The sequence below is a fragment of the Streptomyces violaceusniger Tu 4113 genome, assembly GCF_000147815.2.
GTDB lineage: Bacteria > Actinomycetota > Actinomycetes > Streptomycetales > Streptomycetaceae > Streptomyces > Streptomyces violaceusniger_A.
This window is the reverse complement of record NC_015957.1, coordinates 6,183,570-6,414,255: the sequence shown is the minus strand read 5'-3', so window position 1 is coordinate 6,414,255 and position 230,686 is coordinate 6,183,570. Positions and strand designations below refer to the sequence as shown.

Sequence of the window (230,686 nt, the reverse complement as noted above, 5' to 3'; positions counted from 1 at the left end):
GACGGACCTGACGCGCGGTCGGCCGTTCGTGGTCGAGCGGGTCCGCCTCGCCGACAGCGGCGTCGCGATCGAGGGGCAGTTCGAGCCGCCGCAGCTGGCCCAACTCGGCATCGACGACCAGATCTTCGTCGCCGCGTTCGTCCGGGCGCACGGATCCATCAAGGAGATGGAGCGGATCTTCGGGGTGAGCTACCCGACCATCAAGTCCCGACTGAAGCGGATCGCCGAGCACCTCGACTTCGTCGACGTCGACCCAGCACCCACCAGCGCCGCCGACGTCGTCGACCGCCTGCGCCGGGGAGAGATCACCACCGAGGACGCCCTGGCCGAACTGGAGCGGGACCGATGATCCCGCAGTTGGTGACGGTGCGCGTGCGCCGTTCCAACGGCCGCCGGGTGCGGGTGTACATCCCCGTGGTGCCGGTGGTGCTGGTGCTGTCGCCGCTGCTGCTGCTCGCCGTGCTGGGCGGGGTGGTCGCCTGCCTCATCTTCCGGATGAGCCCGGGAGGCGCGCTGCGTGGTGCCGGACAGGTGCTGTGGGCGCTGCCCGGCACCCGGTTCGAGATGGAGCAGGGCCGTACAGCCCTGCTGGCCAGCGTGAGATAACTCAGAGAAACGGGAGCACACGCATGAACGAGCAGCGCCGCCAGATCCTGGAGATGCTGGCCGAAGGAAAGATCACCGCGGACGAGGCCGAGCGGCTGATCGAAGCGCTCCAGCGCGAGCAGCCCGAGACGCCACCGGGAACGACGTCCCGCCCGAAGGCCCGTGCCAAGTACCTCCGCGTGGTCATGGACGCCGAGGACGACACCGGCGGCGGCCCCACCCGGCTCAACGTCCGTATCCCGCTGCAACTGCTGCGTGCCGGCGTCCGGCTCACCACCCTGCTCCCACCGGCGGCCATCGCCAAGGTCAACGCGGAGCTGGACAGGGCCGGGGTTCCGATCGACCTCGCCGAGCTCAAGCCGCAGCACCTCGATGACCTCATCGACCATCTCGACGACGTCATCGTCGACCTCGACGACCCCGGCTCCAAGATGCAGGTCTACTGCGAGTGATACGGCCCTGGCTCGCACCGACACCGGCGGTTCCGGCACCCCCGTGGTCTACCTCAACGCCAGCTCGCCACGCAGGGGTACTTGCGGCGAGTCATCGGCGACCTGGGCACGGGGTGGCGGCACATCACCTACGACGAGCGGGCCCGCGGCAGGAAGTCACAACGTTCGGCGGACTACTCCTTCGATGCCGCCGTCCGGTGGGGGCTCGTGGAGTGCTGCTCGGTCCAGCCGGTGGCGGCCACCACTTCGCGCGCGATGTCCGCGACAGCCCGCCCGTCCGTTGCCACCCGCACTGCGTCCGCAGGGGTCCGCTGGTCCAGCAACCGCGCCTTACGACTACTGCTCTCCCATTCCGTCTCCAGCTCCGAGCCGATTTCCCGGTGCTCCAGCCGTTCCCGCGTGGTCGTGTCGGTGGCCGTGAGAAGGACCCGCACGATCCGCACTCCGCTGCCCATGGCCCGCTCGAACATGCCGGTCGTCTCGGCCACCACGCTCAGCGTGTTCGTATAGATCAGACACCGGTAGCCGCGGCGTGCGTAGTTCGTCCACACCGCAGTCAGATTGCTTTCAGTGATCTCCGCACGGCGCGGATCTCCTTCCGGAGCCGGATGCACCTGCCCCATGAAGTCACCGTCGATGAGCGCGTGAGGGACCGCCGCACCTCGCAGCAACGCCGAAACCTCCCACCCCACCGTCGTCTTGCCGACCCCGGCCCGCCCTCCGATGAGCAGCACTTCCGCGTGATCCATGAACGCAGCCTGGCAGCCCACCTCCGTCGCACGCGATCGAATATCGAAGTGCCCTGCAGAAGCGGGCGGTCAGTGCACACGCGGTGCGCTGGCAACACTGGTCGTACCGCTTCGCATGCGGCCCGGGTCTTTCCGGCCGTGGAGTCGCCCACCACCGCGAAGTCGGAGGCGGGGTCACGTCCGCACAGTGAGTCGCATCGACAGTCGTTCGGCGTGCTGCAGCACGAGATTGCCGAACTCCTCCACCCTGGGTCAGCGGCCGCTACATCAAGGAGAACATGAACCCCTACACGGGCACTGCGGGACACTGACCCGGAGCAGGATGAACACCCGCACCGCCCCGCTACTTCGCCGGACCGAAGCCGTACCCCCGACACTCCGACACTCCTGCCACTGAACCCGATCGGCCAGGCCGGCCGGGATGGAGACGAACTCGACATGCAATCACCGAAGAAGCCCTCCGGAGAACCGGGAAACGGCTCGGCGGCGGACACCGCACACATCATCCCGATGGCCACGCTCGAACCACAGGGGTGGGCCAACGGACGAGGCTGGACCCGCGAGATCCACCGTGAGCCCGCCGCGGGTTCCCCGGAGGCGGTCACGTGGCGGCTGAGCCTCGCGGACATCGAGGACACCGGCCCCTTCTCACCCTTTCCCGGGATGCAGCGCCATCTGCTGTCGGCCGCCCCCGTGCCCCTTCAACTGTCCATCGACGGCGTCGTCCACGATCTGCGTTACACCCAGATCGTCACGTTCGGCGGGACCGCCGAAGTGGCCACGACCGCCGTTCACGGCAGGGCGCGGGCGCTCAACCTCATGGTGCGCAGCGGCATCCGCGGCAGCCTCGACCTCCTCGGGGGCGACGCGCAGTTGTCGGTCTCGGCCGCGTGCGCCACCGCTCTGGTGGTCCTCGACGGCATCGTCGTGTTCGGCGGCCGACGGCTGGAGCGTTTCGACACCATCCTTCCTGGCGCCGAAGAGACACCACTCACTCTCCAGGACGCGACCGTGGCCGGGGTGCGCGTCGAGACGTCGGCGACGGATGCCGCGCCCGCCCCCGCCTAGCACCGCCCGAACGCACACCTGACCGCTGACCTGTCCGCTCGCCTGTCCGGCCACCCTGGCATCAGGAGTTCACGACCATCAGTTCGTCGAAGTACCTCGTGATCGGAGCCGGTCTGGCCGGTGCGGCCACGGTCTGGCAGCCCGCCCGCCGCGGCCATGAGGTCACCCTCGTGGAGCGATCGCACCCGGCCGCCGAGGACGGCAGTTCCGATGGCTCGGCCCGCATCTTCCGCTACGCCTACCCGGACCCGTTCTACGCGGATCTCGTTGTCAAGTCGCGGCAGGGAGTTCAACGGCGGCAAGATCCTTCCCTCCGCGGCCGACCAGGACGGCCTGATGGATGCGGCCAACCGCGCCCGGGTGGTGGCCTACGTCAAGCGCTACCTTCCCGGACTGGCCCCAGTCCCGTACGCCGAGACGACCTGCCTGTTCACCAATCCCCCCACCGAGGACTTCCTCGTCGACAGCGCCGCGGGCATCACCCTGGTCTCACCCTGCTCGGGGCACGGCGCCAAGTTCGCACCACTCATCGGCGAGATCGCCGCCGACGTGGCAACGCGATCCTCACCGCCCCCGGAGCAGTTCAGGGTGCCCTCGCGCCTGGGACGGCCCAGGCGCGGTGATGACCAGACGAGCTGTCCCGAATGGTGACGGTGCGCGCAGGAGGGGGAGGAAACGCGCCGCGCCACCGCGACGGTGGTTGATGCGACCTTCGGCAGTGTTCAGGTCGGGCGCGCGGATGTAGCGTTGTGATCATGGACTTCCTGACCGGCACCACCACCGACCAGGCGCCGGCCGATCCGGCTGCCACCGACGACATGCTGGCCAGTCAGCCCATCGGCTACTGGAGTGGTCAGGTTCACGCGGTCGTTACCCGGCATCTGCGTGACGCCATGGCTGGGATCGACGTCACGCAGCCGCAGTACTGGGTACTCAACAGCGTCAAGTACTCGCCTGCGGCGCCGAGCCGCGACGAGATAGCCGCCCAGCTATTGCCCCTCGCGGACGGGCAACACGAGATCCCCCGTGTCGTCGCCCAGTTGCTGCACCGCGGCTGGCTGCGGACCGACGCCGGACATCGTCTGTACCTCACCGAGGCAGGCGAAGCCGCCAGGATGCGGCTGCGCGAGCTGGTAACCGAACTTCGTGCTGTGGTCCACGACGGCATCAGCGATGAGGAGTACGTGGCGGCGCTCAAGGTGCTGCGCCGGATGATCTTCAACGTCGAGGGCGCCAGGAACCCGTAGGTCGCCCCAAGATCGTTCTGTGGCGAGCGACTTGGACACCCTGCTCACCGTGCTTTACCTCCCCACCCCGACCGACCGACCGACGAGGACCAGCCGCGGCTCGGGGTGCACCGCATCGCCATGACCCACCCCACCAGGGGCCCACTAAGCTCACGCACCATGCCGTCGCCGCACACGCCCTCTCCCGCCCCGAACGCCACGGTCATACGCATCGGCCGCCGCAGCGCCAAACAGAAGGGAGAGGCCACCGTCACCGGGATCGTGGGACTCGCGTTCGCGGTGGGCGGCCGGTGGTCGAGACGGTTCAGCGGTACGTCCCGCAGATCTGGCTCGGCGAGTCCCACGCGCGGCGGGCCACATCGGACGCCCCGACAGCAGGGGACACCGGCGACGCATACGAGGCCGTACGTCGTGAACGACGAACCCGCTCGTGACGTAGGAGGCGTTGCGGCCGATCAGCCCGGCTGCGTTCGACGCAGTACGAGGTTCGGGCGGCTGACTGGCACGAGCTCAAGCGGGCGGCGTGACCGGGGACCACACGCCCATCCACTGTTCGGCGCCCCACGCCTCGTACCTGTGCACCTCGGTGAACCCCAGCTTCGCCGCGAGGCGCATCGAGCGGTCGTTGGCGGTCTGGGTGCAGAGCACCACCGGCTCGCCGGGAAGCGCTTCGGCGAACCAGTCGAGTGCCGCCGCGCACGCCTCGGCGGCGTACCCGTGTCCCCATGCCTCCGGCAGGAGCAGGTAGCCGAGTTCGGCCTCCCCGGCATCCGGACGGACATGACTCCGACGCTCCGCGTCGCGCCGGTTCAGCTCGATGGTGCCGATCATCGCTCCGTCGAACTCGATCACGAAAAGGCCGGGGCGCCTCTCGGGCGTCTCGGGCAACGCACGCTCGCACTCATCACGCGGTCGAGGGCCCCCCAGGTAGGTGCCCACCTCCGGCGAGGTGAACAGCTCGATGAACGCCGCACGGTCCCGGGACTCGGACTCGCGGAGCACCAGCCGCTCGGTCTTGATCGGGGCAGGTGGCCAGGCGACGGATCCTGGTTCAGTCATGGCGGGGAATCTATCGCACGCTCGCCGAGCATCACGGGCTCTCACATCTCACGAACAAGGCCACGACTCTTCAAGGCATGAGAGATATCGAGGGGCCAGGAAGAAGCACTGGGCCCCTCGGCAACTGCCGGCGGTGGGCCGGATCGCGAGCGGGCCGAACTCGCCGAAGGCGAAGACCCGGTCCGGGAAACAGCCCAGGATCCCCTTGATCCGGTTCAGCTTCACCTCGCGCTCGGGGTCCAGAGACGCGGAAGATGTTGCGCAGGTGGGCGTCAACGGCGACCTCGTTCGAGGTGGCACCCGAGGCCACCAGGCGTGCGACGGCAACCTCCTGCATGGTCAGCTTCTCGTAGGTTTGCCCGGGCCGGGCTGGACCTTCTCGCCGGTGGCGCGCAGTTCGCCGGCGGCCCGCCGGGCAAAGGCCTCCGCCCCGCCCTGGAAAGCAGCTCGTGGGCGGTGCGCACGTGCTCGCGGCAGTCACGCCGACGGCCTTCGCGCCGCAGCCATTCGCCGTACAAGAGGTGCGCCCGGGCCAGGTAGGGGAGGAGTGGACCCTCGGCGAGCAGGTCGATGGCTTCCCGGTAGTGATCCTCGACGCCAGTCACAAGTCCTCGTGAGTAGGCCGCGACTCCCCGGCCGGTGACGGTTCCGCCGGCCTCTGTGCGCTCGGTGAAGGAGTCCACTGCCTGCGCTGCGGTGATGTGGTCGCCACAACGGACCCACAACGGACCGCAGCTTCGATCAGTTCCGGCAGGGCCGCTCCGGCGAGGAACAGATCACCGTGCTCGGTGGCCTCGCGAGCCGCGGCCGGCGCGGTCGGGTAGTCGGCCAGTCCGTTGTTCAGTATGGCTGTTGTCCAGTGCAGGTTCGTGACCTGTCCCTGATCTCCGGTGGTCGGCGCCGCGGTGGCCGCCTCGCGCAGGCGGAGAACCTCGTCGCGGCGGCCGCGCAGCGCGGCAAGATGTAGCCGGTGGTGGAGCAGCGGGGGTGTGCCGGTCGCGCCGGCGATCGCTGCCTCCTCCGCGGTGGTGGCGATCGCCTGCCCGATGTCACCGATCAGGGTGGCGTCGACCGCCTTCTGCGCGAGGCCGAGCCTGAGCAGCAGCGGCGAGCCGTCCCAGGGCCGCCAGACCGATGCGGAACGGGTCCGGTGTGCCCTCGGCCAACCCGAAGGCCACCCGCAGGGCGTCAGCATGCCGGTCCGGCAGCTCGGTGGGGTGCTTCAGCATCCTTCCCCCACCCTTGCGCTGCAGCGCGCGGGTGATCCGGTCCGCCCTTTCCTTATGGAGTGGTTTCGACTCCTTGTGCCGATTGTTGGTTAGGATGACGTCGGACACGACGGGGGGCTCGCGTTGGATCGCCTGGCTGGAGCGGACCTGGAATTCGGCCCGGCCCAGTTCGTGCTTGCGGGATTCAATCGCCGCCACGCAGGGGGTTGCGGCGCGGTCGGGTTCGACGATGAAGTGCGGGCTTGCGCCGGGGCGGTAGAAGCAATCGGCGACCGGTGCCCGCAACGCGGTGCCCTTGGCGCGGTCCCGCTGCGCGGGCAGGGCGGCGGCGTCATCGCGCAACGCCCGACGCTGCGCACGGCAGACAAGAAGGCCACTACCGCAGGCCGACCGGACGCGGTGGGCGTGTGACCGGCCGGTCGGCGCCTGCGGTGCTGCCCCCATCGCTGCGCGTGTGGCTCGGGCCGATCGCGGCTCTCGCCGCGCTGGTGGTCGTCGTGCTCGGGGTCCGGTTTGCCGGTGACAGCAAGCCCGGCATGGTGGACGCGCGGATCTGGGCGGCGGTGGACGGTATGGGGTCGCCGTGGCGGCACGTCGCTCTGGCCACGGACTTCTTGGGGGAGCCAGTGGGAGCGGCGACGCTGGTCGTGGCCACCGTGACGGGTTGCCTGCTGCTTCGGCGTCCTCGCGCGGCGGTGCTCGTCGTTGTCGGCGCCGGCATGACCGTGGGGACCGCGACCCTGCTCAAGTCCCTGGTGGGACGCACCATCCACGGCGCCGACAACCTTTCCTACCCGAGCGGGCACACCGCCTTCCTCACCGCGCTCGCCCTCGTGGTGGCGCTGCTCGCGACCGGTCGGCTCGGCCTCGGCAGGACGGCCGGCACGTCACTCGTGCTCGCCGCGGCGCTGGTTGCCGGCGCCGCCATGGGCTGGGCGCAGGTGGCCCTGGGCGCGCACTACCCGACCGACGTCCTCGGCGGCTGGTGCACCGCGCTGGCGGTGATTCCGGCGACCGCGTGGCTGGTCGACCGGATGGCTGACCGGGTCGATCGGATGGCCGACGCCGGTCGGTGGGAGCGTCGCTGACGTTACGTTACGTCACGCCAAGCGGCGGAATACGGGTTTCACCGGTCGTCCGGCCAGCCAGGGAGTGGGGTCAGCGGCCTCCAGTGCCTTCCGGTATACCGCACACGCCTCGGCCACCACATCGACGGTGTGATCGATGTCGGCGTCGCCGAGCGCGCTGCTCACCACGAACGACGGGGCCAGCACCCCGCCGGCGAGGAGCCGGCGCAGGAACAGGGTGCGGTACTGCTGCGACGGCTGCCGGTTCTCGTCGAGGGTGGCGAAGACCAGGTTGCTGGCTCGGCCCCGGATGACGAGGTGGTCGCCGACGCCCATACTCGCCGCGGCCTCCCGGACACCCGCCGCCAACCGCGCCCCGAGGGCGTGCAGTTGGGCGGTGACGCCTTCCTCGGCATAGGTGGTCTGGACGGCCATCGCGGCGGCCAGCGAGTGGGTTTCCGCGCCATGCGTGGTGGACAGCAGGAACACCCGGTCGCCGGAGTGACGCAGCCCACCCAGCTCCATCAGTTCGCGGCGCCCGGCCAGCGCGGAGACGGCGAATCCGTTGCCCAACGCCTTGCCGAACGTGGAGAGGTCGGGGACGACGCCGTACAGGCCCTGGGCGCCCGCCTCGGACCAGCGGAAGCCGGTGATCATCTCATCGAAGATCAGTACGCAGCCGTGCCGGTCGGCCAGCTCGCGCAGTCCGGCGAGGTACCCCAGTGGCGGCTCGCTATGGGTGGCGGGTTCGAGGATCAGGCAGGCGACCTCGTCCTGGTACCGGGTGAGCAGCTCCTCCGCGGCGGCCAGGTCCCCGTAAGGGAAGGCCACGGTGAGCTCGTTGGTCGCCGCCGGAACGCCAACGGACATCGGCGTGGTGCCGATGAACCAATCGTCGACGGAGAAGAACGGATGGTCGGCGCAGATGGCCACCCGCGGGCGCCCGGTGGCGGCGCGGGCGAGGCGCACCGCGGCGGTGGTGGCGTCGGAGCCGTTCTTCGCGAACTTCACCATCTCGGCGGTCGGCACCGTGGCCAGGAAGCGTTCCGCGGCCTCGACCTCCACGATGGACGGCCGGACGAAGTTGCTGCCGCGGTCGAGTTCCCGCCGCACCGCCTCGTTCACACGTGGGTGGGCGTGGCCGAGGCTGACCGACCGCAGGCCGGAGCCGTACTCGAGGTAGCGGTTGCCGTCGATGTCCCACACGTGGGCACCGCGGCCGTGGCTGATGACCGGGGCCAGGTTCTCGGGGTACTGGTCGTCGCCCTTGGCGTAGGTGTGCGCGCCCCCGGGGATCATGGCGTGCAGCCGCTCGTTGGCGGTCCGCGACAGCGGCAGGTGAAGCGCTTCGGTGTCCACGGGGACCTCAACTTCCTCTGTGCTTCAGGACCTCGGCGAGGCTCGGCGCCTCCCGGTCCCGCTGGGACATCGATGTGATCGGCAGCGGCCAGGGAATGGCGAGCTCCGGGTCGTCGAAGGCGATCGTCACGTCCTCGGCCGGATCGTGCGGGCGATCGATCCGGTAGGAGGTGTCGGCGGTTTCGGTCAGTGCCTGGAAACCGTGCGCGCACCCCGCCGGGATGTACAGGGTCCTCTGCGTCTCGCCGGACAGCTCGAAGAAGGCCCGGCCCAGGTAGGTCGGCGAGTCCGTCCGCAGGTCCGCGACGACGTCGAAGATCCTCCCGTACGAGCACCGCACCAGCTTGGCCTCACCGGCTCCGGAGCGCAGATGCAGGCCGCGCAGCACGCCCCGGACCGAGCGGGACAGGCTGTCCTGGACGAAGGCGTCCGGGTCGAGGCCCACCGAGCGGACCACATCGGCGTCGAAGGTGCGGCAGAAGAAGCCACGTTCGTCGGCGTACGGCGTCGGCTCGAACAGGTACGCACCCGTGATCGCCGGGACTTCGATCGCTTTCATGGAGCCTCCTGGCGGGCGCGGGCGCGGGCGCGGGCGTGGTCGTGGTCGTGGTCGTGGTCGGTCGCCGGGAACAGGGCCGCGGTCAAGGCGGCGAATTGCTGCCCGAGTTGCCGGGCGGCGGCCAGGTTCCGCTCGGTGAGGGTCTGCCGCAGCTCGGCCGATCGCTTCTCCAACGCCCGGAACTGCTCGAGCAGCCGGTCGGCGTCGACCTCGCGCGCCGGGTGGCAGTACGCGCCGAGGCCCATCCGATCCATGAGCGCGTCGCTCTTCGCCGCGTAGCTGAGGGCGAGCACCGGCGTGCCGGTCTTCAGCGCGCAGATCAGGTTGTGGTACCGGATCGCCACCACGGTGTCGGCAGCCACCATCTCGTTCATCAGGTCGGCCAGTGAGGACGGCTCGGCAGCGGTGACCAGCGGTGAGTCAACCGCGTCGAGGATCGCGGCGACCACCGACGCATCGCACTCGTCGCCGGTGAGCAGCCGGACCGGCCTGCCCTCCTCGACCAGCGCACGGACGAACCGGATCGTCCCGTCGAGGTAGCGCCGGTATATCTCATCGGCCCGGGCACGGTCGTCGTTGCCGCCGTGGAAGTCCATGACACCGACGCAGACCGGGCCCGGCGAGCCCGAGGGCGCTTCTCCAAGCTCTCCGCCAGGCTCCGAGCAGGGGATACCCCATTCCCGCGGCGTCGGCAGGGCGAATGCCAGGTCCGGGTAGACCTCGTCGCGCGCGGTGTCCACGCCCATCGCCCGCATCGCGTCGCGGGACCGGGCGTCCCGGTACGACCGGTACGCGGCCAGCCGCGCCGACCAGCGCACCAGCGCCCGGGTGGGCCGGTTGCCGATCTCGGCGGCGCCGACGCTGACCAGCGCGACCCGGGTGTGGAGCAGCCGCCCACTCGCGCAGAGCAGGAACAGCGAGTACGGGAAGCCCCAGGGCCGCAGCGGCAGTGTGGCCTCCAGGACGCCCATGCCCGGCACGATCACCACGTCGTGCCGACGCACCCAGGCGGCGGTGCGGAAGACGTCGACGAGTTTGCCCAGGCCCTTCCCCGCGATCGCGCCCGCACGTGACGCGGTCCGGTACTCCCCGCGGTACCAGTGCAGCCGCGTCGCGGGGATCTGGAACCGGGTCGTCACGGCCTCGGGTCCGCCGCACAGCGCGTCCACGACCGCCTCCGGGTGCTCGGCGCGGAGGTACCCGAGGACGGCCTCCAGCGAACCGTCGTTGCCGAGGTTGCCGGAGCCGAGCAGGCCGAACACCCCGACGCGCACCGGAGTTTCGTCCGCGGACGTCATGTCTGCCTCCCCTCGCGGCCGGCGACGAGGGCGTCGACGGAGACCGTGAGCAGGGCCGGGTCGACCGGGGTGCGGTCCTCGACCCGCTCGCCGGCGCCCGGCCGGACCCGGCTGGTCATCCATGCGGCCAGGTGGCGGTAGCACGCGCGCCGGCCGGCCGGGGACAACGGCGCCCGCCGGATCGCGGAGGCGAAGCCCCAGATGTACTCGGCGAGCAGCCGGGGCGTCGGGTGCAGCTTGCCCGCCCGGCGCGGGTCCAGGTTGACGCACCGGGAGCGCTTGGACGGGTTCGCCCGCTCGGCGCGGGTGGGGTGGTCGCGGCGGAAGTACAGCAGCTCCGGCACCTGGTGGAAGGGCCCGTGCAGGGTGATCTCGGCGACGAACGTGCGGTCCGCGTGGTGGTAGCTGTCCATCGGCTTCACCCGGCGCAGCATCTCGGCCCGCATCACCCCGTAGAAGTCGTCGCCACCCGGCTCGAACAGCAGACTCCGGAAGCGCTCCGGCGGGTGCGGCGAGTCGGTGGCGAGCGTGTACTCATAGGGGACCTTCACCTGGCCGTCGCCGTCGATGACCGCCTGGTCGGCGTGGGCGAGGATGACCTCCGGCCGCTCGTCCAGCGCCTCCACACAGCGCCGCAGCAGGTCCCGGCCGTACAGGTCGTCGTGCGAGGCCCACTTGAACAGCTCGCCGCGGGACTGGGCGAACACATGGTTGTGGTTCGGCGTGGCGCCGATGTTCCGGGGCAGCCGGAGATACCGGATGCGTGAGTCCTTCGCGGCGTACGCGCGGCAGATGTCCTGGGTCCCGTCGGTCGAGGCGTTGTCGGAGATGACCAGCTCGAAGTCCTCGTAGGTCTGGCCGAGCAGGGCGTCGAGCGACTCGGCCAGGTACTCCTCGCCGTTGTACACGGGCAGGCCGATGCTCAGCCTGGGGTGGGCGGTCATGATGTCCTCACTTCGGGGATGGGATCGCGGTGGCGCTCGCGCAGGGCGGACCGAAGCTGCTGCCACCACACGGCGGAGCCGCTGATGGTCGCGGCGGCGACGCCCCAGGCCGAGCCGACCGTGCCGGCGACGGCGGCCCCGCCGAGCCCGCCGCCGACGTAGCAGGCGGAGGCGAACAACTGGCAGCGCAGGCTGCGCCGGGCCGCGCCGAGCGCGCGCAGCCCGGCCGCCGCGCCGGTACCGAGGCCCGCGCCCGCGACGCCGAGGGTGATCGGCACGATGAGTTCCGAGGCGGAGTGCCAGACGTCGCCGAGCGCCAGCTCGCCGAGCCGGCCGGGCATCAGCAGCAGCGCTGTGCCCCAGAGCAGCGCGCCGACGGCCTGCCCGCCGCCGAGCAGGAGGCAGAACCTGCCCAGTTGATGCGGGGCCTGCCGCAGCACCCGTGCCGCCTCCGGGACGGTGACCAGCGAAAGCCCCATGAGCACGGCGAGGAACGGGCCGAGCAGGAGCTCGGCGCCCCGCACCGCACCCACCGCGCCGACCCCGACGATCGCGCCGAGCCCGTACGCCCGCAGCTGGCTCGCGCCACTGAGGCTGACGTTCTCGACCAGGTACCGGTAGCCGAGATCGCGCTGCTCGCGAAGCCACCCGCGCGCCTCGGTCATCCGGGGCCGGATGCCGGACTGGAGGTAGCCGTACCCCGCCGCCACCGTGGCGGACGCGCCCCAGGCGAGCAGATAAGCGGCCACGCTGCCCACACGGGCCGCCACCACCATGGCCGGGACGAGCGCGACACCCCACACGACGTCGTTGACGAATGCCTTCCGCCCACTGCCGGCGGCGAAGAACGAGAACCGCCAGGCGTCCTGGAGCAGCAGCCCCGGCAACATGACACCAAGGGCCGCGAACGCGGGCCCCACGCGGCCGCCGACGCCGAGCCCGGCCACCAGACACGCCGCGCCGATGGCCGCGCCGGCACCGAGTGCGGTACCCGTCGACCGGGTCACCGCCCCGCGCCAGGACGCCTCCGACACGCCGCTGAAGCGCACCACGAGCGGGTCGGTGGCAAGGCCGCGGGAGACGTTGAGCACCACGCCGTAGGTCACCCAGGCGAGGCTGAACACGCCGAACGCGGTCACCCCCAGCGAGCGGGCCACGTAGATGCCCACCACGAAGTTGGACATGCTGGAGGCCGCCTGGTCGGCCAGTCCCCAGGACAGCCGGCCGACGAGGGCCCGCCGGGCGGACCGGGCCGGTGGCGCCGTTTTCTGCGGATTCTCCTCCTCGGTGGTCATCGGCGTCATGCCTTGATCAGCCCGGCGCCGTGCAGGGCGCCGGCCGCGAGGGCGACGGTGTCGAACGGCAGCCCGGACCGCTCGGCGACGTCCAGCAGACTGTGCTCGCCGTCGGAGAGGCTGAGCACCCAGAGCATGGCCATCTGGGACTGCTTCGCGTCGCTGCGGCCGCCGAGCGAGTCGTACAACCCGCGTCGGCCCAGTTGTGGCTCGCCATAGGGGCTGAGGTTGACGTACCGCCGGTTGCGGTCGAGGACGGCGAACGCCTCGCGGCAGACGGCGAGGGTGTCCGCCATCGCCTCGGGGGAGACGAAGTCCGGGTTGTCCGCCGAGGTGTGGTACTCGGGGTACCCGGCGTACGGGGTCCGGCTGAGGGAGCCCACCCCGAGATCGAACCCGGGTGAGCAGTACTGCCGCTCGTCGTAGCCGTACGGAGTGAACTCCGCTACGCGGTGCGGGCGTTCGGAGGCGGTCAGCACATGCCGCAGCACCCGGTCGATCTCCGCGTCGCCGCGCCTGCTCTGCTTGTACGTCAGTTGGCCCGAGTCGCCGGCGCAGGCCAGCACCAGCCCGTGCCTGACGCTTCCCCCAGCTCTCGGCTCCGCTCGAGCAGGGGATACCCCATTGATTCGCTCCGCGTTGCGGGCCAGCCAGGTGATCGCCCCGATGGTGCCGGGCGCGTAGATGAACCGGTAGGTGTAGTAGGGCGTTTCCTGCGCCAGCGCCCGGGCCAGGAACGTCGCCACCGCGATGCCGGCCAGGTTGTCGTTGGCCAGCGACGGGTGGCAGACATGGCAGGAGACGATCACCTCGTCGGAGACCTGCCCGGGAACCACGTGCTCGGCGTAGGTGAGATGGCCGTCTTCGAGCGTGGAGTCGATGCGCACCTCGTAGTCGCCGTCCGGCAGCGCGTCCAAGGTCTCCTGGGCCAGGCAGAACCCCCATTCCGGCTGGTAGTAGCTGGTGCGGTACGGCACCCAACTCGGGTGGTCCGGAAGGGTGTGCAGATGCGCGCGGAGCTCGGCCAGCGGCATGGTCGCCGACACCGGCACGCTGTAGCCGAGCGCGTGCAGGCTGGACGCGGCGAAGTCGACGACCCGGTGGCCGGTGGAGTCGGCGATATACGCGTCCCGGATGTTCCACTCCTGCGGCACCGTCCAGTCGAGGACCTGAGTCCCGGTCGGCACCTCGTACACCTGGAGCGGGATGTACTCGCGGACGATGTCCAGGGTGGCGCGCACACCGTCGCCGGTGATGCTCCGGCAGAGCGGGTACAGCCGCTCCACCAGCGTATGCATCTCTTCGCCGACCGCGGTCACCGGCGCCACCGCAGGGTGTTGTCGACGGCGCCGGCGTCGGACGCCGCGCGCAGCACGGCAAGCCGGGTGAAACGTTGCTCGAAGTCCTCCCGGGTCAGCCCGAACTTCCGGTAGGCATCGGCGAGTTCCAGCGCGCCCCGCTTCACCGTCCACTCGCAGTCGAAGCCGGGTATCGCGGCGCGGAACCGGGAGAAGTCCACCCGGTACGACCGCGGATCGGCACCGGTCTCCCCGGTGATCACCACCTTCGCGCCGGACACCGCCTCGGCGACCTGTTCGGCGATCTCGGCGACCGTGACGTTGTTGGTCTCGCTGCCGATGTTGAACGCCCGGTCGTGCACCGCTTCCCGCGGCGCGGTCAGCGCGGCCGCGAAGGCCCGTGCGATGTCGGCGGCGTGCACCAGCGGGCGCCAGGGAGTGCCGTCGGAGAGCACGAGCACCTCGCCGGACAGGAGGGCGTGGCCCACCAGGTTGTTCAGCACGATGTCGGCGCGCAGCCGGGGCGAGTAGCCGAAGGCGGTGGCGTTGCGCATGAACACCGGGGTGAAGTCGTCGTCGGCCAGCGTGTGCAGGTCGTCCTCCACCCGTACCTTGGACTCCGCGTACGGCGTCACCGGGCGCAGCGGGGCGTCCTCGGCCACCAGGCCGTCGCCGCCTGTGGCGCCGTAGACCGAGCAGGTGGACGCGTACAGGAAGCGCCGCACTCCGGTGTCGCGGGCCAGCCGGGCAAGGCGTACGGACGCGTGGTGGTTGATGTCGTAGGTGAGTTCCGGCGCGAGCGATCCCAGCGGGTCGTTGGAGAGCGCGGCCAGGTGGATCACGGCGTCCACCCCGGCCACGTGTGCGGCCGTGACGTCGCGCAGGTCCACCCGGTGCCCCGGCGGGTCCGCGGGCGGCTCGCCCAGGACGCAGTCGGCGAACAGGCCGGCGTCAAGGCCGACGACCTCGTGCCCGGCGGCCGCGAGGACCGGGGCCATCACGGTGCCCAGATAGCCCTGGTGTCCGGTCAGCAGTACGCGCAAGGTTCAACCCCCCAGGTTGAGCGTGAGTTTGGTGACGGCGAACGCCTCGGCATAGCGGGCGTGGCATTCGATGCCGCGGATCCGGGCAAGGCCGAGGAAGGCCTCCCGGTCGTACCAGGGCCGGTGCCGCTGCGAGGGGTAGTGCTCCTGCAGCAGCCGCACCTTCTGTTCGGCGATCTCCGGCGACAGCGGCTGGTACGCCGCCGGACGGCCGAGATCGCCGTCCCACTTGACGATCTCGTAGCCGAGCACGAGGTGGTCGCGGAACGCGGTGGGCAGCAGCTCCGCCAGGCCGCGGTGATCCTGGTGCGCGTCATCGGTACGCGGGGCGAGGACCAGGTCCGGTTCGGTCCGCGCGCGCAGCTCCTCGACCGCGGCCTTGGCCTCCTCCCAGTGCGCGGGCATCCGCCCGTCCGGCAGCTTGAGCACGGTCAGCCGCAGGTCGGCGCCCGGGCAGAAGGCGGCGAGTGCGGCCTGCTCCTCCTGCTCCCGGTCGGTGCCGCCGCCGGAGAGCACCAGCGCGTCGACGCGGCTGCCCCGCCGCGCGCCGCACAGCGTCAGCAGCGTGCCGCCGGCGCCGATGGCGATGTCGTCGCAGTGCGCGCCCACCGCGACGATCCGGTCCAGGTGGCGCCCGGCCCCGAGCCGGATCACGCGCTCACCCCCGCGCCGTCGCGCTCCCACACGGCCCACGGGCGCTCGCCCCGGGCGTACGCCTCGTCGAGCGCGGCCCGCTCCTTCACCGTGTCGGTCGGCTTCCAGAAGCCGCGGTGCTGGTGCGCCACCAGCCGTCCCTGCTTGGCCAGTTGGGCGCATCCGTCGGCGACCAGGTCCCCGTTCTCCGGTATGTGGTCGAAGACCTCCTGGCGGAGTACGAAGTAGCCGCCGTTCTCCCACAGCGGCATGTCGCTCACCGCGGTGATGCCTCCCACCAGGCCGTCCTCACCCAGGTCCACGCAGTGGAACGAGGACTGCGGCGGTACCACCATCATCGAGGCACCGGCGTCGCGCCGGGCGAAGTTCTCGATCATCTCCGGCAGCGGGGCGTCGGTGAGCACGTCGGCGTAGTTGGCGAGGAACATCTCGTCCCTGTCCAGGTGGTGCCGCACCCGGCGCAGCCGCTCCCCGATCGGCGACTCGATGCCGGTCTGCGCGAATGTGATCGTCCACTGGGCTATGTCGGTGGACAGCAGCTCGGTCCGCCCGCCCCGCAGCACGAAGTCGTTGGACGTCGCCTCCTCGTAGTTGAGGAAGAAGTTCTTGATGTGGTGGGCCCCGTAGCCGAGGCACAGGATGAACTCCGTGTGCCCGAAGTGCGCGTAGTAGCGCATGACATGCCAGATCAGCGGTCGCGGCCCGACCATCGCCATCGGCTTGGGCACGTCGTCTGCAGCACCGCTGCGCATGCGCATCCCGTAACCGCCGCAGAACAGAACGACCTTCATGCTGGGACCTCTTTCAAGATGCGACCTCGACAATGCTCAGATCCGGGATGGGAAAGACGAGCCGGCCGCCCCAGTCGTGCACGAAGGACAACTGCTCGACCAGCTCGGCCCGCAGGTTCCACGGGAGGACGAGGACGTAGTCCGGCTTGTCGGCGGCTATCTGCTCGGGCGGCAGGATCGGGATACGGGTGCCCGGGGTGAACCTGCCGTGCTTGTAGGGGTTGCGGTCGACCGTGTACGGGAGCAGGTCGGGCCGGATGCCGCAGTGGTTGAGCAGGGTGTTGCCCTTGCCCGGGGCGCCGTAGCCGACCACCGTCTCGCCGCGCTCGGCCGCCTCGACGAGGAACCGCAGCAGGTCCCGGCGTACCTTGGCCACCCGGACGGAGAACTCGGTGTATCCGGACAGCTCCTGCAGCCCGGCGGCCTTCTCCCGGGCCAGCACGTCGGCCACCTGCCGGGTGGGCTCGCCGGCCGCTTCGGCCGGCCGGGCCCACAGCCGGATGGAGCCGCCGTGCGTGGGCAGCAACTCGACGTCCACGAGCGCGAGTCCGCCACTCGCAAGGGCCCGCATCGCGGACGCGACCGTGTAGTACTGGAAGTGCTCGTGGTAGATCGTGTCGTACTGGTTCTCCTCGATCAGGGTCAGCAGGTGCTGCACCTCGATGGAGACCCAGCCGTCGTCGGCCACCAGGGCGCGCAATCCCCGGGTGAACCCGACCACGTCGGGGATGTGCGCGTACACGTTGTTGGCCACGACCAGGTCCGCCGGGCCGTGGTCGGCGCGGACGCCCGAGCCGGTGGCCGGGTCCAGGAACTCCGTGAGCGTGGGCACCCCCGCCTCCCGCGCCGCGGCGCCGACGTTCACCGACGGCTCGATGCCGAGGCAGCGGATCCCGCGGGCCACCACGTGCCTCAGCAGGTACCCGTCGTTGCTCGCCACCTCGACCACGAAGGCGTCGGGGCCGAGCGGAAGCCGCTGTACGGCGTCGGCGACGAACGTGCGCGCGTGCTCCACCCAGGAGGTCGAGTAGGAGGAGAAGTACGCATACTCCTTGAACGTCTCCTCCGGCGTGATCAGCGGTGGGATCTGCGCCAGCCAGCAGTCGGTGCAGACCCGCAGGTGCAGCGGGTACGCCGGCTCCGGTTGATCCAGTTGGTCCGCGGCGAGAAAGCTCTCACATGGTGGCGTCGCCCCGAGGTCGACGACGCTCGCCATCGCTTCCGAGCCGCAGAGTCGGCATCGTGTCATCTACTGTCCCCATCCCCCCTGCTCGCGCGGGTGTCCCCGCCGCGAGCCAGTGCTGACCGACCCGCGATCGCGGTGCGGTACCCCTCCACCAGGCGCTCCAGCCCGACGGCCGGGCTGAAACCCTGCTCGTAACGGCGCCGGGCCGCCTGGCCCATCTCCCGGTTGCGGGCCGGCTCGGTCGTGATCCGGCGTATCCGGGACGCGAGCGAGGCGGACTCGCCCGGCCGGTGCAGCAGCCCGGTCACCCCGTCCTCGACGAGTTCGACGAAGGCGCCGTGACCGGCGGCGACGGTCGGGACCCCCGCCGCCATCGCCTCCACGACCACCAGGCCGAACGCCTCCAGCCACGTCGAGGGAGCCACCACGGCGACCGACCGCGCGATGGCCGTTCGGCACTCCGCCGGGTCCAATAGGCCGACGTAGCGCACATCGTCCCGGCCCGCCGCCCAGGCGGTCACCTCTCGCTCCAGTGGTCCCGTGCCGGCGATCGCGAGCGGGACGCCCACACCGCCGCTCGCCGCGATCTCGTCCCACGCGGCCATCAGCAGCCGCACGCCCTTGGCCTCCGCGAGCCGGCCGAGATAGAGCAGATGCTCTCCCTCGCCCACTCGGCAAGTGCCCGGCTCCGGAACGAAGTTGTGCTTCACCGCCAGCCGGTCGGCCGGCATGCCGGACCGCACCAGGACGTCGCGCTGCGCCGCGGAGATGCAGAAGAACCGCTCCACACCGGACCACCACCGCCGCCGGTTGACCGACAGGCTGACCGCTAGCGGCACCGTCGCCAGGCGGGAGTTCCGGTAGCAGCCGTGCCGGACGGCGGGCAGCGGCGCCGATCCGACGCACTCGGTGCACGCTCGGCCGTCCCGCTGCAGCGTGCCGGGCGGGCAGACCTGGGTGTAGTTGTGCAGCGTGGCGACGGCGGGCACGCCGACGTCGGCGCAGGCGGCAAGCACCGCGGGCGACAGGAGCGGGAAGACGTTGTGGACGTGCACCACGTCCGGCCGCTCGGCGCGCAGCCGGGCGGCGAGCTCCGCGCGGACCGCCGGATTCCACGGCACCAGCAGCGGCACCGCGGCCTTGCCGAGGAGGGACCGGGCGGCGATGTCGTCGCTGCGCCGCTCGAACACCTCGACCCGGTGGCCGGCCTCGCGCAGCAGCGCCACCTCCTGGTCGACGACCTTGTTCTCCCCGCTCGGCTGCGCCGAGGCGTAGCGGTTGTGTATCACGAGGACCTGCATGCTCAAGGAACCTCCGATCTACGGGCCCAGCGGGGGATGTGTCGTCGGGGGAGTTCGGGCGTCGAGAGGGGAGTCGCCGCGGCGGGTGCCGCCAACAGCGAGGCGGCCAGGGCCAGATGCAGCAGATACGGCGAGGCGTCGCCCAGCCCGGCCTCGGTGTACGACGCGATGGCGCAGTAGCTGATCAGGAAGATCGCGCAGGCCCTCTGCAGCGATGGTGGCCGCAGCAACGCGACGCCGCCCAGCACGATGATGATCGCCGAGACGAGGGTGACGCCGATCAGACCCTGCTCGTGGTAAACGGCCAGCCAGCTGTTGTCGATCGGCAGCCCGCCGAACGACTTGTCGCCCAGGCCCACGCCGAACAACTTCTCCGAGGTCGACCGGGGCGCGGCCAGCAGGGCGTCCCAGACCTTGGCCCGACCGGTGAGGTTGGAGAAGTTCTCCTTGCTCTGTCCGCGCAGGAACCACGCTTGCAGCGCGGAGGCGAACGCCACCGCGGCCACCGCGGCGCACAGCACCGCCCAGGCGAAGAACCGGCGGGCGGCGGCGCTGGTCAGGATGAGCGAGCCGATCGCCAACGCCAACCCGATGAACAGGCCGAGCGTGGCCGTCCGGGTATGGGTCAACGCGAGCAGGACGAGTGACGGCACGATGACCACCGTGGCGCCGGCCTTGTCGGTCCGGCGGCCCAGCACGAGCAGCACGGTGAGCCCGATGATCACCGCGGCGTACTGTCCGATCTGCGGCGGGGTGAGCGGCCACAACGCGCCGACCAGCCGCCCGCCGTAGAGCTCGGGCATGGCCGCGCCCGGTGAGACGACCAGGCCGGCGGCCACCGACCCGAGCACCGCGAAGTACATCCGGATGTGGTGTCGGACGAACGTCAGGCCGCCGTCCCACCAGCGGCTGAGCAGCCACAGCGTGCCGATGAAGAGAGCCAGCCGGGCGCAGCGGAACAGCGCACCGAACCCGGACTCCAGGTCCGCGCTGGAGATCACGCTCGGCACCAGCAGCAGGGTGAGCAGGAACAAGCAGGCGCTGGCTCGGATGCGCAGCCGGAGATTGACTGCGAGCGCCAGCGCGAACGCGGCGACCAGCGCACCCATGGTGACCATCTGGATGAGGGAGCGGGGCAGCGGGATGATGGTCTTCGCCCCGGCGGAGCCGAGCGTGTTGAGGACCAGCAGCCCCCAGACCGTCCCGACGACCTTCGAGGTGTGCGACGCGTGGTCGGTGCTCATCTCAGCCACCGTCCCGTGCGCGGAAGGTGCTGCCCGCGTCCTGCTGGTACGGCGTGCCCTGCCACTGCCAGGAGTCGAGTATCCGGCTCGGGTCGTGGGCGACGAATTTCCATGGTCCGAGGTAGACGTTGTCGTGCCAGCGGTTGTGCTGCTTGCGGGTGATCGCCTCGGCCACCCGCTCACCCTGGTACGGCGACCAGTCCGGATAGGTGCCGTAGTTGGCCAGTACCGCCATTCGGTCGCACTTCCCCGTGCAGTCGACGACGGACTTGTCCAGCACGAAGCGGTTCTTGTGGATGTCCACCCGCTGGGTCTTCCACCGGCAGTCGGCGTAGAGCGGTGCGGTGGCGATCGCCGGCTGTGCGCAGCGGTCGGTGTTCTTCACCAGCAGCGTGCAGTCACCGGAGGAGGTGTTGGCCGGGCTGTTGCAGAACCGGTCGGCGTTTTCCCACAGAGTGATCCCCGACCAGTTGTTCTCCAGCACGTTCCGGTAGATCTCGATCTTGTCCGTGCGGGCTCGGATCCGTGGTTCGCCGCCGGACTCGGACAGGTAGACGGTCGGATACGGGAAGGTGTCGCCGCGGTCGGCGTACCTGCGGCCCTCGACCCAGTTGTTCCGCCGGATCGTGTTCTTCCGGATGACCGCGTTGTAGCTGGTCTCGTAGATCAGCGCGGCACCGTCGTTGGCCTCGAGCACGTTGTTCTCGATGCGGAAGTCGTTGTTGTTGGTGTCCGCCCACAACCCTGTTCCGCGGTTGTCGTGTACCCAGTTGCCGCGTATGTCGGCGCCGTTGACGGCCCAGAACTTGATGCCTCCGGTGCAGCCGCAGCCCTCCCGCCGCCGCTCCCAGTCGCCGGTGTTGTTGCCCACGATCTCGTTGCCCTCGACCACCAGGCCGCTGATACGGCCTTTGGCCTTGTACGCGTTCATGCCGTACTGACCGTTGTCGCGCAGGCAGCTCGCGCGGACCTGCTGGCGGGCACCGGCCATCAGCCCGGCACCTGAGTTGTTCCGGATCGTCGCGTGCTCGATCACCCACCCGTCGGCCGAGTCATGGTTGACCACGCCCTCGTCGTGCGGCGCGACGAAACCCCGCACGGTCAGGTAGCGGATGGTGACGTTGCGGGCAGTACCGCCGAACGCGTACTGGTTCTTCTTCCGGCCGTCGAGCACCGCGCCCGGCGCACCGAGGTAGCGGTCCCCCTCCTTGGGGATGACCTGGGCGTAGCGGTCGGGCTCGAGCCTGTGCTTGCCCGGTCGAAGCCAGAACGTGGTGTTCCGGGGGCTGCCCTTGGTCTTCGCGGCCAGGTCACCGGCCACCGCGGGGTCGACCGTCACCGCGCCCGCCGGCGCCCTCGCCGGCCCGGCCGCGGGCTTGGCGCACACCCGCGCCACGGACGTGGATGGCACAGCGGTCGGCTTCGCCCGGGCGCCCGGCGTGCTCTCACAGCCGGTCGCCGCCAGCAGGGCCAGCGCCAGCGGTGCCGCCAACGCCCAGTGCCGCCTCTTGATCCCCACTCGCCCCCCTAGCCGCGGAACCTGAGCACGGTGGTGAACTCCCCCAACAGCGCAGTGCCGTCGGCGAAGCCGGTGCCGACCAGCGTGGTGGCAGGTTCCTTGCGCCCGAATCCGGCGGAGTACCAGCCCAGCGGCGGGTCGGTCTCGCCGCGATGCGCCCGCCAGGACAGTTGCCCGGGCAGGTCGAGCACCGCGGAACGCCCCTCGCCGTCCCGGGTCCAGGTGAGCACTGCCCGGTTCCCCACCAGGTCCGCGGCGATCGCCGGGCCGAGGTGGAACGCCAGGCGTACGTCCCGGCGCGGACCGCGCACCTTGTCGACCACCCTCAACTCCTGACTCGCGGTCGCCAGTTCCACCCGGCGGCGGTGCACGGACTGCTGGTAACCGTCGTGCTCGGCACACCAGCGGGCCGTCCCCCCGTCGGAGGTGTCCGATGTGTCCGCGGTCAGGACACGGCTGCGGGCATGCCGGGTCCACAGGAACGGGCCGCCGGAGACGGACTGGTCACCGCCATCCAATTGCAGGGTGTTGTGGCCGAGGGTCGACCGGAAGTACTGCCGCCACTCGGGTTGCCCGTGGTAGCAGAACGTCCCCGGGTCGGCGAGCACGTCGACCCCGTCGTGCCGGACCTCCACGGACAGCGCGTCCGCGTGGGCATGTGCGGCGATGGACAGGAAACCGTGCGGACCACCGTCGCAGCGGCACCAGATCTCTCCCGGACCGCGCAGGACGGTGAGCCCCGCGTCGGCGAAGTGGCCCGGTCGGCTTGGCGGGCGGGTCACGACCGGTGCGGCCGCGATCTTCGAGTACGGCCGGATGAGCGCGGCCAGCAGCGGGGTACGCACATCGGTACCGGTCACTTCCGGCCACCAGGCGAGCCGGCTGAACACGGCGTCCCCGGTGGCCAGCAGCGAGGCCCAGCGGTCGGTGCCCGCGCCGTCCACGACCAGACCGTGCCCGTCGTCCGCGTCCCCCTGGCGCGGCGGACGTAACCGGCTGTCCACGACGGCCGCGAGCGCGTCGGTCATCCGCAGCAGCAGCAGCCGGATGGACGCGGGGACCGGCACGCGGGCGGCATCCGCCTCGGCCACCGCGGCCAGGCCGAGCTCCAGTACCAGTCCGTGATACTCGGTGGCCAGCTCGCGGTTGAGGCCGGAGTCGAAGGTGTTGCCGCGCAGATGCCGCTCCAGCGACCGCAGCGCGCCGGCCCGCCAGCGCGCCGAGGCGGGAAACCAGCCGAACGCGCAGGCCGCGGCGAACTGCCCAGCGGCCTCGGCGATGACGTGGTTGTTCGCCGAGGATCCCCGGCTGGGGAAGGCGGCCAGCCAGCGCTGGTGGTGCCAGATCTGGTTCAGCGCCACCGGGTTTCCCTCGAACAGCCCAGCCGCGCCCGGCCAGCCGTCGAGCAGTCGGCGGATCCACACCCAGGACAGCAACCGGATCCCCAGCTCGATGCCGCTGATCCAGTGCACGCCGCGCAGCGGTGGGTTGGCCGCCCACCACGACCGCAGGTGCGCGGCCACGCGCTCGGCGTACCGCTCGTCCCCAGTGATCGCGTAGGCGGCGGCGAGCACGGTGAGGTACTGATGCCGGGACAGCTCCCAGATCTGCTTGATGTCGCCGACCGCGTCCTCGTTCCGGTACGGCAGGTTGAAGGAGTAGCCCCACGGAGCCCGGCGCCCGGTCTTCGGGTCGCACCACCAGTCCGGGTCGGCCAGATCGTCGCGGACCACCCCGAAGTACTCGGCGTGCCCGTACATCAGCCGGTCCGCCTCGGCGATGAGGCGTTTCGCGGCGTCCGGTGGCACCGCGGCGATCGTCCCGGCGGGCAGTACCGCGGTGAACCGGGCACCGGTCACGCTCGGGCAGTCCGGCCGCGCCGACCGCCACCGCCGCCTGCGCACCGCGTCGCCCGCCCGGCCCGCGACCTCCTGCGGCCCCATCCGGGACAGCCGCCGCAGGTACCAGCCCAAACTCCCCGAGTTCACCGTCATCGCGCCCTCGCCAACGTCACCGGCGCACCGCCGGCCAGGCCGGTCCGCACGGCGAGGGTGGCCGCCGTGGTGGCGACCAGCGACTCCAGCGGCACCGGCATCGGCCCGCCGGTCCGCACGGCCTTGATGAACGCGGCCAGCTCGGCGGACTGGCCCTTGTCCCGGGCCTTGGGCAGCCGCGAACTGATCCACCGCTTGCGGCCGCCATCGTAAACAGCGGCACGGACGAAGTCGTCGAGCCGCAGCGCCTTGCCATCGGCGACCAGGTCCAGCGTCTCCTTGGGGAAGCCGGCCGGGCCGGTGGTGACGTAGCTGATGGTGGCGGCGGACCCGTCCGGGTAGCGCAGCACGATCTGCAGGTCCTCGTTGCCGGAGGTGGCGACCGCGTACACCGAGACCGGGTCGGAATCGAGCAGCCAGCTCGCCGTGTCGATGAAGTGTCCGCCCTCGCCGGCGAACCGCGAGCCCTCGGTGCCTTGCTGGAGGTACCAACTGCCGTGCGCGAGGCGGCCCGCGTTGACCAGGTAGCGGAGGTTCGCCGGACCGGTCCGGGCGCCGAACCGCTTCCTGGCCTCCTGCAGCAGCGGCGCGAACCGGCGATTGAAGCCCACCTGCAGCCGGTCGTTGCCGGACTCCTCCACCGCCGCGAGCACGCCGGTCAGTTCGTCCTCGGTGAGGGCCAGGGGCTTCTCCACGAACACGGGCTTGCCGGCCAGCAGTGCCCTTCGGGTCAGTTCGGCGTGTGAGCTGTGCCGGGTGACCACGAACACCGCGTCGATGGACGGGTCGCCGAGCACGGCGTCGAGATCGGTCGTCGCCTCGGCGAAGCCGAACTTCCGCTGCGCGTTGGCCGCGGACAGCGCCGTCGTGGTGACGACGGTCGACAACACGACTCCGTCGCGCGGTGCCAGATGCGGCAGCAGCATCGACGTCGCATAGTTTCCCGCGCCGACGAAAGCGAGGCGCACCGGCGTCGGGAGGGCCCGGGCCGGGCTGGACGCTCCACCGCCGCGTGGCTTCACCGCGGGCACGGCCACCGCCGGGGCCGCCGCTTCCCCCGTTTCCTGCGCGGGTTCGGGATACCGGAACAGCACGGCCACGGCCTTCAGGTCGCCGTCCTTCAGGCGCTGGTACGTCTCGACGGCGTCGTCGAAGTCGGCGATGTGGGAGACCAACGGCTCCACGTCGACATTGCCGTGGGCGAGGAGATCGAGGAAGCACGCCAGGTTGCGGCGCTCGGTCCAGCGCACGTAGCCGATCGGGTAGTCCCGCCCCTCCAGCTCGTACTCCGGGTCGTAGCGACCGGGGCCGTAACTGCGGGAGAACCGGACGTCGAGCTCTTTCTCGTAGTACGCGTTCCACGGCAGGTCCAGGCGGCACTTGCCGATGTCGACGACCCGGCCGCGGTCCCGGCAGAGCCGGGCGGCCAGCTCGACGGGCTGGTTGCTGCCGCCGCCGGCGGCCAGATACACCTGGTCCACGCCGTGGCCGCCGGTGAGCTCGGCGACGGCAGTCTCCACGGCCGCGGACGCGGGATCGCCGCAGGCCACAGCACCCAGGCGCTCCGCGAGGTCGCAGCGCACCGGGTCGGGGTCGGCCCCGACGACACGGACCCCCGAGGCGGTGAGGAGCTGCACCACCAGTTGCCCGATCAGCCCGAGGCCGATGACCAGCGCCACCTCGCCGAGCCGAGACTCGCCCTGGCGGACGCCCTGCATCGCGATCGACCCGACGGTGCCGAAGGCCGCGTGCCGCGGCGCGAGGCCGTCCGGCACCCGGGCGTAGAGGTTCTTCGGCACCCAGTTCAGCTCGGCGTGCAGCGCGTGCTCATTGCCGGCGCAGGCCACCAGATCGCCGACCTTCACATCGTCGATCCCGGCGCCGACCTGCTCGACCACCCCGCACAGCGAGTAGCCCAGCGGCGTGTAGGAGTCCAGCTTGCCCATCAGCTTGCGGTAGGTGGCGGGCACCCCGTTGGTGGCCACGCTCTGCATGACCTTGGCCACCTGGTCGGGCCGGGAGCGGGCCTTGCCCAGCATCGACATGCCGGCCTCGGACACCTTCATGAGCTCGGTCCCGGTGGAGATCAGCGAGTAGGCGCTGCGGACCAGCACACCGCCCGGCTTGCACCCCGGCACCGGCACGTCGAGCACCGCCAGCTCGCCGCTCTTGTAGTTCTGCACAACCTGTTTCACCCGAACTCCTCCGCATTCCTAAGCCGTTAACCGAGTGCTCTGGCCGGACCCAGAGGTCGCGTCGCGATACCAGTACTCGAGGGTCAGCACATGCCACAGATGTTTGGAGAAGTCCCGCTGTCCGGCGGCGTCCTCGGCGACCATCCGCGCCAGCGCGTCGCGGCGCAGGAACCCGGAACGGACGAGCACGCCGTCGCCCACCACCTCGCGCACCAGCGGTGCCAGATCCCGGCTCATCCAGGCCCGCAGCGGGGCGCTGAACAGGCCCTTGGGCCGGTACACGATCTCCCGGGGCAGGATCGAGGCGGCCGCCTCCTTGAGTACGGCCTTGCCCTGCCGTCCGACGATCTTGCGATCGCCGGGCACGGCGAACGCCGCCTTGACCACCTCGACGTCCACGTACGGCACCCGCACCTCGGTCGACGCGGCCATGCTGGAGCGGTCCGTGTACGTGAGGTTCAGGCCCGGCAGGAACATCCGGGCGTCGCCCAGACACATGCGGTTGACGAAGTCGTCGAGGTCATTGTCCTGGTAGATGTCCGCATGTTCGGTCAGCACGTCCTCGACCGTCCCGGCCAGGTCCGGGTCGATCAGGGCGAGCAGCTCGTCCTGGTCGTACATGGTGTAGCTGCGCCGGAACGCGGTCTCCTCCGGCAGATCGGCGAAGGAGAGGAACCGCTTCGCGAAGCGCACCGACCGGTACCCCCGGCGGGACGTGGCGACCGGCAGCCGGTCCACGGCCGCGGACACCCCGCGCCGCAGGGGCCGCGGGACGCGCTGGTAGCGCAGCGCAAGCAGATTGGCCAGGTGCTTGCGGTAGCCGGCGAACAGCTCGTCGGCACCCATCCCCGAGAGCATCACCTTGACCCCGGCCTCCCGGGCGGCCGAGCAGATCAGGAAGGTGTTGATCGCGGCGGGATCGCCGATCGGCTCGTCCAGGTGGTACGTCATCTGCGGCAGCAGGTCGAGCACGTTCGGAGCGATCTCGATCTCATGCAGGTCGACGCCGAACTGCTCGGCCACCCGCCGGGCATGGCGCAGGTCGTCCGGCATCGCCTCGAACCTGGCGTCCTCGGCGCGGAACCCGATCGTGTACGCGGAGATCCCGGGTCGGTCGCGGGCCGCCAGCGCGGTCAGGTAGCTGGAGTCAAGACCGCCGGAGAGGAAGGTCGCCACGGGTACGTCGGAGAGCAGGTGGCGCCGAGTCGACTCCTCGACGATGGCACCGACATCCGGCTGCTCGCCGGCCAGGGCCCGCTCCCGCCCCTCGGCGGCGACGGCCTTCAGGTCCCAGAACCGGCCGCGCTCCACCCGGCCGTCGGCCCGGAATCGCAGCCAGTTCCCCGGCGGCAGCTTCTCCGCCTCGCGGAACGCGCACCGTGAGTCCGGCACCCAGTAGTACAGCAGCGAGGCCACCAGCGCCGCATGGTCCACCTCCAGCGACCCGCCGGTGGCGGCGGCGAGTGCCTTGAGCTCGGAGGCGAACACCAGGCCCGCACCGCGCCGGAGCAGGAACAGCGGCTTGATGCCGAGCTGGTCGCGGGCGAGTACCAGGTCACCGGTGCGCTCGTCGAAGATCCCGAACGCGAACATGCCGCGCAGCCGGGGCAGGCAGTCCGTGCCCCAGCGCCGCCAGGCCTCGAGCAGCACCTCGGTGTCGGAAGTACCGCGGAAGCGCACCCCGGCGGCCGCCAGCTCGGCACGCAGCTCGGGCGCGTTGTACAGCTCGCCGTTGTACGTCAGGGCGAGGCCGTCCGAGACCATCGGCTGGGCGCCGGTCCCGGACAGGTCGATGATGGCCAGCCGGCGGTGCCCGAGGTGTACTTCGCCGTCACCGGCGCGGTGGCTGTACCGGCCCGCCCCGTCCGGACCGCGGTGGGCGAGGGTGTCGGTGAGCCGGTCGGTCACGACCTTCCCGTCCGGCCATCGGTACGTGCCTGCGATGCCACACATGTCCTACTGCACCTCCTGGTCGCTGTCCGGGACCCGTGCGGCCCACATCGGCAGCCGCTCCGTCCGTGGCCGGCCCTGCACGTTCTGCCGGGCCGGCCGCTCGCCATGGCCCCGCAGCGCGATGTGCGGCCCGTCCCACAACGTGCCGTCGGTCCGGTCACGCGGATCGGGGTCGATCAACACCACACCGATCACCGGAATGCGCTGGTCCGCGAGCTGCCGCGCCACGGTGTGCAGCCATGCGGCGCTGCCGTGCCCGGCACGCACGACGAGCACGGTCTCGGTGCCGAGGTACCGGAGGTCGGTCCACGCCGTGCCGGGCGCGACCGAGCCGACTCCGAGCCGGCGCTCCCGATCCGGCACGGCCGCGGCACGCTCGCCGCCGACCACGGTCGGGTCGCCTGGCTTCGGGCGGCGGCCTGCGAGCTGCGGGCCGGGCAGCCCATCGACGATGACCACTGGGCCGTCCGCCGCCAGTGCCCTGGCGACGTCCAGGGCGATCTCGCTCGTGCTGCGCGCACAGCCCAGTTCCAGCAGCGACACCGGTTCCGCGGAGTCGCGCACGGTGCGGGCCAGGGACGCGGTGAGCCTTGTCCGTGCCGCCCGGGTGCGTCGGCGCTGCCACCGCCTGCCCGACCGGCGCGGCAGCTCCGCGATGACGGAGGCGCCGAGGTTCGCCGCGATCTCCCGGCGCAGCACGGGGCGGTCCGCCACCACCGTGCCGACCGCGGCCAGCGCGAGCCCGAGGACGAGCCCGAGGACGAGCCCGATCGCGGCGTCGGTGACGGCGGCCTTGGGCAGGGAGTACCGCACCGCGCGCGGGTCGTCCACGATCTGCGTGCCAGAGACGACCTTGGGCGTGCCGGTGCGCGCCTCCGCGGCGCGCTGGTCGAATTCGGCGATCCGCGAGTTGAGCTCGGCGCGGCGGGCGAAGAGCGACTCGATGCCCGCCGACGCTTTCGGATCGCTCTCCGGCGATCGCTCTCCGATCTCCTTGTTGACCTGGACGAGTTCGTCCCGCATACGGTCACGCTGGTCGAGCAGGGCCTTGGACTCGGCCTTCGCGGTGTCCCGCATCCGCCGCATATGGTCCGCGACGAACGCGTCGGCCAGCGCCTTGGCGCGGGCCACCGCCTGCGCGTCGCTGTCGCCGGTCACAGTGATCTGCAGCAGGTTGTTGGTCAAGCCGGTACCCCGGTAGTCCTGCATGAAGTCTTCAGGTTTTTCCGGGGACTTGAGGGACTGCAGGGCCTTGTCGGCGATCCGCGTGGTGTGCAGCAGTGCCACGTCGGTGCGGATCAGCGTTCCGGTGTCGTTCGGCTGGTCCTCCTTGTGCGCGACCAGCACCTTGGTCACCGCGGTCGGCGGCGGCGGCAGCAGGACCGCCAACGCCGCGCCGACCAGCAGCCCCAGCAGCGCCAAGGAGCACCACAGGCGGCGGCGCCTGCGCACCGCCACCACCAGCGCCTGCAGGTCCAGCAGCGGAACGGAGGCCGACGACTCCGAAGTCTTGCTCGTCGTCACACTGAACCTCCCGGCGCGTGGCCGCGAACCGTGAGCGCAGGCGTGACGGCATCCCGAGGAGGGCCGGCAGACCGTGTCGGACGGGCCCGGACCGTGTCGGCGACGACGATGCCGACGACCTCATGCCCCGCGTCCGCACACGCCTCGGCGACGTCGGCGAGCTCCTCCGCGGTCCGACTGCCCGCGCTGAGCACGACCAGGGCACCGGACTCGGTGTCGCGGTCCGGCACCATCGGCTGGGACACCGATACCCCCACCACCCGCAGCATCGGGTATCCCCTGCTCGAAGAGGTCGGGGAAGGATCGCTCTCGGCCTCGGCGACGAGCTGCCCGGCGGCGCGGAGGGCGACCTCGTCGCCGTCCGGGACGACAACCAGCAGCCGCCGGGGGGCCGGTAGCTGGTCCCGGAGGCGGGCGCACACCCGCCGGTAGCGGAGCTGCCTGCCGGCCTCGTCGCCGGACGTCCGCGGGGTCGGTATGTCCCACCGGATGTCGACGCCCAGCAGCCGGCGGATCCGGGCCCGCGGGCCACGGCCTTCCGGCCGGTGCGCGGACCGTTCACCAGGTACCTCGACGGTACCCAGCAGCGGGGAGCCCAGCGCCGCGGCGATCTCCGGCGCGGTGCGCAGTCGGCGACTCATCCGAGCGGCGGCGAGATGGCCGATGACCGCGAGCAGGAAGAACAGCAGCGCCCCGGCGACGATGAACTGCGTCCTCGTCGGCGCTGCCTCGCCGGTCGGCCGGGCCGCCGGCCCCATGACGACCATGTTGGCCCGGTTGGTCGTCGGGTCGGCCTCGTCCAGCTTTTTCACGGCCTCCTGCAGCGCGGTACGCAGCTTCGCGAGCTCGGTGCGAGCCTGCACGCTCTCCACGGTCTGCCCCGGATCTGCCGCCTCGGCCAGGTCGGTGATGCGGCGGTTGGTCTGCACCACCATCTTCCGCAAGTCCTCGGGCCCGGCCGCCGATTCGGGGTCGGTGTTGTCGCCCGCGAGCCGCGCGGCGAAGGTGATGAATTGCTGGGCCACCTGGTCGCAGAGCCGCCGCGCACGCTCCGGGGTGTCGGCCGTACCCGAGATCTTGATGATGTTCCCGTCGGCGGCCTCGGCGCTCACCCGATCCCGCAGCTCGCGGCCGCTGACCCCGGGCCGGCCGAGCGTGGCAGCCGCGCGGTCGACCACCACCGAACTGGTCGCGATCTCCGCCTGAGTCAGCAGCTCGCGCTCCTCCCACTGCCCCGGCAGCAGTACCGATGCCGACGTCGTGTACCGCGGCGGAAACAGCGAAGAGGTGCCGTAGCCGACGAGCGCACCCAGCACGGCGAGGACGGTGAGAAGCCGCCAGCGCCGACGGAGCATCCGCCCGATCGTGACCAGGCGTATCGTGTCATCGCTCAACGGTGCGGCCTCTTCCCTGGCCGCACCGGGTCGCCCGCCGACACCGGAGTGTGGTCGCGGCAGGCAGCGGCGTAGGCGGCGAGCAGCGACGCTTGCGAGTTCCGCCAGGAGAGCGGCCCGCCGATCCGCTCCTGGCCGATCTTGCCCATCCGGGCCCGCTTCTCCGGATCGTCAAGGAGCAGCGCGATGAGCCCCGCGAATTCGGCCTCGTCGTTGGCGGGTGCGTAGACGGCGGCGTCACCGGCGGAGACGCGCGCCTCCCGGAGGTCGAACGAGACGATCGGCCGGCCCATCGCCATGTACTCCAGGACCTTGTTCATGGTCGACACATCGTTGAGCGGATTGCGCGGGTCGGGGGAGAGGCACACGTCCGCGGTGGACAGGTAGCGCACCAGGTCGGCGTCCGGGATGCGTCCGGTGAACTGCACCTGCTCGGAGAGCCCGAGCCGCCGGGACAGGTCCACCATCGCGTCGAAGGCGTCGCCGGCGCCGACGAACACCGCATGCCAGTCGGTCCGTCCGAGCTCGTCGCGCAGCTTCGCGAGGGCCCGCAGGGCGTAGTCGACGCCGTCCTGAGGGCCCATGACGCCGAGGTAGCACAGCAGATGAGGCTTGCCGCGCTTCAACTCCAACTCGGGCGGCACCGGTTGGAACCGGTCGGTCTGGGGCGCGCTGCGCACCACGAAAACGTCCTCCGGCCTCCGGCCGCCACGGCGCAGCGCGACGTCCCGGTAGCTCTCGTTCGTGGCGAGCACGATGTCCGCGGCCCGGTAGGTCAGCCATTCCAGCGCGCATACGGCGCGGTAGAGCCGGTCTTCGCCGCGGTCGAACCGGGAGAGGTACAGCTCGGGTACCAGGTCGTGCTGGTCGAAGACGAACCGCGCGCCGCGCCGCTTCAGCCACCGTGCCGGCAGGAACAGCAGGTCGGGCGGGTTGCAGGCATGGACCACGTCGACCGGGCCGACCTTGCGGGCCAGCCGGACCGTGTGCCACAGCGCCGATCCGTACTCCCGCAGGTACCCGGCCGGTCCTCCGGTGGCCGCGCGCAACGGGTAGCGGTGGATCCGCACCCCGTCGATCTCCGCCTCGGGCTCCGTGTCCCGCTTTTCCCCCCGGGGACTGATGACGTGCACCTCCCAGCCCGCGTCGCGCAGCGTCGTGCACTCCTGCCACACCCGCCGGTCGAACGGCACCGACAGGTTCTCCACCAGGATCAGCGCGCGCCGGGCCGGCCGGGCGCCGCCGGCTGTGTCATCAAACGACGTGTCACCAAGCAAGGCCCACGTACCCCGGTTCGGCCCGGCGCGCATCGGCGTCGGGAAGGTGGATGAGGTCGACGATCACCGGGCCGTCGCCATGTGGCAGCGCCGACAGCACGGCCGGATCCCTGGTTCCGACCAGGCACACCTCGGCATGCTCGAGCACCTCGTCGACGGAGTCCGCGAGTAGCTGCGCGAGGTGCGGCAGCCGGGACTCGATGTACTCGCGGTTCGCGCCGATCAGCCGGGAGAGGCTCACATTGGCGTCGTGGATCCGCAGGTCGTACCCCTTGCCGAAGAGCCGCTCGGCCAGCTCGACGAGCGGGCTCTCGCGGAGGTCGTCGGTGCCGGGTTTGAAGGACAGCCCGAACAGGCCCACCCGGCGCTTGCCGGTGCGCTCCACCAGCTCCACCGCGCGCTGCAGATGGTCGGAGTTGGAGGGCAGCACGTGGGCGAGGATGGGCACCGAGACGTCGGCCCGCCGCGCCGCGTAAACCAGGCTGCGCAGGTCCTTGGGCAGACAGGAGCCACCGAAGGCGAAGCCGGGCCGCAGGTAGGCGGGGCTGATGTTCAGCTTGCGGTCGGCCAGGAACACGTCCATCACCTGGTGCGAGTCCACCCCGAGCGCCCGGCACACCGCGCCCAGCTCGTTCGCGAAGCCGATCTTGAGGCCGTGGAACGCGTTGTCCGCGTATTTGATCGCCTCGGCTGTCGGGACCGGCACCCGGAACACCTCGCCGGGCAAGCCGTCGTACAGCGCCGTCACCGCGTCGCCGCTCGCCGGGTCGAGCTCGCCGATGACGGTCTTGGGCGGGTCGAAGAAGTCCCGCACACTCGTGCCCTCGCGCAGGAACTCCGGGTTGACCGCGACCCCGAAGTCCACCCCGGCCGTGCCGCCGACGGTCTTCTCCAGGATCGGCACCAGCAGGTTCAGGCAGGTGCCCGGGAGCATGGTGCTGCGGAACACGACGGTCTGCCGGCCCCCCTGCTCGGCCCCCTCGGCCAGTGCGGCGCCGATCTGCTCGGTGACCCGCTCCAGATATGTGGTGCACAGGCTGCCGTTGGGCTCCGACGGCGTGCCCACGCAGACCAGCGACACCTCGCTGTCCATGATCGCCTCGCGGACGTCGCCGGTGGCGCGTAACGCTCCGGTCCGCACGGCCTCGGCGATGAGCTCGCCGATCCGCTCCTCGACCACCGGGGCCTTGCCGTCGTTGACCAGGTCGACCTTCACCTGGTTGACGTCCACCCCGATGACCTGGTGCCCCATGCCGGCCAGGCACGCGGCCGACACGCAGCCCACGTAGCCGAGCCCGAAAACGCTGACTCTCATGACCCGTTTCTCCCCCCAGGCAGGCCCTTTCGGCCTGCGGTCCGCGCGACGGTCGGACGACCTCCGCGCATCAGTAGGCCCCCTGCCCGTGGAGCACCGCACGCAGCGTCTTCCACAAGATCACTGTGTCCAGGGCGAGCGACCAGTCCTCCACGTACCGCAGGTCGAGGCGGACCGCCTCCTCCCACGGCAGGTCGCTGCGTCCGCTGATCTGCCACAGGCCGGTGAGTCCGGGCTTGACCAGCAGCCGCCGCCGGATGTCCGGGCCGTACGCGGCGGACTCCTCCGGTAGCGGAGGCCGCGGTCCGACGAGCGACATCGATCCGGTGAGCACGTTGAAGAGCTGCGGGAGCTCGTCGAGCGAGTACCGGCGCAGCACCGCTCCCACCCGGGTCACCCGCGGATCCCGGCGGAGCTTGAACAGCAGGCCCGCGCCCTCGTTGCGGTCGGCCAGCTCCGCACGTGCCCCGTGGGCCCCGGCGGCCATGGTGCGGAACTTGAGAATGGTGAACTCGCGGCCGTCCTTGCCGACCCTGCGCTGGCGGTAGAACGCCCCACCCCGACTGTCCACCAGCACGAGCAGTCCGACGAGCACCATCAGCGGCGCGAACAGCACCAGCAGGACCGCCGCGCCCACCCGGTCGACAACCCCCTTGATCGCCCGGCGGCCCCCGGTGAAGGTCGGCATGCTGACCCGCAGCAGCGGGATCCCGAGCACCGCGTCGACGTGCAGCCGCGGGCCGGCCACCTCCATCAGCACGGGGGCCACGACCATCTCGGCATCGCTGCCTTCGAGGTTCCAGGCCAGCCGCTGCAGCCGGTCCGGTGACCAGTGCGGGTCCGGTGTGACCGCGACGACACGGTAGCCGTCGTGGCGGACGTGCTTGGCGACGTCCGTCAGTCGGCCGACGACCCGCACGCCGTCCAGTTGGTCACTGTCGAGCCCGCGACCGTCCGTCGTGCACACCGCCTCCACCCGCCAGCCGAGGTGCGGGAACCTGCGGGTTCGGGTGATCAGGTCGCGCACGGTGGCCGGGCTCCCGGCAGCGAGTACCGGTCTCAGGCACCGTCCTTCCTTGCGCTGTTTGTGCAGCCAGAGGCGGAGCAGATACCGCGCGGTCATGGTGATGAGCGCGATCGCGGGGATCGCGACGAAGATCCAGAGCTTGATGTTGCGCGAGGTCAGGGCGATCCCGCCGAGCGCCAGGACGACGGTCGCCGCGAACAGTGAGCGTCCGAGCCGGCGGAATTCCTCGGCGCCCTGGCCGAGCACGGCCGGAGCCCATGACCGGCTCACCGCAAGCGCCCCCAGCACCAGCAGCTCGGTGCCGAATGCGAGAATTCCCCACTTCTCGTGCCAGTTGGCCGCGTCCCGGGCCCCGAAGAAGTTGCCGATCGCCGCCACCACGAAGGCGGTGGCCACGGTATCGCTGGTGATCACGGTACGGCGGTACCGCTGCTCCCAGCTGTTCGCGGGCCGGCTGACTGCCCCGTTCGCCAGACGCCCGCGCTCTGACGAAAACGGGCTGACTAATCCCCCTCGCCGCACAGAACCCCCCCAGGTCCCCAGTGGTTCGACGTGTTCGCCTCACACTGTTCCTCCCCCTCGGGAGGCGCCCCCGCCTCCCGCACTGTTCCTCCCCTCGGGAGGCCCCCGCCCCCCGTCGCGCCGTTCCTCCGCCGGGAGGCCCCCACCCCCCGCGAATGACATCCCGGATATCGCAGCGCTACTTGGACACCCCACCCGGACGGGTGCGGACTCGCATGTCCTGCCAGACTCTCGAGGTGCGTCGGAACCCGTCGAAACCTCGGGTTCTCCCCACACCCAAGGCAGCCCCTCTCGGGCTCCGAGAATTGATCAACCCCACGTCCGGCGCCGGGGACGCGCCTGCTGGCCGCCCGTAGCGCCGGACCTGTAGATCATTATTTGTCGCTCGTGTCCAAACATGTGAAGCACGGGTCAATGTAGAACATCGGGGCCCGTCTGAAGAAGAGTTGTGTGCAACTTGTGCTCAAACTTTGAAGCCGGATCCACCGAACGGTCACTGCCCGCAGAGGGTTTGACGACGAAGACGTGCCGTGTGACCTGTGATGGCGGGAGTTCTCCGGGCTACCGGCACGGGCGGTGCGGGACTCGGCACCGGGCCGCACGAGGAGCGATTTCAGGGCGTCTGCCGCACCTGCCCTTGCCGGAAATCGATGCTCTGGGGTGGCGGGCGTGCGTGGTAGAACTGCTCGAACTCGCGCAGGACACAGGCGCGGCATGGCGAACGCATTCGTCACGCCCGAGCAGGCCGGTCGCAGCGGCACGGTCGATCATGTTGCCGCGGTACCCCTTCAGGGGGTCACTTGAGGAAATCGGCCGCCCGCTCGCCCCATGTGCGGAGGTCGGCGCGGGTCTCGGACACGTGCAGGGTCGAGCCGGGGATCGTGGCGGCGAGCGTCTCCGACACGGACACCGGGTGGCCCGGGTCGCCGGCCCAGGCGAGGATCAGCGTCGGCCGGGTGTGTACGGCGTGGTGAGTGGTGGGGCGGCTGGAGCGGTCGTGCAGGCCCGCTGCCCCGTGCTGGCGGTAGCGGTGGGCCCAGCGGGCGGCGGTGGTGTGGCTGACCTGGAAGCGTTCGGCGGCCCGCCGCAGCGGCCATCTGTCGTCGACGGTGCACCGGGCCAGGCGCAGCCTGCCGGTCGGAGTCAGCGGGGCGTTACGGTGGATCAACGAGGGCCTCCTGGTGCCGGTGGTGGATGCCGCAATCCACACCGAAACCAGAGGCCCTCGCCTCGTTCAAACCCCCCTCACGGCGCGTCGCCCGTCACCAACGTGCCGGGACAGCACACCTGGAGCCTTCGCCGGATGAACCCTGCCTGCTCCACGGGGCCTGGTGCATGCAGCCACCAGGCCCCCCATCGGGACCGCCCTGAGCCCTGACAGGGCTGAGTCCCGGTCGGCGGTCACGGCGCCTTTGCAGCCCCTTCGGTCCGCTGGTGACGGCTGCCTCGGAAGATTGCCTCAGGCGAGGAGGGTCCACCTGCCGGTGTGCTCTCCGTTGGTCTGCAGGAGCGAGTCCATCTGGTACGTCACGGCCGTGATCTTCGCGTCCTGCGGCACGTTGAAGACCACCCAGCCGGTGGTCTTATCGCCCGGCTGGAGGATCATGGTGAGGTCCAGGGAGTCACCGGCGGTGGGGATACCGGGCTTGCCGGGGTACACCTTTCCGGTCGAGTCGATGACCTTCGCCCCCAGGTTGCCGGGGTCGTCGTAGGTGGCGTCGCCGGTGCTGAGGATCGTGAACTCCGCCGCGACCAGGCGCTGCCCGTCGGGGGCCGCGAAGGCCTCCAGCGACGGTTTGGCGTGGTCCTCGTACTTGGTCAGCGTGATGTCGGCCTGGACGTTGTTGCCCGTGGCACCCATACCGGGCAATCCCTCCAGCGAGAGGGTGTCACCGACCTTGGCGCTACTCGGCGTTGTGCTGCCGGGCGTGGCGTCCGGCGTCTGCTGACCGCCGGACGTCGTGGCGCCGCTGGAACCGGCGCTCTTGGTGGCTGCGGCCTTGTTGCTGTCCCCGTCCGAACCCCCGCACGCCACAAGGGCGGCGGCGAGCACGACGGCTGCGGCGGTGGACGCGATGGAGCGGTGCATGGAATTCCCCCGTAGTTGCCAGTGCGTCTGGCAGGTGTGGCGACAGAGGAATTCTGATGGCTATGTGTGGGCGTAGGGTGTCTTTCCTGTCACCAAACGGCATCAGAGGGCTGCGGCAGGCGAGGCAATCGTGGATTGCGAGGTCAGTACGTCCGATAGCCTGGGAAAGTGTTGACCGAAGTCACCGCGATCCGCTATGTCACGCCGTTGCGTGAAGGCGGTTCGCTGCCGGGCAACGTCGAGGCGGACGATCTGGGCACCTATGTCATGGAGTTGTCCAGCCGGGGCGTGGACCTGCGGCGATGCGGCCACGCCTGCGGCTGACTGCGCAGATGAGCTTTCAGCGTCTTTCAGGAGGGTGCCGCGTTATGCGGTCGATTCTCCCCAGGCGCTCCCCAGCGGGCGGTTACTCCCCAGATCCTCCCCAGGAGTTACCCCTGCCAAGGGCGCCAGCGAGACGCAGGCCGGCAGCGCAGTGGGCACGCTGAGTGACTGCTGCGGCCGCGTATGGCCAGGCCAGTTGAGGACAGAAGCGGCTGTCCGGCACGTCGATGCTCAGGTCCGTCGCGGCAACTCTCTCGCCGTTGTGAAACGACGGGCCGTAGCCCCCCAGCAGGTTCTTCGTCTGCTGGTGGTACAGGCGTCACGCGTCGCTGACCTGCGTAGAACGTGGCCACGTATGGCTCGTTGGAGCCGTCGGCCCGGGAATGGTCCGGAGCTTGTCCTCAGCGAGACGGGCCTGGTCATCTGTCGACGCCGCATCCTCGGCTCGTGGACTGCTCCAAGCGGTTGTGTCGGCCCGTCGAGTGCTATGTCGAGGTGGGCAGGTGCGGGGAGCGGAGCACGAGCAGGGTGATCTCGCTGGGGGCGAAGACGCGGAACGGCGGGCCCCAGAAGCCGGTGCCGCGGCTGGTGTAGAGGAGGGTGCGGGGGCCGTGGTGGCTGAGGCCGGCGAGGGCGGGCTGGTCGATGCGGACGAGGTGGTGGAAGGGCCAGATCTGGCCGCCGTGGGTGTGGCCGGAGAGTTGGAGGTCGATGCCGGCGGCTGCTGCCCGGTCGATGAACTTGGGCTGGTGTGCCAGGAGCAGGACGGGTAGGTCGGGGTCGGCGCCGTTCAAGGCTCCGGTGAGGTGGGCGCGGTGGCCTGCCAGGCCGGAGGACTCGGCGGTGACGTCATCCACGCCGGCGACCACGAGGGTGTCGCCTCCGCGTTCGAGCAGCAGATGGCGGTTGCGCAGCGGCTCCCAGCCCAGCTCGTCCATCAGGTCGACCCAGCCCTGGGCCTCGCTGTGGTACTCGTGGTTGCCGGTGACGTATACACGGGCCCGGGTGGCCCGCACGGTACCGAGTGGGGCGGCCTGGGCGCGGCGGCGTTCGGCCGTGCCGTCCGCGATGTCGCCGGTGTGGCAGACCAGGTCGGCTTCCAGAGTGTTCACCGTCTCGCATACCCGCGCCGACCAGCGAGTGCGATCGAGCGGGCCGTAGTGGGTGTCGGTGATGAGGGCGACACGGATGCCGTCCAACCCGGCACCCAGCCGTGGGAGTTGCACGTCGAGTCGGCGCACGCGTGGCACGCGGCGGGCCTCGGCGTACCCCCAGCCGAGCAGTACGGCGGTGATGCCGAGGACGGCCCAGGTGACGATTCGGGCCCGGTCCTGGCTCTCGCCGACGCCGGCCACGGTCAGGGCGAGCCGCAAGAGGACGCCGAGCAGAACGGACCAGGTGAACAGAATCCAGCTGGTGCCCAGCAGGGTGTCGCCGATGATCGCCGCCCGGTCCTGCTGGCGCCGGCCGTGGCCGCGCACCATCGCGAGCGGCATGCCGATGAGACCGAGGGCGAACAGGGCGGTGCCGACCAGCGTGACGGGCAGCGGCCAGTGCTGGCTGGTGTGCAGGAGCACCCAGCAGGGCACAGCCCACAGCAGGACGGGGGCGAACAGGGGGATGTAGCGCATCAGGCGGCGCAGTCGGCTCTGCCGCGGCGCTTGCGCTTCACCCTCGGCGGGCCGGGTGTTGCTGGTGTCGGTCATGCTTCCCCTCCCTGACCAGGCTGCCGTCTCGCGCACTGTATCCGGTCGCCTTGGGCCGGCCGGACCGGCGTCCATGGGCGCGGCCCCTTGGGGCGGGGCCGGTCCACGGCGGGCGGATTGACTCCCTGGGGATCGACGAGAACGGGGCTCCCATGATCGTCGAGTACAAGCGCGGCACCGACGCAGGGGTGATCCATCAGAGATTGTTCTACCTCGCGTGGCTGATGGACCACCGGGCCGAGTTCGAGCACCTGGTCCGCGACCGCTAGGGGGCACGGCCGCAGCCCAGGTGCTGTGGAGCCGACCGAGGCTGATCTGCATCGCCGGCGACTTCATGCGCTACGACATCTACGCCGTGCGTGAGCACTGGCGCAGCATCGACCTGGTCCGCCACCGACTGTTCGGCAGCGACCTGCTCGGCCTTGAGACGGTGGCCTCCGTCAGCGGCCGGGCACCGGCCGTTCGGCGGATTCACCGTCAGACGTCGGTGCGCGGAGTTGGGCAGCGGCAGAGCGGGGTACTGGCCGACCTTGCAGAGGCGGTCGACGAGGCGCCGTTGGGCCTGGGAGAGGGCGTCGACCTGACCATCCCCGCAGGCACCGTCTACGCCCTGCTCGGACCCAACGGGGCCGGCAAGACCACCACAGTCCGGATCCTGTCCACATTGCTGCCCGCAGACGCCTGTTATTCCTGCCGTGTGACCGCGTGCAGGTATGCCTCGGTGAAGAGTTCGCAGACCTCGTTCATGGGTGGGAGGTCAAGGCTCTGTATGGGTTCGAGGAGCGGTCGCGTGAGGATGTGGGTGATCATCGGACCCAGCAGGAGTTGGGCCAGGATCGGGAGTGGCAGTGGTCGTATCCGGCCCGTCTCCACGTGCGGCAGCAGGAGCCGGGCGAGGCTGTCGAATAGGCGCGGGAGGTACGCCCGCATCGCTCGCGCGGCGGGCCCGTCGGGTCGGCTGAAGAGGTCCGCGAAGATCGCCGGGAGCACGCGCGGCTCGCGGTCGAACGCCATGATCACGGCCCGGTAGAGCGCCTGCACAGTGTCCTCCAGGCGCTCCGGCGGGTCGGCGGTGAGGGCTTCCAAGTCGGGTAGCGGGCCGTAGAGTTCGTAGACGGCGCCGAGTAGGCCGTCGCGGCCGTCGAAGACCGTGTGCAAGCTGGGAAGCGAGCACACGGCCCGCTCCGCGACGGCGTCTAGGGTCATCGCGCCGAGGCCCCGCTCGGCGACGAGCTGCGCCGCCGCCTCGATCGCGCGCTCGCGGACCGGCCGCCGACCGCCGGGGTCTACGCCCGCCCGCCGGATCGCCTCGTCCAGCGCGCCCCGTGAGCCGCCCAGCCGGCGCAGCAGTGTGCTGCGGGAGACGCCAGCCGCCGCAGCGATCGCTGTCAGCGGGACGTCCGCGACGTCCCGGCCGCGTTCCTTCGCCGCCGCCAGGGCGGCGGCCACTAGATCCCGCATCTGCTCATCGTCCTGCATGTGCAACATGATACGACTTGACATCTGAGACCGTACCAAAGGTACTCTATACAAGAGTTCCACTCGGAATGAGGGGGGAGTGCCATGAGCGTCGTCATCTCCGGGGGCGGGCCGGCAGGCATGATGCTGGGCCTGCTGCTGGCGCGGGCCGGAATCGAGGTGACCGTGCTGGAGAAGCACGGCGACTTCCTGCGCGACTTCCGCGGTGACACCGTCCACGCGTCCACCGTGCGACTGATGGACGAGCTGGGCCTGGGCCGGAAGTTCGCCTCGCTGCCGCAGACCAAGCTCAGCGACATGGTGGTGCCCACGCAGGACGGCGGCCGTATGCGGCTGACCGCCTTCGCGGCCCTGCCGGCGCCGTACAACTACATCGCGATGATCCCGCAGTGGGACCTGCTCAACCTGCTTGCCCAGGAGGCCCGGCGCGAACCGTCGTTCACCCTGCGGATGAGTACCGTGGCGACCGGGCTGATCCGGGAGGGCGGCAAGGTCGTCGGCGTCCGCTACCGCACCCAGGACGGCGAGGAGGGCGAGATCCGCGCCACCCTCACCGTCGCGGCCGACGGCCGCCACTCCGCGCTGCGCCAGGACGCCGGTCTGGTGCCGCAGGAGTTCCCGGTCCCGTTCGACACCTGGTGGTTCCGGCTGCCCAGGTATGCCGCGGAGCAGGCCCAGGAGCCCCGGCAGGTTGCCGCGTTCCGCGCCGGCGAGTTCGCCCTGAGCCTCACCAGGAACGACTACTTCCAGATCGCCTACTTCACCACGAAGGGATCCGATGCCCGTCTGCGCACCGAAGGCATCGAACGCTTCCGGGCGCGGATCGCCGACCTGATGCCGCAGTACGCGGACCGCGTCGACCAGCTCCCGAGCATGGACGACGTCCACCTGCTCGACGTCCGGCTCAACCGGCTTCCGCACTGGTACGCCGACGGCCTCCTGATGATCGGCGACGCCGCCCACGCGATGTCCCCGGCCGGCGGAATGGGGATCAACCTCGCCATCCAGGACGCGGTCGCGGCGGCCACGCTGCTCGTCGAACCGCTGCGCCGGGACCGGCTGACCACCGCCGGCTTAGCAAAGGTCCAGCGGCGGCGGTGGCGGCCCACAGTGATCATGCAGCGCGTGCAGCTGATGCTGCACGACGGGTTCTTCGCCCCGGTCCTCACCGGCCGCCGAGTCGGCCCGCCCACCTCGATTGTCCTGGCCACCCGGTACCTGCCCGGGTTCCGCCAACTCCCCTCCCGCCTGGTCGCGTTTGGCCCGCGCCCGGAGCACGCCCCGGCCTTCGCCCGGCGCCCCATGGCGGAGCCGGCTAGCTACTTGCCCCTGAAAAAGCGCTTCCCCAGCTGACCACACCGCCCGCTTCCGTCTCGTGCCCCAGCTCGCAGCGTGCCGACCCCTGCCGTACGCAAGCCGACGGCGGTGTGGACCGAGCTGCCCCGGCCCGCGAGCGCCAGAATGTTGAGTGCGGTCAGGCCGAGTTGCTGGCTGGCGGCACCAACGGTCTGCGTGAGGAGGACCGCGATGGTCATGGGGCCGACGCCGCCTGGCACGAGGGTGATGAGGCTCCAAGCCGAGACCCGTCGTCGGCGTGCCACCCCGAAGTCGGCATCGAACAGACGTGATAACCCCAGGAGATAATCCAATAGGATTCCACTCAATCAGGACGCGGCCGCCTCCACGATCTGCTCGCCGAACTCTCGGGGAACGTCAAGCCACGCCGCCCCGTTGGACCAACGCCTGCCACCTGCGGGCGTTCCGGCTGACACTGCTGCCGGGGCTCGCGGGCGTCACCGGGAAGGAATGCCGACGCATCGTCGACGCCGTGGTCGCGGTCCATCCGAGGGCCACGACCGCCATGCGGACCCACCTGTGGGCGGCCCCGGCCGCCCGATCCCTGTCGCCCCTCTTGACTTGCCGCCACCAGGGGAAAATCCTATAGGAAATTCACGTGAGATTGGGACGCTCGTGAAACATTCCTTGAAGATGGCGCTGGCCTGTGCGCTCACCGCGCTGAGCCTTCTGAGCACGGCTGTCGCGGGCGGCACCGCCATGGCCCACACCCCCGCGCCACCGCCCGGCAGCGAACCACGGGACTACGCGTTCGGCGCCACCACCAGCCAGAGCAGCACCGACTTCGGCGGCACCGCCGACCGGGCGGTGGACGCCAACACGGACGGCCGGTACGAGAACAAGTCCGTCTCCCACACCACCGAGGAGTTCCAGCCCTGGTGGCAGGCCGACCTCGGCACCTCGCGGAAACTCGGCTCGATCGTGGTGTGGAACCGTACCGACTGCTGCGCCGACCGGCTCTCCGACGCCTGGGTCCTGGCGTCCGACCAGCCCATCACCGCCACCAACGTGGACGAGGCCAGGAAGCAGCCCGGCGTCAGCTCCTGGCATATCAACACCCTCGACGGGCCTTCCACCCGGATCGCCCTCAACCGCTCCGCCCGCTATCTACGCGTCCAGCTTCAAGGCACCGGCTACCTGTCCCTCGCCGAGGTCCAGGCGTTCGGCGACGCCGTCATCACGCCGTCCCCCGTTGCGCAACGGTGGGTGAAGGACAACCCCTTCGGCATGTTCCTGCACTACAACATGTCGACGTACACCAATGAGCAGTGGGCCGACCCGAACGCACACCCGGCCGCCTTCAACCCCAGCGGCCTCGACCCCGACCAGTGGGCGAAGGCCATGAAATCCGCCGGCATGACGTTCGGCGTGCTGACCGCCAAACACCACGACGGCTTCGCCCTGTGGCCCACCCACTACTCGGACCATGACATCGCCGCCGCGCCCTACGAGAACGGCGAGGGCGACATCATCCGCGCCTACGTCAAGGCCATGCACGCCAACCACCTCAAGGTCGGCCTCTACTTCTCCATCTGGGACCGCCATAACGGCGACAGCCTGGCGCTCGTCAAGGACCAGCTGCGCGAACTCCTCACCCGCTACGGCACGATCGACTACCTCTGGTTCGACGGCTGGGGCTGGTCCGTACCGTATTCCACGATCCCCTACCAGCCGGTCCGCGACATGATCCGCAAGGTCTCCCCTCGCACGGTCGTCGCCAACAACGACCATCTCGGCACCCTGCAGACCACCGACGTCATCGTCTACGAGGTCCCGGTCCAGGGTATGCCGCCCGCCGACAGCCCCCGCCCGACCGACGGCAGCGACACGCTCGACCAGAATCGGACCTGGTTCCACACCACCGAGACCGGCACCCCCCGCCCCGCCGCCGAGATCATCGACAACCTCCACAAGGCCAAGGCCGGCAACGCGCTGTACCTACTGAACGTCGGTCCCGACCGCAACGGCCGCATCCCCCAGGACTACCTTGATCGGCTGAAAGAGATCGGTTCCCTGCAGTGATCCTCGCGCCCGCCGTAAGGCGGACGACGACCGGCCGCGATGGGCGGTACGACTGTGGCGGACCCTGCGGGCGCGTGCCGCACACAGGTCGGCAGCCGCGGCCACTACGCCGTCCGAACCCGCACCGCCGACTGAATATCAGCTCTTCGCGGCCGCTTGCAGAGCCTGCTGATCGCGTCCGGATGGGTCACGAGCGACAGGCGGCCCGCGTCGACCTCGATGGTCCTGGCGTTCATCCGCTGAGCACGACCTCAATCCCCGCATCAGCAAAGATGCCGTCCGGCGCGGCGGCCGCGTGGCCAACCCACAGCATGCCTCCCCTCAATGGCCCGGCGCAGGAAGCGTGATGACGACCTCCCTAACGACTCCTGACAAAAGGAGGTTTCTGGACCTCCGGGAATGACGGTGTGTCAGTTCTCGTTGATGCTGGCCGAAGGGGTGCGAGCCAGTCGAGACGAGGAAGACCGCTGCCCGAGCGTGGGAGATCGACGACAAGTTGTGGGCGCGCATCGAGCCGCTGCTGCCGGTCGTCCCGCGTAATCCGCGGCGTCCAGGTCGTAAGCGTCTGGATAGTCGCAAGTGCGCTATGCGGGATCCTGTTCGTGCTGTACACCGGGATCCGCTGGGAGTTTCTGCCCCAGAAGTTGGGCTTCGGCTCGGGGATGACCTGCTGGCGGGCTGCGGGACTGGAACGAGGCCGGGGTCTGGCAGCGCCTGCACGAGCTGTCGCTCTCCGAGCTGCGGGCCGCAGACCTGCTGGACTTCTCCCGCGCCGCGGTCGACTCCAGCTACATCCGCGCTGAAGGGGGGCCGGCCACCGGTCCGTCCCCGGGGGACCGGGGCAAGGCCGGCAGCAAGCACCACCTGATCGTCGAGGCGCACGGCATCCCGCTCGCGGCAATCACCACCGGCGGTAACCGCAACGACGTCACCCAACTGATCCCGCTGATCCAGGCCGTCCCGCCGATCCGCGGCAAGCGCGGCCGGCCACTGGGCCGCCCCAAGTATCTGTACGCCGACCGCGGCTATGACCACGAGGTCTACCGGGACAAGGTCCGCCGGTTCCAGATCACCCCGCGCATCGCCCGGCGCGGCACCGGGCACGGCTCCGGCCTGGGCGGGTACCGCTGGGTCGTGGAAGGAGCGATCGCGCTGCTGCACTGGTTCCGCCGCCTGCGCATCCGCTGGGAGATCCGCGACGACATCCACCGCGCGTTCGTCACCCTCGGTTGCGCCGTCATCTGCCGGCGACGACTTCGCGCCGCACTTTGTTGAGAGCAAGGGCAGGCGATGCGCCCCAGGGGATGGCCTGCTCGATGCGTCAGGACGCACTTGCAGCAGTCGGGGCTCGCGCAGCCTCACATCCGGGATCTCAGCACGTCGACCTCACAGCCCGGCGCGGACGGGTCGAAGCCGTGCTCGACCAGCCAGCGAACCCCCAGCAGGCTTCGCAACGACCACCACGCGCGGATCACGTCGAGGTCGACGTCGGTGCCATAACCGGCGATGACGTCGTCGAGGTGCTCCTCGTGTCCGAGCGTCAAGGTGGCGAGGTCGAACAGGGCATCACCCCGGCCCGCCTCGGACCAGTCGATGATGCCGGTGACCTCGCCGCCGTCGACAAAGACGTGCTCGATCTGCAGGTCGCCGTGCGTGAACACCGGAGTCCACGGCCGGATCGCGGCCTCGGCGACCTGGCGGTTGCGGGTGACCAGGTCGGCGGGCAGGACGCCGTTCGTCACGAGCAACTCGCACTCGCCGTCGAGTTCCGCCACCAACTCGTCGGGACCCCGGCGGCGCCGGCCGGGCCAGGGCGGCAACGGCGCCTCGTGCAGCTTCCGGATGGCGGCACCCGCCGCGGCCCACGCCGCCGGCGACCCGGTCGACGGCTCACCGAGACGGCCGAGCGCCGTCCCCGGGACGGCGGCGATCGCGAGCACGGGCGGCTTGCGCCACAGGATCTCCGGGGTTGGGACCGGCACCAAGGCCATCGCCTCGACCTCGACGTCGATGCGCGCCTGATCGGTGTCCACCTTCAGGAACACGTCGCCGACGCGCAGGGTCGCGCGCTCGGAATGGGCGACGACGACTTTGACCTCATCCATGGGCGACCACTATCCCGGGGATGATCGCCGATGTCGCCGGGATTATCGCGTGCGATTACGCGGCTGACCGCCTCCCGCTACCCGGCTGCCTCGTGTGCGACACCAACCTCCGACCAGGTCAAGCCTCTGACCCGGTCAAGCCCACCAGTTTTGTTAGGAGTCCTAAGTTCAGGACGCGAACGCCGTCGTACGGCCCGTCGGCCGTCAGGCGCGTGCCGTCTCCTCGACAACCCAGGACAAGTACGCTTCCGACCCACCGGTCACGGGCAGCGTGATCCACTGGGGGACGTCGTACGGGTGCTGCTCGTGTAGCCACGCCTCCAGCGCCGGAAGACGGTCTGTCGTAGTCATGTACGAGATCCGCCACTCCCGCGCCGTCTCGACCTTGCTCTTCCACCAGTAGAAGGCGGTGATCGGCGCATCGATGTGAACGCCCGCTGCCAGCTTGCTCTCGACCGCGCCCCTGGCCAGCGCCTTTGCCTGATCCTCGTCGTCGCTGGTCGTCTGCGCGATCACCATGTCGTTGGCCATGCAAACACCTCTCCAGCTCGGGTACCGCGACCCTACCCAGCCGTATGGGGCGGCGCTCTTGCGGGCTCCCCGTGCCCACTGACCTCGATCTCGACCCAGGCCCCGGCGCCACGCAGCCCCCAGGGTCAGCGACCGTAGTGCGCCAGCTCGCTGGGGACGAGTCCTGGCCGACTGTTGTCCGGCACCCGTAGCTGACTGATCGTCTGCCCGTCGCTGGTCATCGCGGCCAGCAGATGTGCGGACGGGACGTGGCCGTTGCCGGAGCCGCGGGCACTCTTGCCGTCCACCGCGAGTGTGGTGGCCCCGGCCGGATCGCCACCGGCCAAGTCGGCCAGCCCACCTGGGGCAAACCCGCTCCAGCACCCGGCGGATGGTCGCGGCACTGGGCGCGATACGCACCGCGAAGGCGCCGACGACCCGTGTACCCAGCCGGGCCAGGATGGTCTGCGGGGCCGCAGCGGCCCATTGCCCGATCGCCGTGTACGAGCGGGCGCCGGCCACCACCGCGGACGCCGCGATCAGCACCACACTCACGAACGGATGACGTACTCCCCGCCTACGACGCGGGTCCGGCAACCTGACCAGCCGTTCCGTCAGCGACATGCCCGCCACCCGGTGCGGCGGCAGGGTCTTGACGAGACACGGCGTGGCAGACTGACGGCACATTCAAGCTCCGTTGCAGGCAGACGACTTGGGAAGGTCATCTGCATCAACGGTGCTTCGTTGCGTCAGGCACGGCCATCCGGCCTGCGACGGTACGAGATCACGCGACTCCGCAACGGCCCTGAGCCGGGAACTGTCATGCTGAGCACGTTCGATTCCATCCGCACACCTTGGAGGTCTTGATGCGCACGGGCGTCATTGTCGCCGCGCACCCCGGTGTGGAGGACCTCGCCGTGCGGGCCGAGGAGATGGGCTTGCACAGCTTCTGGGTCCACGACACCCCGATGGTCCACGGTGACCCCTTCGTCGCCTTGACCCTGTGTGCGAAGGCCACCAGCCGCATCAGACTCGGCATCGGCGTGACCTCACCGGCGCTGCGCTCGGCCCCGGCCGCCGCGAGCGGGCTGGCCAGCCTCAACGCCCTGGCACCGGGCCGGATCATCTGCGGGGTCGGCACCGGAAACACCGCCCGGCGCACCCTGGGCATGCGTCCGACCACTGCGGCCAGGCTGGAGAACTTCACCGCCGCACTGCAGGACCTGTGCGCCGGAAGGTCGACGGAGTATCGCGAAGGTGACCGGGTCCGCGACATCCGGTTCCTGCACACCGGGGCGCATGTGAACACCGCCGACCCGATCGAGTTCGTCGTGGCCGCGCTGCTCGGACCGAAGGCCGCCGCCGTCGCCGGCCGCCGCGGAACCGGCCTCATCTCCTTCGGCCTGCTGGACCCCACCGCCTGGCACGCGCTTCACGACGCCCGCCGCCACGCCGCCCAGGCCACACCCCATGACCCCGACCCCCACACGGACTCCCGGGCGGACTCCTACGTGGTCACCTCGCTCCACCTCCTCGACGAGGACGAGGACCCCCACGGCGACCCGGCCCGGGACGCCACAGGCCACCTCGTCATGTCGCTACTGGCCTTCGCCGCCGACACACCCGCCTTCGCCGAGCAACTCGGCCCTGAGGAAGTTGAGGCGGTGCGGCGGCTCCTTGACCGGCGCGGCACCACCTCCACCGCACCGGACCGGTACACCAAGCTCTACCCCAACTACCTCGGACGCATTGCACCGCAGGACCGCGACCTGGTCCTGCCCTCGTTGATGAACACCCTGGCCCTGGTCGGCACCCGCGACGACATCCTCACCCGCATCACCGCCCTGGAACAGGCCGGCATCGACGAACTCCTCATGCAGCCGGTGATCGACCCGCCCGCCGAGATGGCCCAGCTCGCGAAACTCCTCACCTGAGTGGACCCGCCCGCCGCACGTCCATGACGTGCACACCTACAAGATCACCAAGACTTTGCAATCGCCCTGGCCCGCGAGCGGAGTACAAGGAGCAGCTGCACCGTGCGGCCGAGGAGTAGAAGGCCGAGCGGGAAGCGCGCCGTCCGGTGTGCGCCGACTGCAGGCGGAGGTTCACCGACGAACGGTGGAAGGCGATCGACCGCACCGGCTGGAGCGCGCGGCCATTCAACGCGGGCAGGCGTGCGGCCGTGGTTGATCTGCACCCTGGCCGAGCAGGCGCCTTACCGCATCAGGTCCCATACGGGTGCTCGTTGGGTATCCGGCCGGGATGGTGTTCGCAGGGCGTTGACGCGTCGTTTTGCGGGCGGGAGACGTTCGCTGCCGGACTTCGGATGTGCCTCGTGCCAGCGGTGGGACTGTGCGATGCGGTCGCGCGGTATTCCGCTGCATACCCGGGCAGTCATTGGAATTTCATGGATTGCAAGGCCAGTAGGTCGGATAACCTGGGAAAATGTTGACCGAAGTCACCGCGATCCGCTATGTCACGCCATTGCGTGAAGGCGGATCGCTGCCGGGCATCGTCGAGGCGGACGATCTGGGCACCTATGTCATGAAGTTCACCGGCGCCGGGCAGGGTCGCAAGACCCTCGTCGCCGAGGTCGTCTGCGGTCGGCTGGGCCGTCGTCTGGGGCTGCGGGTCCCGGATCTGGTGCGGATCCAGCTCGACCCGGTGATCGGTCTGAGCGAGCCCGACCAGGAGGTGCAGGAGCTGCTCAAGGCCAGCGGCGGGCTCAACCTGGGCATGGACTACCTCCCCGGTTCGCTCGGCTTCGACCCGCTCGCCTTCGAGGTGGGCGCGGAGGAGGCCGGCCGGGTCGTCTGGTTCGACGCGCTCATCGGCAATGTGGACCGCTCCTGGCGCAACCCCAACATGCTGGTCTGGCACGGGCAGTTGTGGCTCATCGACCACGGCGCCACGATGATCTGGCACCACGGCTGGCGCGGCCTGGACAAGGCCGCCGGCAAGCCGTACGACGCCTCCGAGCACGTTCTCGCGCCGTTCGCACCGGATGTCGCCGCGGCGGCCGAGGCCCTGGCGCCGCTGATCACCGAGGAGCTGCTCACCGAGGTGGTGGCGGACGTCCCCGACGAGTGGCTGACCGACGAGCCGGGCTTCGACGGCCCGGACGCGGTGCGCCGCGCCTATGTCGAGGTGCTGCTGGAGCGGGCGGCCACGGTCGGAGCGAGGGTCACGCTCGGCGAGCGCGCCGGTGAGGAGCCGTCCAAGGCCCCGGAGTGGCTGCGGGTGTGGGTCGATGGAAAGGCGTCGAAGTGAGCGGGTTCCACAACGGCCGGGATGTCTTCGAATACGCCGTGCTGCGGGTCGTCCCCCGGGTCGAGCGCGGTGAGCAGATCAACGCGGGCGTCGTCGTCTACTGCCGCGCCACGTCCTTCGTAGCGGCCCGGGTCCATCTGGACGAGGACCGGCTGCGCGCCCTCGACCCCTCGGCGGACGTGCGGGCGGTACGGGCCGCGCTGCGCGCGGTGGAGTGCGTCTGCTGCGGGGGAGAGCGGGCCGGTCAGGCGGCGGAGGACGACCCGGGACGGCGCTTCCGCTGGCTGGTCGCGCCGCGCTCCACGGTCGTCCAGCCGGGGCCGGTGCACACGGGGCTGACGGCGGACGCGGAGGCGGAGGTCGAGCGGTTGCTCGATTTGCTGGTGCGGTGACACACCGGGTGAAAGCGCCCGGAGGTGAGCGAGTACATAAGGGCGGTCGTTGACAGGCGGTGGCGGGCCTCATAGCGTCTCGTGCGCAGGAGAGACTAAGCGGTTGCTCACTCCCGGGGCCGGGACGGTGAGCCGCCATCGATGCGAGGGAGAACCCGCATGTCCACCACCGAGCAGCGCGTTGCCATCGTGACGGGCGCGGCCCGCGGCATCGGCGCGGCGACCGCCGTGCGCCTGGCCGAGGAGGGTCGCGTCGTCGCCGTGCTCGACCTCGACGAGGGGTCCTGCGCGGACACCGTGGCGAAGATCACCGAGGCGGGTGGCAAGGCCATCGCCGTGGGCTGCGATGTGTCGGACGCCGAGCAGGTCGAGGCCGCCGTCGCGCGTGTCGCCGAGGAGCTCGGCGCGCCGACGATCCTGATCAACAACGCGGGCGTGCTCCGCGACAATCTGCTCTTCAAGATGAGCGAGTCCGACTGGGACACCGTGATGAACGTGCATCTGCGGGGCGCGTTCCTGATGTCGCGCGCCTGCCAGAAGCACATGGTGGACGCCGGCTTCGGCCGGATCGTCAACCTCTCCAGCAGCTCCGCGCTGGGCAACCGCGGCCAGGTCAACTACTCCGCGGCCAAGGCCGGAATGCAGGGCTTCACCAAGACCCTCGCCATCGAGCTCGGCAAGTTCGGCGTCACCGCCAACGCCGTGGCCCCCGGTTTCATCGCCACCGACATGACCGCCGCGACCGCCCAGCGCGTCGGCATGGGCTTCGACGACTTCCAGAAGGCCGCCGCGAGCCAGATCCCGGTGCAGCGGGTCGGCGTGCCCGGCGACATCGCCAACGCGGTCGCCTTCTTCACCGGCGAGGCGGCCGGTTTCGTCTCCGGCCAGGTCCTGTACGTGGCCGGCGGCCCGCTCAACTGATCAGGAGTCACCACCAGATGACCGCGCAGATACAGGACAGCGGCAAGGCCGCGCTCATCACCGGGGCGAGCCGGGGGATCGGCTACGCCATCGCCGAGGCGATGGTGGCCCGCGGCGACCGGGTGTGCATCACCGGGCGCAACGAGGGCGCGCTCAAGGAGGCCGTGGAGCGGCTCGGGCCCGACCGTGCGATCTACGCCGCCGGGAAGGCCCATGACCAGGCGCACCAGGCGGCCGCCGTCGAGCGGACGATGGAGGCGTTCGGGAGGATCGACCACCTGGTCAACAACGCCGGCACCAACCCGGTCTACTCGCCCATCGCCGATCTCGACCTCGATGTGATCCGTAAGGTCTTCGAGACCAACGTCGTCTCGGCACTGGGCTTCGCCCAGCGGACCTGGAAGGCATGGCAGCAGGAGAACGGCGGCACGATCGTCAATATCGCCTCGCTCGCCGGGATGTCGTCCTCGCCGTTCATCGCGGCGTACGGCGTCAGCAAGGCCGCCATGATCAACCTCACGGTGCAGCTCGCCCAGGAGTTCGCCCCACAGGTCCGCGTCAACGCCATCGCGCCGGCGGTGGTGAAGACCAAGTTCGCCACCGCCCTGTACGAGGGGCGGGAGGAGGAGGCCGCCGCGGCCTATCCGCTGAAGCGGCTCGGCGCGCCGGAGGACATCGGGGGCGCGGCCGCGTTCCTCACCTCCGACCAGGCGGCGTGGGTCACCGGCCAGACGCTCGTCGTGGACGGCGGCATCCTCCTGGGTGCCGGGATCGGCTGACCGGCTGGGCGCCGGGATCGGCTGACCGGCGCTCGGTCCGACTCCGCGCCATGGGCACCGCAGGCCGGTGCCCGGTCGACATGAGGCGTTGTCAGCGGCCGCCGGTAGGTTCTGTGCCGTAGACGGAACACGACCGGAGGTTTGTAGACGTGCCCTATGTGCTGCCCGAGTCCTGGCGCGGGGTCCTCGGCGAGGAGCTGGAGAAGCCCTATTTCAAGGAGCTCACCGAGTTCGTCGAGGAGGAGCGGGACAAGGGGCCGGTGTACCCGCCGCGCGAGGAGGTGTTCGCCGCTCTGGAGGCCACGCCGTTCGACCAGGTGAAGGTGCTCGTCCTCGGGCAGGACCCGTACCACGGCGAGGGTCAGGGCCACGGTCTGTGCTTCTCGGTGCGGCCGGGCGTCAAGACCCCGCCGTCCCTGCGGAACATCTTCAAGGAGATGAAGGAGGAGCTCGGCCACCCGGTGCCCGACAACGGCTATCTGATGCCGTGGGCGCGGCAGGGTGTGCTGCTGCTCAACGCGGTGCTGACGGTCCGGGGCGGCGAGGCCAACTCCCACAAGAGCAAGGGGTGGGAGAAGTTCACCGACGCGGTGATCCGCGCGGTGGCCTCGCGTCCCGATCCGGCCGTCTTCGTGCTCTGGGGGAACTACGCCCAGAAGAAACTGCCGCTGATCGACGCGTCGCGGCATGCGGTGGTGAAGGGGGCGCACCCGTCCCCGCTGTCGGCGAAGAAGTTCTTCGGCTCGCGCCCCTTCACTCATATCGACGAGGCGGTCAAGGCCCAGGGACACACTGCGATCGACTGGCGGATCCCGGACCTCGGCGCCTGACCGGACGACACGGCTAGAGGGTGTAGTCGAAGCTGTAGGGGATCTCGGTCTCCCCGCGTACGGCGGCGAAGGTGCCCGATCCGGTGAGCCCGGCCAGCTCGCCGGTGCCGGATCCGGGCACCACCTCGAAGGTGCAGTGGACGGTGGCGTCCTCGCCCCAGCTACCGTGCTGCAGTACGACGAAGCTGCCCGCGCGCCCGTCGAGGGTGCCGGTCAGCAGCTCGTAGCCGCAGCAGACGCCGGTCTTGTCGGACAGATAGGTGATCGCGTAATTGCAGGTCGTCCGGGGTGCCTCGATGCCGCCCGAGAAGGCGTTCGTCACCACGGCCTGGGCCAGCTTCGCGCCGCCGTCCTCGGCCTCTTCGAGGGCGGTCTCCTTCCAGTCGGCGTAGGTGAAGTGCCCGGTGGTGTGCGTGGTCATGGCGGGTCCTTTCAGGGGCCGTCAGGGGCTGATCAGGGGCCGGATCGGCTGTCGACCGGCTGTGGAAGCCACTCTGGCCGCCGTACCTGACATCTTTTGTCAGGTACGGCGGCCACAATGGACCGCATGCGCGCCGACCGCCTTCTTTCGCTGCTTCTGCTGCTGCAGAACCGGGGCCGGATGACCGCGCCCGAGCTCGCCGCCGAGCTGGAGGTCTCGGTACGCACCGTCTACCGCGATGTGGAGGCGCTGAGCGCGTCCGGTGTGCCGGTGTATGCCGACCGCGGCCCGGCCGGGGGCTACCGGCTGCTCGACGGTTACCGCACCCGGCTGACCGGGCTCACCGGTGACGAGGCCGACTCGCTCTTCCTCGCCGGGATGCCGGGCCCGGCCGCCGAGCTGGGCCTGGGCGCCGACCTCGCCACGGCCCAGCTCAAGCTGCGGGCCGCGCTCCCAGCCGAGCTGGGGGAGCGCTCCCGCCGCATCCAGGAGCGCTTCCACCTCGACGCGCCGGGCTGGTTCCGGGACGCCGAGCCGGTGCCCCATCTGGCGGCGGCCGCCGAGGCCGTATGGGAGCTGCGGGTCCTGCGGGTGCACTACCGCCGCTGGCGCGGCGAGGTGCGGCGGGAGCTGTGCCCGCTGGGCCTCATCCTCAAGGGCGGCATCTGGTACCTGGTGGCGAGGGTCGAGGACACCGTGCGCAGCTACCGGGTCTCCCGGATCCTCGCCGCCGAGGTGCTGGAGGACGTCTTCGAACGGCCCGCCGGGTTCGACCTCGCCGCCTACTGGGAGGAGTCGTCCCGCCGCCTGGAGTCCTCGCGGTTCCAGGGCGAGGCCGAACTCCTGCTCTCCGAACGCGGGGTGAAGCTGGTCCCGATGCAGTTCGGGGCGGTGGGCGCGGAGGCGGTGGCCGCGGCGGGTCCGCCCGACGACCGGGGGCGCCGGCGTGTCGTCCTCCCCGTGGAGTCGCTGCCGGTCGCGGTCCACGACATGCTGCGGCTGGGCACCGATGCCGAGGTGCTGGGGCCGCCCGAGCTGCGGTCGGCCGTCGCCTGCGCCGTCGCCGAACTGGCCCGCCGCTACGGCGCGCCGAAGGACGACACCCCCGGAACCCCGCCGAACCACGACACGCCGAACGGGGCCGGACGAACGGTGCATGATCCGCAGGAGACCCCCTAGCTCCGCTCGAAGGACGGGAGGCCGCGATGACGGAAGCGCAGCGGGAGGCGCCCAAGGGCGATGCCGTACTGACCAGGATCGGGCAGGCGGTCATGCTGCACCGGGGCGGTGACCGGGAGGAGGCGCGCAATCGCCTCGCCGCGCTGTGGCAGGAGATCGAACGGGACGGCGTCCCCTTCCACCGCTGCGCCCTGGCCCACTATCTGGCCGACACCCAGGACGATCCGCTCGACGAGCTGATCTGGAACCTGCGGGCGCTCGCCGCCGCCGACGGGCTCACCGGGGCCCTGGCGCCGCGTGCGTTCTTCCCCTCTCTCCACCTCAATGTGGCCAGCGGCTATCTGAAGCTGGGCCAGGAGGAGGCGGCCCGGGGCCAGTTGGCGCTGGCGCGGGCGGCCGCCGGTGCGCTCGGCGAGGACCCGTACGGCGACGGGGTACGAGCCGCCATCCTGCGGCTGACGCTGGCTCTGGAGGGCGCCGTCGAGGACTAGAGGCCGACCAGAGACCGGAGGCTCCGGCCGCTGCCGCTGCCGCTGCCGCTGCCGCTGCCGCTGCCGCTGCCGCTGCTGCCGTGGCGACGGCTACTCGGCCGCTCCGTCGCGGGTGCGCTGGTAGTGGCGCCTGGCCTTCATCCTGTTGCCGCAGACCGCCATCGAGCACCAGCGGGCCTTGTTGGTCTTGCTGCGGTCGAGGAGGAAGCGCCGGCACTCCGGGTTGGCGCACGGCCGCAGCCGCCCGGACATCGTCTCCCGCAGCGCGCTCCAGGCCAGCACCGCCTCCACCGCCATCCGGCGCTCCTCCGAAGCGTCGAGCTCCCAGGACACCCCCTCGGAGGAGACCCCCGGGCGGGAGGTGACCCCGTCGAGGAGCGGAGCCAGTGAAGCGGCCGGCCGGCCGCCGCGCACCACGTCCTGCAGCGCGTCCCGCGCCCGCAGGAGCCAGGCGTGTTCCTCTGGGGTGCCGCTGCCGCCGTGCGCCTGCTGCCAGGGCCTCGCCGTTTCCGGATCCGCCAACTGGTCCTGGACGACCCCGCGGACCACCGGTGTGCTGTTGAGGAGTTCCAGCAGCGTGTCCTGCTGCTCCTTCGTGGTCACCATGACACGTCCTAACCGTTTTGCCTCATGTGACAGGTTAGCGCAGCGTGCGAGCGGGTGTGCCGGGTCTCGGGTCCCTGTGCCGGGCGGCCATGCGGTGGTGGCGCCTCGGTGCCGACCGCACTGGCCGACGGCCGCGGGCGGGCGGAGGCTTGAATCAGGGCCCCGCCGTACGGAGACGGTGGCCCCGGATTCAACTCAGGATTCAATCTAACCCTCTAAGTCATCTTGACTGGTTAGCTTCGGCGTGCTCGACTGGGTCGTGTAACCACTGAAGTCGCGTAGAAAGGTTAGAGTGATGACTACCGTAGTCCACCACCGCACCGCCACCGTCGATGGCCTTGAGGTCTTCTACCGGGAGGCCGGTGACCCCCAGGCGCCCGTCGTGGTGCTGCTGCACGGCTTTCCGACCAGCTCGCACATGTTCCGCCACCTGATCCCGGCACTCGCCGACCGGTACCGCGTCATCGCCCCCGACCACATCGGGTTCGGCCAGTCGGCGATGCCCTCCCTGCAGGACTTCCCCTACACCTTCGACGCCCTCACCCAGGTCACCTCGGGTCTGCTGCAGAGCCTGGGTGTCGACCGGTTCGCGATGTACGTACAGGACTACGGCGCCCCCATCGGCTGGCGGCTCGCGCTGCGCGACCCGGACCGCATCACCGCGATCATCACCCAGAACGGAAACGCCTACGTCGACGGCTTCGTCAAGTCGTTCTGGGACGGCGTGTTCGCCTACGCCGAGGCGCCCGGACCGGAGACCGAGGCCCCCATGCGCGGCGCCCTGACCGCCGAGAGTATTCGCTGGCAGTATCTGAACGGAGTCGCCGACCCCACCCTGGTCAGCCCCGACAACTGGGTGCACGACGAGGCGCTCCTGGACCGGCCCGGCAACGACGAGATCCAGCTCAAGCTCTTCCGCGACTACCCCACCAACGTGAACCTCTACCCGCGGGTCCAGCAGTACTTCCGCGACTCCCGGGTCCCGCTGCTGGCGGTCTGGGGCGCCAACGACGAGATCTTCGGCCCGGCGGGCGCGGAGGCGTTCGGCCAGGATCTGCCCGACGCCGAGATCCACCTGCTCGACTCCGGGCACTTCGCCCTCGAAAGCCATCTGCGGCCCATCACCGAGTACATCCGCGACTTCCTCGGCCGCGCCCTGGTCTGAGCCGCCCAGGTGCCGGGATCGCAGCGTTCGGGTGCGGTCCCGGGGCCTTCGCGGCGCCGTCATCGCGGCCCGGATGACACCCGGCGCATACGATTCGGGCCCATAGTCCCGCTATGTGGTCATGTGGGGAGGCGTGCCATGGACGGCATCGCTGATATGGGCGGCACCCCGGGATGGGGTCCCGTTCATCCGCCGAGGCGCGATGAACCGGTCTTCGAGGAGCCCTGGCAGGGCCGGGCCTTCGCGCTGGCCGGCATCTCCAGCCGTATCGCCTTCGGCGGCGTCAACCTGGACGCCTTCCGGCACGGGCTCGAGCGCCTGGACCGCGCCGCCTACCTGGACGACGGCTACTACGGGCGCTGGCTCAACGGCGCGGAGCTGATGCTCACCGAGAGTGCCGTCCTCGCGCCGGGCGCGATCCGCGCCCGCGCCCGCAACCTGCGGGGCGAGGGCGTGGAGGAGCCGCCGATCCCCGAGCCCGCCGTGCCCGACTACGCGCCCACGGCCGAGGGCTCGCTGCGCCCGGTGGACACCGCGCCCGCCTTCGCTGTCGGCGAGCGGGTACGGGCCAAGGCGGTGTCGGTGCCCGGGCACACCCGGCTGCCGGGCTACGCACGGGGACACACCGGAGTCGTCGAGGCCGTCCGGCCCGCCTTCGTACTGCCGGACACCAATGCTCACTTCCAGGGCGAGAACCCGCAGTACGTCTACTCGGTGCGCTTCGACTCACGCGACCTGTGGGGCGCCGACGCCGAGCCCTTCGCGGTCACCGCCGAGCTGTTCGAGAACTATCTGGAGGCCACCTCATGACCACCACCGATGGCGGACCGGATGAGGCCCCTCCCGTGGCCCTGCGCACCGAGGCGCTCGAGCAACTGCTCACCGAGCGGGGCCTGATCGACCCGAAGGTGCTGAACGAGATCATCACCACCTACGAGACCAACGTGGGCCCGCTCAACGGCGCCAAGGTCGTCGCCAGGGCGTGGACCGACCCGGAGTACCGGCGGCGGCTGCTCCAGGACGGCACGGCGGCCATCGAGGAACTCGGCTTCTCGGGGCCGCAGGGCGAGCACATCGTCGTCGTGGAGAACACCGCGACCACCCACCATGTGGTGGTGTGCACGCTGTGCTCCTGCTACCCGTGGCCGGTGCTCGGCCTGCCGCCGAGCTGGTACAAGGACCCGGCCTACCGCGCACGCGTGGTCAAGGAGCCCCGCACGGTGCTGTCCGAGATGGGCCTCGAACTCGGCGGCGACGTAGGGATCACCGTCCACGACTCCACCAGCGAGGTGCGCTGGCTGGTGCTGCCCGAGCGTCCGGCCGGCACCGAGCACCTCTCCGAGGCACAGCTCGTGCCGCTGGTGACCCGGGAGGCAATGGTCGGCGTGGCCAAGGTGGCGGCGCCATGACCGCGCCGCTGGACATCGAGGGCCCGGCCGCACCGCCGCGCTCCAATGGCGAGTTGGTGTTCGCCGAGCCCTGGGAGAGCCGTGCCTTCGGCATGGCCGTGAGCCTGTACGAGGCGGGCGCGTTCACCTGGCCGGAGTTCCAGGCCGCGCTGATCGCCCGGATCGCGGCCTGGGAGGCCGCGGCGGCACCCGGCGAGCCGTATCATTACTACCGGCTCTGGCTGGCCGCCCTTGAGGACACGCTCGCCGGCCGGTGCGCCGTGGCCGCGGACGAAGTCACCGCCCGCACCCTCGCCCTGGCGCAACGCCCCCCGGGCCACGACCACCGCGACGGCCACGGCCACGGCCACGATCACGAGCACCACCACGCCCACTGACCCCGGGGCGCCCTCGATATGCGCCTATTCGCCGGTGACGCCGTCGATCCGTTCGCGTATGAGGTCGGCGTGGCCGTTGTGGCGGGCGTACTCCTCGATCATGTGCAGGTAGATCCAGCGCAGGTTGTAGTCCCCACGGCCGGGACGGGTGACGACATCGTCCAGGGAGTGGCCCGCGGCGGCCTCCTTGGCCTTGGCGATCTCGTCCCGCCAGATGGCGAAGGCACTCTCCGCGGTGTCCCCGTCGGTGATGTGGAACTCCCCGTCCGGGTCCTCCTCGCTGTACCAGATCGGCGGCGTGTCCTGGTGGGCGAACACCCGCCGGAACCAGCTCCGCTCGACCTCGGCCATATGCCGTACGAGGCCGAGCAGGGTCAGTTCGGACGGTGGTGCCGACGCCTCGCGCAGTTGCTTGTCGTCCAGCCCCTCGCATTTGAGGGCGAGGGTCGCGCGGTGGAAGTCCAGCCACCCCTCCAGGCTGGTGCGTTCATCGGCGGTCCGGGGCGCTTCATGGCGTTCTGTGCTCGTCATGGCGGTCATGATGGCGGTCCGGTCGCCCGGCCCGCCACGCGTTATTCGTTCAGCATCCCGCGCAGCAGCTCCGTGAAGCCGGTGCGCAGTGTCGCGCGGTCGGGTACGGCGTCGTGGTCGGCGCCCGCGGCGGAGCTGAACATCAGCCCCTCGCACCAGGCGACCAGCGACCGCGCGTGCCGCCGGGGCTCGGTGGAGCCCAGCGCCGTCATCATCGCCTCGAGCGGCTCCCGGAAGCCGCGCCCCGTCGCGTCGTAGAACTCCCGCAGTTCGGGGCGGCGGGTCGCCTCCAGGGCGAGTTCGTAGCGGGCGATCAGCAGCTCGCGTTGGGCGGTGAGTGAGCGGTGCAGGGCGAGCGAGAGCGCGTCGGCCAGCTCGGCGACCGGATCGGCGCCGTCCGGCGCCGCCTCGGCGGAGCGCGGCATCTCCTCCGGCGTCAGTACCTCCGCCTCCCGCTGGGCCAGCCGCCGGACCGCCGCCTTGAGCAGGGCGGCGCGGGTCCGGGCGTGGTTGGAGGTCGAGCCGAGCGGCAGCCCGGCCGCCTCGTCCACCGCACGGTGCGTCAGCCCCCGCATCCCGCGCTCGGCCAGCAGCCCCAGGGCGGTGTCGGCGATCAGCTCGGCACGCGAGGCGGCGGACGCGGCCGGTGCGGCGACGGATGCGGCCGATGCGGAGGCGGCGGTTCGATCAGCGGTCATGGGGCCAACCTAAGCCCATCCGCCGCTCGCACTACAAATGTAGTAACGTGATGAGTACTACACCTGTAGTTGCCTTGGAGGAGTCATGCAGCAGCCCCGTGCCGTCGTCATCGGTGCCGGAGTCGGCGGGCTCACCGCCGCCGCGGCCCTGCCCCGCCGCGGCTGGTCCCTCACCGTCCTGGAGCGGGCCGCCCGCCTGGAGCCGGTCGGCGCCGGCATCTCGCTCGCCCCCAACGCCCAGCGCGCCCTGGATGCCATCGACCTCGGCGACGACGTTCGCGCGCTCGCCGCCTGGCGGGGCGGCGGCGGACTGCGCACCCCCGGCGGGCGCTGGCTCTCCCGGATGGACAGCGCGGCGACGGCCGAGCGCTTCGGCGGCCCGCTGGTCCTCCTCCACCGGGCCACCCTCGTCGACCTGCTCGTCTCCCGGCTCCCCGAGGGCGTGGTCCGCACCGGGGCCCCCGCCCGGCTGGCCGACCCCGGCGGCGCCGGCCGCCCGGCCCGGGTCACCACCGAGGACGGCGCGTACGAGGCGGACCTCGTCATCGGCGCCGACGGCATCGACTCGGCCGTCCGCCGCGCGCTCTTCCCCGACCACCCCGGGCCCCGCTACGCCGGATTCACCACCTGGCGTGTCGTCATCCCCGCGCCCGACCGGCCGTTCGAGCCCCATGAGACCTGGGGGAGGGGCCGGATCTGGGGCACCCAGCCACTTGAGGACGGCCGGGTCTACGCCTACGCGGCGGCCGTCGCCCCGCCCGGCGGCCGCGCCCCCGACGACGAGAGGTCCGAACTGCTGCGGCTCTACGGCGACTGGCACCGGCCGGTCCCCGACGTACTGGCCGCCGCCGCGCCTCAGGACGTGCTGCGCCATGACATCCGGTACATGGCCGAGCCCCTGCCCGGCTACCACCGGGGCCGGGTCGCCCTCCTCGGCGACGCCGCCCACGCGATGGCCCCCACGATGGGGCAGGGCGGCAACCAGGCCATCGAGGACGCCGTCGTCCTCGCCCACCATCTGACCCCCGACACCGCCGACCCCTCCGCCGCCCTGGCCGCCTACACCCGCGACCGGCTGCCCCGCACGATGGACGTGGTACGCCGCTCGGCGCGCACCGCCCGCATGGTCACCCTCACCAGCGCCCCGGCCGTCGCCCTCCGCGATACCGCGATCGCCGCCGTCGGCCGCCTCGTCCCCGGTCTGGCCCTCCGCTCCTTCGACGGCATCGCCGACTGGTCTCCGCCCACCCGCACGTATCCTTCCGGAGGCACGGCTCCTTCGGGGGCGCAGCGGAAGGCATGACCGAGGATTGCGGGGAGCACAGATGAGGGTCGGCTGCGTCGGGCTCGGCGACATCGCGCAGAAGGCGTATCTGCCCGTGCTCATGGCCCGCCCCGGCCTGGAGCCGCATCTGTCCACGCGCACCCCCGCCACCCTCCAGCGGGTCGCCGACACCTATCGCGTCCCGGACGCCCAGCGCCACGCCGACCTCGACTCGCTGCTCGCGGCCGGGCTCGACGCCGCCTTCGTGCACGCCCCGACCGACGCCCACGCCGACCTCGTCACCCGGCTGATCGAGGCCGGGGTGCCCACCTACGTCGACAAGCCGCTCGCGTACCACCTCGCCGACAGCGAGCGGATCGTGCGGCTCGCCGAGGAGCGCGGGGTGAGCCTGATGGTCGGCTTCAACCGGCGTTACGCGCCCGGCTACGCGCAGTGCCTGGACCATCCGCGCGATCTGATCCTGCTGCAGAAGAACCGCGTCGGCCTCGCCGAGGACCCGCGCACCCTGGTGCTGGACGACTTCATCCACGTCGTCGACACGCTGCGCTTCCTCGCGCCCGGGCCGGTCGACCACATCGATGTGCGCGCCAGGATCCGCGACGGGCTGATACACCATGTGCTGCTGCAACTGTCCGGGGACGGATTCACCGCGCTCGGCGTGATGAACCGGATGAGCGGCTCCACCGAGGAGGTCCTGGAGGTCTCCGGCCAGGACACCAAGCGGCAGGTGCTCAACCTCGCCGAGGTCATCGACCACAAGGGCCAGCCGAGAGTGCGCCGCCGGGGCGACTGGGTGCCGGTGGCGCGGCAGCGCGGGATCGAGCAGATCACCGACGCCTTCCTGGAGGCGGTGCGCTCCGGGCGGCGGATCGGCGCCGAGGACGCGCTGCGCACCCATGAGCTGTGCGAACGGGTCGTCAGGGGCGCGCTGGAGTCGGCTGGTCTGTCCGCTGGTCCGACGAACGGTCCGTCCCCTGATCCGACGGCCGGCCCGTCCGCCGTCTGAGCGCCCGGCCCCCCTCGGCCGCGCAGAAGACGGCGAGCGCCGCCATCGCCCCGTACACCGGCCAGGGCCCGATCCGCACATACGGGCTCGTGCCCTGCCCCAGCGGCACCGTGTAGACGGTGGCCGCGCCGGCATTGGTGGACATCCGCTGCCCCACCGGCTCGCCGCGCGGCCCGAACACCGCGCTCTCCCCGGTCAGCGTGGCATGCACCATCGGCCGCCAGGTCTCGGCGGCGCGCAGCGCGGCCAGCGAGGCATGCTGCTCGGGCGCCCAGCTCCCCTGGAAGGTCGAGGTCGAGGACTGGACGACGAGCACCTGCGCCCCGTCCCGCGCCAGGTTCCGGCTCATGTCCGGGAACGCCGACTCGAAGCACACCAGCGGCCCGATCCGCAGGGCATCCGGGAGCTTCATCACCACCGGCTCGGTGCCCCGGTGGCGGTCCTCACCGGCCGCCTTGCCCACCGAGGTGGCCCAGCCCAGCAGCGGCCGGGCCGGGATGTACTCCCCGAAGGGGACCAGCCGCATCTTGTCGTAGCGCTGCCCCGTCGGGCCGTTCGGCCCGATCAGCACCGAGCTCTTGTAGATCCCGGGCATATCGCCGCGCCGCGCGTCCACGTTGACCAGCAGATCCGCGCCGACCGTCCGGGACAGCCCGGCCAGCCGCCGGCCCAACTCCGGATGGGTGGTCAGATCCTGGGCCACGCTGCTCTCGCCCCACACCACCAGATCGACATGGCGGTCGGCCAACTGCCGGGTCAGCTCCGCGCTGCGCTCGAAGCGCGGCCCCGGCCCCTGGATGCCCCCCGGCTGCACCACCGCGATCCGTACCGTCCCGGGCACCTTGGCCTGCGGCACCCAGGCCCACGCCCCGGCCGCCGCCGCGCCGCACGCCGTGAGCCCGGCCAGCGCCACCGTACGGGCCCGGGCCACCGCGATCAGCACGGCCACCGCGACATTCACCACGACCAGCAGAAAGCCGAGCAGCCATACCCCGCCCACCGAGGCCAGCCGCAGCGCGGGCGCCACCTGCCACTGGCTCGCGCCCAGCAGCCCCCAGGGCCCGCCGAGGTACTGCCAGGACCGGACCAGCTCGGCCATCAGCCATACGGACGGCAGCAGCACCAGCGCCGCCGCCACCCGCCCGGGGCCCGGGCGGCCGTGCAGCAGCCGGTGTGTCAGCCACCCCCAGGGCACCCACAACAGCCCCAGCAGCAGCGCCAGTATCACGATGAACACATGCAGGCTCGGCATCAGCCAGTGGTGCACCGCGAGCAGGAACCCGGCGCCGCCGAGCCAGCCGTCCAGCATCGCGCGGCGTGCGGTGGGCGCCGCGCGCACCAGCAGCAGCCAGGGCACCAGCGCGACATACGCCCACCACCACAGCGAGGGCTCGGGAAAGGCCAGTGCGGGCAGCGCGCCCGCCAGCAGCGCCATCGCGCCGCGCCACCACGGGGAGGCGAGCCGCCGCCCCCACAGATCCCCGCCGCCGACCGGCCTCCGCACCTCGGGCGCCCCCCTCCTGTTGGCACAGGGCCAGTGTGCGGGAGTCAGCCGATCATGAACAGGGCGGGGGTGCGCCGGAGCGTGCTTCATGCCGGTTCCGGGAGGTCTTGTTCGGCCCAGATGAGCTTGCCGCCCTCGGTGTAGCGGGTCCCCCAGCGGCGGGTCAGCTGGGCGACGAGGAACAGCCCGCGGCCGCCCTCGTCGGTGGTGCGGGCGTGGCGCAGCCGCGGTGAGGTGCTGCTGGTGTCGGCGACCTCGCAGATCAGCACGTCGTGCCGGATCAGCCGTAGCCGGATGGGGCCGATGCCATGGCGGATGGCGTTGGTGACCAGTTCGCTGACGATCAGTTCCGTGGTCGTCATCACCTCCTCCAGACCCCATTCGGCGAGCTGGCGCATGGCCAGGGAGCGGGCGCTGGCGACGACGGCCGGATCGCAGGGCAGGTCCCAGGAGACGACATGTCCGGTGCCCAGAGCGCGCGTACGGGCCAGCAGCAGGGCCACATCGTCGGTCTGCGGCGAGGTCAGCAGGGCGTCGATCACCGTGGAGCAGAGCTCCTCCAGCGGCAGCGCGGCCTGGCCGAGGGCGTTGCTCAGCCGGCCGAGACCGACGTCGATGTCCTGGTTGCAGGTCACGATGAGCCCGTCGGTGTAGAGGGCGATCAGACTTCCGGCGGGCAGCGCCAGCTCCGCCGACTCGAACGGCAGCGACCCGAGGCCCAGCGGGGGACCGGCGGGCAGCGCGGGGAAGGAGACCTCGCCCGAGGGGTCCACGATCGCGGGGGTCGGGTGTCCCGCCCGCGCCATCGTGCACCGCTGGGTGACCGGGTCGTAGATCGCGTACAGACACGTGGCACCCAGCACCGCGGCCGCCACGCCCTCCTGCCCGCTCTCCTCCTCGGTGAGCCGGATGACCAGGTCGTCGAGGTGGGCCAGCAACTCCTCGGGCGGCAGGTCCATATCGGCGAGCGTGTGCACGGCGGTGCGCAATCGCCCCATGGTGGCCGCGGCGTTGATGCCGTGCCCGACCACATCGCCGACCACCAGCGCCACCCGGGCACCGGACAGCGGGATCACATCGAACCAGTCGCCGCCGACTCCGTTGCGCGCGTCCGTGGGGAGATAGCGCGAGGCCACCTCGACGGCCTGGCCGCCGCTCAGGGCGTGCGGCAGCAGACTGCGCTGCAGGGCCAGCGCGGCGGCGTGCTCACGGCTGTAGCGGCGGGCGTTGTCGAGGTTCAGCGCGGCCCGCGCGACCAGCTCCTCGGCGAGCAGCAGATCGTCCTCCTCGAACGGGTCAGGATGGCGGGAGCGCACGAACGAGGCCACGCCCAGGATGGCGCCGCGCGCCCCGATCGGCGCCACCATCAGCGACCGCATCCCGAACTCGCGCACCTTCGCCGTCCGCGCCGGATCGTCCCCGGACCAGGCGCTGATGGAGCTGTCCATCACGGGGTCGAGCAGGGCCTCCCCGGAGAAGAAACAGCAGGCGAAGGGGGACGTGGGGGAGACGGCGACCGCGTCCCCGGGCCGCGCGATGGACTCCGGGCAGCCCTCCCGGATCGATGCCTGACCGGCGCGGCGGAAGGCGGGCAGGGTGTCGCCGGGGGCCTCCAGGGGCTCCTCGCCGCGCAGTACGGAGTCCAGCAGATCGACGGTGACGAAGTCGGCGAGCCGCGGCACCGCGAAGTCGGCCAGCTCCTCGGCGGTGCGCATCACGTCCAGGGTGCTGCCGATATGTGCGCCGGCCTCGTTGAGCAGGGCCAGCCGCTCCCGGGCCCGCCAGCGGTCGGTGACGTCGATGACCATGTGGCACACGGCCACCGGACGGCCCTCGGCGTTGTCCAGGCGGAAGAAGGAGGTCGAGTACGCGTGCTCGCGGTGGGGCTGGGCCACAGTCCAGCCCCGGTACTCGTAGTCGATCACCGGCCTGCCGGTCTCCAGCACCTGCCGAAGCTGCGCTTCGAGCGCCTCGGTGTTCAGCCCCGGCAGGCAGTCCGCCATCCGGCGCCCTATCCGCTCCTCGCGGGGCAACCCGCCGTAGCGCTCCAGCGTGTCGTTGATCCACACATACCGCAGATCCGGGCTGAGCACGGCCATCCCGACCGGCGACCGGGTGAGGAACGCCTGGAGCAGCGAGCCGCTCAGCGCCCAGGTCGGGATGGAGCCCACATCGATCCCGGAGACCAGCCAGGAGACATCGCCGCCCGGATTGCGCATCGCGGAGATCCGCAGCCCCACCTCGATCCGGTGGCCGTCCCGGTGCCGGAGCCGCCCCAGGCCGCCCCAGCCGTCGTGCGCCTGGCACCATGAGCCGATCGCCTCGGCCTGCGCCGCGTCCTCGGGTGTCGCCAGGAGCATCCTGGCCGGCTGCTTCATCGCGTCGGCCGCCGGATAGCCGAGAAGTCTCTCCGCCGCCGGGGTCCAGCCGATGATGATCCCCGTGGCGTCGATCAGCGCCGAGGCCGCATCCGCCATGTCGAACGGGACATGCGTCTCGGTCGGCACGATTCCCTCGGGGATGGCCATCGCACCCGTCCCATCTGCGGATACATTTCCCTTAATACTATGACTTTCGCGCCTCCCTGGTGGTGAGCCGTGCGACGACGAGTGCGCTGATCCCGCGCGCCTCGGCCGGCGGGGGCGGCTCCTCGGTCATACCTGGTTGCCCCACAGGGAGCGGTTGTCGACATTGGCCCGGGTCACCAGCGGGGCGGGGAGCTGATCCTCCAGATTGCCGCCGGGCAGCCGGACGATGGTGCTGTCGTGGCGGGTCGGCCCCGGCTTGAAGGGCTTCTCGGCCATGGCCTGCTTGATGTAGCGCATGGCGTAGACGGCGTAGAGGTTCGCCGGCTGGGAGACGGTGGCGTCAATGAGACCCTTGCGGATCGCGGCCAGCTCCTGCGGGATACCGTCGTTGGAGACGATGGTGATGTGGCCCCGGCGGCCCACCGGGGCCAGGGCGTGGTGGCTCTGGAGGGTGTGCAGGGTGGGCGCCAGATAGACACCGCCGGCCTGGAGGTAGATGCCCTTGATGCCGGGGTGGGCGCTGTAGAGGGCCTCCAGACCGGCCGCCGCCCGTTCCGCCTGCCAGGCCGCGGGGATGTCCAGGACCTTGATGTCCGGGTAGTGCCGCGCCATGCAGCGGTCGAAGGCGGCCGTGCGGTCCCGGCCGTTGACCGAGGCCAGATCGCCCTGGATCTGCACCACCGTGCCCCGCCGCACGGCCCGGCCGAGGCTCCGGCAGGCCTTGACGCCGAACGCCCGGTTGTCGGCCCGTACCACGATGGCGACCTTGCCCCGGTCGGGGGCCACATCGACGGCGACGACCGGCACATGGGCGCGCCGGGCGGCGTTCAGCCCGGGGCCGACGGCGGCGGAGTCGACCGGGGAGACGACCAGGCCCTTGACCTCCTGGGCCAGCAGATTGTCGATATCGGTGATCTGTTTGCCCGGTTGGTTATTGGAGTTGACCGTCGGCAGGATCCGCACGCCCGCCTTGGCGGCCTGCTTCGGGATGTCGTCGTTGTACGCCTCCCAGAAGGGCGAGGTCAGCAGCGGCAGCACCACGCCGACCCGGTCCGGGTCCGCCTCGCCCCCGCAGCCCGCGGCGGCCGGGCCGCACAGCAGGAGAAGGGTCGCGGTGGCGGTGGTGAGGCGGTGGCGCATGGTGCTCTCGGCTCCTGAATCCGGCTCGGTGGAACGGTCCCGGACGCCGCGCCTTGGCCGTCGGCCGCGGGCTCAACGGTCTTCGACGTTCGGGATGAATGCCCCATATCAACACAGAACGGTCGGCGAGGAGGGGAAAGTCGACCCTTGACAACCCTCCGGTGTACGCCTGAGGATCACCGCGTGAACTTGTCAGACAGCCAGACAGGTGGTTCAGGATTCGACTTCCCTCGCCGCATCAGCGCGATGGAAGCGGTTCTCACCCATCTCCGCGAGGCGATCGAGCGCGGCGACTACGCGGTGGGGGACAAACTCCCCTCCGAGGCGGAGCTGTGCCGTCGTCTGGAGGTCAGCCGACCGGTGCTCCGCGAGGCCCTGCGGGCCCTGCAGACCATGGGGCTGACCGCCTCACGCACCGGCAAGGGAACCTTCGTCATCTCCAGCGGGCCGGTGGAGGATCCCACCTTCGGCGACTACGCCGCAAGTGACCTCCTGGAGGTGCGCCGGCACGTCGAGATCCCGGTGGCGGGCTACGCGGCATTGCGCCGCTCCGCCGAGGACCTCGACCACCTGTCCCATCTGCTGGATCGGATGGAGCGGGAGACCGACACCACCGCATGGGTGGCGATGGACACGCTGTTCCATCTCGCCGTCGCCCAGGCGGCCCGGAATCCGGTCTTCCGTCGGGTCATCGAGGAGATCCGCGATGCCCTGGCCCGGCAGTCGGCATTTCTCAACGAGCTCGGCGGCCGCCGAGAGCAGTCCAACCGAGAACACCGGGCGATCGTCGAGGCGCTCGCCGACGGGTCCGAGCACGACGCGGTGGAAGCGATGACCCACCACCTCGAACGCGTGGAGACCACCCTGACCTCCATCGTGCGGCCCGCCACGGCGGACGACCGGACGACAGTACCGACGGAAGGCGGACAGCAGGCGTGAGCGAGCAGTCCCTCCGGCAAGAAGACCGCGAACAGCAGCAGGCCGGGCACCCCGTGCATGTGGACGCGGGCGACGCCGGTTACAGCAAGTCCCTCAAGGCCCGGCATGTCAACATGATCGCCATCGGCGGCGCGATCGGCACCGGCCTCTTCCTCGGCGCCGGCGGGCGGCTCAAGGACGCCGGGCCGTCACTGGCCGTGGCGTACGCGGTCTGCGGCATCTTCGCCTTCCTGGTGGTGCGCGCCCTGGGCGAGCTGGTGCTGCACCGGCCGTCCTCCGGGGCGTTCGTCTCCTACGCCCGTGAGTTCCTCGGCGAGAAGGGCGCCTTCGTCGCGGGCTGGATGTACTTCCTGAACTGGGCCACCACCGGCGTCGCCGACATCACGGCCGTGGCGACCTACACCCACTACTGGGGGATGTTCACCGAGATCCCGCAGTGGGTGATCGCCCTGATCGCGCTCGCCGTGGTGCTCACGGTCAACCTGATCTCGGTGAAGATCTTCGGCGAGATGGAGTTCTGGTTCGCGATCATCAAGGTCGGCGCGCTTGTCGTCTTCATGGCGATCGGCATCTTCCTGCTGGTCACCCGTGAGCAGGTGGCCGGCAACAGCACCGGCCCCAGCCTGATCACCGACCACGGCGGCGTCTTCCCGCACGGTGCGCTGCCGATGCTGCTGGTCATCCAGGGCGTCGTCTTCGCCTACGCCTCCGTGGAACTGGTCGGCGTGGCCGCCGGTGAGACCGAGAACCCCGAGAAGATCATGCCCAAGGCGATCAACTCCATCATGTGGCGCGTGGGCCTGTTCTACGTCGGCTCCGTGGTGCTGCTCTCGATGCTGCTGCCCTCCGACTCCTACTCGGGCGACCAGAGCCCCTTCGTCACCGTGCTGTCCAAGATCGGTGTCCCGGCGGCCGGCGGCGTGATGAACCTCGTCGTGCTCACCGCCGCGATGTCCAGCCTCAACTCCGGTCTCTACTCCACCGGCCGGATCCTGCGCTCGATGGCGATGTCCGGCTCCGCGCCCAAGTTCACCGGCGTCATGAGCCGTACCCAGGTGCCCTACGGAGGCATCCTCCTCACCGCCTTCTTCTGTGTGCTGGGCGTGGGCCTGAACTATGTGATGCCGGACAAGGCGTTCGAGATCGTGCTCAACTTCGCCGCGATCGGCATCCTCTCGACCTGGGCCGTGATCATGCTCTGTCATCTGCTGTTCTGGCGGCGCGCCCAGGCCGGCCAGCTCACCCGCCCCGGCTACCGGCTCCCCGGCTCCCCGTACACCGAGATCGTCACCCTGGGCTTCCTGGCCTCCGTCCTCGTCCTGATGTGGGCGGACGGCGGACCCAGCCGACTCACTGTGATGGCGCTTCCGGCGATCCTGGCGGCGCTGGTCATCGGCTGGTTCGCGTCCCGCGGCCGGATGAAGGACCCCCGGTGAGCCCACACCGGTGAGCCCCCGCCGGTGAACTCACACCGGTGAACTCACACCGGTGAACTCACACTGAGGAATCGTTTCTCCGCGCGGCCGAGGCCACCCCTCGGCCGCCCTGCCCCTCCACCACCTCCTGGAGGAATCCCACCCCGTGAACACCCCCGACCACGAGAGCACCACCATGAACACCCCCCTCGGACGGACCCTCGACGCGACCCGCCGCACCCCGGCCGAGCCCCCCGCCCGCCGCGAACCCCGCCATGTGCCGCTCGCCCATGTCGTACGCGGCGGGGTCATCGAGGGCGTCCACCACGGCTCGGTCGTCGTCCTGGCCGCCGACGGCCGGGGCGAGTTCCAGGCCGGCGACATCGACGTGGCCTTCTACCCGCGCTCCGCGCTCAAGCCCGTCCAGGCCGTCGCCCTGCTGCGGGCCGGGCTGCCGCTGGACGGGGAACTGCTGTCGCTCACCGCCGCCAGCCACTCCGGCCTGCGGCGCCATCTGGACGGAGCGCGCCGCATCCTCGACCAGGCCGGGCTCACCGAGGCCGATCTGCGCAACGTCCCCGACCTGCCGTACGGCGCCGCCGAGCGCGACGCCTGGCTGCGGGATGGCGGCGAGCCCACCCGGCTCGCCCAGAACTGCTCCGGCAAGCACGCCGCGATGCTGCTCACGGCCCGGCTGCGCGGCTGGCCGCTTGAGAACTACCTGGACCCGGCCCATCCGCTGCAGCGGATGATCGCCGAGACCGTGGAGGACCTCACCGGACAGCGCGTCGCCCAGGTCTCGGTCGACGGCTGCGGCGCGCCGCTGTTCTCCGTCTCCCTGCGCGGGCTCGCCACGGCCGCCGCCCGGATCGCCTCGGGCGCCATGGACACCCCCGAGGGCCGGGTCGCGGCCGCCCTGCGCGCCCACCCGGACATGGCGTCCGGCCCCGACCGCGACGTGGCCCGGCTGATGCGCGCCGTACCGGGCCTGATCGCCAAGGACGGCTTCGAGGGCGTACAGATCGCGGCGCTGCCCGACGGCCGCGCCGTCGCCGTGAAGATCGCCGACGGTGCGGACCGCGCCCGGATGCCGGTGACCGCCGCGGCCCTCGCCCACTGCGGGATCGACCCCGGTGTCCTCACCGAATTCGCCACCACGCCGGTGTACGGCGGCGGAGTCACCGTCGGCGGTGTGCACCCCACCGACGCCCTCGCCCCGCCCGCCGCCTGACCCTCCCACCCTCCCCGAGGAACCAAGGAAGACCGCACGCCATGACTGCCACCGGCTATCGCCGCGAACACGATCTGCTCGGCGACCGCGACGTCCCCGCCGACGCCTACTGGGGCATCCACACCCTGCGCGCCGGCGAGAACTTCCCCATCACCGGCACCTCCATCTCCGCCTATCCGCACCTGATCAGCGCCATGGCCGCCGTCAAGGAGGCCGCCGCCCGCGCCAATGAGGACCTCGGGCTGCTCACCTCCGCCAAGGCCGACGCCATCGCCGCCGCCTGCCAGGAGATACGCCGGGGCGCCCTGCACGACCAGTTCACCGTCGATGTGATCCAGGGCGGCGCCGGGACCTCGACCAACATGAACGCCAACGAGGTGATCGCCAACCGGGCGCTGGAACTCCTCGGCCAGGAGAAGGGCGACTACGCCCACCTCCACCCCAACGAGGACGTCAACCTCAGCCAGTCCACCAACGACGTCTACCCGACCGCCGTCAACGTCTCCACGATCATCGCCGTCCGTGAGCTCCATACGGCCATGGAGACGCTGCGTCAGGCGTTCGCCGCCAAGGCCGAGGAGTTCCGCGACGTCCTCAAGATGGGGCGCACCCAGCTCCAGGACGCGGTGCCCATGACGCTGGGCCAGGAGTTCTCGGCGTACGCCGTGATGCTGGAGGAGGACCAGAGCCGGCTGCTGGAAGCCGCCACTTTGGTGCATGAGATCAACCTCGGCGCGACCGCCATCGGCACCGGCCTCAACGCCCCCAAGGGCTACGCCGAGGCCGCCCGCCGCCACCTCGAGGCCATCACCGGACTGCCACTGGTCACCGCCGCCAACCTGGTCGAGGCCACGCAGGACTGCGGCGCCTTCGTCCATCTGTCGGGCGTCCTCAAACGCATCGCCGTCAAGCTCTCCAAGAGCTGCAACGACCTGCGGCTGCTCTCCTCCGGCCCGCGGGCCGGGCTCAATGAGATCAACCTGCCCCCGGTGCAGGCCGGTTCCAGCATCATGCCCGGCAAGGTCAACCCGGTGATTCCCGAGGTGGTCAATCAGGTCGCCTTCGAGGTGATCGGCAACGACGTCGCCATCACGATGGCCGCCGAGGCCGGACAGCTTCAGCTCAACGCCTTCGAGCCGATCATCCTGCACTCGCTCTCGGAGAGCGTCACCCATCTGCGCGCCGCCTGCCTGGTGCTGGCCGAGCGGTGCGTCGCGGGCATCACCGCCAACACCGAGCGGCTGCGCACCTCCGTGGAGAACTCCATCGGCCTGGTCACCGCGCTCAACCCGTACATCGGCTACAGCGCGGCCACCAGCATCGCCAAGGAGGCGCTCGCCACGGGGCGCGGCGTGGCCGAACTGGTCCTGGAGAAGGGCCTGCTGCCCGCCGACCGGCTGGCCCAGGTGCTCCGCCCGGAGGAGATCGCGGGAAGCCCCTCTATTTGAGGCTCGGTGCGCCTCCGGGCGCTTGGGCTGACCGGCCGGGGGCACCTCCCAGCGGTAGCTGGGGGCGAGCCGAAGGGGCGCGTCGCTGTCGAAAGGGAGAGCGCGCGCAGGGAGCGAGGGCTGCGATCGATTTGCGGCTACGCCGCGTGGGCGACCGAGCACGGTCGACCGTCGACAGGGGGCACCTCCCAGCGGTAGCTGGCGGAGACGAGGCGCTCCGGAGGCGAACCGAGCCTCATAAAGAGGGGCGGCGTAGCCGCGCGATGGCCGGGGCCGAGCTGAAGGGGAGCAGTTCGGCGGGGTGGTCCGGGCTTGCCACGTCGATGCGGACGCTGTCGGCGATGCGGTAGGGGCGGTGCGCCAGCACCGCCCCGATGCGCCCGCGCAGCCGGGACATCGCGGCCCGTACGGTCACCGTCCGCGTCGGGTCCCCGAACAGGTCCTCGGCCAGTTGTGCGGCCGTCCGCCCCTCGGGGTGCGCGGCGAGCAGCAGCAGCACCTCGGCCTGGCGGGCGCTGAGTTCATGCGTCCAGGCGCCCGACGGGCCCGAGAAGGTCAGGGTCCAGCGGTGCGGATGACGTACGTCCAGCAGCAGATCGCCCCAGCCGGCCGTACCGCCCCCCTCGGCGGGCTCGCCGTCCAGCACCCGCAGCAGATGGCCGCCGGGCAGCGGTTCCACCGCGCACGCGCCGAGCGCCGGCAGCCAGACCGGCCCCTCGTACGGCGCCTTCGGCAGCAACAGCCGGCGCTCGCCCGGGGTCACCCCGGTGACGCCGGCGATCCAGCCGTGGTGATCGACCACGACGGCCTTGCCGCGGATCCGCGCCAGGAGCGGGGCGGCGACGGCGCGCAGGCCCTCCAGATCCCGGCTGTGGGCGAGGCGCAGTTCGCCCTCGGCCCACCGGGCGGTCGCGGTGACCAGGGAGAGCACCGTCGGATGGGCGGTCCCGGCGGGGCCGCTGACGTCGATGACGCCCAGCAGCCGTCCGTCCCGCGGGTCGTGGACGGGGGCGGCCGCGCAGCTCCACGTGTGGAAGGCGCTCACGAAATGCTCCGCGGAATGCACCCTTACGGGGGACTTCACGGCCAGCGCGGTGCCGATTCCGCTGGTCCCGGCGACGTCCTCGGCCCAATGCGAACCCTCCACGAGCGCGATGCCGTCGGCCTGCCGGCGGACGCCCCGATGGCCGTCGAGCCACAGGATCCGGCCCTCCGCATCGGCGATGATCATGATGTGGCCGGCCGCCTCCGCCGCCTCCAGCAGCCCGTTGTGCAGGGTGGGCAGCACCTCGGCCAGCCGGGTCTGCCGCCTCCGCAGCTCCAGCTCGTCCAGGCCCAGCGGCCGCGGGGCGCGGCCGCGATCCGGGTCGAGGCCCAGGCGCAGCATCCGGTCCCAGGAGGCGCCGATCACGGGGCGGGCGGGCAGCGGAAGCCGTCCCCGGCTCAGCGCCGCCTCGCGGATCACCGCCATGAGACGGGCCGATTCGGCGGGGCTCAGCGCGGCCAGGGGGCCGGTGTCGCGTGGGTGCTGGGAACGCATGGATGGCAGCCTTCAGCCTCTGCTGAGCGGGGCTTCGTTGCTCCGCGATTGTAGTGAAGCCGTGCGGCGGGAGCTGCTGCCGTGAAGCCGTCCGGTGGCGCTCGCCGTCGTGAAGCCTCGCGCCATGGGCCCCCTGAAGAACCTCCGTCACGACGCTCCTACAGCGTCGGCACGGCCAGCTCGGCCCAGATGGTCTTGCCCGTGGCGGTCTGCCGGGTGCCCCAGCTCTCGGTGAGCTGGGCCACCAGCAGCAGTCCGCGGCCGCCTTCGTCGAAGGTGCGGGCCCGGCGCAGATGCGGTGAGGTACCGCTGCCGTCGGAGACCTCGCAGATCAGCGCCCGGTCGTGGATCAGGCGCAGTTTGATGGGCGGCGTGGCATGCCGGATGGCGTTGGTGACCAGCTCGCTGACCACCAACTCCCCGGTGAACGCGGCCTCTTCGAAACCCCACGCGGTCAGCCGTTCCACGGCGTCCCGGCGGGCTCGGGCCACCACGGCCGGGTCGTTCGGCAGCTCCCAGGTGGCTACGTGGTCCGTGCTCAGTCCCCGGGTGCGGGCCAGGAGCAGGGCGACGTCGTCGGTGGGGTGGCCGGGAAGCAGCTTGGCCAGCACCGTCCGGCACAGGCAGTCCAGCGAGTCGGCGGGCCGGGCGAGCGTGCGGCGCAGGGTGTCGATCGCCTCGTCGACGTCCTGGCCGCGGGCCTCGATCAGACCGTCGGTGTACAGGGCCAGCAGGCTGCCCTCCGGCAGTTCGAGGTCGACCGCCTCGAACGGCAGGCTCCCCAGCCCCAGCGGCGGTCCGCTGGGCAGGTCGAGGAGGGTGGCGGTGCCGTCGGGCGTGACCAGCACGGGCGGTGGATGCCCGGCTCGGGCCAGGGAGCAGCGGCGGGAGACCGGGTCGTAGACCGCGTACAGACAGGTGGCGCCGAGCTGTGCGTAGGCCGCCTCCGGATCGCCGGCGCCGCTCTCCGACTCGGCGGTGAGATGGTTGATCAGGTCGTCCAGATGAGTGAGCAGCTCATCGGGGGGCAGATCGACGTCGGCGAGGGTGCGCACCGCCGTCCGCAGCCGCCCCATGGCCGCCGACGCCTGGACGCCATGGCCCACCACATCGCCGACGACCAGGGCGACCCGTGCGCCCGCCAGCCGGATGACGTCGAACCAGTCGCCGCCCACCCCGGACCGGGAGTCGGCCGGCCGATAGCTGGACGCCAGCCCCACCGCGGCGCTCGGGGGCAGGGTGCGCGGCAGCAGACTGCGCTGCAGGGCCAGCGCGGTGTGCCGCTCATGGGTGTACCGCCGGGCGTTGTCGACGCAGACGGCGGCCCTGGCCGTCATCTCCTCGGCGAGCAGCAGATCGTCCTGCTCGAACGGCTCGGGGCGGCGGTGCCGGGAGAAGGTGGCCACGCCGAGGGTGACACCGCGCGCCCGCATCGGAACGGCCATCGTCGAATGGAACCCGAACCGGCGGGTCATGGCGGCCCGGTCCGGGTCCTCGTCGGCCCACCGGGCGACGGCGGGGTCGGTGACCCGGTGCAGCATCCCCCGCTCGGCCTTCAGGCATTCGGCCGCGGGGGAGAAGTCGGGGTAGGCGGCCACCTGCCCCGGCCGCAGCACGGCCTCCGGGCAGCCCGCGAAGACCGACTGGGCGGCGACTCGGCGCAGCAGCACATGGCCGCCCGGCGGGCCGGGGCGCGGTTCGTCCCCGTCGTGCACGGTGGGCAGCAGATCGACGGTCACGAAGTCGGCGAGCGCCGGGACGGCCACATCGGCCAGCTCCTGCGCGGTCCGGTCGATGTCCAGCGTGCTGCCGATCCGGACGCTGGCCTCGTTGAGCAGCGTCAGCCGCTGCCGGGCGGTCCGCGGGCCGGTCATGTCATGAGCGGACAGGATCACGCCCGCCACCCGGCCCTCGTCGTCGAGCAGCGGGGCGAAGTCGTTGGACCAGGCGAGGGGGCGGGGGTGGCCGGGTATGGGTGTGGTCAGATCCAGATCCCGCTGCTCGCCCGTCTCCAGCACCCGGCGCATCGTCCGCTCGGCCGCCTCGGATTCGGGGCCGGGCAGGAGCTCCGGCAGCCGCAGCCCGCGCATCTCCTCCTGGTCCAGGCCCATCACCCGCTCCAGGTCGTGATTGGCCCAGCGCAGCCGCAGCCCGGGGTCGTAGACCGCCATCGTGCAGGGCCCCTGGAGGAAGGCGCGCCGCACCAGTTCCTCGTCGTCGACGGTGTGCACGGGGCGCGGCAGGGCGGAGACGACCAGCCACTCGGGGGCCCCGGCGGCCGAGGTGCGGCGGTGCGCCAGCAGCCCCAGCTCCACGGCGGAGCCATCGCGGCGCAGCAGGGTGGCCCGCCCGTTCAGCCGGGCGGGCGGGGAGGGGGAGCGCAGCGCGGCCAGCACCTCGGCGCGGGTGGGCGAGGTGTCGTGGAGCAGATCGGCCGCGGCCCTGCCCACGATCTCGGCGGGGCGGTAGCCGAGCAGCCCTCGGGCCGCCTCGTTCCACTGGGTGACGATGCCGTGCCCGTCGACCGTGGCCTTGGCGGTGGCCCCGTTGCCGGGGAGATCGCCCGACCGGACGGACCGCTCGTCCCGCGGGGTGTCCGGTCGCGTCATGGTGTCATCTCAACCCTTGCCCCGGATCTTCCGCCATGGGCGCATGAAGGGGGTGACGATCCACCGTGGCGCCCTTGGCGGAGAGTGAACCAATGGTCGCGCCTTCAAGTATGCCCACGGTAAGAGGGGTCGGCACACGCTGCGCGGGGATCCGGACCCGGACCCGGAGCCGGATGCCGAGCACCCTGACCCCTACCCCTCTCACCTCGTCGCCAACAACCCCGCCACCCGGCTGCACAGCCAACTCGACCACGGTGAGCTGAGCGCGTCGTCGAAGGTCGCGGGCCGCGAGCCGGTCCGGCTGCACCCGCGGGACGCCGCGACGCTGAGGCTGCGGGACGGCGACGCGCTGATCCGCAGCGCCGTCGGCAGTTGCCTGGCCGGAGTGGTGATCAGCGACGCGGTACGGCCCGGAGTGGTCCAGCTCGCCACGGGCGCCTGGTGGGCCCCCTCCGCCCTCGAGGTGGCCACCTGCGTCCACGGCAACCCCAACGCCGCCGGCCATGGCATCGGCACCTCGCGGCTCGCCCAGGGGTGCACCGGCCAACTCACCCGCGTCGCCCTCGAACGCCACGACGGCCCCTTGCCCCCGGTCCACGCCCACGGGTAGCTGTCGCCCACCGCTGGTACTGTCCCGGATCACAGAGAAACGAACAGAAGTTCTGCAAGGGGTGGGATATATGGCCATGGGCGTATATGGGGGACATGGCAGAGGCACTCGCGCGGCCGGTGCCATGCTCGCCGCCGTGCTGCTCTGCGGCTGTGCGGTCGGCTGCGGTTCGTCCGGGGCGGACGGGAAGCCGGAGGGCAAGGCGGGGGAGAAGTCCTCGGAGCAGGTGCGGATGGCCCCGGCGGCGGCCGTGCGGGCGGCCGCGAAGAAGAGCGAGAAGCTCACCTCGTTCCGCTACCGGATGACCGGGCGCACCCCCGAGGACGGGCGGATCGAGGGCGAGGCGGCGATGAGCACCAAGCCCGTCGCGGTCCGGATGACGATGCGCGCGGTGGGCCAGGGCACCGACGCGGCGGTGGAGATCCGGATGGTCGACGGGGCGATGTACCTCGACGGGGGCAAGGAGGCCGCCGGCGAGCTGAACGGGAAGAGCTGGCTCAAGCTGGACCTCTCGGCCCTGGGCGAGAAGGCGACCGGCGCGCTGGGCGGCGGTTCGTTCTCCCGCCAGGCCGACAAGAACCCGGCCGACGACTCGGCCTTCCTCTCCGGCGCCGACGATGTGAAGCGGGTTGGCGAGGAGACCATCGACGGGGTGCGCACGACGCACTACCGGGGCACCATCACCGTCCCCCAGATGCGCGAGAGCCTCGAGGGCGAGGACGCGGCGACCCGCAAGCGCCGCGAGAAGAGCCTCAAGGCGTACGAGGAGATGGGGGTCGACCGGCTGTCCATGGACATGTGGATCGACCCGGACGGCCACACCAAGCGGTTCCGGATGCGCGGCGAGGGGAACAAGGGCCCGCTCGACATGACCATCACCTTCTCCGGCCTCAATGAGCCGGTCACGGTGAAGGCGCCGCCCGCCAACCAGACCATGGACCTCGCCGAGCTGGCTCAGGGGATCGAGGGCTGATCCGGCGGCGGCGCCTCCACCGTGGGTGGCGCGGCGGGCTTCAGCCGCCCGATGTGCCCGCCCCGGCCGTGAGGGCCGAGTCGTCCTCCACGCGGGCGCCGGGCAGCCGGTGCCGGGCGGCGATGAGGGCGGCGTCCACATCCCGCGTCCCGGTGGAGACGCACAGGGTGTAGGCGAGGTCGTCCATCCGCTGTCGTACCTCGGTGCCGCCCGATTCGGCGTGCAGCATCCGCAGCGTCTCGTACTGCTCGATGAGGTTCTGAAGTACGACCGGGTGGGCCATCAGCACGGCAGTGGTCCTTTCTCAGCCGGAGAGGTGACGCCAACGCATGTACCCCCATGGCCCGAGGCCATGTGCGTTTCTCGTCAGAGGTCGCCGGGCGGATGCCGCGGGGGGCAGGCGTCGCGGGGATCAGCGGGGGCAGGCGTCGCGGGGATCAGAGGTCGCGCTGCTCCAGGGGCCGGTTGGCCGGGCCCTGGAGCACCCGGCCGTCGGTTCCGAAGCGGGAGCCGTGGCAGGGGCACTCCCAGGCCCGCTCGGCGGCGTTGAACGCGACGAGGCAGCCCAGATGAGTGCAGCGGGCCGAGACCGTGTGGGCCGTGCCGTCCTCGTCCCGGTACACGGCGCAGTGCCGCCCGTTCACACGGACCAGGGCCCCGGTGCCCGGGGCGATCCGGTCGACCGAGCCGGCCTGCGGGGCGCTCAGCCGGTCGCCGATGAAATGCCGCCCGACCTGGGCCTGGTGGCCGAGCAGCGCCGGGGCCTCGCGCAGCACGGCCCGCAGTCGCCGCGGGTCGTACAGCCCGGCCCACGGCGGCCGTTCACCGCAGATGAGCGCCGTGAGCAGCCGGCCCGCCATGATGCCGCCGCTCAGGCCCCACCCGGCGAAGCCCGTCGCGACATAGGTGTGGCGCGCGCCGGGGTGGAAGGGGCCGACCATCGGCACGCTGTCGGTGGGGTCGTTGTCCTGGGCGGCCCAGCGGTGGGTGATCTCCACGCCGGGGAAGCGCTCCCGGGTCCAGCCGGCCAGCCGCTCGAAGCGCTCGTGGGTGTCCCCGGTGCCGGGTGTGAAGGACTCCCCGGTCACGATCAGCAGCCGCTTCCCGTCGCCGTACGGCGCGGTGCGCACCGATCGGGTGTGATTCTCCGGCGTGATGTACGCGCCCCGGGGGTCCCGCTCGGCGGGGAGAGGCGCGGCCACGACGAGTTCGCGGCGCGGCGAGAGCCGGGTGAACAGCAGCGCCCGGTCGAACACCGGATAGTGGGTGGCGATCACCACGTCCCCGGCCGTCACCACCGCCCCGCTCTGCGTGGTGACGCGGCAGGGGGCGCCCTCCACCAGGCCGGTGGCGCGGGTGTGCTCGTGGATCCGCCCGCCGTGGGCGCGCAGATCCTCGGCGAGCGCGAGGAGGTAGCCGCGCGGATGGAACTGCGCCCCTCCCTCGACCCGGATCGCGCCCGCGACCGGGTAGGGCAGCCCGGTCTCCGTCACATACGAGGCGGGCAGCCCCGCCTCATAGGCGGCGTCCACCTCGGCGCGGATGGTGTCCGTGCGCGCCGGGTCCTCGGTGTACGTGTAGGCCGGGACGTGCTCCAGATCGCAGTCGATACCGAGTTCGGCCGTGATCGCCACCGCCCGCTCGACGGCGTCGGACTGCGACCGCGCGTACATCCGTGCGCCCTCCGGGCCACGGGTGCGGCGCAGCCGGTCGTAGATGAGCCCATGCAGCGCCGTGAGCTTGGCGGTGGTGTGGCCGGTGACACCCGCGGCGATCCGGTCCGCCTCCAGCACCGCCACCCGGTGCCCGGCGCGGGTCAGCTCCCATGCGGTGCTCAGCCCCGCGATGCCCGCGCCGACCACGGCGACATCGACCTCCAGGTCCGAGGTCAGGGCCGGGTGGGGGGTGCCGGGCGGCGCGGTGTCCAGCCAGTACGACTCGGGCACACCTGGAAGGTCACTCACCCCTCCCGAGTGCCCGCCGGCGACCGACCGAAGCGGATGGGCCTGACGTGGCCTACGCCGGGTCGTCGGCCGAGATCAGCGCCGAGGCGGCCCGGGAGTGCAGCGAGTCCAGGGCCGTGAGCTGCTGACCGGACCGCTCCAGCAGCTCGGCGAGGCGGCCCGTCTGCAGCCGCGTGTCATGAACGGCCACGGCGAGCAGCGAGCGCCACAGCAGCGCCTTGCCCTCCACGCCCACCCGGAGCGCCTCCAGCCCCACCAGCGTGTTCACCCCCGAACGCCGCCGCGGCCGGCCGCCCGGCGTCAGCCGTGCGGCGCGCTCGGCCGCCCGCGCCGCACGCACCTTGCCGCGGCGGACGGAGACGTCGAGCGAGGCCATGCACCACAGCAGTGACCTGCGGTCCTGGACGAACTCCGCCGTGAGCCTCGCCAGTTCGCCACCGTAGGCCGAGCGCCGGTGCCTGCGGGTCATCCGGCGGGCCAGCCCGACCGCCGCGGTGGCGGCGGCCAGGTGGTCGTTGAGGTAGATCCCCAGCCATGGCGGCGCGTGGCTGCCGCCGGAGCGGGGCGCGGCCGGTACAGCCATGGTCGTCCTCCCGACGCCGGGCCCCGAGCAGCGGTGTCACGACCCTGCCGGGTACCCCCTGGGCGGACTCCCAAGAGACGACCGCCGGGGCGCCGCTTCCCGGGCCGATCGTCAGGGAGCCGCTTCGGGGTCCGGCTGCCGAGGGGCCGCTTCGGGGCCCGACGCCCCGGGAGCCGGTTCGGGGTCCGCGCCCTGGGCGCGCTGATGCAGATCTTCGAGCGCGTCCAGCACGACGGTGCGCTCATGCCACTCCAGCCACAGCCCCGCCCGGGTGGCCAACTGGTGGAGTATCCCGGCCTCGGCGTTGGTCAGGCTGCGCCCCGCCTGGGAGACGTGGACCGAGAACACCCCGACGACCCGCCGGGAGGCGCCGGTCATGGGGATGCTGTGCGCGGTACGGGAGCCGGTCGCCAGGATGACCTCGCGGGCGGTGTCGGAGAAGACGGGGTCGGTGGCGATGTCCGCCGTCACCGGCCGGGCGCGGGCCGCCGCCGTCGCACACGAGGTCTCGCCCTCGCCGACATGGGCGAAGAAGTCGAGGAACTCCCTGCCGAACCCGTGGTGCTGTTCCATCCGCAGCCCGCTCACCGGGTCCGCCAGTTGCACATCGCCCATCTCGGAGCCCACCACCTCCAGGGCTCGGCTCAGCACCCTCTTCACCACCGTGCCGCGGTTGACCTTGCCGGGCCGCACACCCGGCAGGAACGGCAGCGCGGGGGCCTCCTCGGGGGCGCGCTCCGGAAACCACAGCGGACTGTCCGGATCGGGCCGGTCCACGCGCAGCAGCGCGGCCGCCAGGGTCCGCAGTTTGACGTTGTGCGTCTGTGAACTGCGCTGGAGCAGGGTGAACGCCGTCTGCGGATCGGGCAGCCGGTAGCGCTCCCGCAGTACGCCCTGCGCCTGTGCGATCAGCGGGTGCGAGCGCAGTCTGGCGCGCAGATCGACGGTCTCCCGGCGCAGCCGTATCACCTCGGGCACCGCCGTCCGGCCGCCGTCCCGCGCGGCGGCGTCCGCCCTCGCCGCCGCCGCGCCGCAGGCGGCGACGGCCGCCTCGACGGTGTCGTGGAACCGGATCGTGCCGTCCACCAGCGCCAGCCGCAGCAGCCGCGCCACGGGTTCGTCGGTCCCGGCGAGGAGCAGCGCGGCACCGGCTTCGGCCAGGGCCCGCGCGCAGTGCAGCAGCCCCCGTACCCCGTCCGCCGAGATCTCCCGGACCTGTGAGAGGTCCACGATCACGGCGGCGGTGGGTCTGTCCCGGCCGACCTGCCATGCGCCGGTGAACAGGGGATGGTCCGGCCGGTCGAGGCCCCCGTCGGGGCGCAGCACCCACACCGCGCCCGCGGATCCCTCACCCGCCGCCGGGTGCGCCCGCCCGCCCGGCGTATCCCTCTGTACGCCCTGGCACTCGGCCCTGCCAGTCGCATCGATCTCGCGCATCTCAGCCTCGTTCCGCACTCCGCCCGCAAGGGGGCCTTGGTCCATCCCCGGGGGCTGCCCCGGACCAGGGCCCCACCCTTTACAGAAGGGCGGAACGCGTCAACGCGGCCCGGGCGCGCGCATGGCGTGCAGCGGGGCCCGGTGCAACGGAACCGTGCGCCACCGTGCGGTGAAGACGCGGTCCGGGAGGGAGCAGGTGACCACCAGGTGATGGGGGGTCTCCAGGAACGCCACGTCCACGGTCAGGGTGTCCGGGTCCGTCCAGCCCCCGCTCACCGCCGTGGGGACGGGCGCCCGCGGCCCCTCGTCGACCCGCCACCCCGCGCCGTCGAACCCCAGGTCCAGCCGGGACGCCTCCTCGGCCAGCGAGACGGTCCACCCACCGGAGCCGTCCTCGGCGACGGTGACCCCCGTCAGGGTCGGCTGATCCGCGCAGGCGCCGCCTTCGGGGGCGAACTCCGCGCCCGACCAGGCGTCGGGGTCCGCGAGCGGCGCGGGCTTCGCCGCGAGGGGCGGCAGGGCGAGCCGGGACAGCCGCCGCTCCAGCGCGGCGTCCTCGTCCTCGCGGCCGGTGAGCGGCGCCTCGCCGAACGCGGGCAGCAGATGCTCCCACACCGCGTCCAGAACGGCCTGCATCCGCTCCGTCTCCGCCGTCGTGGCGATCACCACGTCATGCTCGGGCAGCACCAGGCAGAACTGCCCGAACGCCCCGTCGCCCCGGTACCCGTGCCGGGACATCCAGAACTGGAATCCGTACCCCCGCCGCCAGTCCGGCCCCGAGCCATTGACCATGGCCTCCTCGGTCGCGATGTGCTCCCGCGTCGCCTCGGCGATCCAGGAGGCCGGAAGCAGCCGCTCGCCCTCCCACTCGCCGCCCCGCAGATACAGCAGCCCCAGCCGGGCGATCGCGTCGGTGGCGGCGAACAGCCCGCTGAAGCCGAGGTCACGCCCGGCCGGCACCTGCAGCCAGGCCGTCTCGCCGATGCCCAGCGGATCGAAGAGGCGTGGCCGCAGATACTCCGTCAGCGACTGCCCGGTCACCCGCTGGACGATCGCGGCGAGCGTGTACGTGGCGGGCTGGTTGTAGGCGAAGGCGGTCCCGGGCGCGTGATCCGGCGGAATCCGCAGGAAGCCGCGCACGGGTTCCTCCGGGTCCCCGCCGAACGCCCGCTCCACGGTCTCCTCGGCATGTCCGCTGGCCATGGACGCGACATGGCGGACGAGCATGGCCCGGCTGCCCGGGTCGGTGATCTCCGCCTCGAACTCGGGGAAGTACGAGATCACGGGATCGTCGAGGTTCAGCAGCCCCTCGGCGGCGGCCAGCCCCGCCGCCGTGGAGGTGAAGCTCTTGCTGAGGGAGTAGAGCAGATGCGGCCGCTCGGCGGTGTACGGCGCCCACCAGCCGGAGGCGATGAGCCGGCCGTGGCGCAGGATCATCAGACTGTGCGGCTCGATGTCCGGCGCGCCCTCGACGGCGTCGAGGAAGGCGTGGATGCCCCGCGCGTCCACGCCCTCGGCGGCGGGGGTGCTGGTGGGCAGCGGATGAGCAGTCATCAGACGGGTCCTCGGGGGTCAGTGATGGGCCGCGCCCACCCTTCCCGGCGGGGCGGCGCGTGTCCAGAGCGTTTTGTGCCGCGGCTCGCGGTGCGGAAGCGGGGATCAGCCGCGGCCGGTGTCGATGACGCAGAAGCGGTTTCCGTCCGGGTCGGCCAGGACGATGAAATCGGCGTCCGGCGGATACAGCTCCCAGCGGACCCGCCGGGCGCCGAGCGACACCAGCCGCTCGACCTCGGCGGCCTGATCGGCCGCGTCCCCCGCGTAGAGATCCAGATGGACGCGTGGGCGCCCCTGGACCGGGGTCTCGCTGCGGCCGAGCGACAGATGGGCCCCGGTGCGCCCGTCCGCGGGGACCAGCACCACCCAGTCGTCCTCGATCTCCCCGCGCGGGACGTATCCCAGGGCCCGCGCCCAGAACGCCGCCGCGCGCCGGACGTCCGAGACCCCCAGCACCACGGAACCGATCGAGAGCATGTGCCCAGTCAAGCAGAGGCGCGGCTGTCCGGGGCAGATGGCCCGTTGAGAGGATCGGCGGTGACGGATCGGTGGTGATCCGCGAACGCACAGACGCCGGAAGGACCGAACACCCCGTGACCGACTCCGTGACCGACCGCGTGACCGACTCCGTGACCGACTCCGCGATCGACGACGACGCCGTGCTGACGCGCACCGAGGGCCGCGCCGGACATCTCACCCTCAACCGCCCCCGCGCCCTCAACGCCCTCACCCCTCCGATGGTGACCCGGATCGCCGAGGCCCTCACCGACTGGGAGCGGGACCCGGCCGTCCAGGCCGTGGTGATCGGCGGGGCGGGGGAGCGCGGGCTGTGCGCCGGCGGCGACATCCGCATGATCCATCGGGATGTGACCTCGGGCGGGGGCGCGGCCTCGATGGCGTTCTGGCGCGACGAGTACACGCTCAACGCCCGGATCGCCCGCTACCCCAAGCCGTATGTGGCCCTGATGGACGGCATCGTGATGGGCGGGGGCGTCGGGGTCTCGGCCCATGGCAGCGTGCGGATCGTCACCGAGCGCTCCCGGGTGGCCATGCCCGAGACCACGATCGGCTTCGTACCGGACGTCGGCGGCACCTATCTGCTGTCCCGCGCACCGGGCGAACTGGGGACGCATCTGGCGCTCACGGGAGCGTGGGTGGGCGCCGCCGACGCGCTGCGGTGCGGGCTGGCCGACCATGTCGTCCCCTCCGAACTGCTGCCCGCGCTGACCCGGGACCTGGCCGCGGACCCGATGCCGGACGTCCTTCCCCGGTACGCGGTGGAGGCCCCGGCCGGGGCCCTGGACGGCCAGCGGGAGTGGATCGACCACTGCTACGCGGCGGACACCGTCGAGGAGATCGTGGACCGGCTGATGGCCGTCGGGGAACCGGCCGCCAAGGAGACGGCCGAGACCCTTCTCGCCAAGTCCCCCACGGCGCTGAAGGTCACGCTGGCCGCCGTGCGCGGGGCCCGGGCGCTCGATTCGCTGGAGCGCGTCCTGGAGCAGGAGTACCGCGTCTCGTGCGCGGCCCTGTCCCGCCCGGACTTCGTCGAGGGCGTCCGCGCCCAGGTGATCGACAAGGACCGCCGCCCCCGCTGGACCCCGGCCGCTCTGACCGAGGTCACCGACGCGGAGGTGGCCGGCTTCTTCGCACCGCCCGCCGACGGCGACCTCCGCCTCGCCGACACCCCGTAGCCGGACGCCCTGTCGGCGTCGATGGGCGAGAGCCGTCGACGCCGATGGGCGGACCGTCGGCGTCGGCACAGGATAAATAGTGTGCCAAGCGGCACAGCTCGTCTTCCGTGACCGGTCGGCCGACTTCGTCTTCCTCACCCGCTCCACCGCCACCAGCGACAAGTCCGTGGAGTGGCAGGACGGCAACACCTATCCGGTCATCGATGTGGAGATCTCCTCGGCGAGCCACCCCTTCTACACCGGCAACCAGCGCGTCGTGGACACCGCGGGCCGCGTCGAGCGGTTCGAGCGGCGTTACGGACGCGGACGGGGGGACCGGTGAGCGTGGCGGAGGGGCGGCTGCCCGTCGCCGTCGTCGGCGGGCTGCACGCCGACGCGCGCCGGGCGGCCGTCGAGGAGATCCTGCGCACGGTGCCCGGCTCCGTGGCGCTGCACCACGACCTGTCGTCCGCCACCGACCGCGCCGTGCGCCGCACCGTGCGCGATGCCTCGGGACTACTGGGCAGTGGCGAGGCGCCGCTGGTGAACGACTGCGCGTGCTGTGCGCTGCGCGAGGACATGGTGCCCGAACTGCTGCGCCTGGCCACCGGGGGCGGCCACCGGCTCGCGGTCGTCGAGCTGTGGCAGTCGGTCGAACCCGCTGGACAAGGCGGGGAGCACCTATATCGACTACAAGGACACCGAGCTGCTGCGGAAGTTCATCTCCGACCGTGGCAAGATACGCGGCCGCCGGGTGACCAGGGTGAGCGCGCAGCAGCAGCGCCAACTGGCCCGCGCCATCAAGAACGCGCGGGAGATGGCGCTGTTGCCCTACGGGTCGCGCTAGGAGCTCACGGGTTCACCGGATCGGTGCCGTCGGCCACGGTGTTCAGATCGCGGTCGAGGGTCTCCGGGGCCATCCGGGCGGCGACGAGGCTGACCGCCGTGACCACGGTCATGTAGATGGCGACCGGTATCCAGGATCCGGAGAACGCGGTGACGAGCGCGCTGCAGATCAGTGGTGCGACCCCGCCTCCGATCACCGAGGAGAACTCCCGGCCCAGCGTGACGCCCGCATAACGGTAGCGCTTGCCGAACAGCTCGGGGAAGTAGCTCATCTGGACGCCGACCGAGCCGTGGCAGGCCAGGATGAAGCCGATGATGATGGCCACGGTGATCGCCACATGCGATCCGGTGTTCAGCGCGATGAAGGTCGGGGCGGGCAGCAGCACCAGCGCGGCGGCGATCGTGGAGTACACCGGGCGCCGCCCGAGGCGGTCGGAGAGCGTGCCGAAGCAGATGGCCGCGAGACCGCCGCAAAGGGCCCCGATCAGCAGCACCTGGGGGATGAAGTCCTTGTCGACGCCGACGCTGGACACCAGATAGGAGGCCATGAACACCTGGTAGGTGTAGGACTGGGTGCTGATGCCGAAGTTCATGAACAGCACCAGGAGCATGGGCTTCCGGCCGTGCTGGAAGACCTCCTTGACCGGTGATGCGGGCCGCTCCTGCTGTTCTTTGAGCTCGGTGAAGACCGGGCTCTCGTTCAGCTTGCGGCGCAGGATCATGGCGATCACGGTCACGATGAGACTGCTGCCGAAGATCAGCCGCCAGCCCCAGCTCATCAGGGCGTCGTCGGGCAGGCGTTGGGCGAGGATCCAGGCCACCGCGCCCAGGGCGGTGCCCAGCGCCGCGCCCGTCATGACGAGGGAGGACAGTCTGCCGCGGCGTCCGGTGGCGGCCGTCTCGGTGAGCAGGGTGGCGCCGCCGGACTGCTCGGCCCCGGCTCCGAAGCCCTGCCCCATACGGCAGATCAGTAGCAGGATCGGGGCGAGCAGCCCCACCTCGTTGTAGGTCGGCAGCAGTCCGATGGCGAGGGTGGAGCCGCCCATCATGAGCAGGGTCGCCACCAGCACCCACTTGCGGCCCAGGCGGTCGCCGTAGCGGGAGAAGAAGAGCCCGCCGAGCGGGCGGGCGGCGAAGCCCACCGCGTAGGTGCTGAAGCTGGCCAGGATGCCCACGGACGGTGAGGCGTTGGGAAAGAACAGATCGCTGAAGATCAGTGCCGAGGCGGTGCCGTAGATGACGAAGTCGTACTGTTCGAGCGCGGTGCCGATGAGACCGGCCCAGGCGGTGCGGCGCACTGCGCGGGGGTCGGCGGGTGGTTCGGAGGGGGAGGTGGCGGGCGACGGGGGACGTGTCGTGGCGTGGGTGGGATTGCTGTCCATGATCCATGCCTCCTTGAACGGATCGATGCAGCGGAGCGGTGGAGGGAAGGGGAGAAGGGGGATGGGGGAACGGGGAGAAGGGAGACGGGGGTAGGGCGTACGGGGCCGGTGTCCGGGGAGGGTCAGCGGTGTGCGGGGACCCGGCGGGTCCCGGCGGCGTCGGCGGCCGCGGCGGCCGGCCCGTGGCGGACGATGAGGTCGATCAGCTCGGAGACCCGGGTGGCGAAGTCCGGGTGGTCCGTCAGTCCGTCGCCGAGCAGCCCGCTGTCCAGGACGGCTTCGACGAAGGACGGCCCGGATGAGGTGGCGCCGCGGCCGGCGATCGTGGCGAGGGTCTCACGGGCGGGGTCCGCCATCGCGGTGGCGTGGGGACCGGGGGAGAAGCCGGGGAGCGGTGCCACGCAGCACAGATAGGCGGCGACGGTGAGCGCCAGATGGTGGGGCATGCGGCCGGCTCGCAGGTGGAACAGGGCGGGTTCGGGGATCCGTTGGCGCAGTTTGACCGAGCCGTCCGAGCCGACCTGCCGGGTGCGGTGGCCCAGGGCGGTGTTGGCCCAGCGTTCGAAGAGCTGCCCTGCGTAGTGGTCGAGGTCGATGTCGGCGGGCACGGTAAGGGTCGGCAGATACTCGTCGTGGAGCACCGCGCGCGCGGCTTCGGCGATGAATGGCTGTGCGGTCGCGTCCGGGATGGTCTCCTGTCCGTCCAGCGCGCCGAGGTAGGCGATGAGGGAGTGGGTGCCGTTGAGCAGGCGAACCTTGAGCAGCTCGTAGGGTTCGACGTCGTCGGTGAAGAGCGCCCCGCCCGTCTCCCAGCGCGGGCGCCCGGTGGCGAAGCGGTCCTCCATCACCCACATGCTGAAGGGTTCGGCCGGCACCGGGACGGTGTCCTGTACGCCGAGGTGGGTGGCGACGGCCTCGCGGTAGGTGTCGGTGGTGGCGGGGACGATCCGGTCGACCATGGAGTTGGGGAAGGTCACCGCGGACTCCAGCCAGGGCGCGAGGTCGTCGCGTTCGGCCGCCGGGAGGGCCTGGGTGAACTCATGGACCAGCCGCCTGGTCTGCGCTCCGTTGCCCACGAGGTTGTCGCAGCTGAGCACGGTGACGGGTCGGGAGTGGGCCAGCGTGCGGCGCTGGAGGCCGCGGACGATCTGTCCGATGGTGGTCCGTGGTGGCGCGTCGCCCCGCAGGTCGGCCTGGACGGCGGGGGCATCGAGGTCGAGGCCGCCGGTGCGTGGGGAGAAGGTGTAGCCGTGTTCGGTGACGGTCAGGGTGATGACGGCCGTGGCGGGTGCCGCGAGGGCGTCGAGGACGTCGTCGGGCTGCTCGGTGGCCAGCAGGGCGCCGGTGTGTACGGCGGGGATGGTGACGCGGGTGTCGTCGGGGGAGATCTCCAGGACCGCGTAGGCCATCTCCTGGTCCCGCATCGCCCGCACCACGGTGGCGGAGCGGCTGGCGACACCGAGGATGCCCCAGGGGCCCTCGGTGTGGCGCAGTGCCGCCGCGGTGTGGACGGCCTGATGGGCGCGGTGGAAGTTGCCGAGGCCCAGGTGCACGATGCCGGTCTCGGCGGGCGGGTGCGGGAGGGTGAGGGCGGCAGCGGGGGCGGTGGCGCGGCGGAGGCGGGGGAGGTTGTGCGGCATCGGTGTCACCAGTCCGTCATCGAGCCGTCGAGCCGTCGCGCGACCGGCAGATAGGCGGGTTCGTAGGGATGGCGGGCGGCGAGTTCCTCGTCGATCTCGACGCCGATTCCGGGTGCGTCGCCGGGGTGGAGGTGTCCGTCGGCGTAGGACCAGGCGTGCCGGAACACCTCGTGGACCAAGGGTTCGTAGCCCATGTACTCCTGGATGGCGAAGTTGGGGGTGGCCAGGCCCAGGTGGAGTGAGGCGCCCAGGGCGACGGGGGAGATGTCCGAGGGGCCGTGCGGTCCCAGCCGCACCTGCCAGAGGTCGGCGAGGGTGGCGATCCGCCGCAGATGGCTGATGCCGCCCGCGTGGCTCACACAGGTCCGGATGAAGTCGACCAGTTGCTCGGTGATCAGCGTCTGGCACTCCCAGACGGTGTTGAACACCTCGCCGATCGCCAGTGGGACGGTGGTGTGGTGCCGGATGTGCCGCAGCACCTCCTGGTTCTCGGCGGGGGTGACGTCCTCCAGCCAGAAGAGGTCCGCCGGTTCCAAGGCTCGGCCGAGGCGGGCGGCTTGGCCGGGGGTGAGCCGGTGGTGCGCGTCGTGGAGCAGTTTCAGCTCGGGGCCCACGTGTTCGCGGACCGCCGTGAGGATGCGGGGGACGTGGCGGAGGTAGGCGTCGGTGTCCCAGGTCTCTTCGACGGGGGCGGCGCCCCGGCCGGCCGGTTCGTATCCGGTGCCGCTTCTGCTGACCCCGTAGACCATCTCCAGGCCGGGGACGCCGCTTTGGGCCCGTACGGCACAAAAGCCCCGGTCCCGCTGTGCCTCGATGGATTCCAGCAGCTGGGGGAGGTCCCAGCCGGTGGCGTGGGTGTAGGTGAGGATCCGGTCGCGGACCGCGCCGCCCAGCAGCTGGTAGACGGGCTGCCCGGTGGTCCTGCCCTTGATGTCCCACAGCGCGGTGTCCACCGCGCCGATGGCGGTCATGGTCACCGGTCCGCGGCGCCAGTAGGCCCCGCGGTAGAGGTACTGCCAGGTGTCCTCGATCCGTGCCGGGTCGCGGCCGATGAGGAGGGGGGCGAGGTGGTCGCGCAGATAGGAGGCGACGGCGAGTTCGCGCCCGTTGAGGGTGGCGTCGCCCCAGCCGGTGACCCCGTCCGCGGTGGTGATCTTCAGGAGGACGAAGTTGCGGCCGGGGCTGGTGACCAGCACATCGACGGCGGTGATGGTGTCGGTCCTCACGGGGCCACCGCCACCACGTTGTGGAGCGGTTCGCCCGCGGCGAGCCGGCGGATGTTGGCGGTGATGTCGGCGGTGCGGTGGGCGAAGGTCTGGCGGGTGAGGCCCGAGGAGTGGGGGGTCATCAAGACGTTGTCCAGCGTGTCGAAGGGGTGCTTGCTGGGGGCGCCGGTGTGCCCGTCGGCCGGGTACCGGTACCAGACGTCGATCGCGGCGCCGCCGATGGCGCGGTCGCTCAGCGCCTGGTAGAGCGCGTCCTCGTCCACGACGGGGCCACGGCCTGCGTTGACGAGGACGGCGGCCGGGCGCATCCGGGACAGTTCGGCCGCACCGATCAGCCCGGTGGTGTCGTCGGTGAGCGGCACGGACACCACCACGGCGTCGGAGCTTTCCAGCAGGGTGCCGAGGTTCTCAACGGTCCCGGACCACAGGAGTCCGTGGGCGGCCGCGTCCACGTTCCCGCCGCGGGTGACGGCGATGCCCCGCGCGCCGAACGCCTGGAAGAGCTGCCAGCAGCGGGCTCCGATGTGTCCGAAGCCGATGAACCCGACGGTGGCGGCGGTCAGGTCCTCGGCCCAGGGAGCCCGTGGGTCATGGGCGGGGGTGTCCCAGTGCGCCTCGCGGCGCAGTGCGGTGTGCTGGCGCAGGAAGCCGCGGCGCATAACGATCGTGGCGGACACCGCGTATTCGGCGATGGCGTTCTCGTGGTGGTAGGTGTTGGCCACTTGGGTGCCCGGCGGCAGTGCGGCGATGCCGATGTTGTCCGTCCCGGCTCCGGCGGCGTGGACCAGCCGGAGCCGGGTGGCGACCGTGGCCATGGTGGCGGTGCACCGGCCCGACACCAGGACGTCCGCGCTTTTCATGGCGGCTTCGACCGCCTCGGTGTGCCGGGGGTCGGGCCAGTGGACGACCGTGCCGTGGGGGAGGGCGGCCTCGAACTCGGCTCGCAGCGGGGTGAGATTGGGGTCGGCGACCACCACGGTCAGGGAGGCGGTGGTCATGAGGCGTCCTTGGTGGCGGGCGTGGCGGGCGTGGCGGGCGTGGCGGGCTCGTGCCGGGGGGCGCGGGTGGCGGGGCCGGTGGAGTCGCGCACGATGAGCTGGGTGGGCAGCCGGTGCGTACGGGGGATCCGCCGTTCGCCCGCGAGGACCTGTCCCAGCATCTGCAGGCTGAGCGCCCCGGCGCGGGCCATCGGCACGGAGATGCTCGTCAGGGACGGCTGTGACACCTCGGTGAAGGGGATGTCATCGACCCCCACGACGCTGAGGTCCTCGGGCACGCCCAGCCCCAGCGCCCGGGCGCCGGTCAGCACGCCGAACGCCATCAGGTCGTTGTGGGTGATGACGGCGGAGGCGCCCGAGGCCATGACGCTCGCGGCGGCGGCGGTGCCGCCCGCCACCGTCTCGGACTGCCATCCGAGCAACTCCAGGTCCAGCCCGGCTCGTTCGGCCTCGGTGCGGATGAGGCCGACGCGGTGGGCGTTGGACCAGGAGCGTCGCATGCCCTGGACGTAGGCGATCCGTCGGTGCCCGAGGGCGGTCAGGTATTCCACGGCCTGGCGCATCCCGTGGGCGGCGTCGGCGATCACACAGTCGGTGCCGGCCGTTTCGCGGTTGACCAAGACGGCGGGGGTGCGTCCGCAGATGTCGAGCACATCGTCCGCGTCGAGCCGGGGAGAGCACACGACCAGGCCGTCCGCCCGGTCCCTCATCTGCGCGATGACCTCGCGCTCACGGTCCGGGTCGAGGTCGGTGTCGGCGAGGACGACGGTCTGCTTGCGGTGTCGGCACTCGCCCTGTGCGGCCTTGACGAAGGCCCCGAAGACGGGGTTGGCGATATCCGGGACGACGAGCGCGACGGTGGCGGTCTCGGCTCCGGCCGCAGTGGCGGTCTCGGTGGCATGCGCCACGGGCGGTTCGTATCCCAGCTGCTGCGCGACGGTCAGCACCTTGCGCAGGGTCTGGGGGCCGAGTCGGCCGGGGTCGCTGAACGCCCGGGACGCCGTGGACAGTGCGACATTGGCGCCCTTGGCGACATCGGTCAGAGTGGGGGCCATGGCAGCCCGCTACCGGTGCGACGACGTGGGGTGGATGAACGGCATGTTGCATGGTCTTCACCGTTGCGCAACCTTGTCAATGCTTGCCGAAACATTGGCAAGCCCGGTCGGGTGCGGAAGCATGATGTGATCCGGGGGGCTTTCCGTGAGCCCAATGGGTGCACATGTGCATTTCTATGCACATAATGGCGTCATGGAGTCCCGTCATCATCACGGACGCTGGTCCCATCGGCGGCACCAGCTCGCGCATCTGCTGAAACCGCACTCCCACGAGTCGGCGCAGAAGGTCGACTCCGCGCTGGAGTCATCGGCCGAGGGCATGCGTGCCCTGTGGCTCTCCCTCGCCGTCCTGGGCGCTACGGCGCTGCTCCAAGCCGGGGTCGTCCTGCTGTGCGGCTCGGTGGCGCTGCTGGGCGATACCGTCCACAACGCCGCCGACGCGCTGACCGCGGTGCCGCTCGGCGTGGCGTTCGTCCTGGGGCGCCGCGCGGCGAACCGACGGTTCACCTACGGCTACGGCCGGGCCGAGGACCTGGCCGGGATCGTCATCGTCCTGACCATCGCCGCCTCGGCGGCCCTGGCCGCCTACGAGGCCGTGGACCGGCTCCTGCATCCGCGCGACATCTCCCATCCGGGCGTCGTCGCGGTCGCGGCGGTCCTCGGCTTCCTCGGCAACGAATGGGTGGCCCGCCACCGGATCCGGGTCGGGCGGCGGATCGGCTCGGCGGCCCTGGTCGCCGATGGACTGCATGCTCGCACCGACGGATTCACCTCGCTGGCCGTGCTGGTGGGCGCGGGCGGCGTGGCGCTCGGCTGGCAGCAGGCCGATCCGCTCGTAGGCCTGGCCATCACCGCCGCGATCCTGCTCGTCCTCAAGGACGCGGCCCGTGAGGTGTTCCGGCGGCTGATGGACTCCGTCGACCCGGCGGTGGTCGACGCGGGCGAGGCCGCCCTGCGCGCGGTCCCCGGCGTGCTGCGCGTGGCCGAACTCCGGATGCGCTGGATCGGCCACCGGCTGCGCGCCGAGGTCACGGTCGAGGTGGACGGCGGCCTGGATCTGCGCGCGGCGCACGAGGTGGCGGTCGAGGCCGAACACGCCCTCCTCCACACGGTGCCCCGGCTGACCGCCGCCCTGGTGCACACCGATCCGGCCCCTGGGCCGGGCGCGCAGGACCCGCATCACCTGCTGGCCCATCACACCGTCTGAGGAGTTCCGGCGGCGCCGGGGAGCCGGTGCGCCGGTGTCCACCGCGCCCCGGCGCTCAGTCGTGCGGCGGGGCCCCGGTGACCATGTGGTCCGCGTGGTTGACGGCCTCGGTGACCAGTCGGCGCAGATGGCCGTCGTGAAGGGAGTACACCGAGCGACGGCCCTCCTTGCGCACCTGGACCAGCCCGGCCAGCCGGAGCTTGGCCAGATGCTGGCTCACCGCCGGGCGGGCCGCCCCGCTGGCCTCGGTCAGGGTGTTGACATCGGCCTCGCCCCGGGCGAGGGACCACACCAGATGCAGCCGGGTCGGGTCGGAGAGCAGCGAGAAGACATTGGCGGCCGTGGAGAACTGCGCCGCGCCGCTGTGATGCGCATGCGAACGGGTCGCAGTTGAGGAGGGTTCGCTGACCGGCATGTCCCCATCGTAGAGCGGCGGGCCGAGAGGAGACCCCGCTCGGCCCGCACGGGCCTCAGCTCCCGGCGGCCCGGCGGCGGGCCCGCACCGCGCCCGGCCAGGCGGAGGTGCGCAGCAGCCGCAGACCGTTGAGGCCCACCAGGACGGTGGAGCCCTCATGGCCCGCCACGCCGAGCGGCAGCGGCAGATGGCCGAACAGATCCCACACCACCAGCGCGCCGATGCACACACACGCGATGAGCAGGTTCTGCGCCACCAGGCGGCGGGCGCGCCGCGACAGGGTCACGAGCGAGGGCACGGCCGCCAGTTCGTCGCGGACGACCACGGCGTCGGCGGTCTCCAGCGTCAGCGCGGAACTGGCCCGCCCCATGGCGACACCGGTGTGCGCGGCCGCCAGTGCCGGGGCGTCGTTGACCCCGTCGCCGACCATCAGCACCCGCTCCCCGGCGTCCTCCCACCCCCGTACGGTCGCGACCTTGTCCTGCGGCAGCAGCCCGGCCCGTACGTCGGCGATGCCGACCTCCTCGCCCAGCCGGGCGGCGGCACGCTTGTTGTCGCCGGTCAGCAACACCGGTGGCGTGCCGGTGAGTCGGCCCAGCGCGGCGACGGCTTCGGCGGCCCCGGCGCGCAGCGGAGCGGCGATGGCGAGGACGGCGACGGGGCGGCCGTCGACGAGGACGGCGACGGCGGTGGCACCGCTGTCCTCGACCTCCGCGACGGCCGCACGGACCGGGGCGTCCCCGATCTCGGTACGGACCGGGGCGTCCCCGCCGGTGAGCGGTGCCGGGTCGCCGGGGCCCTCCAGATGCGCCGCCGCGCCGTCCAGCAGTGCCGTGGGGCTGCCCACCTGGACGGTGTGGCCCGTGACCACCGCCCGTACGCCCCGCCCCGGTGCCGAGGCGAAGTCGGCCGCGGGCTCCAGGTGCAGACCGCGTTCCCGCGCGGCGGCGACCACCGCACGGGCCAGCGGATGCTCGCTGGGCCGCTCGGCCGCGGCGGCCAGGGCCAGGGCCTCGTACTCGGTGAGGCCACTGCCCGGGAGGACCTGGATCCCGCGGACGCGCGCCGACTCCTCGGTGAGCGTTCCGGTCTTGTCCAGCGCCACCCGCGTGACGGCTCCCAGGCGCTCCATGGCCGCGGCGGACTTGACCAGCACGCCGTGGCGTCCGCAGGTGGCGATGGCGGACAGCAGTGGCGGCATGGTGGCGAGCACCACCGCACACGGCGATGCCACGATCATGAAGGTCATGGCCCGCAGCAGGGTTTCGGTGAGGTCCGCGCCGAAGGCGGGCGGTACCGCGAACAGCGCGAGCGTGGCGGCCACCACGCCGATGGCATAGCGCTGCTCGATCCTCTCGATGAACAGTTGGCCGGGGGCCTTGCGCTCGCTCGCCTCCTCGACCATGGCCACGATCCGGGCGATGACCGACGCGGAGGCGTCCCGGTTCACCGTGACGCGCAGCGCGCCCGTCCCGTTCAGTGTGCCTGCGAACACCTCGTCCCCGGGCCCCTTGTCCACCGGCAGCGGCTCGCCGGTGATGCCGGCCTGCTGGACGTCGCTCGTCCCCTCGCGCACGGTGCCGTCGGCGGGCAGCCGCTCACCGGGCCGGACGAGCACGGTGTCGCCGACGCGCAGCGCGCTGACGGCCACCCGCTCCTCGGCGCCGCCGGGGGTGATCCGCGCGGCGGTGTCGGGTGCCAGATCCAGCAGTCCGCGTACGGAGTCGGCGGTGCGCCGGGTGGCGAACGCCTCCAGCGCGCCCGAGACCGCGAAGATGACGATCAGCAGGGCGCCGTCGAGGTACTGCCCGATCGCCGCCGCCCCGATCGCGGCCACGACCATCAGCAGATCGACGTCCAGGGCTCGTTCCCTGAGGGCGCGCAGCCCCGCCAGGCCCGGCTCCCAGCCCCCGGCGACGTAGCAGACCGCGTAGAGCGGGCCCCACAGCCACGCCGGGGCGCCCGCCAGGTCGAGCGGGAAGGCGGGCAGGAACGCGGCGGTGGCCAGCGCGGCCCACCGCACCTCGGGCAGCTCGCGGACGCGGGTCCGGCGCGGCCGTACGGGCGGTGGAGCGTCGGCGGGCGGCTGTTCCTCGATGAGCTCGGCGGACACCGGGGCACACCTCTTCCTCGGGCGGTGGGGCGATGGTCGAACCCCGCCACCATACTGGAACACATGAAGAGCTCTTCAAGTGTCGTTGTGGATACGATGACGCCATGGGACACGGAGCCGACAGTCAGACCACCCCGGCAGCGCATCTGGACGCGGACTCCGCCGCCACCATCGCCGCCACCCTCCAGGCCCTGGCCACGCCCTCGAGGCTGATGATCCTCACCCGCCTCCGCCAGGCCCCCTGCGCGGTCACCGAGCTGGCCGAGGCGGTCGGCATGGAGCAGTCCGCGGTCTCCCACCAACTCCGGCTGCTGCGCGCCCTCGGGCTGGTCACCGGCTCACGGCAGGGCCGCCGGATCGTCTACAGCCTCTACGACAACCACGTCGCCCAGCTTCTCGACGAGGCCGTCTACCACATCGAGCATCTGCGGCTCGGCGCACGCGATCTGCCTGCGCCGGTGAAGACCGATCTCGACACGGACCGGGGCTGAGCGGTGGGCGATACGGCGAACACCCCGGCCGGGCCGGGGGAGTTGCGGCGCCGCCTGGGGGTCTTCGACGCGGTCGTGGTCGGCCTGGGGTCGATGATCGGCGCGGGCATCTTCGGGGCGCTGGCGCCCGCGGCGCGGGAGGCGGGGTCGGGGCTGCTGCTCGGCCTGGTGGCCGCCGGAGTGGTGGCGTACTGCAACGCCACCTCCTCCGCGCGGCTGGCCGCCCGCTATCCGCGCTCGGGCGGCACCTATGTCTACGGCCGTGAGCGGCTGGGCGACTTCTGGGGGTATCTGGCCGGCTGGGGGTTCGTGGTCGGCAAGACCGCCTCCTGCGCGGCGATGGCCCTGACCGTCGGCACCTATGTCTGGCCCGATCAGGCACATGCGGTGGCGGTGGCGGCCGTGGTGGCGCTGACGGCCGTCAACTACGTGGGGGTGCACAAGGCCGCCTGGCTGACGCGGGCCGTCGTGGCCGTCGTGCTCGCGGTCCTGGCCGCCGTGGTCGTCGCCCTCCTCACCTCCGGGGAGGCGGACGCGGCACGGCTGGAGATCGGCCGGGACGCCACCCTCGGCGGGGTACTGCGCGCGGGCGGCCTGCCGTTCTTCGCCTTCGCCGGATACGCCCGTATCGCCACCCTCGGCGCGGAGGTCCGCGACCCGGCACGCACCATTCCCCGTGCCATCCCGCTCGCGCTCGGCATCACCCTGGCCGTCTACGCGGCGGTCGCGATCGCCGCGCTGACCGTGCTGGGCAGCGGCGGGCTGGCCGCCGCGGGCGCCCCGCTGGCCGAGGCCGTGCGCGCCGCCGGGCTCGCGTGGCCGGCGCCGGTGGTGCGGGTGGGCGCCGCGGTGGCCGCGCTCGGCTCGCTGCTCGCGCTGATCCTGGGCGTCTCCCGGACCACATTGGCCATGGCCCGTGACCGGCACCTCCCGCCCGCGCTGGCCGCCGTGCACCCCCGGTTCGCGGTGCCGCACCGCGCCGAGCTGGCCGTGGGCGCGGTGGTGGCGGTTCTGGCGGCGACGGCGGATCTGCGCGGTGCGATCGGGTTCTCCTCGTTCGGGGTGTTGGCCTACTACGCCGTCGCCAACGCCGCCGCCTGGACCCTCACCCCGGCCGAGGGCCGCCCACCGCGGATCGTGCCGGGGCTCGGCCTGGCCGGCTGTCTGCTGCTGGCCTTCGCCCTGCCGGTCTCCTCGGTGGTCTCCGGCGCGGCGGTGCTGGCCTTGGGCGCCGCGGCCTACGGCGTGCGGCGCTTGGCCACCAGGTAGGCGGCTTCGCCGCCGGTGTCCCGCTGGTCGGCCGCCCGTGTCCCCGGTCCGCTGTCGGTGACGAGCACGATGGCGCGTACGCCGTCGTTGCGGGCGAGCGCCCCGTGGTCGTCCCCCTGGGCGAGGACCCGCACGTGGGGGTACCGTTCGGCGATCATGGCCCGGGTGCGGTCCGCCGAGCCGTTGTCCACGACGACGACCGGTGGCCGCTCCGGCAGGGCGGTGAGGTGTTCCAGAGTCGTGGCGAGCCGCTCCGCGCGGTCGCGGGTGGCGACGACCACGCCGACGGCGGGGCCTGGGGCGTTCATGGGCCCCGGGTACCCGGCCAACCAGCCACTATGCGGTGCGCGGCCGGCGTCGCAGGGGCTCGGCGCGCCGACGTACGGCGTGATCTGTGTCATGTTGGAGCCCGTCAACGTGATCTACGTCATGTTAGACACCGCCGTCCCGAGGGTACGGTGCTGACACTGATCGCGTACGAGGAGCGGCTTCGTTTGTCCCTGGACCTGGCATCCGTCATAGCGGCGACCACGCGGTGGCTAGTCAGGGCCTATCCGGCGGCCGACGGAGCGACGAACGCGGCGCTCGCCGAGGCCCAGGCGCGGCAGGCCGTGACGGTGGCCGCCTGGCTGCGCTACCCGACCTCCACCGACGCCGGCCTGTTGGCCTTGGCCGGACCGGGCGGTTCCTTCCGGCTGGACTGGCTCGCTGATGCGGAGCCGTACGAGATCAACGGCCCCGATGGCATCTGGCGCACCTATGTGGACGAGGTCGTGGCGAGCTGGGCGGCGGCCCTGCTCACCTGCTCCACGCTGGCGTCCCAGGCCGTGGCGGCGCTCGATGACTGTGAGCACGGCGCCGGGACCCCCGGGGAGTTCCGGCGGCTCACGGCGCCCGACGCGCATGACTGCCGGGCCGCACCGCTGCTGCGCCATCCGGATCTGCTGGCGCTCGTCGTGGACCTGCACCGCCCGCAGTTGGTGGAACGTCTGCGGCGGCTGCACAGCGACGACCAGACGCCCACCAGCGCGGTCTGACCGCGACTGACGGCGACTGACCGCGACTGACCGCGACTTTCACGGTGTCGCAAGCACCCCTCGCGGGCCTTCACTGTGCCGCGAGCACCCCTTGCGCGTTCACCGTGACGCGCTCCCCGCGGCCGCAGTGGACCACCGTGGACGGGAAGTCCGGGTGCCGGCTCTCCTCCAGGAACGCGGAGAGCGGGCTGCTGAAGGCGGCGTAGTCGTCGTAGTGCACCGGCAGTACCCGTTCTGGCCGTACGGCCTTGACCAGACCGGCCCCCTGGAGCGCGTCCATGGTCACGATGAGCCCGCCCGGAAGCCGGGTGCCGCCCAGGTGGACCACCGCGAGATGCACCTCCGGGTAGCGCCGGGCGATCTCATGGATGCCCGGGAACATCAGCGTGTCGCCGGTGATGTACACCCGCAGCCGAGGAGGATGCCCCGGCGCGCCGAAGTCCAGCAGGCTTCCCATCACCGGTGGCAGCAGCTTCTGCCACGGGCCGGGGGCGTGTCTGCCCGGCAGCGCGGTGACCCGCACCTGGCTGTGATCCTTCACCAGGACCTGATCGTGCCAGGTGGGCAGTCCGGTCGCCCGGCTGAACCCATGGACGCCCTGCAGCCGCCGGGAGGCGTGCGGGGTGGTGATGATGGGCAGTGAGCGGTCCAGCCGCCGGCGCGCCACCCGGTCCCAATGGTCGCCGTGCAGATGCGAGAGCACCACGGCGTCCAGGTCGGACGGTATGTCGGAGGCGGCCAGGGCGGGCTCGGTCAGCCGCCGGGACATCAGCCCCTTGCCCAGATAGGCGTACTGGCCCCGGTGCAGGAAGTTCGGGTCGGTGAGCAGCGTCAGCGCGCCGTAGCGGATGAGCAGCGTGGCATTGCCGACGAAGAGGAACTCGGCGGCGCCGTCCGGCGGAGGCGTCATGTCCCGACCACCGCCTCCCGCGACTCCGCCCGATCGGGGGTGAGCAACGTGCCGGCCGCGGTGTCGTGCAGCGACTCCAGCACCGCGCCCTGCCGCCGGGCCCGGTTCAGCAGCTCGGTGAGCCGATCGGGGTCCAGCCGGGTGTCCTGGCCGGTCGCGGCCAGCAGCGACTGCCACAGCAGCGCCTTGCCCTCCACCCCGATCCGCAGCGACTCCAGTTCGACGACCGTACTGAGCCCGGAACGGCGCCGCAGATTGCCGTTGGGCTTCAGTCGCCCGGCCTTCTCGCCCAGCCAGCCCCCGTAGATCTTGTAACGGCGTACGGGCACCTCGAGGTCGGCCATGACGGACAGCAGCGCCGCACGGTCCTCCATGATCTGTACGGCGAGGTCCTCCAGCTCGCCGCCGAAGGGCGACCGCCGGTGCTCGCGGGCCGTGCGGCGGGCCAGCTCCACTCCGGCCGTCGCTCCGGCCAGGTGGTCATTGAGGTAGATGCCGAGCATGCGGTGGGATGTCCTGGGCTCGCTCATGATCGTCCTTCCGGATGTTCCGGGAGTTCCGGATGCGGCAAGGTCGTATCAGGCCACGCGCCCCACAAAGTGCCCAGCCCCGGCCGCCTCAACCAGCTCCCGGGGCCGCGCGGTCCCAGCTCTCCGGGACCACCTGCCGGCAGTAGTGCGGGCACCGGGTGAGGTCGTCGTGCTCGCAGCCGAGGGCGCATTCGACAAGCGCCAGCGAGTCCCGCGCGGCGGCGATGCGGGAACGCAGCGTCTCGGCCTCGTGCCGCAGGATGTCGCGGCGGGCGGCCGGCCCGGTGGCCGCGGTCAGGGCGCGGATGGTGTCCAGGCCGAGCCCGGCTTCCTTGGCGCGCAGGACGACGGCCACCCGGACGAGGTCGGCCTCGCCGTAGCGGCGGCGCCCGGCGCTGTCGCGCGCGGGGCGCAGCAGGCCCACGGTCTCCCAGTGCCGCAGCACATGGGTGGCCAGTCCGAACCGCTCCGCGACCTCACCGATGGCCATGGCGCCGCTTGACTTAATGTCGACATCAAGTCGCATTCTCGCGGTCATGTCCAAGGAGAAGCACGACGAGCGGGAAACACGGGAACACGCCACCGACGGCCTCATCGCGCGGCTCGACCGCGCCGAGCGGTCCCCCGGGGCGGAGAGGTTGCGCACCAGGACCTACGAGCTCCTCGCGGCCGAGCCGGGCGCCCCGGTGGTCGACGTGGGCTGCGGCGCCGGGCGGGCCGTCGCCGAACTGGCCGAGCGCGGGGCGCGGGTGACGGGTGTGGACGCCGACGTGCGGATGGTCGCCGTGGCCCGCGAGCGGTGGCCCGGCGCCGACTTCCGGGTCGCGGACGTGGGTCGGTTGCCGTTCGGCGACGGCACGGTGCACGGCTATCGGGCTGACAAGGCGCTCCATGAACTCCCCGACCCCGCAGCCGCGTTGGCCGAGGCCCGCCGGGTGCTGGCACCGGGCGGGCGGGTGGTGCTGGTGGGACAGGACTGGGAGGCGCTGGTCCTCGACGCCGCCGACGCGGCCCTGACGCGCACCATCGTGCACGCCCGCGCGAGCCTCATCCCCTCGCCCCGCGCCGCCCGCCGCCAGCGCGGTCTGCTGCTGGACGCCGGGCTGAGCGCGGTCACCGCGGAGGCGCACACCACGGTGCTCACCGGGCCCGAGGCGCTGCCGTTGCTCACCGGCCTGGCCGAGAGGGCGTGCGCGGCCGGTGCGATCACCGGGGACCAGGCCGGGGCGTGGTGCGCCGAACAGCGTGAACGCGCCCGCACCGACCGGCTCTTCCTCGCCGTGCCCATGTTCCTTGCGGCCGGAACGGCGGGATGAGCCAGGGGCCGATGGACCGCCTTCCCCCCGGCAACCGGCCACCTGGGGCGCGCGTTCCTCCTTCGCCGTCTCGAGCGAGGGGCTCAGGCCCCCACGACCCCGTCCACGCCCTCGCGCAGGAAGTCCGCGTGCCCGTTGTGGCGGCCGTACTCCAGCAGCACATGCACCAGCGCCATCCGCAGCGACACCTCCTCATCCCACCGCGGCTGGTAGCCCACCAGGGCGAGCGATTCCGCCTCCCGTTCGATCCGGCGGGAGGTCTCGATCTCCGCCTCCCAGGCCGCGAACGCCTCGGCCCTGGTCGAGTCGCTCGCGTCGTACGCCGCCTGGAAGTCGATCGTCGGAGACCAGACCATCGGCGCGTCGTGGTCCTCGAACACCCGCCGGAACCAGGCCCGTTCGACCTCGGCCATGTGCCGCACCAGGCCCAGCAGCGTCAGCGTCGAGGGCGGCATCGAGCGCTGCCGCAACTCCTCGTCGGTGAGCCCCTCGCACTTCATGGCGAGCGTCGCCCGCTGGTAGTCGAGGAAGGCGCGCAGGGTTGCGCGTTCGTCGCCGAGGTGGGGCGGCTCCGGGCGGCTGTCGGCGGTCATGGTGGTTCGTCCTCCTCGGCGGCAGGTCCGGTCGCCGGCCGGCGACGTGGCCCCATAGGACCACGGCAGTTGGGCCGCGACCGCGCCGGGGAGGCCCAAACGCCGGGAAAGGGACGGGAGTTCCCCGGCCCGGGGACCACCCCGGGCCGGGCGAGGCGGTCAGCCCTCGTCCTCCTCGTCCTCGAAGGCGTCGCCGATCTCGTCGACGACCTCCGCGGCCACCATTCCGCCGACGACGCCGACCGCAACACCCGCCGCGACGCCACCGACGATCGCCGCGGTGCTCGGGCCGGAGCGCCGCCCGCCGTCATGGTGGTGGTCCGCATGGCCGTGACCGTCGTGGTGGCCGTGGCCGGGCGCGCCGTACTCGCCGTGGCCATAGGAGTCGTAGGAGCCGTACGAGCCATGGGCGGCGCGCCGCTCGACGAGGTGGTGGATCCAGGCGTCGACCTCGGTGTTCCAGTCGCGGCGCTCGACGCCGTCATGGCCGACGGTGAAGAGCGTGAGGGCGTCGTCCCCCGAGGAGAAGAGCCCGCCGCGCTTGTCGGCCTCCAGGACGACGTCCATGCCGCCCGGGCTCGCCAGGAAGGTCACCTCGAGCTCGTTGATGGCGTGGGCGTACTGGGGGGCCGGGGTGAGCTCGATCTCCTGGTAGAACGGCAGCCGCTGCCCGGTGCCGCCCACATGGCCCAGCTCCAGATCGGCGGACTTGAAGCCGAAGCCGAGCTGTCCCAGCGCCTCCAGAACGGCCTCCTGGACCGGCAGCGGATCCACGGTCAGCTGGTCGAGGTCGCCCTTGTCCTTCGCGCCCGCGATTTCCAGCCCGGTGCGGACCCCGAGGATGATGCCCAGCGGCTGCCCGTACAGCTCGGTGATCGGCGTCTCCCACGGGAGGTGGGCCGTGAACGGGAGGCTGCGCTGCTCGCCCTCGGCGAGCCGGAAGCCGCCGCCGACGGTGAAGCGGTCGAAGAGGGCGACGCCTTCCCGCTCCTCCTCGCCGTGCTCGTCCTCCACCCGGGCCACCAGCTCCAGCGTGATCTGCTCGATCTCGAAGTCCGCCGTGCCGCCACGGAGATGGACCTGGCCGGTCAGCGGCCCGCCGGGGCGTACCGGGCCGGGGTCCAGCACCGTGTCCACGGTGGGTCCGCCGACACCGAGCGAGCCGAGCAGTCGTTTGAACACCATCGTGGCGTTCACTCCTTCGCTTTGCCTACTGCACGCGTGAGCGTGGGGGGTTACGGGCGCGTGCGGGGGAGGGCGGCGGTCGCGCGACAACGTGCCATGGGCCGCGGATCGTTCGCGGCCCATGGCACGTTCACCGTGCGTCCGCCCTCTGTGCTTCTACACGCATGTAGAAGGATAAGGGTGTGCGCCTCCTTGAGATGGCCATCTCCGTGCGTTGGCGGCGGAAGTCCGAAAATGATCACTCGGCGGGCCGGGCGGAGTGCCGTTCGGCGGGGGCGTCTTCGTTCAGGGTGTGGGCCACGCGTTCTACCTCTGATCTTGGCCAGTGCTCCGCCCTTCAGGGCGGGGGTGAAGGCCATCCTTGGGCCGTAGGCGCGGAGCGCCGGAGGGCTCTGTGCCTGCGTGGTGACGGTCAGACGGGGCGCTGCTGGTCCTCGATGTACTGCTTGACAACGGTCAGGGGTGCCCCGCCGCACGATCCGGCGAAGTAGGAACCGGACCAGAAGTGTCCGCCCCACAGGTACCGGCGGACATGGCTGTCGTACTCCTGGCGGAGCCGCCGGGAGCTGACGCCCTTGAGGGAGTTGACCAGCTTGGAAAGCTGCACCTTCGGCGGGTAGTGCACGAGCAGGTGCACATGGTCCTGTTCTCCGTTGAACTGTTTCAGCTCGGCTTCGAAGTCGGCGCAGACCTCCCGCATGATCTCTTCGGTGCGGGTCAGCATGGCGTCGCTGAACGCCTTCCGCCTGTACTTAGTGACGAAAACCAAGTGAACGTGCAGGTTGTAGACAACATGGCGACCGGTTCTGACATCGGGATGAGGGTTCCAACGCGGTGACATAAACCAATGCTAGGTTCTCGATTGTGAGTCAAGGCACCCTGGTCAAGCGGCAGTTCGTGCACCGTGCCCGGCTTGCGCTGTCATCTGCCGGGGTGTTGGAGACCGATGGCCAGGCGCACGCGGCCCGCACCATGTGGAACCTGCTACATGCCTGGTGGCAGATGATGCCGAAGGAAAAACGGACTCTCGCCAACGCGGACGCCGCGATCCGGCAGGCTCGCGAGGACATCGGCTTTCTCGCCGTTCTGCCCGCGCAGGCCGCGCAAGCGGTACTCAAGACGTACTTCCAGGCGTGGAAGAACTGCTGGGACGGCCGCGCCGGCGCCCCCAACTTCAAGGGCCGGTTCCGCACGGTGATGTCCGTGGACATCCCGCAGGGCCGGGACCTGAACATCGTCCGCGTGCACCGCCGCTGGGGCATGGCCAACATTCCCAAGGTGGGCCGGGTCCGATTCCGGTGGACCAAGGACCTGCCCGTGGGCAAGCACGCAGGCGCGGAGAAGCGGATCACCGGGGCCCGGCTGATCAAGGACGCCCTCGGCTGGCACATCGCCTTCCGCGTCCAGACCCTTCAGGGCAAGCCCGAGCCCCACCAAGGGCCGGACATCGGCATCGACGTGGGCGTCAGTGTGCCCATCGCCCTCTCAGACGGTGAGAGGTACGAGCACAGCGAGTGGCTGACCGGCAACGAGAAGGGCAGGCTCCTGCACTTGGAGCAGCGCGCCGCGCGGCGTAAGCAGTGCCGCAAGCCCGGCGAGCCAACCAGCCGCCGACTGCACCACACCTACGGCCAGATCGCAGGACTCCGCGCGAAAGCCAAGCGTAGGGCCTTGGACTGGCAGCATCAGACGACCACCGCCATTGCCCGCACATACGGCACGGTCGTGGTCGAAGCACTCACCATCACGAACATGATCAAGTCCGCCAAGGGAACGGTCGAAGAGCCGGGGAAGAACGTTGCCCAGAAATCTGGGCTGAACCGCTCCATCAGCGGGGAAGCATGGGGCCGCACGGTCGCCATGCTGGCGTACAAGACCGCCCAGCACGGCGGCACCCTGGTCAAGGTCCCCGCCCCCGGCACCTCCCGGCGCTGCTCCGCCTGCGGCCACACCACGCCCGGCAGCCGGGAGTCCCAGGCCGTGTTCGTCTGCAAGAACCCGGACTGCGGCTGGTCAGGCAACGCCGACTACAACGCAGCCCGCAACGTCTTGCACCTGTACCGGATGGGCCGCGCGCTCATCCCGGCTGCCGGGAGGGCAGTCGTCAGGCGCGCGAAGCGCGTCAAGCCCGCTGCCGCAAGGTAAGCAGGAATCTCCCGGCTTCAACCGGGAGAGCACTTCAAGGAACCGACGGCTTTCCCGTCACCCTGCTGCCCCTCGGGCGTCGCGGCGAATGCTCAGCCGACCGGCCTGGCTGGACGGGCGCGCGGTCCTCGCGCCGTCGCCCCTCGCCCGCGACTGAAGACCTTGCCCACGGCTGAGGGCCTCGTACGCGACTGAGGAACTTGCCCAGGACTGAGGGCCTCGCGCACGGCTGACGCCCTGGTCACCAGGCGTACGGCCCGCGGGCGCGGGTGTGATAACGCCCGGAGGGTGGGACCGCAAAACGGCGCGCCGCACCGTTCACCTTTTCGGCTCGTTCTCGTCGTCCGAGCGCTCCGGCCGGAATTTTGTGATCACGAATTGCCGGGAGCGTTCGCGCACGGTAATAGCTTGGTCAACTTTGTGGAGACCACAAAACGATCTAGTAATTCGCCGTGAAAGAGATGACCGGATCAATGCCTTGACCGGAATCATGCCGGGCGCGGAGACTCAAAGCGCACTCACGCATCAGGAGCCGCAAGCGACGTTCCGAATCCTGCGATACCGGTTTCGCGGGGGCGTGCGACCGGGGGAAGTGTAAGGAGATAGTGTGCGCACGGCGGAAAATCCGTGCGCGTGACCTTCACTTCCCCTCCTCATCTCTTGATGCGCGAAGAGAATGGAGGGGGAATGCCGACGCCCGCGGGCTATCCCGGTGTCTACATCGAAGAGCTTCCGAGCAGCGTCCGTACCATCGTCTCGGTCACCACCTCGGTGACCGCGTTCGTGGGCCACACCCGGCGGGGCCCGCTGAACACCCCGGTGCGCATCACCAGTTTCGCCGACTTCGAGCGCCGTTTCGGGGGGCTGACCTCGCAGAGCGCGGTCGGCTACGCGGTGCACCAGTTCTTCGGCAACGGCGGCACCGTGGCGGTCGTCGTCCGCGTGACCAAGGCCGGCACCGGCAAGGCCGCCTGTGTCACCCTCGACTCCACCGAGGGCCACAGCGAATGCCCGGTGCTGGAGGTGCACGCCAAGGAGCCCGGCCACTGGGGCTCGGGCCTGCGGCTGGCCGTCGACTACGACACGCCGTGCCCGGAGGAGACCTTCAACCTCCATGTGCTCGACGCCCGGGGCACCTCCCGGGAGTCCTTCGCCAACCTGTCCATGGACCCCGCCCACGGCCGCCACGCCGAGACCGTGATCAACGCCGGGTCGGCGCTGATCCGGGTCAAGGCCGTCGGCGAGGGCCGGCCGGACCCGTCCGGCACGGTCTCCAAGCCGTTCGCGGGCGAACTCCCCGATCTGGCCGTCGAGCTGACGGTCAAGATCGGCGAGGTGGAGCGGTCGTTCACCCTGTACGACCCGGACTGCGACGGCGAGGCTCCGTGCGACGTCACCGAGCTGGCCCTGCTCCTGGAGCGCAAGCTGCGCGCCCTTCCCGACGCGCCCGGTAAGCACGCCTTCGCGGGCACCGAGGTCACCGCCTTCGGCCGCCGCCTCCAGGTCGTCGCCGGCTCCATCGACCCCGACGACGTGGTGCGCTTCCTGGGCGAATGTGCCAATGACCTCGGCCTGGAGGCATCGGTCAACCCGCCCGTCTTCCCGCTGTCCGGCGGCGAGGACGGCGCCCCGCCCGGCCCCCGCGACCTCATCGGCAGCGAGGCGGACAAGACCGGCCTGCAGGCGCTGCGCGACATCGAGGACGTCAACCTGCTGTCGCTGCCCGAGCTCGCCGGGTACGAGTCCGTCGGCGACATGGTCACCGTGCTGTCGGCGGCCGACCGGCTGTGCCGGGAGCGGCGGATCTTCCTGCTCGTCGACGCGCCCTCCGCCTGGGGCAGCGTGGACGCGGCTCGCGCCGGGATCGGCGCCTTCGAGCCGGTCCGCAGCGACCACGCCGCGCTGTACTTCCCGCAGTTGCGGCTCACCGACCCGCTCACCGGGCGGCTGCGCGCTTTCCCGCCCTCCGGGGCACTCGCGGGCGTCATCGCCCGCACGGATGGCGAGCGCGGCGTGTGGAAGGCACCGGCCGGGACCGAGGCGCGGCTGGCCGGGGTGTACTCGCTCGGCGTCCAGCTCACCGACCGCGAGAACGGACTGCTCAACCCGCTGGGCATCAACTGCCTGCGCACCTTCCCGGTGGTGGGCCCGCTGGTCTGGGGCGCCCGTACGCTGCGGGGCGCCGACGCGCTCGACAGCGAATGGAAGTACGTCCCGGTACGGCGGCTGGCGCTGCATATCGAGGAGAGCCTGCGCCGCGGACTGCAATGGGTCGTTTTCGAACCCAATACCGAGCAGTTGTGGCAGCAGATCCGGCTGAACGCCTCCGGCTATCTGCACACGCTGTTCGAGAAGGGCGCGTTCAAGGGCGGCACTCCGCGTCAGGCGTACTTCGTCAAGTGCGACAAGGACACGACGACGGACGAGGACATCGCCAACGGCATCGTGAATGTCGTGGTCGGTATTGCGCCGGTCAAGCCCGCGGAGTTCGTGATCGTCAAGATCCAGCAGATGGCCGGACAGTTCGAGATTTAGGAATGTGATGGCTGAGTTCCAGGTCAACGCCCATCGCTTCGACCCGTACAAGAACTTTAAGTTTCTGGTCCTCTGGGACGGTCGTACGGTCGCGGGCATCAGCAAAATCAGTCCGCTGAAGCGCACCACCGAGGTCGTCAAGCACCGCAACGGCGGCGACCCCAGCTCGCCCCGCAAGTCCCCGGGCCGGTCCGAGTTCGAGGGGATCACCCTGGAGCGCGGCGTCACCCACGACCCCGAGTTCGACCGCTGGGCCAACAAGGTCTGGCAGGTCGGCGCGGGGCTCGGCGCCGAGGTCTCGCTCGCCGACTTCCGCAAGGACATCGTCATCCAGGTCCTCAACGAGGCGGGCCAGGTCGCCGTCTCGCACAAGCTCTACCGGACCTGGCCGAGCGAGTACCAGGTGCTCGGCGAGCTGGACGCCAACGCCAACGCGGTCGCGATCCAGAGCCTGAAGCTGGAGTGCGAGGGCTGGGAGCGGGACTACGAGGTGCCGGAGCCGGAAGAGCCCTCGTTCACCCACCCCGCGTAGGCGGGAAGCGGACGGCCTGAGAGATGGGGAACACGGGGCCCGCGGAGCTGCTGGCCATCTGGGAGGCGGGGCTGGCGCACCACGGCCCCGGCCGCGCCCTGCTGCTGCACCGGGCGGCCCGCCCGGAGTCCGCCGCGGACGAACTGCGGTCGCTGCCGGTGGGCGAGCGCGAGGCGGACCTGTACGCCCTGCGGCGCGCGCTGTTCGGCGAGCGGATGCAGATCCGGGCCGAATGCGGTGCGTGCGGCGAGGCCATGGAGTTCGACCTCGACGCCCGCGACCTGGGGGTGCGCCCGCGGGAGCGGGACGGGCCGCTCCGGGTGGAGGAGGGCGAGTGGACGGTCGAGTTCCGGCTGCCCACCGTCGCCGACCTCGAAGCGGCCGCGCATGCGGTGGCCGGAGCGGGCGGTCGTGCGGTGGGCGACTGGGGCGGGCCCGGGGACGGACTCCCGGGTGAGGACATGGACGGGGGCGGGCCCGTGGGCGCGGACGGTGGCGACGCCGCCGAGGCGTCCACGGCCGCGGCCCGCGCCCGGCGGGCCCTGCTCGCCCGTTGCCTTGTCTCCGTACACCGTGCGGGACAGCCCGTCCCGGCCGACCGCCTCCCGGTGGCCGCACTGCCCGAGCCGGTGCAACGGAAGCTCGCCGAGGCCGCCGAACACGCCGACCCGGCGGCCGATGTGACACTCAACGCCGCCTGCCCCGAATGCGGTGAGGCCACCCGGGCCGAGCTGGATATCGCCTCCTACCTGTGGGCCGAACTCGACCACTGGGCACGGGACCTGCTCCTCGATGTCCACCTGCTGGCCACCGCATACGGCTGGACCGAGCCTCAGATCCTGGCGCTCAGCCCGCTGCGGCGCCGTTACTACCTGGAGCTGTGCGCAGATGGCTGACTTCTTCGACCGGCTGCTCGCGCGGCATGCCCCCGTGCCCGCGCCCGGGCCGGCGGCGGGCGGCGGTGCCGGCGACCGCCCGGTCCGGGCCCGGCCGCGGCTGCCCGGCCCCTACGAGCGGATCGAGGCGCTGGGGGGAGAACAGCCGCTGCCGGAGGAGCCCGCACCCGCTCGGTTGGCCCCGCCACCCGCGGCCGACCGCCACCAGGAGGTGATCCGGCACGAGCGCGAGGTCAGGACCGACCGGCACACCGTCGTCCGCGCCGAGCCCACTCCGTACGAAGACGTGGAGCGGTACGCCGAACTCCCGTCCCCGGCACCGCTGTTGCTCCCCAGCACCCAGATCACCGTCAGGCCGCAACCGGCCGCCCCCGACACCCCGGCCACCCGGCGGGGCGACACGGCGTCCCCGGCACCCGACGCCGCACCGGCCGCCGCCGGGCCCCGGCCCGGCCCGCCGTCCGGCGGCGTGTGGCCCGCGGTGGCCGCCGCGCCACTGCCGCCCCGCGCGGCCGACGCCGCCATGGGCCGGGATGCCGCGCGGCTCCCCGCCGGGCGGCGCCGCGGCCGAACCGCCCAGCGCACGGTGCATGTCCAGATCGGGCGGCTGGAGGTCACCGCCACCGCCCCGCCCGGCGCCGACCGCGCCGCTGCCGCCCGCCCAGGACCAGCGGGACGGCGCGCACCCTCGCTGAGCCTGGACGACTACCTGGCACGCGGCGAGAGGAGGGACTGACACCATGAGCAACGGACTCGCGTTCGCGACCGTCACCCAGGCCCTCGCGCTGCTGATCGCGAACAATCTGCGGCCCGAGATCGACATCGCGGTCACGGTGGACACCCGCAGGCCCCCGACGGAGCCGCCCACCGAACCGACCATCAACATCTTCCTCTACCAGGTCACCCCGAACGCCTCCATGCGCGCCACCGACCTGCCCACCCGGGCCTCGGACGGCACGCTGCTCAAGCGACCGGCCGCGGCGATGGATCTGCACTACCTGATCAGCGCGTACGGGGAGGAATCCGAGCTGGTCGGGCAGCGCCTGATCGGCAGCGTGGTGCGCACCCTGCACGAGATACCGATGCTGCCGAAGGACGTGATCGAGGAGGCCGCCCGGCGCCCGTATCTGGCGGGCAGCGACCTGGCCGAGTCGGTGCAGCGGGTGCGCTTCACACCGACGCAGATGGACGTGGACGAGACCTCCAAGCTCTGGGGGATGCTCTACCAGACCCCGTATGTGCTGTCGGTCTGCTACCAGGGCTCGTTGGTCCTGATCGAGGGGCGCGAGCAGCCGGTCCCGGCGAAGCCGGTGGAACGGCCCACGGTGCGGGTGCTGCCCTTCGGCGCGCCGGGAGCGCCGGAACCACCCACTCTGCCGGGGGAGGAGCCGGAGCGGTCCGAGGAGCCCGCCCGGGCGGAGGCGACGGCGGAGAACGAGACGGCGGCCTCCGCGCAGCCCGCCAAGAAGCGTCCCGCCGCCGCGAAGACAGCCGCCGCCAAGACCGCTGCCGCCAAGACCGCCAAAGCCGCCGCCACCAAGTCGGCCGCGAGCAAAACCACCAAGACCGCCGCCGCCAAGTCGGCCGCCTCGCCCGCCCGTACGCGCAAGGCCACGCCCCGGCGCCGCGGTGGGCGCTCCGAGGACACGGAGAGCTAAGGCACGTGATGGGGGAGAAGGGGGTGGACGACAGCATGGGTACGCGGGACGGCCACGCATCGGCGGCCGCCGATGCCGTCGCGGACGGGGACTCCGTCGCGGACGGGGACTCCATCGAGGCGGAGGACGGTCAGGCCCTGGCCGCCGCCGTTCAGGCCGTGCTGGCCCGCGTCGACGCCCACGCGCGCCGCGCCACCTCCAACGGCTCCCGGCCCGGCGCCTCCCGCTCCGGCGGCGCCGCAACCCGCGATGCCGCCACCACCGACGAGCCCACCAACCCCGCCGATGACGGCCATACGCCTCAACGGACCAGGTCCCAGGCGACGACCACGGGGCCCGCACCCGACAAGGCCCGTTCCGACGGGCACCGTACGCACAGCCCCTCCGCGGCCTTGGACGACGCCACTGCCCCCGCCACCGCCGCCCAGCCGCCCCCCACAGGAGCCCGCGAGCAGCACACCGCCCCCCACCCCGCCCCCGCCCGGAGGGCGATCTCCGGCCCCGCCACCCTCGACGCGCTCGTGGCCTGCTTCGGCCTCAGCACCTTCGAGCGCCAGCTCGTCCTGCTGGCGGCGGCCGCCGAACTGGACCCCACCGCCGCCGCCCGGTGCGCCGCCGCCAGCGGCGACCCGACGCGTACGTACCCCACCTTCTCGCTCGCCCTCGCCGCGCTCGACGAGCCGCACTGGAGCGCGCTCACCCCCGTGTCCCCGCTCCGCCGCTGGCGGTTGACGGAGCTGGACGACGAGACCCGGCTCACCACCTCCCGGCTGCGGATCGACGAGCGCATCCTGCACTTCCTGGCCGGATCGCCCTACCTCGACGCCCGGTTGCACGGGCTGCTGCGCCGTGCGCAGGCCCCGCGGACGCTGCCCGCCTCGTACGGCCGGGCGGCGGACCGGGTGGCCGCGGGCTGGAACGAGTCCCGCCCGGAGGCCCCGCTGCGCGTGGAACTCGTCGGCGGTGACCTCACCACCCGTACCGACATCGCCGCCACGGCCGCCCGCCGCACCGGACTCGCCCTGTACGCCATGGCCTCGGACGACGTCCCCACCGACGCGGCCGAACGCGACCGCCTCGCCCGCCTCTGGCAGCGCGAGGCCGTCCTGCTGCCCGCGGCGCTCCTGCTGGAGGTCGGCGAGATGGACCGGGAACAGACGGCCGCCACCGACGCGTTCATCGACGCCGCCGCCGTGCCCCTCGTCGTCTCCAGCCCGGACCCGCGCCCGACCGGCCGCCCGCGCGGTGAGCGCGTCACCGTGCCCGGGCTGGGCGACACCGAACAACTCGCCCTCTGGGCGGACGCTTTCGCCGACATCCCGCGGATCCAGGAGGGCCACCTGCGGTCGCTGGTCGCCCAGTTCCAGCTCCCGCCCCATGTCATCCGCTCGGCGGCCGCCGCCGTACGCCGTGACCTCCCCGACGCGGACACGGGCGCTGACACGGACGCGCTCGACCCCACCGAACTCGCCTGGCGCGCCGGGCTCATCGAGGCGCGCATCGGCCTGGACGAGCTGGGCCGGCGGATCGAACCCGAGGCCGCCTGGGACGATCTGGTGCTCGCCGGCCACCAGTCGCGGATCCTGCGCGAGGTCGTCGCCCATGTGCGGCAGCGCGCCACCGTCCACCAGGAGTGGGGCTTCGCCGCGACACTCCGCCGGGGCCTCGGCGTCACCGCCCTGTTCGCGGGCGGCTCCGGCACCGGCAAGACCCTCGCCGCCGAGGTGATGGCCAAGGAGCTGGGCCTGGACCTCTTCCTCATCGACCTCTCCCAGGTGGTCAGCAAATACATCGGCGAGACCGAGAAGAACCTGCGCAAGGTCTTCGACGCCGCCGAGCGCGGTGGCGCACTGCTTCTCTTCGACGAGGCGGACGCGCTGTTCGGCAAGCGCAGCGAGGTCAAGGACAGCCACGACCGGTACGCCAACCTGGAGGTCAGCTATCTGCTGATGCGCATGGAGGCGTACCGGGGCCTGGCCATCCTCACCACCAACATGAAGAAGGCCCTCGACCCGGCCTTCATGCGCCGGATCCGCTTCGTCGTCGACTTCCCCTTCCCCGGTGAGAGCGAGCGCGCCGAGATCTGGCGCCGGGTGCTCCCCGCCCAGGCTCCGATGAAGGACATCGACCCCCAGCGCCTCGCCCAACTCACCGTGGCGGGCGGCTCGATCCGCAACATCGCGCTCTCGGGCGCCTTCCTCGCCGCCGAGGAGGGCGACCGCCTTCAGATGCGCCACATGCTGGCGGCGGCGCGCACCGAGTACCAGAAGCTGGACCGTTCGCTCACGCCCTCGGAGGTCCACGGATGGGTCTGAACGATCAACCGCGTGCGGTCCGTGTGGACATCGGCGAGCTGGCGCTGTCCGGCTTCGGCGCCGGGATCGACCCGGACCGGGTCTCGGTCGCGTTCCAGACGGAGCTGGCCCGGCTGGTGCGGGAGCGCGGCGTACCCCTGGCTGCGGCCGGGGACGGCACGGCGATCGAGACCCTGTCCGACCTGCCCCCGCTCCCCGCCACCACCTCCCCGGCCCGGCTGGGCGAGGCCCTGGCCCGGGCCGTGCACGCGGGCCTGTCCGGAAGGGGGCGGGAGGGGGCATGAGCAACACACCGTCCGCCGCCCAGGACGACCGCGCGTCCCAGTCCGCCAAGCGCCGCAAGCGCAAGGAGCGGACCGGCAAGGCCCGTGCGCCCGAGCCGAAGGACATCGTCAGCGGTGCGGGACAGCCCCTGGACCCGAGCGTCCGGCGCGACCTCGAGGAACAGCTCGGCCACGACCTCGGCCAGGTCCGCCTGCACACCGACCGCGACGCCGGCCATCTCACCGAACTGCTGGGCGCGGACGCGGTGGCGGTCGGCCAGGACATCTTCTTCCGCGAGCACACCTACCGCCCCGGCACGACGGAAGGCCGGCGCCTCCTCGCCCACGAACTGCTGCACACCGTCCAGAACCCCCATGGCCTCGGCACCTTGCGCGCGGGCCGCGACCTGGGCGCGGTGAGCCTCCCGCAGGACGCGATGGAGCGCGAGGCGGAGGGCACGGCGCAGGAACTGGTCCGCGGCGGGCAACCGGAAGCGGGCGTGGCGTCGGAGAAGTCCGCGACCCCGGGCTGGCTCCGCTACGCCACGGTCGACGCCGACCGCAACCGCATGGAGAAGCTCGACCCGGCGACGCTGGTCGACCGCCTTGCCAACGGCGTGATCCGCTCCCTGCGCGGCGACCCCGAGGACCGCTCCAAGCGCACCCGTATGCAACTGGCGCGGATGCCGGACGAGGTGCAGGACGCCGTCCTCGACCGCCTGGAGACCAGGCTGCTCAGCTCGGAGCACGAGCGGGTGCTCGACTTCGTCGACGAGATCGAGGCGGACGACGACCTGGAGCGGGAGTCGCTGGCCGCTCCGGACGTCGAGCCGGACCCGGTCGAGGAGCTGCTGTTCGAGCGCGAGACGGGGCGGCGGAGGGCGGAAGAGCGGCGCGAGGAGGAGCAGCGCCCCGCGCCTGCGCCGGGCCCGGAGAAGGACCAGCCCGCCGCGGAGGGCGCTCCCGGCAGTACGCCGCAGAACGGCGGGGGCGCTTCCGGGAAAGAGGGCCAGGGCGGGAGCCAGGCGCAGAGGCCGGGCGCCGACGCGGGGCGCGAGGGCGGAAGCCCCGCGTCGGGTGGGAAGTCCGGCGATTCGGCCTCGGCCGCCGCGCCCCAGTCCCAGGCCCAGCAGCCGCCGTCGTCCTCTTCCTCGTCCTCGGGTGGGAAGTCCGAGGGCTCCGAGAAGGGCAAGGACGCCAAGGACGGCAAGGCAGGGGGCGAGGGGAAGGAAGGGCAGGACCAGCAGGGTGCCGCGACGCCGAGCAAGGAGGAGTCGGCGGCCAAGAACCGTCCGGGCGCGGCCGATGCGCTCGTGGCGGGCCAGCAGTTGAAGCAGCAGGACAAGCGGGGCGCGGACAAACCCACGGGTTCGCCGACGGTGTCCGGCAAGGACACCCAGTCGCCCGGCGCGTTCTCCACCCTCGACGGCGTCCGCGCCCAGGACGTCGACGGCCCGGAGGAGCGGGCCGAGGAGGATCCGTTCGGCTCGGGCAGTGAGTCGGAGGTCGAGGTCGGGGGCGCGGAGAAGAGCGCCTGGGACGTCAAGCTCCAGCCGGAGGACTTCCTGCCGGAGCAGGACCTCGATGTGTCCGGCGTACCGACCGCGGACACGCTCGACCCTGCCTCGTCCGCCACCCCTCCCGTCCCGTCGTTCCCCGCCCCACCGGTGACCAAGGCCGACAAGGTGCAGGCCGAACGGGACGCGGAGGACGCCGAGGACGAGGCGGCGGACGCCGAACCCGAGGAGGACGCCGCCGACTCGGCCGCCGATACCGAGCCGTCGGCGGAGGCGGACGACGGCGCGGCGGCGGCAGGCGGCGGGCTTGGCGATCTCGACGGTCTGGCCGTGGAGCAGGCCGCCGAGAGCCGACCGGGACCGGCCGCGAGCCGGGACCCGAAGAGCGGCGCCGACCCCAAGGACGGGCCCGTCGTCGCCCAGACGACGGTGCAGGAGGCAGCGGGCAGGTCGGAGGACGGCAGCGAAGCCACGGAACAGGCCGCAAAGGAGGAGAAGGGCACACCCGCGGCGGGTGACACCTCCGGCGGTGCGCAGGAGAAGGCGTCCCAGCAGGCGGTGGGCGGTCAGGCGGCGCAGGAGCCCGCGGCCAAGGCGGAACAGAAGAAGGCGGACGCGGAGCCGGCGGCCAAGAGCGAACCCACGGCGGACGCCAATTCCCCCTCACCCGCACGGGACACCCAGGTCACGGGCGGATCCAACGCGGATACGCCCGGCGGGGCGAGCAGCGGGGCGCAGAGCGAGCAGAGCGGGCCGGCGGAGCGTACGGAGGCCCCGGCGGCGGAGGCCGCACCGCCCGCCCCGGAACCCAAGAAGACCGCCGAGCCCGAGCAGACCGCCGAGCCCACGGCCGCGCCCCCGAAGGAGACACCGGCGCCCAAGGCCGCCCCGGGGGCAAAGTCCTCGGCGCCCAAGTCGGCACCGTCCGCCAACACACCAGGCGGCGGCGGTGGCGGCGGATCCCGAGCCGGTGGCGGGGGAGGTGGCGGCGGCAAGGCGTCCGCCCCGGCCAAGGGCAAGAAGAAGGACTCCGGCCCGGCCCCGAACCTCTCCCAGGTGTCCCCGGAAGCGGGCCTGTCCACCGCCTCGAAGCTCAAGCCCCATGTGGCGCTGCAGGCCATGCCCGGTGTGAGCGGCTCGGTGGACCGTACCGTCGGCGACGAACACAAGGCGCTCGCCGCCTCCCCGCCCTCGATGCAACGCCCGGCGGGCGCCCCGCAGACCCTCCAGGGCAAGCCGGCAACCGACGCCCCGGCCCAGTACTCGCAGGATCCGGCCCAGAAGTCCGAGGCGCCGGAGAAGGAAGACGCCGAGGTCACGGGCGCCAAGGAGCCCGAGGGGCAGATCGAGGCGGAGAAGGCCGAGGAGCCCGGCGGCTGGGACACCTTCAAGATGGCCCTGGGCTTCATCGGCGGCAAGATCGTGAACGGAGTGGCGAGCCTCTTCGGCGCGGACGAACCCGTAGTGGACCCGCAGGAGTTGGCCGCGAAGTTCGCCGGGCTGCCGACCAAGGACGAAGCGCTCAAGCAGGCCCAGGCGGGCAACGCGCCGGGCGTGCAGATGCAGGGCGACGCCGACCAGACGGCCGGTGAGCAGGGCTCCGCCGTCGACACCAAGGGCCAGGAGACCGTCGCGACGGGCCGCGACGACGCGGGCCGCGGGATGGGCGAGGACCAGGTCTATCCCGACGCGCCCAAGGAGCAGATGGCGGCCAAGGTCCCCGGGCAGGGGGGCGGCGGGGGCGGCGGTGCGCCCGGCGGCGGCGCGACGACGGGAGCCGTCCCTCCCGAGGCCGCGTCGGAAGTGGCCGAGCATGAACGCGGACCGCAGTTCCAGGCGGCGTTCACCGACGGCCAGAAGGGCATGTCCGAGGGGCGGCAGACCAAGGACCGCGACTTCCGGGACGGTCAGCAGAAGCACAAGAAGCAGGTCGACGCCGAGGTCGCGGGCAATACGAAGAGCCAGGCGAGCGAGCGCGAGAAGGCGATGACGGAGGTCACCGCCAAGCGCGCGGACTGGCGCACGGAGCAGGACAAGGAGCTCCAGTCGCTCGGCGACAAGAAGACCGAGCGCCACGAGAAGGTCCGCAAGGACGTCAAGGACAAGGAAGAGCAGACCGACAAGGACGTCGGCAAGGAGAAGGACGACAGCGACAAGAAGATCCAGGACAAGGGCGACCAGGCCGAACGGGACGCCGAGAAGAAGCGCGACGACAGCGCCCAGGAGTCGGGCAACTGGATCTCGAAAGCCTTCGAATGGATCAAGAACAAGGTCATCGAGATCAAGAACGCGATCGTCCGCGTCATCCGGGAGGCGCGGGACGCGGTCGTCAACTTCATCAAGAACTTCAAGGAGACCGTCGAGCGCTGGATCAACGACGCCCGCAAGGCGATCGTCGACGCGATCAAGAACTTCATCAATGACCTGATCGAGTTCGCCAAGGCGATGGTGCGCGCCGTCATCGACCTGGCGAAGCGCATCCGCAACTTCATCACCGGCCTGATCAACGCCGCGATCGCCCTGGTCAACAAGCTCGCCACCATGCTCAAGCAGGCCATCACCGACCTGCTGAACGCCCTTGGCAAGCTGCTGAGCAGCATCCTCGACGTCCTGAAGAAGATGCTGATGGACGTCGTCAAGGCCGTCGTGGACGCGGTCAAGGCGGTCCTGGACTTCGCCTCCAAACTGCTCGGCGCGCTCGGCGACTTCATGCTCATCGCTGTCGACTTCCTCACCGACCCGGGCGGGTGGCTGAGCGGCGCCAAGAACTCCGCGGTGGACGGCGCGAAGAACCACCTCTTCCGCGAGGTCAAGTCGGCCGTCAAGGACTGGTTCCAGTCCAAGATCGAGGAAATCATCGGCGTCCCGAAGGCGATCCTGGACAAGCTGTTCAAGGGCGGCTTCACCCTGGAGCAGATCGTCAAGGAGACGTGGGACGCGATCGTCCCTCAACTCCCCTTCATCATCGGTGAGATCGTCATCACCAAGGTCATCGCCAAGCTGATCCCGGGAGCGGGCTGGGTGATGGCCGTCATCGACGCCATCCGCACGGCCATCGGCTCGCTCGGCGCGATCCTGCGCGCGATGGGCGCGGTCCTCGACTGGCTGAAGGTCGTCCGCATGGGCGGTGCGGGCATCCTCTTCGCGAAGGCGGTCGCGGCGGGCATCGTGGCGCTCCTCGAATTGGCCTACCAGGCGCTGCTGTCGGGGATCGGCAAGTACGTCGCGAAGGTGGGCCGGCGCTTCAAGGCCATCGCGGCGAAGCTGGGCCGGGGCAAGGGTGGGAAGGGCGGAGCGGGTGGCAAGGGCGGTGCGGACGGGGAGGGCTCGGACGGCCGGGGCGGCAAGCCGAAGCCCGACGAGGAGCCCGAACAACCGACCTCACCGAAAGCAACGACGCGCCCGACGCCAACGGCCACGAAGCCGAAACCGGGTGCCGAACCGACGTCTAAGAAGCCGACTACGCAGCCGCAGTCCAAACCAACGAAGGCCGGAACCCCCGGCAAACCCGAGCCCACACCCGACGCCAAGACTCCGGCCCCCACGACGAAGGACAAGAACGGCAAGCCCAAGCCTGAGGAAGACCGCCCGGACACCCGCCCGACCCCATCCCCGAAACCCAAACCCAAGCCGGAACCCCCGGCAAAGCCGAAGCCCGAGCCGCAGACCAAGCCCAACCCCAAGGACGACAAAACCCCGGGCACCCCCAAGGACGACAAAGGCCCGGAGGATCGGCCGAAGAACGACGACAAGCCCTCAACCAAGGACCCCAAGGACCAGGACCCCACCAAGCCCAAGCCCGACAAGGACGACCCGAAGAAGCCCAAGCCGGACAAGGACGGCGACAAGCCAGGCCCCCGAAAGCCCAAACCCGACAAGGACGGCCCCGGCAGGCGACCGAACAAAAAGGGCCCCAAGGGCGACAACAAGGCCAGGCCCAAGCATGACAAGAACGACCACGAGCCCGGCAGGCCGAAGGGGACCAAGGCGAAGGAGGACAGGGAAAAGGAGGAGGACTCGAAGGACGCAAAGGAGGAACGTCTTGCACTGATAGTGGCGAAGATTCGAGAAATCCTTAAGGAACGCCTCGATCCCGGAATCGAATTCAGCACTCATAAAGCTCTTCTGGCCAGCCTGAGGAGGCATTACAGGCTGACCTCCCTCTATAAGCAGGGAGGGAAGGAGTTCACCGTTATTGCGGAGCTCAATCCTTCCCTGCCGGTGATACCGGGATACAGTACGTACGACACAGAGATCGACCACAGTAAGCCGGATCCTCCGCTGCCCAAGCCATACGCCCCGCCGAAACAGAACAACGTACTGGCTACCAACTTCACTGCCGAGGCGATCAACGAGTCATGGGCAGAACGTCGCGGAGAGAAGGCAGACAAGGCTAAAAAAGACCAACCCATCGGGTTCCGTTACATCGATAAGCATGATCTCAATTCAAACCCGAGCAACCTCTGGGTTCGACAGCATCTACTGACGCAACTTTTGGGTGGAACCGCTGATGGGCGAAACCTTGTTCCGGCGCGAAACACGGTCAACCAGAGCTTTAAGAATGAGGTTGAAAAACCGGCCGAGCAGTGGATTCGCTCCGGAAAAAACAAGATTGCCTGGTACGACGTCCAGGTGAGCTACCACTCTGGAAAACCTGAGGGGTTCCCGTCATTCCTCCGAACGGAATGGGGAGCCTACTATCCCGACTATGCGAAGAATGTCTGGGTTAAGGAAAAACAAGGGCGCGACTACAACGAGAAGTCAGGGTCGGAGCTCGAAATTCCTCCCCCCGGGGACAAGGTGTATGTTAATTACGACTCGGCGGCCCGAATGCGGAATATGTTGAACATCCCGAAGGGGATAGCCGAGGATATCGAGGACGTTGCCGAAGCCCACAATGAAAACATACCGGGAATGTCTGTCCTGCTCGAAGACCTAAAAACGATCAGGAGGATCAAGAGGCGCCGTAAGAAGGGTTGGGACAGGCATATTCGCAAGCTCATCCGGGCTGCTGCGGAAGGGCACCTCACTTTCGACAAGAAGTCCTAGCCCGCCACACCCGTGACCAGATAAGGGACCTGAGAAGTGCGCGAATATTCAGCGATCGAGTCGAACCTTTATGACTCCTTCGACAAACTGCTGAAATCCGATGTTCTGGAAATCGACTTCGAAAACGTCGGAACCTTCACAGATCCATCGACAGGGAAGTCATCGGAATTTGAAGTGCGACCCGAGTGGAAGGACGTGATTCTCGACCCTCGTCTCGACGAAGCCACCCCGTGGATTACCGAGCTGGCGTGTCGATGGCGATCAGTCGCCCGTAAGAAGACACCTGAGATTCACGGTGAGTTCCGTATTCGTAACATCTACGACGCGCTTCTGAGGCGCGCGCCCGATCTCGCTTGGGAAAAGGCATCTCGCGAAGAGAAGCAATTGGTCGCGGAGTTCCGCACGATCGATGACACACCCCGCTCGGGCGCGGGACTAATTACCGCAATCAGAGTGCAACCTCATGTTAATCCCCTTGAGGTCTGGTACTACGACAAGGATCTGAGTCGCTACCCGGGGCACCAGATTGATTATGTTCGCCTGGATATCGACTACGTGGAGTACATGAAGGTTCTTCCCATCACCAAGGGAACTTTCGGATGGCAGTACTTGTTCTCCGATATCTCCTTGAGCAGCCTTGGCACGCATGTCGCCACGAACCTTGAAGCCATGCTTGAGGTGTTCCCCACCACATTTCCTGAGTATGACTACACGCCTCTGCGTGAACGTTGGGAGGCCCGTCTATGACCCGCTACGCCGACATCCCCAAACCCATCCGCTCCGGAATAGTCCTGGTCGACCCCGACCGCGGCACCCCCCAACGCATCATCATCCTCCAGTTCAACCCCGACACCCTCGAACGCTCACTCTCACCCCAATCCGCCGGCGACCAAGCCGACAGCGGCGGAGGCGGCAGCGGAAGTGGGGACAAGAACGAGGCGCTCCGCCTCAAGGGGCCTGCCCAGGAGACGTGGAAGTTCACGGCGGAGATCGACGCGACCGATCAGTTCGAGGTGGCCGCGCCCGACGGGATACACCCGCAGCTCGCGACGCTCGAAATGCTCGTGCAGCCGACGACCGCCAAATTGCGTGAGGCCATGCGGCTGTCCAAGAAGGGGACCATCGAGATCAGCCCGATCGAGATGCCGTTGACCCTCTTCACCTGGGGCAGCAAGCGCGTCATGCCGGTCCGCATCACGGAACTCTCCATCAATGAATCGGCATTCGACGTCAACCTCAACCCCATCCGCGCCTCCCTCAGCATCGGGCTGAAGGTGCTCACCGTCAGCGACCTCCCCGTCGGCCACCGCGGGGCCGAGCTCTATCTCGCGCATCTCGCGCAGAAGGAGCGGCTCGCCGCGGCGGCGCGTGGGGGAGCGCTCAGCGCGTTGGGGTTGAACAGCGGGGACATCGGGCTGGGGAGGGTGTAGCAGATGACAGAGCCACAGCCGTACGAGAGCGCGCTGGACGCGATTCCGGGGGCGCACCCTTATCCCCGCTCCAGCCGCTACCACGACGCCGAGATCGGGATCCACACCCAGCCCGACGGCACCGCCGTCCGGTACGTCAAGCGGCGGCTGCTGCCGCCCCTCAGTGAATCCCCCGAGGACGCCGAGACCGCCCACACCGTCAGCAGCGGCGAGCGCCCCGACCACCTCGGTCAGCGCTACTTCGGCGACCCCGCCGCCTGGTGGCGGATCGCCGATGCCAACCCCGTTCTCGACCCTCGCGAGCTGACCGCCGAGCCGGGCGAGGAGATAGAGATCCCGAACGGATTCCCGAGCGGGTTCCCGGGAAGCGGGCCAGGGGGTGGGAGGCGTGGCTGATGAGCCCGTCGGGCAGGGGCCCATTCACCTCGAATTACGGATGGGGCCCAAGCTCACCCGCCCCGTGCCCCCCGAGGTCACCGAGGCGCTGCTGTCCGCGCAGATCACTACGACCGCGGGCGAACGCAGCGGCTTCCAGATGGCGTTCGACCTCACCAAAAAGGGCGCGATCATCGACCGGCTGCTCCCCGAGGGGTTCTTCGACCCCCGCACCCGCGTGGTCGTCACGGCCGCCGTCAAGGGCACGCCGATCGTCCTCCTCGACGGGCTCATCGTGCGCCACGAGGTGGGGGCCAGCAATCAGCCGGGGCAGACCACCCTCACCGTCACCGGCGAAGACCTCACCCTCCTCATGGACCTCGAAGAGCGGACCGATCGCTATCCCAACCTCCCGCCCTTCAAGCGCGTCACCCGCATCCTCTCGAAGTACACCGACTACGGGATCGAGGCCGACGTCATCGAGGAGAAGATCCTCCAACCGCCCAACGCACAGCGCCATGTGGACTACCAGACCGGCACCGACCTCCAGTACGTCACCGATCTCGCCCAGGCCAACGGCTACGTCTTCTATCTCATCCCCGGGCCCGTCCCCGGGGTCTCCGCCGCCTACTGGGGCCCCGAAAAGCGCATAGGCACACCTCAGCACGCCCTCACCGTCAACATGGACGTCAACTCCACGGTCGACCAGTTGACGTTCGCCTACGACGGGACCGCCCGCGAAGAGCCGCAGGCCCGCGTGCAGGACCCGGCCACCCGCACCTCCACCCTTCTCGCCCAGCCCGATATCAGTCCCCTCCGCCCGCCCCTCGGCAAGCGCGCCACCCCGGCCCTCAAGCGCAAGACGCTCTCCGGCACCGCCAAGAAGGACCGGGCGCAGGCCCAGGCGGAGGCGCTTGCGCGGGCCGCCACCTCCGCCGACGCGATTTCCGGTTCGGGCTCACTCGACGTCAATCGGCACGGGTACATCCTCCAGCCGCGCCAACTCGTCGGCGTCCGGGGCGCCGGGGTCACCTACGACGGGGACTATTACGTCAAATCCGTCACCCACAATCTCCGGCCCGGCTCCTTCCAGCAGAACTTCACGCTCACCCGCGAAGGGCTGATCGCGCGGAGCGGCATCGTCCGACCGTAGGTCACACAGGCAGACAGGAGTAGGAGCGCCCTATGGCGGCAACGCCCAACAACCGCTACCTCGGGAAATTCCGGGGCCGGGTGCGGGACAACCAGGACCCGCTCGGAATAGGCCGGATCACCGTCGAGGTGCCCGATGTCCTCGGCGATGAGCCGTCGACCTGGGCCATGCCCTGCTTTCCCTTCACGGGGGATCAGCAGCGGCCCGCCGGGCAATATGTCGTGCCCTCCGTCGGGGCCGGGGTGTGGGTGGAGTTCGAGCAGGGGGACCCCAGCTTCCCGATCTGGACGGGGTGCTGGTTCGGGGCCAGGGAGCAGCTCCCGGAGGACGCGCGGACCGATCCGGCGACCGCGCACCCCGTGGTGATCCAGACACCGGGGAAGCACAAGATCGTGATGTCCGACGTGCCGGCCGAAGGCATTCTGCTGCAGGCGCCCGGCGGCGCGTTCGTAAAGATCGACGCGACCGGAGTGCATATGGACAACGGCCAGGGGGCGTCCGTTTCTCTGGTGGGAGATCAGGTCGACCTCAACCGGGGGCGGTTGACCGTGCCCAAGAAGCGATAACCAGCCAGAGCACGAGAACGGGGAGGGACAAGGGACGTGTCCGGGAATTCCGGCAATCTCGTCAGCCATACCGCCGTGATCAATTGCCCGCACGGCGGACGCGTACGGGCGGCATCCGTTCCGTCGTCCGGTGTGCGGCTCGACGGGCAGCCCATGCCATCCGCCGACGACGTCTTCACGGTCGTCGGCTGCCCGCACACCGTCGACCGCGTCCCGCTGCCGTGCACCACCGTCCGGTGGACTCCGGACCGCGATGCGGTGCTGATCGACGGCGTGCCCGTACTGCTCGACACCTCCTCGGCACAGTGCTTCAGCGCGGGGCTCGTGCCACAGGGGCCACCCGTCGTCTCCGCCGCGCGGCAAGGGGTGAGGTGCGGATGAGGCCACGAACCGGCAGGACCCGCGCGGTACGGACCGATATCGCCTTTCCGTTCCGGATCGACCGGCGCGGGCGCACCGCGCACGCGGACCACGACGACCACATACGCGATCTGATCGAGCAGTTGCTCTTCACCAGCCCCGGCGAGCGCGTCATGCGGCCCGACTTCGGATGCGGCCTCCTCGACCTCGTCTTCACGCCCAACAGCCCCGAACTGGCCTCCGCCGTCGAGCTGTCCGTCCAGGCGTCGCTGCAGCGCTGGTTCGGCGAGCTGATCGAAGTGGAGTCCCTGGACGTGGTCAGCGAGGAGAACGTCGTGCGTGTCCATCTGCGGTATGCGGTGCGCGCCACCGCCAGTCTGCGCGACGAGGTGTTCGAGGGGAGGGGGTCCGCATGAGCGTGTCTTGGCGCGCTGCGCGGGCTGGACTGAGGAGCCGCGCAGCGACGAAGGAGCGAGCAGTGACGAGGGAAGCCCGCGCGCAGGAGCGCGCCGAGATTGAGCGGGGGGAGGGGCGCGTGTCTTGGCGCGCTGCGCGGGCTGGACTGAGGAGCCGCGCAGTGACGAAGGAGCGAGCAGTGACGAGGGAAGCCCGCGCGCAGGAGCGCGCCAGGACTGAGCGGGAGGGAGGGGCATGAGCCAGCAGACCGCCGGGTCTCGGCGCGACCTCATCAGGGCCGCCCATCTCAACGGGGTCGACGCCGTCGAGGTCGGGGACAGCACGGAACAGGGCACCACCCTCACCGTCACCTTCCTCGGCAAGGCCCCGCACGGCCTGTGCCCGGAGAACGTACGCATCGACGGTGGCCGCCGGATCACCGGTATCGAGGTCCTCGAGATCTCCGTCGAGCGCGAGGAGGACCCGGAGCTCGACGACAGGCTGTACGCCACCGTGGACCGGGCCGGGGACACCTCCGCGTACCGGCTCTCCATCGTGGACACCGATCCCTACGGGCGGCCCGGCACCGAGCCCTTCCCCGGCTTCGACCAGCGGTATTTCTCCGCCGAGTTCACCTTCCGGCCCGACTGCCCCACCCCCTTCGACTGCAAGGAAGAGGGCGACGGCCTCCCCGCCACCTTCCGGACCGCGCCCGCCCCCGTCATCGACTACACCGCCCGCGACTACGACACCCTCCGCCAGGTCGTCCTGGACCGGCTCCGCCTCACCACCCCCGACTGGGTCGAGCGCAACGCCGCCGACCTCGGCACCACCCTGGTCGAGCTGCTCGCGTACACCGCCGACCAGATCAGCTACCAGCAGGACGCGGTCGCCACCGAGGCGTATCTCGACACCGCCCGCCGCCGGGTATCCGTACGCCGCCACGTACGGCTCATCGACTACGCGATGCACGACGGCTGCAACGCCCGCGCCTTCGTCACCGTGGAGACGGTCGAGCCGCTGACCCTGGACCCGGGGGAGTACCGCTTCGCCGCCGTCGACGTCCGTACGCTCGGCCCGCTGGACCGGCCGGACATCGGGGCGGTGCTGGACGACCGGGAGCTGGCCGTGCTCGATGAGCGCGGGTCGGTGGAGGTGTTCGAGCCCGTCGTCACCGATCACCCCCTCCACCTGCGGCCGGAACACCACCGCATCCGCCTGTGGACCTGGGGCGGTGAGGTCTGCTCGCTGCCCGCGGGCGCCACCTCCGCCACGCTGCGCGACGCGTGGGCCGACGAGGAGTGCGCGACCCGCACGATCGACCTGCGTCCGGGCGATCTGCTGCTCTTCGAGGAGGTGCGGGGGCCGCGCTCCGGGACGCTCGGCGACGCCGACCCGTCGCACCGGCAGGCCGTGCGCCTCACCTCCGTCACCCCCGCCGTCGACCGGCTCGCCGAACAGCCGGTGCTGGAGGTCACCTGGGCCCGGGAGGACGCGCTGGCCTTCCCGCTGTGCCTGGCCACCCGCGGCGGTACGGACTGCGCACCCGTCGAGGACGTCAGCGTGGCGCGCGGCAATGTGGTGCTCGTCGACCACGGCCGCTCGCTGACCTTCTGCTGCGGCACACCGGAGACCTTCACCGTGCCGCCCGTCCCCGCCGTCGTCGGCTCCTGTGAGCCGCCCGCCTTCGGCTGCTTCGACAAGGACGCCGGGAACGCGCCCGCACGGCTCGTCGACTCCCTGCTGGACCGGGCCCGCCATGGGCGGCCGCTCACCACCGATGACGTACGGGAGCTGTTCACCACCGTCGGTCTCGAGGCGACCGGCCGGGCCGGGATCGGCCTGGAGTCGGCCGGGCAGCGGCGCGAGAAGGTCGTGCCCGGGACCGCGTACGCCCAGGCCGAGGCCCTGCGGACGCTTCTTGCCCAGTCCGTCTACCCGGGGATCGTGCCGCGGTTGCGGCCCGTACTGCACCAGGCGCCCGTCACCCAGGCCGTGCCCTTCCCCGATCCGCGCCATATCGCCGCCGGACAGGCCGAGCATCTGGCCGCCATCCCGGGACGGGTGCGGCAGCGGCTCACCGAGCTGTGGCGCAGCGCCCGCGACCGCGACGGGCTCTCGGACGAGGAGATCGCCGAGCTCACCGTCCTGTTCGGGCTGCGTGTCCTGGACCGTCTCCAACTGGCCCGCCACCCCGTCCGGGCGCTGCGCGAGCTGCTGCACCGCTGCGACCAACTGCTCGACACCAAGCTGAGGCGCCTTCGCGCACTGACCGCCAGGGCCCGGGCGGGCACCGTCCTGGACGGGCGCATCGCCTGGGAGATCGCGCACAGTTGGGGCCGGGGGTACGCGGCCGGGCTGCGCCCCCAGGACCCGGTGCTGCACGGGCCGGCCGCCGCCCTCGTCCCAGATCCACGGGCCGCGCTCCCCGCCGTACGGATCGAAGCCGACGGCGAGACCTGGACACCGCGCCGCGATCTGCTGGGCTCCCGCCCCCGGGACCGCCACTTCGTCGGGGAGCTGGAGGACGACGGCCGCATCGCGCTGCGCTTCGGCGACGGCCGGTACGGCGCCGAACCGCCGCCCGGGGCGCGGCTCGCAGTCCACTACCGGGTCGGCGGCGGCACGGCGGGCAACGTCGGCCCCGAGGCCATCAACCACCTGGTGCTGTGCCGGGATCCGGAGGCGGCGGACACCGGCCGGCCCATGCCCGTGGCCGGGGTGCGCAATCCGCTGCCCGCCGTCGGCGGCACCGAGCCCGAACCGGTCGAGCAGGTCCGCCAGCTCGCCCCGCTCGACCTGAAGCGCACCCGGCACCGGGCCATCACCGCCGAGGACTACGCGGCGCTCGCCTCCGGGCTGCCCGGTGTGCAGCGTGCGGCGGCGGAGATCCGCTGGACCGGCAGTGTGCAGGAGGCGCACATCGCCATCGACGGGTACGGCACCGGGGCACCGCCCCCCGACCTCCTCGACTCGGTCGCCCACGCCCTGGAGGCCTACCGCCGGATCGGACACGACCTGGTGGTCGGCCCGGCCCGCGCCGTGCCGTTGGACATCGCGCTCGCGGTGTGCGCCGCGCCCGGGCATCAGCACGGGCAGATCCTCGCCGAGCTGTACCGGGCGCTGGGCAGCCGCCGGTTCGCCGGCGGGCGGCTCGGCTTCTTCCACTCCGACGCCCTGACGTTCGGCGAACCGGTGCGGCTCAGCCGGCTGGTGGCCGTCGCCGCGGCGGTGCCGGGAGTGCTGAGCGTCGAGGTCACCCGGCTGCGACGGCTGTGGCACGAGGGGTTGGAGGGACCGAAGGGGCCCGATGACGGCACCTCGTACGAGACATCGCACGGCGAGGCGCTGGGGGACGGCATCCTGCGCCTCGGCCCCCTGGAGATCGCCCAATGCGACAACGACCCCGACCGGCCCGAGAACGGCCGCCTGGTCATCGAGCTGAAGGGGGCCCGATGAGCGACCACCCCGACCACGTCAATTCCGCTGGCTGCGGCTGCGGTTGCGGCGGCCACGACGAGCGCCGGGCTCCCGGCGCCCCGCACAACCCGCCCGGCCGCACCGCCCTGGACTATCGCGTCGGCGACTACGGCTCCTTCCTGGCCGCCATGCTCGACCGGCTCGCCTCGCCCGCCTACCCCGCGCTGCGCGGCCTGACGGTGCGTACCCCGGACGACCCGGCCATCGGGCTGCTGGACGCCTGGGCGGTCCTGGGTGACCTGCTGACCTTCCACTCCGAGCGGATCGCCGACGAGGGCTATCTGCGCACCGCCCACGACCACCGCTCGCTCGCCCTCCTGGGACGGCTGGTCGGACATGTGCCACGGCCTGGCGTGGCCGCCGACACCCACCTCGCGTACACCCTGGACCGGGATCCGCGCGCCGAGGACGTCGTGGTGACGATTCCGCGCGGGGCCATCAGCCACAGCGTTCCGGCGGCCTCCGACGAGGAGTCGCAGACCTTCGAGACGAGTGAGGACCTGGCCGCCCGCTGGGCCTGGAACGAACTGGCGGTGCGCCGCCGCCGACCGGCCCTGATCGGCCCCGACGACCTGCGGCGCCGGTCGGAACTGCTGGTCTCGGGGACCTCGCTCGGGCTGAGCGTCGGCGACAAGCTGCTCTTCGTCTTCGGCGGGACGGCGGAGTCCGGGAGTGGCGGTCAGCGGTTGCTGCTGCCGGTCGCGCGTGTGAGCGTCGACCGCGAGGAGGACGTGACGGCGATCGGGCTGCCGGAGTCCGCCCCGCCGTCCCTCAAGGAGCTGGTGGACGAGGCACGCCGGTGGATCACCGACCCGGAGGCGGACGAGGACCCGGACGACCGGGGGGACGCCGAGCCCGCGCCGGACCACCCCAACCCGCGTCCCGTCAGCCGCCTGATCGAGAAGTTCGACACGCAGGTCCTGGCGCCGCTGCGAACCGACCTGGACGGGATCACCACACCGTCGCAGCTCGCCCGGCGGCTCGCCGAACCGCATGACCGGCTGGCGGAGGCGCAGGTGCTGGCCGCGCCGTACGAGGAGGTCGCCGCCTGGTTCGAGCGTCTGGAGGCGGTGATCGGCCAACTGCGGGAGCGGTCGGAGGAGTTGGAGTCCTCCGGTCCCGGCGGCGAGGTGCGGCTGAGGTCTCAGCTCGCCGAGGACCGGCCCGCAGCCGACAGCGACACCGGGACCCCCGGCTTCGTCCCCGGGAGCGACGGCTCCGGCGCCAAGACCTACGCCACCGGGGCCGTCCACGGCTCCGCCGCCGTCCGCGCGCTCGGCGCCGTCCTCCCCGCCCTGCGCACCCGCGTCGTACGGCCCCCGTCCGGCGCCCGCTCCACGGCGGCGCACGATCCGCGGCGGCTCTTCGGGCCGGGCTCCGACCTGGCCGCCGGGCTGCTCTCCGCCCTCGACCCGAGGGTGGCGAGCGGGATGTACGCGGCGTGGCGCCGGGCCGCCCCGGCCGCCACCGCCCCGCCGGGGACCGTCCCGCTCCTGCGCGAGCTGCTGGCGATGCGGGTGACGGCCGCGCCGTTCGGGGTGATGGCGCCGCTCAAGCCGGTGCAGGACGACCGGGGCCGGGTCATCCGGCAGACCGACTGGCCGCTGACCGGCGGTGAGCTGACCGCCGTACGGATCGTGTACGACACGGCGGCCAAGGTGCCGGTGAAGGCGGAGTTCCAGCACATCGAGACCGGGACGTCGTGGCAGCGCACCGAGAACCTGCCGCAGAGCGCCGAGTTCGATCTCGGCCCCGGAAAGGTCCAGCTCTCCACCCGCCTCGGCCAGGACCATGACCTGGGCTGGCTCAGAAGCCGTCCCACCGACTCGCAGGAGCCCGGTGTCACCGCCACCCTGCTGCCCGGACTGCCCCCGTTCACCCTGTTCGTGTCCCGGCCCGCCGAGGACGGCCGGGTGCATGTGGTCGTGGACAACGGGGAGACCCAGCAGTGGATGCTGAGCCGTGGCGAACCCCCGAAGCAGATCACCTACGGGGCCTACGAACTGACGCTGCGGTTCACCCCGGGCAGCGAGCCCCCGGCTGTCGAGATCGGCATCGCGACCGTGCCGGAGCCCGCCAACCGCTATGTCCTGCCGCTGGATTCGGTCCAGAATTCCGTCACCGTCGGGAGCTGGGTGGCCATCGAGCGCCCCCGCAAAGGCTCCGGTGAGCCGGACGGCATCCCGGGCGACAAGAACCTCGCCTTCGTCACCACCCGCGTCGTCGCCCTGCGCACCGCCGCGTACACCAACTACGGCATCACCGGCCGCGGCACCCAGCTCACGCTCGCCGACCCGTGGCTCGACGAACACGATGTGGTGCTCTCCGCGATCCGCGACACCACCGTGCACACGGGAGGTGAGCCGCTGCGCCCGGCGGACGAGCCGCTGGGCGAGGATGTGCACGGCAACGAGATCGAGCTCGCCGAGCTGTACGACGGGCTGCGACCGGGCCGCCGGATCGTCGTATCCGGCGAGCGCACCGACATCCCGGGTCCGGCCGGGCCGAGCGGCCCGACGGGGGTCCGGGGCACGGAGCTGGCGGTGATCGCCGCCGTGGACCAGCGCGTCGACCCCGAACTGCCCGGCGACCACGTCCACACCACCCTCACCCTCACCGCCGACCTGGCCTACCGCTACCGCCGTGAGACGGTCCGCGTCCAGGGCAACGTGGTGCCCGCCACGCACGGCGAGAGCCGTGACGAGCCCATCGGCAGCGGCGATCCCGCCCTGGCCAACCAGACCTTCGCGCTGTGGCAGTCGCCACTGACCTGGCTCCCCGCGGACAACCCGCTGGGCGCCACCCCCGCCCTCGACATACGGGTCGACGGGCTGCTGTGGCACCGGGTGGACAGCCTCTCCGGACGCGGACCGTACGAGCGTGTCTACGTCACCGGGACCACCGGCGACGGGCGGACCACGGCGACGTTCGGCGACGGGGTGCACGGCGCCCGGCTGCCCAGCGGCCACGAGAACGTACGGGCCCGCTACCGCTTCGGCACCGGCAAGGCCGCCAACGTCCCCGCGGACCGCGTCACCCAGGCCCTGACCCGGCCGCTGGGCGTCACCGCCGTCACCAATCCGCAGCCCGCCACCGGTGGCGCGGACGGCGACGGCCCGGGGATGACCCGGCGCACCATCCCGCTCGCGGTCTCCGCGCTCGACCGGCTGGTCTCCCTCCAGGACTACGAGGACTTCGCCCGATCCCGCGCGGGCATCGGCCGGGCCCTGGCCCGCGAACTGTTCGACGGGCGGCGCAAGGTGCTTCATGTCACCGTGGCCGGGGTGGACGACGCGCCGATCGACGAGGACGCGGAGGTGCTGCGCGCCCTGCGCACCTCGCTGGCCGCCTACGGGGACACCCGGCTGCCGGTCCGGGTGGAGGTGCGCGAGCTCGTGCTGCTGGTGCTGGTGGCGCGGGTGAAGGTGGCGCCGGACCACTCCTGGGAACTGGTCGAACCCCGGCTGCGCCAGGCCCTGCTGCGCGAACTCGGTTATCCAGGGCGCGAGTTGGGGCAGGCCGCAGTGCTCTCCGAGGTTCTGGCCACCGCGCAGTCGGTGCCCGGTGTGGACTATGCGGACGTGGACGCCTTCACCGGTGTCCCGGCCTCCAGCACCCCGCAGGAGCTGGCCGATCTGGCCGGCCGGCTCACCGAGCCCAGCGCGGTGGTCCCCGCCCGGCCCGCCGCGTACGCGGAGGACACCTACCGGGTCACCGCCACGGACGGCGAGACGCTCACCGATATCGCCGCGCGCCACGGCATCCCGCTCGCCGGACTGCTGCGCCTCAACCCCGACATCACCGACACCCGCCGGCTCGCCAAGGGCCGCTCGGTGTCCGTCTTCCGTGGCATCCGCCCGGCGCGGCTCGCGCTGCTGTCACCCGATGTCCCGGACACGCTGATCCTTACGGAGGTCACCTCATGAGCAGGGAGCCGGACGGGCTCGCCGAGCTGCTGCCGCAGTGGCATCGCCTCAGGGACGCCGAGGCGGGCGAGCCCCTGCGCGCCCTGCTCGCCGTGATCGCCGAGCAGGTCGATCGGGTACGCGACGGGGCCGAGCGAAGTTACGACGACTGGTTCGTGGAGACCGCCACCGCATGGGTGCTGCCCTACCTCGGCGATCTGGTGGGCTACCGCCCGCTGCCCGGCTACGAGCGGGTCCTGGCCACCGGACTGCGCGACGGCGGGCCGCCGGACGCGTCCCGGGCGCGGCTGGCCGAGGCACTGGCGCCGCGCCGCGACGTCGCCGCCACCGTGGCCAACCGGCGGCGCAAGGGCACGCTCGCGCTGCTGGAGGAGCTCTCCGCGTCGGTTGCCGGATGGCCCGCCCGCGCCGTGGAGTTCTCCCGGCTCACCGCGCACCAGCAGCCGGTCAAGCTGTACGGCGGGACGGGTGGCGCGGCGGCGGACCTGCGCAGGCTCTCCCGGGGCCGGCTCGCCGATCTGCGGGACGGTGCGGCGCTGGACCTGGCGGGCGGGCCGTTCGGGACGGTGGCGCGCTCGGTGGACGTACGGCGCGCGGGCTCCCGCCGCAGGCAGGGCGGTCACACCCCGGCCGGGGTCGGGCTGTTCGTCTGGCGGCTGAAGCCGTACCAGGTGACCAGGGCGCCCGCGTACTGCATCGACCGGGCCCGCAACCTCTACACCTTCTCGATCCTCGGCAATGACACCCCGCTGGTGACCCGGCCCGAACCCGAGCCGTCCGCCGCGCACATCGCCGACTTCGACAATGTGCCCGCATACATCGGCCGCCGGCAGCTCGCGGACCATCTCCTCGACTCCTACGGACCCGGCAAGAGCTTCACCATCTGGCGGGACGGCCATGACGAGCCCGTACCGCCCTCGGACATCGTGGTGGCCGATCTGACGGACTGGCGCTACCGGGCCAAGCGCGGCCAGGTGGTCATCGACCCCGAGCGCGGCCGGATCGCCTTCGGCTCGCGCGCGGCGCCGCGCCACGGCGTCTGGGTCACCTACCACTACGCGTACGCCGACGACATGGGCGGCGGGGAGTACGAGCGGGACGACCGCGAGACCTCCCCGGCCGCGGAGGTCTACCGGGTCGGGCCGGGCTGCGCCCATCAGCGGATCATGGACGCCTACCGGCAGTGGCAGCACGACCGGCGGGGCGGGCGGTGCGGCCCCGAGGGCATCATCGAGATCACTCACAGCGGCGCCTACCAGGAGCAGCTCGACTTCGACCTGGACCCGGGCGACCGCCTCGAACTGCGCGCCGCCGAGGGCACCCGGCCGGTGATCCGGCTGCTGGACTGGTACAGCAACCGCCCCGACGCGCTCAACATCCGGGCGCGGGAGGAACCCGAGCACCCCGGTGGCCAGGCGCCACGCATCGTGCTGGACGGGCTGCTGATCGCGGGGCGCGGCCTCAACGTCACCGGGCCGGTCGGTGCCGTCGTGCTGCGCCACTGCACCCTCGTCCCCGGCTGGTCCCTGGAGCCGGAGTGCGAGCCGCGCTCGCCCGACGAGCCCAGCCTGGTCCTGGAGCGCACCACCGCGTGCGTCCAGATCGAGCGCAGCATCCTCGGCACCATCGAGGTCATCGGCGATGAGGTGCACACCGACCCGCTCGCCCTCCACATCCGCGACTCCATCCTGGACGCCACCGGACACGACCGCCCGGCGCTGTGCGCTCCGGACTGCCGCCACGCCCACGCGGTGCTGCACGCCCACCGCACCACCGTCATCGGCGAAGTGCACACCCACGCCGTCCAGATCGGCGAGAACAGCCTCTTCACCGGGCGGATGCACGTGGCCCGGCGCGGTGTCGGATGTCTGCGGTTCAGCTATGTGCCGCCGGGTTCGCGCACCCCGCGCCGCTACCGCTGCCAGCCGGATCTGGTGGGGGCCGAGGAGGTGTGGCGGGTGCGGCCGCTGTTCAGCGGCGAGCGGTACGGCACACCGGTGTACGGGCAGTTGGCGGCCGGATGCGCGGAGGAGATCCGCCGGGGCGCCGAGGACGGCGCCGAGATGGGCGCCTTCCACGACCTGTACCAGCCGCAGCGCGAGGACAGCCTGCGGGCGCGGCTCGCGGAGTACGCCCCGGCGGGCACGGACGCGGGAGTCATCGCCGTGACATGACCCGACGTGATCCGACACCCCGGCCCGCTCGTCCGGGCCCCCGCCCGCCAGACTTCCGAACCTTCCGAGGGGGACCCCTTCCATGCACGCCGATCTCTCCCGTCTCACCTTCCGGTCCGACCGGCGCTACTCCGCCGTCGTCGCCCAGCAGGGCCGCGTACAGCTCGACGCCGACGCCAACGAGCAGACCGCGATCCAGCTCCACCAGGCCCGCACGCTGGCCGCCGACCTGATCGGGCAGCACGGCGGCCCGTCCGCGGACGCCGGATTCCACATCACCTTCAAGGGCGGCAGCCGCGATCTGGACGACCTGATCATCGAGGGCGGCCGCTACTACGTCGACGGCATCCTGTGCGAGGCGACCCGGCCGCTGCCCGGTGTGCCGGTCGACGACGAGGCGACGGACGGGGCCTCCGCCAAGGAGGGCGAGGCCGACGCGCCCGAGCCGGACGAGCCGCCCGCCACCTGGACCTACTGGGACCAGCCCGACGCCTACCGGGACCCGGAGCGGCCGGGCGACCGGCTGCCGGAGCAGCGGCCGTTCCTGGTCTGCCTCAAGGTGTGGGAGCGGTCGGTCACCGCGGCCGAGGACCCGGCACTGCGCGAGGTGGCCCTCGGCTCGGCGATGCCGGACACCACGGCGCGGGTCAAGGTGGTCTGGCAGGTGCTGCCGCTGGCGGGCTCGGCCCTGGAGCTGGAGAACCCGGGAGGGGCGAGCAAGGACCAGGTCGGCAAGGCGTTCGAGGCGTGGGCGCGGAAGGCGTCGGCGCCCGGGTCCCGGCTGGCGGCCCGCGCCGAGCGGCCGGAACACGCGGATGAGGACCCCTGCCTGGTGCGGCCGGACGCCCGCTACCGGGGGCCGGAGAACCAGCTCTACCGGGTGGAGATCCACGAGGGCGGTACGGCGAAGGAGGCGACCTTCAAATGGTCCCGGGAGAACGGCTCGGTGGTCTTCCCGGTCGATGAACTCGACGGCACCTGGGTGAAGTTGGCGTCGCTGGGCGGCGACGACAAGCTGGATCTGGGCGTCGGGGACCTGGTGGAGTTCGTGGACACGGCCTACACCAGCCGGGGGGAGCCGCTGTCGCTGCTGCGGGTGGAGGAGGTCGACCTGCCGGGGCGGCGGGTGCGGCTGTCCGGTGAGCCGGAGCCGGGCGTCGGACGCCGCCCGGAGCTGCGGCCGTTCCTGCGCCGCTGGGACCACCGGGAGAGCGCCCGGCGCCCGCGCAAGGGCGCGGCGGCGCGGCAGAGGCGCGGTGCGCTCAAGGTCGAGGAGGGCCGCTGGCTGCCGCTGGAGGACGGCGTCGAGGTGTACTTCGCCGCCGACGGCGCCTACCGCTCCGGGGACCACTGGCTGATCCCGGCCCGCACCGCCACCGGCACCGTGGAGTGGCCGGTGAACGCGCCCCGCACACCGCTGCTCCGGGCCCCGGCCGGGATCCAGGTGCACTACGCGCCGCTGGCGTGGGTGACGGCCGAACAGGCGGAGCTGGATCTGCGGATGGTGTTCGGGCCGCTGGCCACGCCCGCCCCGGCCGCGGACGCGCGGGCGCTCGCGGCGGAGGCCGAAGCGGAGGCCGGGACCAGGGCCGGGGAGGACGCCGAGCCGCAAGCGTAGGCCCGGTCCGGAGCCCATTGAGATCCGTGACCGTGGCATCCGTACATCACCATGCCGAATCCCTAAGGAGCATATCCATGGCCACGCCGCTCACCGCCGACCGTCTGCTCAAGGCGCTTCGCGACGAGGGACTGGAAGTTCATGAGTACCGCGACTGGCGCACTCACAACCGCAACTCCAAGGGCCCCTGGGGCCCGGTCAACGGGGTGATGATCCATCACACCGTCACCAAGGGCACCGACTCCTCCGTGGAGCTGTGCTACGACGGACACTCCGCGCTGCCGGGGCCGCTGTGCCACGGCGTCATCGACAAGGCCGGCGCGGTCCACATGGTCGGCCACGGCCGCGCCAACCACGCGGGTCTCGGCGACAGTGACGTGCTCAGAGCCGTCGTCGACGAATCCGCGCTGCCGCCCGACAACGAGGCGGACACCGACGGCAACCGCCACTTCTACGGCTTCGAGTGCATCAACCTCGGCGATGGCGAGGACCCCTGGCCGGAGGCGCAGAAGCTGGCGATCGAGAAGGTGTCCGCGGCCATCTGCCGCGCCCACGGCTGGACCCAGCGGTCGGTGATCGGCCATCTGGAGTGGCAGCCGGGCAAGATCGACCCGCGTGGTTTCACGATGGACTCCATGCGCGGCCGCATCGGCAAGCGGCTCGGCGCCAAGCCGGACGGCCCGGCCCCCAAGCCACCCGCGACCTATGAGCCCTTCCCGGGCGCCGACTTCTTCCGCTCCGGCCGCCAAAGCAAGATCATCACGGCGATGGGCAAGCGGCTGGTGGCCGAGGGCTGCGGACGCTACGAGGAGGGCCCGAGCCCCGAGTGGACCGAGGCGGACCGCAAGTCCTACGCGGCCTGGCAGCACAAACTGGGCTACTCCGGCGATGGCGCGGACGGCGTCCCCGGCAAGGCCAGCTGGGACAAGCTGCGCGTGCCGAACGTCTAGCCGCGGCGCAGGTTTTACCTGCCCCGGGGGCGGAGCGAGGAGAGGGTCAGCGGTCCTCGCTTCCGCGCCCGGGGCAGTCCGCGTCCAGCAGCGGATCGATACCGGCCCGCAGGAAGCGCAGCAGGGTGTCGTCCGGCGTGGCGGCCAGCGCCGGTGAGCGGATGGCCAGCCGCAGCAGGGTGATGCCCATCAGCCACGCGGCCAGCAACTCGGCCCGCAACTCGGCGTCCTCGCCCTCCAGACGCCGCGCGAACCCTTGCGAGAACACCTCGGTGATCTCCTCGCGCAGCCGCCCCACGGTCTCCTCCCGGCTGGACGAGCGGAGCTTGGTCAGCAGCGGATGCGGGGCCTCTTCCTCGGTGGGCCCCATCGAGACGACATCGCAGATCCACGCCGACACCTCGTCCAGCGGCAGATGGCGCAGCGGCTCGAACAGGCCGGTGCTGGTCGACACGGCGTCGAACAGCGCCTCCTTTGAGCCGAAATAGCGGTAGACCAGGGCGGCGTCCACGCCTGCGTCCTTGGCGATATCGCGCACGCTGCAGCGGTCGTAGCCGTACCTGGCGAAACGCAGCGCGGCGGCCCCCAGCAGTGCGCTGCGCGTGCCCGCCGCGTCGTATCTGCGGGCCCTCGGGGGGAGATCGTCGCACCCTCGCGGGTCGCTTGCCCGATTCACCTGTCGTACCTCCGCCTGGACCGTGCCGTACATGCTGCCGGTTCAGCCTCGCATGTCCAGAAGTCATCCACTGTTGTCATCGCTTGTTGACCAAGATCGGGGTCAACGCGTTATGTTTTGTCAACGCGTGGTGACTTTGGTCGCCGGCTCGCGCGGTCCCGGCCGGACGAGGGTGTCCGGCCTGCTCGTCTCCCGAGCGGGCGGCCGCCGGGCCGGCCCATGCCACGTGCCCGCATCTGACCCCCAGCAGAAGTGGTGAACCCCTGTGCAGATACGACGCGTGGCCGTGGTGGGCACCGGATACGTCGGACTGACCACCGGCGCCTGTCTGGCCACCCTCGGCCATCGAGTGGTGTGCGCGGACACCGACCGCCACAAGGTGGAGCGGCTCCGGCGGGGCGAGGTCGACATCCTCGAGCCTCGCCTGCCCGAACTCGTCCGCGAGGGACTGGACTTGGGGCGGCTGGAGTTCGTCCGGGACACCCGGGCCGCGGTCGCCGACGCCGACGTGGTGTTCCTGTGCCTGCCGACCCCGATGGGCGTCGGCGGCGCCGCCGACCTGGCCGCCGTCGAGGCCGTGGCGGACCAGATCCGCGACGAGCTGCCGCACGGCAGCGTGGTGGTCAACAAGTCCACCGTGCCCGTCGGCACCGCCGAGCGCGTCGCCGCACTGCTGGACCGTCCGGACGTGGCCGTGGTCAGCAACCCGGAGTTCCTCCGGGAGGGTTACGCGGTGCGCGACTTCCTCCACCCCGACCGCATCGTGGTCGGCGCCGCGGACCAGGACGCTGCGCGACGGGTGGCCGGCCTGTACGCCGGGCTGGATGCCCCGCTGGTGCTCACCGACGCCGCGGGCGCCGAACTCGCCAAGTACGCCGCCAACTTCTTCCTGGCCATGAAGCTCTCCTTCGCCAACAACCTCGCCACGCTGTGCGAACACTTCGGCGCCGACGTGGACGATGTGCTCGCGGGCATCGGCCACGACCCCCGCATCGGCTCGGCGTTCCTCCGGCCGGGCCCCGGCTGGGGCGGCTCCTGCCTGCCCAAGGACACCCACGCCCTGCTGACGATCTGTCAGGAGTCGGGCGTGGACTTCCCGCTGCTGGGCGCCACCATCGAGACCAACGTCGAACACCAGCGGCGACTCGTCGAGCGCGTGGTCGCCGGGTGCACACCGGGCGACGGCTCGCTGCACGGCGTACGGCTGGCCGTGCTGGGCCTGGCCTTCAAGGCGGGCACCTCCGACCTGCGCGACTCACCCGCCCTGGCCATCGCCCGGCTGCTCAAGGAGCGGGGCGCCGAGCTCCACGCCTACGACCCCGCCCTCAGCGAGACCCGCCCCGACCTCAGCGATCTGCTCACCCTCGCCGACACCCCCGAGGAGGCCCTGACGGGAGCGCGCGCCTGTCTCGTCCTCACCGAGTGGCCGGAGTTCCGCGACCTCGACTGGGAGCACATCGCCGGACTGCTCGGATCCCCGCACGTCTACGACTTCCGCAATCTGCTCGACCCGGACCGGCTCCGCCGCGCCGGGCTGACCTGCGAGGGCATCGGCCGCACGCTTGCGATGGCGCGCTGACCGCCCCACCAACCCCCTCTCGCCGTACGAGACCCTTCCCACAGAAAGGCCCCTGCGTTGCGGGTTATGTTCACCACGCTCGGCAGCCCCTCCCACGGCCGGGCCCAGCTTCCCCTCGCCCGGTCCCTCGCGGCCGCCGGCCATGAGGTGCTGGTCGTCACCACCCCGGCCCTCGCCTTCGTCTTCGAACGGGAGGAGGTGCGGGTGACGACCGCCATCGGCGACTTCAGCCCGTCCGCCTTCCTCGGCACCGTACTGGCCGAGGAGAACCCCCAGGGCGGTCCGCCGGAGATGGACGGCAAGGAGCTGCAGGCGCACATGCTGCGCCTCATGACCAAGGCAATCTCCGGCCCGATGGCCACGATGCTGCTGGACACCCTGCTCCCCGTGGCACACGACTTCCGCCCCGACCTCATCCTGCGCGACGGCATGGACCTCGCCTCCTGCGTCATCGCCGAGGCGCTCGGCATACCCCAGCTCTCCACCCCCTCCGGGGCCTCCAACACCTTCGACCCGGCCGGAATACTGCCGGGCCTCAACGCCCTGCGGAAGCGCCAGGGGCTGGCCACCTTCGAGGACCCGCTGTCGCTCATCCCGCATGGGCGCATCGACTACGTACCCCCGGCCTTCTCCTTCGCCCGGCATCTGCCGGCCTCCTGGTCCTACCGGCAGACAGTGGACGTGGACCGCGGCGCAGCGCTGCCGCGCTGGGTCGCCGAACTGCCCACCGACCGGCCCCTGGTGTTCGCCGCCATCGGCACCGCGATCCCCATGTTCCACGGCAACAATGAGGGGGACGTCCCCGCGTCGCCCCTGCCGGTGCCGGATCCGGTGGACACGTTGCACGCCATGATCCAGGGGCTGTCGGGGCTGCAGGAGTGCACCGTCGTCCTCGCCACCTCCGGCATCCCCGTGGACACCGACGGGTTGCCGGCGCATGTGCACATCACCAAGCGGCTGCCACAGCCCCTGCTGCTGGAATCCGTGGACCTCTTCCTCACCCACGGCGGCTTCAACAGCATCCGCGAATCGATGCGCACCGCGACACCGATGGCCGTGCTGCCGCAGTTCGGCGATCAGCCCGGCAACGCACAGCGGGTCGAGGAGCTCGGCCTCGGCCGGCACATCACCGACCCCACGCCGGACGGCATCACCACCGTCTGCCGTGAGCTGCTGGCCGACGACGACTGCCGCGCCGTGGCCCGCCGGGCGCGGCTGGAGATGCTGGCGCTGCCGGAGATCGACAGTGCCGTCGCCGACCTGGAGAAGATCGCCGGATAACACCCGGCTCCCGGAGTCCGGGCCGCGCGCCCGGGCTCCGGGCCCCGCTCTTCCCCGGCCTCCGGCCTCCGCACCTCCCCGGCCTCCGGATCAGAGTCCCGGCATTCCCCGGCCCCCCACGCGCGGCAGAGAAGGTTCGCAGGTACGTAATGTCGTCCTCATCCACCACCACCGGGCCCACCGAGCCCCAGAGCCCCGCCCGGCTGTCCCACCGCCAGATCGTGACCGTGCTGTCCGGGCTGATGCTCGGCATGTTCCTCGCCGCGCTCGACCAGACCGTGGTGTCCTCGGCGCTGCGCACCATCGCCGACGATCTGCACGGCCTCACCGCCCAGGCGTGGGTGACCACCGCCTATCTCGTCACCGGCACCATCGTCACCCCGCTGTACGGGAAGCTCTCCGACATCTACGGCCGCCGGCCGGTCTATCTGACCGCCATCGTGCTGTTCACCTTCGGGTCGCTGCTGTGCGGATTCGCCACGTCCATCCACCAGCTCGCGGCCTTCCGGGCGGTCCAGGGCCTCGGCGGTGGCGGACTGATGTCCCTGGCCATGACGATCATCGCCGACATCACCTCGCCACGGGAGCGCGGCCGCTACCAGGGCTACATCACGGCGGTGTTCGCCGGCTCCAGCGTCGTCGGCCCCCTGGTGGGCGGAGTGTTCGCCGGGCGCGCCACTCTGCTGGGGCTCGACGGATGGCGCTGGATCTTCCTGGTCAACATCCCGCTGGCGGCCCTCGCCATCGTGGTGATCCTGCGGGTGCTGCACGTGCCCCACCAGCCCGTACGGCACCGCCTTGACTACGGCGGGGCGCTGACGCTGGCGGTCGGGATCGTGCCCCTGCTCATCGTCGCCGAACAGGGGCGGAGCTGGGGCTGGGGTTCTCCCCGGGCGCTGGTGATGTACGCGGTGGGGGTGGTCGGGCTGGTCTCCTTCGTGCTGCTGGAGCGGCGGATGGCGGACGCCGCGCTGCTGCCGGTCAAACTGTTCCGTATCCGCGCGTTCCGGCTGGGCACCGTGCTGCACTTCACCGTGGGCATCACCATGTTCGGCGCCATGACCACGCTTCCGCTCTATCTGCAGCTCGCCAAGGGCATGAGCCCGATGAAGGCGGGCCTGGCCACGCTGCCCACCGTGGCGGCGAATGTGACGGTGACCCTGCTGGTGGGCCGGCTGATGTCACGGACGGGCCGGTTCAAGGTCCATCTGGTGGCGGGCGTCGGCTCCCTCACCGTCGCCATGCTGGTGTTCGCCACGCTGAGGGACGACACCCCGCTGTGGTACGTCGCCATCGGCATGGTGTTCATGGGGGCGGGCCTGGGCGCGGCGATGCAGACGATCACCACGCTCGCCCAGTCCGAGGTGCCCGGGCGGGACATGGGAGCGGCCACCGCGTCGGTGAACTTCTTCCGCTCCAACGGCGGCACGGTGGGTGCCGCCGTCTTCCTGTCCATCCTCTTCTCCTTGGCCGGTTCGCGGATCAGCGAGCGCCTGGCGGTGGCCTCCGAGGACGCGTCGTTCCGCCGGCTGGCCGGGGAACCGGCGAACGCGGAGGCGCTGAAGGGCGTCCTGCGGCCCGACGGCGGGGTGAATCTGGAGGACTCGGCCTTCCTCCGGCACCTCGATCCGGGCGTGGCGCAGCCGTTCCTGGAGGGCTATGTCAGCGCCCTGCGCGTGGTGTTCCTCACCGGAGCCGCGGTGGGCCTGATCGCCTTGGTGATCGCCGCCTGGCGAGTGCCGAACACCCAGCTCTCCGCCGACTGATCCAGTCGGCGGGAGCGGGCGGACACCGAGGCGACGGGCGGGGGCGTCAGGCCCGTGCGGACCCGGGGGCTGCCAGGGCGCCGGAGTGGTCTACCAGGGTGCCGGTGTGCCGTCCCAGGAGAAGAACCCGCCGGTGGGCCCGGTGTCCGGCAGGAGGGCGAGCCGGACCGCGCCCGCCGCGGCCTCGGCCGGATCCCCGTCGCTCTCGGCGGCGCGGGCGTTCAGATCGGTCCTGCGCAGCCCGGGGGCCAGTGCGTTGACCTTGAAGCCCTCGGACGCCAGGGCCTGTGCGGTGTAGAGGGTCAGGGCGTTCAGGGCCGTCTTGGAGGAGCGATAGGCCGCCCCCGATCCGGCGGAGGAGGCGAACTGATGCTCCGGGTCCGCGCTCCAGGTCAGCGAACCGGTACCGCTGGAGATATTCACGATCCGGGGCGCGGGCGAGCGGCGCAGGGCCGGAAGAAAGGCGTTGGTGACGGCGAGGACACCGAAGACGTTGGTCTCATACGTCCGGCGGAAGCCCTCGAGATCCGCCTCGGGCGCCGTGGCGCCGTCCACCATGATGCCCGCGTTGTTGACCAGGATGTCCAGCCGGTCCAGTTGCGCGGCGGCCGTGGCGATGCTGCCGGGGTCGGTCACGTCGAGCACCATCAGCCGGGCGCCGCCGCCGATCTCCTCGACGGTCCGCCGCCCCCGCTCGGCGTCGCGCGAGCCCACGTGCACGGTGAGCCCCTCGGCGGCGAGCTGATGTGCGATGTCCCTGCCGATGCCCTTGTTGGCACCGGTGACCAGTGCTGTGCGATTGTTCATGACGTCAAGGGTTCCCCGGCCACGGCCACCCTGCCAGGGACAACCTGTACCAGGCAGCAGAAGGAGGCAGCATGGCGAGGCACGAACTGGCCCGCTTCCTGCGGGACCGCCGCGAGGGGCTGCGCCCCCAGGACATCGGTCTGCCCGCCGACCCCCACCGCCGTACGCCGGGTCTGCGGCGGGAGGAGGTGGCGGAGCTGGCCCATATCTCGGTCGACTACTACACCCGCCTGGAGCAGGCCCGGGGCCCTCGGCCCTCGCCGCGCGTCCTGGACGGGCTGGCGGGGGCGCTGCGGCTCGCGCCCGCCGAGCGCAGCCATCTGTTCCGGCTCGCGGGGACGAGCGCGCCCCCGGGTGTGCGCGCGGTGCGGCGGGTCCGCCCGCATATCGCCCAGATGCTGCGGCGGCTGCCCGACACCGGGGCGATCGTCACCGACGCGGCCTACGACGTGGTCGCCTGGAACCCGCTGGCGCAGGCCCTGCTCGGCGAGGACCTCTGTCGGCACAGCAACCTCGCACGCCGCCGTTTCCTGGCCCGGGGCCATGCGTACGAGAGCTCCAGCGCCGAGGAGTTCGGCCACATCGTGGTCGCACGGCTGCGCCGGGCCGCCGACCGTTACCCCCGTGACACGGCGCTCACCGCGCTGCTGGGCGAACTGCGCACCGGCAGCGAGGAGTTCCGGCAGATCTGGGACGAGCGTCCGGTCCATGCGCCCGGCCACCGGACCAAGACCATCGACCACCCCACGGCCGGAACGCTCAAGCTGAACTGCGATGTCCTGCTGGTACCCGAGGACGACCAGGAGGTGGTCCTGATCACGGCCGACCCCGGGTCCCGCTCCGCCCGTACGGTCCGCCGGCTCGCGGGCGCGGCGGCGTCCTGAGGCGTGGCCTGCGCGCCGTCAGTTCCGTGAATTGCCGAACAGCAGGCGGTACAGGACGAGGAGAACGAACGCGCCGCCGATCGCCGCGCCCCAGGTGGCGGGGTCGAAGAACTCCTTCTGGACCTCCCGGTCGAAGAACTGCGCGGAGATCCAGCCGCCCACGAAGGCGCCCGCGATGCCGATGATCGTGGTGCCGACCAGCCCGCCCGGGTCACGCCCGGGGAGAATGATCTTGGCGATGACTCCGGCCAGCAGGCCGAGGATGATCCAGCTCACGATACCCACGTTGTCGTCCCCTTCGTTGTGCTCTGGTGCGGTCGTGCCGTGCCGGGGTGAGCGGCTTGATCTCCGGATGCCCAGGGGAGCGGGCGCCATGCCTGAACAGCGCGTGAAGAACGCCGGTCAGCCATAGGACAGATTGGAGCAGGGGTCGTCGTCGGCGGAGCGGGCGTCCTCGGCCACCTTCGAGGGCAGCGCGGAGGGTGTGGAGGGCGTGGAGGCGCCGGGAGAGGGCGCGGTGAGATACGTCTGCCCCAGGGTGACGCTGATACCCGGGGTGGTGGCGGGCCGCAGTCCCGCGCCGGGGAAGAGCTGGGCCACGGTCCGGGCCTTGTCCCGCTCGCCGGGGCCGTAGCCGATCACGGTGGTGGCGTGGTCCTGGCTGTCGGCGTTCGTGGCGCCGGCCACGGTGAAGCCATGTGTCGTGAGGGTGTCCGCAGCGCGTGCGGCGAGCCCGGGGGTGGTGGTGCCGTTGTACACGGTGACGCTGATGCCCGCGCCCGCCACGGTGGACGTGGCGCTCGGGGTGGCCGAGGCCCGATGCCCGTCCTTCTTCCCACCGGCCGCCTTCCCGTCGATGGTGCGGTCGGCCCTGATATCGGCCCACAGCGCATCGGCGTCGGGCTGGACCACGGCCACGCGTTCGCCCTGGTAGCGCCAGGGAATGGTGAGGAACTTGGTGTTGTGCAGATCGATGTCCTTCAGCGACATGGCGAAGGACATCAGCTTCTTGGCGGACCCGAGCCCCGGGTCCACGGTCATGGACTTGGTGGCCGCGTCCGCCAGCGGATACAGCGTGGTCGGGTCGAACCCCTGGCCCTTCACCTTCTTGAACAGACTGGAGATGAAGGCCTGCTGCCGTTGTATGCGCCCGATGTCGGAGCCGTCGCCGATGCCGTGGCGGATGCGGACGTAGTCCAGCGCCTTCTGCCCGGAGACCGTCTGCACCCCCTTGCTGAAGATGCGCTTGCCGCGGGTGCCGCGGTTGGGGCTCAGATCGCGTTCATAGACGTCCTGGGGCACACACACCTGCACCCCGCCGACCGCGGAGGTCATCCGCGCGAAGCCCTCGAAGTCGATGACGACGGTGTGGTCCATGCGCAGCCCGGTCAGCTTCTCGACGGTGTTCTGGGTGCAGGCCGGGTTGCCCTGCGCCGTCTCGCCCACGGAGAACGCCGAGTTGAACATGGTGTTGCGCTGCGTCCTGGTCCATTTGCCGTCGGGCTGCCGGCACGGCGGGATGTCGACCAGGGTGTCGCGGGGTATCGACACCCCGACCGCGTGCTTGCCATCGGAGTAGACATGCAGCACGAGGGCGGTGTCCGAACGGCCCACGTCCCCGGTGCCGCCGCCCAGCTTGCTGTTGTCGCCCGACCGGGTGTCCGATCCGATGACCAGCACGTTCTGGCCGGCGGCGTTGCCCTCGGGCCGATTGTCCGAGAGGCCGTCCGCCCCGAAGGTGGTGATGTTGCCGTTCAGCTTGAAGTAGACCCAGCCCACCCCGCCGCCGAGCAGCACCAGGAACGACACCACGATCAGCAGAGCGATCCGCAGCGGGCGGCGCCCCTTGCGCTGCCCGCCCGGGTCGGCCGGCCCCGTGGTGGGGCTTCCCGTCGTCTCCCCGTCTCTGCCTGTCATGCGCGTCCTTCGTCCGGCGGCTGTTCGAAGGAGAAGACGAACAATGTTGGCTTCGGGTTCTGCGGTTGGTGCGCGGAGGTTCAGCGGGCCAGGGAGACGGCGAACGGCCGGAACCCCTGGCGGCGCAGCACATGGGGCACGAGCAGGACGAGGGCCTCGGTGGCGCGTGCGGTGGTGATGTCGCCGAGGTCCTCGATCCACTCGGGTTTCCAGCCGAGGTCGGCGAGGAAGTCCGTGGCGATGGCCTTGGCGTCGGCGTCGTCGCCGGACAGGTAGGCGGTGGGCGGGGTGGACAGGTCGGCGGGGGCGGTCATGACGGGGAAGAGCATGGTGTTGAGGGTCTTGACCACCCGGGTCGCGGGCAGGGCCTCCTGAAGCTGCTCGGCCAGGCTGCCGCCGGGATAGCACAGGTCGGAGGGAAGCCCGTCCCGTCGGAGGTGTGCCGGGTGGCGGTGGAGACATCGATGAGGATCTTGCCCGCCAGCTCGGTGTGCAGGGCGGAGAGGCGTTCCAGGGCGGTGTCACCAGGGGTGGCGTTGATGACGATCTCGGTGGTGGCGGCGGTGGTGCGCTGGTCGGCGTGGTGGATCGCCGGGACGGTGGTGCCGGGCTCGTCGGCCGCGGTCTCCTGGGGCGGCTGCCGGTGGCCGAGGGTGATCTGGTGTCCGGCGGTGGCCAGGGCGCGGGCGAGACCGCTGCCGACGCGTCCGGTGCCGAGGATGCCGATGCTGGTCATGCGGATGTGCTCCTTGCTGGGTGCGGGTGGTCGGGCGATGCGCGACAGGACCTGCTGGGTGCGGGTGGTCAGGCGCAAGGCGACAGGACGGCGACGGCCGCGGTGTGGATACCGGGGGCGGTGGCCAGGAAGTCACGGCTGGCCAGGTCCCATGGATTGCCCTGGCTGTCGGTGACCGTGCCCCCGGCCTCGGCGACCAGCAGGGCCCCGGCCACCAGACCCGAGCGCACATCGGAGAACTGCCAGAACGCGTCCATGCGTCCGGCGGCGACATGGATCAGCTGCAGGGTGGCGGGCACGGAGACACGGACGACCAGGCCGTGGATCAGCATCTGCGTGACCGAGGCGCCGATCCGGTGGAACGTGCGCTCGTCCTCGCCGGGCCGGGCCTGGCCCGTGCCGACGAGGGCCGCGCCCAGCTCCGTCTTGGCCGACACCCGCAGCGGCGCCCCGTTCAGATGGGCGCCCTGACCGGCCACCGCGGTGTACCAGTCGCCGGTCGGCGGAAGGTGGACGACGGTGAGGACCGGGTGGTTGTCGCGGACGAGGGTGGCGGTCACGGCCCAGTCGTCCATGCCGTGCACATGGTTGATATTGCCCTCGGCGGGGTCGACGATCCACCACTCGCCCGGAGGCAGCGCACCGCCTTCCAACTCGTCCTCGGCCCAGCGCGCGCCGGGCCTCGCGGCCATCAGTGGCGCCTTCAGGACGTCGAGTACGGCGTCGTCATTGGCGTGGATCTCCGTGACGATCTCGTCGAGGGCCACACCGCGGGCCTGTGGGGTGTGGCGCTTCCGCAGCAGTTCGCCGGCGGTGCGTAGGGCGGCGGTGACCGGGTTGAGCAAGGTGGCGTCGAGGCCGGTGTCGGGGGTGGTGCCGGTGGCAGTGGACATGAGGTGCTCCCGCGAGTGGTGAAGAGAGGGGAGGCTTGGCGCGCGCTTCGCCGTCTGCGCCTCGACGGTAGGCAACCTCATCGATGAACGGCAATTGCACATCTGGCATTGCTGGTGTTACCCGCGTGCAAGGGAAGGTGGAGGGCCGGCGAGCACACGCCCGGGCCGAAGCGAACGCTTCCGGCCCGGGCGGATCGCCACGTGGCGGTGGGGCCGGCTGATGGCGGGGACGGGTTCGCCCACCGCGTCCTGCTCGACCGGCGCGATCGACGCGGGCGGGCGAGTGGTGCCGGATCTCCGCTCCGGCTCATGACGGGCTCTCAGAGCGCGGAGATCACCCGCCTGCGGTCCTCAACGGCGCGGCGGGCAAGCCGGGAGGCGGGGGCGAGGCGGTCGTACTCGTGGATGGCCCCGCTGTGGACATGCAGTTCGGTGGAGACATCGGCCTCGGCGAGCCGCTGTGCGTAGGTGACGGCCTCGGCGCGGAAGATGTCGAGCTCTCCGACCTCGACATAGGCGGGTGCCAGGCCCGCGAGGGTGGCGACGCGCGCGGGCGCCGCCTCCGGCGGCACGGCGTCGGTGCCGAAAGCCGTGCCCAGCAGGGCGTGCCAACCGGTCCAGTTGTCGTCCCAGGTCCAGGCGACATACGGGCTCAGCCGTGGATCCGGGGTGAGAGTGCGGTCGTCCAGCATGGGATACAGAAGCGCCTGGCGAGCGAGGGGAACTCCCCGCTCACGGGCGAGGATCGCCGTGCCCGCGGCGAGCCCGCCCCCGGCGCTGTCGCCCATGACGGCGATGCGGCGGGGGTCGACCCTCAGCTCGGCCGCCTGGCCGCCCAACCAGGCCAGCGCGGCGAACACGTCCTCGACGGGGCCGGTGCCGGTGGCCGCGTCGGGGGCCAGGCGGTAGTCGACGGACAGGAACGGCACCCCGGTCGTCTGGACGTACCCGGCGACGACGGAGTCGTAGAGGTCGACGCTGCCGGCGATCATCCCACCGCCATGGGCGTAGACGACCGCGGAACCCGGCGCGGAGTCGGCCTTCTCGTACCAGCGGACGAGGATCTCCGCCCCGTCCGCGGACCGCACCTTGTGCGAATCCGCCTTCACCAGGGGAAAGCCGGAGGGGTAGGCCGGGAGCAGGGAGGCCAGCCACCGCATCGAGGCCGTGCCCCTGGCGCGCAGCGTCCGCCAGTCGTCGCGTGCGGGCGGGGGAGTGGGGCCACTCTGCTCGGCGAGGGCCTGCAGCACCGCGGCGAGCTCAGGGTCGAGGGTGAAGGCCATGGTCGACTCCGTTCGAGGACGGCGGGGCGGCGGGGCGGCTACCCCAACTGTCCTCAAAGAGTGCTGTGTTGCGCTTGAGCGCCGGTACAGAAGCTCAGCGGTGGCAGCGGAAGCCCAGCGTGGCACGGCGGGAACCCCCGGGGCGGGCGCCCCTTTCCTTCGGTGCGCCCGCCCCTGACCCTCGGCTCTCCCGACCAGCGCCTTCCCCGCGTCCGCTCCCGTACTCCAAGGAAACCCGAGGGCGCGGGCGCGCCCAAGCACCGGTGCCCCGGCTGGAACGAGTCCGGCCGGGGCACCGTGCTGTCGCCTTTGCGGGGCTTGTGGATCAGTCCCGCTGGGCGCCCTTGGGAAGCTGGCGCCACTTCACCTCGGTGGTGGTGTCGTACGTCCAGTCGAGCATCTTCTTCGCGTCCGGGTAGCGGTCCGCGTCGTTGAGCACGACTCCCACGACCTCCTTGTCACCGCGCTTGGCGGCGAACACCAGACAGGGTCCGGCGGGGGTGGTGGTCCCGGTCTTGACGCCGATCGCGCCCTGGTACGAGCCCAGCAACTGGTTGGTGTTGTCCCAGGAGTAGTACCGGGTGTGGCCGTTGGCCGCCGGTGCCTCCTGCTTGGTGGACACCGACTTGACGACCGTGTCGAACGTCGCGTTGTCCATGGCGCGGCGGGTGAGCTGCGCCACGTCACGGGGCGTCGAGTAGTTGTCGCTGTCGGCCGAGACACCGTCGAAGGAGTCGTAGTTGGTGTTGGCCAGCCCCAGGTCCTTCGCCTTCGCGTTCATCTTGGAGATGAAGGACTTGGTGCGCTCGGCGGTGGTGTCGCCGGTGCCGAAGGTGTCGGCCAGCGCCATCGCGGCGTCACAGCCGGACGGCAGCATCAACGCGTACAGCAACTGGTTGACGGTGAGTTTGTCACCGGTCTGCAGGTCCGCCGTGCTGGCGCCCGCCTTGGTGACATAGTCGCGGTATTCCTGCTTGACGGTGACCTGCTGGTTGAGGTCCAGACCTCGGGTCTCGAGCACCACGAGGGCAGTCATGATCTTGGTGGTGCTCGCCATCGGACGCTTGGTGTTGGCGTCCTTGGCCATCAGCTCCTTGTTGGAACCGGTGTCGAGCAGGTAGGCGCCCTGGGCGCTGACCTCCGGTGGTGGCTCGGCCGAAGCCTGGGCCATCGCCACCGGAACCGCGATCGCTACGGCCACCGTGGACGCGACCGCCGCGACTCTCCAGCGGGGGGTCACGATTCCACGACGTTTATGCATTCGCGCTCCTTTTCGATTGTTGAAGATTGGGCGACCGCATCGTCTCACCGGGCGAAACGTGGCCAGGCTTCGGGGTATCGGCCAAGCGATGGCATCGGGGAGACAACTACTGCCCGGGCCAGCACGGTTGATCCGCCACGGCCGTGCGGTCCGGTGCGTGCGCCCGTCGGTCTGCGACACTCATCCGGTGAGCCGGACACTCGATCACGATGCACTGCGCGGACGTGTCGCCGTCGTCGCCGGGGCGACCCGCGGCGCCGGGCGCGGGATCGCGGCCGCGCTGGGCGAGGCCGGCGCCACCGTCGTCTGCACCGGACGCAGCAGCGTGTCGGGCAGGGAGGGGTCGGACTACGACCGGCCCGAGACGATCGAGGAGACGGCCGAGTTCGTCACGCGGCTCGGTGGCACCGGCATCGCCATCCGCACCGACCATCTCGACTCCGGGCAGGTCGGGCGGCTGGCCCGGCGCATCCGCCACGAGCACGGCGGCATCGACGTCCTGGTCAACGACATCTGGGGCGCCGAGCGGCTCAAGGGCGGGCCCGCCGACTGGAACACCCCGATCTGGGAACACAGCCTCGACGACGGGCTGCGCATTCTCCGGCTCGGCCTCGACACCCACCTGATCACCTCGCACCACCTGCTGCCGCTGCTGATCGGCACGCCGGGTGGTCTGCTCGTCGAGATGACCGACGGCACCGCCGCGTACAACGCCGACCGGTATCGCATCTCGGTCTTCTACGACCTGGTGAAGACCGCGGTGAACCGGCTGGCCTTCTCCCAGGGCCACGAGCTGGCGCCGTACGGGGCGACGGCGGTCGCCCTCACACCGGGCTGGCTGCGCTCGGAGATGATGCTCGACGCCTACGGAGTCGGCGAGGACAACTGGCGTGACGCCTTGCTGCCGGACAGGGGCGAGGGCCGCCCGACCGCCCCCGGAGGCTTCGCGTCCTCCGAGTCCCCTCGCTACGTCGGCCGTGCCGTCGCCGCGCTGGCCGCCGATCCCGACCGGGCCAGGTGGAACCAGCGGTCGGTGAGCTCCGCCCAGCTCGCCAGGGAGTACGGATTCACCGACACCGACGGGTTACGGCCCGAGAGCTGGACCGCGACCTGACAGGGGTCCCGTCAGCGCCGATCAACGCGTCACGCACGTGGCGCCGGGTGTTCTGGCCGCTCTGCCACCGCCCGGGGCGGCTCGGCGCCATGTCGCGGCTCGGCGCCACGCCGTCGCGCGACCCGTCGGCACACCGCGAAACCGGCAATGGCCAGCAGCAGATAGGCGGGGACGAGCAGCACCGCGTCCGGTGTCGTCTGCTCGGAGTGCCAGCCCGCACCGCGCCGGTCGCCCTCCAGTGCGATCCGGTTGACGGTCAGGAAGGTCAGATGGGTGCCGATGGCGGCCCACAGCGGAGCCCGGCCCACGGCCGTCCGGGCCGCCACGAGCGTCAGTCCGAACACGGTCAGGAGGATGAGGTAGTCGACGGGGTTCTGCCCGTCCGGCGCGAACCCGATCGGTTCCGGATCGCCGCCGACCAGTTGCGCGGTCGCTGCCCCGACCACGGTCGATGCCCCCGGCACCAGCAGGAACACCGCCGTCGTGCCGAGGGCCGACACGGCAGCGCCGAACCGTGTGCGCAGTGAGGTCCAGGCGTAGCCGCGCAGGGTCGTCTCCTCCGGCAGGGCTTCGAGCAGGAAGGCGACCACCCCGTTCGAGAGGATGAACCCGGCGAGGGCGGCGGGCTCGATACGCGACCAGCGCAGCATGCCCGCGGCGGTACCCGCACCGAGCACGAGGGCGGCCGCGGCGGCCGTCACCCCCACTCCGGTCAGCAGCGCACGCAGGCTCGCGCCCGCCCCGCCGAACCCGAGCCACGCGGGGGGCCGACGCCCCCGGCGTAGGAGGAGGAGTACGAGTGGCACGGCCAGCGCCGTGACCAGCGCGCCCGGGAGCACCCGGGCCGCGAAGCCGGTGAGGCCGAGGGCGTCGGCGCCGACCGGACCCAGGGCCGTGCCGACGCCGAGCGCCGTGGCCATCACCAGACCACCGGTCAGCGCCCGGAGCAGGGCGGCGGCGGTCGAGGGGGCGGGCGTACCGGTGTGCGGCTCGGTCATGGGGAGATCCTCCGGGTGGCGCGGTGACTCCAGCCATCCTCACGTCCCACATCGCCACGAAGCTCGTAGCTACTGATGAAACCGCCCATACATCCTTCGACGTACCGCGCGTCCGTGGTCTGAGCCCATCGGCCGGGGCGGACCGGCCATGAAACGACCGTCCGCGCACCGGTGCCATTTGGCGCCGCGCCGGTCAGCGGGGGCGGGCGGTCGCGCAGCGTACGCAGGTGTCCGCCGCCGGGCGCACCTCCAGGCGTTCCGCCGGGATCGGCTCGCCGCACACCGCGCACCGCCCGTAGTCGTCGCGGTCCAGCCGCTCCAGCGCCTCGTCCAGCGCGGTCAGATGATCGCGTGCCCGGGCCAGCAAGGCGGCGACATGGGCTCGCTCGAAGGCGGTGCTCGACCCCTCCGGGTCGTGCTCGTCGTCGACCGCCACCAGGGCGTTCGACGCGACGATCCCCTCGAATTCACGGTTCAGGGCCGCGATCTGCTCCCTGGTGCCGGCGTGCTCGGCCACCAGCCGTTCACGGACGGACGCGCGCTCGGCCGGAGACAGAGCGGCATTACGGGATGAATCGCTCATGCCCTCATAACCTCCGCGTCCCCGTCCGCATTCCGGTTCGCACCGGAAGCCTTGACGTCTCCGGGGCGCGATGCAATGGATGGGAGCGCTCCCAAATTCGCTGTGCGGATGCCATCACGCGCCCACTCCTTGGAGTCATGATGAGACAGAAGAGATCTCTGGCCGCCTTACTGGCCTTATTGGTCAGCCTTCTCGGGATCGCGGGTCTCGGCCGGACCGCCCATGCCGAGCCGGCCCGCCCGCAGACCCCCCTGGCCCCCCTGGCCACGGGGCTGCACATCGGCGACGGCCGCCTGCTGGAGGGCAACGGCAACGACTTCGTCATGCGCGGTGTCAACCACGCCCACACCTGGTACCCGGGCGAGACGCGGTCGCTGGCCGACATCAAGGCCCTGGGCGCCAACACCGTCCGGGTCGTCCTCTCCAACGGCCACCGCTGGGCCAAGAACAGCCCCGAGGACGTGGCCGCCATCGTCGCCCAGTGCAAGGCCAACCGGCTCATCTGCGTACTGGAAGTGCACGACACCACCGGTTACGGCGAGGATGCCGCGGCCGCTTCGCTCGACCAGGCGGCCGACTACTGGATCGGCCTCAAGAGCGTGCTCACCGGCCAGGAGAACTACGTCATCATCAACATCGGCAACGAACCCTGGGGCAACACCGACCCGGCCGGCTGGACCGCCCCCACCGTCGCCGCCGTCCAGAAGCTGCGCAACGCCGGGTTCCAGCACACCATCATGGTGGACGCGCCCAACTGGGGACAGGACCTGCAGAACGTGATGCGCACCAACGCGCGGACCGTCTATGACGCCGACTCCACCGGCAACCTGATCTTCTCGATCCACATGTACAGCGTCTATGACACGGCGCAGGAGATCACCGACTATCTGAACGCCTTCGTGGCCGCCAGGCTGCCCATCCTCATCGGCGAGTTCGGCGGACCCGCCGACCAGTGGGGCGATCCGGACGAGAACACCATGATGGCCACCGCCGAGCGGCTGAAGCTGGGCTATCTGGCCTGGTCCTGGAGCGGCAACACCGATCCCATCCTGGACCTGGCCACCGACTTCGACCCCACCAAGCTCACCGACTGGGGCAAGCGCGTCTTCAACGGCCCCGACGGCATCGCCGAGACCTCCCGCGAAGCCACCGTCTACGGCGGCGCCGGCGCCACCGGCTAGTACCAAGGCCGTGAAGTTACGGGTCGGGCGGGGTTGTCCAGGGTCTCTGAGCTGTGGATTCGCCGGACGTGAGGAGCGGAGCCCCGGTAGAACTGGCAGTCGACCAAGACAAGCCGTTCACAAAGACCGGAGGCTCCGCTGTCCGATCAGTCTGCCATCACCCGTGCCGTCACGGTGGCTGGAGGGCGGTTTGCGCTGTCGTAGCGAGTGGCCTCGGCCCGGTAATGCTTCAACTTGTTGATGGCCCGTTCGACGGGGTTGCGATTTTGTGCCGCTCCTTGTGGAAGCCAGGTGGCCGTCCGCCGCGTGTTCCCTTGTGCAGACGGGCGCCTGGCCGGCCGCGATACCCCAGCCGGGTCTCACCTGGGCATCCGCCGCGACCTCGGACCTGATACGGCGTTCGGCCGGAGAGAACCTAGATGTCCTGGAACTCGTTCGGCAACTGATCCATGACGTCCTGGAACTCCTTGCCCGGAACTGCCTGCTGCAGCGTCATGAACACCGCCCGAACCGCGCGGCGCGCCACCGTCTCGTCGGTGTTCGCACGTTCGCTCACACGCCGCACGAATTCGTCCACGCCAAATTTCTGAGCCACGTCCTCCGGCGGGACCAGCGGCGGGGCGACTTCCGGAGGAAGGACTGCTGCCAGATCACGTGCTTCGCCGCCCGTAATCCTCTCCGCGAGCGTCAGCATCGTGGCACGGGTCAGCGGCGCCGCCTGATCCTCCGGCACGTGGGCCCGCTGAGCGACGAGCCGGATGAACTCGTCATACTCCATGGCGACTCCTCATCGAAACGTTGCTTGAGTACCCGCGGCGTACTTCCCGAGCGGATACATAAGTCGACAGATCGTAACGATCAGGCAGGCCCTGTCGTCCGTGCGCCCACCGGCCATCCGGGTGATTTCGGGGCAGGAGCCGCGGAGCGAGGACGGACGCGCCTGGCGCTGTGGTGTTCCTCGCCGCCGCGCCAGGCGGCAACCGTACGTGGGCGTCACAGACGCTGGTCAGCGGACGGCACCTGGGCCGTCCAGACCGGCGCCGACGCGGAAGCCCGCCTCGGCTGGAGCGACAAGGCACCCCGGACGCTCCCGGCGGGCTGACCTGGCGAGGTCCACCTCGTCGGGGAAGACGGACGCCGCCCGCTAGCCCCAAGGCCGTGAAGTTACGGCTCGGGTGGGGTTGTCAAGGAGCTTGGGGCGCGAGGATGTCGATGCTGGCGGTGGCTTTGTAGCTGGTCCGGTCGATGCGGGGGCCTCGTGCCTGGTACTTGGACATGGCGCGTTTGACGATCCGGGGGCTGACGCGTAACCGACGCTGGGGCAGGAGGTTGGCCAGGACGTGTCGGGCCGATGGTGCCGACCAGGTCGATGACGGTGCCGCAGATGACGCCCGCGGCCAGGATGACCTGGTCGCGGGCGGCCTGCCAGGCGATGCTGAAGCCGGCCCGGTCCGGCCCGGTGCCGGGCCGGGTGCTGGTGGCGTCCGCCATAGCGGTCCGCAGCAGCTGGTAGACCACGAGAAGTGCGTAGATCTCCTGGGTGATGCCTTCGGGAGTGCGGGCACGCAGGACCCGGCTGCCCAAAATAATCGACTTCAGCTCCAGGTAGGCGGTTTCGACCTCCCAGCGCTGGTGGTAGAGCGTGGCCAGCTCGCCCGCCGGGTAGCGGTGGTGGTCGAGCAGGGTGGTGGCCAGCCGGTAGAGGCCGGTGTGCTTCCCGGCGGTGGTGGTGATGGTGATCTCGCAGTCGATGACACGGACGGTTACCGGGCCGAGCGTGGAGAGGTAGGAGCCGTCGGGGTAGCGGGCCAGGACCGGCATCCTGCGGCCGTTCTTCAGCCGGACCAGGACTTCGCTGCCGGTGGCGGTGATGTCGGACAGCAGCCCTTGGGCGGCGAAGTTGCGGTCGGCCAGCAGGATCATCCCCGGCCGGAGGCTGGGCAGCAGTCGCGGAGCGTAGGTGGTCTCGCCGGTGGTGGTGGGGCCGAGCACGGCGTCGATGAGGGTGCGGGTGCCGCAGGCGACCAGAGCCAGCAGGCGGACCTGCGGGTAGCCGGTGCCACCGTGGTTGCCCGCCTGCTTGGTGAACCTGGTCAGGACAGCGGGGCTGTCGGGCACGGTCAAGGTGGTGCCGTCGAGCGCGACCACCAGCAGACCACGCCAGCGGACCGCTGGCCCGTACGGGGTTGCGGCCGGGCCGCGCAGCAGGTCGAACAGCCACCGCAGCGGTTTGCTGCCGACACGTCGGCGGGCCTGGGCCAGCGCGCTGGCTGTCGGTGCGGCTACCGGTAAGCCGGCCAGTGCCCCCGTGAGCTTGCGCCACACGCCGGGGTATCCCACCTCGGGGAACAGACACGCGGCCAGGATCAGGTAGATCACGACTCGGGAGGGCAGGTCCCGCAGCCGCGACTGCACGGCCCTGGCCGCCCTCAGGGCCTCATCAACCATCTCGAACGGAACGAGCTGGGTGAGTTCACCGAGATGACCGGGCGCAAACCGCCCTCCAGCCACCGTGACGGCACGGGTGATGGCAGACCGATCGGACAGCGGAGCCTCCGGTCTTTGTGAACGGCTTGTCTTGGTCGACTGCCAGTTCTACCGGGGCTCCGCTCCTCACGTCCGGCGAATCCACAGCTCAGAGACCCTGGACAACCCCGCCCGACCCGTAACTTCACGGCCATGCGGCTAGTACCGGGAATGCGGGGCGGTGGTGAAATGTTAAACTACCCGCACACCCCGTGCTCGGCGCCGGCCGGACTCCCCCGTGCCGGCCGGCGCCGATTCCCTCCCCGCCGGGTCATCCGGGCGGGGTCTCGGCTCAGTGCAGGGACGCCACCGAGTCCTGGCTGAACGGAATGAGCTCGCTCATCCGGTCGTTCAGGACCTTGTCGGCCCATTGAGGGTCGGCGAGCAGTGCGCGTCCGACGGCGACGAGGTCGAACTCGTCCCGCTCCAGACGGTCGAGGAGCCGCTCGATGGTGTCCACGGCCGCGTTCGCACCGGAGAGGGAGCCGGGTTCGAAGACGGTGTCCAGGCCGACCGAGCCGACGGTGATGACCGGCTTGCCGGTGACCTTCTTCGCCCATCCGGCGATGTTCAGCTCCGATCCCGTGTCGGGGAATTCGGCCTGCCAGTGGCGGCGTCCGGAGGCGTGGAACGCGTCGACCCCGGCCTCCGCCAGCGGGGTGAGCACGGCTTCCAGCTCCTTGGGGTTCTCGGCGAGCCGGGCGTCGTAGTTTTCGGACTTCCACTGGGAGAACCGGAGCACGATGGGGAAGCCGGGCGCGACCTGTTCGCGGATGGCGGCCACCAGGTCGGCGGCGAACGTGGTACGCGAGGCCAGGTCGCCACCGTAGCCGTCGGTGCGCCGGTTGGTGCGCTCCCAGAGGAACTGGTCGATGAGATAGCCGTGCGCGCCGTGCAGTTCCACGCCGTCGAAACCGATCCGCTCGGCCTCCCGTGCGGCCTTGGTGAAGGCGCCGATGACGTCGTCGATGTCGGCGAGGGTCATCGTCCCGCCCGCTCCGGGCCTGCCGTCCAGCGCGATCCCGGACGGTCCCACGGACGGGGCGTCGGGGAACGGCGGGGCTCCTGCGGGCCGCTGTATTCCCACGTGCCAGAGCTGGGGCATGATCGCGCCACCGTGGGTGTGCACGGCGTCAACGACCTTTTGCCATCCGGCGAGTTGCGCCTCGCCGTGGAACCGGGGGACGCCGTCGAGAAAACCGGCGGACCGGTGGTCGACGGTGGTGCCCTCGGTGATGATCAGGCCGGTCCCCGCCGCGGCCCGGCGTGCGTAGTAGGCGGCGACGCCCTCGCCGGGAATGCCATCGGGGGATTGTCCGCGGGTCATGGGTGCCATGACGATCCTGTTCGGCAGCTTGGCCGAACCCAGTGCGAACGGGCGGGACAGTGCCGTGGCCACGCGGGTGTTCACCGTGTCGCTCTCCTGCCGTGTTGTTCCGGGGTGGTCTCCCCGGAGTTCGAAAGTGTGAATCTGAAAGGTACAGTTTTCATGGCGTAAACTGCAACTGCTTCGATTGCACTTTAGGGAAACGGCGGAACGGCACCCTCGAGTAGGCTGTGCCACGATCTGCGCGCGGAGGTGGAGACCTTGTTGGACATCCGGTTCTCCCGTGCGCTGCAGCTGATGCTCCTCCTCGCGGTCGCCGCCGAGGACGACGGCGCACCGCTGAGCTCCGCCGAGTTGGCCCGCATGCTGAACACCAACCCGAGCCTGGTCCGCAAGCTTCTCGTCCCGCTGGCGGAGGAGGGGCTGGTCGTCTGCGTCAAGGGCCGCACCGGTGGGGCCATGCTGGGGCGGCCGACCGACCGGATCACCCTGGCGGAGATCTACCGCTGCGCCGTCGGCGACAAGCCCCTGTGGGCCTGCTCGCCCGGGGTGGAGCCGGTGTGCCAGGTGACCGCACACGCCGGTGAGTACTTCGCCGCGCTCACCGCGGAGGCCGAGGAAGCGGTGCTCGACTCGCTGGGCGACCGCACCCTCGCGGACAGTGTGCGTGAACTGCGCCGCCTCGATACGGGACGCGCGCGACAGCGCTGATTCGCCGCCCCGGGCCCCGCGTTCACATCGCCGGAACGCCAGTGCCGCCCCCTTCCGGCTCGGACACGGCCGCCTGGCGCAGGTGTTCGGCGAGTGCCGCGGTGGCGGTGGACGAGGTCCGCGACGCCTTCTCGCCCCAGGCCAGCAGATGGGTGCGGCGTGACCAGGGATCCTGGAGCTCGCACACATCGAGTGGCCGGCCGGGGGTGATGGCGCGGCGTGGCACGACCGCGAGTCCCACACCGGCGGCCGCGAGGGAGACAAGGGTGGGGAGGTGGGCGACGGTGGTGCGGTACCGCACCGCTGGAGCGTGCGGACCGAGGTGCTTCTCGATCGAGCGCCGCAGCGAGGAGCCCGCGTCGAGCCCCACCAGCGGATGCTCGGCGACCTCGCGATAGGCCACCGCGGTGCGCTCCGCGAGGATCCCGCCGGACTGGCCGATCACCACGAGGGAGTCATCGCAGAGGGGTTCCATGGTGAGACCGCAGTCGCGGGCCTCGGTGTCGAGAACGACACCCAGGTCCGCCTCGCCGTCCGCGAGCAACCGCACGGTCCGTGGGGTGCGGCTCTCGGACGCCGTCACATCGACGTCCGGGTGCGCGCGGAGGAACGAGACCAGGGCCCTCGGCACGAGGTGATGCATCGCCGAGCCGCCGCCCAGCAGGGTCAGTGGCGCGGTCGGGGGCCGGGCGTAGCTCGCCACGGCACTTTCGAGGCGCGCCGTCTGGGCGAGCACATCCCGTGCGTGGCGGGCCAGCGCCGTCCCTGCCGGGGTGGGGCGCACTCCCCGGCGGCCACGGATCAGCAGGGCCACGCCCGCGTGGTGTTCGAGCGAGCGCACCCTGGCGCTGGCCGACGGGAGGCTCAGATGCATCCGGCGAGCGCCCGCCGTGATCGAGCCCTCCGCCACGATGTGAAGGAAGAGCCGCAGGTCGTCCAGGTCATAACGCACCCTGACGAGCCTATGGCACAGCCTTGCGCAGGCTACGTGGATCACGCATTGTGCGCCCACGGGCCGTGGGGCGATGCTCGGCGGATGTCCGAGATGGTGATTGTTCTGCTGGCGGGCGTGGCCGCCGGGGCGTTGAACGCCGTCGGCGGCGGGGGCACGTTCGTGGCGCTCCCCGCCCTGGTCGCGGCCGGTCTGTCCCCCGTGACGGCGAACGCCTCCTCGACCGTGGCCCTCGTACCCGGGACCGTGGCGAGCGCGTGGGTCTACCGGCGCGACCTCGCCCCCGTCGGGGGCACGTCCACGCGGGCGCTGACCGTGGTCAGTGTGATCGGCGGCGGGCTCGGTGCCGGTCTGCTGCTGACGCTGCCCGCGGTGTCGTTCGACGCGGCGGTGCCCTGGCTGCTCGCCTTCGCCACGGTGATCCTGGCCTTCGGACGCCATGTCTCCCGTGTGGTGAGCGACGCGAAGGGCCGTGCGGTCGGCATGAGCCCCCGGGCCGTCCTGATCGGCCAGTTCCTCCTCGCCGTGTACGGCGGCTACTTCGGCGGTGCCGTCGGCATCATGATGCTGGCCGTGTGGAGCATCGGCCTCGGCCTCGACACCTCGGCCGGCAACCCGATGCGGGTCGCCCAGCTCGCGGCCATCTATCTCAGCGCGACCGGGCTGTTCCTCATCGCCTCGGACGCGCTGAGCGCACCGTCTGTGCTCATCACCATGCTGGTCGGCGCGGTGGCAGGCGGGGTGGCCGGAGCACACGTCGCCCGTCGTCTCCCCGCGTGGCTGCTGCGGAGCGTCGTTCTGACCACCGCCGTCACCATGACCGTCCTGTACTTCCTTGGGGGCTGAGCAGGGGGCTCAGCCCCGCAGGGGAGCGGATGAGCAGGGGAGGGGTGCTACGACAGCGTGTCGGCCACGACATGCGCCGCGTCCGCGATCAGCTTGTCGTCGGACGTGGCGTCCTTGTCACCGCGGTTCGACATGATCGCCACGACGATGGGAGCGGAGTCGGGCGGCCACACCACCGCGATGTCATTGCGGCCACCGTAGTAGCTGCCGCTTCCGGTCTTGTCGCCGACCTGCCAGTCCTTGGGCACCCCGGCCCTGATGAGCGCGTCCCCGGTGGTGTTGGTCCGCAGCCACTTCGTGAGCTGTGCGCGCTCTCCGTCGCCGAGGACATCGCCGAGCACGAACGCACGCAGATCCTTGGCCATCGCCCGCGGGGTGCTCGTGTCCCGTGTGGAACCGGGGACCCAACGACTCAACTCTGGCTCGCGGCGCTCCATCTGGATGACGTCGTCGCCCATCTTTTCCAGCGTGGCGTCGAGGCCCTTGGGCCCGCCGAGCTCGTCGAAGAGCAGGTTGGCCGCCGTGTTGTCGCTGTAGCGGACGGCGGCGTCACACAGCGCGCCCAGGCTCATCCCGGTGTCGACGTGCTTCTCGGTCACGGGGGAGTTGTCGATGAGGTCGTCCTCGGAGTACTTGATCACCCGGTCCAGCCCGCCCAGTTTGACCTTCTGCAGCACGGCACCGGCCTCCAGCGCCTTGAACGTGGAGGCGTAGCCGAACCGCTCGCCGTCGCGATAGGCCACCTCGTGTCCGGTGCCGGTGTCGATGGCGTAGACACCCAGCCGCGCGTCGTACGAGCGCTCCAGCTTCTTGAACTCGCCGGTGGACGACGCCGGGTCCGTGCCCGCCTTCGCCGCCAGATCCGTGGACGTGGACGACGCGCGCGATGCGCTCGACGACCCCGATGAGTCCGAGGATCCGTCCTGGCCGCAGGCCGTCAGCGGGACGAGAAGCGTGAGCGCGGTGAGCGCGCCGAGGGCGGTGTGCCGGGCACGGGGGAATCGCATGATCCTGACCTCCGGTTGGGCCCCCGTCACGCAGGGGGCACAGGGGATGGAACGACCGGGCCCCTCGCCGGGGCGCGGCCGTGGGCATCGGGATCACCTTCGCCGTCGGGCGGCTATGCGGTCCAATACGCTCCTGCGCTCTTTCATGCTGATCCGGCATAGAGTGCGGATGTGGATTTGGTGGGAGCGTGCCGAGCGTTCGTCAGCGTGAGCGAGCGTGGCAGCTTCACCGTCGGGGCGGCCGCCGCCCGGATGTCCCAGTCGGTGGCCAGCCGTCGCGTGGCCGCTCTGGAGGAGCGCTTCGGCGAGCAGCTCTTCGAGCGCACCTCACGGCGGGCCGTACTCACCCCCTTCGGGCGGGAGATGCTGCCGGTGGCCAGACAGCTCGTACAGTCGGCCGATGTGCTGCTGCACGAGGCCGAGGCCGCCAAACGCAAACCGTGGCGGCTCGCGGTGCCCGGCATCTGCTCCACGGCCGGTCTCGCCCGCCTCGTCGCCGACGCACGCGGGCACGGGATCACGCTCGATCTGCGCGTGGCGGCGCCGGCGCAGCGCCTGGAGCTCATCCACGCGCAGCAGGTGCGGGCCGCCCTGCTCGCGGTGCCCGCGGACGAGGCCACGTGGTCCGTGCCGCTCGGGCTGGCCGGAGTCCAGGATCCCGGTGTGCGGCGGGTCTATCTCGAGACGCTGCGGGTCGGCCGGGCCGCTCCGGGCCCGGCCCGCCGTATCTGGATCCAGCCGGAGGACGATGTGCCGCATATCCGCGACCCGCTGACCCGGCTGCGCGACGCGGTCGGTCTGCGGCCCGCCCAGCTCGTGGCCGCCACCGACCTGACGACCGCCGCCGCCGAAGTCCTCAGCACCCACGACCTGTTGCTGTGCTCTCCCGCGCAGGCGGCGGAACTCGCCCTGAAGTGGCGGCCCATCGGCGAGATCACGCTCGGCCGGGGGTTCGCTCTCGCCGCCGCCGCGGACGGCAATCCGCAGCCCATCGAAGGGCGCTTGGGCGGCGCCATCGCCCGCTGCCTCGGCGCGGACACCCGGGCGGACACCGAGGAAGGAACGCAGGCGTGAGCACCGAGACACTGCTGCGCGATCTGCGTGAGCAGTTGCGTGACGGCGGCCTGCACGGCTGCCTGCTCGTGAGGGATCTCCACACGGGGGACGAGCTGGGAATCGACCCGGACACCCAGTTGCCATCCGCCTCCCTGGTCAAGGTCCCGCTCGCGCTGGCGACGGCGGAGCGCATCCGGCGCGGCGAACTCGACGGAGCGACGATGCTCGACGTACCCCCGGGGCGGATCACCACGCCCGGCCCCACCGGGCTGAGCCGGTTCCGCCACCCCGCCCGGATCGCGATCGAGGATCTCCTCTACCTGAGCACGTGTGTGAGCGACGGAACGGCGGCCGACGCGCTGTTCGCCCTCACCCCGCCCGCCCAGGTCGCCGAGATCCTGCAGAAACTCGGGCTGCGTGGCATCACCGTCCGGCACGGCATGCGCGAACTGACCGAAACCCCCGTGGAGCGCTTCGACGCCGAGCAGGTGCATCTCGCCCACGCCCTCGCCATCGACGCGGGCACCAGCGGCCGCGGCCACCGGGTGCCGCAACTCGACACCACCCGCGCCAACACCGGCAGCGCACGCGCCTGGGTGGACCTGCTCCAAGCGCTGTCGACACCGTCGAAAATCCACCCCGACGTGGCGCTGCACGTGCGCGACCTCATGGCCCACAACGTGCTGCGGCACCGGCTCGCCCCGGACTTCAGCTCCGACGCCACCACCTGGTCCTCCAAGACCGGCACCCTTCTCAACCTCCGCCATGAGATAGGCATCGTCGAGCACTCCGACGGCCAGGCGTTCGCCATCGCCGTGCTCACCGAGTCACTCGTGCCCGCGAGCACCCAGCCCGGCGCCGACGCCCTCATGGCGCAGGTGGCCCGCACCCTGCGTGACCACCTCCGGCAGCTCTAGACCCTGTCGCCGGAGGGTGGTGACCAGCCCGGGCGGCCGGTCACCAGCCATGGCCGACCACGGTCAGAGGGTGCGGCCGAAGAGGTCGAGCAGTGCCTCCCAGTGGCGTTCGGCGGCCTCGGCGTTGTAGGAGACGGTGTCGGCCTGGGTGTAGCCGTGCCGCGCGCCCGTGTAGACCTCGGCGCGGTGGCGGACACCGGCCTCGGTAAGGGCCTTGTCCAGGCGCTCCATCTGCTCGGGCGGAAGGGAGTGGTCCTGGTCCGCGTGTCCGAAGTACAGCTCGGCGGTGACCTGCCCGGCCACCGTGTGCGGGCTGTCCGGTGCCTCGGTGGCCAGGTTGCCACCGTGGAAACCGGCCGCCGCGGCGACCCGGTCGGGGTAGCTTCCGGCGGTACGCAGGGCCAGCCCGGCGCCCAGGCAGTAGCCGGTGATGCCCACGGGCCCGTCGGTGGCCTGCGGGCAGGAGGCCAGCCAGTCCAGATAGGTGCCGGCGTCGCTCATCGCGCGCTCGGGGGTGAGCTCCTGTGCGATCGGGAGGATGTCCTGGAAGATCTCCGGACGCGCCGCGAAGTCGATGAAGTCGGGCAACTCCACCACGGGAGCACGCCCGTGGCGGTAGAAGACGTTGGGCGCCAGCACGGTGTAACCGGCCGCGGCCAGACGGTCGGCCATCCCCCGCAGGTGGGGCCGGAGGCCGAAGGCGTCCATGTACAGCAGAACGGCGGGGTGGCGGTCGGTGTCGTCGGGATGGACCAGATAGGCATCGGCGATGCCGTCCCGGGTGGGGATGTCGACGGCTGTTCCGCGCACTGCGGTCATAAGGGGGTTCCTTTCCTACATACCGGACGACGCGCATGAGCGCCGCCGACAAGATCTCCGGGCCATCGTGCCGCTCGCCGACAGCGCGTCGGACGACACGCTCGCGATGGCCGATTCGCTCCACCGCTAGAGCCATCCCTCGGGCAGGGCGGCCCCACCGGCGAATACGTGTCTGATCGCCGCGGCGATCGAATAGCAGTCGAAGAGCGCTGAATGCTCCCTGCCGGCCACGGGTTTGGGCAGGTTGAGTGCTTCCCATAGCCGACCGGAGTTGGCCGATGCCGTTATCGGTGCGACGGTATTCAGCCATGGGCGGATATTCAGGAAGCCGGCGGTGAGAAAGCCGTTCTTGATCTCCTCCCCGCGCGCCCGGGCCCATCCCACGTTCTCCCCGAGGACGACCATGTCGTTGCCGTAGGAGAGCACGGACTGGCCTCGACAGAACGCCAGGAAGTCACTGAGCGCCTCGGCGGGGGCGACTCCCTCGCGGTCCACGGTCTGCTGGTCGATGCCCGTGAGGTCGGTGAAGAACGGGGACAGTCGCGGGTTGACCACCGGCCTGACCAGCGCTTCGTATTCCTCGACAACGGAGTAGGCGTCAACGGAAGAGTCGGTGCTGATGCGCAGCGCGCCGATCTGGACGATTTCGCGAAGCTGCCCCGGTTCCGACCAGTCCTGCTCGAGCGCTCCCGACCATGTGGTGAACTCAAGGTCGAACACGACAAACATCGACAAACGGTCTCTCCTCGTTGTGGTGTGGGGCGAACGAACCGTACGAGCCGCTGCGCAGGAGACTACTCCTCTCCGAATGCCTTCCCGGGCCGGGATCCCGGTGGGCCGCTGAGCGATGTCGAGGCCGAAGACCGCGACGGGATTGCCGCCCAACGGCGTCCGAACGCCGGATGGCATGGCCGTGCGGAAACTGCCCCGCCGTCCCGTGCCGGGAGCGGTCAAGTCGTCCATGGCCATTGACGCCGACGGTCGCCGGTCCTACCGTCAAGTTCGATTTCACGGTCAACGTACGAAATCTCGAACCAGGTCGATGACATGCACCTGACACTCGGCACAAGGGAAGGACACCACCATGAAGGTTCCTTCAGGTCTCACGCGCCTCACGAGGGTGAGAAAAGCGCTGCTGTCGGCGGGTACGACAGCAGCCCTCGTCTTCGGGCTGCTGGCCGGCGGAGCGGGCGCCTCCCAGGCCGCGGCGTCCCTGCCGTGCGACATCTACGCCTCGGCCGGTACGCCCTGCGTGGCCGCGCACAGCACCACACGCGCCCTCTACGCTTCCTTCAACGGCCCGCTCTACCAGCTGAAACGCACCTCCGACGGCGGCGTGACCGACGTGGGAACGCTGACGGCGGGCGGATACGCCGACGCCGCCCGGCAGGACTCCTTCTGCGCCGGAACGACCTGCGTCATCAATGTCATCTATGACCAGTCACCGCGCCACAACCACATGCCCATCGAACCGGCCGGCACCGCGGGTCCCGCCAACTCCGGTGTGCCCGCCGACGCGTTACCGGTGACCGCGGGCGGCCACCAGGTCTACGGCGCGTCCTTCTCCGGCCGCATGGGCTACCGGCACACCGCGGCCTCCGGTGTCGCCGTCAACGGCCGGCCCGAGGGTATGTACATGGTCACGTCCGGCACCCATGTCAATGGACTGTGCTGTTTCGACTACGGCAACGCCGAGGTGCAGATCGCCGACACCGGCAACGGCCACATGGACGCCATCAACTTCGGCACGGAGTGCTGGTTCCCGCCGTGCAGCGGATCCGGGCCCTGGGTGCAGGCGGACCTGGAGAACGGCCTGTTCCAGTCGGACAGCGGCTACAGCGAGAACCCCTCGAACACCGGCAACTCGGCGCCCTTCGTCACCGCCCTGCTGAAGAACAACGGGCAGAACCACTTCGCCCTCAGGGACGGCAACGCCCAGTCCGGCAAGCTCACCACCCAGTACGCGGGGCCGGAGCCGTCCAGGCCCGGCTACTCGCCGATGCACCAGGAGGGCTCCATCGTCCTCGGGACCGGCGGCGACAACAGCAACGGGTCCATCGGGTCCTTCTTCGAAGGCGTGATGACCAGCGGTGTCCCGACCGACGCGGCCGACGACGCGGTGCAGGCCAACATCGTCTCCGTGGGCTACGGCGCGCCCAGCCCGGTCGCGGGCGGCACCCTCAACGCGGGCTCGACGATGTCCCTGCGGGCCACCACCCCCGGCTACACCGACCGCTACATCCGCCACCAGGCCAACAGCGCCGTCACCTCCGTGGTGTCCGCCGGCAGCTCCGCACTCGACAAGGGCGACGCGTCCTGGATCGTGCGGCGCGGCCTCGCCAACGCCTCGTGCGTGTCGTTCGAGTCGCGCAACTACCCCGGTGACTTCCTGCGGCACTCCAACTACCAACTGCTCCGGCAACCGATGGACGGCACCGCCGTTTTCCGGGCCGACGCGACGTTCTGCCCCCAGACCGGCAAGAACGGCCAGGGCACCTCGTTCGCTTCGTACAACTACCCCGACCGGTTCATCCGCCACTACGAGAACAAGGCGTACATCGCCTCCAACGGAGGATCCAACGCCTTCGACAGCGCCACGTCGTGGGCCGATGACGTGAGCTGGCGGGTGTCCGCACCCTGGTCGCCGTAGGCCGCCGCAGAGCGCCGTGGCCGGTGAGGGGCCCGGGCGGGGAGTCTTCTCAGTCGCGCAGGCTCATGCCGCCACAGACCGACCACACCTGGCCGTTGACCCATTCGGCGTCGTCCGAGAGGAGAAAGGCCACGGTGCCGGCCACGTCCGCGGGCTCGCCCAGCCGCGGACTACGGGCGATCTTCAGCGCCATGGCCTGCAGCCGCTGGTCGTCCCGCTGCTTCTGGGTGTCGCCCATGACCAGCCCGGGCGCCACGGCGTTGCAGCGGATGCCCTCCTTGCCCCACCGGGAGGCGATATGGCGGGTCAGCGCGTTGATCCCGGCCTTGGAGGCGGCATACGCGGGACGCCGGGGCTCCCCTCCCCAGGCCGCGCCGGAGGAGGTGTTGACGATGACGCCACCGCCCTGGGCCAGCAGGCGCGGGATGACGGCCCGGCAGGTGAGGGCGTAGCCGAGCAGGTTCACCTCGTGGGTGCGGCGCCACAGTGCCGGGTCCATCTCCAGCAGGTCGGTGTCCCGGCCCAGGTGGTCGTCCGAGAGATCGGCGCCGACGTTGTAGAGCCCGTCGACCCCGCCGAACTCGGCGGCGGCCCGGTCGACCAGCGCACCGATGGACTCCTCGTCGGCGAGGTCGAACTCGACGGCGACCGCGGTGCCGCCGGCCTCGGCGATGCGCTGGGAGGTGGCCTTCGCGCCCACGAGGTTGATGTCGCCGACGACGATCGAGGCGCCCTCCTCGGCGAGCCGCTCGGCCGTGGCGGCGCCGATCCCGGTGGCGCCGCCCGCGACGACGATCCTCTTGCCCTGAAGTCCTCGCATGCCGCTCTCCCGCTCACAGAGGTCTGGAACCGAAGAATCACCGTGAATCAGCATTCCTAGCATGGAACCCGGTGTCACAACAGGGCTCGGATCTCATGGCTGCGATCGTGGTTCAGCCCGGCGGTAGAATCGCGGGGTAACGGAACGGCGCGTACGAGCACGAGAGACATCGCGCGAGCGGCCATCCGGGCCGAACTGGCCGAGGTGGCGTCCGGTCTGTTCCGGAGCAAGGGCTTCGAGAAGGTCACCATCAACGACCTGGCCGCGGCCGCCGGTGTCTCGCGCAGCACCTTCCTGCGCTACGTCGGCAGCAAGGAAGAGGCCGTTCTCAGCGCCTTCGATGCCCACGGCGAGCGGGCCGCCGACGCCCTGCGGGCCAGGCCCGCCGACGAGGACGACTGGACGGCACTGCGGCGCGCGCTGGACGTCGTCATCGCGTACCACCGCCGGGACCCGGTCAGCGCCCTCGCGACGACCCGTCTGGTCCGGAACACCCCCGCCCTTCGTGCCCGGCTGCTGGAGAAGCAGAACGGCTGGCGGCCCGAGCTGGCGCAGGCCCTCGCCGAGCGGCCCGGCGACGATCCGCGTCCCACGCCCCTGGCCCTGTCGGTGAAGGCCGCCGCCGCTCTGGGCTGCCTGAACATCGCCCTCGACCACTGGACCGCTTCCGACGGCCGCCCCGACCTCACCGCCCTCCTGGACGAGGCGTTCGCCGCCCTCGCCGGGTGACCTCCCGCTCGGCATACTGTTCGATGGGGCATCGTTCGCCGGCCGCCGGGGGACGGATTTCTCCCTGGTTGCTTTCCTCCCGAGATGGAATTCTCCCCTTTCGGTTACTCGTGAAGGAGGCAGACGATGACGACATGGACCAGCGACGAACTCAACCGGATCGCGACGACGGACGAGCTGGAAATGGCGCCGCTGCAAGGCGACGGCACACCGCGTACGGCGGTGCCGATCTGGGTCGTCCGTGACGGCGACGACCTCTACGTCCGGTCCTACCGGGGCACCGGCGGCTCCTGGTGGCGCACGGCACATGGAAGTCACGAGGGCCACATCCGCTCCGGCGGCGTGGACCGGGACGTCACCTTGATCGAGGAGGGCGACCCCGGTGTCAACGACCGGGTCGACAACGCGTACCGCTCCAAGTACGGCCGCTACAGCGGCACCTATGTCGAGCCAATGGTCGCGGACACGGCGCGCGCCACGACGCTGAGGCTCGTGCCCCGGTGACGGCTAGCGAGCCGGCCACCGACGACCGCCTTCACCACACCCCGCCACCGCGACACCCCGGCCCCTGAGGCGCCCGAGCACCCGGAGAACTCATGACCACCCTTGCCATCATCGGAGCCGGCCCCGGTCTCGGCGCCGCCGTCGCGCGGCGCTTCGGCCGTGAGGGCTACGACACCGCCCTCATCTCCCGCGACCAGGACCGGCTCGACGACCTGGCCGCCGGCCTCACCGGCGAGGGCGTGACCGCGCGCGGCTTCGCCGCCGACGTACGCGATCCGAAGGCCCTCACCGCCGCCCTGGACGCCGCGGCCGCGGCCCTGGGGCCGATCGAGGTTCTGCAGTACAGCCCGGTGCCGCAGCGGGAATTCATGCTGCCGGTCCTGGACACCACCGCCGACGACCTCGCGGGCCCGATCGAGTTCTCCGTGTACGGCCCCGTCACCGCCGTACGGCAGGTGCTCCCCGGTATGCGCGCCCTGGGCCGCGGCACGGTGCTCTTCGTCAACGGAGGCACCGCCGTGGTGCCACACCCCGAGCGCGCGGGCACCTCCATCGCCTTCGCCGCCGAGAGCGCGTACGGCCGGCTGCTGCACGACACCCTCGCAGACGAGGGCATCCACGTGGCACAACTGATCATCCCGGGTGCGATCGTTCCCGGGCACGACAAGAAGGACCCGGCCGTGCTGGCGGACACCCTGTGGACCCTGCACCAGGATCGGCACGGCTTCCGCCACTTCGCCGACGACCTGGAGTCCTGACCCGGTCCAGGTCAGGTGTGTGCGGGGCGGCCCGGTGGCCGCCCCGCGCGGTGTCTCAAGGAGAAGCGGTGGCTCAGGAGAAGGTGTCGGGCCCCACCTGGTCGGGGTCGGGACCGCCGCGCGCTCCGGTGTCGAGCGCGTCGATGGCGGCCACCTCGTGGGGGGTGAGGGAGAAGTCGAAGATCGCGATGTTCTCCGCGATGCGGTGTGGTTTGACGGACTTCGGGATCGCGCACAGGTCGTGCTCGACGTGCCAGCGGAGGATGATCTGGGCCGGGGACTTGCCGTATTTCTCGGCGAGACCGGTGATGGTGGGCTCCTGGAGCGGGTCCCTGACCTTGTCCGGGCTCTCGCCCCCGTAGCGGTTCACTCCGCCGATGGGTGACCAGGACTGGGTGATGATGCCCTGGCGGACGTCGAAGGCGCGCAGCTCCGGCTGGGTGAAGAACGGATGCAGTTCCACCTGGTTCACCGCGGGCACGACGTCGGTGCGCGCCATGAGATCGGTCAGGTGTGCGGGAGTGTGGTTGCACACGCCGATGGCCCGCACCCGGCCGTCGGCCAGCAGCTTCTCGGCCGCCTTGTACGAGGCCACGGTGGTGTCGAACGCGGACGGGGCCGGCCAGTGCAGCAGATACAGGTCGAGCTGGTCCAGGCCCAGCTTGGCGAGGCTGGTGTCGAAGGCGCGGAGGGTGGCGTCGTAGCCGTAGTCGGTCATCCATAGCTTGGTGATGACGAAGATGTCCTCGCGGCCGATGCCCGAGCGGGCGATGCCCTCACCGACCTCCTTCTCGTTGCCGTAGGCGGCCGCGGTGTCGATGAGGCGGTAGCCGTTCTCGATCGCGGTCGTCACCGCGGGGATGGTCTCGTCGGGCGGGCTCTGGTAGACGCCGAGGCCCAGAGTGGGCATCCGCACGCCGTTGTTCAGGGTCAGAAGAGGGGCTGGTCCATTCATACGGGATCCTTGTGTGCGTCGGAGACCGGCGGGCCCGCCCGGTGCCGTGCCCCGGCACGGGATAGAGCCCGCTCGTACTGCGACAGGGTTCCCGGTGACTGGGCGTGTGCTCGCTCCGTACCTCGAACGTCACCACGTTGGCGCGATCAGGGCGCCGTGCCCGGACCCGGAGGCCGCCGCCCGGGCGCCGTATGACAGGGGATCACGGTGAGGTGCTGTTCTCGTCGGCCGTCATGTCCTGTGTGCCGATGACCGAGAGAAGTTCGAGCTGGGCGGCGCCTTCGGTGCCGGGCGGGGCGCTGAACCACAGCAGGCGCTGGTGGCCGTCCTCGCTGAACAGGGAGTGGCAGTCCAGCTCGATGACGCCCAGCGCGGGGTGGACGATGCGCTTGTGGTCGGTCCGCCGGAGGGCGACGTCGTGGGTGTCCCAGAGGGTGGCGAACTCCTCGCTGTGGCGTCGCAGCGCGGCCACCATCCGCCGTAGCTCGGTGTCGCCGCCACGCCGGGCGGCAACGGCCTGCAGGTCGGCGACGAAGACCCGGGAGTGGTGGGGGTGGTCCTCGGGCGGGTAGAGCGCACGGGCGTCCGGATCGGTGAACCAGCGGTGGACGAGGCTGGCCGCGGGCCCGCGGACCGCCGGGGGACGGCCGACCAGCGCGGCGGCCAGCTCGTTCTGCACCAGGGTCTGGTGCAGGTCGGTGATGACCTGGGCGGGGGTGGTGGCCAGCCGGTCCAGCAGGCCGAGCAGGGCCGGCTGGACCTGCGCGGCCGGGCCGTGCGTCACCGGGGGAACGGGGCGGTCGGCGAGGTGGAACAGATGGTCGCGCTCGTCGCCGTTCAGCCGCAGCGCCCGGGCGAGGGCGGTCAGCACCTGGGCCGAGGGCTGAGCGCCGCGTCCGCGCTCCAGCTCGGTGTAGTAGTCCGCGGACAGCCCGGCAAGCTGGGCGACCTCCTCGCGCCGCAGCCCGGGCACCCGGCGCCGCGGACCGGTGGGCAGGCCCACGTCGGCCGGGCGGATGCGGTCGCGCCGGGATTTGAGGAACGCGGCGAATTCGGAATGGTTCACGCCCCCATGGTCGCCTGTGCCGGTGGGCCGAGCCAGGGGCTGACAACCCCTGGGTGGAGACAGCCCTGGCTGGCGCGGAGGCCCCGGCCCAGAGTGGAGACACCGACGGGGCGTCGGCGGCGACACCGCCGACGCCCCGGGCCACGGCCACACCATGTGGCATCCGCCAGCCAGCACCCTGTTCCAGGAGTCCCCATGTCACCCCAGGCAACCGCGCCCCAGCACCCCACCGACCGGCCCCGCGTCGCCATCGTCACCGGCGGCTCCCGCGGTATCGGCCAGGAGGCGGTGAAGCGGCTGGCCGCCGACGGATACGCCGTCGTGGTCGGATACGCGGGCCACCGGGAGCCGGCCGAAACCGCCGCCCATGACATCGCCGCCGCCGGTGGCCGGGCCGTCGCCGTCCGGGCCGACGTGGCCGACGAGCAGCAGGTGGCCGCGCTCTTCGACACCGCGGAGTCCGAGTACGGCGGGGTCGACGTCGTCGTCCACGCGGCCGGCCGGCTGTATCTGACCCCCATCGCCGAGCTGGACCTGGCGGAGCTGGACGCGCTGCACCGCACCAACATCCGCGGAACCTTCGTCGTCGCCCAGCAGGCCGCCCGCAGGATCCGCGGCGGCGGGGCGCTCATCACCTTCTCCACGTCCATCGTGGGCCTGGCCCTGCCCGCCTACGGCGCCTACAGCGCCAGCAAGGGAGCGACCGAGGCACTCACGATGATCCTGGCCCGCGAGCTGCGCGGCCGGGACGTCACCGTCAACACCGTCGCCCCCGGCCCCACCGCCACCGACCTGTTCCTCGAGGGCAAGGACGAGGAGACCATCGCCCGGATGGCGGCCCAGCCCCCGCTGGAGCGCCTCGGCACCCCCACCGACATCGCCGAGGTCGTCGCCTTCCTCGCCTCCCCGGCCGGCCACTGGGTCAACGGCCAGGTCATCCGCGCGAACGGCGGCATCGTCTGACCGCCACGGCGCCCCCGCACTACTGCCTTCCACCCCGTTTCCCCGCCAGGAGAGAGAACGACCATGCCCTTCGCGAACTTCAAGGTCCCCGCCGGATCCCTCGACGAGAAGCAGAAGCAGGAGATCGTCACCCGCACCACCGAGCTGTACGTCGAGATCTACGGTGAGCGCGCCCGCGCCAACACCCTGGTCGTGGTCGAGGAGGTCACCGACGGCGGCTGGGGCATCGGCGGCAACGTTCTGACCCTCGCCATGCTCCAGCAGCCGCCCGGCCACTGACACCGGCGGACCCCCCCCGGCCCCCGGCGCCGCTCGGCGCCGGGGGAGTCCCGGGTACTAGCCCGCGGTGACCGCCGTGGGGCTGAAGGTGACGGGCAGCGATTCCAGGCAGCGGTACCAGAAGGAGTCCACCCACTTCAGCTCCTCGGGCGCGACCGCCAGCGTCAGGTCCGGGACGCGGTCCAGCAGCACCTCGATCGCCGTCTCCGCGATGATCCTGGCCGTCTCGGGGCCGCCCACCGGGCAGCCGTAGTCACCGCCGCTGAAGCTGACATGCGAGTGGTTCCCGCCGTGGCCGACGGGGGTGTCGGGCCACAGCAGCGGATCGGCGTTGGCGGCGGCCAGGCCGAGGACGATGAGGTCGCCGGTGTGGATGCGCCGGCCCCCGAGAGCGGTGTCCCGGGTGGCGTACCGCCCGATGAGGTTCTGCAGCGGGGAGTCCGCCCACAGCACCTCGCTCATGGCCTCGCCGATGCTGCGGCGGTTGCCCGAGAGGGTCATGGCGAAGCGCTCGTCGGTGAGCATCAGCCGCAGGGTGTTGCCGATCCAGTACGAGGTGAGCGGCAGCGCGGCCGCCATCAGCACCATCAGGTCGGCGGTCTGCTGCTCCTCGGTGAGGTCCGGGGTGTTCAGGATGAACTGGGAGGTGAGGTCGGGGCCCGGCGCCTCGCGCTTGGCCTTCACCAGCTCCGCCACATACGCGGCGACCTGCTGCTGGCTGGCGATGGCTTCCTCGTTGGAGAGGAACGAGACGGCCAGCCCTCCCGCCAGGGCCCCCAGCCCGGCCTCGTCGTCGGACAGGCCGAACAGCTCGGCCGTGGCGAGAGTGGGCACCGAGTAGATGTAGTCGTACACCAGGTCAGCCTTGCCGCTCACGGCGAACTTGTCGATGAGCTGGTCGGCGAAGCGCTCGCAGTGCCCGCGCAGCACGAAGGGGTCGACCGTGGCGAGGGCCTCGCTGGCGGCCGTCGCACGCTGCCGGTGCTCCTCGCCCTCCGTGAAGGTCATCATCGGGCTGTACGCCACCCACGGCATGAGCGGCCAGTCCGGCGGCACGCTGTCCCAGCCGTTCCAGCGGCGCGGGTCCCGGCCGAAGGTCTCGACGTCGGACAGCACCTGGCGCGTCTCGCGGTAGCCGAGGACGAACCAGGCGTCGATGTCGCCCTCGAGCAGGACGGGCGCGACCTGCCCGCTGTCGTGCCGTATCCGCTGGTAGGTCTCGGTCGGCCGGCGTCGGAAATCCGGCCCGTACAGCCGTGCGGCGTGGGCGGGGCAGCCCGGGGGTGGTGCCTCCGGTGTGGGGTGCGGGGCCTGCGTGTCCTGGTCGTCCTGGGGGTTCGTCACTGCATTGTCTTCCTCGGGAGCGGCGGATCTGCGGGGCTGCCGGGAGGCTAACGAAGTGATCGCGTCAGGCCAACTTCCCTGCGGTGACGATTGCTCGGCGGATCCCCGTGGTGCGCCGGGCGAGTCGTGGACGAGATGGGGCGGCGGGCGGTCCGTCGTGCTCCCGTATCCGCTGCGGTGGGCGGTGCATATCGCACTGCGCGGGGCTGCTGTGCCTACATGAATGGCCCCTCCATGAATTCGTCCGGAGAAATGCGAATGCGGATTCCGGACACTGTGGGAGTGGGGCGGACGTCGCCACAGAGACGGTGGTGGGACGTGTCGTGCGTTGACGCGCGTCGACGCCTCGGAATTCCTCGTTCAATGCGGTACAAGACCCATTCCACTTTTGCCGGGCAGGGCAGCCCAGAAGCCGGGAAGCGATTTTCCGTACCGCCCGGGCTGTAATGCCTGGCCGGATACCGTTCTCGCCACCCGCAGTCCCTTGCCGTGCGCACTTCACCGCGCGATACGGTGCGGCCGGGATTTCACCGGGGGCATCCGCTCCCTGTCCCGATCAAAATTTGGGGGGACTGGTGCAGATACGCAAGGTCGTTTTAGCGGCGAGCGGAGTGGTTTTCGCGTTCGCCCTGACGATTCCGGCGGCCGCGTCCGCCGACTCGCACAGCACCGTCACACGTACCGCGGATTCCGCGGTGTCCACACACAAGAGTGCGGCGTCCCGCTCGTCCGTTGAGTCCGTCGAGAATTACTGGACTCCGCAGCGCATGCGCAGAGCCGTCGAAGCCGACACGCCCGCCGACGCCAAGGCGTCCCGGAAGGCGGCCATCGACGCGGCGGCCAAACCCTCTCAGCTCGCGAAACCGCAGAAGGCGACCACTTCGAAGAAGGCCCGCGGGGTCCGCATCGCGACCTCGATCGTGCAGGGGAAGGTCTTCTTCCACAACCCGACCAACGGCGGCGACTACGCCTGCTCCGCCGCGGCGGTCAACAATCCGACGAAGAACATGGTGTTCACCGCCGGGCACTGCGTCCACGGTGGCGCCGGCGGCACCTGGGCGACCAACTGGGTGTTCGTACCCGCCTACTACAACGGCTCACGGCCGTACGGAACCTGGTCCGCCAAGACGCTGACCTCGTTCAACGGCTGGATCAACAACAGTGACCTGAACTACGACATCGGCGTGGCCAACGTCTGGGACAACGGCACCAGCAAGCTGGTCAACACCGTCGGCGGCATGGGGCTCGGCTACAACTACGGGTACGTCAACACCGTGACCGTCTGGGGCTACCCGGCCGCCTTCGGCTACGACGGCGAGGTGCCCTACGTCTGCCAGAACATCGGCACGTGGCAGGACGGCTCCCGGGTGCAGAACGGGTGCACCATGGTCGAGGGCGCCAGCGGCGGCCCCTGGCTGCGGGACTACAACGAGACCACGGGCCTGGGGACCGAGATCGGGGTCACCAGCACCCGGACCGATCCGCCCGCCTACATCGACAGCCCCTACTTCGACAACAAGATCCAAACGATCTACAACAACACCGCGAACGGCTGAGCACCACACCGCACTCGGCCGGGGCCCCGCATCCAGGGGTCCCGGCCTCCGGCATCGGGAGACAACGCCATGCGCCCGCTCACTGCAGCCCTCCTCACCGCGGCGATCGCGGCAACCGGCATCGTCGCGGCCCTCGCCGTCGCCGCCCGGGGCCAGGACACCGGCGATCCCCCCGCCCCGGACACCCCACGGAGCCACCGGGCGGATCCGCCGGACCCCTCGTACTGGACACCGGAGCGGGTGCGCGACGCCCGGCCCGCGCCCATGCCCACCGACCCGCACGCGGGAGGCGGGCGGCAATCGCCGCCGTAGGTGCGTAGGGTGGCGCGGGTGCGAATAGCTGTGTCCTCCGGCCGGCGCGCCGGTTACCGAAGCTGGCCGGGGCGGATCCTGATCTCGGCGCTGGCGCTGTTGTTCCTCTTCTCCGTCTATGAGGACATGACGGAGCGGATCGTCTTCGACCCGGCCTTCGACACGGAGGCCTTCGTCGGGGACTGGGTGCCGGTCTGCTCCGGAGCCCTGGCAGGGGCGATGGCCGTGCTGGCCGCGGTGCGCGATTCCCGATGGGTCCCGCGGGCCGCGCTGGTGGCCTGCGCCGGCACCTTCGTGGCCACGGTGGCCTACCACCTGCTGCCGGTGAACATGGTGACCAGCGAGAGCAGCGGCAGCGAACTCATGGGCCAACTGGTCCTCCTCGCCGTGGCGGTGCGCCGCTGCACGCCCCGGTGGGCCCCGGTGGTCGTGGCGGCGGTGGGCGTCAGCGTGTTCTCCGTCCCGGTGCTGCGGGACTCGGATCCCGGCCACTTCTCCGGCAGCACCGTGCTGGCACTGGCCCTGGCCTTCGTCTGCGGCCTGGTGCTGCGCCTCTACGACGTCCAACAGGAACGCACCGGACAACTGGTCCGGCAGGAGGAACGGCTCGCGCTCGCCCGCGACCTGCACGACACCGTGGCCCATCAGGTGACCGCGATCGTGGTGCAACTGCAGGCCGTGCGCCATGTCACCGGCCGGGGCACCCCCGACCCGCGGATGCTGAACGAGATGCTCGAGGCCGTCGAGCACGCGGGCGGCGAGGCGCTGACGTCGATGCGGCGCCTGGTCGGTTCGATGCGCGGTGACGAGACCCCGCGGCATCCGGAGAACCTCGGCGAGGTGCTGACCCGGATCGTGGACGAGGCACGGGCGACGGGGCTGCCGATCCGGCTGGACCTCGGACGGGACCTGCCGGAGGACGTCCCCACGGAGGTCACCGGCGGGCTGAGCCGCGTCCTGCAGGAAGCCCTGACCAATGCCCAGCGCTATGCGCGCGGAGCGCGGTCGGTGGACGTGTCCGCCCGGGTCGCGGCGCGCCACGCCGAACTGGTCGTCGAGGACGACGGACAAGGCTCCCCGTCCGGACACCGCGGCAGCCTCGGCCGGCTCGGCGGCGGCTTCGGCATCATGGGCATGCGGGAGCGGATCGAGCTGCTCGGCGGCGCCTTCGAGGCGGGGCACCGCCCCGAGGGCGGGTGGCGGGTCCACGCCTCCGTACCGCTGCACCCCGACGAGGCTTCACGGAACGCCCGTGCACGCGGGCGGCGCACCGTACGATCCGGGTTGCGGCTACGGGAGGGCAGGACGGCATGACCATACGCATCCTGGTCGCGGACGATCAGCATCTGGTGCGGGCCGGGTTCCGCATGGTGCTGTCGGCCGAGTCCGACATGGAGGTGGTGGCCGAGGCCGCCGACGGGGCCTCGGCCCTCTCGCTGGCCCGCGAGACACGGCCGGACGTGTGCCTCGTGGACATCCGGATGCCCCCGCCCGACGGTCTGGAGGTCACCCGCCGACTCGCCGGCGGCGGTCATCCCGGAGCGCCGAAAGTGGTCGTGGTCACCACCTTCGACCTCGACGAATATGTGTATACGGCGCTGTCGAACGGAGCGTCGGGCTTCCTCCTCAAGGACGCCGGCCCGGCGCTGCTGACCGAGGCCGTCCGGGCGGCCGTCCGCGGGGACGCCATGGTCGCCCCGCAGATCACCCTCCGCCTGCTGCAGCACTTCACCAAGGCGCGGCGACGCGGCGCATCCGAGCCGGCCGAGCCGCTGACCGACCGCGAGGAGGAGGTCATCCAGGGCATCGCCCGTGGACTGACCAACCCGGAGATCGCCGCCGAGCTGTACATCGCGCCCAGCACCGTCAAGACGCATCTGGGGTCGGTCCAGGCGAAGCTGGGCCTGCGCAACAGGGTCGAGGTCGCGGCCTGGGCCTTCCGCTCGGGGCGTGCCGAATAGCGGTCCGGCCGGAATAGCGATCCCGCCGGAATAGCGATCCGGCCGTGATTGCGGTCGGGCCGGAATGGCGGTCCCGCGGCGATCTCCCCCGATCGGGGGATGCGGTGCCGGATGTTCGGGGGATCCGCCGGCGGGTGGCTGAGCGGGAGGCTCATGGACGTCGCCATCAGCGGCGACACCCTCTGCCACGAGGGGCAATCCACCGAGCGTCCACCGAGGATCGGCATGCACGCAAACCTGCCCCCTTCCGCCCCGGAGATCTACGCGGCCCACGCCACCGACCTGACGAAGGTGTACGGCACGGGGGACACCCGTGTGGTGGCCCTCGACACGGTCACGGTCGGCTTCGTCCGGAGCCAGTTCACCGCGATCATGGGTCCCTCAGGGTCGGGGAAGTCCACCCTGATGCACTGCGTGGCCGGGCTCGACTCGCTGTCCTTCGGATCGGTCCGCCTCGGCGACACGGAGATCGGCTCCCTGAACGACCGTCAGCTCACCCGGCTGCGCCGCGACCGCATCGGCTTCGTGTTCCAGGCGTTCAACCTGCTGCCCACCCTGAGCGCCGTGGAGAACATCACCCTCCCCATGGACATCGCGGGTCGCAAGCCGGAACAGGCCTGGCTGGAGAGCATCATCCGGACCGTCGGCCTGGCCGACCGGCTCGACCACCGGCCCGGCCAGCTCTCCGGCGGCCAGCAGCAGCGCGTCGCCGTCGCCCGCGCGCTGGCCGGGCGGCCCGACATCGTCTTCGCCGACGAGCCCACCGGCAACCTGGACTCCCGCAGCGGGGCCGAGATCCTCGAGTTCCTGCGCGGCTCCACGAGCGCGCTGGGCCAGACCGTCGTCATGGTCACCCACGACCCCGTCGCCGCCTCCTACGCGGACCGTGTCGTCTTCCTCGCCGACGGGCGCATCGTCGACGAACTCCACGCGCCCACCGCCGAGGCCGTCCTGGAGCGCATGGGACACCTGACGCCCGCGCAACGGGCCTGACGCCTACGCGCCAGGTCTGACGCCTACGCGCCACGTCCAACGCGTGTCCCGCTCCCCGAGCACCCCTCACCCGGCACCCTCCCGGAAGGCCGCCCGTGTTCCGCACCGCCTTGCGCAACGTCCTCGCGCACAAAGCCCGCCTGCTGATGACCATGCTCGCCGTTCTGCTCGGCGTCGCCTTCGTCGTGGGCACCCTCGTCTTCACCGACACCGTCGGCAACGCCTACAAGGAGCGCTCCCTCACCGCCCTGCGCAATGTCTCGGTCCAGGCCACCCCGCCGTTCGACGAGAAGGCCGGCGAGCCCGGAACCGTGGGGGAGGACACGCTGCGGCGTCTGCAACGGCTGCCCGGAGTGGCGTCCGTGACCGGTTCCGTCGAAGGGTTCGCCGCCGTGGCCGCGAAGGACGGCCACCCCCTCGGCGAGGACGACGTGAGCATTGCGGGCAACTACTTCCCCCAGGCCGACGGCGAGGACAACCGCCACCCGCTGACCGCCGGACGCGCCCCCACCGGACCCGACGAGGTGCTGGTGGACACCAGCACCGCCGACCAGGGCGGCTACAAGGTCGGCGACACCGTCCGGCTGGCCGTCGACGGACCGGTGCTGCACAAGAAACTCGTCGGCATCGTCCGCACCGACGACACCTCCGGCTCCGGCGGCACCTTGGTGCTCTTCGACGACGCGGCCGCGCAGAAGCTGTTGCTGAAGCCCGGCCAGTACGACGGTGTCTCCCTCGTGGCCGACCGCGGCACCTCCGAGCAGCGGCTCGCGGCCGAGGCGCGCGACCTGCTGCCCGATGACTCCGAGATCAGCACGGGGGCGCAGTTGCGCGAGCAGCAGCAGGCCGAGGCCGCCCAGGGGGCGGATGGGCTCAACCAGGTGCTGCTCGTCTTCGCGGCCATCGCCCTGTTCGTCGGCATCTTCGTCATCGGCAACACCTTCACCATGCTGGTCACCCAGCGTTCCCAGGAGATGGCCCTGATGCGGGCCGTCGGCGCCGAGCGCCGCCAGGTGACCCGCTCCGTCCTCATCGAGGCCGCCCTGCTGGGGCTGTGCGCAGGGGCCGCGGGGTTCCTCCTCGGTATCGGCGTGGCCATGGGCATCCGGCAGTTGTTCGCGTCCACCGGATCCGGCTTCCCCGACGGGCCGTTGGTCGTCGCCCCGGGCACCGTACTGGTCTCGTTCCTGGTGGGCGTCGTCGTCACCATGCTCGCCGCCTATCTGCCGGCCCGCCGCGCCGCCGCCGTGCCTCCCGTGGCCGCCATGTCCGCGCTCCACACACCCCCGCCGGTCCGCAGCCTCCGCAGGCGCAACACCATCGGTGTCGCCCTGATCGTGATCGGTGTGCTCGGCGTGGTGTACACGGCGTCCAGCGGCGAGCAGGGCCGGACCACCGTCCTCTTCCCGTCCGTCCTGCTGCTCATCGGCATCATCGTGGTGACCCCGGCGCTCTCCGGCCCGGCCATCGCCCTGGCCGGGCCCCTCCTGCGCCGCTTCGGTGTCCCGGGCACGCTGGCCCCGCGCAACGCCCGGCGCAACCCCCGGCGCACCGCCTCCACGGCCTCGGCCCTGATGATCGGGCTGTCCATGGTCACCGGCCTCACGGTGGTCGCGGTGTCCGCCACGACATCGCTGCGCGAGCGGGCGGAGAACACCGTCACGGCCGACTTCGAGATCTCGTCGAGGAGCAGCGGCCACCTGCCCGCGTCGGTCCAGGACACCCTGGCCAAGTCCACGGCCGTGACCTCCTCGAGCCCGCAGCGCCAGAGCGCCGTCCGGATCGGCGGCGACGAGGTGCACCTGACCGGTGTGGACGCCCCGAGCATCGGCCACCTCCTCGATCCGAGCTTCGTATCGGGGTCGCTCGCGGCACTGGGCGCGGACGGCGGCAAGAACCTGCTGATCGACACCTCTACGGCCGACATCTACGGATGGACCATGGGACAGCGGGTGCCGGTGGTCTACGGCGACGGCAGCAGGGGCACCCTGCGGATCGGCGGCATCTACCGCAACGACGAGTTCCTCCCGGCCACCATGATGCCGCTGGCCACCCTCGAGCCCCATCTGAAGGAGATCGAGGACACCTCGGTCCTGGTGCACACCAAGGACGGTGACGGCGAGACGGTACGTCGGTCCCTGCAGCGCGCCCTCGACCAGAACCCCCTCATCCGGCTTCGGAACACCGACGACCTGGCCGAGTCCGCCGGCGGCGACGCCATCACCCTGCTCCTCAACATCCTGTACGGGCTGCTGGCCATGGCCGTGGTGATCGCCGTCCTGGGAGTCGTCAACACCCTCGCGATGTCCGTGTTCGAGCGCACCCGTGAGATCGGGATGCTGCGCGCGGTGGGACTCCAGCCCGAGCAGACCAAGCGGATGATCCACCTGGAGTCCGTCCTCATCTCGCTCTTCGGAGCCCTTCTGGGCATCGGCGCGGGCATCTTCCTCGGCTGGGCCGCGGGCAGGCTCGCCTCCGACAGCATCCAGGGGTACGAGATGGTCATCCCCTGGGGCCGCATCGCCGTGGCCCTGGCAGGCGCCGCACTCGTCGGCGTGGTGGCGGGACTCTGGCCCGCCCGCCGGGCGGCCCGGCTGAACGTCCTCACCGCCCTCAAGGCGGACTGAGGCGCGCGGGGTACGGCTTGGACGCGGGCGGCGGTCGGACTGGTTCCACCGCCGCCACGCGTGCCACCCGGCGCATTCCCCCGAACGCTCCGGGGCTCCCCACCCGAGCGCTCAGGGATTGCCGTAGGCGGCCACCATGATGTTCCGCGCCACCTCGTTCATCTCCTGGCCCTTGGCATCCGTGGAGTTGACGCTGTAGACCAGGGTGCGCGAGCCGTCGCGGGTGGAGGCGACGCCGGTGTTGTAGCCCCAGCGGCTGCCCGTCTTGCCCCACACCTCACGGCCGCCCAGCTTTTTCATCGAGAGGCCGGCCGAGTACGCGGCCGGGTCGCCGGTTCCCCAGTCCGCCACCTTCGGCAGGGTGAACATCTCGCGCAGCAGCGGGCCGCGCACCACGTGTCCCTGGAACAGGGCCTTGGTGAACCGCTCCAGGTCCGCCGTGGTCGAGATGATGTCACCGGCCGCCCAGCCGTCCGTCGGCCCCCACACCGACACATCACGCGGACCGGTCGTGCCGTCGTCCAGCCGCATCGTCTGGTAGCCGTGGTTGTGCGGGCCGAGGATGTGTGGATCGGCCCCCGGGAGATAGGTGTCGCGCAGCCCCAGCGGCTTCAGGATCCGGCGGGCCACCTGGTGTTCGTACGAGTGGCCCGAGACCCGCTCGATGACCAGAGCGGCGATGGTGTAGCCGATGTTCAGATAGTGCTGCTTCTGGCCGGGCGGGAACTCGCGGTTCTTCGAGGTCGCCGAGCGGACCATGTCCTCGGGGTCATGGATCCGGAAGCGGTCGGCGTACCGCTCCTCGACCGTGTCCCCGGGGAAGTCAGGGGCCGGGATGCCGTGCGTGTGATGGAGCAACTGCCGGACGGTGACCTTCCCGTACGCTGCCGGGATCAGCTCCGGCAGATACGAACGAGCGCTGCGGTCCAGGTCGAGCGTGCCCTCGGTGGCCAGTTGCAGGGCGACCGCGGCCGTGAAGACCTTGGTCACGGAACCGGCGCGGAAGCGGCCCGCCGGATCGGCCGGCCGGTTGGTCCTCAGGTCGTGCACACCCGAACTGCCTCTCCAGACGCCCTCGGAGCCCCCGGCCCGTACCAGCGCGGCCGTCGCGTCCCGCGTCGGCAGACCCGCGATGGCGGCTTCCAGCGCCGGAATCCCGGACCGCGTGGGGACCGCCGCGGACGAGGTGGCCGCGAGGGCCGGCGGCACCGCCGGGCCCGCCACGACGCCCAGGACGAGCGCCGCGGCCAGCAGCGTGCGTCTGGTGCTCTGCATGGTCAACTCCAGTGCTATGGGCGCGATATGGGCGCCGTATGAGCCATTGCTCCCGATGGCTCCATCCTGGTGACCGGCGGTCTGTCGCGGATCGCCCGCGCGAGCGTGTTCGGGGGGTCAGTTCCTCGCCGACGCGGGGGAGGAGCCGGGCCGGGACGCTCCCCCGGGCGGGGGATCCCCGACCGTGATCAGGCCCGTCTCGTATGCGCAGATCACCGCCTGGATCCGGTCCCGCAGTCCCAGCTTGGCGAGCACGTTGCCGACATGCGTCTTGACGGTGTGATCGCTGACCACCAGCTCCGCCGCGATCTCGGCGTTCGACAGGCCGCGCGCGAGCAGCAGCAGTGTCTCCCGCTCCCGTGCGGTCAGCATGTCCAGGCGGGGATCGGGCCGCCGTGGCCGGGCGGTCGCCCGGGTGTACTGCTCCACCAGACGCCGGGCCACCGACGGCGCGAGCAGCGAGTCGCCCCGCGCCACCACCCGTACCGCGTGCACCAGATCGTCCCTGCGCACATCCTTCAGCAGGAAGCCGCTCGCGCCCGCGTGCAGCGCTTCGTACACATACTCGTCGGAGTCGAAGGTCGTCAGCATCACCGTCCGGCAGGCGCCGTCCGCGCCGATCGCTCGGCATGCCTCGATACCGTCCATACCCGGCATCCGGATGTCGAGCAGCGCCACATCGGGCGCGTGCCGCCGCACCGCCTCGACGGCCTCGGCCCCGTCGCCCGCCTCCGCGATCACCTCGATGTCCGGCTGGGCGTCAAGGATCATGGAGAAGCCGCTGCGCACCAGCTCCTGGTCGTCGGCCACCACCACCCGGATCGTCAACGCGCCACCTCCGCCGAGGAGAGTACGGGGAGGCGGACCCGTACCTCGAAGCCCCGGCCGTCCGGGCCCGGCCCGGTGACCGCCGTACCGCCGTGCGCCGCGGCCCGCTCACGGACCCCGATCAGACCGTGGCCCCCGCCGGAACCGGACTGCGGTCCGCGCCCGTCGTCCAGCACCCGGATGTCCACGGCGCCCTCACCATAGATGAGTTGAACGGAGACGGTACGGGCTCCCGCGTGCTTGACCACGTTGGTCAGCGCCTCCTGGACGATCCGGACGACGGTCGCCCCGGTGGCGTCCGGCAGCGGTCGCACGGCCCCCGCCGACTCGTACGCGACCTCGAGGCCACTCGCCCGTACCCGGTCGAGAAGACCGGACAGACCGGCCAGGCCCGGCTGCGGCTCCCGCGGGGCGCGGTCCGGCTCGTCGCCCGTGCGCAGCACTCCCAGCATCCGGCGCAGTTGGACCATCGCCTCCCGGCCCGTCGTGGAGATGGCGTCGAAGGCGGCCTCGGCCCGCTCCGGAGCCGTCCGCACCGCCACCGGACCGGCCTCCGCCTGCACGATCATCAGGCTTACCGCATGGGAGAGGATGTCGTGCATCTCCCGTGCGATCCTGGCCCGTTCGCGGGCGGCGGCCCGCTCCGCCTCGATCCGGTTCGCCCGCTGCCGGGCATCGGTCAGCCGCCCGAAGACATAGGCCGCCGCGAACACGAAGAGGGAGAAGGTGAGCTCGCGCGCCGTCCGGGTGTTCAGCCACACCGACACCGGCACGGCGACCGCCAGCAGCCCCCCGGTGACCAGCCGCTTCCACGGCGGTGACAGGACGGCGACCGTGTAGACGATGACGAGCCCGGTGTAGGGCAGCGGCTGTCCGGGGCCTTCCACGGCCAGCTTGTACAGCGCGCTCGTCGCGATGATGGCGGTCAGCACGGCGAGGGGAGCGCGCCGACGCCAGATCAGGGGGACGACGGTGAGTGTGGTCAGCCCGTACGCGGGCCAGGTCGCCGGTTCCAGATCGGGTGGCCGCGGCACCACGAACGGCATCGTCATGGCCGCCTGGACCAGGAGCGCGATCCCCAGGTCAACGGCCTGAGGATGGGCTGCTCCCAGCGCCCGGCCCCGCTCCCACCACCCCCGCACAAGACAGGATGGTATCCGTTATGCCGCCGCCAGCAGCAGGCGCGCGGCCTCTTTCGCCCGGTGCGCGGGTTCGGCGCTGCCGGTGATCGCCGCGGTGGCGATGGCGCCTTCGGCGAGGAGGCCCACGTGCTCGGCCAGTGAAGGCGGTTTGCCCGCGGCCGCCGTCAGCTCGGCGAGGTACCCGAAGAACGCCTCCTTATGGGCGCGTGCCGTCTCGGCCACGGGCGAGGAGGTGGCGCCGAGTTCCCCGAAGGAGTTGCTGAAGGCGCAACCCCGGAAGTCCGGCTCGCCGAACCACTCGTGGAGCCAGTCGAAGACCGCCAGGATGCGTTCCTCGTGGGTGTCCTTGGCATCGGCGTACGCGGCCAGCCTCTGACGCCAGCGGATGTCGCGCCGCCGCAGATACGCCTGTATGAGCTCCCCTTTGGACGGGAAGAGCTGGTAGAGCCGTTTGAGGGAGACGCCGGAGGCGGAGCGGATCTCGTCCATGCCCACCGCCTGGAGCCCCCGTCCGTAGAACAGGGTCTCGGCCGCGTCGAGGATCCGGAGCTCCGCGGTCTCGGGACTGATCATTTCGCCGTTCTCCTGGTGCCGGTCGGTCAGAGGCCGAGGTCGCTCAGCCCGGGGTGGTCGTCGGGGCGGCGCCCGAGCGGCCAGTGGTAGCGACGCTCCGACTCCTTGATGGGGAGGTCGTTGATGCACGCGTAGCGCAGGCGCATCAGACCGGCGTCGTCGAATTCCCAGTTCTCGTTGCCGTAGGAGCGGAACCAGTTGCCGGAGTCGTCGTGGCATTCGTAGGCGAAGCGCACGGCGATGCGGTTGCCGTCGAAGGCCCACAGCTCCTTGATGAGCCGGTAGTCCAGCTCGCGCGCCCATTTGCGGGTGAGGAAGGCGATGATCTCGTCGCGGCCGGTGACGAACTCCGCGCGGTTCCGCCAGCGCGAGTCGACGGTGTAGGCCAGGGCGACCTTCTCCGGGTCGCGGGAGTTCCAGCCGTCTTCCGCCAGCCGGACCTTCTGGACGGCGGTCTCCCGCGTGAACGGGGGGAACGGCGGGCGTGGAGCGTCGGTCACAGCGTCTCCTTGTGAGCGGTGGAGCGGGGCGGGGAAGGGGAGAACGAGCATTCTCCTCTTCGGGTGCGAGCATAGGAGAACGATGGTTCTCGCGCAAGGACCGGCCCGCGGCCGTCCTGGTGGCGGGGGCGGTGAGCGCGGCTTGTCGGTGCGGTGGGTACCGTGCGAGCGGAATGACCGTGCTCGACGACAAGGCAGGGGACCGGGCGTGTTGATCGATGATCTGCGGCAGGAGCTGCCGGACGGCCGGATGGTCGAGGACCCCGGCGTCGCCGCCGGATTCGTCCACGACGAGGCGGAGTGGGCGCCGCACGGCACGCCCCTCGTGGTGGTGCGGCCACGCACGGCGCTGGAAGTGCGTTCCGTGGTGCGGGCCTGTGTACGGCACGGCGTTCCGCTGGTCACCCGGGGGGCGGGCACCGGTCTCTCCGGTGGCGCCAACGCCGTCGAGGGCTGTGTGATGCTCTCCACCGAGGCCATGGACACCATCCACGAGATCGACCCCGTGGAGCGCCTCGCGGTCGTCGGACCGGGTGTGGTCAACGACGATCTGCGGGCCGCCTGCGCCGAGCAGGGCCTCTGGTACCCGCCGGATCCGGCGAGCGCACCCTGGTCCACCATCGGCGGCAATGTGGCGACCAACGCGGGCGGGCTGTGCTGTGTGAAGTACGGCGTCACCCGCGACTATGTGCTCGGCCTGGAGGTGGTGACCGGCACCGGTGAGCTCGTGCGGCTCGGCCGCAGGACCGCCAAGGGGGTCGCCGGGTACGACCTGGCGGGGCTGATGGTCGGCTCCGAAGGCACCCTGGGAGTGATCACCGAGGTCACGGTGCGGCTGCGGCCGCGGCGTGAGGCCGAGCGCACGGTCGCCGGATACTTCTCCTCGGTCGTGGCGGCGGGACGCGCGGTCGCCGCGATCGGGGCCGCAGGCCTCACCCCGTCCGCGCTGGAGCTGATCGACCGGCACTGCCTGGCGGCGGTCGACAAGTGGAAGAACATGGGCCTGTCCGTCGACGCGGACGTGGTGCTCCTCGGCCGTACGGACGCCCCGGGCCCGGCCGGTGCGCAGGAAGCAGAGCGCATGCTCGCCTGTTTCGAGGAGGCGGGAGCGACCTGGGCCGCGCAGTCCACGGACCAGGAGGAGGCCGACGCGCTGTTCTCGGCCAGGCGGCTCGCCTATCCGGCGCTGGAGCGGCTGGGCCCGGTGCTCACCGAGGACGTCTGCGTGCCCAAGGCGGCCGTACCGGAGATGCTGGCGCGGATCGAGCGCGCCGCCACCCGCCATGACACGCTCATCGCCAACATCGCCCACGCCGGTGACGGCAACCTCCACCCGCTGCTGATCACCCAGCCCGGCGACACGGCGGCCCGGGAGCGGGCCCAGGCCGCCTTCCACGACATCATCGCGGACGCCATCGACCTCGGCGGCACGGTCACCGGTGAACACGGGGTGGGCCTGCTGAAGCGGGACGGTCTGGAACGGGAGCTCACATCGGCCGTTCTGGAGATGCACCGTGCCGTCAAGGCGGCGCTCGACCCGCATGGGATTCTCAACCCGGGCAAGGTCATCGCAGGCGGCTGAGCGCGCGGCAGGCGAGCGGACGTCACTCCAGCCCGCCTCACTCCAGCCCGCCTCACTCCCCTCCACCTCACTCCAGTCCGCCACGCTTGACGAGCTGCGCCGCGATCACATTGCGCTGGATCTCATTGGTGCCCTCACCGACGATCATCAGGGGCGCGTCGCGAAAGTAGCGCTCCACGTCGAACTCGGTGGAATAGCCGTAACCACCGTGGATGCGGACGGCGTTGAGCGCGATCTCCATGGCGGTCTCGGAGGCGAACAGCTTCGCCATGCCCGCCTCCATGTCCACGCGCCGCCCCGCGTCGGCCGCCCGCGCGGCATACAGGGTGAGCTGACGGGCCGCGGTCAGCGAGGTGGCCATGTCGGCGAGGTAGTTGCCGATCGACTGGTGTTGCCAGATCGGCTTGCCGAACGACTCGCGTTCCTGGGCGTAGGCCAGCGCGTCCTCCAGCGCCGCCCGGCCGACGCCGAGCGCACGGGAGGCGACCTGCAGCCGGCCGGTCTCCAGCCCCTTCATCATCTGGGCGAAGCCCTTGCCCTCCACACCGCCCAGAACGGCGTCGGCCGGGGCACGGTAGCCGTCGAACGACAACTCGCAGCTCTCGACGCCCTTGTAGCCGAGCTTGGGCAGATCGCGGGAGACCGTCAGACCGGGCCCGTGCTCGACCAGCAGGATGGAGATGCCCTGGTGCGCGGGGGTGGCGTCGGGGTCGGTCTTGCAGAGCAGGGCGATCAGTTGGGAGCGCCGGGAGTTGGTGATCCAGGTCTTGGAGCCGTCCACCACATAGCCGTCCGCGTCCTTACGGGCCACGGTGCGCATGGCCTGGAGGTCGGAGCCGCCGCCCGGTTCGGTCAGCGCCAGGGTGGCCCGGATCTCGCCGGTGGCCATCCTCGGCAGATAGCGGCGCTTCTGTTCCTCGGTGCCGAAGCGCAGCAGGAGGGTGGCGACCACGGTGTGGCCGCCCATCGCACCGGCCAGGCTCATCCAGCCGCGGGCCAGTTCCTCGGTGATCAGGACATAACACGGGGTGGAGACGGGGGTGCCGCCGTACTCCTCCGGGATGGCGAGCCCGAAGACACCGAGCTGTTTCATCCGCTCGATCAGGGCCTCGGGGTAGGTGTTGGTGTGCTCCAGCTCCTGGACGACCGGTTTGACGTCGTTGTCCACGAAGTCGCGCACCGTCCTGACGATGAACCGCTCGTCCTCGGACACGATGTCGAGGGTGCTCATGCTCTGACACTCCTGCGGGGCGGGAAGACGGGGGAGGCGGGATTGGCTTCCGAGCTCAGTGTCATCATGGACACTCATGGACGTGCCAGTGAAATAGCAATACGTGATACGTCCATGCCGGGCGCGGATGGCTGGAGAGCGAGCGTTGGACGTCAAACAACTCAAGGCACTCGTCACGGTCGCCGAGGTCGGCAGCGTCACCCGGGCCGCGGAGTTGCTCCATCTGGTCCAGCCCGCGGTCACCCGGCAGATCCGCACCCTGGAGCAGGAGCTGGGCGTCCTCCTTTTCGAGCGGACCCGGCAGGGCATGCGGCCCACCGAGGCCGGCGCGATCATGGCCGACCGCGCTCGCCGCGCCCTGAACGAGCTGGAGCGCGCCCGTGCCGAGGTCCAGCCGACCCCGGGCGTGGTGACCGGCATCGTCACCGTGGGCCTGCTGGAGAGCACCACCGATCTGCTGGCGGAGCCGCTGGTGTCCGCGCTCGCCCGGGACCACCCCGGGATCGAGCTGCGCCTGATGACGGCGTACTCCGGGCACCTCCAGCAATGGCTGGACGACGGCGACCTGGACCTCACGCTGCTCTACAACCTGGCCGGCGCACCGTCGCTGAACCTCCGTCCCCTGGTGCGCGAGCGGCTGTGGGCGGTCGCGCCACCGTCCGAGGGGCTGCGTGGCGATCAGCCCGTCCCCTTCGCGCGGGCCGCCGAGCATCCGCTGGTCATGCCCGCGGCCGGGCACGCCCTGCGCAGCCTGATCGACGGGGCCGCCGGACGGGCGGCGGTCGAGATGGACGTCGTCGTGCAGACCAACTCCATGCGGGTGCAGAAGCAACTCGTCCGGGCCGGGCACGGCTGGACGATCCTGCCGGGGCTGGGCATCGCCGAGGACGTGGCCGATGGCACACTCAGCGCGGCACCGCTCAGCGCACCCGCCGTATGGCGTTCGATCGTCCTCGCGACGTCGAGAGCCGGGCGGACACCACCAGCGGTGGAGGCCGTCGCCCGGGAACTGCTCCACCAGATCACCTCGGCCGTGGACCAGGAGCGGTGGCCCTCCGCCCGGCTGCACACGCGGGCCGCACCCACCGAAGACACCTGAAGCCCGGATCCCCGAAAAACGACCCGTGAAGCCCGAAAGGCGAGAGACACCCATGGCAAGCACCGACGTCCATCAGCAGGTCAGCGGCCACGCCCGCGCGCTGGACGGCACCCTCCTCGCCTATCAGCACCACGGCACCGGACGGCCCCCGCTGGTGCTGCTGGCGGGCCAGGCCAACAACCACCACTGGTGGGACGGCATACGGGCGGACTTCCACGCCACCCACACCACCCTCACCATGGACTGGCGTGGCACGGGAGAAAGCGAAAAGCCCGACCACCCCTACTCGACGCCGGGCTTCGCCGACGATGTGATCGCCGTCCTCGACCACCTGGGCATCGAGCGCGCCGATCTGTACGGGACCTCCATGGGAGGGCGGGTCGCCCAGTGGGTCGCCGCCCGCCATCCGCACCGGATCCGGCGGCTCGTCCTCGGCTGCACCTCGCCCGGCGGTCCCCACGCGACGGAGCGCGACATGGCGGTGCGGCGCTCCCTGGCCCAGACCGACGCGCGGGCGGCGAACGAAGCGCTGATCGACCTGATGTACACCCCGGCCTGGCGGTCCGCACACCCCGGGCCCTATACGACCCTCGGCGCCCCCGGCATGCCCCCGCACGCCCGGCGGGGCCACCTGGTGGCCAGCAATCGACACGACGCCTGGGACGTCCTCCCACTGATCACCGCGCCCACGTTGATCCTGCACGGCGCGGACGACCGGCTCACCCCGGCGGCCAACGTACCGCTGCTCGCCTCGCGCATCCCCCAGGCGCGTACGCACATCTTCGAGGGCGCGCGGCACGGCTATTTCCAGGAGTGCCGCCCGGCGGCGGCGACGATCGTGTCGTCGTTCCTGGCGGAGGAGCCCTTCCCGGTCTGACCACCTGCTCACGCATGAGGAGGGACAGAAGAACCATGCGACCCACCCCGCCCCCGCTCAGCTCGTACGTCGCGTCCTGGGCCCCGGGACCGGTCACGGCCGAGGACGCCCTGCCCGTCGGCCCCGTCGCGGCCCTGTCGGCGGTCCTCGACCTGCCCGAGGCCGTGGCGAAGGACGGTGAGCCCCTGCCACCGCTGTGGCACTGGCTCCACTTCCTGCACTGGCCCGCCCAGCGGGAGCTCGGAACCGACGGACACCCCCGGGACGGCCACTTCGTGCCGCCCATCCCGCACCGGCAGCGGATGATCGCCGGAGGACGGTGCGAGATCACCGAACCGCTGCGCCTCGGCGAGCCGGCCGAGCGCATCAGCAGCCTGGGCACGGTGACGGCCAAACACGGGAGCACGGGGGAGCTGCTGTTCGTCACCGAGCGCCGGGAACTCCGCCAGCGTGGCCGGACCTGCCTCGTCGAGGAGCAGGACATCGTCTACCGGTCGGGGCGCGGCTCCGTGCGCCACCACCCGGCCGCCCTCGACGAAGCAGCCGCCCCCGACCCCGACGGGACGTGGCAACTCCCGCTGCACCCGGACCCGACCCTGCTGTTCCGGTTCAGCGCGCTCACCGCCAACGCCCACCGCATCCACTACGACACGCCGTACGCGCAAGGGGAGGAGGGCTACCCGGGTCCGGTCGTCCACGGCCCGCTGCTGGCCCTGCTCATGCTCGAACTCGTCCGCCGCCACGCCCCGGCACGGCGGGTGGCCTCGCTGTCCTATCGACTGCGGCGGCCGCTGTTCGCCGGGGAACACCTCCTGGCGTCCGGCACACCCTCCGGCAGCGGCGCCGACCTGCGCATCGCCACCCACCGGGAGGCCCGGCACGCCACGGCGGAGGTGACGTTCGCGTGAGGGCGTGCCGGGACCGTACGGCCGGATGTCGCTCAGGGGGTGTCCGCCGTCTGGAGTGACGCGGAGTGGGTTTCGGCGGTGCGCTGCTCATGGCGTATCGCCGTGGAGACGCCGCGCGGCGCGATCCGGGCCCGCAGGGATACCACCGTCAGCAGGGCCAGCGCCGTGCCGACAAGCGGCACCGTGAAGGCGGCGCTCGCGCCGTAACCGTCCGCCAGCTGTCCGGCCGCCGTCACCGCCGCGGCCTGCCCCAGCGCGACCGAACCGGTCAGCCAGGTGAACGCCTCGGTCCGGGACGTGGCCGGGACCAGGGCCTCCACCAGGCTGTACCCGGTGATCAGCGCCGGTGCGATGCACAGGCCCGCCAGCAGTCCCAGCCCGCCCAGCGGCAGCGGCGCGGACACCGCCCACAGCGTTGAGCAGATCAGCGTCAGCGCGGCGTAGGAGGTCAGCAGCCGCCGCCGGGGGGAGGTGCGCCAGGCGATGGCGCCACAGGCCACGCCCGCGAGCATGTTGCCCGCCGCGAAGACGCCGTACAGCACACCATTCAGGGCCGGTTGGCCGTGTTCCTGGGCGAAGGCGGTCAGGGCGACCTGCATCCCGCCGAAGACCGAGCCGACGCCCAGGAAGGCCACGGCCAGGACCCGTACGCCCGGTACGGACAGCGCCGAGGCGGGCCGCTCGCGGGTGTCCGCCCGCGCCGCGCTCAGCGGCGGCGCGGTACGGCGCTGGGCCGCGAAGAGCAGTCCGCCCACCAGCGTCAGCGCCGCCTCCGCGATCAGGCCGGACGCCGGGTGCACACCGGTGCTCAAACCGGTGGCGAGCACGGGGCCGATGACGAACGTCAGCTCGTCCGTCACGGACTCGAACGCGGCGGCGGTCGCCAGCAGCGGATGGCGCCCCGCACGCGGCCCGGATCCGCCCGGGGCGCCGTCCCCGAGAGCGCCGTCCCCGAGGGCGGCCGCCCAGCGGGCCCGCACCATGGGCCCGACCTGCGGGACGGAAGCGCCCGTCGGCACCGCGGCGGCGATCAGCGCCCACAGTGGCGCGTGGGCCAGGGCGAGCGCCGTCAGCAGGGCGGCGGCCGCCGCGTGGAGCAGCACACCCGGCACCAGGACCGCGCTCTGCCCGTGGCGGTCGGCCAGCTTGCCGCTCTGGGGCGCGAACAGCGCCATGGACACGCCGGTGACGGCCGCGACCGCACCGGCGAGCCCGTACGACCCGGTGGTGTGGCGCAGCAGCAGCACGATGCTGATCGTCAGCATCGCGAACGGCTGCCGGGCGGCGAAGCCGGGCAGCAGGAAGGTCCATGCGCCCGGTGTGCGCAGCAGGTGCCGGTAGCCGGCGCGCTGTGCGGGAGGAGGGGTGGTGCTGGAGACCGCGGATGCCACGGCCGACGCCTTTCCGCCGCCTGGTAGCGCACCCGGGCCGGCATGCCGGAGTGCGCCGAGAGCTGTCCTCTCGCGCTGGACCGGGGTAGATACCGGGTCCGCGCCGATGAGGAGGCAGAAGACCGCGGCCGCCGAGCGGTCGCGCCAGCTCTGCGTCAGGCAGAGTGGTTCGTTGCTTGCCGCGTCATCGTACAGGGAGGGCCGCCACCTCGCCGGTGGCGGCATGTGTCGCACGAGGTCAGGCGCCGGGCAGGGGGCGGACGGTGAGGATCTGCTGGGCGTGTCCGATCGGACCGCGCAGGTCGTGCAGCACGGTGCTGGTGATGCCCTGGCCGGTGGGACCGAAGGTGACCGTGGTGTCCAGCCCGGCCCAGCCGCCCTCGGGCTGGCGGTGGAGGTGGAGGGTCAGGTCGACGTTGGGGAACATCCAGGCGGTGGGCGGCTGTCGTACGGCGATCCCGTTGGCGGTGTCGACGAGCGTGACGTACGAGGCCAGCGGGGTGCTGGTCTGCCCGGCCACGAGGGCGAGCGGGGTGGAGACCCAGACGGTCGCCCGGCCCGGCCGGGGTGGCGCGAGCGGACGGGAGTCCAGGGAGGCGATGTACCCGCCGGGCCACAGGGAGGACATCGACCAGGGGGCGAGCTTCTCGGGAGGGGTGAGCCGGTCCTCGGCGCCACCGGCGACGGCCGCGGTGTCCACGGCGGCGAGGAGCCACGCACGGGCCCGGACCACGGGGCGGTCGGCGATGAGCACGACGGCCTCGATGAGTTCGATGGTGCGGCCGGGCCGGACGGTCTCCACCCGGATCTCGCACTCGTCGAGGGCGAGGCGCCCGAGGATGTCGAAGCTGATCCGGCTGAGCAGCAGCCCGGTGTGCGGCCGGGTGGCGAGATGGCGGTCGATGGCGTGGACGATGAGCCCGCCGAGCGGGCTGAAGTGCTGTTCGTCGGTGCTCCAGGCGCCACTGACGTGTGCGGTGGGCTTGTAGCGGTGCTCGTCGATCGGCTCGTAGTAGCTGTCGGTCGTCAACGGGGACTTCTCCTCGGGCGGGAACATCGTCGTGATCAGTGGGCGTTGACCAGGATGACGTATTCAGCCGTGTGGACGCCGCCCCGCGTCGAGCGCGGGCGTCCTCGCGCGGGCCGCTGACGGGCCCGCTCGGAGGGCACCTGTAGGTAGTTACTCAAGATCCTTGAGTAACTCCTCTTGATCAAGGGTTGCGTCACCCCCTAAGTTGAAAGTAACAACGGGTGGCATGAACCTGTTCAGCCGCAGTACCTCTCGTCGTGCGGTCGCCAAGGCGGCATCGGCGGTCCCCCCTGCCCGGGCGGCGTCCGGCGCCGTCGCCGTGCCGGATACCGGCCTCGCGGCTCTCACCGGAGAGTGGATCGTCGATCCGGCCCACAGCCGGATCGGTTTCTCCGTCCGGCACGCCATGGTGAGCACGGTACGTGGCGCCTTCACGGAATTCGAAAGCCGCCTCTACTTCGACGGCCGCGACCCGCGCCGTTCCCGGGCCGAGATCCTGCTGTCCACCGTCAGTGTCCAGACCGGTGTCGAGCAGCGCGACGACCACTTGATGGGCCGGGACTTCCTGGACGCCAGAACCTACCCCCACATCCGGTTCGCGAGTACCGCCGTGGAGGTCGCGGGCCCGGACGTCTACCGCATGATCGGGGACCTCACGATCAGAGACATCACCCGCCCCGTCGTCCTGGAGCTCACCTACATCGGGTACGTCACGGACCCCTTCGGCTACCAGCGGGCGGGCTTCGACGGCACCACCACCATCAACCGCTCCGAATGGGGCCTGACCTACAACGCCCGACTGGCCGAGGGCGGCGCGCTGGTGAGTGAGAAGGTCCGCCTCCAGTTCGACATCGCCGCGATCCGCACCGTCCCCGCCGCCTGAGGAGCCCCGGACCCGGAAAGGGCGCTCTCCGTCCGCCGTCTGTGGAGGAGGGTGCTGAGGGGGGGGGCGGGCGGCGTCGGAAGGGGACCGGCGCCGTCACATCGGCTTCGCGGGCGCGGTGGTGAGATCCAGGTTGTCCTCGACCCACAGGCGCAGGTTCCTGAGCGGGACGGACGCGCTGTGGCCCAGGGGAGAGAGTTCGTACTCCACGTGGAGCGGGACGGCGGGGTAGACCGTCCGCTCGATGAGACCGGCGTCTTCGAGGCGGCGCAGCGTCTGGGTGAGCACCTTGGGGCTGATCCCCTGAAGGCGGCGCTGCAGAGCGCCGAACCGGAGCGGGCCGTCCTCCAGAGCCCCGATGGCAAGCGCCGACCACTTGTTCGCGAGCAGATCGAGCATGGCACGGCACGGGCATTGGGCCTCGTACACATCATGATGGTCGTGCTGGCCTGTGTGGCATCGCGTGCTCATGGAGGGACCTTCCGGGCGCTGGTACTACCCAAAAGGTAGCAGTGTCCCTTGTGGGTAACCAGGTCCCTGCGGTTAGCGTGCGAGCGCGCCCGGAAGAGCGGGCGTGACGAGAACGATGAGCTCAGGAGGCACACGTGGCCAGGTCCATGATGCGTGCGGTGGTGCAGGACGCGCTCGGCGGCCCGGAGGTGCTGCGCGTCGCGGAGGTCCCGCGGCCGGAGCCGCTGCCCACCGAGGTGCTGGTGCGGGTGCGCGCCGCCGGTATCAACCCGGTCGACTGGAAGACCCGTCAGGGCGGCGGCATGGCGGGTGTGCTCGGCGAGCCGCCGTTCACCCTGGGCTGGGATGTCTCCGGTGTGGTCGAGGAAGTCGGGTTCGGGGTGACCACGCTGGCCCCCGGCGACGAGGTGTACGGCATGCCGTGGTTTCCCCGTCAGGCCGGTGGCTACGCCGAGTTCGTCACGGCTCCGGCCCGCCAGTTCGCCCGTAAGCCGGCCACGTCGAGCCATGAGGAGGCGGCCGCCGTGCCGCTGGCGGCGCTGACGGCCTGGCAGATCGTGGTGGACACCGCGCAGGTGACGGCCGGGCAGCGGGTTCTGGTGCACGCCGCCGCCGGTGGCGTCGGGCACTTCGCCGTCCAGTTCGCACGGCACCTGGGGGCGCGGGTGGTGGGGACCGCCCGGGAGAGCCGGCACGCATGGCTCGGCCGGCTCGGGGCGGCGGAGCTGGTCGACTACACCGAGCAGCGCTTCGAGGACACGGTCGAGGACGTCGATGTGGTGATCGACCTTCTGGGCGAGGACCACGACGCCACTAGCACCCGTTCCCTGAAGGTGCTCAGGAAGGGCGGACTGCTGGTGGCCGTCCCCGGTGGCGTCGCCCCCGAGGTGCGGCAGGCCGCCGACGCCCTCGGGATGCGCACCAGCGCCTTCCTCGTCGAGCCGGACGGTGCCGCCCTCACCACGATCGCCGCACTGATCGACAAGGGTGAGGTCGCGGTCGAGGTCGAGGAGGTCTTCCCGCTGGAGGAGGTCGCTCGTGCCCACCGCCACGGGGAGGACGGCCACACCCGCGGCAAGCTGGTCCTCCGCGTCGGCGCCTGACCCGCTCCGCGCCGACGGCGGACGCCCGAGGCCCTCTCGCACCACCCATCACAGCAGCTCGAAGGAGACACGTATGTTCTACGAGATCCGCCGCTACCAGATCAGGCCCGGCCGCCGGGAGGAATGGGTCAGCTTCATCGAAGAGGTGATCATCCCCTTCCAGGAGTCGAAGGGGGTGAACGTCATCGCCTCGTTCATCGACGAGGAGGATCCCGACGGCTACGTGTGGATGCGGCGCTTCGCCGACGAGGCGGAGCGGGAGCGGCTGTACGCGGCGGTCTACCAGAGCGAGCGGTGGCAGCAGGAGATCGGCCCCCGGGTCGAGACACTGATGTTCCGAGAGAAGATCCAGGTCACGCGTGCCGTGCCCACGTCGGCATCCGGGCTTCGCTGACCGCGTCGGCCCCACCGATGAGCGCGCTGTGACGGCCAGGGCCACGACCGTCCGCCGCTGAGGCTCCACGGTCCAGTACCGCCCGGAACCACACGGTTCCGGGCGGGCGCGCCGGGGTCACCCGGAGACGGTCCGTGCGGGGACCGGGGCGGCGGCCTCGGCGCCGCCCTGGCCGCTGCCGCGGCGCAGGAAGTACACGCCGACGGTGGCGAGCAGCGAGGCCGCGGAGAGCGCGTAGAGGCCGCCGTTGGTGCTGCCCGTCGTCTCCTCCAGATAGCCGAAGAGGGTCGGGGAGACGAACCCCCCGAGGTTGCCGAGGGAGTTGACGACGGCGAGCCCCGCGGCCGTGACCCTGAGGTCGAGCGTGGACTGGGCCAGCGGCCAGAAGAGGTTGGCGGCGCATTTGCTGCCGACGGCGGCCAGGGTGACGGCCGCGAGGCCGAACCACGGGGAGCCGAGGGTGGCGAGGAACGTGCCGATGGCGGACAGCACCAGGACGATGGCGAGGTAGGGCCGCCGGTCCGGCAGGCGGTCGGTGTAGCGGCTCATCGTGTACATCGCGATGACCGCGCAGATCCACGGGACGGCCGTGAGCAGCCCGATCTGGAAGGAGGAGAGCCCGCCGATGTCGTCGACCAGGCTCGGCAGCCAGAACGTGATCGCGTATCCGGTCAGCGCCATGGCGAAGAACACGCCGGTCAGCAGCGCCACCTGGGGGTGGACCACCAGGCGCAGCCGGGACACCTGCGGCTCGCCGCTGCGCGCCTCGCGGTCCCGGTCGACCGCCGCGCCGAGGGCGGCCTTCTCCTCGCCGGTCAGCCAGCGGGCGTCCTGGATCCGCGAGACGAGGAAGAAGGCGGCGACGATGCCCACGGTGATCGAGATGGCGCCTTCCAGCGCGAACATCCAGCGCCAGCCGGCGAATCCGCCCAGGCCGTGCATTTCCAGCAGCGCGCCGCTGATGGGGCCGGTGACGATGTAGGCGGTCGCGGAGCCGCCGAGGAAGAGGGCGCTGGCCCGGCCGCGGGTGGAGTCCGGCAGCCAGGTGGTGAGGTAGTACATGACACCGGGGAAGAACCCCGCCTCCGCGATGCCCAGCAGGAACCGCAGGACGTAGAAGGAGGTGGCCCCGGACATGAAGCACATGGCGAGGGTCACCGCGCCCCAACTGATCATGATGCGGGTGAGCCAGACGCGGGCACCGAAGCGCTCCATCAGCATGTTGCTGGGGACTTCCAGCAGGGCGTAGCCGATGAAGAACAGCCCGGCGCCGAGTCCGTAGGCCGCGCTTCCGATGCCGATGTCGGCCTTGAGGTCGTCCTGGACGAAGCCGACGTTGGTGCGGTCCATCTGGTTGACCACCAGCATGAGGACCAAGATGGGCATCACACGCCGCAGAAACTTGGTCACGGCCCGTTCGACGAGCTCCGAGGAGGCGGCCGGATCAGGGTCGGGGGCGGGGGGATTCACCATGCCGGCTCTCCTCGCATCGTTCATACACTTGAACACTGATGAAGTGTGTGCAGACTTTACGAGCACCCGTTCTCGCGGGTCAATGACTCCGGAAGCAACAATTCCGCGGGATTACGCATGAGTTATGGCTGGTGGTTTGCCTTCTCCTGGTCCGGGCATGCCCCTTGGTAGGGTTCACACACCTACCATCTGTTCAACTATATGAATGGACGTCGATGTTTGACGGAGCACCCCTGCGCATCACGGATGTCACCATCACCCCCGTCGCCTTCCGCGACCCGGCCCTGCTCAACTCCGTCGGCGTCCACGAGCCCTTCGCGCTCCGCTCGATCGTGCAGATCCACACCGACGCGGGCCTGACCGGGCTCGGCGAGACCTACGCGGACGAGCTCCATCTGGAGCGCCTCGCGGCCGTCGGGCACGAGATCGTCGGGCTCGACGCCTTCGCCACCGAGGAGCTGCACCAGCGCGTCCAGCGGGTCATCGAGCGCGTGGGCGGCGCCGGTGGCTCCGGGCTCACCGGCATGATCACCACCAGCAGCACCGTCGACCGGGTCGCCTCCCCGTTCGAGGTGGCGCTCCTGGACATCCAGGGCAAGGCCGTCGGGCGCCCGGTCAGCGACCTGCTCGGCGGCGCCGTGCGCTCCGCGGTCCCGTTCAGCGCCTACCTCTTCTACAAGTGGGCCGCCCACCCCGGCCAGGAGCCGGACTCCTGGGGCGAGGCCCTCGACCCCGACGCCATCGTGGCGCAGGCCCGGCGGATGGTGGACGACTACGGCTTCACCGCGATCAAGCTGAAGGGCGGCGTCAGGCCCCCGGAGGAGGAGATCGAGGCGATACGGGCGCTGCGCCGCGCCTTCCCCGGCCATCCGCTGCGCCTGGACCCCAATGCCGTCTGGACGACACAGACGTCGGTGAAGGTCGGGCGCGCCCTCGACGGCGTGCTGGAGTATCTGGAGGATCCCACCCCCGGGATCGACGGCATGGCCGCGGTCGCCCGCGAGGTCCCCATGCCGCTGGCCACCAACATGTGCGTGGTCGCCTTCGACGAGCTGGCCCCGGCGGTGGCCGCCGACGCCGTCCAGGTCGTCCTCTCCGACCATCACTACTGGGGCGGCCTGCGCCGTTCCAAGCTGCTCTCCGGTATCTGCGACACCTTCGGCATGGGCCTGTCCATGCACTCGAACTCGCATCTGGGGATCAGCCTGGCCGCGATGACCCACCTGGCCGCGGCCACCCCGAACCTCACCTACGCCTGCGACACCCACTGGCCCTGGAAGACCGAGGACGTGATCGTGGACGGCGCGCTGACGTTCACCGACGGCTCGGTGCCCGTGCCGACCGCCCCCGGCCTCGGCGTGGAACTGGACCCCGACGCCCTGGCGCGGCTGCACGAGCAGTACGTCCGCTGCGGACAGCGCAACCGTGATGACACCGGGTACATGCGGCGCTTCGACCCGTCCTTCCAGGCCGATCTCGCCCGCTGGTAGGCACCCCGCCGGTGGCCCGCCGCCACCCGGGCCCACCTGCCGGAATACCTCGATTGAAGGAGGCCGGCCTCGGTCACCTGGTGTACCCGGATTTCGGCTAAGCGTACGAAGCTGCAGGCCAGGACGTTTCCTTAGCCTCTGAGGGACGGAAAAGACGCCGAAACCCTCGGAAGTGCTGAGACTTGTCTTCTGCTCCTCGCGTACGTACCGCCCCCGATCGGACCGATCGCCGCCGCCGGCGCATGCTCGGCGCGGCGATCGCGGCCGGCCTTGCCGTCGGCGCCCTGACCGCACCCGCGGCAGGCGCCGTGGGCCACCACGCACGGCACGGCGCCGAGACGGCCGCCCCCAAGGCCGACACCGGCTCGCCGGTGCGGGTGAACCAGGTCGGCTATCTGACCCACGGCCCCAAGAAGGGCACCGTCGTCACCCCTGCCACCAAGCCGCTGACCTGGACGCTCCGGGCCGCCGACGGCACCAAGCGGGCGAGCGGGACCACTCACCCCGCGGGCGTCGACCCGAGCTCCCGGCAGAACGTCCAGACCTTCGACTTCAGCAAGGTCACCGACGCGGGTGAGGGGTACACCGTCACCATCGACGGGCAGAAGAGCGAGCCGTTCAGCATCGGTGACCACCTCTACCGCTCGCTGCGGAGCGACGCGCTGGCGTACTTCTACCACAACCGCAGCGGCATCAAGATCGACGCGGACCTCGTGGGCCCGAAGTACGCCCGTCCCGCGGGCCATGACAAGGCGGCCCCGCACCGGGGCGACACCGATGTCCCCTGCCGGAAGGGCGAGTGCGACTACCGCCGGAATGTCTCCGGTGGCTGGTACGACGCCGGTGACCAGGGCAAGTACGTCGTCAACGGCGGTATCTCAGTGGCCCAGCTCATGTCCGCGTACGAGCGCACCCACACCACCAAGGGCGTCGACCCCGCGTCGCTCGGTGACGGCCGGCTCCGGGTGCCCGAGCGTGGCAACGGCGTGCCGGACGTCCTGGACGAGGCCCGCTGGGAGATGGAATTCCTGCTGCGCATGCAGGTGCCCCAGGGCAAGCCGCTCGCCGGGATGGCGTTCCACAAGGTGCACGACAAGCAGTGGACCGGGTTCCCGACCCGTCCCGACCAGGACAAGCAGCAGCGTGAGCTGCACAAGCCGTCCACCGCGGCCACGCTCAACCTGGCGGCCTCCGCCGCGCAGAGCGCCCGCGTCTTCAAGTCCTACGACCCGGAGTTCGCCGCCCGCTGCCTGCACGCGGCCCGGACCGCGTGGGACGCGGCCAAGGCACATCCGAAGATCTTCGCCAGCGACAAGGACTCCACGGGTGGCGGTGCCTACGGCGACCGGTACGTGGGCGACGAGCTCTACTGGGCCGCGGCCGAGCTGTTCCTCAGCACCGGTGATCACACCTATGCCAAGGCGGTGCTCGGCTCGCCGCTGCATCGCGACGTCGACGCGCTCTTCCCGCGCGGCGGCGGCATGTCGTGGGCCTCGACCGCAGGCCTCGGCGCGCTCGACCTGGCCACCGTCCCCAACAAGCTCACCGCGCAGCAGCGCGCCGAGGTGCGCACGATGGTGACGAAGGCCGCCGACCGCTACGCCGCGGACTCCGCGAAGTCGGCCTACGGCGTTCCGTACGCGCCGAAGGACGGCAAGTACGAGTGGGGCTCCAACAGCCAGGTGCTGAACAACATGATCGTGCTCGCCACCGCACACGACCTGACGGGCAAGCCCCGCTACCTCGACGCGGTGCTCCGTGGCATGGACTACGTGCTGGGCGGAAATCCGCTCAACCAGTCCTATGTCACCGGCTACGGCGAACGGAACTCGCACAACCAGCACCACCGCTTCTGGGCGCACCAGCGTGACCACAAGCTGCCGCATCCGGCACCCGGTTCGCTGGCCGGCGGCCCGAACTCCGGGCTGCAGGACGTGGTCGCCAAGAAGAAGCTGAAGGGCTGCGCCCCGGCGATGTGCTACACCGACAGCCTGATGGCGTACTCCACCAACGAGATCACCATCAACTGGAACGCCCCGCTGGCCTGGATCGCCTCGTACGTCGATGGCCTGGGCGGCGGTGCGGCGGGCAAGCCCGTGGGCTGACCCGGCCCGCGCCCGGCCCCTCCGGCGGCGCGGCACCCCCCGAGCGGGGGTGCCGCGCCGCTTGGCGTCTGCGGGAGTGGTCAGCAGGTGGCGTTCGTCTGGGTGAGCAGTCCCAGCCGCCAGGGGAGTTGCGAGTAGTCCCCGCCGGCCGAGGGGTTCATGCCCTGGTAGAGGAATTGCTGCCGACACGGGTTGATGGTCATCGTCTGGTCGTTTCCGGTCCGGATGAGCTCACCGTGGCTGATGTCGCGGGTCCAGGCCCCGGCCGGGAAGGACACGTTGTTGCTGCGCGCGAAGGGGTTGGACTCGGTGGCCGCCAGGGGCTGCCACTGGCCGGTCAGCCCCTGGGCGGTGAACGAGCGGTAGTAGCGCCTGCCGTCGCTGCCGATGGCCTCCATCATCAGCAGATAGGTGTTGGTCCCCTGCACGCGGTAGACGGCCTCGCCCTCGAACAGGGCGAACTTGGAGTCCTGCAGGACGAGTTGGGTGTTGCGGAAGCCGCCCGGGAACTCGCCGACGGTGGTCTCCGAGCGGAAGAGGTGGCCGTTGTCGTCCGAGGAGAACAGATAGCACTTGGCGTCGTCGCAGATGATCCAGTAGTCGAGCGCATTGGCGCCCGCCGCATTGTCGAAGGTTTTGGGCGCCGACCAGCTCCGGGGGTTACCGGGGTCGGTGCTGGTGGAGTAGGACGGCGGGCCGGTCTGGTACACGAGGTACCACAGGCGTTTGGGCGCGAAGTAGAACACCTGGGGAGCGGCGGCGTACCGGGTGCCGATGTTCGGGTTGGTGTCCAGGTAGGTCAGCGGGGCCGAGCCCGCCTGCGACCAGTCGGTGAAGCTGGTGTAGGCCATGCTCCAGGCGCCCGAGGTGTTCGCGGTCGTCATGAAGACATGCCACTTGCCGTCCGCCTGGATCACGGTCGGGTCCTTGACGGAGACCACGGGGTGGCTCGCGTCGGGTTTGGGGGCGATCAGCTGGCCGCTGGAGGACCACTGGAAGCTGCCGGGTAGCTGGGCGGTGGTTCTCTCGGTGGCCGGTGCGCTCGCGTCCTGGGCGGCGGCCGGCCCCAGGGGGAGGGCGAACAGCGACATCGCCAGACCTAACAGGAACACCACCGCCGCATGGCAGGGGCGCGGATGAGGACGTCGTCCTGGTGGAAGCATGCGGGGCTCCAAGGGGTGGTCGGAGACCCGCCGCACGAGCACCGCGGGCGCCTTCGTGGATCCGGCACGGTGGCGCGTGGGGAGGGCCTTACCGGAACGGATGGTGCGGGGTGCGGGTGCTGTCGTGCTGGGCGCGTACGGCGCGTGCGTTCGGTATGTCGAATGCTGGCCGGTCTTACGGACGCCCTGGATGATAGAGGACTCACCCGGGGCGTCAATACCTCTCGTGCCGCCAGGGATAGCGCACGGCCAGGACGCCCCGTCGAGGGGTGCCCTGGCCGTTGTCGCGCGCGGTGGAGCGAAGACCTAGTCGGCGCCGAACTCCATCGCGGCGCGGTCGAGCAGCGTGTCCTGCCCGGACCCGTGTCCGTCCGAGGCGATCGCCTCGGAGGCGCCTTGGGGCATCGCGCCGATCAGCCCGGTCGAGGCCGCCTGCGCGGCGCCGATCAGCGCCGGATGCGCGTTGCCGACCATGCCCAGCCCGGCGTACTGCTCCAGCTTGGCGCGCGAGTCGGCGATGTCGAGATTGCGCATGGTGAGCTGGCCGATCCGGTCCACCGGCCCGAAGGCGGAGTCCTCGGTCCGCTCCATGGAGAGCTTGTCGGGGTGGTAGCTGAACGCCGGTCCGGAGGTGTCGAGGATGGAGTAGTCCTCACCGCGTCGCAGCCGCAGGGTCACCTCGCCGGTGATCGCCGCACCGACCCAGCGCTGCAGCGACTCGCGCACCATCAGCGCCTGCGGGTCCAGCCAGCGGCCCTCGTACATCAGCCGGCCGAGGCGCCGTCCCTCGCTGTGGTAGGTGGCGACGGTGTCCTCGTTGTGGATCGCGTTGACCAGCCGCTCGTACGCCGCGTGCAGCAGCGCCATGCCCGGTGCCTCGTAGATGCCCCGGCTCTTGGCCTCGATGACGCGGTTCTCGATCTGGTCGGACATGCCCATGCCGTGCCGACCGCCGACGGCGTTGGCCTCCAGTACCAGGTCGACGGCGGAGGCGAACTCCTTGCCGTTGATCGTCACCGGCCGGCCCTGCTCGAAGCCGATCGTGACGTCCTCGGCCGCTATCTCGACCGTCGGGTCCCAGAACCGCACGCCCATGATCGGCTCGACGAGTTCGATGCCCGTGTCGAGGTGCTCGAGCGACTTGGCCTCGTGGGTCGCGCCCCAGATGTTGGCGTCGGTGGAGTAGGCCTTCTCGGTGCTGTCCCGGTAGGGCAGGTCATGGGCGACCAGCCACTCCGACATCTCCTTGCGGCCGCCGAGCTCGCTGACGAAGTCGGCGTCCAGCCAGGGCTTGTAGATCCGCAGGGAGGGATTGGCCAGCAGGCCGTAGCGGTAGAACCGCTCGATGTCATTGCCCTTGAAGGTGGAGCCGTCGCCCCAGATCTGCACATTGTCCTCGAGCATGGCGCGCACCAGCAGAGTGCCGGTGACCGCCCGCCCGAGCGGGGTGGTGTTGAAGTAGCTGCGGCCGCCGGAGCGGATGTGGAACGCCCCGCAGGCAAGGGCCGCGAGCCCCTCCTCCACCAGGGCCGCCCGGCAGTCGACCAGCCGGGCGACCTCCGCGCCGTACGTGGTGGCGCGCCCGGGGACCGAGGCGATGTCGGGCTCGTCGTACTGGCCGATGTCGGCGGTATAGGTGCAGGGCACCGCGCCCTTGTCGCGCATCCACGCGACCGCTACCGAGGTGTCGAGGCCGCCGGAGAAGGCGATCCCGACGCGTTCGCCGACAGGGAGGGAGGTGAGAACTTTGGACACAGCAGGAGTATGCAGTCTTATGCATGATCATGCAAGCGCTCCTGGTAATGCTCGTGTACCAGCGCCTTGTCCCGCGCTTCGCCGGGCCGGGAACCGGGGCGGCCGCGTGGCTCAGGGCGGCCCCGGGGGCTCCGGGCGGCGAAGCGCGGGGGCGAGGGTCACGAGGTCAGATACGCCTCCACCTCACTGAGCTGGGCCGCCGGCCAGCCCGTGTTGCCGGTGACATCGAGCTTCAGGTAGCGCGCCTGCGTGGCGCCGGGCAGGTCGACGGTGACCTTGTTGCCGCTCGCCGGGTCGAAGCGGTAGCCCTGCGATGCCACCACCGTCGAGTACGCGGAGCCATCCGCGCTGCCCAGCACGGACAGGGTCTGGGTACGGGCGCCCCACGCGGAGGAGGGCGGCAGCTTCAGCACCAGCCGGCGGACGGCCTGGCCGGAGCCCAGGTCCACGGTCAGGGCCTGCGGAAAGGCGTTGTTGGTCGACTCCCAGTAGGTGCCGGCGTCGCCGTCGACCGCCTTGCCGGGGGTGTAGACGTCCTGGGAGCCGCTCGCGGTGGCCGGGCGGCCCTTGGCGAGATTGCGGCCCGGGTCGGGGTCCGGGTTGCCCTGGCCCGGCTGGGGCCAGGTGGAGCAGTCCGACCAGGTGCTGCTCCAGCCGGAGTTGCCCCCGCCGTCGGCGACCTCGAAGGTGCCCGAACCGGCCGGGAACGGGCAGTTGTAGACGCCCGCCACGCCGACGCTGGAGGCGCTGACATTGCCGAATTTCGCCGCTCCCTGCGCCTCCGCCTGGACCACGACCGTTCCGGGGTTGGTCACGGTCGCGCCGGTCACATTGACGTTCTTGACCGCGTAGCCCCTGCCGCCGCCGGAGACGAACTCGAAGGCGCTGTACGGGCTGTCCGTGATGGTCGTGTTGGTGATGTTGACGGTGGCGTCGATGGCGCTGTCGTAGGAGTCGACGCGCAGGGCGCCCATCGGGTGGTTCCAGTTGGGGTTCATGGCGCCCGCGCGCACCAGCGTGTTGCCGTCGACCGTGATCGTGCCGGCCAGCGGATGGAACGGGTCCAGGAACTTCTGGTTGGAGATGGCGATGCCGCTGCCCAGCGCGTTGGTGTCGGAGATCAGGTTGTTCTTGACCGTGATGTCCCTGCCGCCGTAGATCGCGATGCCATTGGCCAGGTTCGGCTGCGAGATGGTGTTGTTCTCGAAGCTGCTGCTCACGTCGGGGGAGTTCAGCGACCACATGGCGAGCGAGTCGTCGCCCTGGTTGCGCAGGAAGTTGTCGCGGACCCGAACGTCCTTGGCGCTGCCGTTGAGATTGAGGCCGTCGGCGGTCGTGTCGAGGATGCGGTTGTTCTCGACCACGAGGTTGTCGTTGTTGCCGGTCAGCCAGAGACCGACCTTCAGATGCTGGAGCCACATGCCCGACACGCTGGAGCCCGGGCCGAGCGAGCCGTTGACGAAGTTGTCCGGGTTGGAATCGACGCGCTCGGTGACCTCGCCGATGACCGCGAAGTCCTTGATGTGGACCTTGCCGGAGGAGCTGGTCTGGTCGATGAACCGCGAGCTGTGCACGACGGAGTGCCAGCCACCGGCGCCCTGCAGGGTGACGTTCTGGACACCGCTCAGGGAGGAGGTCAGCTTGTAGTCACCCGGCGGGATCCAGACCACGCCGCCCTGCGCGGCGGCGATGGCGTCCCGGAACGCCTGGGTCGAGTCGCCCTGCCCACTGGGGTCGGCGCCCTTGGAGGTGACCGAGACCGATCCGGCGGGCTGGCTCGCCGCCGCCGCGACCTGCTCGAAGTCGGCCACATCGACGGTGACCTGGGCGTTCGCCGCCTCGAAGGCGATCTTGTCACCGGCCTGGACGTTCTGCCCGAGCAGCAGCCGGGCGTTGTCGTAGAGGTGGTGGGTCTTCGTGCCCATGATCCAGCCGGTGTCCACATACGAGTACTTGGACGTGACCGTGAGGGTCTTGGCCAGCTTGGTGCCGTTGACATAGACATTGAGCGCGCCCGACTGGCCGTCGGGCACGCTGTAGGAGACGTTCACCGCGTTGGCGGCGCGCGGTGCGGTGAACTCGACGCGCTGGCCGGTGGCGAGACGCACGGCCTGGCGCCCGGACGCCTCGGAGGCGAGCGTGCCCTGGGTGAAGTCGGGGCCGATCTTCGTACCCGTGGTGGTGGCCGACTCGGCCTCGACCGAGGTGAAGGGCAGGGAGGCGCCCGCCGCCGCGTGTGCGGCCGTGGGGGTCAGGGTGACGAGCATGCCGGCCGCCAGGGCGACGGCCACGCCGATCGCCGACAAGCGCCTGGCGGATGCCGATGCGATGCTGCTGCTGTGCATGTGCTGATCCCTTCGTGGTGGGGGTGGGGATAGCGCGGTGTGGTGGGGGTGGCTCAGGCGAGCAGCCAGGCCGCCGTGTCCTGCGGAAGGCGGCCCTGGTCGTCCAGCGGGCCGCTGCTGAGCAGCAGCCGGGAGGTGCCGTCCAGCTCGGCGGGGGTGTCCGCGAGGTTGACCACGCAGACCAGACCGTTGTCACGGGCGAAGGCCAGGACACCGTCGGCCGAGGGGAGCCAGGTCAGCGGCCCGTCGCCGAAACCGGGGGTGGCGCGGCGGATGCGCATCCCCTCGCGGTAGAGGGCGAGCATCGAGCCCGGGTCCGCCTCCTGCGCATCGGCCGCGTACGCAGGCCAGTGCGCGGGCTGCGGCAGCCACGGCTCCTGGTGCGACCCGAAACCGGCGTACGGCGCCTCGGCCCCCCACGGCAGCGGCACCCGGCAGCCGTCGCGGCCCGGGTCGGTGCCGCCGGAGCGGAAGTGCATCGGGTCCTGGATGCGGTCGCGGGGGATGTCGGCCTCGGGCAGGCCCAGTTCCTCCCCCTGGTAGACGTAGACGGCGCCGGGCAGGGCCAGCGACAGCAGGGCGGCGGCCCGCGCCCGCCGGGTGCCGAGGGCGAGGTCGGTGGGGGTGCCGAAGACCTTGGTGGCAAAGTCGAAGCCGGTGTCCTCGCGCCCGTAGCGGGTGACCGTGCGGGTCACATCGTGGTTGCACAGCACCCAGGTGGCGGGCGCGCCCACCGGAGCGTGTTCGGCGAGCGTCTCGTCGATCGACGCCCGCAGCAGCCGGGGCTCCCAAGGGCACGCCAGGAAGGAGAAGTTGAAGGCGGTGTGCAGCTCGTCGGGGCGCAGATAGCGGGCGAAGCGCTCGCTGTCCGGCAGCCACACCTCGCCGACGAACACACCTCCGTGCTCGTCGGCCACCCCGCGCCAGGAGCGGTAGATGTCATGGAGTTCGTCGCGGTCGACGTACGGATGCGGATCGCGGCCCTCGACGAAGTCGGGCAGCCGGGGATCCTTGGCCAGAAGGGCGGCCGAGTCGATGCGGACGCCCGCGACACCCCGCTCGAACCAGAAGCGCAGGATGTCCTCGTGTTCCTGGCGTACGGCAGGGTGCGCCCAGTTGAGGTCCGGCTGCTCGGGGGCGAACAGATGCAGATACCAGTGGCCGTCGGGCAGCCGGGTCCACGCCGGGCCGCCGAACTCCGACTTCCAGTCGTTGGGCGGCAGTTCACCGTGGTCGCCACGGCCCGGGCGGAAGTGGAAGAGCTCGCGCTCAGGGCCGCCGGCGAGGGCGGCACGCCACCAGGGGTGCTGGTCGGAGACGTGGTTCGGCACGATGTCGACGATCGTGCGGATGCCCAGCTCCCGGGCCTCGGCGATGAGCTTCTCCGCCTCGGCCAGGGTGCCGAACGCCGGGTCGATGGCGCGGTAGTCGGCGACGTCATAGCCGCCGTCCTTCATGGGCGACTGGTACCAGGGACTGAACCACAGCGCGTCGACGCCGAGTCCGGCGAGGTACGGCAGCCTGGCGCGGACGCCCGCGAGGTCGCCGGTGCCATCGCCGTCCCCGTCGGCGAAGCTGCGCACATACACCTGGTAGATGACGGCGGAGCGCCACCAGTCGTGGGGCGTCCGGGCAGGGGTGGGCTGGGCCACGGTGGATGCCTTTCTGTCGAGGGGGCGATATCAGCCCTTCGTGCTGCCCGCGCTGATCCCGGCGATGATGTGCCGCTGGAAGACGAGGAACAGCGCGACCATCGGGATGCTGGCGATGACCATCGCGGCGATGAGCACGGTCAGCTGGATGTTCTGGGACAGCTGGACGAGTGCGACGCTGATCGGCTGCTTGCCGGCGTCGGAGAAGACCATCAGCGGCCACAGGAAGTCCTGCCACACCGCGACCAGCGCGAAGATCGACACGACGCCGAGCACCGGACGCGACATGGGCAGCACGATCGACCACAGGCTGCGCAGCTTTCCGGCGCCGTCGATCTCGGCGGCCTCCAGGACATCGCGCGGGATCTGGTCGAAGAACCGCTTGAGGAGATAGAGGTTGAAGGCATTGGCCACGGCCGGCAGCCAGATCGCGAGCGGGTCGTTGAGCAGGCTGGTGTGGATCAGCGGCAGATCGGCGACGGTCAGATACTTCGGCACGACCAGCGCCTGGGCCGGGACCATCAGCGTGGCCAGGATGCCGCCGAGGAGCACCTTGCCGAAGGCGGGCTTCAGCTTGGACAGGGCGTAGGCAGCGGCCGTACAGAAGACCAGTTGGAACAGCCAGGCACCGGCCGCCTGGACCACCGTGTTCCACAGATGCTGCGGAAGCTGCATCAGGTCCCAGGCGTCGGTGTAGCCGCTGGAGTGCCACTGCTTCGGGACGAGGCTGGGCGGGGTCTGCGTCACCTCGTCCGGCGACTTCATCGCACCGGTCACCATCCAGTAGACGGGGAAGAGGAAGGCGATCGCGAACAGCACCACCACGGCCGTGAAGACCGTCCAGTAGACGGCCCGGCCGCGGGGGCGGGCCAGGGCGGCGGGGGAGACGAGGGTCCGGGTACTCACGCTTCGTCCTCCCCGGAGCGGGTCAGCCACAGATAGAGGGCGGAGAAAACGCCCAGCAGCACCAGCAGCATCACGCTCAACGCGCACGCGCCACCGAAGTCGTTGTAGAGGAAGGCGTACTTGTAGATGAGGTAGAGAACGGTGACCGTGGCGTTCTCCGGGCCACCCCCGGTGATCACGAAGGGCTCGGTGAAGACCTGCATCGTCGCGATGATCTGCAGCAGCATCAGCATCAGGATGACGAACCGCGTCTGGGGGATCGTGACGTGGCGGACGCGTTGCAGCAGGCTCGCACCGTCCAGCTCGGCCGCCTCGTACAGTTCACCGGGGATGGACTGCAGCGCCGCCAGATAGATCAGGACGGTGCCGCCCATATTGGCCCAGGTGGCGACGATGACGAGGGAGACCAGTGCGGTGTCGGCGCCGTTGGACCAGTTCGAGGTGGGCAGATGCGCGAAGCGCAGCGCCTCGTTGGCCAGCCCGGCGCCGGGGTCGTAGAACCACTTCCACAGCAGGGCGCTGACCACCGGCGGGATCATCACCGGCAGATAGACCACGACCCGGAAGAACGCCTTGGCGTGCCGGAGTTCATTGAGGACGAGGGCGAGCAGGAACGGGATCGCGAAGCCGATGACCAGCGCCAGCAGGGTGAAGGTGAGGGTGTTCCGCCACGCCGCGGTGAACTCCGGATCGTGCAGAACCCGGGTGAAGTTGGCGGTGCCCACCCACTCGGGGGACGAGCCGGGCGTGTACTTCTGGAAGGCGATCACGACCGCGCGGATCGCCGGATACCAGGAGAACAACGCGAAGCAGACGAGACCGCCGAGGAGGAATCCGTAGGCGCGGGCCTGGTCGGCGAGGCGGCGCCGCCCCCGACCCCCCGCCGGGGGCGGCGCCTGTACCGGGTGGACGGCGATCGCCTCGGCGGGCGGCCGCGCAGCGGTCCTGGTCATCGGGTCAGCCCCGGGCCAGGATGCTGTCGATCTTTCCGGAAGCGTCCTCGATGAGCTGGTCGATGTCGGCGTCCTTCTTGGTCAGGACGGCGGAGACGGCCCCGTCGAGCACGGAGTAGATCTGCTGGGCGTGCGGCGGCTCGATCTTCATCCGCAGCTTCTGATTGCCGTCCAGAAAGGTCTGGTAGTTGTCCACGGGGACATTGGCGTTGGCCTTCTTGACCTGCTGGTCCTTGGCGTCGGCGGCGCCGGTGAACAGCCGCGGCTCGGGCAGGCCCACCGGGGCGTCGTTCTTCTCGGCGCGGACGTAGTCGCCGAGGAAACCCTTGCCCGGGGTGAGGAACATATGGTCGAGCCACTTGAGGCCGGCCCGGATCTGGGCGGGCGTGTCCTTCTTCTGGAACATATAGCCGTCGCCGCCGATGAGTGTGCCCTTGCCACCGGGCATGGGGGCGATGGCGAGGTCCTTGTAGTTGCCGCCCTTCTCCTTCACCAGGATCGGGATGTTGTCGGGTGCGGCGAGGTACATGCCCAGCTTGCCCGAGCCCATCATCTGCTGGGCGTCGTTGATGACGAGGAGCTGCTTGCTGCCCATCGAGTCGTCCACCCAGCGCATGTCGTGCAGATTCCGCAGGACGGCGCGCGCCTGGGGGGTGTCGATGGTGGCCTTCTTGCCGTCGGCGCTGATGACGTCGCCGCCCTGCGCGTACAGCTCCGCGGTGAAGTGCCAGCCGCCCTGGTTCTGTGCGCTGTAGTCCGCGTAGCCGACCGTGCCATCGCTCAGCGCGGCGATCTTCTTGGCGTCGGCGCGGACCTCTTCCCAGGTCATCGGCGGCTTGTCGGGGTCGAGTCCGGCCTTCTCGAAGAGTTTGCGGTTGTAGATCAGGCCCATCGAGTAGCCGGTGCGCGGGATGCCGTAGACCTTGCCGTCGACCGTGTAGATGTCGCGTAGCTGCTTGTGGAGAGTGGGGTAGCTCTTCAACTCCTTGACGTACGGAGTGAGATCGGCCGCCTGGTTGATGTCGACGACATGCCGGGCGTCGGTGAAGTACGTGTAGAAGACGTTCTCCATCTGGCCGCCGGCCAGCTTGGCGTCGAACGTCTTCGGGTCCTGGCAGGGGAACGCGTCATGCGCGACGACATCGATGTCCGGGTTCTGCTTCTCGAAGGAGGCGATGTCCTCCTCGAAGAACGAGCGGTCGACCTTGGCGCTCTTGGGCGGCATGCAGTTGACGGTGATACGCGTCTTTCCGCCCGCCGAGTCGTCGTTCGACCCTCCGCAGGCGGTGAGGGCGAGGGAGCAGGCGCTGAGCGCGATGAGCGTACGGCGGAACCCGGTGCTTCTCATGGGTGGACCCCTCTGTACAGGAGCAGGGAAGCCCCACGGCCGCGAGCGGGGCGCACACAACCGTGAGTGCGCCGCACACTCAAGCACCGTCGACAACGGGCCGCAAGATGTCGCGTAGATTCTGTAATTATTCAACTGGACTGTGGATCAGGCGAATTGAGCCCGCCGCGCGCCTGATGACCCTCTGCCGCCTCCTGTCGACCGCCTGCCGAGCGCCCTGACGACCGCATCCCGACGGGCCCCGCGCTCACTCCCGTGGCGCCTGCGCGGTGGAGCCGCGCACCACCAGCTCCGGCTCGAACAACAGCTCCTCGGACGGGACGGCCGCGCCGCCGATCTGCGCGTTCAGCAGCTCCACGGCCGCCCTGCCCATGGCCTCGATGGGCTGGCGGACGGTGGTCAGCGGCGGTTCGGTGCAGTTCATGAACGCGGAGTCGTCGTAGCCGACCACGGACACCTGCGACGGCACGCCGAACCCCTTGCGGCGCGCCGCCCGGATCGCCCCCAGCGCCAGCGGGTCACTGGCGCAGATGATGCCCGTGACCCCCCGGTCGATCAGTCGGGAGGCCGCGGCGTGGCCGCCCTCGATCGAGAAGATCGCCCGGGCCACGAACTCGTCCGGCAGCCGGCCGGCGACCGCGTGCGCGGCGGCCAGCTTGCGCGCCGACGGCATATGGTCACCCGGCCCGAGCACGAGCCCGATCCGCTCGTGGCCGAGGGAGGCCAGATGCCGCCACGCCTGCTCCACGGCCACGGCGTCGTCGCAGGAGACGCCGGGGAAGCCGAGATGCTCGATGGCCGCGTTGATCAGCACCACCGGGATGTTGCGCTCGGCGAGCAGCCGGTAGTGGTCATGCGGCGCGTCGGCCTGCGCGAACAGCCCGCCCGCGAACACCACTCCGGAGACCTGCTGCTGCAGCAGCAGGTCCACGTAATCGGCCTCGGAAACCCCGCCCTTGGTCTGGGTGCACAGCACCGGAGTCAGCCCCAGTTGCGCCAGCGCCCCGCCGATGACCTCGGCGAACGCCGGGAAGATGGGGTTCTGCAGCTCGGGCAGGACCAGCCCGACCAGCCGGGCCCGGTCGCCTCGTAGCTGGGTGGGCCGCTCGTAGCCGAGGACGTCCAGCGCGGACAGCACCGCCTGCCGGGTGGCTTCGGAGACCCCGGGCTTGCCATTGAGCACCCGGCTGACCGTGGCCTCGCTGACACCGACCTTCTTCGCCACTTCAGCAAGTCGTCGCGTCATACACGCAAGCGTAGCGCAAGAATTGCAAGTCGCTTGCGTAATGGGGGAGTAGATCGCGCGACCCGGGTGGTGGCCCGGCTCATGGCGCCCGGGTGACGGCCACCGCCGCTTTGAGATCCGCCCAGAACTCGGGCCGGATGCCGATACGGTAGCCCAGCCGGTAGACGGTGGTCCTGGTCCGGCCACGCACCCGCAGATGTACCTCGGTCGGTCCCGGGTGGGCCTGGAGGATCTCTTTGAGCTGCTGGACGGAGCGCGGTGTCATGTGCGCTTCGAGCATCTCCAGGCGCAGCGGGGCATGGCGGGCGCTCAGGTCGGGGACCGCCAGTTCCATCGCCACCAGCCGGGGCACGTCCTCGCGTCTGTCGAGGCGGCCCTTGACGAACACCACTGTGTCCTCGACGAGTTGGGCCGACACCAGTTGACAGGTGGCCGGGAAGAACATGCACTCGATGGAGCCGGCGAGGTCCTCCACGGTGGCGATGGCCCAGGCGTTGCCCTGTTTGGTCATCTTGCGCTGCAGACCGGAGATGATCCCGCCGACCGTGACGATTGCACCGTCCGCGAAGTCACCGCCGGTGAGCTGCGCGACGGTGGCGTCCGCCGTGCCGGCCAGCAACTGCTCCAGACCGAGCAGCGGGTGGTCGGAGACATACAGGCCCAGCATCTCCCGCTCCTGGGCGAGCAGATAGGTCTTCTCCCATTCGACGTCCGAGAACTCGACGTCGAGGCCGAAGCCCGGCCCCTCGCCGTCCCCGCCGTCCCCGGCCATGCCGCCGAAGAGGTCGAACTGCCCCTCGGCCTCCTTGCGCTTGACCGCGACCACATTGTCGATCAGCGCCTCGTAGTGCGCCGTGAGCCCCTTACGGGTGTGGCCCATCTCGTCGAACGCGCCCGCCTTGATCAGCGATTCCGTGGTGCGCTTGTTGCACACCACCGCCTCGGCCTTGTCCAGGTAGTCCGGGAACGAGGCGTACTTCCCTTTGGCCTTACGGCCGCGGATGATCGCTTCCACCACGTTCTGACCGACGTTCCGGACCGCCGTGAGACCGAAGAGGATCACATCATCACCCTGAGCGGTGAAATTGGCCTCGGACTCATTGACGTTCGGCGGCAGCACCTTGATGCCCATACGACGGCACTCGTTCAGATAGACCGCCGACTTGTCCTTGTCGTCACGCACCGAGGTGAGCAGCGCCGCCATGTACTCGGCGGGGTAGTTGGCCTTGAGATACGCGGTCCAGTACGAGACGAGCGCGTAGGCGGCCGCATGCGCCTTGTTGTAGGCGTAGCCCGCGAAGGGCAAGGTGCGACATGCCCATCTCCTGGCAGGCCGCGAAGAGATCCTTCAGCCGGGCCGCGCCGTCCAGGAGCGAGTACTGGGTGTGCACATGCAGATGGGTGAAAGGCGGTGCCACTCCTGCACCCGGATCAGGCATCGGACTCGAGGGCCTGGGCGATCCTCCGCAGGCCCGTGGCCACCTCCCGCGCCGAGGGCGCGCGCTCGGGATCGACCAGCCACTGCTGGGTGAGACCGGCGACCAGGGCCATGTGCACCGACCCGACCGCACGGGCCACCTCGCCCTCCTCCGCGTCCTCGATGCCGTGCAGCTCGGCCGCCAGCGCCGTACGGGACCGTTCGAACGCCTCGGCGAGCTGCTGCCGGACCTCGGCGGAACGTTCGGCCTGGGCGAACGCTTCGGCGCCGGCCACCAGCAGCGGCCGGTCCGTGGTCTCGGACTCGATGATCCGGGCCCACATCGACTCCGCTCGCGTTCCGGCATCGGAGTCCGGAGCGGCCTCCGCCGACCCGGACCGCACCTTCTCGCTCCACTCGTCGAGCGATTCCAGCAGCGCCGCGTTGAGCAACTGCTCCTTCGAGCCGTAGTGGTAATTGATCGTGCCGAGCGGTGCGTTGGCGGCGGCGGCGATGTCACGCGAGGTCGTACGGGCGAATCCCCGCTCCTCCAGGCACCGCTTCGCCCCGGCCATCAACTGTTCCCGATGTCCCATGCCGGCCACCCTACCCCAATCTTGAACGTCCGTTCAGAACGGTCGTTCAGGACGCATGTTCAGATTGGTCATGCAGACCGCGGATCAGGTGTGGCTCGGCGCCGGTTCCTGCTCGGATCGGGACGCGTCGTGCTCGTGCCGGGGGAGGAGGAGCGGGGTCGCCAGGCTGAGGAGTCCGGCTATGGCGATCGCGATCCGGGGGCCGGTGACAGCGGCCAGCAGACCCCACAGGGCGGTCAGGGTCGCGACGGTGGCCTTGCTGGAGACCGACCACGCGGAGAGGGTACGGGCGACCCGGTCCGCCGGGGTCCGGTCGAGCCGATAGGTGGCGTACAGCGGGGTGAACACGCCCATGCAGGAGATCAGCCCCAGCTCGACCACCATGACCAGCACCAGTCCCGCCGTACCGGGGCGGACGAAGGCCAACCCCGGCAACCAGCACGCCCGCAGCGCCCCCGAGATCAGCATGACCCGGTGCCGCCCGAACCGTTCCGACAGCCGGGGAGCCAGCCGGGAGCCGATCAGACCCCCGATGCAGGGCAGTGTGAAGGCCATGGCGTACTGCCAGGGCGCGAACCCCAGGCTGCTCAGCATGAGGACGGCGAGCAGCGGCGCGGTCGCCATGATCAGCCCGCCCACCAGGACCTGGTTGAAGAACAGCGGGCGCAGCGTCGGGTGGGTCAGAATGCACCGCCAGCCCTCCAGCAGCTCACCGGCCCGGAGCCGTGGCGGCGGGCCGGTGCGCGCGGGGCGTGGCTCCGTGTCGCCGATCGCCCGGATCCCCGCCGCGGAGAGCAGAAAGCTGACCGCATTGGCCGCCACGGTCATCACCGGACCGAAGAGCCCGATCGCGGCCCCGCCGATCTGTGGTCCGAGCATGGTGGCGGTCCAGGCCGTGGACTCGAACCGCGCGTTCGCCACCAGCAGGTCCTCCCGCGGCACCAGCCCCTTCAGACACGCCCCACTGGCCGTGGTGAAGGCGATGTCGGCCGCGGAGACGACGACCGACACGACCACGAGCTGGGCGAAGGTGAGCCGGCCGAGCAGGAACAGGACGGGGACGGTCGTCAGGGCCGCGAACCGGACCACATCCATCGCGATCATCACCGGCCGCTTGCGGCGGAACTCCATCCACGGCCCGAGCGGCAGCGCCACCGCCGCGCCCACCGCGAGTCCCGCGGCCGCCAGCAGCGACACCTGGGCCGCCCCGGCATGGAGCACCATGATCGCGATCATCGGGAACGCGTCGAACGCGAGCCAGGTGCCGAACGCGCTGACCGCGTACGCCCCCCAGAGCCATCCGAACTGCCGCCCCAGCTTCCGCCTCGACCCCATGTGCAGCGCACTCCTCCTCGCCGTCCCGCCCGAAGAACCTCACATAGAACGGGCGATATCCAAGCGAGCCGCGGCGGGCGGTTCAAACAACGCCCTCGACATGCCACAACCAGGAGTTGTGCGGCTAAGGTGGCCGACGTGGACCTCAAGGCCGTGCGCACCTTCGTCGCCGTCGCGGACGCGGGCCAATTCCAGGAGGCGGCCGCCGAGCTGTCCATCACCCAGCAGGCCGTCTCCAAGCGCATCGCCGCGCTGGAGAAGGAGCTCGGTGTGCGGCTGTTCACCCGTACCGCGCGCGGAGCCCGGCTCACCATCGACGGGCAGGCGTTCCTGCCCCACGCCCGGGAGCTTCTGCGGGCCGAGGAGCGGGCCGCCGCCTCCGTACGCCCCGGCCGCCGCGCGCTGCGCGTCGATGTGATCGGGCGGCGGCTCGCACCGGCCGATCTGCTCCGCGGATTCCACCAGGCGCACCCCGAGGTCGAACTCGATGTGGTGACCCTCTTCGACGCCGACGCGGCCATCGCCGCCGTGCGCACCGGCACGATCGACGCGTCGTTCCGGGCGGTGACCGTGCCCGCCCGGCGGCTCCCCGGCGGCATCGAGGCCACCCGGGTCCACGACGAGCCCATCCAGCTCCTCACCGGACCGTCCCATGAGCTCGCCGCCGCCCGCGAGGTCACCCCCGCCGAGCTCGCCGGACACCGGATCTGGATGCCGGGCATCGTCCCCGGTACCGAATGGGCCGCCTACTACGACGACCTCGCCGCCGCGTTCGGGATCACCATCGACGCGATCGGCCCGTACTTCGGGCCCGAGCCGCTCCTCGACACGATCGCCGACTCCTCGACGCTGGCGACCTTCGTCGGCGAACTGACCCGCCTTGTCTGGCCCGCCGACTACGGGCTGCGGCGCATCGCGGTGCGCCACCCGACCCCGGTCTATCCGCATTCGCTGATCCGGCACCGCGACAACCCGCATCCCGCCCTCACCGTGCTCCGCGACCACCTCGCCGCCGCGCCGCCCGGCCACCGCGACACCGGCGCCTGGACGCCGAAATGGGCGTGGTGACCGAAATCACCGCGTCACCGCCGACCGGCGGATCATGCGGCCCGGTGAGTTCGCGCAGGTCGGCAACTCCCGCTATTTATCGCCGAAAAGGTGCGGGTTGACAGCGGATCAGCCAACGATCTAGGTTCACCTCAGGGGACTCGCTGGACGGCGAACGGGGGCTGTGGTGAGTGTTTTGGCGTTGCGCGCATCCGATATCACCAGGATCGCGCGGCTGGTAGCGCGTGATGTCTTAATGGACCGATTGACCGATCGGTCGACCTCAGGAAATGCTGTCTTGGATCGCGAGGAAAGCGACATCTCGCCGCAGCGTGGCGGATTTCGCGGAAATCCCCTGCCCGGCCCTGGCGTCACCGCATGGCTGCCGCCTTACGAATCCGGTAAGAGCCTGGTGGGCACCGGTGCGCAGGCTGTCGCTCAACCGCCCGCCCGCTCCGAAGAGTTCGAGGTGCGCCGGATGCTCGCGTCGGATATCGACGCCGCTCACCCGGCGAGTTTCAGCCGACGGGCCTGCTTCCCCGCACTCCGTATCTCGATGTGCCGCACGTCGAAATACCGGCGCGGGCCCGGGCGATGGTGCACCGGTGCCGACTTGTGCACCGTGCTGACTTCCCTTTAAACGGCGTCCGCGCCACAACTGTGCAAGCATCAGTCGCAGTATCAGCGAAATAAACGCGCAAAACCATTTCCATCAGTCGTCGGGGAAGGCTGTGTTGTGGGGCAATCAGGCGCGCCCAAATCCCAAGGCCTCAGCGCGGCCATGAGCAATCTCTTCGAGCGCACCAGGCGAAAGGAATCCACGGGTGTGGTGCCGGTCTCCAGGGACCGGGAGCTGAGGGCGTCATTCGCGCAGCGACGACTGTGGTTTCTGGACCAGCTTGAGCCCGGCAACGCCTCGTACAACCTCCCGTTCGCGGTGCGGGTGCGCGGCCGCCTGGACGTCGCTCATCTCTCCCGGGCCCTTTCGCTGGTGGTCGCCCGGCACGAGGCGCTGCGCACCACCTTCACCGAGACCGGCGGCCAACCGGTGCAGTCGATCCAGCCCCCCGCCCCCGTCCCGGTGCGGATCGAATCGGTGCCCGACGGCCCGGAGGAGGAGCGGCTCGCCGCGGTCCGGCAGCTCGCCGGAGCGGAGATCACCGAGCCCTTCGACCTGAGCACCGGCCCCTTGCTGCGGGCCAAGGTGCTGCGGCTGGACGACCACGACCACGTCCTGCTGCTGACGGTGCACCATGTGGCCACGGACGCCTGGTCACAGGGCATTGTGGTGGGCGAGCTGTCCGCCGCGTACGAGGCGCTCGAGGCCGGGCGGGAGCCCGTACTGCCGCCGCTGCCCGTGCAGTACGCCGACTACGCGGAGTGGGAGCGCGACTGGCTGTCCGGTCCGACCCTGCGCCGCCAGCTCGACTACTGGACGAAGCGGCTCGACGGTATGGCGCCCGCGCTGGAGCTGCCCACCGACCGGCCCCGGCCCTCGGTCGCCCGCCAGGAAGGCGACGCGGTGCGCTGGGAGCTGCCCGCCGAACTGATCCAGGCCGCCCGCCGGCTGGGCGCCGGTGAGAACGCGACCCTCTACATGACCTTGCTGGCCGCCTTCCAACTGGTCCTGGGCCGGTATGTGGACAGCGACGACATCACGGTGGGCACTCCCGTGGCCAACCGGGGCCGCGCCGAAGTCGAGGGCCTCATCGGGTTCTTCGTCAATACCGTGGTGCTGCGGACCGACCTGTCCGGCGACCCCACCTTCCGCCAACTGCTGGCACGGGTCCGGGACATGGCGGCCGGCGCCTTCGCCCATGGCGATCTGCCCTTCGAGTATCTGGTGGAGCAGGTGCACCCGGAGCGGGACCTGTCCCGGAACCCGCTGGTGCAGGTGCTCTTCCAGATGATCAACGTGCCGGGGGAGCGGCTCGCCCTGCCCGGCGCGGAGACCGAGCCCTACGACCACGGCCGGATCCTCACGCGCATGGACCTGGAGGTCCATCTCGTCGAGACCGAGGACGGAGTGCTCGGTCATGTCGTCTTCAGCAAGGCCCTGTTCGACAGGAGCACCGTCGAACGGCTGCTGCACCATGTCACCGTCGTCCTGCGAGGTGTTCTGGCCGAGCCGGACCGGCCCATCTCGGAGATCTCCCCGCTCGACGACGCCGAGCGCGGAGAGGTCCTGGAGGAGTTCAACCACACCACGGGCCCCGTACCGGCCGGATCGCTGCCCGCGCTCTTCACCGCCCAGGCCGAGCGCCGCCCCCACGTGGTGGCCGTGATCAGCGGCGGCGACCGCATCACCTACGCCGAGCTGGACCAGCGGTCGAACCAGCTCGCCCACCTGCTGGAGAGCCGGGGGATCGGCCCCGAGACCCTGGTCGGACTCTGTGTCGACCGCGGCGCCGAGATGATCGTGGCGATCCTCGCGATCCTCAAGCTCGGAGCGGCCTATGTGCCGATCGACCCGAACCACCCCCGGGACCGCATCCAGTTCGTACTGGCCGACGCCGGGGTGACCGTCGCCGTCACCCAACAGCGCTTCAGCAGCCTGCTCGAAAAGCCCTCCGAAACGGAGGCCGGGACGGCCGGGATCCGGCTCATCCTGCTCGACGCCGAGCGCGAATCGCTCACCGGGCGGCCCCTGACCCCGCCCACGGCACGGCCCAGCGCCCAGAACCTCGCCTATGTCATCTACACCTCCGGCTCCACCGGAGTCCCCAAGGGCATCCTCATGCCCGCCTCCTGTGTGCTCAACCTGGTGGCCTGGCAGAAGCAGGCCCTGCCGATCGGCCCCGATGCCAAGACGGCCCAGTTCGCCACGCTGACCTTCGACATCTCGCTGCAGGAGATCTTCTCGGCGCTGCTGTACGGCGAGACGATCGTCGTCCCCGGCGAAGAACTGCGCATGGACCCCGTGGAGTTCGCCCGATGGATCCACGCCCACCAGATCGACCAGCTCTTCGTCCCGAACGTGATGCTGCGGGCGATCTCCGAGGAGGTGGATCCGCACGGCACCGAGCTGGCCGCGCTGCGCCATCTCTCACAGGCCGGTGAACCCCTCTCCCTCCACCACGACCTGCGCGAGCTGTGCGCCCGCCGCCCCGAGCTGCGGCTGCACAACCACTACGGTCCCAGCGAAGCCCATGTGGTGACCTCCTACTCGCTCCCCGCCGAGGTGGCCGAGTGGCCGCTCACCGCCCCCATCGGCCGCCCGATCGGCAACACCCGGGTGTATGTCGTCGACCGGCGGCTCCGACCCGTCCCCGTGGGGGTGCCCGGTGAGCTGTGCGTGGCCGGAGCGGGCCTGGCCAGGGGCTATCTCGGCCGCCCGGATCTGACCGCCTCCCGGTTCGTGGCGAACCCGTTCCATGGCGATGGATCGCGGATGTACCGCTCCGGCGACCTGGTGCGCTGGCTGCCCGACGGAAACCTGGAATACCTCGGCCGGATCGACGACCAGGTGAAGATCCGTGGCTTCCGGATCGAACCGGGCGAGATCGAGGCCATCCTCGCCAGGCACCAGGATGTGCTGCACACGGCCGTGATGGTGCGTGAGGACACCCCGGGCGACAAGCGGCTGGTGGCCTATGTGGTGGCCGATGCCACCGCCGCGGACCGGCACGACCGGCTGACCGAAACCCTGCGCCGGCATGTCGAGTCCGCGGTGCCCGAATACATGGTGCCCTCCGCATTCGTCCTGCTGGACACCATGCCCCTGACCTCCGGCGGCAAGATCGACCGGAAGGCGCTGCCCGCCCCCGACCTGCGCACCGTGCTCGAGGTCGGCTACGTCGCCCCCCGCACCCCCGGGGAAGAGGCCGTCTGCCGGGTCTACGCGGATCTGCTCGGCGCCACCAGGGTCGGAATCGACGACGACTTCTTCGCACTGGGCGGCCACTCCCTTATCGCCACCAGGGTGGTCGCCAGGCTCCGGACCGCCCTTGGCATCGACGTACCGCTGAAGACCGTTTTCCAGCAGCGCACCCCCAGGGAACTGGCGGCCACGCTCACCGCCGCGGCCCGGTCCGTTCCCGAACCCGAGCTGCCGCCGCTGGTCCCCACACGGCGCGATCAGGCCGTTCCCCTCACCTTCGCACAGCAGCAGACGGACCTCTTCTTCGGCGATGTCCTCGACGCCGGGCACTGGAACATCCCCATGGCCGTGCGGGTGTCGGGCGAACTGGACCTCGACTGCCTGCGGCGGGCGATGGACCTGCTGATCGACCGGCACGAGGCCCTGCGCACCACCTTCGTCAGGGAAGCCGGCGGATACCTCCAGGTGGTCCGGCCGAATGTGCCGGTCCAGGTGGAGGTGGCCGAGGCGGACGACGAGGCCGAAGCCTCCGTACTGGCCGGACAGGAGGCGGCACGGCCCTTCGACCTCACGAGCGGCCCACTGGCGAGGCTGCGCGTGCTGCGCCTGGCCGAGCTCGACCATGTGCTGGTGCTCACCCTGCACCATCTGGTCACCGACGGCTGGTCCCAAGGTGTGCTGGTCCGCGATCTGTCCATCGTGTACTCGGCCCTGCTGCGCGGCGCCGAACCCGATCTGCCACCCGTGCCCGTCCAGTACGCCGATGTCGCGAACTGGGAGCGCGAGTGGTTGCGCGGGGATCTGCTGCGACGCCAACTCGACTACTGGCAGCGGCACTTCGACGGAATGACACCTGCCGAACTGCCCACCGACCGGCCCCGCGCCACGTCGGCCCGGTACGAGAGCGGCATCTACCACTGGCGACTGCCGAAGGACGCCGTGGAGGCGGCCCGGCGGCTGGGCGAATCGTGCAGCGCCACCTTGTACATGACGCTGCTGACCGCGCTGAAGGTGGTCATGTCCGCCCGCTCGGACAACCAGGACGTCCTCGTCGGCGTGCCCATGGCCAACCGTGGCCGGGACGAACTGGAGAACGTGGTGGGCCTCGTCTCCAAGATGCTGGCGCTGCGCACCGAGGTCTCCGGCGCCACGGACTTCGGCACACTGCTGGCCACGGTGCGTGATGCGATGTCCGACGCCTTTACCCACCAGGACGTGCCGTTCGTCTCCGTACTCAAGCACTCGGACGCACCCACCGGCGGCCACGCCGGGACGCGGTTCTCGGACGATCCGCCGGTAAAGGTGATCTTCCAGATCGTCAACACCCCACAGCGGCCCCTCATGCTCACCGGGCTGACCGCCGAGCCGTTCCTGATGACCCACCCACCGGTGACGGTCAACGTGGACATGGAGATCGACCTGTACGAGAGCGCGGAGGACGGCGGCCTCGCCGGCACCGTGCTGTTCAGCACCTCCCTCTTCGACCGTGCCACGATCGAGCGGTTCTGCGACGACGTGGTGGCGGTGGTCTCCACGGCCGCCGCGGACCCCGGACGGTCGGTCTCGCAGGTGTGGCAGGTCCGAGGTCGCGATCAGTGAACGACGACCCCGCAACCGGATCCGCGAGCGACCCCGCAGGTGAGAGCGGTCCCGCAGGTGATCCGGCGAACGGTCCGGCAGACCGTCCCGCAGACGATTCCGCCCCGAGGAACAGCATGGAACCGGACGAGGCCATCGCCGTTGTCGGAATGTCCTGCCGCTTTCCGCAGGCATCCGACCCCGAGGCGTTCTGGCGGCTGCTGAGCGAGGGCGTCTCGGCGGTCAGCGAGGTGCCCGCCGGGCGGTGGACGGACGACCCGTCCATGCCGCCCGCCATCCGCCACGGCGGCTTCATCGACGACGTCGACCGTTTCGACCCCGCGTTCTTCGGCATCTCGCCACGCGAAGCCGTGACGATGGACCCCCAGCAGCGGCTGATACTGGAGCTGGGATGGGAAGGGCTGGAGGACGCGGGCATCGTGCCCGCCACCCTGCGGGGAGCCACCGTCGGCGCGTTCATCGGCGCCGGGTCCGCCGACTACGCCTCGCTGATCAGCGCCCGCGGCCGCTCGCACCACACGCTGACCGGCACCCAGCGCGCCATGATCGCGAACCGGCTCTCCCATGTGCTCGGCCTGAGCGGTCCGAGCGTGACCGTCGACGCGGCCCAGGCATCCTCCCTGGTCGCGGTACATATGGCCGTGGAAAGCCTGCGTCGCGGCGAGTCGTGGCTCGCGCTGGCGGGCGGGGTGAACCTGAACCTCTCCGCGGAAACCGCCGCCGATATCGCCGCGTTCGGCGCGCTCTCCCCGGACGGCCGCTGCTTCACCTTCGACGCCCGCGCCAATGGCTATGTGCGGGGCGAGGGCGGTGGCATCGTCGTCCTGAAACCGCTGTCCGACGCCCTCGCCGACGGCGACACCGTCTACTGCGTGATCGAGGGGAGCGCGGTCAACAACGACGGCGGCGGTACGTCGCTCACCGCCCCCGACCCCCGCGGTCAGCAAGAGGTGCTCCGGCTGGCCCAGCGGCGGGCCGCGGTCTCACCCGGCTCCGTGCAGTACGTGGAACTGCACGGCACCGGAACGGCGCTCGGCGACCCGGTCGAGGCGGCGGCCCTGGGTGCCGTCTTCGGCCGGACCGGGACGGGGCCGGTGCAGCTTGGTTCGGTGAAGACCAACATCGGCCACCTTGAAGCCGCCGCCGGTATCGCCGGACTGCTGAAGACGGCACTGGCCATCCACCACCGTCAGCTACCGGCCAGTCTCCATCACCGCACGCCCAATCCCCGCATCCCCCTGGGCGAGCTCAACCTGGAAATGCGCCTCGCACCGGGGGAGTGGCCGAAGGCGGACAAGCGCCTGATCGCCGGCGTCAGCTCGTTCGGGATGGGCGGCACCAACTGCCATGTGGTGCTTGCCGAACCACCCGCCGAGGTCCCCTCCCACGCCTCCGCACACCCGGAGCCCGGGGCCCTCCCGCGCCCGATCCCGGCCCCGGCCCCGCTTCCTGTCTGCATCCCGGTCCCGCTTGCGCTGTCGGCGACGACCGCGGCCGCGCTCCGGGGCCAGGCGAGGCGGCTACGGCCGTATCTGGAGCGGTCGCCGAACCTCACCGACCTCGCCTTCTCTCTCGCCACGATCCGGACCACCTTCGAACACCGCGCGGTGCTCATCGCCGGGGCGGCCACCGACGCGGCACCCGGCCTGGACACCCTCGCCGAAGGCGGCACGGCGCCGGGCCTGGTGACCGGCACGGCGAGGGCGGGAAGGCTCGCCTTCGCCTTCGCCGGCCAGGGATCCCAGCGTCTCGGCATGGGACGCGAACTCAGCGCCGCCTTCCCCGTGTTCGCCGACGCTCTCGACGCCGTGTGCACGGCGCTGGACGCACACCTGGACCGGCCCCTTCGGGACGTCATCCACGGCGACGACGCCGAGCTGCTCGACCAGACGGTGTACGCCCAGGCCGGACTCTTCGCGGTGGAGGTGGCGCTGTTCCGGCTGCTCGAGGACTTCGGGCTGGTACCGGACGTGCTGATCGGCCACTCCCTCGGCGAAGTGAGCGCCGCCCATGTCGCCGGTGTGCTGTCGCTGGCGGACGCCGCCGCCTTCGTCGCCGCCCGCGGCCGGCTGATGCAGGCCGTGACGGAACCGGGCGCCATGGTCCTGCTCGAAGCGAGCGAGGACGAGGTCACCCGGACGCTCATGACGGGCGAGGCGTCGGACGACAGCGCTCGGATCTGTGTGGCCGCGGTCAACGGACCGGCCGCCACGGTGATCTCGGGGGATGAGCGGGCCGTACTCCACCTCGCGACGGAGTGGAGCCACCGCGGACGCAGAACCAAGCGGCTCCGGACCAGTCACGCCTTCCATTCGCCGCATCTGGACCCCGTCCTCGACGAGCTTCGGCATATCGCCGAGAGCCTCACGTACCGGCCGCCGCGAATACCGCTCATATCGAATGTGACCGGCAGCCGTGCCACGGCGGAAGAGCTGTGTTCCCCGGAGTACTGGGTACGGCATGTCCGCCGGACCGTACGGTTCCTGGACGGCATCCGCGCTCTGGAAGGCGAAGGCGTCACCACCATCGTGGAGCTGGGCCCGGACAAGGCGCTCACCACCCTGGCCCGCGACTGCCTGACCAGGCCCGGGACGCTGGTGGGCACCCTCCGCCGCGACCGGTCCGAGCCACTGGCCCTGGTCACCGCGCTGGCCGAGCTGTATGTCTCGGGCGCCGAGGTGGTGTGGGACCCGCTGGTGTCCGGGGGGCGGCGGATTCCGCTGCCCACGTACGCCTTCCAGCGGCAGTCGTACTGGATTTCCCCCTCCGGCCCCGAGAGCCGCCGGGCCACGCCCGGACCTGCGGTCATCTCCGAGCCTGAGGACACTTCAGGGCCTGAGGCCACCTCCGGGCCTGAGGGTTCGGACCTGGGCCGGAGCGGTGGCGAGGTGCTCGGCATGGTCCGGGCGCACGCGGCCGTCGTACTCGGGTACGAGTCGGTGGCGGCCATCGGCGCCGAGCGAACCTTCAAGCAACTGGGATTCGACTCGATCACCGCCGTCGAGCTGTGCGAACGGCTCGGCGAGGCGACCGACCTCCCTCTGCCCAGCACCTTGTTGTTCGACTATCCGACGCCCGCCGCACTCGCCGAGCATCTGCACCGCAGGCTCCACGGCGGGGTGGATGAGCGGACCGTGCCCGCCACGGAGCCGACGCCCGACAGTGGCGATCCGGTGGTGATCGTGGGGATGGGCTGTCGGTTCCCCGGCCGGGTGCACTCGCCGGAGGATCTCTGGCGAGTGGTGGCCGACGGCGAAGACGCCATCTCCGGCTTTCCGTCCGACCGGGGTTGGGACCTCGATGGCCTCTACCATCCCGACCCCGACCACCCCGGTACCTCGTACGCACGCGACGGCGGATTCCTGTACGACGCGGCCGAGTTCGACGCCGGGTTCTTCGGCATATCCCCGCGCGAGGCCGCGGCGATGGACCCGCAGCAGCGGCTGCTGCTGGAGACGGCGTGGGAGGCGTTGGAACAGGCGGGGATTCCCGCGGGGCACCTCAAGGGCAGTGGCACAGGTGTGTTCATCGGAGCCTCGTCGGCCGGCTACGCGGCGGATGCCGGAGACGCGGCCGAGGGCTATCGGCTGACCGGCACCGCGGCGAGCGTGGCCTCGGGCCGGGTGTCCTACACCCTGGGCCTCGAAGGTCCGGCGGTCACCGTGGATACGGCATGCTCGTCGTCGCTGGTGGCATTGCATCTGGCAGCGCAGTCGCTGAGGGCGGGCGAGTGCTCGCTGGCCTTGGCGGGTGGAGTGACGGTGATGGCCACACCGGCGATGTTCGTGGAGTTCTCCCGACAGCGGGGGTTGGCGGCGGACGGGCGGTGCAAGGCGTTCGCGGCGGCGGCGGACGGCACAGGGTGGGCCGAAGGCGTCGGGATGCTGGTGGTCGAGCGGCTGTCGGACGCCGAGCGCAATGGGCATCGGGTGTTGGCTGTGGTGCGGGGTTCGGCGGTGAATCAGGATGGTGCGTCGAATGGGTTGACGGCGCCGAATGGCCCGTCGCAGCAGCGGGTGATCCGGCAGGCGCTGGCCGGCGCGGGGCTTTTGGCGTCGGATGTGGACGCCGTGGAGGCGCATGGCACGGGGACGACGTTGGGTGACCCGATCGAGGCGCAGGCGTTGCTGGCCGCCTATGGTCAGGATCGGGATCCGGGTCGGCCGTTGTGGTTGGGGTCGGTGAAGTCGAATATCGGTCATACGCAGGCTGCGGCGGGTGTGGCCGGTGTGATCAAGATGGTGATGGCGATCCGGCATGCCGCCTTGCCCAAGACGCTGCATGTGGATGCGCCGTCGCCACATGTCGACTGGTCCGGCGGCCGGGTCGAGTTGCTCACGGAGGCAATGCCGTGGCCCACGACCGGTGGTCTGCGCCGAGCGGGCGTCTCGTCGTTCGGAGTGAGTGGCACCAACGCGCACGTCATCCTGGAGCAAGCCCCGGAGGCCGCTCAGCCGACCGATCCCATCGGGGAAGGTGGCCCCGAAGCCGCTACGGTCGCCTGGGTGTTGTCGGGTCAGGGCGAGGCGGGGCTACGGGCGCAGGCCGAGCGGCTCCGCGCCTTCCTGGCACGTGGTCCCCGTCCCACCCCGGCAGAGGTGGGATGGTCGCTGGCATCGACACGTACAACGTTGTCGCACCGCGCGGTGGTCGTGGGCGCTGACTGCGACGAGTTGCTGCGCGGTGTGGACGCGGTGGCCGAGGGGATACCCGCGCCCGGAGTGGTACGGGGCACCGGAGCATCCGGAGACGTGGTGTTCGTCTTCCCGGGTCAGGGGTCGCAGTGGGTCGGGATGGCGTTGGAGTTGTTGGAGTCCTCGTCGGTGTTCGCGGGGCGGATGGCTGAGTGCGCCGATGTGCTGGCTCCGTTGGTGGACTGGTCGCTGTTCGATGTGCTGGCGGATGAGCGGGCGCTGGGCCGTGTCGATGTGGTGCAGCCGGTGTTGTGGGCGGTGATGGTGTCGTTGGCGGAGTTGTGGCGTTCGTTTGGTGTGGTGCCGTCGGCGGTGGTGGGTCATTCGCAGGGTGAGATTGCGGCGGCGTGTGTGGCGGGTGGTTTGTCGCTGGTGGATGGTGCGCGGGTGGTGGTGCTGCGGAGTAAGGCGTTGCTGGCCTTGTCGGGTCGGGGTGGGATGGTGTCGGTCCCGGTGTCCGCCGACCGGCTGCGGGACCGTCCGGGGTTGTCGGTGGCGGCGGTGAACGGTCCGGCGTCGACGGTGGTGTCCGGTGCGGATGAGGTCCTGGATGCGGTGCTTGCGGAGTTCCCGGAGGCCAAGCGGATTCCGGTGGATTACGCGTCGCATTCGGTGCAGGTGGAGGAGATCCGGGAAGAGCTGGCGGAGGCTCTGGCGGGTGTGGAGCCGCGGGGCGGGCAGGTTCCGTTCTATTCGACGGTGACCGGGCGGCTCATGGACACGGCGGAGCTGGATGCCGGGTACTGGTATCGGAACCTGCGCGAGACCGTGGAGTTCCAGGGCACCGTTGAGACCCTCATACGCCAGGGTCACACGGTGTTTGTCGAGGCCAGCCCGCATCCGGTGCTGACCATCGGCATTCAGGACACCGCCGACGCCACCGACACTGATACCGCCATCGACACCGTCGTCGTGGGGTCCCTCCGTCGTGACGATGGCACGATCCAGCGGCTTCTGAGCCACCTGGCCGAGCTCCATGTGCGCGGTGTCCGGATCGACTGGCGACCGCTCCTCGCCGGTGTCTCGCCCGTCGAGCTGCCGACGTACGCCTTCCAGCGGGAACGGTTCTGGCTTGGAGCGGGCACTGCCGAGTCGGCCGAGTCGGCGTGGCGATACCGGATCGCCTGGAGGCCACTGCCCGGGATGGACACCCCGACGCTGCGGGGCACGTGGCTGGTGGTGGTCCCCGAAGGAGACGAGCGGGCCATGGCCGGCTCCCGGGCGCTGGCCGAGCAGGGTGGCGCGCGAGTCCGTACCCTCCAGGTGCCGTATGACGCGGAGCGTCAGGGCCTGACCGGGCTGCTGACGGATGTGGTGGGATCCGATGACATCTCCGGTGTCGTCTCGTTCCTGGCCCTCGACGAGCGTCCGCATCCGACCCATGCGGCCCTGTCCCTGGGGATGGCGCACACTGTCGAGCTGCTGTGTGCGCTCACCGCCGCCGAGGTCGAGGCTCCGCTGTGGTGTGTCACCCGGTCAGCCGTCGCGGCCCTGCCGGGGGATTCGGAACCCAACCCCGCCCAGGCGGCGGTATGGGGATTCGGACGGGTGGCCGGGCTGGAGCGATCCGGGCACTGGGGCGGGCTGATCGACCTGCCCACACAGTGGGACGCACAGGTGTTGCGGAGGTTCGTCGCGGTGCTCGCCGAGACGGTCGGCGAGGACCAGGTCGCGGTCCGGCCTTCCGCGACCCTGGGCCGACGGCTGGAACCGGCGGCCACGACCGGACCGGCCGACGCATGGCGCCCGCACGGCACGGTTCTGATCACCGGAGGTACCGGTGCGCTGGGCGCACACGTGGCACGATGGCTGGCCCAAGCCGGCGCGGAGCACCTGGTGCTGCTCGGCCGTCGCGGCCCGCAGGCCCCGGGGGCGGCCGCGCTGGAAGACGAACTGACCGCGCTCGGCATACGAGTGACCACGACGGCCTGCGATGTGACCGACCGGGCCGCTCTCGCCGAAGTGCTGGCGTCGGTACCGGACCTCACCGCCGTGGTCCATCTCGCGGGAACCGTACGGTTCGGCGGTTCGATCGGGGCGGCTCTCGACGAGTACGCCGCCGTCTTCGACGCCAAGGTCACCGGCGCTCTGCACCTGGACGAGCTGCTCGACCACGCGTCGCTGGAGGCGTTCGTCCTCTTCTCCTCGGCAGCGGCGGTCTGGGGCGGCGCCGGCCAGGCCGGTTACGCGGCGGCGAACGCCCTGCTCGACGGTTTGGCACAGCGGCGCCGGGCACGCGGCCTACCGGCCACTTCGATCGGATGGGGCACCTGGGGCGGCAGCCTCGCGCCCGAGGACGAGGAGCGGCTGAACCGCATCGGCCTGCGCCCGATGCGGCCGGAGTCGGCCGTCGCCGCGCTGCGCCACGTCGTCGGATCGGACGAGCCCTGCCCGGTCATCGCGGACGTCGGCTGGGAGACCTTCGGCCCGGCCTTCATGGCCGGTCGGCCCAGCCCCCTGCTGAGCGAACTGCCAAAGCTGCGCAAGAACTCCGGTGCCCCGGCGGTGGCGGGTGACCGCGCCGGATTGCGGAGGCGACTGGCCGGGGTGCCCGCGGCCGATCAGGACCGGATGCTGGTGGATCTGGTACGGGAGCAAGCGGCCGAACTCCTGGGCCATCGCCACCCGGCGGCCATCGACCCGACGGTGCCCTTCCGGCAACTGGGCTTCGACTCGCTGACGGCGGTCGAGCTGCGGACCCGGCTGAACACGAGTACGGGATTGCGCCTCCCGGCCACCTTGTTGTTCGACCACCCGAGCTGTCGGGCGGTGGCCGACCTGCTGTGCTCGGAACTGCTCGGCGACCGGTCGGGCTCCCTCGCGGTGCCCTCCGCCGAGGAGGCTGCGCCCGTCGGCTCGGTGGCCTTCGACGAGCCGATCGCCATCATCGCGATGAGCTGCCGCTTCCCGGGAGACATCCAATCCCCCGAGGACTTGTGGCGAGTCGTCAGCGAGGGCCGGGAAGTGCTCTGCGACTTCCCCGACGACCGCGGCTGGGA

At 71.0% G+C, this 230,686-nt stretch carries 193 protein-coding genes and 12 pseudogenes (2 of these 205 only partly in view); 100 read left to right on the top strand and 105 right to left on the bottom strand.

The genetic code is table 11. From position 1 onward, the window contains the following. The 3 genes in view from STRVI_RS26090 to STRVI_RS26080 are tightly spaced (at most 23 nt apart) and all read left to right on the top strand, a layout consistent with a single transcriptional unit that may run on beyond the window. Positions 1-349, top strand: the 3' portion of a protein-coding gene (locus STRVI_RS26090) for a DUF2089 domain-containing protein (protein ID WP_043236567.1). Its footprint begins 17 nt before the window's first position; the window shows 349 of its 366 coding nt (coding positions 18-366); the start codon falls outside the window, past its left edge; it ends in the stop codon at positions 347-349. Beyond that, a complete protein-coding gene (locus STRVI_RS26085; protein ID WP_014058628.1) occupies positions 346-606 on the top strand; it encodes a hypothetical protein in 261 nt (86 codons plus the stop codon). Before STRVI_RS26090 ends, STRVI_RS26085 begins: the two co-directional genes overlap by 4 nt. A 23-nt stretch (positions 607-629) precedes the next feature. Further along, positions 630-1,058, top strand: a complete 429-nt coding sequence (locus STRVI_RS26080; RefSeq protein WP_014058627.1) for an SHOCT-like domain-containing protein — start codon at positions 630-632, stop codon at positions 1,056-1,058. A 173-nt stretch (positions 1,059-1,231) separates the two neighbouring features. Here STRVI_RS26080 and STRVI_RS26075 read toward each other — a convergent pair whose 3' ends face one another. Next, entirely contained in the window at positions 1,232-1,807 is a 576-nt protein-coding gene (locus STRVI_RS26075; protein ID WP_014058626.1) for a hypothetical protein, read from the bottom strand. Positions 1,808-2,245: 438 nt separating this feature from the next. Here STRVI_RS26075 and STRVI_RS46560 point away from each other — a divergent pair, with 438 nt between their 5' ends. From STRVI_RS46560 to STRVI_RS26060, 4 genes and pseudogenes are all read left to right on the top strand, one after another. Further along, entirely contained in the window at positions 2,246-2,875 is a 630-nt protein-coding gene (locus STRVI_RS46560) for a HutD/Ves family protein (RefSeq protein WP_014058625.1), read from the top strand. Positions 2,876-2,973: 98 nt separating this feature from the next. Then, positions 2,974-3,114, top strand: a pseudogene (locus tag STRVI_RS56070) (FAD-dependent oxidoreductase); the annotation flags it as partial. A gap of 28 nt (positions 3,115-3,142) precedes the next feature. Next, complete coding sequence (locus STRVI_RS26065; RefSeq protein ID WP_043236566.1) at positions 3,143-3,526, top strand: FAD-dependent oxidoreductase; 384 nt, start codon at positions 3,143-3,145, stop codon at positions 3,524-3,526. 104 nt (positions 3,527-3,630) lie between these two features. Further along, complete coding sequence (locus tag STRVI_RS26060) at positions 3,631-4,122, top strand: MarR family winged helix-turn-helix transcriptional regulator (protein WP_014058624.1); 492 nt, start codon at positions 3,631-3,633, stop codon at positions 4,120-4,122. Between the two features lie 510 nt (positions 4,123-4,632). Here the strand turns inward: STRVI_RS26060 and STRVI_RS26055 are convergent. Then, on the bottom strand, positions 4,633-5,181 hold the full coding sequence (locus STRVI_RS26055; protein ID WP_014058623.1) for a GNAT family N-acetyltransferase: 549 nt from the start codon (positions 5,179-5,181) through the stop codon (positions 4,633-4,635). Positions 5,182-5,645: 464 nt separating this feature from the next. On the opposite strand from STRVI_RS26055, the gene STRVI_RS52900 reads away from it, so the two are divergent. Continuing rightward, a complete protein-coding gene (locus tag STRVI_RS52900) occupies positions 5,646-5,798 on the top strand; it encodes a hypothetical protein (protein ID WP_167543222.1) in 153 nt (50 codons plus the stop codon). Positions 5,799-6,230: 432 nt separating this feature from the next. Here STRVI_RS52900 and STRVI_RS52165 read toward each other — a convergent pair whose 3' ends face one another. After that, positions 6,231-6,752: a hypothetical protein gene (locus STRVI_RS52165; RefSeq protein ID WP_150112920.1), complete on the bottom strand. Its 522-nt coding sequence runs from the start codon at positions 6,750-6,752 to the stop codon at positions 6,231-6,233. A gap of 65 nt (positions 6,753-6,817) precedes the next feature. On the opposite strand from STRVI_RS52165, the gene STRVI_RS26045 reads away from it, so the two are divergent. Beyond that, complete coding sequence (locus STRVI_RS26045) at positions 6,818-7,498, top strand: phosphatase PAP2 family protein (protein ID WP_014058622.1); 681 nt, start codon at positions 6,818-6,820, stop codon at positions 7,496-7,498. A 12-nt stretch (positions 7,499-7,510) separates the two neighbouring features. Here the strand turns inward: STRVI_RS26045 and STRVI_RS26040 are convergent, their stop codons facing one another. The 23 genes and pseudogenes from STRVI_RS26040 to STRVI_RS25930 all read right to left on the bottom strand — a co-directional run bounded on the left by STRVI_RS26040 (position 7,511) and on the right by STRVI_RS25930 (position 37,258). Continuing rightward, complete coding sequence (locus STRVI_RS26040; protein ID WP_014058621.1) at positions 7,511-8,836, bottom strand: glutamate-1-semialdehyde 2,1-aminomutase; 1,326 nt, start codon at positions 8,834-8,836, stop codon at positions 7,511-7,513. A gap of 7 nt (positions 8,837-8,843) precedes the next feature. Then, on the bottom strand, positions 8,844-9,395 hold the full coding sequence (locus STRVI_RS26035) for a dTDP-4-dehydrorhamnose 3,5-epimerase family protein (RefSeq protein ID WP_014058620.1): 552 nt from the start codon (positions 9,393-9,395) through the stop codon (positions 8,844-8,846). Continuing rightward, on the bottom strand, positions 9,392-10,693 hold the full coding sequence (locus tag STRVI_RS26030) for a polysaccharide pyruvyl transferase family protein (RefSeq protein ID WP_014058619.1): 1,302 nt from the start codon (positions 10,691-10,693) through the stop codon (positions 9,392-9,394). Before STRVI_RS26030 ends, STRVI_RS26035 begins: the two co-directional genes overlap by 4 nt. Beyond that, entirely contained in the window at positions 10,690-11,637 is a 948-nt protein-coding gene (locus tag STRVI_RS26025; RefSeq protein WP_014058618.1) for a glycosyltransferase family 2 protein, read from the bottom strand. Before STRVI_RS26025 ends, STRVI_RS26030 begins: the two co-directional genes overlap by 4 nt. Next, positions 11,634-12,932 (bottom strand): membrane protein, encoded by a 1,299-nt coding sequence (locus tag STRVI_RS26020; protein WP_014058617.1) that lies wholly within the window; start codon positions 12,930-12,932, stop codon positions 11,634-11,636. Before STRVI_RS26020 ends, STRVI_RS26025 begins: the two co-directional genes overlap by 4 nt. Before the next feature lie 5 nt (positions 12,933-12,937). Next, entirely contained in the window at positions 12,938-14,260 is a 1,323-nt protein-coding gene (locus STRVI_RS26015; protein ID WP_043236562.1) for a DUF4910 domain-containing protein, read from the bottom strand. Then, entirely contained in the window at positions 14,248-15,273 is a 1,026-nt protein-coding gene (locus STRVI_RS26010; RefSeq protein ID WP_014058615.1) for an NAD-dependent epimerase/dehydratase family protein, read from the bottom strand. The genes STRVI_RS26015 and STRVI_RS26010 overlap by 13 nt, the downstream gene beginning before the upstream one ends. 3 nt (positions 15,274-15,276) lie before the next feature. Beyond that, positions 15,277-15,927 (bottom strand): PIG-L deacetylase family protein, encoded by a 651-nt coding sequence (locus STRVI_RS26005; RefSeq protein WP_014058614.1) that lies wholly within the window; start codon positions 15,925-15,927, stop codon positions 15,277-15,279. Next, positions 15,924-16,718 (bottom strand): glucose-1-phosphate cytidylyltransferase, encoded by a 795-nt coding sequence (locus STRVI_RS26000; RefSeq protein ID WP_014058613.1) that lies wholly within the window; start codon positions 16,716-16,718, stop codon positions 15,924-15,926. Before STRVI_RS26000 ends, STRVI_RS26005 begins: the two co-directional genes overlap by 4 nt. A 13-nt stretch (positions 16,719-16,731) precedes the next feature. Beyond that, positions 16,732-17,967, bottom strand: a complete 1,236-nt coding sequence (locus STRVI_RS25995; protein ID WP_014058612.1) for a class I SAM-dependent methyltransferase — start codon at positions 17,965-17,967, stop codon at positions 16,732-16,734. Next, entirely contained in the window at positions 17,964-19,205 is a 1,242-nt protein-coding gene (locus STRVI_RS25990; protein WP_014058611.1) for a glycosyltransferase, read from the bottom strand. Before STRVI_RS25990 ends, STRVI_RS25995 begins: the two co-directional genes overlap by 4 nt. 2 nt (positions 19,206-19,207) lie before the next feature. Beyond that, on the bottom strand, positions 19,208-20,449 hold the full coding sequence (locus STRVI_RS25985) for a membrane protein (RefSeq protein ID WP_014058610.1): 1,242 nt from the start codon (positions 20,447-20,449) through the stop codon (positions 19,208-19,210). A 1-nt stretch (position 20,450) separates the two neighbouring features. Then, positions 20,451-21,968 carry a right-handed parallel beta-helix repeat-containing protein gene (locus tag STRVI_RS25980; RefSeq protein WP_014058609.1) on the bottom strand — a complete coding sequence of 506 codons (1,518 nt, stop codon included), beginning with the start codon at positions 21,966-21,968 and terminating at the stop codon, positions 20,451-20,453. Between the two features lie 8 nt (positions 21,969-21,976). Beyond that, positions 21,977-23,962 carry a heparinase II/III family protein gene (locus STRVI_RS25975; RefSeq protein WP_014058608.1) on the bottom strand — a complete coding sequence of 662 codons (1,986 nt, stop codon included), beginning with the start codon at positions 23,960-23,962 and terminating at the stop codon, positions 21,977-21,979. Then, positions 23,959-26,157, bottom strand: a complete 2,199-nt coding sequence (locus STRVI_RS25970; protein ID WP_014058607.1) for a bi-domain-containing oxidoreductase — start codon at positions 26,155-26,157, stop codon at positions 23,959-23,961. Before STRVI_RS25970 ends, STRVI_RS25975 begins: the two co-directional genes overlap by 4 nt. A gap of 18 nt (positions 26,158-26,175) precedes the next feature. Beyond that, positions 26,176-28,110: an asparagine synthase (glutamine-hydrolyzing) gene (gene asnB / locus STRVI_RS25965; RefSeq protein WP_014058606.1), complete on the bottom strand. Its 1,935-nt coding sequence runs from the start codon at positions 28,108-28,110 to the stop codon at positions 26,176-26,178. A 3-nt stretch (positions 28,111-28,113) separates the two neighbouring features. Continuing rightward, complete coding sequence (locus STRVI_RS25960; RefSeq protein WP_014058605.1) at positions 28,114-29,634, bottom strand: Wzz/FepE/Etk N-terminal domain-containing protein; 1,521 nt, start codon at positions 29,632-29,634, stop codon at positions 28,114-28,116. Continuing rightward, on the bottom strand, positions 29,631-31,028 hold the full coding sequence (locus tag STRVI_RS25955; protein ID WP_014058604.1) for a Wzz/FepE/Etk N-terminal domain-containing protein: 1,398 nt from the start codon (positions 31,026-31,028) through the stop codon (positions 29,631-29,633). The genes STRVI_RS25960 and STRVI_RS25955 overlap by 4 nt, the downstream gene beginning before the upstream one ends. Next, positions 31,025-32,305, bottom strand: coding sequence for a glycosyltransferase family 4 protein (locus STRVI_RS25950; RefSeq protein ID WP_043239798.1), 1,281 nt, complete (start codon positions 32,303-32,305; stop codon positions 31,025-31,027). The genes STRVI_RS25955 and STRVI_RS25950 overlap by 4 nt, the downstream gene beginning before the upstream one ends. Next, a complete protein-coding gene (locus tag STRVI_RS25945; protein WP_014058602.1) occupies positions 32,295-33,620 on the bottom strand; it encodes a nucleotide sugar dehydrogenase in 1,326 nt (441 codons plus the stop codon). Before STRVI_RS25945 ends, STRVI_RS25950 begins: the two co-directional genes overlap by 11 nt. Positions 33,621-33,690: 70 nt before the next feature. Further along, on the bottom strand, positions 33,691-35,169 hold the full coding sequence (locus STRVI_RS25940; RefSeq protein WP_078505399.1) for a sugar transferase: 1,479 nt from the start codon (positions 35,167-35,169) through the stop codon (positions 33,691-33,693). A gap of 946 nt (positions 35,170-36,115) precedes the next feature. Further along, positions 36,116-36,337: pseudogene (locus STRVI_RS53665) on the bottom strand (helix-turn-helix domain-containing protein); the annotation flags it as partial. Positions 36,338-36,628: 291 nt separating this feature from the next. Beyond that, entirely contained in the window at positions 36,629-37,258 is a 630-nt protein-coding gene (locus STRVI_RS25930) for a DUF4352 domain-containing protein (RefSeq protein ID WP_014058599.1), read from the bottom strand. Positions 37,259-37,426: 168 nt separating this feature from the next. On the opposite strand from STRVI_RS25930, the pseudogene STRVI_RS52895 reads away from it, so the two are divergent. Further along, positions 37,427-37,546: pseudogene (locus STRVI_RS52895) on the top strand (HipA family kinase); the annotation flags it as partial. A 521-nt stretch (positions 37,547-38,067) separates the two neighbouring features. Here STRVI_RS52895 and STRVI_RS25925 read toward each other — a convergent pair. Then, positions 38,068-39,288: a metallophosphoesterase gene (locus STRVI_RS25925; protein WP_014058598.1), complete on the bottom strand. Its 1,221-nt coding sequence runs from the start codon at positions 39,286-39,288 to the stop codon at positions 38,068-38,070. A gap of 50 nt (positions 39,289-39,338) precedes the next feature. Between STRVI_RS25925 and STRVI_RS25920 the strand changes: the two are divergent. Both STRVI_RS25920 and STRVI_RS53660 read left to right on the top strand, forming a co-directional pair. Next, positions 39,339-39,740: pseudogene (locus STRVI_RS25920) on the top strand (DUF5655 domain-containing protein); the annotation flags it as partial. 116 nt (positions 39,741-39,856) lie between these two features. Beyond that, positions 39,857-39,970: pseudogene (locus STRVI_RS53660) on the top strand (ATP-binding cassette domain-containing protein); the annotation flags it as partial. A gap of 2 nt (positions 39,971-39,972) precedes the next feature. On the opposite strand, the gene STRVI_RS25915 reads toward STRVI_RS53660, so the two are convergent. Continuing rightward, positions 39,973-40,767: a TetR/AcrR family transcriptional regulator gene (locus STRVI_RS25915; RefSeq protein ID WP_167543221.1), complete on the bottom strand. Its 795-nt coding sequence runs from the start codon at positions 40,765-40,767 to the stop codon at positions 39,973-39,975. Positions 40,768-40,851: 84 nt separating this feature from the next. On the opposite strand from STRVI_RS25915, the gene STRVI_RS25910 reads away from it, so the two are divergent. Then, positions 40,852-42,120, top strand: a complete 1,269-nt coding sequence (locus tag STRVI_RS25910; protein WP_014058596.1) for an FAD-dependent oxidoreductase — start codon at positions 40,852-40,854, stop codon at positions 42,118-42,120. Here STRVI_RS25910 and STRVI_RS56470 read toward each other — a convergent pair. Beyond that, a complete protein-coding gene (locus STRVI_RS56470) occupies positions 42,087-42,368 on the bottom strand; it encodes a hypothetical protein (protein WP_435532625.1) in 282 nt (93 codons plus the stop codon). The two genes, STRVI_RS25910 and STRVI_RS56470, sit on opposite strands and share 34 nt — an antisense overlap. Positions 42,369-42,738: 370 nt before the next feature. On the opposite strand from STRVI_RS56470, the gene STRVI_RS25905 reads away from it, so the two are divergent. Beyond that, positions 42,739-44,145 carry an alpha-L-fucosidase gene (locus STRVI_RS25905; RefSeq protein ID WP_014058594.1) on the top strand — a complete coding sequence of 469 codons (1,407 nt, stop codon included), beginning with the start codon at positions 42,739-42,741 and terminating at the stop codon, positions 44,143-44,145. Between the two features lie 484 nt (positions 44,146-44,629). Next, positions 44,630-45,420: pseudogene (locus STRVI_RS48600) on the top strand (IS5 family transposase). A gap of 83 nt (positions 45,421-45,503) precedes the next feature. Here the strand turns inward: STRVI_RS48600 and STRVI_RS25900 are convergent. The 4 genes and pseudogenes from STRVI_RS25900 to STRVI_RS54805 form a co-directional block, all read right to left on the bottom strand. Further along, the gene (locus tag STRVI_RS25900; RefSeq protein WP_014058592.1) at positions 45,504-46,250 is read right to left on the bottom strand and encodes a phosphotransferase family protein; all 747 of its coding nucleotides are present in this window, start codon (positions 46,248-46,250) and stop codon (positions 45,504-45,506) included. A 204-nt stretch (positions 46,251-46,454) separates the two neighbouring features. Then, positions 46,455-46,781: a divalent-cation tolerance protein CutA gene (gene cutA, locus STRVI_RS25895; protein ID WP_014058591.1), complete on the bottom strand. Its 327-nt coding sequence runs from the start codon at positions 46,779-46,781 to the stop codon at positions 46,455-46,457. 125 nt (positions 46,782-46,906) lie between these two features. Then, positions 46,907-47,107 carry a hypothetical protein gene (locus STRVI_RS54810; protein ID WP_050993754.1) on the bottom strand — a complete coding sequence of 67 codons (201 nt, stop codon included), beginning with the start codon at positions 47,105-47,107 and terminating at the stop codon, positions 46,907-46,909. A 31-nt stretch (positions 47,108-47,138) separates the two neighbouring features. Beyond that, a pseudogene (locus STRVI_RS54805) lies at positions 47,139-47,384 on the bottom strand (transposase family protein); the annotation flags it as partial. Positions 47,385-47,626: 242 nt separating this feature from the next. On the opposite strand from STRVI_RS54805, the gene STRVI_RS25885 reads away from it, so the two are divergent. The 6 genes from STRVI_RS25885 to ung all read left to right on the top strand — a co-directional run bounded on the left by STRVI_RS25885 (position 47,627) and on the right by ung (position 52,952). Next, entirely contained in the window at positions 47,627-48,694 is a 1,068-nt protein-coding gene (locus tag STRVI_RS25885) for an LLM class flavin-dependent oxidoreductase (RefSeq protein WP_014058590.1), read from the top strand. Positions 48,695-49,205: 511 nt separating this feature from the next. Then, a complete protein-coding gene (locus STRVI_RS25880) occupies positions 49,206-50,030 on the top strand; it encodes a HipA family kinase (protein ID WP_014058589.1) in 825 nt (274 codons plus the stop codon). Beyond that, on the top strand, positions 50,027-50,422 hold the full coding sequence (locus tag STRVI_RS25875) for a DUF3037 domain-containing protein (RefSeq protein WP_014058588.1): 396 nt from the start codon (positions 50,027-50,029) through the stop codon (positions 50,420-50,422). The genes STRVI_RS25880 and STRVI_RS25875 overlap by 4 nt, the downstream gene beginning before the upstream one ends. 159 nt (positions 50,423-50,581) lie before the next feature. Next, on the top strand, positions 50,582-51,343 hold the full coding sequence (gene fabG / locus STRVI_RS25870; RefSeq protein ID WP_014058587.1) for a 3-oxoacyl-ACP reductase FabG: 762 nt from the start codon (positions 50,582-50,584) through the stop codon (positions 51,341-51,343). 17 nt (positions 51,344-51,360) lie between these two features. After that, entirely contained in the window at positions 51,361-52,122 is a 762-nt protein-coding gene (locus tag STRVI_RS25865; RefSeq protein ID WP_014058586.1) for an SDR family oxidoreductase, read from the top strand. A gap of 149 nt (positions 52,123-52,271) precedes the next feature. Next, positions 52,272-52,952, top strand: coding sequence for a uracil-DNA glycosylase (gene ung, locus STRVI_RS25860; RefSeq protein WP_014058585.1), 681 nt, complete (start codon positions 52,272-52,274; stop codon positions 52,950-52,952). Between the two features lie 13 nt (positions 52,953-52,965). Here the strand turns inward: ung and STRVI_RS25855 are convergent, their stop codons facing one another. Then, on the bottom strand, positions 52,966-53,373 hold the full coding sequence (locus STRVI_RS25855; protein ID WP_014058584.1) for a DUF3224 domain-containing protein: 408 nt from the start codon (positions 53,371-53,373) through the stop codon (positions 52,966-52,968). Positions 53,374-53,490: 117 nt separating this feature from the next. Here STRVI_RS25855 and STRVI_RS25850 point away from each other — a divergent pair, with 117 nt between their 5' ends. Continuing rightward, the gene (locus tag STRVI_RS25850; RefSeq protein WP_014058583.1) at positions 53,491-54,552 is read left to right on the top strand and encodes a helix-turn-helix transcriptional regulator; all 1,062 of its coding nucleotides are present in this window, start codon (positions 53,491-53,493) and stop codon (positions 54,550-54,552) included. A gap of 26 nt (positions 54,553-54,578) precedes the next feature. Beyond that, positions 54,579-55,043 carry a hypothetical protein gene (locus STRVI_RS25845; RefSeq protein ID WP_014058582.1) on the top strand — a complete coding sequence of 155 codons (465 nt, stop codon included), beginning with the start codon at positions 54,579-54,581 and terminating at the stop codon, positions 55,041-55,043. A 90-nt stretch (positions 55,044-55,133) separates the two neighbouring features. On the opposite strand, the gene STRVI_RS25840 is transcribed toward STRVI_RS25845, so the two are convergent. Continuing rightward, complete coding sequence (locus tag STRVI_RS25840) at positions 55,134-55,649, bottom strand: CGNR zinc finger domain-containing protein (RefSeq protein ID WP_014058581.1); 516 nt, start codon at positions 55,647-55,649, stop codon at positions 55,134-55,136. 295 nt (positions 55,650-55,944) lie between these two features. Here STRVI_RS25840 and STRVI_RS25835 point away from each other — a divergent pair, with 295 nt between their 5' ends. From STRVI_RS25835 to STRVI_RS25820, 4 genes are all read left to right on the top strand, one after another. Further along, positions 55,945-56,814, top strand: coding sequence for an alpha/beta fold hydrolase (locus tag STRVI_RS25835; protein WP_014058580.1), 870 nt, complete (start codon positions 55,945-55,947; stop codon positions 56,812-56,814). A gap of 138 nt (positions 56,815-56,952) precedes the next feature. Beyond that, positions 56,953-57,624, top strand: coding sequence for a nitrile hydratase subunit beta (nthB, locus tag STRVI_RS25830; RefSeq protein ID WP_014058579.1), 672 nt, complete (start codon positions 56,953-56,955; stop codon positions 57,622-57,624). Further along, positions 57,621-58,223 carry a nitrile hydratase subunit alpha gene (nthA, locus tag STRVI_RS25825; RefSeq protein ID WP_014058578.1) on the top strand — a complete coding sequence of 201 codons (603 nt, stop codon included), beginning with the start codon at positions 57,621-57,623 and terminating at the stop codon, positions 58,221-58,223. The genes nthB and nthA overlap by 4 nt, the downstream gene beginning before the upstream one ends. Beyond that, on the top strand, positions 58,220-58,600 hold the full coding sequence (locus STRVI_RS25820) for a nitrile hydratase accessory protein (protein ID WP_014058577.1): 381 nt from the start codon (positions 58,220-58,222) through the stop codon (positions 58,598-58,600). Before nthA ends, STRVI_RS25820 begins: the two co-directional genes overlap by 4 nt. Before the next feature lie 24 nt (positions 58,601-58,624). Here the strand turns inward: STRVI_RS25820 and STRVI_RS25815 are convergent, their stop codons facing one another. Then, a complete protein-coding gene (locus STRVI_RS25815) occupies positions 58,625-59,131 on the bottom strand; it encodes a DinB family protein (protein WP_043239792.1) in 507 nt (168 codons plus the stop codon). 41 nt (positions 59,132-59,172) lie between these two features. Continuing rightward, the gene (locus STRVI_RS25810; protein WP_014058575.1) at positions 59,173-59,829 is read right to left on the bottom strand and encodes a TetR/AcrR family transcriptional regulator; all 657 of its coding nucleotides are present in this window, start codon (positions 59,827-59,829) and stop codon (positions 59,173-59,175) included. A gap of 85 nt (positions 59,830-59,914) precedes the next feature. On the opposite strand from STRVI_RS25810, the gene STRVI_RS25805 reads away from it, so the two are divergent. Together STRVI_RS25805 and STRVI_RS52890 are read left to right on the top strand one after the other, a co-directional pair. Beyond that, entirely contained in the window at positions 59,915-61,132 is a 1,218-nt protein-coding gene (locus STRVI_RS25805; protein ID WP_014058574.1) for an FAD-dependent monooxygenase, read from the top strand. Positions 61,133-61,154: 22 nt separating this feature from the next. After that, positions 61,155-62,120, top strand: coding sequence for a Gfo/Idh/MocA family protein (locus tag STRVI_RS52890; RefSeq protein WP_014058573.1), 966 nt, complete (start codon positions 61,155-61,157; stop codon positions 62,118-62,120). Here the strand turns inward: STRVI_RS52890 and lnt are convergent. From lnt to STRVI_RS25785, 3 genes are all read right to left on the bottom strand, one after another. Then, on the bottom strand, positions 62,032-63,555 hold the full coding sequence (gene lnt / locus STRVI_RS25795; protein WP_050994001.1) for an apolipoprotein N-acyltransferase: 1,524 nt from the start codon (positions 63,553-63,555) through the stop codon (positions 62,032-62,034). The two genes, STRVI_RS52890 and lnt, sit on opposite strands and share 89 nt — an antisense overlap. Positions 63,556-63,710: 155 nt before the next feature. Then, positions 63,711-66,152 carry a SpoIIE family protein phosphatase gene (locus tag STRVI_RS25790; protein ID WP_014058571.1) on the bottom strand — a complete coding sequence of 814 codons (2,442 nt, stop codon included), beginning with the start codon at positions 66,150-66,152 and terminating at the stop codon, positions 63,711-63,713. A 126-nt stretch (positions 66,153-66,278) separates the two neighbouring features. Beyond that, positions 66,279-67,292, bottom strand: coding sequence for a sugar ABC transporter substrate-binding protein (locus tag STRVI_RS25785; RefSeq protein WP_014058569.1), 1,014 nt, complete (start codon positions 67,290-67,292; stop codon positions 66,279-66,281). 246 nt (positions 67,293-67,538) lie between these two features. On the opposite strand from STRVI_RS25785, the gene STRVI_RS25780 reads away from it, so the two are divergent. From STRVI_RS25780 to aspA, 4 genes are all read left to right on the top strand, one after another. Then, a complete protein-coding gene (locus STRVI_RS25780; RefSeq protein WP_043236558.1) occupies positions 67,539-68,231 on the top strand; it encodes a FadR/GntR family transcriptional regulator in 693 nt (230 codons plus the stop codon). Beyond that, positions 68,228-69,667: an amino acid permease gene (locus tag STRVI_RS25775; RefSeq protein WP_014058567.1), complete on the top strand. Its 1,440-nt coding sequence runs from the start codon at positions 68,228-68,230 to the stop codon at positions 69,665-69,667. Before STRVI_RS25780 ends, STRVI_RS25775 begins: the two co-directional genes overlap by 4 nt. 175 nt (positions 69,668-69,842) lie before the next feature. Beyond that, positions 69,843-70,877, top strand: a complete 1,035-nt coding sequence (locus STRVI_RS25770) for an asparaginase (protein WP_050994000.1) — start codon at positions 69,843-69,845, stop codon at positions 70,875-70,877. Between the two features lie 41 nt (positions 70,878-70,918). Then, positions 70,919-72,325 carry an aspartate ammonia-lyase gene (aspA, locus tag STRVI_RS25765; RefSeq protein WP_014058565.1) on the top strand — a complete coding sequence of 469 codons (1,407 nt, stop codon included), beginning with the start codon at positions 70,919-70,921 and terminating at the stop codon, positions 72,323-72,325. 235 nt (positions 72,326-72,560) lie between these two features. On the opposite strand, the gene STRVI_RS25760 is transcribed toward aspA, so the two are convergent. After that, positions 72,561-73,865, bottom strand: coding sequence for a GAF domain-containing protein (locus tag STRVI_RS25760; protein WP_014058564.1), 1,305 nt, complete (start codon positions 73,863-73,865; stop codon positions 72,561-72,563). A 158-nt stretch (positions 73,866-74,023) separates the two neighbouring features. Beyond that, positions 74,024-76,474 (bottom strand): SpoIIE family protein phosphatase, encoded by a 2,451-nt coding sequence (locus STRVI_RS25755; RefSeq protein WP_014058563.1) that lies wholly within the window; start codon positions 76,472-76,474, stop codon positions 74,024-74,026. A gap of 139 nt (positions 76,475-76,613) precedes the next feature. Here STRVI_RS25755 and STRVI_RS25750 point away from each other — a divergent pair, with 139 nt between their 5' ends. After that, positions 76,614-77,084 carry a molybdopterin dinucleotide binding domain-containing protein gene (locus STRVI_RS25750; RefSeq protein WP_050993753.1) on the top strand — a complete coding sequence of 157 codons (471 nt, stop codon included), beginning with the start codon at positions 76,614-76,616 and terminating at the stop codon, positions 77,082-77,084. Between the two features lie 70 nt (positions 77,085-77,154). Beyond that, positions 77,155-78,057, top strand: coding sequence for a hypothetical protein (locus STRVI_RS25745; protein WP_014058562.1), 903 nt, complete (start codon positions 77,155-77,157; stop codon positions 78,055-78,057). A gap of 40 nt (positions 78,058-78,097) precedes the next feature. On the opposite strand, the gene STRVI_RS25740 is transcribed toward STRVI_RS25745, so the two are convergent. From STRVI_RS25740 to STRVI_RS25715, 6 genes are all read right to left on the bottom strand, one after another. Continuing rightward, on the bottom strand, positions 78,098-78,346 hold the full coding sequence (locus STRVI_RS25740; RefSeq protein WP_014058561.1) for a DUF5133 domain-containing protein: 249 nt from the start codon (positions 78,344-78,346) through the stop codon (positions 78,098-78,100). A 148-nt stretch (positions 78,347-78,494) separates the two neighbouring features. Further along, positions 78,495-80,021: an FAD-dependent oxidoreductase gene (locus tag STRVI_RS25735; RefSeq protein WP_014058560.1), complete on the bottom strand. Its 1,527-nt coding sequence runs from the start codon at positions 80,019-80,021 to the stop codon at positions 78,495-78,497. Positions 80,022-80,073: 52 nt separating this feature from the next. Further along, complete coding sequence (locus STRVI_RS25730) at positions 80,074-80,604, bottom strand: hypothetical protein (protein ID WP_014058559.1); 531 nt, start codon at positions 80,602-80,604, stop codon at positions 80,074-80,076. Positions 80,605-80,715: 111 nt separating this feature from the next. Continuing rightward, entirely contained in the window at positions 80,716-82,041 is a 1,326-nt protein-coding gene (locus STRVI_RS47120; protein WP_014058558.1) for an ANTAR domain-containing protein, read from the bottom strand. A gap of 99 nt (positions 82,042-82,140) precedes the next feature. Next, positions 82,141-83,595, bottom strand: coding sequence for a serine hydrolase domain-containing protein (locus STRVI_RS25720; RefSeq protein WP_014058557.1), 1,455 nt, complete (start codon positions 83,593-83,595; stop codon positions 82,141-82,143). Positions 83,596-83,700: 105 nt separating this feature from the next. After that, positions 83,701-84,072, bottom strand: coding sequence for a VOC family protein (locus STRVI_RS25715; protein WP_014058556.1), 372 nt, complete (start codon positions 84,070-84,072; stop codon positions 83,701-83,703). 116 nt (positions 84,073-84,188) lie between these two features. Between STRVI_RS25715 and STRVI_RS25710 the strand changes: the two genes are divergently transcribed. From STRVI_RS25710 to rpsR, 4 genes and pseudogenes are all read left to right on the top strand, one after another. Then, positions 84,189-85,289 carry an enoyl-CoA hydratase/isomerase family protein gene (locus tag STRVI_RS25710; protein WP_014058555.1) on the top strand — a complete coding sequence of 367 codons (1,101 nt, stop codon included), beginning with the start codon at positions 84,189-84,191 and terminating at the stop codon, positions 85,287-85,289. 79 nt (positions 85,290-85,368) lie between these two features. Continuing rightward, complete coding sequence (locus tag STRVI_RS25705) at positions 85,369-85,611, top strand: type B 50S ribosomal protein L31 (RefSeq protein WP_014058554.1); 243 nt, start codon at positions 85,369-85,371, stop codon at positions 85,609-85,611. Then, a pseudogene (locus STRVI_RS54795) lies at positions 85,608-85,943 on the top strand (cobalamin biosynthesis protein CobW); the annotation flags it as partial. The gene STRVI_RS25705 and the pseudogene STRVI_RS54795, both read left to right, overlap by 4 nt. Then, positions 85,831-86,115: a 30S ribosomal protein S18 gene (gene rpsR / locus STRVI_RS25700; protein ID WP_014058553.1), complete on the top strand. Its 285-nt coding sequence runs from the start codon at positions 85,831-85,833 to the stop codon at positions 86,113-86,115. The pseudogene STRVI_RS54795 and the gene rpsR, both read left to right, overlap by 113 nt. Before the next feature lie 4 nt (positions 86,116-86,119). Here rpsR and STRVI_RS25695 read toward each other — a convergent pair whose 3' ends face one another. The 5 genes from STRVI_RS25695 to STRVI_RS25675 all read right to left on the bottom strand — a co-directional run bounded on the left by STRVI_RS25695 (position 86,120) and on the right by STRVI_RS25675 (position 92,415). Further along, a complete protein-coding gene (locus STRVI_RS25695) occupies positions 86,120-87,496 on the bottom strand; it encodes an MFS transporter (protein WP_014058552.1) in 1,377 nt (458 codons plus the stop codon). Positions 87,497-87,618: 122 nt separating this feature from the next. Then, positions 87,619-89,136 carry a mannitol dehydrogenase family protein gene (locus STRVI_RS25690; protein WP_014058551.1) on the bottom strand — a complete coding sequence of 506 codons (1,518 nt, stop codon included), beginning with the start codon at positions 89,134-89,136 and terminating at the stop codon, positions 87,619-87,621. Between the two features lie 5 nt (positions 89,137-89,141). Then, positions 89,142-90,362, bottom strand: a complete 1,221-nt coding sequence (gene manD / locus STRVI_RS25685; RefSeq protein WP_014058550.1) for a D-mannonate dehydratase ManD — start codon at positions 90,360-90,362, stop codon at positions 89,142-89,144. Then, the gene (locus STRVI_RS25680; RefSeq protein WP_014058549.1) at positions 90,359-91,360 is read right to left on the bottom strand and encodes a 2-hydroxyacid dehydrogenase; all 1,002 of its coding nucleotides are present in this window, start codon (positions 91,358-91,360) and stop codon (positions 90,359-90,361) included. Before STRVI_RS25680 ends, manD begins: the two co-directional genes overlap by 4 nt. Next, complete coding sequence (locus STRVI_RS25675; protein ID WP_014058548.1) at positions 91,357-92,415, bottom strand: LacI family DNA-binding transcriptional regulator; 1,059 nt, start codon at positions 92,413-92,415, stop codon at positions 91,357-91,359. Before STRVI_RS25675 ends, STRVI_RS25680 begins: the two co-directional genes overlap by 4 nt. Before the next feature lie 193 nt (positions 92,416-92,608). On the opposite strand from STRVI_RS25675, the gene STRVI_RS25670 reads away from it, so the two are divergent. Then, complete coding sequence (locus STRVI_RS25670) at positions 92,609-93,622, top strand: cation diffusion facilitator family transporter (RefSeq protein ID WP_014058547.1); 1,014 nt, start codon at positions 92,609-92,611, stop codon at positions 93,620-93,622. 55 nt (positions 93,623-93,677) lie between these two features. Here STRVI_RS25670 and STRVI_RS25665 read toward each other — a convergent pair whose 3' ends face one another. Further along, positions 93,678-94,037, bottom strand: a complete 360-nt coding sequence (locus STRVI_RS25665; RefSeq protein WP_014058546.1) for an ArsR/SmtB family transcription factor — start codon at positions 94,035-94,037, stop codon at positions 93,678-93,680. Positions 94,038-94,092: 55 nt separating this feature from the next. Next, positions 94,093-96,150 (bottom strand): heavy metal translocating P-type ATPase, encoded by a 2,058-nt coding sequence (locus STRVI_RS25660; RefSeq protein ID WP_014058545.1) that lies wholly within the window; start codon positions 96,148-96,150, stop codon positions 94,093-94,095. Between the two features lie 104 nt (positions 96,151-96,254). On the opposite strand from STRVI_RS25660, the gene STRVI_RS25655 reads away from it, so the two are divergent. Then, positions 96,255-96,641, top strand: coding sequence for an ArsR/SmtB family transcription factor (locus tag STRVI_RS25655; protein ID WP_014058544.1), 387 nt, complete (start codon positions 96,255-96,257; stop codon positions 96,639-96,641). 3 nt (positions 96,642-96,644) lie between these two features. Continuing rightward, on the top strand, positions 96,645-97,910 hold the full coding sequence (locus STRVI_RS25650; protein WP_014058543.1) for an APC family permease: 1,266 nt from the start codon (positions 96,645-96,647) through the stop codon (positions 97,908-97,910). On the opposite strand, the gene STRVI_RS25645 is transcribed toward STRVI_RS25650, so the two are convergent. Then, positions 97,880-98,218, bottom strand: coding sequence for a glycosyltransferase family 2 protein (locus STRVI_RS25645; RefSeq protein ID WP_078505393.1), 339 nt, complete (start codon positions 98,216-98,218; stop codon positions 97,880-97,882). The genes STRVI_RS25650 and STRVI_RS25645 overlap by 31 nt on opposite strands. Before the next feature lie 186 nt (positions 98,219-98,404). Between STRVI_RS25645 and STRVI_RS25635 the strand changes: the two genes are divergently transcribed. Next, entirely contained in the window at positions 98,405-98,947 is a 543-nt protein-coding gene (locus tag STRVI_RS25635; protein ID WP_043239774.1) for a hypothetical protein, read from the top strand. Positions 98,948-99,017: 70 nt separating this feature from the next. Here STRVI_RS25635 and STRVI_RS25630 read toward each other — a convergent pair whose 3' ends face one another. The 3 genes from STRVI_RS25630 to STRVI_RS25620 form a co-directional block, all read right to left on the bottom strand. After that, positions 99,018-99,857, bottom strand: a complete 840-nt coding sequence (locus STRVI_RS25630) for an MBL fold metallo-hydrolase (protein ID WP_014058540.1) — start codon at positions 99,855-99,857, stop codon at positions 99,018-99,020. Beyond that, complete coding sequence (locus tag STRVI_RS25625) at positions 99,854-100,387, bottom strand: hypothetical protein (RefSeq protein ID WP_014058539.1); 534 nt, start codon at positions 100,385-100,387, stop codon at positions 99,854-99,856. The genes STRVI_RS25630 and STRVI_RS25625 overlap by 4 nt, the downstream gene beginning before the upstream one ends. An 88-nt stretch (positions 100,388-100,475) precedes the next feature. Then, positions 100,476-100,913 (bottom strand): MerR family transcriptional regulator, encoded by a 438-nt coding sequence (locus STRVI_RS25620; protein WP_251982737.1) that lies wholly within the window; start codon positions 100,911-100,913, stop codon positions 100,476-100,478. A gap of 10 nt (positions 100,914-100,923) precedes the next feature. Between STRVI_RS25620 and STRVI_RS25615 the strand changes: the two genes are divergently transcribed. Continuing rightward, a complete protein-coding gene (locus STRVI_RS25615) occupies positions 100,924-101,703 on the top strand; it encodes a methyltransferase domain-containing protein (protein WP_014058537.1) in 780 nt (259 codons plus the stop codon). An 83-nt stretch (positions 101,704-101,786) separates the two neighbouring features. Here STRVI_RS25615 and STRVI_RS25610 read toward each other — a convergent pair whose 3' ends face one another. From STRVI_RS25610 to tnpA, 3 genes are all read right to left on the bottom strand, one after another. Continuing rightward, positions 101,787-102,296: a DinB family protein gene (locus STRVI_RS25610; RefSeq protein ID WP_014058536.1), complete on the bottom strand. Its 510-nt coding sequence runs from the start codon at positions 102,294-102,296 to the stop codon at positions 101,787-101,789. 159 nt (positions 102,297-102,455) lie between these two features. Then, positions 102,456-103,481 carry a sporulation protein gene (locus STRVI_RS25605; RefSeq protein ID WP_014058535.1) on the bottom strand — a complete coding sequence of 342 codons (1,026 nt, stop codon included), beginning with the start codon at positions 103,479-103,481 and terminating at the stop codon, positions 102,456-102,458. Between the two features lie 412 nt (positions 103,482-103,893). Then, positions 103,894-104,322, bottom strand: coding sequence for an IS200/IS605 family transposase (gene tnpA, locus STRVI_RS25600; RefSeq protein ID WP_014058534.1), 429 nt, complete (start codon positions 104,320-104,322; stop codon positions 103,894-103,896). A 23-nt stretch (positions 104,323-104,345) separates the two neighbouring features. On the opposite strand from tnpA, the gene STRVI_RS25595 reads away from it, so the two are divergent. The 21 genes from STRVI_RS25595 (at position 104,346) to STRVI_RS25495 (ending at position 136,819) form a co-directional block, all read left to right on the top strand. Then, positions 104,346-105,626 carry an RNA-guided endonuclease InsQ/TnpB family protein gene (locus STRVI_RS25595; protein ID WP_014058533.1) on the top strand — a complete coding sequence of 427 codons (1,281 nt, stop codon included), beginning with the start codon at positions 104,346-104,348 and terminating at the stop codon, positions 105,624-105,626. 687 nt (positions 105,627-106,313) lie between these two features. After that, the gene (locus STRVI_RS25590) at positions 106,314-108,161 is read left to right on the top strand and encodes a phage tail sheath family protein (protein ID WP_014058532.1); all 1,848 of its coding nucleotides are present in this window, start codon (positions 106,314-106,316) and stop codon (positions 108,159-108,161) included. A gap of 7 nt (positions 108,162-108,168) precedes the next feature. Beyond that, positions 108,169-108,693, top strand: coding sequence for a phage tail protein (locus STRVI_RS25585; protein ID WP_014058531.1), 525 nt, complete (start codon positions 108,169-108,171; stop codon positions 108,691-108,693). A 23-nt stretch (positions 108,694-108,716) separates the two neighbouring features. Next, complete coding sequence (locus STRVI_RS25580) at positions 108,717-109,589, top strand: hypothetical protein (protein WP_014058530.1); 873 nt, start codon at positions 108,717-108,719, stop codon at positions 109,587-109,589. Continuing rightward, a complete protein-coding gene (locus tag STRVI_RS25575) occupies positions 109,582-110,325 on the top strand; it encodes a hypothetical protein (RefSeq protein WP_014058529.1) in 744 nt (247 codons plus the stop codon). The genes STRVI_RS25580 and STRVI_RS25575 overlap by 8 nt, the downstream gene beginning before the upstream one ends. Before the next feature lie 4 nt (positions 110,326-110,329). Further along, positions 110,330-111,247, top strand: coding sequence for a DUF4255 domain-containing protein (locus tag STRVI_RS25570; protein ID WP_014058528.1), 918 nt, complete (start codon positions 110,330-110,332; stop codon positions 111,245-111,247). An 8-nt stretch (positions 111,248-111,255) separates the two neighbouring features. Then, complete coding sequence (locus STRVI_RS25565) at positions 111,256-113,562, top strand: ATP-binding protein (protein ID WP_014058527.1); 2,307 nt, start codon at positions 111,256-111,258, stop codon at positions 113,560-113,562. Then, on the top strand, positions 113,553-113,846 hold the full coding sequence (locus tag STRVI_RS25560; protein ID WP_014058526.1) for a hypothetical protein: 294 nt from the start codon (positions 113,553-113,555) through the stop codon (positions 113,844-113,846). Before STRVI_RS25565 ends, STRVI_RS25560 begins: the two co-directional genes overlap by 10 nt. Continuing rightward, entirely contained in the window at positions 113,843-120,391 is a 6,549-nt protein-coding gene (locus STRVI_RS25555) for an eCIS core domain-containing protein (protein WP_014058525.1), read from the top strand. The genes STRVI_RS25560 and STRVI_RS25555 overlap by 4 nt, the downstream gene beginning before the upstream one ends. Before the next feature lie 36 nt (positions 120,392-120,427). Then, complete coding sequence (locus tag STRVI_RS52160; RefSeq protein ID WP_014058524.1) at positions 120,428-121,138, top strand: hypothetical protein; 711 nt, start codon at positions 120,428-120,430, stop codon at positions 121,136-121,138. Beyond that, the gene (locus STRVI_RS25545) at positions 121,135-121,821 is read left to right on the top strand and encodes a hypothetical protein (protein ID WP_014058523.1); all 687 of its coding nucleotides are present in this window, start codon (positions 121,135-121,137) and stop codon (positions 121,819-121,821) included. Before STRVI_RS52160 ends, STRVI_RS25545 begins: the two co-directional genes overlap by 4 nt. 3 nt (positions 121,822-121,824) lie before the next feature. After that, positions 121,825-122,217: a hypothetical protein gene (locus tag STRVI_RS25540; RefSeq protein WP_014058522.1), complete on the top strand. Its 393-nt coding sequence runs from the start codon at positions 121,825-121,827 to the stop codon at positions 122,215-122,217. Next, positions 122,210-123,349, top strand: coding sequence for a hypothetical protein (locus STRVI_RS25535; protein ID WP_014058521.1), 1,140 nt, complete (start codon positions 122,210-122,212; stop codon positions 123,347-123,349). Before STRVI_RS25540 ends, STRVI_RS25535 begins: the two co-directional genes overlap by 8 nt. Positions 123,350-123,381: 32 nt before the next feature. After that, a complete protein-coding gene (locus STRVI_RS25530; protein WP_014058520.1) occupies positions 123,382-123,915 on the top strand; it encodes a phage baseplate assembly protein V in 534 nt (177 codons plus the stop codon). Positions 123,916-123,951: 36 nt separating this feature from the next. Beyond that, positions 123,952-124,296 (top strand): hypothetical protein, encoded by a 345-nt coding sequence (locus STRVI_RS25525; RefSeq protein WP_014058519.1) that lies wholly within the window; start codon positions 123,952-123,954, stop codon positions 124,294-124,296. Then, positions 124,293-124,691 carry a GPW/gp25 family protein gene (locus STRVI_RS25520; RefSeq protein WP_014058518.1) on the top strand — a complete coding sequence of 133 codons (399 nt, stop codon included), beginning with the start codon at positions 124,293-124,295 and terminating at the stop codon, positions 124,689-124,691. Before STRVI_RS25525 ends, STRVI_RS25520 begins: the two co-directional genes overlap by 4 nt. Positions 124,692-124,926: 235 nt before the next feature. Next, positions 124,927-128,130, top strand: a complete 3,204-nt coding sequence (locus STRVI_RS25515; RefSeq protein ID WP_014058517.1) for a putative baseplate assembly protein — start codon at positions 124,927-124,929, stop codon at positions 128,128-128,130. Continuing rightward, a complete protein-coding gene (locus STRVI_RS25510; RefSeq protein WP_014058516.1) occupies positions 128,127-132,077 on the top strand; it encodes a putative baseplate assembly protein in 3,951 nt (1,316 codons plus the stop codon). The genes STRVI_RS25515 and STRVI_RS25510 overlap by 4 nt, the downstream gene beginning before the upstream one ends. After that, positions 132,074-134,251 carry a hypothetical protein gene (locus STRVI_RS25505; RefSeq protein WP_014058515.1) on the top strand — a complete coding sequence of 726 codons (2,178 nt, stop codon included), beginning with the start codon at positions 132,074-132,076 and terminating at the stop codon, positions 134,249-134,251. Before STRVI_RS25510 ends, STRVI_RS25505 begins: the two co-directional genes overlap by 4 nt. Positions 134,252-134,333: 82 nt before the next feature. Next, entirely contained in the window at positions 134,334-135,869 is a 1,536-nt protein-coding gene (locus tag STRVI_RS25500; RefSeq protein ID WP_014058514.1) for a DUF6519 domain-containing protein, read from the top strand. A 77-nt stretch (positions 135,870-135,946) separates the two neighbouring features. Continuing rightward, positions 135,947-136,819: a peptidoglycan-binding protein gene (locus STRVI_RS25495; protein WP_014058513.1), complete on the top strand. Its 873-nt coding sequence runs from the start codon at positions 135,947-135,949 to the stop codon at positions 136,817-136,819. A gap of 46 nt (positions 136,820-136,865) precedes the next feature. Here STRVI_RS25495 and STRVI_RS25490 read toward each other — a convergent pair whose 3' ends face one another. Continuing rightward, entirely contained in the window at positions 136,866-137,495 is a 630-nt protein-coding gene (locus tag STRVI_RS25490) for a TetR/AcrR family transcriptional regulator (protein WP_043239767.1), read from the bottom strand. Between the two features lie 265 nt (positions 137,496-137,760). Here STRVI_RS25490 and STRVI_RS25485 point away from each other — a divergent pair, with 265 nt between their 5' ends. The 3 genes from STRVI_RS25485 (at position 137,761) to STRVI_RS25475 (ending at position 142,121) form a co-directional block, all read left to right on the top strand. Beyond that, positions 137,761-139,074 carry a UDP-glucose dehydrogenase family protein gene (locus STRVI_RS25485; protein WP_014058511.1) on the top strand — a complete coding sequence of 438 codons (1,314 nt, stop codon included), beginning with the start codon at positions 137,761-137,763 and terminating at the stop codon, positions 139,072-139,074. 66 nt (positions 139,075-139,140) lie between these two features. Then, positions 139,141-140,355 (top strand): glycosyltransferase, encoded by a 1,215-nt coding sequence (locus STRVI_RS25480; protein ID WP_014058510.1) that lies wholly within the window; start codon positions 139,141-139,143, stop codon positions 140,353-140,355. 149 nt (positions 140,356-140,504) lie between these two features. Then, positions 140,505-142,121, top strand: coding sequence for an MDR family MFS transporter (locus STRVI_RS25475; RefSeq protein WP_014058509.1), 1,617 nt, complete (start codon positions 140,505-140,507; stop codon positions 142,119-142,121). A 90-nt stretch (positions 142,122-142,211) separates the two neighbouring features. On the opposite strand, the gene STRVI_RS25470 is transcribed toward STRVI_RS25475, so the two are convergent. Continuing rightward, positions 142,212-142,928 (bottom strand): SDR family oxidoreductase, encoded by a 717-nt coding sequence (locus STRVI_RS25470; protein WP_014058508.1) that lies wholly within the window; start codon positions 142,926-142,928, stop codon positions 142,212-142,214. A 71-nt stretch (positions 142,929-142,999) separates the two neighbouring features. On the opposite strand from STRVI_RS25470, the gene STRVI_RS25465 reads away from it, so the two are divergent. Continuing rightward, the gene (locus STRVI_RS25465) at positions 143,000-143,812 is read left to right on the top strand and encodes a helix-turn-helix transcriptional regulator (protein ID WP_014058507.1); all 813 of its coding nucleotides are present in this window, start codon (positions 143,000-143,002) and stop codon (positions 143,810-143,812) included. Positions 143,813-143,830: 18 nt separating this feature from the next. Here the strand turns inward: STRVI_RS25465 and STRVI_RS25460 are convergent, their stop codons facing one another. From STRVI_RS25460 to STRVI_RS25435, 6 genes and pseudogenes are all read right to left on the bottom strand, one after another. Beyond that, positions 143,831-144,097, bottom strand: a complete 267-nt coding sequence (locus STRVI_RS25460; protein ID WP_014058506.1) for a GlsB/YeaQ/YmgE family stress response membrane protein — start codon at positions 144,095-144,097, stop codon at positions 143,831-143,833. 117 nt (positions 144,098-144,214) lie between these two features. Beyond that, a complete protein-coding gene (locus STRVI_RS25455; RefSeq protein ID WP_014058505.1) occupies positions 144,215-145,729 on the bottom strand; it encodes an LCP family protein in 1,515 nt (504 codons plus the stop codon). Between the two features lie 80 nt (positions 145,730-145,809). After that, positions 145,810-146,465 (bottom strand): annotated as a pseudogene (locus tag STRVI_RS25450) (NADPH-dependent F420 reductase). A 68-nt stretch (positions 146,466-146,533) separates the two neighbouring features. Then, a complete protein-coding gene (locus tag STRVI_RS25445; protein ID WP_014058504.1) occupies positions 146,534-147,358 on the bottom strand; it encodes an inositol monophosphatase family protein in 825 nt (274 codons plus the stop codon). Between the two features lie 320 nt (positions 147,359-147,678). Next, the gene (locus STRVI_RS25440) at positions 147,679-148,641 is read right to left on the bottom strand and encodes an alpha/beta hydrolase fold domain-containing protein (protein WP_014058503.1); all 963 of its coding nucleotides are present in this window, start codon (positions 148,639-148,641) and stop codon (positions 147,679-147,681) included. 325 nt (positions 148,642-148,966) lie between these two features. Then, a complete protein-coding gene (locus tag STRVI_RS25435) occupies positions 148,967-149,902 on the bottom strand; it encodes a D-alanyl-D-alanine carboxypeptidase family protein (RefSeq protein ID WP_014058502.1) in 936 nt (311 codons plus the stop codon). Positions 149,903-150,089: 187 nt separating this feature from the next. Here STRVI_RS25435 and STRVI_RS25430 point away from each other — a divergent pair, with 187 nt between their 5' ends. Beyond that, a complete protein-coding gene (locus STRVI_RS25430) occupies positions 150,090-151,016 on the top strand; it encodes an SDR family oxidoreductase (protein ID WP_043239761.1) in 927 nt (308 codons plus the stop codon). Positions 151,017-151,045: 29 nt separating this feature from the next. Here STRVI_RS25430 and STRVI_RS25425 read toward each other — a convergent pair whose 3' ends face one another. Both STRVI_RS25425 and STRVI_RS25420 read right to left on the bottom strand, forming a co-directional pair. After that, a complete protein-coding gene (locus STRVI_RS25425) occupies positions 151,046-152,014 on the bottom strand; it encodes a CPBP family glutamic-type intramembrane protease (protein WP_014058500.1) in 969 nt (322 codons plus the stop codon). Positions 152,015-152,207: 193 nt separating this feature from the next. Further along, positions 152,208-152,597, bottom strand: a complete 390-nt coding sequence (locus STRVI_RS25420) for a TraR/DksA family transcriptional regulator (protein WP_014058499.1) — start codon at positions 152,595-152,597, stop codon at positions 152,208-152,210. Between the two features lie 140 nt (positions 152,598-152,737). Here STRVI_RS25420 and STRVI_RS25415 point away from each other — a divergent pair. After that, positions 152,738-153,760 (top strand): annotated as a pseudogene (locus STRVI_RS25415) (glycoside hydrolase family 5 protein); the annotation flags it as partial. 433 nt (positions 153,761-154,193) lie between these two features. Here STRVI_RS25415 and STRVI_RS25410 read toward each other — a convergent pair. From STRVI_RS25410 to STRVI_RS25400, 3 genes are all read right to left on the bottom strand, one after another. Then, entirely contained in the window at positions 154,194-154,556 is a 363-nt protein-coding gene (locus STRVI_RS25410) for a DUF2267 domain-containing protein (RefSeq protein WP_014058497.1), read from the bottom strand. Positions 154,557-154,942: 386 nt separating this feature from the next. Further along, positions 154,943-156,226 (bottom strand): IS4 family transposase, encoded by a 1,284-nt coding sequence (locus tag STRVI_RS25405; RefSeq protein ID WP_014058496.1) that lies wholly within the window; start codon positions 156,224-156,226, stop codon positions 154,943-154,945. A gap of 370 nt (positions 156,227-156,596) precedes the next feature. Continuing rightward, positions 156,597-157,715: an NADH:flavin oxidoreductase gene (locus tag STRVI_RS25400; protein WP_014058495.1), complete on the bottom strand. Its 1,119-nt coding sequence runs from the start codon at positions 157,713-157,715 to the stop codon at positions 156,597-156,599. A gap of 177 nt (positions 157,716-157,892) precedes the next feature. On the opposite strand from STRVI_RS25400, the gene STRVI_RS25395 reads away from it, so the two are divergent. Beyond that, on the top strand, positions 157,893-158,342 hold the full coding sequence (locus STRVI_RS25395) for an RrF2 family transcriptional regulator (RefSeq protein ID WP_014058494.1): 450 nt from the start codon (positions 157,893-157,895) through the stop codon (positions 158,340-158,342). 22 nt (positions 158,343-158,364) lie between these two features. Here the strand turns inward: STRVI_RS25395 and STRVI_RS25390 are convergent, their stop codons facing one another. Next, positions 158,365-159,294, bottom strand: coding sequence for a LysR family transcriptional regulator (locus STRVI_RS25390; protein ID WP_014058493.1), 930 nt, complete (start codon positions 159,292-159,294; stop codon positions 158,365-158,367). A gap of 84 nt (positions 159,295-159,378) precedes the next feature. Between STRVI_RS25390 and STRVI_RS25385 the strand changes: the two genes are divergently transcribed. Then, entirely contained in the window at positions 159,379-160,140 is a 762-nt protein-coding gene (locus STRVI_RS25385) for a sulfite exporter TauE/SafE family protein (RefSeq protein WP_043236538.1), read from the top strand. 47 nt (positions 160,141-160,187) lie between these two features. Here STRVI_RS25385 and bla read toward each other — a convergent pair whose 3' ends face one another. Beyond that, complete coding sequence (gene bla / locus STRVI_RS25380; RefSeq protein WP_014058491.1) at positions 160,188-161,147, bottom strand: class A beta-lactamase; 960 nt, start codon at positions 161,145-161,147, stop codon at positions 160,188-160,190. 171 nt (positions 161,148-161,318) lie between these two features. Between bla and STRVI_RS25375 the strand changes: the two genes are divergently transcribed. After that, complete coding sequence (locus tag STRVI_RS25375) at positions 161,319-162,221, top strand: LysR family transcriptional regulator (protein ID WP_014058490.1); 903 nt, start codon at positions 161,319-161,321, stop codon at positions 162,219-162,221. Then, the gene (locus STRVI_RS25370) at positions 162,218-163,120 is read left to right on the top strand and encodes a serine hydrolase (RefSeq protein ID WP_014058489.1); all 903 of its coding nucleotides are present in this window, start codon (positions 162,218-162,220) and stop codon (positions 163,118-163,120) included. The genes STRVI_RS25375 and STRVI_RS25370 overlap by 4 nt, the downstream gene beginning before the upstream one ends. A gap of 63 nt (positions 163,121-163,183) precedes the next feature. Here STRVI_RS25370 and STRVI_RS25365 read toward each other — a convergent pair whose 3' ends face one another. After that, entirely contained in the window at positions 163,184-163,939 is a 756-nt protein-coding gene (locus STRVI_RS25365; protein ID WP_014058488.1) for a dienelactone hydrolase family protein, read from the bottom strand. Positions 163,940-164,065: 126 nt separating this feature from the next. After that, positions 164,066-164,674, bottom strand: coding sequence for a 3'-5' exonuclease (locus STRVI_RS25360; protein WP_014058487.1), 609 nt, complete (start codon positions 164,672-164,674; stop codon positions 164,066-164,068). A gap of 349 nt (positions 164,675-165,023) precedes the next feature. On the opposite strand from STRVI_RS25360, the gene STRVI_RS25355 reads away from it, so the two are divergent. Further along, complete coding sequence (locus STRVI_RS25355; protein WP_014058486.1) at positions 165,024-166,589, top strand: alpha-L-arabinofuranosidase B; 1,566 nt, start codon at positions 165,024-165,026, stop codon at positions 166,587-166,589. A 49-nt stretch (positions 166,590-166,638) separates the two neighbouring features. Here STRVI_RS25355 and STRVI_RS25350 read toward each other — a convergent pair whose 3' ends face one another. Continuing rightward, positions 166,639-167,409, bottom strand: coding sequence for an SDR family NAD(P)-dependent oxidoreductase (locus STRVI_RS25350; protein ID WP_014058485.1), 771 nt, complete (start codon positions 167,407-167,409; stop codon positions 166,639-166,641). A 204-nt stretch (positions 167,410-167,613) separates the two neighbouring features. Between STRVI_RS25350 and STRVI_RS25345 the strand changes: the two genes are divergently transcribed. From STRVI_RS25345 to STRVI_RS25335, 3 genes are all read left to right on the top strand, one after another. Then, positions 167,614-168,138, top strand: coding sequence for a TetR/AcrR family transcriptional regulator (locus STRVI_RS25345; RefSeq protein WP_251982735.1), 525 nt, complete (start codon positions 167,614-167,616; stop codon positions 168,136-168,138). 126 nt (positions 168,139-168,264) lie between these two features. Continuing rightward, a complete protein-coding gene (locus STRVI_RS25340; RefSeq protein WP_014058483.1) occupies positions 168,265-168,642 on the top strand; it encodes a DUF2255 family protein in 378 nt (125 codons plus the stop codon). 92 nt (positions 168,643-168,734) lie between these two features. Further along, positions 168,735-169,400, top strand: a complete 666-nt coding sequence (locus tag STRVI_RS25335; protein ID WP_014058482.1) for an SDR family NAD(P)-dependent oxidoreductase — start codon at positions 168,735-168,737, stop codon at positions 169,398-169,400. A 73-nt stretch (positions 169,401-169,473) separates the two neighbouring features. On the opposite strand, the gene STRVI_RS25330 is transcribed toward STRVI_RS25335, so the two are convergent. Next, positions 169,474-170,355 (bottom strand): aldo/keto reductase, encoded by an 882-nt coding sequence (locus STRVI_RS25330; RefSeq protein ID WP_014058481.1) that lies wholly within the window; start codon positions 170,353-170,355, stop codon positions 169,474-169,476. A gap of 202 nt (positions 170,356-170,557) precedes the next feature. Beyond that, positions 170,558-171,421 (bottom strand): helix-turn-helix transcriptional regulator, encoded by an 864-nt coding sequence (locus STRVI_RS25325; RefSeq protein ID WP_014058480.1) that lies wholly within the window; start codon positions 171,419-171,421, stop codon positions 170,558-170,560. 195 nt (positions 171,422-171,616) lie between these two features. Here STRVI_RS25325 and STRVI_RS25320 point away from each other — a divergent pair, with 195 nt between their 5' ends. Beyond that, entirely contained in the window at positions 171,617-172,384 is a 768-nt protein-coding gene (locus STRVI_RS25320) for an SDR family oxidoreductase (protein ID WP_014058479.1), read from the top strand. Positions 172,385-172,447: 63 nt separating this feature from the next. Next, on the top strand, positions 172,448-172,663 hold the full coding sequence (locus STRVI_RS25315; protein ID WP_014058478.1) for a tautomerase family protein: 216 nt from the start codon (positions 172,448-172,450) through the stop codon (positions 172,661-172,663). A gap of 57 nt (positions 172,664-172,720) precedes the next feature. On the opposite strand, the gene STRVI_RS25310 is transcribed toward STRVI_RS25315, so the two are convergent. Further along, on the bottom strand, positions 172,721-174,007 hold the full coding sequence (locus STRVI_RS25310) for a cytochrome P450 (RefSeq protein WP_014058477.1): 1,287 nt from the start codon (positions 174,005-174,007) through the stop codon (positions 172,721-172,723). A gap of 767 nt (positions 174,008-174,774) precedes the next feature. Between STRVI_RS25310 and STRVI_RS25305 the strand changes: the two genes are divergently transcribed. The 6 genes from STRVI_RS25305 (at position 174,775) to STRVI_RS25280 (ending at position 181,456) form a co-directional block, all read left to right on the top strand. Then, positions 174,775-175,563: a trypsin-like serine peptidase gene (locus STRVI_RS25305; RefSeq protein ID WP_150112919.1), complete on the top strand. Its 789-nt coding sequence runs from the start codon at positions 174,775-174,777 to the stop codon at positions 175,561-175,563. A 69-nt stretch (positions 175,564-175,632) separates the two neighbouring features. Then, entirely contained in the window at positions 175,633-175,875 is a 243-nt protein-coding gene (locus tag STRVI_RS25300; protein WP_014058475.1) for a hypothetical protein, read from the top strand. 18 nt (positions 175,876-175,893) lie between these two features. Continuing rightward, positions 175,894-177,189, top strand: coding sequence for a sensor histidine kinase (locus tag STRVI_RS25295; protein WP_150112918.1), 1,296 nt, complete (start codon positions 175,894-175,896; stop codon positions 177,187-177,189). After that, positions 177,186-177,836: a response regulator gene (locus STRVI_RS25290; protein ID WP_014058473.1), complete on the top strand. Its 651-nt coding sequence runs from the start codon at positions 177,186-177,188 to the stop codon at positions 177,834-177,836. The genes STRVI_RS25295 and STRVI_RS25290 overlap by 4 nt, the downstream gene beginning before the upstream one ends. Positions 177,837-178,061: 225 nt before the next feature. Continuing rightward, the gene (locus STRVI_RS25285) at positions 178,062-178,829 is read left to right on the top strand and encodes an ABC transporter ATP-binding protein (protein WP_106685957.1); all 768 of its coding nucleotides are present in this window, start codon (positions 178,062-178,064) and stop codon (positions 178,827-178,829) included. A 95-nt stretch (positions 178,830-178,924) separates the two neighbouring features. Then, a complete protein-coding gene (locus STRVI_RS25280; RefSeq protein ID WP_014058471.1) occupies positions 178,925-181,456 on the top strand; it encodes an ABC transporter permease in 2,532 nt (843 codons plus the stop codon). Between the two features lie 111 nt (positions 181,457-181,567). Here the strand turns inward: STRVI_RS25280 and STRVI_RS25275 are convergent, their stop codons facing one another. From STRVI_RS25275 to STRVI_RS25255, 5 genes are all read right to left on the bottom strand, one after another. Continuing rightward, positions 181,568-182,731: a serine hydrolase domain-containing protein gene (locus STRVI_RS25275; RefSeq protein ID WP_014058470.1), complete on the bottom strand. Its 1,164-nt coding sequence runs from the start codon at positions 182,729-182,731 to the stop codon at positions 181,568-181,570. A gap of 117 nt (positions 182,732-182,848) precedes the next feature. Continuing rightward, positions 182,849-183,559: a response regulator gene (locus tag STRVI_RS25270; RefSeq protein WP_014058469.1), complete on the bottom strand. Its 711-nt coding sequence runs from the start codon at positions 183,557-183,559 to the stop codon at positions 182,849-182,851. After that, on the bottom strand, positions 183,556-184,701 hold the full coding sequence (locus STRVI_RS25265) for a sensor histidine kinase (RefSeq protein ID WP_435532590.1): 1,146 nt from the start codon (positions 184,699-184,701) through the stop codon (positions 183,556-183,558). The genes STRVI_RS25270 and STRVI_RS25265 overlap by 4 nt, the downstream gene beginning before the upstream one ends. An 18-nt stretch (positions 184,702-184,719) precedes the next feature. Then, complete coding sequence (locus tag STRVI_RS25260) at positions 184,720-185,274, bottom strand: TetR/AcrR family transcriptional regulator (RefSeq protein ID WP_014058467.1); 555 nt, start codon at positions 185,272-185,274, stop codon at positions 184,720-184,722. A gap of 26 nt (positions 185,275-185,300) precedes the next feature. Beyond that, positions 185,301-185,774, bottom strand: a complete 474-nt coding sequence (locus STRVI_RS25255; protein WP_014058466.1) for a DUF1348 family protein — start codon at positions 185,772-185,774, stop codon at positions 185,301-185,303. 250 nt (positions 185,775-186,024) lie between these two features. Between STRVI_RS25255 and STRVI_RS25250 the strand changes: the two genes are divergently transcribed. After that, positions 186,025-187,356 carry an FAD-binding oxidoreductase gene (locus STRVI_RS25250; RefSeq protein ID WP_215490705.1) on the top strand — a complete coding sequence of 444 codons (1,332 nt, stop codon included), beginning with the start codon at positions 186,025-186,027 and terminating at the stop codon, positions 187,354-187,356. A 67-nt stretch (positions 187,357-187,423) separates the two neighbouring features. Here STRVI_RS25250 and STRVI_RS25245 read toward each other — a convergent pair whose 3' ends face one another. Then, positions 187,424-188,587: an acyl-CoA dehydrogenase family protein gene (locus STRVI_RS25245; RefSeq protein ID WP_014058464.1), complete on the bottom strand. Its 1,164-nt coding sequence runs from the start codon at positions 188,585-188,587 to the stop codon at positions 187,424-187,426. Between the two features lie 145 nt (positions 188,588-188,732). Here STRVI_RS25245 and STRVI_RS25240 point away from each other — a divergent pair, with 145 nt between their 5' ends. Genes STRVI_RS25240 through STRVI_RS25230 form a run of 3 tightly spaced genes read left to right on the top strand, consistent with a single transcriptional unit; the run spans position 188,733 to position 191,471 of the window. Continuing rightward, complete coding sequence (locus STRVI_RS25240) at positions 188,733-189,686, top strand: LysR family transcriptional regulator (RefSeq protein ID WP_014058463.1); 954 nt, start codon at positions 188,733-188,735, stop codon at positions 189,684-189,686. Positions 189,687-189,738: 52 nt separating this feature from the next. Continuing rightward, positions 189,739-190,563, top strand: a complete 825-nt coding sequence (locus tag STRVI_RS25235; protein ID WP_014058462.1) for an alpha/beta fold hydrolase — start codon at positions 189,739-189,741, stop codon at positions 190,561-190,563. A gap of 35 nt (positions 190,564-190,598) precedes the next feature. Continuing rightward, entirely contained in the window at positions 190,599-191,471 is an 873-nt protein-coding gene (locus STRVI_RS25230) for a hypothetical protein (RefSeq protein WP_014058461.1), read from the top strand. A gap of 32 nt (positions 191,472-191,503) precedes the next feature. On the opposite strand, the gene STRVI_RS25225 is transcribed toward STRVI_RS25230, so the two are convergent. Further along, positions 191,504-192,862: an MFS transporter gene (locus STRVI_RS25225; RefSeq protein WP_014058460.1), complete on the bottom strand. Its 1,359-nt coding sequence runs from the start codon at positions 192,860-192,862 to the stop codon at positions 191,504-191,506. Positions 192,863-193,100: 238 nt separating this feature from the next. After that, positions 193,101-193,919, bottom strand: a complete 819-nt coding sequence (locus STRVI_RS25220) for a thioesterase family protein (protein ID WP_014058459.1) — start codon at positions 193,917-193,919, stop codon at positions 193,101-193,103. Between the two features lie 199 nt (positions 193,920-194,118). Between STRVI_RS25220 and STRVI_RS25215 the strand changes: the two genes are divergently transcribed. Beyond that, a complete protein-coding gene (locus STRVI_RS25215) occupies positions 194,119-194,775 on the top strand; it encodes a YceI family protein (RefSeq protein WP_014058458.1) in 657 nt (218 codons plus the stop codon). 96 nt (positions 194,776-194,871) lie between these two features. Here STRVI_RS25215 and STRVI_RS25210 read toward each other — a convergent pair whose 3' ends face one another. After that, positions 194,872-195,204: a winged helix-turn-helix transcriptional regulator gene (locus STRVI_RS25210; protein ID WP_228052623.1), complete on the bottom strand. Its 333-nt coding sequence runs from the start codon at positions 195,202-195,204 to the stop codon at positions 194,872-194,874. A gap of 191 nt (positions 195,205-195,395) precedes the next feature. Between STRVI_RS25210 and STRVI_RS25205 the strand changes: the two genes are divergently transcribed. Together STRVI_RS25205 and STRVI_RS25200 are read left to right on the top strand one after the other, a co-directional pair. Continuing rightward, entirely contained in the window at positions 195,396-196,349 is a 954-nt protein-coding gene (locus STRVI_RS25205; protein WP_043239748.1) for an NADP-dependent oxidoreductase, read from the top strand. 73 nt (positions 196,350-196,422) lie between these two features. Next, complete coding sequence (locus STRVI_RS25200) at positions 196,423-196,743, top strand: NIPSNAP family protein (protein WP_014058455.1); 321 nt, start codon at positions 196,423-196,425, stop codon at positions 196,741-196,743. A gap of 117 nt (positions 196,744-196,860) precedes the next feature. Here the strand turns inward: STRVI_RS25200 and STRVI_RS25195 are convergent, their stop codons facing one another. Further along, a complete protein-coding gene (locus STRVI_RS25195; RefSeq protein ID WP_014058454.1) occupies positions 196,861-198,216 on the bottom strand; it encodes an MFS transporter in 1,356 nt (451 codons plus the stop codon). Positions 198,217-198,431: 215 nt separating this feature from the next. On the opposite strand from STRVI_RS25195, the gene STRVI_RS25190 reads away from it, so the two are divergent. Further along, the gene (locus tag STRVI_RS25190; RefSeq protein WP_014058453.1) at positions 198,432-199,706 is read left to right on the top strand and encodes a glucarate dehydratase family protein; all 1,275 of its coding nucleotides are present in this window, start codon (positions 198,432-198,434) and stop codon (positions 199,704-199,706) included. A 242-nt stretch (positions 199,707-199,948) separates the two neighbouring features. Further along, entirely contained in the window at positions 199,949-201,811 is a 1,863-nt protein-coding gene (locus STRVI_RS25185; RefSeq protein WP_014058452.1) for a glycoside hydrolase family 9 protein, read from the top strand. A gap of 80 nt (positions 201,812-201,891) precedes the next feature. Here the strand turns inward: STRVI_RS25185 and STRVI_RS25180 are convergent, their stop codons facing one another. From STRVI_RS25180 to STRVI_RS25130, 12 genes and pseudogenes are all read right to left on the bottom strand, one after another. Further along, positions 201,892-202,926, bottom strand: a complete 1,035-nt coding sequence (locus tag STRVI_RS25180) for a non-reducing end alpha-L-arabinofuranosidase family hydrolase (protein ID WP_014058451.1) — start codon at positions 202,924-202,926, stop codon at positions 201,892-201,894. Positions 202,927-203,280: 354 nt separating this feature from the next. Further along, complete coding sequence (argG, locus tag STRVI_RS25175; RefSeq protein ID WP_014058450.1) at positions 203,281-204,729, bottom strand: argininosuccinate synthase; 1,449 nt, start codon at positions 204,727-204,729, stop codon at positions 203,281-203,283. Positions 204,730-204,887: 158 nt separating this feature from the next. Further along, the gene (locus STRVI_RS25170; RefSeq protein ID WP_014058449.1) at positions 204,888-207,074 is read right to left on the bottom strand and encodes a discoidin domain-containing protein; all 2,187 of its coding nucleotides are present in this window, start codon (positions 207,072-207,074) and stop codon (positions 204,888-204,890) included. A gap of 53 nt (positions 207,075-207,127) precedes the next feature. Next, entirely contained in the window at positions 207,128-208,726 is a 1,599-nt protein-coding gene (locus STRVI_RS25165) for a glycoside hydrolase family 13 protein (protein ID WP_014058448.1), read from the bottom strand. Positions 208,727-208,756: 30 nt separating this feature from the next. Then, positions 208,757-209,632, bottom strand: a complete 876-nt coding sequence (locus tag STRVI_RS25160; RefSeq protein WP_014058447.1) for a carbohydrate ABC transporter permease — start codon at positions 209,630-209,632, stop codon at positions 208,757-208,759. Then, positions 209,629-210,585 (bottom strand): carbohydrate ABC transporter permease, encoded by a 957-nt coding sequence (locus tag STRVI_RS25155; protein ID WP_014058446.1) that lies wholly within the window; start codon positions 210,583-210,585, stop codon positions 209,629-209,631. Before STRVI_RS25155 ends, STRVI_RS25160 begins: the two co-directional genes overlap by 4 nt. A gap of 4 nt (positions 210,586-210,589) precedes the next feature. Further along, on the bottom strand, positions 210,590-211,933 hold the full coding sequence (locus tag STRVI_RS25150; protein ID WP_014058445.1) for an ABC transporter substrate-binding protein: 1,344 nt from the start codon (positions 211,931-211,933) through the stop codon (positions 210,590-210,592). Positions 211,934-212,180: 247 nt separating this feature from the next. Beyond that, entirely contained in the window at positions 212,181-213,179 is a 999-nt protein-coding gene (locus tag STRVI_RS25145; protein WP_014058444.1) for a LacI family DNA-binding transcriptional regulator, read from the bottom strand. Between the two features lie 79 nt (positions 213,180-213,258). Then, positions 213,259-214,485 (bottom strand): annotated as a pseudogene (locus STRVI_RS25140) (OB-fold nucleic acid binding domain-containing protein); the annotation flags it as partial. A 40-nt stretch (positions 214,486-214,525) separates the two neighbouring features. Further along, a pseudogene (locus tag STRVI_RS56065) lies at positions 214,526-214,618 on the bottom strand (hypothetical protein); the annotation flags it as partial. After that, positions 214,611-215,192, bottom strand: coding sequence for a TetR/AcrR family transcriptional regulator (locus STRVI_RS25135; RefSeq protein ID WP_043236524.1), 582 nt, complete (start codon positions 215,190-215,192; stop codon positions 214,611-214,613). The gene STRVI_RS25135 and the pseudogene STRVI_RS56065, both read right to left, overlap by 8 nt. An 84-nt stretch (positions 215,193-215,276) precedes the next feature. Beyond that, the gene (locus STRVI_RS25130) at positions 215,277-216,527 is read right to left on the bottom strand and encodes an MFS transporter (RefSeq protein WP_014058442.1); all 1,251 of its coding nucleotides are present in this window, start codon (positions 216,525-216,527) and stop codon (positions 215,277-215,279) included. Between the two features lie 138 nt (positions 216,528-216,665). On the opposite strand from STRVI_RS25130, the gene STRVI_RS25125 reads away from it, so the two are divergent. The 4 genes from STRVI_RS25125 to STRVI_RS55635 all read left to right on the top strand — a co-directional run. Further along, positions 216,666-217,595: a LysR family transcriptional regulator gene (locus tag STRVI_RS25125; RefSeq protein ID WP_014058441.1), complete on the top strand. Its 930-nt coding sequence runs from the start codon at positions 216,666-216,668 to the stop codon at positions 217,593-217,595. Positions 217,596-217,872: 277 nt separating this feature from the next. After that, a complete protein-coding gene (locus STRVI_RS52155; RefSeq protein WP_150112917.1) occupies positions 217,873-218,214 on the top strand; it encodes a hypothetical protein in 342 nt (113 codons plus the stop codon). 141 nt (positions 218,215-218,355) lie between these two features. Beyond that, on the top strand, positions 218,356-222,993 hold the full coding sequence (locus STRVI_RS25120; protein WP_014058440.1) for a non-ribosomal peptide synthetase: 4,638 nt from the start codon (positions 218,356-218,358) through the stop codon (positions 222,991-222,993). A gap of 116 nt (positions 222,994-223,109) precedes the next feature. After that, on the top strand, positions 223,110-230,686 hold the 5' end (the start) of the coding sequence (locus tag STRVI_RS55635; RefSeq protein WP_014058439.1) for a type I polyketide synthase. It continues 9,454 nt past the right edge of the window; 7,577 of the gene's 17,031 nt are visible here — the first part of the coding sequence; it begins with the start codon at positions 223,110-223,112; its stop codon lies beyond the right edge, outside the window.

Coding starts and splice junctions, on each gene's coding strand:
- STRVI_RS25850 (WP_014058583.1), top strand. CDS start 53,491: ATGGACCGCATGCGCGCCGACCGCCTTCTTTCGCTGCTTCTGCTGCTG.
- STRVI_RS25755 (WP_014058563.1), bottom strand. CDS start 76,474: ATGACGCGACCGGACACCCCGCGGGACGAGCGGTCCGTCCGGTCGGGC.
- STRVI_RS25670 (WP_014058547.1), top strand. CDS start 92,609: ATGGAGTCCCGTCATCATCACGGACGCTGGTCCCATCGGCGGCACCAG.
- STRVI_RS25315 (WP_014058478.1), top strand. CDS start 172,448: ATGCCCTTCGCGAACTTCAAGGTCCCCGCCGGATCCCTCGACGAGAAG.
- STRVI_RS25590 (WP_014058532.1), top strand. CDS start 106,314: ATGCCGACGCCCGCGGGCTATCCCGGTGTCTACATCGAAGAGCTTCCG.
- lnt (WP_050994001.1), bottom strand. CDS start 63,555: ATGGCGCTGCTGGCGGGCGCGCTGCCCGCACTGGCCTTTCCCGAGCCC.
- STRVI_RS25880 (WP_014058589.1), top strand. CDS start 49,206: ATGTTGACCGAAGTCACCGCGATCCGCTATGTCACGCCATTGCGTGAA.
- STRVI_RS25805 (WP_014058574.1), top strand. CDS start 59,915: ATGCAGCAGCCCCGTGCCGTCGTCATCGGTGCCGGAGTCGGCGGGCTC.
- STRVI_RS25470 (WP_014058508.1), bottom strand. CDS start 142,928: ATGAACAATCGCACAGCACTGGTCACCGGTGCCAACAAGGGCATCGGC.
- STRVI_RS25520 (WP_014058518.1), top strand. CDS start 124,293: ATGAGGCCACGAACCGGCAGGACCCGCGCGGTACGGACCGATATCGCC.
- STRVI_RS25220 (WP_014058459.1), bottom strand. CDS start 193,919: ATGTTCCCGCCCGAGGAGAAGTCCCCGTTGACGACCGACAGCTACTAC.
- STRVI_RS25630 (WP_014058540.1), bottom strand. CDS start 99,857: ATGACGCCTCCGCCGGACGGCGCCGCCGAGTTCCTCTTCGTCGGCAAT.
- STRVI_RS25580 (WP_014058530.1), top strand. CDS start 108,717: ATGGGGAACACGGGGCCCGCGGAGCTGCTGGCCATCTGGGAGGCGGGG.
- STRVI_RS25815 (WP_043239792.1), bottom strand. CDS start 59,131: ATGACGAGCACAGAACGCCATGAAGCGCCCCGGACCGCCGATGAACGC.
- nthA (WP_014058578.1), top strand. CDS start 57,621: ATGACCACCACCGATGGCGGACCGGATGAGGCCCCTCCCGTGGCCCTG.
- STRVI_RS25405 (WP_014058496.1), bottom strand. CDS start 156,226: ATGGTTGATGAGGCCCTGAGGGCGGCCAGGGCCGTGCAGTCGCGGCTG.
- STRVI_RS25615 (WP_014058537.1), top strand. CDS start 100,924: ATGTCCAAGGAGAAGCACGACGAGCGGGAAACACGGGAACACGCCACC.
- tnpA (WP_014058534.1), bottom strand. CDS start 104,322: ATGTCACCGCGTTGGAACCCTCATCCCGATGTCAGAACCGGTCGCCAT.
- STRVI_RS25610 (WP_014058536.1), bottom strand. CDS start 102,296: ATGACCGCCGACAGCCGCCCGGAGCCGCCCCACCTCGGCGACGAACGC.
- STRVI_RS25495 (WP_014058513.1), top strand. CDS start 135,947: ATGGCCACGCCGCTCACCGCCGACCGTCTGCTCAAGGCGCTTCGCGAC.
- nthB (WP_014058579.1), top strand. CDS start 56,953: ATGGACGGCATCGCTGATATGGGCGGCACCCCGGGATGGGGTCCCGTT.
- STRVI_RS25760 (WP_014058564.1), bottom strand. CDS start 73,865: ATGCGTTCCCAGCACCCACGCGACACCGGCCCCCTGGCCGCGCTGAGC.
- STRVI_RS25565 (WP_014058527.1), top strand. CDS start 111,256: ATGGGGGAGAAGGGGGTGGACGACAGCATGGGTACGCGGGACGGCCAC.
- STRVI_RS25205 (WP_043239748.1), top strand. CDS start 195,396: ATGCGTGCGGTGGTGCAGGACGCGCTCGGCGGCCCGGAGGTGCTGCGC.
- STRVI_RS25200 (WP_014058455.1), top strand. CDS start 196,423: ATGTTCTACGAGATCCGCCGCTACCAGATCAGGCCCGGCCGCCGGGAG.
- STRVI_RS25305 (WP_150112919.1), top strand. CDS start 174,775: ATGCGCAGAGCCGTCGAAGCCGACACGCCCGCCGACGCCAAGGCGTCC.
- STRVI_RS25410 (WP_014058497.1), bottom strand. CDS start 154,556: ATGGAGTATGACGAGTTCATCCGGCTCGTCGCTCAGCGGGCCCACGTG.
- STRVI_RS25465 (WP_014058507.1), top strand. CDS start 143,000: ATGGCGAGGCACGAACTGGCCCGCTTCCTGCGGGACCGCCGCGAGGGG.
- STRVI_RS25215 (WP_014058458.1), top strand. CDS start 194,119: ATGAACCTGTTCAGCCGCAGTACCTCTCGTCGTGCGGTCGCCAAGGCG.
- STRVI_RS25915 (WP_167543221.1), bottom strand. CDS start 40,767: ATGCAGGACGATGAGCAGATGCGGGATCTAGTGGCCGCCGCCCTGGCG.
- STRVI_RS25445 (WP_014058504.1), bottom strand. CDS start 147,358: ATGTCCACTGCCACCGGCACCACCCCCGACACCGGCCTCGACGCCACC.
- STRVI_RS25455 (WP_014058505.1), bottom strand. CDS start 145,729: ATGACAGGCAGAGACGGGGAGACGACGGGAAGCCCCACCACGGGGCCG.
- aspA (WP_014058565.1), top strand. CDS start 70,919: ATGACTGCCACCGGCTATCGCCGCGAACACGATCTGCTCGGCGACCGC.
- STRVI_RS25540 (WP_014058522.1), top strand. CDS start 121,825: ATGACAGAGCCACAGCCGTACGAGAGCGCGCTGGACGCGATTCCGGGG.
- STRVI_RS25995 (WP_014058612.1), bottom strand. CDS start 17,967: ATGACACGATGCCGACTCTGCGGCTCGGAAGCGATGGCGAGCGTCGTC.
- STRVI_RS25975 (WP_014058608.1), bottom strand. CDS start 23,962: ATGACGGTGAACTCGGGGAGTTTGGGCTGGTACCTGCGGCGGCTGTCC.
- STRVI_RS25190 (WP_014058453.1), top strand. CDS start 198,432: ATGTTTGACGGAGCACCCCTGCGCATCACGGATGTCACCATCACCCCC.
- STRVI_RS25275 (WP_014058470.1), bottom strand. CDS start 182,731: ATGCAGAGCACCAGACGCACGCTGCTGGCCGCGGCGCTCGTCCTGGGC.
- STRVI_RS25300 (WP_014058475.1), top strand. CDS start 175,633: ATGCGCCCGCTCACTGCAGCCCTCCTCACCGCGGCGATCGCGGCAACC.
- STRVI_RS26075 (WP_014058626.1), bottom strand. CDS start 1,807: ATGGATCACGCGGAAGTGCTGCTCATCGGAGGGCGGGCCGGGGTCGGC.
- STRVI_RS25335 (WP_014058482.1), top strand. CDS start 168,735: ATGACCACCCTTGCCATCATCGGAGCCGGCCCCGGTCTCGGCGCCGCC.
- STRVI_RS25655 (WP_014058544.1), top strand. CDS start 96,255: ATGGGACACGGAGCCGACAGTCAGACCACCCCGGCAGCGCATCTGGAC.
- STRVI_RS25260 (WP_014058467.1), bottom strand. CDS start 185,274: ATGATCAGTCCCGAGACCGCGGAGCTCCGGATCCTCGACGCGGCCGAG.
- STRVI_RS26055 (WP_014058623.1), bottom strand. CDS start 5,181: ATGACTGAACCAGGATCCGTCGCCTGGCCACCTGCCCCGATCAAGACC.
- STRVI_RS25945 (WP_014058602.1), bottom strand. CDS start 33,620: ATGAGAGTCAGCGTTTTCGGGCTCGGCTACGTGGGCTGCGTGTCGGCC.
- STRVI_RS25990 (WP_014058611.1), bottom strand. CDS start 19,205: ATGCAGGTCCTCGTGATACACAACCGCTACGCCTCGGCGCAGCCGAGC.
- STRVI_RS25385 (WP_043236538.1), top strand. CDS start 159,379: ATGTCCGAGATGGTGATTGTTCTGCTGGCGGGCGTGGCCGCCGGGGCG.
- cutA (WP_014058591.1), bottom strand. CDS start 46,781: ATGGCCAACGACATGGTGATCGCGCAGACGACCAGCGACGACGAGGAT.
- STRVI_RS25285 (WP_106685957.1), top strand. CDS start 178,062: ATGCACGCAAACCTGCCCCCTTCCGCCCCGGAGATCTACGCGGCCCAC.
- STRVI_RS25570 (WP_014058528.1), top strand. CDS start 110,330: ATGAGCAACGGACTCGCGTTCGCGACCGTCACCCAGGCCCTCGCGCTG.
- STRVI_RS25515 (WP_014058517.1), top strand. CDS start 124,927: ATGAGCCAGCAGACCGCCGGGTCTCGGCGCGACCTCATCAGGGCCGCC.
- STRVI_RS25435 (WP_014058502.1), bottom strand. CDS start 149,902: ATGCATAAACGTCGTGGAATCGTGACCCCCCGCTGGAGAGTCGCGGCG.
- STRVI_RS25545 (WP_014058523.1), top strand. CDS start 121,135: ATGACCCGCTACGCCGACATCCCCAAACCCATCCGCTCCGGAATAGTC.
- STRVI_RS25605 (WP_014058535.1), bottom strand. CDS start 103,481: ATGGTGTTCAAACGACTGCTCGGCTCGCTCGGTGTCGGCGGACCCACC.
- STRVI_RS25835 (WP_014058580.1), top strand. CDS start 55,945: ATGACTACCGTAGTCCACCACCGCACCGCCACCGTCGATGGCCTTGAG.
- STRVI_RS25885 (WP_014058590.1), top strand. CDS start 47,627: ATGCGCACGGGCGTCATTGTCGCCGCGCACCCCGGTGTGGAGGACCTC.
- STRVI_RS25475 (WP_014058509.1), top strand. CDS start 140,505: ATGTCGTCCTCATCCACCACCACCGGGCCCACCGAGCCCCAGAGCCCC.
- STRVI_RS25925 (WP_014058598.1), bottom strand. CDS start 39,288: ATGACCGACACCAGCAACACCCGGCCCGCCGAGGGTGAAGCGCAAGCG.
- STRVI_RS46560 (WP_014058625.1), top strand. CDS start 2,246: ATGCAATCACCGAAGAAGCCCTCCGGAGAACCGGGAAACGGCTCGGCG.
- STRVI_RS25855 (WP_014058584.1), bottom strand. CDS start 53,373: ATGACCACGCACACCACCGGGCACTTCACCTACGCCGACTGGAAGGAG.
- STRVI_RS25865 (WP_014058586.1), top strand. CDS start 51,361: ATGACCGCGCAGATACAGGACAGCGGCAAGGCCGCGCTCATCACCGGG.
- STRVI_RS25665 (WP_014058546.1), bottom strand. CDS start 94,037: ATGCCGGTCAGCGAACCCTCCTCAACTGCGACCCGTTCGCATGCGCAT.
- STRVI_RS25320 (WP_014058479.1), top strand. CDS start 171,617: ATGTCACCCCAGGCAACCGCGCCCCAGCACCCCACCGACCGGCCCCGC.
- STRVI_RS26080 (WP_014058627.1), top strand. CDS start 630: ATGAACGAGCAGCGCCGCCAGATCCTGGAGATGCTGGCCGAAGGAAAG.
- STRVI_RS25235 (WP_014058462.1), top strand. CDS start 189,739: ATGGCAAGCACCGACGTCCATCAGCAGGTCAGCGGCCACGCCCGCGCG.
- STRVI_RS25145 (WP_014058444.1), bottom strand. CDS start 213,179: ATGACGCGACGACTTGCTGAAGTGGCGAAGAAGGTCGGTGTCAGCGAG.
- STRVI_RS25500 (WP_014058514.1), top strand. CDS start 134,334: ATGCACGCCGATCTCTCCCGTCTCACCTTCCGGTCCGACCGGCGCTAC.
- STRVI_RS25770 (WP_050994000.1), top strand. CDS start 69,843: ATGAACACCCCCCTCGGACGGACCCTCGACGCGACCCGCCGCACCCCG.
- STRVI_RS25695 (WP_014058552.1), bottom strand. CDS start 87,496: ATGGACAGCAATCCCACCCACGCCACGACACGTCCCCCGTCGCCCGCC.
- STRVI_RS26035 (WP_014058620.1), bottom strand. CDS start 9,395: ATGAAAGCGATCGAAGTCCCGGCGATCACGGGTGCGTACCTGTTCGAG.
- STRVI_RS25250 (WP_215490705.1), top strand. CDS start 186,025: ATGGTCGAGGACCCCGGCGTCGCCGCCGGATTCGTCCACGACGAGGCG.
- STRVI_RS25730 (WP_014058559.1), bottom strand. CDS start 80,604: ATGGCTGTACCGGCCGCGCCCCGCTCCGGCGGCAGCCACGCGCCGCCA.
- STRVI_RS25420 (WP_014058499.1), bottom strand. CDS start 152,597: ATGAGCGATTCATCCCGTAATGCCGCTCTGTCTCCGGCCGAGCGCGCG.
- STRVI_RS25745 (WP_014058562.1), top strand. CDS start 77,155: ATGGCCATGGGCGTATATGGGGGACATGGCAGAGGCACTCGCGCGGCC.
- STRVI_RS25780 (WP_043236558.1), top strand. CDS start 67,539: ATGGAAGCGGTTCTCACCCATCTCCGCGAGGCGATCGAGCGCGGCGAC.
- STRVI_RS25820 (WP_014058577.1), top strand. CDS start 58,220: ATGACCGCGCCGCTGGACATCGAGGGCCCGGCCGCACCGCCGCGCTCC.
- STRVI_RS25985 (WP_014058610.1), bottom strand. CDS start 20,449: ATGAGCACCGACCACGCGTCGCACACCTCGAAGGTCGTCGGGACGGTC.
- STRVI_RS25170 (WP_014058449.1), bottom strand. CDS start 207,074: ATGCACAGCAGCAGCATCGCATCGGCATCCGCCAGGCGCTTGTCGGCG.
- STRVI_RS25340 (WP_014058483.1), top strand. CDS start 168,265: ATGACGACATGGACCAGCGACGAACTCAACCGGATCGCGACGACGGAC.
- STRVI_RS25230 (WP_014058461.1), top strand. CDS start 190,599: ATGCGACCCACCCCGCCCCCGCTCAGCTCGTACGTCGCGTCCTGGGCC.
- STRVI_RS25785 (WP_014058569.1), bottom strand. CDS start 67,292: ATGCGCCACCGCCTCACCACCGCCACCGCGACCCTTCTCCTGCTGTGC.
- STRVI_RS25900 (WP_014058592.1), bottom strand. CDS start 46,250: ATGGATGAGGTCAAAGTCGTCGTCGCCCATTCCGAGCGCGCGACCCTG.
- STRVI_RS25555 (WP_014058525.1), top strand. CDS start 113,843: ATGAGCAACACACCGTCCGCCGCCCAGGACGACCGCGCGTCCCAGTCC.
- STRVI_RS25505 (WP_014058515.1), top strand. CDS start 132,074: ATGAGCAGGGAGCCGGACGGGCTCGCCGAGCTGCTGCCGCAGTGGCAT.
- STRVI_RS25365 (WP_014058488.1), bottom strand. CDS start 163,939: ATGACCGCAGTGCGCGGAACAGCCGTCGACATCCCCACCCGGGACGGC.
- STRVI_RS25440 (WP_014058503.1), bottom strand. CDS start 148,641: ATGGCCTTCACCCTCGACCCTGAGCTCGCCGCGGTGCTGCAGGCCCTC.
- STRVI_RS25690 (WP_014058551.1), bottom strand. CDS start 89,136: ATGCCGCACAACCTCCCCCGCCTCCGCCGCGCCACCGCCCCCGCTGCC.
- STRVI_RS25330 (WP_014058481.1), bottom strand. CDS start 170,355: ATGAATGGACCAGCCCCTCTTCTGACCCTGAACAACGGCGTGCGGATG.
- STRVI_RS25930 (WP_014058599.1), bottom strand. CDS start 37,258: ATGCACCGCTCCATCGCGTCCACCGCCGCAGCCGTCGTGCTCGCCGCC.
- STRVI_RS25120 (WP_014058440.1), top strand. CDS start 218,356: ATGAGCAATCTCTTCGAGCGCACCAGGCGAAAGGAATCCACGGGTGTG.
- STRVI_RS25720 (WP_014058557.1), bottom strand. CDS start 83,595: ATGACTGCTCATCCGCTGCCCACCAGCACCCCCGCCGCCGAGGGCGTG.
- STRVI_RS26025 (WP_014058618.1), bottom strand. CDS start 11,637: ATGACCGCCCACCCCAGGCTGAGCATCGGCCTGCCCGTGTACAACGGC.
- STRVI_RS26030 (WP_014058619.1), bottom strand. CDS start 10,693: ATGACGTCCGCGGACGAAACTCCGGTGCGCGTCGGGGTGTTCGGCCTG.
- asnB (WP_014058606.1), bottom strand. CDS start 28,110: ATGTGTGGCATCGCAGGCACGTACCGATGGCCGGACGGGAAGGTCGTG.
- STRVI_RS47120 (WP_014058558.1), bottom strand. CDS start 82,041: ATGCGCGAGATCGATGCGACTGGCAGGGCCGAGTGCCAGGGCGTACAG.
- STRVI_RS26060 (WP_014058624.1), top strand. CDS start 3,631: ATGGACTTCCTGACCGGCACCACCACCGACCAGGCGCCGGCCGATCCG.
- STRVI_RS25510 (WP_014058516.1), top strand. CDS start 128,127: ATGAGCGACCACCCCGACCACGTCAATTCCGCTGGCTGCGGCTGCGGT.
- STRVI_RS25350 (WP_014058485.1), bottom strand. CDS start 167,409: ATGCGAGGACTTCAGGGCAAGAGGATCGTCGTCGCGGGCGGCGCCACC.
- STRVI_RS25840 (WP_014058581.1), bottom strand. CDS start 55,649: ATGGTGACCACGAAGGAGCAGCAGGACACGCTGCTGGAACTCCTCAAC.
- STRVI_RS25585 (WP_014058531.1), top strand. CDS start 108,169: ATGGCTGAGTTCCAGGTCAACGCCCATCGCTTCGACCCGTACAAGAAC.
- STRVI_RS25560 (WP_014058526.1), top strand. CDS start 113,553: ATGGGTCTGAACGATCAACCGCGTGCGGTCCGTGTGGACATCGGCGAG.
- STRVI_RS25355 (WP_014058486.1), top strand. CDS start 165,024: ATGAAGGTTCCTTCAGGTCTCACGCGCCTCACGAGGGTGAGAAAAGCG.
- STRVI_RS26085 (WP_014058628.1), top strand. CDS start 346: ATGATCCCGCAGTTGGTGACGGTGCGCGTGCGCCGTTCCAACGGCCGC.
- STRVI_RS25245 (WP_014058464.1), bottom strand. CDS start 188,587: ATGAGCACCCTCGACATCGTGTCCGAGGACGAGCGGTTCATCGTCAGG.
- STRVI_RS25530 (WP_014058520.1), top strand. CDS start 123,382: ATGGCGGCAACGCCCAACAACCGCTACCTCGGGAAATTCCGGGGCCGG.
- STRVI_RS26000 (WP_014058613.1), bottom strand. CDS start 16,718: ATGAAGGTCGTTCTGTTCTGCGGCGGTTACGGGATGCGCATGCGCAGC.
- STRVI_RS25195 (WP_014058454.1), bottom strand. CDS start 198,216: ATGGTGAATCCCCCCGCCCCCGACCCTGATCCGGCCGCCTCCTCGGAG.
- STRVI_RS25845 (WP_014058582.1), top strand. CDS start 54,579: ATGACGGAAGCGCAGCGGGAGGCGCCCAAGGGCGATGCCGTACTGACC.
- STRVI_RS25910 (WP_014058596.1), top strand. CDS start 40,852: ATGAGCGTCGTCATCTCCGGGGGCGGGCCGGCAGGCATGATGCTGGGC.
- STRVI_RS25620 (WP_251982737.1), bottom strand. CDS start 100,913: ATGCGACTTGATGTCGACATTAAGTCAAGCGGCGCCATGGCCATCGGT.
- STRVI_RS25675 (WP_014058548.1), bottom strand. CDS start 92,415: ATGGCCCCCACTCTGACCGATGTCGCCAAGGGCGCCAATGTCGCACTG.
- fabG (WP_014058587.1), top strand. CDS start 50,582: ATGTCCACCACCGAGCAGCGCGTTGCCATCGTGACGGGCGCGGCCCGC.
- STRVI_RS25155 (WP_014058446.1), bottom strand. CDS start 210,585: ATGACCAGGACCGCTGCGCGGCCGCCCGCCGAGGCGATCGCCGTCCAC.
- STRVI_RS25810 (WP_014058575.1), bottom strand. CDS start 59,829: ATGACCGCTGATCGAACCGCCGCCTCCGCATCGGCCGCATCCGTCGCC.
- STRVI_RS25290 (WP_014058473.1), top strand. CDS start 177,186: ATGACCATACGCATCCTGGTCGCGGACGATCAGCATCTGGTGCGGGCC.
- STRVI_RS25130 (WP_014058442.1), bottom strand. CDS start 216,527: ATGGGGTCGAGGCGGAAGCTGGGGCGGCAGTTCGGATGGCTCTGGGGG.
- STRVI_RS25715 (WP_014058556.1), bottom strand. CDS start 84,072: ATGCTCTCGATCGGTTCCGTGGTGCTGGGGGTCTCGGACGTCCGGCGC.
- STRVI_RS25680 (WP_014058549.1), bottom strand. CDS start 91,360: ATGACCACCGCCTCCCTGACCGTGGTGGTCGCCGACCCCAATCTCACC.
- STRVI_RS25135 (WP_043236524.1), bottom strand. CDS start 215,192: ATGGGACATCGGGAACAGTTGATGGCCGGGGCGAAGCGGTGCCTGGAG.
- STRVI_RS25480 (WP_014058510.1), top strand. CDS start 139,141: ATGTTCACCACGCTCGGCAGCCCCTCCCACGGCCGGGCCCAGCTTCCC.
- STRVI_RS25575 (WP_014058529.1), top strand. CDS start 109,582: ATGGCTGACTTCTTCGACCGGCTGCTCGCGCGGCATGCCCCCGTGCCC.
- STRVI_RS25185 (WP_014058452.1), top strand. CDS start 199,949: ATGCTCGGCGCGGCGATCGCGGCCGGCCTTGCCGTCGGCGCCCTGACC.
- STRVI_RS25150 (WP_014058445.1), bottom strand. CDS start 211,933: ATGAGAAGCACCGGGTTCCGCCGTACGCTCATCGCGCTCAGCGCCTGC.
- STRVI_RS25625 (WP_014058539.1), bottom strand. CDS start 100,387: ATGAGCGAGCCCAGGACATCCCACCGCATGCTCGGCATCTACCTCAAT.
- STRVI_RS52890 (WP_014058573.1), top strand. CDS start 61,155: ATGAGGGTCGGCTGCGTCGGGCTCGGCGACATCGCGCAGAAGGCGTAT.
- STRVI_RS25790 (WP_014058571.1), bottom strand. CDS start 66,152: ATGGCCATCCCCGAGGGAATCGTGCCGACCGAGACGCATGTCCCGTTC.
- STRVI_RS25645 (WP_078505393.1), bottom strand. CDS start 98,218: ATGAACGCCCCAGGCCCCGCCGTCGGCGTGGTCGTCGCCACCCGCGAC.
- STRVI_RS26020 (WP_014058617.1), bottom strand. CDS start 12,932: ATGACCACCGAGGAGGAGAATCCGCAGAAAACGGCGCCACCGGCCCGG.
- STRVI_RS25425 (WP_014058500.1), bottom strand. CDS start 152,014: ATGACCGAGCCGCACACCGGTACGCCCGCCCCCTCGACCGCCGCCGCC.
- bla (WP_014058491.1), bottom strand. CDS start 161,147: ATGCGATTCCCCCGTGCCCGGCACACCGCCCTCGGCGCGCTCACCGCG.